This window comes from Bradyrhizobium sp. WYCCWR 12699 (assembly GCF_032144035.1).
Classification (GTDB): Bacteria; Pseudomonadota; Alphaproteobacteria; order Rhizobiales; family Xanthobacteraceae; genus Bradyrhizobium.
Genome location: NZ_JAVTJN010000036.1, coordinates 532,917 through 756,285, shown reverse-complemented (window position 1 = coordinate 756,285; position 223,369 = coordinate 532,917). Strand labels below are relative to the sequence as shown.

At 63.3% G+C, this 223,369-nt stretch carries 217 protein-coding genes, 1 tRNA gene and 1 pseudogene (2 of these 219 only partly in view); 127 read left to right on the top strand and 92 right to left on the bottom strand.

Going from position 1 to position 223,369, the window contains the following annotated elements:
• Positions 1-61 carry the end of a carboxymuconolactone decarboxylase family protein gene (locus RPS27_RS28480; RefSeq protein WP_211419197.1) on the top strand. Its footprint begins 596 nt before the window's first position, so 61 of the gene's 657 nt are visible here — the last part of the coding sequence; the start codon falls outside the window, past its left edge; its stop codon occupies positions 59-61.
• 187 nt (positions 62-248) lie between these two features.
• Here the strand turns inward: RPS27_RS28480 and RPS27_RS28475 are convergent, their stop codons facing one another.
• Entirely contained in the window at positions 249-1,241 is a 993-nt protein-coding gene (locus RPS27_RS28475) for a dienelactone hydrolase family protein (protein WP_212068473.1), read from the bottom strand.
• A 72-nt stretch (positions 1,242-1,313) separates the two neighbouring features.
• Positions 1,314-1,910: a hypothetical protein gene (locus tag RPS27_RS28470; RefSeq protein ID WP_212068474.1), complete on the bottom strand. Its 597-nt coding sequence runs from the start codon at positions 1,908-1,910 to the stop codon at positions 1,314-1,316.
• 379 nt (positions 1,911-2,289) lie between these two features.
• On the opposite strand from RPS27_RS28470, the gene RPS27_RS28465 reads away from it, so the two are divergent.
• Positions 2,290-3,822 (top strand): acyl-CoA carboxylase subunit beta, encoded by a 1,533-nt coding sequence (locus RPS27_RS28465; RefSeq protein ID WP_027549225.1) that lies wholly within the window; start codon positions 2,290-2,292, stop codon positions 3,820-3,822.
• 102 nt (positions 3,823-3,924) lie between these two features.
• On the top strand, positions 3,925-4,272 hold the full coding sequence (locus RPS27_RS28460) for a hypothetical protein (protein WP_211419200.1): 348 nt from the start codon (positions 3,925-3,927) through the stop codon (positions 4,270-4,272).
• A 120-nt stretch (positions 4,273-4,392) separates the two neighbouring features.
• Here the strand turns inward: RPS27_RS28460 and RPS27_RS28455 are convergent, their stop codons facing one another.
• On the bottom strand, positions 4,393-4,545 hold the full coding sequence (locus tag RPS27_RS28455; RefSeq protein ID WP_194402766.1) for a hypothetical protein: 153 nt from the start codon (positions 4,543-4,545) through the stop codon (positions 4,393-4,395).
• A gap of 184 nt (positions 4,546-4,729) precedes the next feature.
• Between RPS27_RS28455 and RPS27_RS28450 the strand changes: the two genes are divergently transcribed.
• Positions 4,730-6,607, top strand: coding sequence for a phospholipase D-like domain-containing protein (locus tag RPS27_RS28450; protein WP_212068475.1), 1,878 nt, complete (start codon positions 4,730-4,732; stop codon positions 6,605-6,607).
• A gap of 82 nt (positions 6,608-6,689) precedes the next feature.
• Here RPS27_RS28450 and RPS27_RS28445 read toward each other — a convergent pair whose 3' ends face one another.
• Complete coding sequence (locus RPS27_RS28445) at positions 6,690-7,343, bottom strand: glutathione S-transferase family protein (RefSeq protein WP_212068476.1); 654 nt, start codon at positions 7,341-7,343, stop codon at positions 6,690-6,692.
• A 127-nt stretch (positions 7,344-7,470) separates the two neighbouring features.
• Between RPS27_RS28445 and RPS27_RS28440 the strand changes: the two genes are divergently transcribed.
• The gene (locus RPS27_RS28440) at positions 7,471-7,785 is read left to right on the top strand and encodes a hypothetical protein (RefSeq protein WP_212068477.1); all 315 of its coding nucleotides are present in this window, start codon (positions 7,471-7,473) and stop codon (positions 7,783-7,785) included.
• Between the two features lie 116 nt (positions 7,786-7,901).
• Positions 7,902-8,186, top strand: a complete 285-nt coding sequence (locus RPS27_RS28435; protein WP_194402762.1) for a twin-arginine translocation signal domain-containing protein — start codon at positions 7,902-7,904, stop codon at positions 8,184-8,186.
• Positions 8,187-8,342: 156 nt separating this feature from the next.
• On the opposite strand, the gene RPS27_RS28430 is transcribed toward RPS27_RS28435, so the two are convergent.
• Both RPS27_RS28430 and RPS27_RS28425 read right to left on the bottom strand, forming a co-directional pair.
• Positions 8,343-8,591 carry a GCG_CRPN prefix-to-repeats domain-containing protein gene (locus tag RPS27_RS28430; RefSeq protein ID WP_212068478.1) on the bottom strand — a complete coding sequence of 83 codons (249 nt, stop codon included), beginning with the start codon at positions 8,589-8,591 and terminating at the stop codon, positions 8,343-8,345.
• A gap of 261 nt (positions 8,592-8,852) precedes the next feature.
• A complete protein-coding gene (locus RPS27_RS28425) occupies positions 8,853-9,551 on the bottom strand; it encodes a winged helix-turn-helix domain-containing protein (protein WP_212068479.1) in 699 nt (232 codons plus the stop codon).
• 192 nt (positions 9,552-9,743) lie between these two features.
• Here RPS27_RS28425 and RPS27_RS28420 point away from each other — a divergent pair, with 192 nt between their 5' ends.
• The 3 genes from RPS27_RS28420 to RPS27_RS28410 all read left to right on the top strand — a co-directional run bounded on the left by RPS27_RS28420 (position 9,744) and on the right by RPS27_RS28410 (position 11,356).
• Positions 9,744-10,052 carry an NIPSNAP family protein gene (locus RPS27_RS28420; RefSeq protein WP_194402759.1) on the top strand — a complete coding sequence of 103 codons (309 nt, stop codon included), beginning with the start codon at positions 9,744-9,746 and terminating at the stop codon, positions 10,050-10,052.
• Between the two features lie 91 nt (positions 10,053-10,143).
• Positions 10,144-10,494 (top strand): antibiotic biosynthesis monooxygenase family protein, encoded by a 351-nt coding sequence (locus RPS27_RS28415; protein WP_211419206.1) that lies wholly within the window; start codon positions 10,144-10,146, stop codon positions 10,492-10,494.
• Positions 10,495-10,546: 52 nt separating this feature from the next.
• On the top strand, positions 10,547-11,356 hold the full coding sequence (locus RPS27_RS28410) for an oxaloacetate decarboxylase (RefSeq protein WP_194402757.1): 810 nt from the start codon (positions 10,547-10,549) through the stop codon (positions 11,354-11,356).
• Positions 11,357-11,418: 62 nt separating this feature from the next.
• Here RPS27_RS28410 and RPS27_RS28405 read toward each other — a convergent pair whose 3' ends face one another.
• On the bottom strand, positions 11,419-11,811 hold the full coding sequence (locus tag RPS27_RS28405) for a hypothetical protein (RefSeq protein WP_211419207.1): 393 nt from the start codon (positions 11,809-11,811) through the stop codon (positions 11,419-11,421).
• Between the two features lie 176 nt (positions 11,812-11,987).
• Between RPS27_RS28405 and RPS27_RS28400 the strand changes: the two genes are divergently transcribed.
• Positions 11,988-12,632, top strand: coding sequence for a trimeric intracellular cation channel family protein (locus tag RPS27_RS28400; RefSeq protein WP_211419208.1), 645 nt, complete (start codon positions 11,988-11,990; stop codon positions 12,630-12,632).
• Positions 12,633-12,686: 54 nt separating this feature from the next.
• Here the strand turns inward: RPS27_RS28400 and RPS27_RS28395 are convergent, their stop codons facing one another.
• Positions 12,687-13,922, bottom strand: a complete 1,236-nt coding sequence (locus tag RPS27_RS28395) for a c-type cytochrome (RefSeq protein ID WP_212068480.1) — start codon at positions 13,920-13,922, stop codon at positions 12,687-12,689.
• A gap of 293 nt (positions 13,923-14,215) precedes the next feature.
• Between RPS27_RS28395 and RPS27_RS28390 the strand changes: the two genes are divergently transcribed.
• The 9 genes from RPS27_RS28390 (at position 14,216) to RPS27_RS28350 (ending at position 27,408) form a co-directional block, all read left to right on the top strand.
• Positions 14,216-17,707: an indolepyruvate ferredoxin oxidoreductase family protein gene (locus RPS27_RS28390; protein ID WP_313754733.1), complete on the top strand. Its 3,492-nt coding sequence runs from the start codon at positions 14,216-14,218 to the stop codon at positions 17,705-17,707.
• Between the two features lie 354 nt (positions 17,708-18,061).
• Complete coding sequence (locus RPS27_RS28385) at positions 18,062-19,219, top strand: thiolase domain-containing protein (protein ID WP_212068482.1); 1,158 nt, start codon at positions 18,062-18,064, stop codon at positions 19,217-19,219.
• Complete coding sequence (locus RPS27_RS28380; RefSeq protein ID WP_063195061.1) at positions 19,219-19,608, top strand: Zn-ribbon domain-containing OB-fold protein; 390 nt, start codon at positions 19,219-19,221, stop codon at positions 19,606-19,608. The genes RPS27_RS28385 and RPS27_RS28380 overlap by 1 nt, the downstream gene beginning before the upstream one ends.
• Before the next feature lie 251 nt (positions 19,609-19,859).
• Positions 19,860-20,720 carry a MaoC family dehydratase gene (locus RPS27_RS28375; RefSeq protein ID WP_212068483.1) on the top strand — a complete coding sequence of 287 codons (861 nt, stop codon included), beginning with the start codon at positions 19,860-19,862 and terminating at the stop codon, positions 20,718-20,720.
• Between the two features lie 122 nt (positions 20,721-20,842).
• Positions 20,843-21,721, top strand: a complete 879-nt coding sequence (locus RPS27_RS28370) for an SDR family oxidoreductase (RefSeq protein ID WP_194402750.1) — start codon at positions 20,843-20,845, stop codon at positions 21,719-21,721.
• 129 nt (positions 21,722-21,850) lie between these two features.
• Positions 21,851-22,804, top strand: a complete 954-nt coding sequence (locus RPS27_RS28365) for a dihydrodipicolinate synthase family protein (RefSeq protein ID WP_212068484.1) — start codon at positions 21,851-21,853, stop codon at positions 22,802-22,804.
• A 4-nt stretch (positions 22,805-22,808) separates the two neighbouring features.
• Positions 22,809-23,603, top strand: a complete 795-nt coding sequence (locus tag RPS27_RS28360) for an NUDIX domain-containing protein (RefSeq protein WP_212068485.1) — start codon at positions 22,809-22,811, stop codon at positions 23,601-23,603.
• 81 nt (positions 23,604-23,684) lie between these two features.
• A complete protein-coding gene (locus tag RPS27_RS28355; RefSeq protein WP_212068486.1) occupies positions 23,685-24,599 on the top strand; it encodes a DMT family transporter in 915 nt (304 codons plus the stop codon).
• A 121-nt stretch (positions 24,600-24,720) separates the two neighbouring features.
• Positions 24,721-27,408 (top strand): PAS domain S-box protein, encoded by a 2,688-nt coding sequence (locus tag RPS27_RS28350; protein ID WP_212068487.1) that lies wholly within the window; start codon positions 24,721-24,723, stop codon positions 27,406-27,408.
• A gap of 87 nt (positions 27,409-27,495) precedes the next feature.
• Here RPS27_RS28350 and RPS27_RS28345 read toward each other — a convergent pair whose 3' ends face one another.
• On the bottom strand, positions 27,496-27,849 hold the full coding sequence (locus RPS27_RS28345) for a GrlR family regulatory protein (RefSeq protein WP_174719379.1): 354 nt from the start codon (positions 27,847-27,849) through the stop codon (positions 27,496-27,498).
• Between the two features lie 247 nt (positions 27,850-28,096).
• Here RPS27_RS28345 and RPS27_RS28340 point away from each other — a divergent pair, with 247 nt between their 5' ends.
• Complete coding sequence (locus RPS27_RS28340; RefSeq protein ID WP_212068488.1) at positions 28,097-28,597, top strand: hypothetical protein; 501 nt, start codon at positions 28,097-28,099, stop codon at positions 28,595-28,597.
• 40 nt (positions 28,598-28,637) lie between these two features.
• Here RPS27_RS28340 and RPS27_RS28335 read toward each other — a convergent pair whose 3' ends face one another.
• Positions 28,638-29,021, bottom strand: coding sequence for a VOC family protein (locus tag RPS27_RS28335; RefSeq protein WP_194402744.1), 384 nt, complete (start codon positions 29,019-29,021; stop codon positions 28,638-28,640).
• 182 nt (positions 29,022-29,203) lie between these two features.
• Here RPS27_RS28335 and RPS27_RS28330 point away from each other — a divergent pair, with 182 nt between their 5' ends.
• The 3 genes from RPS27_RS28330 to RPS27_RS28320 all read left to right on the top strand — a co-directional run bounded on the left by RPS27_RS28330 (position 29,204) and on the right by RPS27_RS28320 (position 30,671).
• Positions 29,204-29,776: a hypothetical protein gene (locus RPS27_RS28330; protein WP_211419219.1), complete on the top strand. Its 573-nt coding sequence runs from the start codon at positions 29,204-29,206 to the stop codon at positions 29,774-29,776.
• A gap of 172 nt (positions 29,777-29,948) precedes the next feature.
• A complete protein-coding gene (locus tag RPS27_RS28325; protein ID WP_212068489.1) occupies positions 29,949-30,443 on the top strand; it encodes a hypothetical protein in 495 nt (164 codons plus the stop codon).
• A 151-nt stretch (positions 30,444-30,594) separates the two neighbouring features.
• Positions 30,595-30,671: transfer RNA gene (locus RPS27_RS28320), tRNA-Arg, on the top strand.
• 56 nt (positions 30,672-30,727) lie between these two features.
• Here RPS27_RS28320 and RPS27_RS28315 read toward each other — a convergent pair.
• The 3 genes from RPS27_RS28315 to RPS27_RS28305 all read right to left on the bottom strand — a co-directional run bounded on the left by RPS27_RS28315 (position 30,728) and on the right by RPS27_RS28305 (position 32,434).
• Positions 30,728-31,696 carry a helix-turn-helix domain-containing protein gene (locus tag RPS27_RS28315; RefSeq protein ID WP_313754732.1) on the bottom strand — a complete coding sequence of 323 codons (969 nt, stop codon included), beginning with the start codon at positions 31,694-31,696 and terminating at the stop codon, positions 30,728-30,730.
• 145 nt (positions 31,697-31,841) lie between these two features.
• On the bottom strand, positions 31,842-31,976 hold the full coding sequence (locus RPS27_RS28310; RefSeq protein WP_256438969.1) for a hypothetical protein: 135 nt from the start codon (positions 31,974-31,976) through the stop codon (positions 31,842-31,844).
• A gap of 170 nt (positions 31,977-32,146) precedes the next feature.
• The gene (locus RPS27_RS28305) at positions 32,147-32,434 is read right to left on the bottom strand and encodes a hypothetical protein (protein ID WP_212068490.1); all 288 of its coding nucleotides are present in this window, start codon (positions 32,432-32,434) and stop codon (positions 32,147-32,149) included.
• A gap of 233 nt (positions 32,435-32,667) precedes the next feature.
• Between RPS27_RS28305 and RPS27_RS28300 the strand changes: the two genes are divergently transcribed.
• Positions 32,668-33,078, top strand: coding sequence for a DUF3775 domain-containing protein (locus RPS27_RS28300; RefSeq protein ID WP_211419222.1), 411 nt, complete (start codon positions 32,668-32,670; stop codon positions 33,076-33,078).
• Between the two features lie 39 nt (positions 33,079-33,117).
• Positions 33,118-33,579 carry a host attachment protein gene (locus RPS27_RS28295; RefSeq protein WP_194402738.1) on the top strand — a complete coding sequence of 154 codons (462 nt, stop codon included), beginning with the start codon at positions 33,118-33,120 and terminating at the stop codon, positions 33,577-33,579.
• Between the two features lie 33 nt (positions 33,580-33,612).
• Here RPS27_RS28295 and RPS27_RS28290 read toward each other — a convergent pair whose 3' ends face one another.
• Positions 33,613-33,876 carry a hypothetical protein gene (locus RPS27_RS28290; protein WP_212068492.1) on the bottom strand — a complete coding sequence of 88 codons (264 nt, stop codon included), beginning with the start codon at positions 33,874-33,876 and terminating at the stop codon, positions 33,613-33,615.
• A gap of 290 nt (positions 33,877-34,166) precedes the next feature.
• Here RPS27_RS28290 and RPS27_RS28285 point away from each other — a divergent pair, with 290 nt between their 5' ends.
• Entirely contained in the window at positions 34,167-34,613 is a 447-nt protein-coding gene (locus RPS27_RS28285) for a hypothetical protein (RefSeq protein WP_211419225.1), read from the top strand.
• Between the two features lie 97 nt (positions 34,614-34,710).
• Positions 34,711-35,583 (top strand): DMT family transporter, encoded by an 873-nt coding sequence (locus RPS27_RS28280; protein ID WP_212068493.1) that lies wholly within the window; start codon positions 34,711-34,713, stop codon positions 35,581-35,583.
• 60 nt (positions 35,584-35,643) lie between these two features.
• Here the strand turns inward: RPS27_RS28280 and RPS27_RS28275 are convergent, their stop codons facing one another.
• Complete coding sequence (locus tag RPS27_RS28275) at positions 35,644-35,949, bottom strand: histone (RefSeq protein WP_212068494.1); 306 nt, start codon at positions 35,947-35,949, stop codon at positions 35,644-35,646.
• 65 nt (positions 35,950-36,014) lie between these two features.
• Positions 36,015-37,406: a cryptochrome/photolyase family protein gene (locus tag RPS27_RS28270; protein ID WP_249132256.1), complete on the bottom strand. Its 1,392-nt coding sequence runs from the start codon at positions 37,404-37,406 to the stop codon at positions 36,015-36,017.
• Between the two features lie 170 nt (positions 37,407-37,576).
• On the opposite strand from RPS27_RS28270, the gene RPS27_RS28265 reads away from it, so the two are divergent.
• The gene (locus tag RPS27_RS28265; RefSeq protein ID WP_212068495.1) at positions 37,577-39,307 is read left to right on the top strand and encodes a methyl-accepting chemotaxis protein; all 1,731 of its coding nucleotides are present in this window, start codon (positions 37,577-37,579) and stop codon (positions 39,305-39,307) included.
• A 117-nt stretch (positions 39,308-39,424) separates the two neighbouring features.
• Here RPS27_RS28265 and RPS27_RS28260 read toward each other — a convergent pair whose 3' ends face one another.
• Positions 39,425-40,084 (bottom strand): peroxiredoxin, encoded by a 660-nt coding sequence (locus RPS27_RS28260; RefSeq protein ID WP_212068496.1) that lies wholly within the window; start codon positions 40,082-40,084, stop codon positions 39,425-39,427.
• 392 nt (positions 40,085-40,476) lie between these two features.
• On the opposite strand from RPS27_RS28260, the gene RPS27_RS28255 reads away from it, so the two are divergent.
• Positions 40,477-41,049, top strand: coding sequence for a hypothetical protein (locus tag RPS27_RS28255; RefSeq protein WP_211419230.1), 573 nt, complete (start codon positions 40,477-40,479; stop codon positions 41,047-41,049).
• Positions 41,050-41,084: 35 nt separating this feature from the next.
• Here RPS27_RS28255 and RPS27_RS28250 read toward each other — a convergent pair whose 3' ends face one another.
• From RPS27_RS28250 to RPS27_RS28230, 5 genes are all read right to left on the bottom strand, one after another.
• Complete coding sequence (locus tag RPS27_RS28250) at positions 41,085-42,938, bottom strand: alkaline phosphatase family protein (RefSeq protein WP_212068497.1); 1,854 nt, start codon at positions 42,936-42,938, stop codon at positions 41,085-41,087.
• Positions 42,939-43,406: 468 nt separating this feature from the next.
• Positions 43,407-43,682 (bottom strand): response regulator transcription factor, encoded by a 276-nt coding sequence (locus RPS27_RS28245; RefSeq protein WP_194402730.1) that lies wholly within the window; start codon positions 43,680-43,682, stop codon positions 43,407-43,409.
• A gap of 51 nt (positions 43,683-43,733) precedes the next feature.
• Positions 43,734-44,957, bottom strand: a complete 1,224-nt coding sequence (locus RPS27_RS28240; protein ID WP_313754731.1) for an ABC transporter permease — start codon at positions 44,955-44,957, stop codon at positions 43,734-43,736.
• Complete coding sequence (locus tag RPS27_RS28235; protein ID WP_212068499.1) at positions 44,954-45,679, bottom strand: ABC transporter ATP-binding protein; 726 nt, start codon at positions 45,677-45,679, stop codon at positions 44,954-44,956. The genes RPS27_RS28240 and RPS27_RS28235 overlap by 4 nt, the downstream gene beginning before the upstream one ends.
• A complete protein-coding gene (locus RPS27_RS28230) occupies positions 45,676-47,103 on the bottom strand; it encodes an efflux RND transporter periplasmic adaptor subunit (RefSeq protein WP_211419233.1) in 1,428 nt (475 codons plus the stop codon). The genes RPS27_RS28235 and RPS27_RS28230 overlap by 4 nt, the downstream gene beginning before the upstream one ends.
• 583 nt (positions 47,104-47,686) lie before the next feature.
• On the opposite strand from RPS27_RS28230, the gene RPS27_RS28225 reads away from it, so the two are divergent.
• The 6 genes from RPS27_RS28225 to RPS27_RS28200 all read left to right on the top strand — a co-directional run bounded on the left by RPS27_RS28225 (position 47,687) and on the right by RPS27_RS28200 (position 50,674).
• Positions 47,687-48,334, top strand: a complete 648-nt coding sequence (locus tag RPS27_RS28225) for a response regulator transcription factor (RefSeq protein ID WP_212068500.1) — start codon at positions 47,687-47,689, stop codon at positions 48,332-48,334.
• A 179-nt stretch (positions 48,335-48,513) separates the two neighbouring features.
• Positions 48,514-48,915 carry a curlin subunit CsgB gene (locus RPS27_RS28220; protein ID WP_194402725.1) on the top strand — a complete coding sequence of 134 codons (402 nt, stop codon included), beginning with the start codon at positions 48,514-48,516 and terminating at the stop codon, positions 48,913-48,915.
• A gap of 120 nt (positions 48,916-49,035) precedes the next feature.
• The gene (locus RPS27_RS28215) at positions 49,036-49,428 is read left to right on the top strand and encodes a curlin (RefSeq protein ID WP_212068501.1); all 393 of its coding nucleotides are present in this window, start codon (positions 49,036-49,038) and stop codon (positions 49,426-49,428) included.
• A 25-nt stretch (positions 49,429-49,453) separates the two neighbouring features.
• Positions 49,454-49,864 (top strand): curlin, encoded by a 411-nt coding sequence (locus RPS27_RS28210; protein WP_194402723.1) that lies wholly within the window; start codon positions 49,454-49,456, stop codon positions 49,862-49,864.
• 75 nt (positions 49,865-49,939) lie between these two features.
• Positions 49,940-50,368: a curlin repeat-containing protein gene (locus tag RPS27_RS28205; RefSeq protein ID WP_283818412.1), complete on the top strand. Its 429-nt coding sequence runs from the start codon at positions 49,940-49,942 to the stop codon at positions 50,366-50,368.
• Positions 50,369-50,380: 12 nt separating this feature from the next.
• Positions 50,381-50,674, top strand: a complete 294-nt coding sequence (locus RPS27_RS28200) for a hypothetical protein (protein ID WP_212068503.1) — start codon at positions 50,381-50,383, stop codon at positions 50,672-50,674.
• 53 nt (positions 50,675-50,727) lie between these two features.
• Here the strand turns inward: RPS27_RS28200 and RPS27_RS28195 are convergent, their stop codons facing one another.
• On the bottom strand, positions 50,728-51,009 hold the full coding sequence (locus RPS27_RS28195; protein ID WP_212068504.1) for a hypothetical protein: 282 nt from the start codon (positions 51,007-51,009) through the stop codon (positions 50,728-50,730).
• A 277-nt stretch (positions 51,010-51,286) separates the two neighbouring features.
• On the opposite strand from RPS27_RS28195, the gene RPS27_RS28190 reads away from it, so the two are divergent.
• Entirely contained in the window at positions 51,287-51,733 is a 447-nt protein-coding gene (locus RPS27_RS28190; protein ID WP_212068505.1) for a hypothetical protein, read from the top strand.
• 7 nt (positions 51,734-51,740) lie between these two features.
• On the opposite strand, the gene RPS27_RS28185 is transcribed toward RPS27_RS28190, so the two are convergent.
• Positions 51,741-52,580, bottom strand: coding sequence for a GNAT family N-acetyltransferase (locus RPS27_RS28185; RefSeq protein WP_313754730.1), 840 nt, complete (start codon positions 52,578-52,580; stop codon positions 51,741-51,743).
• A gap of 116 nt (positions 52,581-52,696) precedes the next feature.
• Between RPS27_RS28185 and RPS27_RS28180 the strand changes: the two genes are divergently transcribed.
• Together RPS27_RS28180 and RPS27_RS28175 are read left to right on the top strand one after the other, a co-directional pair.
• Entirely contained in the window at positions 52,697-53,401 is a 705-nt protein-coding gene (locus RPS27_RS28180; RefSeq protein WP_212068507.1) for an SDR family oxidoreductase, read from the top strand.
• Between the two features lie 268 nt (positions 53,402-53,669).
• Positions 53,670-54,494, top strand: coding sequence for an outer membrane protein (locus RPS27_RS28175; RefSeq protein WP_212068508.1), 825 nt, complete (start codon positions 53,670-53,672; stop codon positions 54,492-54,494).
• 63 nt (positions 54,495-54,557) lie between these two features.
• On the opposite strand, the gene RPS27_RS28170 is transcribed toward RPS27_RS28175, so the two are convergent.
• Positions 54,558-55,619 (bottom strand): serine hydrolase, encoded by a 1,062-nt coding sequence (locus tag RPS27_RS28170; RefSeq protein WP_212068509.1) that lies wholly within the window; start codon positions 55,617-55,619, stop codon positions 54,558-54,560.
• 283 nt (positions 55,620-55,902) lie between these two features.
• On the opposite strand from RPS27_RS28170, the gene RPS27_RS28165 reads away from it, so the two are divergent.
• The 3 genes from RPS27_RS28165 (at position 55,903) to RPS27_RS28155 (ending at position 57,234) form a co-directional block, all read left to right on the top strand.
• The gene (locus RPS27_RS28165; protein WP_212068510.1) at positions 55,903-56,289 is read left to right on the top strand and encodes an ArsR/SmtB family transcription factor; all 387 of its coding nucleotides are present in this window, start codon (positions 55,903-55,905) and stop codon (positions 56,287-56,289) included.
• A 2-nt stretch (positions 56,290-56,291) separates the two neighbouring features.
• Positions 56,292-56,783 carry an SRPBCC family protein gene (locus RPS27_RS28160; RefSeq protein ID WP_212068511.1) on the top strand — a complete coding sequence of 164 codons (492 nt, stop codon included), beginning with the start codon at positions 56,292-56,294 and terminating at the stop codon, positions 56,781-56,783.
• A 184-nt stretch (positions 56,784-56,967) separates the two neighbouring features.
• Positions 56,968-57,234 carry a hypothetical protein gene (locus RPS27_RS28155; RefSeq protein ID WP_212068563.1) on the top strand — a complete coding sequence of 89 codons (267 nt, stop codon included), beginning with the start codon at positions 56,968-56,970 and terminating at the stop codon, positions 57,232-57,234.
• A gap of 25 nt (positions 57,235-57,259) precedes the next feature.
• Here RPS27_RS28155 and RPS27_RS28150 read toward each other — a convergent pair whose 3' ends face one another.
• From RPS27_RS28150 to RPS27_RS28135, 4 genes are read right to left on the bottom strand one after another with little or no spacing between them, the layout of a single operon-like run.
• A complete protein-coding gene (locus tag RPS27_RS28150; RefSeq protein ID WP_212068512.1) occupies positions 57,260-58,480 on the bottom strand; it encodes an ABC transporter substrate-binding protein in 1,221 nt (406 codons plus the stop codon).
• A 22-nt stretch (positions 58,481-58,502) separates the two neighbouring features.
• Positions 58,503-59,489, bottom strand: coding sequence for a Bug family tripartite tricarboxylate transporter substrate binding protein (locus RPS27_RS28145; protein WP_212068513.1), 987 nt, complete (start codon positions 59,487-59,489; stop codon positions 58,503-58,505).
• A 39-nt stretch (positions 59,490-59,528) separates the two neighbouring features.
• Positions 59,529-60,725 (bottom strand): CaiB/BaiF CoA-transferase family protein, encoded by a 1,197-nt coding sequence (locus RPS27_RS28140; protein ID WP_212068514.1) that lies wholly within the window; start codon positions 60,723-60,725, stop codon positions 59,529-59,531.
• A 1-nt stretch (position 60,726) separates the two neighbouring features.
• Positions 60,727-61,611: an IclR family transcriptional regulator gene (locus RPS27_RS28135; RefSeq protein ID WP_212068515.1), complete on the bottom strand. Its 885-nt coding sequence runs from the start codon at positions 61,609-61,611 to the stop codon at positions 60,727-60,729.
• A 223-nt stretch (positions 61,612-61,834) separates the two neighbouring features.
• On the opposite strand from RPS27_RS28135, the gene RPS27_RS28130 reads away from it, so the two are divergent.
• Entirely contained in the window at positions 61,835-62,677 is an 843-nt protein-coding gene (locus RPS27_RS28130; protein ID WP_194402709.1) for a hypothetical protein, read from the top strand.
• A 4-nt stretch (positions 62,678-62,681) separates the two neighbouring features.
• Here RPS27_RS28130 and RPS27_RS28125 read toward each other — a convergent pair whose 3' ends face one another.
• The 4 genes from RPS27_RS28125 to RPS27_RS28110 form a co-directional block, all read right to left on the bottom strand.
• Complete coding sequence (locus RPS27_RS28125; RefSeq protein WP_212068516.1) at positions 62,682-63,893, bottom strand: ABC transporter substrate-binding protein; 1,212 nt, start codon at positions 63,891-63,893, stop codon at positions 62,682-62,684.
• Between the two features lie 41 nt (positions 63,894-63,934).
• Positions 63,935-64,786: a fumarylacetoacetate hydrolase family protein gene (locus RPS27_RS28120; protein ID WP_212068517.1), complete on the bottom strand. Its 852-nt coding sequence runs from the start codon at positions 64,784-64,786 to the stop codon at positions 63,935-63,937.
• Between the two features lie 24 nt (positions 64,787-64,810).
• The gene (locus RPS27_RS28115) at positions 64,811-66,319 is read right to left on the bottom strand and encodes a bifunctional 3-(3-hydroxy-phenyl)propionate/3-hydroxycinnamic acid hydroxylase (RefSeq protein WP_212068518.1); all 1,509 of its coding nucleotides are present in this window, start codon (positions 66,317-66,319) and stop codon (positions 64,811-64,813) included.
• A gap of 76 nt (positions 66,320-66,395) precedes the next feature.
• Complete coding sequence (locus RPS27_RS28110) at positions 66,396-67,187, bottom strand: DNA-binding transcriptional regulator (RefSeq protein WP_194402705.1); 792 nt, start codon at positions 67,185-67,187, stop codon at positions 66,396-66,398.
• A gap of 144 nt (positions 67,188-67,331) precedes the next feature.
• Here RPS27_RS28110 and RPS27_RS28105 point away from each other — a divergent pair, with 144 nt between their 5' ends.
• Both RPS27_RS28105 and RPS27_RS28100 read left to right on the top strand, forming a co-directional pair.
• On the top strand, positions 67,332-68,315 hold the full coding sequence (locus RPS27_RS28105) for a VOC family protein (RefSeq protein WP_212068519.1): 984 nt from the start codon (positions 67,332-67,334) through the stop codon (positions 68,313-68,315).
• 43 nt (positions 68,316-68,358) lie between these two features.
• The gene (locus tag RPS27_RS28100; protein WP_212068520.1) at positions 68,359-69,321 is read left to right on the top strand and encodes an MBL fold metallo-hydrolase; all 963 of its coding nucleotides are present in this window, start codon (positions 68,359-68,361) and stop codon (positions 69,319-69,321) included.
• 12 nt (positions 69,322-69,333) lie between these two features.
• Here RPS27_RS28100 and RPS27_RS28095 read toward each other — a convergent pair whose 3' ends face one another.
• Together RPS27_RS28095 and RPS27_RS28090 are read right to left on the bottom strand one after the other, a co-directional pair.
• Complete coding sequence (locus tag RPS27_RS28095; RefSeq protein ID WP_194402702.1) at positions 69,334-69,996, bottom strand: response regulator transcription factor; 663 nt, start codon at positions 69,994-69,996, stop codon at positions 69,334-69,336.
• Positions 69,993-71,375 carry a HAMP domain-containing sensor histidine kinase gene (locus tag RPS27_RS28090; RefSeq protein WP_212068521.1) on the bottom strand — a complete coding sequence of 461 codons (1,383 nt, stop codon included), beginning with the start codon at positions 71,373-71,375 and terminating at the stop codon, positions 69,993-69,995. The genes RPS27_RS28095 and RPS27_RS28090 overlap by 4 nt, the downstream gene beginning before the upstream one ends.
• Positions 71,376-71,568: 193 nt before the next feature.
• Here RPS27_RS28090 and RPS27_RS28085 point away from each other — a divergent pair, with 193 nt between their 5' ends.
• Positions 71,569-72,462, top strand: a complete 894-nt coding sequence (locus RPS27_RS28085; RefSeq protein WP_212068522.1) for a DUF3280 domain-containing protein — start codon at positions 71,569-71,571, stop codon at positions 72,460-72,462.
• Here the strand turns inward: RPS27_RS28085 and RPS27_RS28080 are convergent.
• The 3 genes from RPS27_RS28080 to RPS27_RS28070 are packed head-to-tail and all read right to left on the bottom strand — an operon-like array spanning position 72,452 to position 75,483.
• The gene (locus RPS27_RS28080) at positions 72,452-73,483 is read right to left on the bottom strand and encodes an L-idonate 5-dehydrogenase (protein ID WP_212068523.1); all 1,032 of its coding nucleotides are present in this window, start codon (positions 73,481-73,483) and stop codon (positions 72,452-72,454) included. The two genes, RPS27_RS28085 and RPS27_RS28080, sit on opposite strands and share 11 nt — an antisense overlap.
• Positions 73,484-73,503: 20 nt before the next feature.
• Positions 73,504-74,271: an SDR family oxidoreductase gene (locus tag RPS27_RS28075; protein ID WP_211419256.1), complete on the bottom strand. Its 768-nt coding sequence runs from the start codon at positions 74,269-74,271 to the stop codon at positions 73,504-73,506.
• Positions 74,272-74,283: 12 nt separating this feature from the next.
• Positions 74,284-75,483, bottom strand: a complete 1,200-nt coding sequence (locus RPS27_RS28070) for a mandelate racemase/muconate lactonizing enzyme family protein (RefSeq protein WP_212068524.1) — start codon at positions 75,481-75,483, stop codon at positions 74,284-74,286.
• A 183-nt stretch (positions 75,484-75,666) separates the two neighbouring features.
• Between RPS27_RS28070 and RPS27_RS28065 the strand changes: the two genes are divergently transcribed.
• Complete coding sequence (locus RPS27_RS28065) at positions 75,667-76,431, top strand: GntR family transcriptional regulator (RefSeq protein ID WP_212068525.1); 765 nt, start codon at positions 75,667-75,669, stop codon at positions 76,429-76,431.
• A 145-nt stretch (positions 76,432-76,576) separates the two neighbouring features.
• Complete coding sequence (locus tag RPS27_RS28060) at positions 76,577-77,941, top strand: MFS transporter (RefSeq protein WP_211419258.1); 1,365 nt, start codon at positions 76,577-76,579, stop codon at positions 77,939-77,941.
• Positions 77,942-77,993: 52 nt separating this feature from the next.
• Here the strand turns inward: RPS27_RS28060 and RPS27_RS28055 are convergent, their stop codons facing one another.
• From RPS27_RS28055 to RPS27_RS28040, 4 genes are all read right to left on the bottom strand, one after another.
• Positions 77,994-78,230 (bottom strand): hypothetical protein, encoded by a 237-nt coding sequence (locus RPS27_RS28055; RefSeq protein ID WP_212068526.1) that lies wholly within the window; start codon positions 78,228-78,230, stop codon positions 77,994-77,996.
• A 97-nt stretch (positions 78,231-78,327) separates the two neighbouring features.
• A complete protein-coding gene (locus RPS27_RS28050) occupies positions 78,328-79,578 on the bottom strand; it encodes an arsenic transporter (RefSeq protein WP_212068527.1) in 1,251 nt (416 codons plus the stop codon).
• Between the two features lie 25 nt (positions 79,579-79,603).
• A complete protein-coding gene (locus tag RPS27_RS28045) occupies positions 79,604-80,878 on the bottom strand; it encodes an MFS transporter (protein WP_212068528.1) in 1,275 nt (424 codons plus the stop codon).
• 225 nt (positions 80,879-81,103) lie between these two features.
• A complete protein-coding gene (locus RPS27_RS28040; RefSeq protein WP_212068529.1) occupies positions 81,104-83,593 on the bottom strand; it encodes a PAS domain-containing sensor histidine kinase in 2,490 nt (829 codons plus the stop codon).
• 218 nt (positions 83,594-83,811) lie between these two features.
• Here RPS27_RS28040 and RPS27_RS28035 point away from each other — a divergent pair, with 218 nt between their 5' ends.
• The 4 genes from RPS27_RS28035 to RPS27_RS28020 all read left to right on the top strand — a co-directional run bounded on the left by RPS27_RS28035 (position 83,812) and on the right by RPS27_RS28020 (position 88,418).
• Positions 83,812-84,924, top strand: a complete 1,113-nt coding sequence (locus tag RPS27_RS28035; protein ID WP_212068530.1) for a putative zinc-binding metallopeptidase — start codon at positions 83,812-83,814, stop codon at positions 84,922-84,924.
• Between the two features lie 164 nt (positions 84,925-85,088).
• On the top strand, positions 85,089-87,104 hold the full coding sequence (locus tag RPS27_RS28030) for an acetyl/propionyl/methylcrotonyl-CoA carboxylase subunit alpha (protein WP_194402690.1): 2,016 nt from the start codon (positions 85,089-85,091) through the stop codon (positions 87,102-87,104).
• A gap of 151 nt (positions 87,105-87,255) precedes the next feature.
• A complete protein-coding gene (locus RPS27_RS28025; RefSeq protein ID WP_212068531.1) occupies positions 87,256-88,122 on the top strand; it encodes an oxaloacetate decarboxylase in 867 nt (288 codons plus the stop codon).
• Positions 88,119-88,418 carry an acylphosphatase gene (locus RPS27_RS28020; protein ID WP_211419265.1) on the top strand — a complete coding sequence of 100 codons (300 nt, stop codon included), beginning with the start codon at positions 88,119-88,121 and terminating at the stop codon, positions 88,416-88,418. Before RPS27_RS28025 ends, RPS27_RS28020 begins: the two co-directional genes overlap by 4 nt.
• Before the next feature lie 218 nt (positions 88,419-88,636).
• On the opposite strand, the gene RPS27_RS28015 is transcribed toward RPS27_RS28020, so the two are convergent.
• From RPS27_RS28015 to RPS27_RS28005, 3 genes are all read right to left on the bottom strand, one after another.
• Positions 88,637-88,846: a cold-shock protein gene (locus tag RPS27_RS28015; protein ID WP_008141931.1), complete on the bottom strand. Its 210-nt coding sequence runs from the start codon at positions 88,844-88,846 to the stop codon at positions 88,637-88,639.
• Positions 88,847-89,112: 266 nt separating this feature from the next.
• Entirely contained in the window at positions 89,113-89,445 is a 333-nt protein-coding gene (locus RPS27_RS28010) for a DHCW motif cupin fold protein (RefSeq protein WP_211419266.1), read from the bottom strand.
• A gap of 157 nt (positions 89,446-89,602) precedes the next feature.
• Positions 89,603-89,974, bottom strand: a complete 372-nt coding sequence (locus tag RPS27_RS28005) for a nuclear transport factor 2 family protein (protein WP_211419319.1) — start codon at positions 89,972-89,974, stop codon at positions 89,603-89,605.
• A gap of 162 nt (positions 89,975-90,136) precedes the next feature.
• On the opposite strand from RPS27_RS28005, the gene guaA reads away from it, so the two are divergent.
• Positions 90,137-91,735, top strand: coding sequence for a glutamine-hydrolyzing GMP synthase (gene guaA, locus RPS27_RS28000; RefSeq protein ID WP_194402686.1), 1,599 nt, complete (start codon positions 90,137-90,139; stop codon positions 91,733-91,735).
• A 402-nt stretch (positions 91,736-92,137) separates the two neighbouring features.
• Here the strand turns inward: guaA and RPS27_RS27995 are convergent, their stop codons facing one another.
• The 4 genes from RPS27_RS27995 to RPS27_RS27980 all read right to left on the bottom strand — a co-directional run bounded on the left by RPS27_RS27995 (position 92,138) and on the right by RPS27_RS27980 (position 95,504).
• Positions 92,138-92,350: a hypothetical protein gene (locus RPS27_RS27995; protein WP_212063473.1), complete on the bottom strand. Its 213-nt coding sequence runs from the start codon at positions 92,348-92,350 to the stop codon at positions 92,138-92,140.
• Positions 92,351-92,538: 188 nt separating this feature from the next.
• Complete coding sequence (locus RPS27_RS27990; protein ID WP_212068532.1) at positions 92,539-93,081, bottom strand: hypothetical protein; 543 nt, start codon at positions 93,079-93,081, stop codon at positions 92,539-92,541.
• Between the two features lie 603 nt (positions 93,082-93,684).
• Complete coding sequence (locus RPS27_RS27985) at positions 93,685-93,990, bottom strand: hypothetical protein (protein WP_211419270.1); 306 nt, start codon at positions 93,988-93,990, stop codon at positions 93,685-93,687.
• Between the two features lie 1,298 nt (positions 93,991-95,288).
• Positions 95,289-95,504, bottom strand: coding sequence for a hypothetical protein (locus RPS27_RS27980; protein ID WP_194402602.1), 216 nt, complete (start codon positions 95,502-95,504; stop codon positions 95,289-95,291).
• A gap of 677 nt (positions 95,505-96,181) precedes the next feature.
• Between RPS27_RS27980 and RPS27_RS27975 the strand changes: the two genes are divergently transcribed.
• The 3 genes from RPS27_RS27975 (at position 96,182) to RPS27_RS27965 (ending at position 98,781) form a co-directional block, all read left to right on the top strand.
• The gene (locus RPS27_RS27975; protein WP_212068533.1) at positions 96,182-96,424 is read left to right on the top strand and encodes a hypothetical protein; all 243 of its coding nucleotides are present in this window, start codon (positions 96,182-96,184) and stop codon (positions 96,422-96,424) included.
• Between the two features lie 178 nt (positions 96,425-96,602).
• A complete protein-coding gene (locus RPS27_RS27970) occupies positions 96,603-97,718 on the top strand; it encodes a serine/threonine protein kinase (RefSeq protein ID WP_212068534.1) in 1,116 nt (371 codons plus the stop codon).
• 37 nt (positions 97,719-97,755) lie between these two features.
• Positions 97,756-98,781 (top strand): nucleotidyltransferase family protein, encoded by a 1,026-nt coding sequence (locus RPS27_RS27965; protein ID WP_212068535.1) that lies wholly within the window; start codon positions 97,756-97,758, stop codon positions 98,779-98,781.
• Between the two features lie 89 nt (positions 98,782-98,870).
• Here RPS27_RS27965 and RPS27_RS27960 read toward each other — a convergent pair whose 3' ends face one another.
• On the bottom strand, positions 98,871-99,254 hold the full coding sequence (locus RPS27_RS27960; RefSeq protein ID WP_211419274.1) for an H-NS family nucleoid-associated regulatory protein: 384 nt from the start codon (positions 99,252-99,254) through the stop codon (positions 98,871-98,873).
• A gap of 709 nt (positions 99,255-99,963) precedes the next feature.
• Between RPS27_RS27960 and RPS27_RS27955 the strand changes: the two genes are divergently transcribed.
• A complete protein-coding gene (locus RPS27_RS27955) occupies positions 99,964-100,332 on the top strand; it encodes an H-NS family nucleoid-associated regulatory protein (protein WP_211419275.1) in 369 nt (122 codons plus the stop codon).
• Positions 100,333-100,381: 49 nt separating this feature from the next.
• Here RPS27_RS27955 and RPS27_RS27950 read toward each other — a convergent pair whose 3' ends face one another.
• The 3 genes from RPS27_RS27950 to RPS27_RS27940 all read right to left on the bottom strand — a co-directional run bounded on the left by RPS27_RS27950 (position 100,382) and on the right by RPS27_RS27940 (position 106,479).
• Positions 100,382-101,848 carry an exopolysaccharide biosynthesis polyprenyl glycosylphosphotransferase gene (locus tag RPS27_RS27950; protein WP_212068536.1) on the bottom strand — a complete coding sequence of 489 codons (1,467 nt, stop codon included), beginning with the start codon at positions 101,846-101,848 and terminating at the stop codon, positions 100,382-100,384.
• Between the two features lie 140 nt (positions 101,849-101,988).
• The gene (locus RPS27_RS27945) at positions 101,989-104,076 is read right to left on the bottom strand and encodes a hypothetical protein (RefSeq protein ID WP_212068537.1); all 2,088 of its coding nucleotides are present in this window, start codon (positions 104,074-104,076) and stop codon (positions 101,989-101,991) included.
• Between the two features lie 69 nt (positions 104,077-104,145).
• Positions 104,146-106,479, bottom strand: a complete 2,334-nt coding sequence (locus RPS27_RS27940) for an AAA family ATPase (RefSeq protein ID WP_212068538.1) — start codon at positions 106,477-106,479, stop codon at positions 104,146-104,148.
• Between the two features lie 296 nt (positions 106,480-106,775).
• On the opposite strand from RPS27_RS27940, the gene rfbC reads away from it, so the two are divergent.
• The 10 genes from rfbC (at position 106,776) to RPS27_RS27890 (ending at position 123,012) form a co-directional block, all read left to right on the top strand.
• Complete coding sequence (gene rfbC, locus RPS27_RS27935; protein WP_212068539.1) at positions 106,776-107,333, top strand: dTDP-4-dehydrorhamnose 3,5-epimerase; 558 nt, start codon at positions 106,776-106,778, stop codon at positions 107,331-107,333.
• Positions 107,334-107,343: 10 nt separating this feature from the next.
• Entirely contained in the window at positions 107,344-108,402 is a 1,059-nt protein-coding gene (gene rfbB / locus RPS27_RS27930) for a dTDP-glucose 4,6-dehydratase (protein WP_212068540.1), read from the top strand.
• A gap of 8 nt (positions 108,403-108,410) precedes the next feature.
• Complete coding sequence (gene rfbD, locus RPS27_RS27925) at positions 108,411-109,400, top strand: dTDP-4-dehydrorhamnose reductase (RefSeq protein WP_212068541.1); 990 nt, start codon at positions 108,411-108,413, stop codon at positions 109,398-109,400.
• A complete protein-coding gene (gene rfbA / locus RPS27_RS27920; RefSeq protein ID WP_212068542.1) occupies positions 109,309-110,211 on the top strand; it encodes a glucose-1-phosphate thymidylyltransferase RfbA in 903 nt (300 codons plus the stop codon). Before rfbD ends, rfbA begins: the two co-directional genes overlap by 92 nt.
• Before the next feature lie 339 nt (positions 110,212-110,550).
• On the top strand, positions 110,551-116,901 hold the full coding sequence (locus RPS27_RS27915) for a DUF4082 domain-containing protein (protein WP_313754729.1): 6,351 nt from the start codon (positions 110,551-110,553) through the stop codon (positions 116,899-116,901).
• A 26-nt stretch (positions 116,902-116,927) separates the two neighbouring features.
• Positions 116,928-117,842: a class I SAM-dependent methyltransferase gene (locus tag RPS27_RS27910; RefSeq protein WP_211419283.1), complete on the top strand. Its 915-nt coding sequence runs from the start codon at positions 116,928-116,930 to the stop codon at positions 117,840-117,842.
• A gap of 12 nt (positions 117,843-117,854) precedes the next feature.
• On the top strand, positions 117,855-118,190 hold the full coding sequence (locus tag RPS27_RS27905; protein ID WP_212068544.1) for a hypothetical protein: 336 nt from the start codon (positions 117,855-117,857) through the stop codon (positions 118,188-118,190).
• Complete coding sequence (locus tag RPS27_RS27900; protein WP_211419285.1) at positions 118,168-120,372, top strand: peptidase domain-containing ABC transporter; 2,205 nt, start codon at positions 118,168-118,170, stop codon at positions 120,370-120,372. The genes RPS27_RS27905 and RPS27_RS27900 overlap by 23 nt, the downstream gene beginning before the upstream one ends.
• On the top strand, positions 120,369-121,796 hold the full coding sequence (locus RPS27_RS27895; protein ID WP_212068545.1) for an HlyD family type I secretion periplasmic adaptor subunit: 1,428 nt from the start codon (positions 120,369-120,371) through the stop codon (positions 121,794-121,796). The genes RPS27_RS27900 and RPS27_RS27895 overlap by 4 nt, the downstream gene beginning before the upstream one ends.
• Before the next feature lie 49 nt (positions 121,797-121,845).
• Positions 121,846-123,012 (top strand): hypothetical protein, encoded by a 1,167-nt coding sequence (locus RPS27_RS27890; protein WP_313754728.1) that lies wholly within the window; start codon positions 121,846-121,848, stop codon positions 123,010-123,012.
• A gap of 26 nt (positions 123,013-123,038) precedes the next feature.
• On the opposite strand, the gene RPS27_RS27885 is transcribed toward RPS27_RS27890, so the two are convergent.
• Entirely contained in the window at positions 123,039-123,926 is an 888-nt protein-coding gene (locus RPS27_RS27885; RefSeq protein WP_212068546.1) for a glycosyltransferase family 2 protein, read from the bottom strand.
• Between the two features lie 176 nt (positions 123,927-124,102).
• On the opposite strand from RPS27_RS27885, the gene RPS27_RS27880 reads away from it, so the two are divergent.
• The 9 genes from RPS27_RS27880 to RPS27_RS27840 all read left to right on the top strand — a co-directional run bounded on the left by RPS27_RS27880 (position 124,103) and on the right by RPS27_RS27840 (position 133,888).
• A complete protein-coding gene (locus RPS27_RS27880; protein WP_211419288.1) occupies positions 124,103-124,894 on the top strand; it encodes a WecB/TagA/CpsF family glycosyltransferase in 792 nt (263 codons plus the stop codon).
• Positions 124,895-124,896: 2 nt separating this feature from the next.
• Complete coding sequence (gene wecB, locus RPS27_RS27875) at positions 124,897-126,021, top strand: non-hydrolyzing UDP-N-acetylglucosamine 2-epimerase (protein ID WP_212068547.1); 1,125 nt, start codon at positions 124,897-124,899, stop codon at positions 126,019-126,021.
• Complete coding sequence (gene wecC / locus RPS27_RS27870) at positions 126,014-127,276, top strand: UDP-N-acetyl-D-mannosamine dehydrogenase (protein WP_212068548.1); 1,263 nt, start codon at positions 126,014-126,016, stop codon at positions 127,274-127,276. Before wecB ends, wecC begins: the two co-directional genes overlap by 8 nt.
• Positions 127,277-127,345: 69 nt before the next feature.
• Positions 127,346-128,407, top strand: coding sequence for a Gfo/Idh/MocA family protein (locus tag RPS27_RS27865; RefSeq protein ID WP_212068549.1), 1,062 nt, complete (start codon positions 127,346-127,348; stop codon positions 128,405-128,407).
• Positions 128,408-128,438: 31 nt separating this feature from the next.
• Positions 128,439-129,929 carry an oligosaccharide flippase family protein gene (locus tag RPS27_RS27860; protein WP_313754727.1) on the top strand — a complete coding sequence of 497 codons (1,491 nt, stop codon included), beginning with the start codon at positions 128,439-128,441 and terminating at the stop codon, positions 129,927-129,929.
• 31 nt (positions 129,930-129,960) lie between these two features.
• Complete coding sequence (locus RPS27_RS27855) at positions 129,961-130,485, top strand: acyltransferase (protein WP_313754726.1); 525 nt, start codon at positions 129,961-129,963, stop codon at positions 130,483-130,485.
• 90 nt (positions 130,486-130,575) lie between these two features.
• Positions 130,576-131,754 carry a DegT/DnrJ/EryC1/StrS family aminotransferase gene (locus RPS27_RS27850; RefSeq protein ID WP_212068564.1) on the top strand — a complete coding sequence of 393 codons (1,179 nt, stop codon included), beginning with the start codon at positions 130,576-130,578 and terminating at the stop codon, positions 131,752-131,754.
• Positions 131,751-132,752: an NAD-dependent epimerase/dehydratase family protein gene (locus RPS27_RS27845; RefSeq protein ID WP_194402577.1), complete on the top strand. Its 1,002-nt coding sequence runs from the start codon at positions 131,751-131,753 to the stop codon at positions 132,750-132,752. The genes RPS27_RS27850 and RPS27_RS27845 overlap by 4 nt, the downstream gene beginning before the upstream one ends.
• On the top strand, positions 132,692-133,888 hold the full coding sequence (locus RPS27_RS27840; protein WP_212068552.1) for a DegT/DnrJ/EryC1/StrS aminotransferase family protein: 1,197 nt from the start codon (positions 132,692-132,694) through the stop codon (positions 133,886-133,888). The genes RPS27_RS27845 and RPS27_RS27840 overlap by 61 nt, the downstream gene beginning before the upstream one ends.
• Positions 133,889-133,908: 20 nt before the next feature.
• Here RPS27_RS27840 and RPS27_RS27835 read toward each other — a convergent pair whose 3' ends face one another.
• Positions 133,909-135,228: a glycosyltransferase family 4 protein gene (locus RPS27_RS27835; RefSeq protein WP_313754725.1), complete on the bottom strand. Its 1,320-nt coding sequence runs from the start codon at positions 135,226-135,228 to the stop codon at positions 133,909-133,911.
• 139 nt (positions 135,229-135,367) lie between these two features.
• Here RPS27_RS27835 and RPS27_RS27830 point away from each other — a divergent pair, with 139 nt between their 5' ends.
• The 10 genes from RPS27_RS27830 to RPS27_RS27785 all read left to right on the top strand — a co-directional run bounded on the left by RPS27_RS27830 (position 135,368) and on the right by RPS27_RS27785 (position 150,329).
• Positions 135,368-136,927: a class I SAM-dependent methyltransferase gene (locus tag RPS27_RS27830; protein ID WP_212068554.1), complete on the top strand. Its 1,560-nt coding sequence runs from the start codon at positions 135,368-135,370 to the stop codon at positions 136,925-136,927.
• A gap of 59 nt (positions 136,928-136,986) precedes the next feature.
• Positions 136,987-138,156, top strand: coding sequence for an acyltransferase family protein (locus tag RPS27_RS27825; RefSeq protein WP_212068555.1), 1,170 nt, complete (start codon positions 136,987-136,989; stop codon positions 138,154-138,156).
• Between the two features lie 68 nt (positions 138,157-138,224).
• Complete coding sequence (locus tag RPS27_RS27820) at positions 138,225-139,229, top strand: glycosyltransferase family 2 protein (protein WP_212068556.1); 1,005 nt, start codon at positions 138,225-138,227, stop codon at positions 139,227-139,229.
• A 31-nt stretch (positions 139,230-139,260) separates the two neighbouring features.
• Complete coding sequence (locus tag RPS27_RS27815) at positions 139,261-140,220, top strand: right-handed parallel beta-helix repeat-containing protein (RefSeq protein WP_212068557.1); 960 nt, start codon at positions 139,261-139,263, stop codon at positions 140,218-140,220.
• Between the two features lie 79 nt (positions 140,221-140,299).
• Positions 140,300-141,589, top strand: a complete 1,290-nt coding sequence (locus tag RPS27_RS27810; RefSeq protein ID WP_212068558.1) for an O-antigen ligase family protein — start codon at positions 140,300-140,302, stop codon at positions 141,587-141,589.
• Positions 141,582-142,349, top strand: a complete 768-nt coding sequence (locus RPS27_RS27805; RefSeq protein ID WP_212068559.1) for a methyltransferase domain-containing protein — start codon at positions 141,582-141,584, stop codon at positions 142,347-142,349. The genes RPS27_RS27810 and RPS27_RS27805 overlap by 8 nt, the downstream gene beginning before the upstream one ends.
• Positions 142,350-143,106: 757 nt before the next feature.
• Entirely contained in the window at positions 143,107-145,557 is a 2,451-nt protein-coding gene (locus RPS27_RS27800; protein ID WP_313754724.1) for an Ig-like domain-containing protein, read from the top strand.
• Between the two features lie 326 nt (positions 145,558-145,883).
• Positions 145,884-147,587, top strand: a complete 1,704-nt coding sequence (locus RPS27_RS27795; RefSeq protein WP_211417474.1) for a type I secretion system permease/ATPase — start codon at positions 145,884-145,886, stop codon at positions 147,585-147,587.
• A complete protein-coding gene (locus RPS27_RS27790) occupies positions 147,584-148,897 on the top strand; it encodes an HlyD family type I secretion periplasmic adaptor subunit (protein ID WP_211417473.1) in 1,314 nt (437 codons plus the stop codon). Before RPS27_RS27795 ends, RPS27_RS27790 begins: the two co-directional genes overlap by 4 nt.
• 745 nt (positions 148,898-149,642) lie before the next feature.
• Complete coding sequence (locus RPS27_RS27785; RefSeq protein ID WP_313754723.1) at positions 149,643-150,329, top strand: transglutaminase-like cysteine peptidase; 687 nt, start codon at positions 149,643-149,645, stop codon at positions 150,327-150,329.
• Between the two features lie 48 nt (positions 150,330-150,377).
• Here RPS27_RS27785 and RPS27_RS27780 read toward each other — a convergent pair whose 3' ends face one another.
• Genes RPS27_RS27780 through RPS27_RS27770 form a run of 3 tightly spaced genes read right to left on the bottom strand, consistent with a single transcriptional unit; the run spans position 150,378 to position 153,322 of the window.
• Complete coding sequence (locus tag RPS27_RS27780) at positions 150,378-151,379, bottom strand: methionyl-tRNA formyltransferase (protein ID WP_212065999.1); 1,002 nt, start codon at positions 151,377-151,379, stop codon at positions 150,378-150,380.
• Between the two features lies 1 nt (position 151,380).
• Complete coding sequence (locus tag RPS27_RS27775; RefSeq protein WP_249131647.1) at positions 151,381-152,427, bottom strand: hypothetical protein; 1,047 nt, start codon at positions 152,425-152,427, stop codon at positions 151,381-151,383.
• A gap of 55 nt (positions 152,428-152,482) precedes the next feature.
• Positions 152,483-153,322 (bottom strand): 2OG-Fe(II) oxygenase, encoded by an 840-nt coding sequence (locus RPS27_RS27770; protein WP_246776274.1) that lies wholly within the window; start codon positions 153,320-153,322, stop codon positions 152,483-152,485.
• A 276-nt stretch (positions 153,323-153,598) separates the two neighbouring features.
• Here RPS27_RS27770 and RPS27_RS27765 point away from each other — a divergent pair, with 276 nt between their 5' ends.
• On the top strand, positions 153,599-153,820 hold the full coding sequence (locus RPS27_RS27765) for a hypothetical protein (protein WP_313754722.1): 222 nt from the start codon (positions 153,599-153,601) through the stop codon (positions 153,818-153,820).
• Positions 153,821-153,876: 56 nt separating this feature from the next.
• On the opposite strand, the gene RPS27_RS27760 is transcribed toward RPS27_RS27765, so the two are convergent.
• Positions 153,877-154,221, bottom strand: coding sequence for an H-NS family nucleoid-associated regulatory protein (locus tag RPS27_RS27760; protein ID WP_211417469.1), 345 nt, complete (start codon positions 154,219-154,221; stop codon positions 153,877-153,879).
• A gap of 861 nt (positions 154,222-155,082) precedes the next feature.
• On the opposite strand from RPS27_RS27760, the gene RPS27_RS27755 reads away from it, so the two are divergent.
• Complete coding sequence (locus RPS27_RS27755) at positions 155,083-155,769, top strand: response regulator transcription factor (RefSeq protein WP_212066000.1); 687 nt, start codon at positions 155,083-155,085, stop codon at positions 155,767-155,769.
• A gap of 43 nt (positions 155,770-155,812) precedes the next feature.
• Here the strand turns inward: RPS27_RS27755 and RPS27_RS27750 are convergent, their stop codons facing one another.
• On the bottom strand, positions 155,813-156,064 hold the full coding sequence (locus tag RPS27_RS27750) for a hypothetical protein (protein ID WP_211417467.1): 252 nt from the start codon (positions 156,062-156,064) through the stop codon (positions 155,813-155,815).
• A gap of 253 nt (positions 156,065-156,317) precedes the next feature.
• Between RPS27_RS27750 and RPS27_RS27745 the strand changes: the two are divergent.
• Positions 156,318-156,668, top strand: a pseudogene (locus RPS27_RS27745) (hypothetical protein); the annotation flags it as partial.
• Between the two features lie 984 nt (positions 156,669-157,652).
• On the opposite strand, the gene RPS27_RS27740 reads toward RPS27_RS27745, so the two are convergent.
• From RPS27_RS27740 to RPS27_RS27730, 3 genes are read right to left on the bottom strand one after another with little or no spacing between them, the layout of a single operon-like run.
• Entirely contained in the window at positions 157,653-158,648 is a 996-nt protein-coding gene (locus RPS27_RS27740) for an ABC transporter substrate-binding protein (RefSeq protein ID WP_212066001.1), read from the bottom strand.
• Positions 158,649-158,668: 20 nt separating this feature from the next.
• Positions 158,669-159,478: an ABC transporter ATP-binding protein gene (locus RPS27_RS27735; protein WP_212066002.1), complete on the bottom strand. Its 810-nt coding sequence runs from the start codon at positions 159,476-159,478 to the stop codon at positions 158,669-158,671.
• Entirely contained in the window at positions 159,475-160,245 is a 771-nt protein-coding gene (locus tag RPS27_RS27730) for an ABC transporter permease (RefSeq protein ID WP_194402558.1), read from the bottom strand. The genes RPS27_RS27735 and RPS27_RS27730 overlap by 4 nt, the downstream gene beginning before the upstream one ends.
• 106 nt (positions 160,246-160,351) lie before the next feature.
• Here RPS27_RS27730 and RPS27_RS27725 point away from each other — a divergent pair, with 106 nt between their 5' ends.
• Genes RPS27_RS27725 through RPS27_RS27715 form a run of 3 tightly spaced genes read left to right on the top strand, consistent with a single transcriptional unit; the run spans position 160,352 to position 163,825 of the window.
• Positions 160,352-161,479 carry a mandelate racemase/muconate lactonizing enzyme family protein gene (locus RPS27_RS27725; protein WP_212066003.1) on the top strand — a complete coding sequence of 376 codons (1,128 nt, stop codon included), beginning with the start codon at positions 160,352-160,354 and terminating at the stop codon, positions 161,477-161,479.
• Positions 161,479-163,074 (top strand): GMC family oxidoreductase, encoded by a 1,596-nt coding sequence (locus RPS27_RS27720; protein ID WP_212066004.1) that lies wholly within the window; start codon positions 161,479-161,481, stop codon positions 163,072-163,074. The genes RPS27_RS27725 and RPS27_RS27720 overlap by 1 nt, the downstream gene beginning before the upstream one ends.
• A 28-nt stretch (positions 163,075-163,102) precedes the next feature.
• Positions 163,103-163,825 (top strand): GntR family transcriptional regulator, encoded by a 723-nt coding sequence (locus RPS27_RS27715; RefSeq protein WP_063684293.1) that lies wholly within the window; start codon positions 163,103-163,105, stop codon positions 163,823-163,825.
• A 5-nt stretch (positions 163,826-163,830) separates the two neighbouring features.
• Here the strand turns inward: RPS27_RS27715 and RPS27_RS27710 are convergent, their stop codons facing one another.
• From RPS27_RS27710 to RPS27_RS27670, 9 genes are all read right to left on the bottom strand, one after another.
• Complete coding sequence (locus RPS27_RS27710) at positions 163,831-165,621, bottom strand: chloride channel protein (protein WP_313754721.1); 1,791 nt, start codon at positions 165,619-165,621, stop codon at positions 163,831-163,833.
• Position 165,622: 1 nt separating this feature from the next.
• Positions 165,623-166,597, bottom strand: a complete 975-nt coding sequence (locus RPS27_RS27705; RefSeq protein WP_212066006.1) for a formylglycine-generating enzyme family protein — start codon at positions 166,595-166,597, stop codon at positions 165,623-165,625.
• Between the two features lie 3 nt (positions 166,598-166,600).
• Positions 166,601-168,244 carry an arylsulfatase gene (locus RPS27_RS27700; protein ID WP_212066007.1) on the bottom strand — a complete coding sequence of 548 codons (1,644 nt, stop codon included), beginning with the start codon at positions 168,242-168,244 and terminating at the stop codon, positions 166,601-166,603.
• A gap of 32 nt (positions 168,245-168,276) precedes the next feature.
• Positions 168,277-169,050: a GntR family transcriptional regulator gene (locus tag RPS27_RS27695; protein WP_212066008.1), complete on the bottom strand. Its 774-nt coding sequence runs from the start codon at positions 169,048-169,050 to the stop codon at positions 168,277-168,279.
• 4 nt (positions 169,051-169,054) lie between these two features.
• A complete protein-coding gene (locus RPS27_RS27690) occupies positions 169,055-170,107 on the bottom strand; it encodes an ABC transporter ATP-binding protein (RefSeq protein WP_212066009.1) in 1,053 nt (350 codons plus the stop codon).
• Complete coding sequence (locus RPS27_RS27685; protein WP_212066010.1) at positions 170,104-170,943, bottom strand: carbohydrate ABC transporter permease; 840 nt, start codon at positions 170,941-170,943, stop codon at positions 170,104-170,106. The genes RPS27_RS27690 and RPS27_RS27685 overlap by 4 nt, the downstream gene beginning before the upstream one ends.
• The gene (locus RPS27_RS27680; RefSeq protein WP_183231627.1) at positions 170,940-171,875 is read right to left on the bottom strand and encodes a carbohydrate ABC transporter permease; all 936 of its coding nucleotides are present in this window, start codon (positions 171,873-171,875) and stop codon (positions 170,940-170,942) included. The genes RPS27_RS27685 and RPS27_RS27680 overlap by 4 nt, the downstream gene beginning before the upstream one ends.
• A 3-nt stretch (positions 171,876-171,878) precedes the next feature.
• Positions 171,879-173,273, bottom strand: a complete 1,395-nt coding sequence (locus RPS27_RS27675) for an ABC transporter substrate-binding protein (RefSeq protein WP_212066011.1) — start codon at positions 173,271-173,273, stop codon at positions 171,879-171,881.
• 184 nt (positions 173,274-173,457) lie between these two features.
• A complete protein-coding gene (locus RPS27_RS27670; protein WP_211417453.1) occupies positions 173,458-174,261 on the bottom strand; it encodes a DeoR/GlpR family DNA-binding transcription regulator in 804 nt (267 codons plus the stop codon).
• Between the two features lie 222 nt (positions 174,262-174,483).
• Between RPS27_RS27670 and RPS27_RS27665 the strand changes: the two genes are divergently transcribed.
• The 8 genes from RPS27_RS27665 (at position 174,484) to RPS27_RS27630 (ending at position 181,544) form a co-directional block, all read left to right on the top strand.
• Positions 174,484-175,503 carry an ABC transporter ATP-binding protein gene (locus RPS27_RS27665; RefSeq protein WP_212066012.1) on the top strand — a complete coding sequence of 340 codons (1,020 nt, stop codon included), beginning with the start codon at positions 174,484-174,486 and terminating at the stop codon, positions 175,501-175,503.
• 63 nt (positions 175,504-175,566) lie between these two features.
• Positions 175,567-176,820, top strand: coding sequence for an ABC transporter substrate-binding protein (locus tag RPS27_RS27660; RefSeq protein ID WP_194408332.1), 1,254 nt, complete (start codon positions 175,567-175,569; stop codon positions 176,818-176,820).
• A 57-nt stretch (positions 176,821-176,877) separates the two neighbouring features.
• The gene (locus RPS27_RS27655) at positions 176,878-177,798 is read left to right on the top strand and encodes a carbohydrate ABC transporter permease (RefSeq protein WP_212066621.1); all 921 of its coding nucleotides are present in this window, start codon (positions 176,878-176,880) and stop codon (positions 177,796-177,798) included.
• Positions 177,795-178,604: a carbohydrate ABC transporter permease gene (locus tag RPS27_RS27650; RefSeq protein WP_211417451.1), complete on the top strand. Its 810-nt coding sequence runs from the start codon at positions 177,795-177,797 to the stop codon at positions 178,602-178,604. The genes RPS27_RS27655 and RPS27_RS27650 overlap by 4 nt, the downstream gene beginning before the upstream one ends.
• Positions 178,604-179,443, top strand: coding sequence for an endonuclease/exonuclease/phosphatase family protein (locus RPS27_RS27645; RefSeq protein ID WP_212066013.1), 840 nt, complete (start codon positions 178,604-178,606; stop codon positions 179,441-179,443). Before RPS27_RS27650 ends, RPS27_RS27645 begins: the two co-directional genes overlap by 1 nt.
• A gap of 3 nt (positions 179,444-179,446) precedes the next feature.
• Positions 179,447-179,824: an NUDIX hydrolase gene (locus tag RPS27_RS27640; protein WP_194402545.1), complete on the top strand. Its 378-nt coding sequence runs from the start codon at positions 179,447-179,449 to the stop codon at positions 179,822-179,824.
• Positions 179,825-179,858: 34 nt separating this feature from the next.
• Positions 179,859-180,200 (top strand): PIN domain-containing protein, encoded by a 342-nt coding sequence (locus RPS27_RS27635; protein ID WP_249131649.1) that lies wholly within the window; start codon positions 179,859-179,861, stop codon positions 180,198-180,200.
• A gap of 90 nt (positions 180,201-180,290) precedes the next feature.
• Positions 180,291-181,544 (top strand): serine hydrolase, encoded by a 1,254-nt coding sequence (locus tag RPS27_RS27630; protein WP_212066015.1) that lies wholly within the window; start codon positions 180,291-180,293, stop codon positions 181,542-181,544.
• A 27-nt stretch (positions 181,545-181,571) separates the two neighbouring features.
• Here RPS27_RS27630 and RPS27_RS27625 read toward each other — a convergent pair whose 3' ends face one another.
• Entirely contained in the window at positions 181,572-181,916 is a 345-nt protein-coding gene (locus RPS27_RS27625; RefSeq protein ID WP_212066016.1) for a cupin domain-containing protein, read from the bottom strand.
• Positions 181,917-182,096: 180 nt separating this feature from the next.
• On the opposite strand from RPS27_RS27625, the gene RPS27_RS27620 reads away from it, so the two are divergent.
• Positions 182,097-182,759 carry an SRPBCC family protein gene (locus tag RPS27_RS27620; RefSeq protein ID WP_194402542.1) on the top strand — a complete coding sequence of 221 codons (663 nt, stop codon included), beginning with the start codon at positions 182,097-182,099 and terminating at the stop codon, positions 182,757-182,759.
• Positions 182,759-183,121, top strand: coding sequence for a helix-turn-helix transcriptional regulator (locus RPS27_RS27615; RefSeq protein ID WP_212066017.1), 363 nt, complete (start codon positions 182,759-182,761; stop codon positions 183,119-183,121). The genes RPS27_RS27620 and RPS27_RS27615 overlap by 1 nt, the downstream gene beginning before the upstream one ends.
• Before the next feature lie 116 nt (positions 183,122-183,237).
• Here the strand turns inward: RPS27_RS27615 and RPS27_RS27610 are convergent, their stop codons facing one another.
• The gene (locus tag RPS27_RS27610) at positions 183,238-183,735 is read right to left on the bottom strand and encodes a peptide deformylase (RefSeq protein ID WP_212066018.1); all 498 of its coding nucleotides are present in this window, start codon (positions 183,733-183,735) and stop codon (positions 183,238-183,240) included.
• A 76-nt stretch (positions 183,736-183,811) separates the two neighbouring features.
• Between RPS27_RS27610 and RPS27_RS27605 the strand changes: the two genes are divergently transcribed.
• Together RPS27_RS27605 and RPS27_RS27600 are read left to right on the top strand one after the other, a co-directional pair.
• Positions 183,812-184,396, top strand: coding sequence for a TetR/AcrR family transcriptional regulator (locus tag RPS27_RS27605; protein WP_212066019.1), 585 nt, complete (start codon positions 183,812-183,814; stop codon positions 184,394-184,396).
• Positions 184,397-184,496: 100 nt separating this feature from the next.
• Positions 184,497-185,060 (top strand): DUF308 domain-containing protein, encoded by a 564-nt coding sequence (locus RPS27_RS27600; RefSeq protein ID WP_409517574.1) that lies wholly within the window; start codon positions 184,497-184,499, stop codon positions 185,058-185,060.
• Between the two features lie 17 nt (positions 185,061-185,077).
• Here the strand turns inward: RPS27_RS27600 and RPS27_RS27595 are convergent, their stop codons facing one another.
• The gene (locus RPS27_RS27595) at positions 185,078-185,539 is read right to left on the bottom strand and encodes a cupin domain-containing protein (protein WP_212066021.1); all 462 of its coding nucleotides are present in this window, start codon (positions 185,537-185,539) and stop codon (positions 185,078-185,080) included.
• Between the two features lie 374 nt (positions 185,540-185,913).
• Here RPS27_RS27595 and RPS27_RS27590 point away from each other — a divergent pair, with 374 nt between their 5' ends.
• Entirely contained in the window at positions 185,914-187,134 is a 1,221-nt protein-coding gene (locus tag RPS27_RS27590; protein WP_212066022.1) for an MFS transporter, read from the top strand.
• Between the two features lie 22 nt (positions 187,135-187,156).
• Here RPS27_RS27590 and RPS27_RS27585 read toward each other — a convergent pair whose 3' ends face one another.
• From RPS27_RS27585 to RPS27_RS27540, 10 genes are all read right to left on the bottom strand, one after another.
• A complete protein-coding gene (locus tag RPS27_RS27585) occupies positions 187,157-187,543 on the bottom strand; it encodes an ester cyclase (RefSeq protein ID WP_212066023.1) in 387 nt (128 codons plus the stop codon).
• Positions 187,544-187,601: 58 nt separating this feature from the next.
• A complete protein-coding gene (locus tag RPS27_RS27580) occupies positions 187,602-188,474 on the bottom strand; it encodes a bifunctional helix-turn-helix transcriptional regulator/GNAT family N-acetyltransferase (protein WP_212066024.1) in 873 nt (290 codons plus the stop codon).
• A 56-nt stretch (positions 188,475-188,530) separates the two neighbouring features.
• Positions 188,531-189,712: a VWA domain-containing protein gene (locus RPS27_RS27575; protein ID WP_194402532.1), complete on the bottom strand. Its 1,182-nt coding sequence runs from the start codon at positions 189,710-189,712 to the stop codon at positions 188,531-188,533.
• Entirely contained in the window at positions 189,709-191,934 is a 2,226-nt protein-coding gene (locus RPS27_RS27570) for a DUF5682 family protein (RefSeq protein WP_212066025.1), read from the bottom strand. The genes RPS27_RS27575 and RPS27_RS27570 overlap by 4 nt, the downstream gene beginning before the upstream one ends.
• A 14-nt stretch (positions 191,935-191,948) precedes the next feature.
• A complete protein-coding gene (locus tag RPS27_RS27565) occupies positions 191,949-193,025 on the bottom strand; it encodes an AAA family ATPase (RefSeq protein ID WP_212066026.1) in 1,077 nt (358 codons plus the stop codon).
• The gene (locus RPS27_RS27560) at positions 193,022-194,452 is read right to left on the bottom strand and encodes a DUF5691 domain-containing protein (protein WP_313754720.1); all 1,431 of its coding nucleotides are present in this window, start codon (positions 194,450-194,452) and stop codon (positions 193,022-193,024) included. Before RPS27_RS27560 ends, RPS27_RS27565 begins: the two co-directional genes overlap by 4 nt.
• Positions 194,445-195,833, bottom strand: a complete 1,389-nt coding sequence (locus RPS27_RS27555) for an SWIM zinc finger family protein (RefSeq protein ID WP_212066028.1) — start codon at positions 195,831-195,833, stop codon at positions 194,445-194,447. Before RPS27_RS27555 ends, RPS27_RS27560 begins: the two co-directional genes overlap by 8 nt.
• A gap of 145 nt (positions 195,834-195,978) precedes the next feature.
• Positions 195,979-196,305 (bottom strand): MmcQ/YjbR family DNA-binding protein, encoded by a 327-nt coding sequence (locus tag RPS27_RS27550; RefSeq protein WP_212066029.1) that lies wholly within the window; start codon positions 196,303-196,305, stop codon positions 195,979-195,981.
• A 59-nt stretch (positions 196,306-196,364) separates the two neighbouring features.
• The gene (locus tag RPS27_RS27545) at positions 196,365-196,601 is read right to left on the bottom strand and encodes a tautomerase family protein (RefSeq protein ID WP_212066030.1); all 237 of its coding nucleotides are present in this window, start codon (positions 196,599-196,601) and stop codon (positions 196,365-196,367) included.
• 31 nt (positions 196,602-196,632) lie between these two features.
• On the bottom strand, positions 196,633-197,373 hold the full coding sequence (locus tag RPS27_RS27540) for an SDR family oxidoreductase (RefSeq protein ID WP_212066031.1): 741 nt from the start codon (positions 197,371-197,373) through the stop codon (positions 196,633-196,635).
• 105 nt (positions 197,374-197,478) lie between these two features.
• Here RPS27_RS27540 and RPS27_RS27535 point away from each other — a divergent pair, with 105 nt between their 5' ends.
• From RPS27_RS27535 to RPS27_RS27495, 9 genes are all read left to right on the top strand, one after another.
• Positions 197,479-198,390 (top strand): LysR family transcriptional regulator, encoded by a 912-nt coding sequence (locus tag RPS27_RS27535; protein WP_212066032.1) that lies wholly within the window; start codon positions 197,479-197,481, stop codon positions 198,388-198,390.
• A 284-nt stretch (positions 198,391-198,674) separates the two neighbouring features.
• Positions 198,675-200,324 carry an acetolactate synthase large subunit gene (locus RPS27_RS27530; protein WP_212066033.1) on the top strand — a complete coding sequence of 550 codons (1,650 nt, stop codon included), beginning with the start codon at positions 198,675-198,677 and terminating at the stop codon, positions 200,322-200,324.
• Between the two features lie 38 nt (positions 200,325-200,362).
• Positions 200,363-200,731: a glyoxalase gene (locus RPS27_RS27525; protein ID WP_211417425.1), complete on the top strand. Its 369-nt coding sequence runs from the start codon at positions 200,363-200,365 to the stop codon at positions 200,729-200,731.
• 117 nt (positions 200,732-200,848) lie between these two features.
• Positions 200,849-201,196, top strand: coding sequence for a Lin0512 family protein (locus tag RPS27_RS27520; RefSeq protein ID WP_212066034.1), 348 nt, complete (start codon positions 200,849-200,851; stop codon positions 201,194-201,196).
• Between the two features lie 4 nt (positions 201,197-201,200).
• Positions 201,201-201,893: a GNAT family N-acetyltransferase gene (locus RPS27_RS27515; protein ID WP_212066035.1), complete on the top strand. Its 693-nt coding sequence runs from the start codon at positions 201,201-201,203 to the stop codon at positions 201,891-201,893.
• A gap of 72 nt (positions 201,894-201,965) precedes the next feature.
• Positions 201,966-203,150: a serine hydrolase gene (locus RPS27_RS27510; protein WP_212066036.1), complete on the top strand. Its 1,185-nt coding sequence runs from the start codon at positions 201,966-201,968 to the stop codon at positions 203,148-203,150.
• 96 nt (positions 203,151-203,246) lie between these two features.
• Positions 203,247-203,456 (top strand): DUF2892 domain-containing protein, encoded by a 210-nt coding sequence (locus RPS27_RS27505; RefSeq protein WP_194402520.1) that lies wholly within the window; start codon positions 203,247-203,249, stop codon positions 203,454-203,456.
• Positions 203,453-203,974: an RNA polymerase sigma factor gene (locus RPS27_RS27500; protein ID WP_194402519.1), complete on the top strand. Its 522-nt coding sequence runs from the start codon at positions 203,453-203,455 to the stop codon at positions 203,972-203,974. Before RPS27_RS27505 ends, RPS27_RS27500 begins: the two co-directional genes overlap by 4 nt.
• A 3-nt stretch (positions 203,975-203,977) precedes the next feature.
• Positions 203,978-204,322: a carboxymuconolactone decarboxylase family protein gene (locus RPS27_RS27495; RefSeq protein WP_194402518.1), complete on the top strand. Its 345-nt coding sequence runs from the start codon at positions 203,978-203,980 to the stop codon at positions 204,320-204,322.
• A gap of 41 nt (positions 204,323-204,363) precedes the next feature.
• On the opposite strand, the gene RPS27_RS27490 is transcribed toward RPS27_RS27495, so the two are convergent.
• Together RPS27_RS27490 and RPS27_RS27485 are read right to left on the bottom strand one after the other, a co-directional pair.
• Positions 204,364-205,704 carry an RtcB family protein gene (locus RPS27_RS27490; protein ID WP_212066037.1) on the bottom strand — a complete coding sequence of 447 codons (1,341 nt, stop codon included), beginning with the start codon at positions 205,702-205,704 and terminating at the stop codon, positions 204,364-204,366.
• 114 nt (positions 205,705-205,818) lie between these two features.
• On the bottom strand, positions 205,819-207,144 hold the full coding sequence (locus tag RPS27_RS27485) for a TROVE domain-containing protein (protein WP_212066038.1): 1,326 nt from the start codon (positions 207,142-207,144) through the stop codon (positions 205,819-205,821).
• A gap of 1,209 nt (positions 207,145-208,353) precedes the next feature.
• Between RPS27_RS27485 and RPS27_RS27480 the strand changes: the two genes are divergently transcribed.
• From RPS27_RS27480 to RPS27_RS27470, 3 genes are all read left to right on the top strand, one after another.
• Positions 208,354-209,019, top strand: coding sequence for a DUF429 domain-containing protein (locus RPS27_RS27480; protein ID WP_212066039.1), 666 nt, complete (start codon positions 208,354-208,356; stop codon positions 209,017-209,019).
• Entirely contained in the window at positions 209,016-209,483 is a 468-nt protein-coding gene (locus RPS27_RS27475; protein ID WP_212066041.1) for a hypothetical protein, read from the top strand. The genes RPS27_RS27480 and RPS27_RS27475 overlap by 4 nt, the downstream gene beginning before the upstream one ends.
• A 139-nt stretch (positions 209,484-209,622) precedes the next feature.
• Positions 209,623-210,327 carry a glutathione S-transferase family protein gene (locus RPS27_RS27470; RefSeq protein ID WP_212066043.1) on the top strand — a complete coding sequence of 235 codons (705 nt, stop codon included), beginning with the start codon at positions 209,623-209,625 and terminating at the stop codon, positions 210,325-210,327.
• A 2-nt stretch (positions 210,328-210,329) separates the two neighbouring features.
• On the opposite strand, the gene RPS27_RS27465 is transcribed toward RPS27_RS27470, so the two are convergent.
• From RPS27_RS27465 to RPS27_RS27455, 3 genes are all read right to left on the bottom strand, one after another.
• Positions 210,330-211,112 (bottom strand): sulfite exporter TauE/SafE family protein, encoded by a 783-nt coding sequence (locus tag RPS27_RS27465; RefSeq protein WP_212066045.1) that lies wholly within the window; start codon positions 211,110-211,112, stop codon positions 210,330-210,332.
• A gap of 3 nt (positions 211,113-211,115) precedes the next feature.
• Positions 211,116-211,748: a TetR/AcrR family transcriptional regulator gene (locus tag RPS27_RS27460; protein WP_211417413.1), complete on the bottom strand. Its 633-nt coding sequence runs from the start codon at positions 211,746-211,748 to the stop codon at positions 211,116-211,118.
• 208 nt (positions 211,749-211,956) lie between these two features.
• Positions 211,957-212,328 carry a tRNA-binding protein gene (locus RPS27_RS27455; protein WP_212066048.1) on the bottom strand — a complete coding sequence of 124 codons (372 nt, stop codon included), beginning with the start codon at positions 212,326-212,328 and terminating at the stop codon, positions 211,957-211,959.
• Positions 212,329-212,427: 99 nt separating this feature from the next.
• Here RPS27_RS27455 and RPS27_RS27450 point away from each other — a divergent pair, with 99 nt between their 5' ends.
• The gene (locus tag RPS27_RS27450) at positions 212,428-212,784 is read left to right on the top strand and encodes an ArsC family reductase (RefSeq protein ID WP_212066050.1); all 357 of its coding nucleotides are present in this window, start codon (positions 212,428-212,430) and stop codon (positions 212,782-212,784) included.
• A 3-nt stretch (positions 212,785-212,787) separates the two neighbouring features.
• On the opposite strand, the gene RPS27_RS27445 is transcribed toward RPS27_RS27450, so the two are convergent.
• Positions 212,788-213,435 carry a hypothetical protein gene (locus RPS27_RS27445; protein ID WP_212066052.1) on the bottom strand — a complete coding sequence of 216 codons (648 nt, stop codon included), beginning with the start codon at positions 213,433-213,435 and terminating at the stop codon, positions 212,788-212,790.
• A gap of 367 nt (positions 213,436-213,802) precedes the next feature.
• On the opposite strand from RPS27_RS27445, the gene RPS27_RS27440 reads away from it, so the two are divergent.
• The 7 genes from RPS27_RS27440 (at position 213,803) to RPS27_RS27410 (ending at position 220,285) form a co-directional block, all read left to right on the top strand.
• Complete coding sequence (locus RPS27_RS27440; protein ID WP_036034135.1) at positions 213,803-214,558, top strand: ABC transporter ATP-binding protein; 756 nt, start codon at positions 213,803-213,805, stop codon at positions 214,556-214,558.
• Positions 214,551-215,297: an ABC transporter ATP-binding protein gene (locus RPS27_RS27435; protein ID WP_211417409.1), complete on the top strand. Its 747-nt coding sequence runs from the start codon at positions 214,551-214,553 to the stop codon at positions 215,295-215,297. Before RPS27_RS27440 ends, RPS27_RS27435 begins: the two co-directional genes overlap by 8 nt.
• A gap of 36 nt (positions 215,298-215,333) precedes the next feature.
• Entirely contained in the window at positions 215,334-216,557 is a 1,224-nt protein-coding gene (locus tag RPS27_RS27430; protein WP_211417408.1) for an ABC transporter substrate-binding protein, read from the top strand.
• 74 nt (positions 216,558-216,631) lie between these two features.
• Positions 216,632-217,495, top strand: coding sequence for a branched-chain amino acid ABC transporter permease (locus tag RPS27_RS27425; RefSeq protein ID WP_008551982.1), 864 nt, complete (start codon positions 216,632-216,634; stop codon positions 217,493-217,495).
• Position 217,496: 1 nt separating this feature from the next.
• Positions 217,497-218,465, top strand: a complete 969-nt coding sequence (locus RPS27_RS27420) for a branched-chain amino acid ABC transporter permease (RefSeq protein ID WP_211417407.1) — start codon at positions 217,497-217,499, stop codon at positions 218,463-218,465.
• A gap of 155 nt (positions 218,466-218,620) precedes the next feature.
• Entirely contained in the window at positions 218,621-219,265 is a 645-nt protein-coding gene (locus tag RPS27_RS27415) for a DUF47 domain-containing protein (protein WP_128917587.1), read from the top strand.
• A gap of 12 nt (positions 219,266-219,277) precedes the next feature.
• Positions 219,278-220,285 carry an inorganic phosphate transporter gene (locus RPS27_RS27410; RefSeq protein ID WP_211417406.1) on the top strand — a complete coding sequence of 336 codons (1,008 nt, stop codon included), beginning with the start codon at positions 219,278-219,280 and terminating at the stop codon, positions 220,283-220,285.
• On the opposite strand, the gene sugE is transcribed toward RPS27_RS27410, so the two are convergent.
• Entirely contained in the window at positions 220,278-220,592 is a 315-nt protein-coding gene (sugE, locus tag RPS27_RS27405; protein WP_194402501.1) for a quaternary ammonium compound efflux SMR transporter SugE, read from the bottom strand. The two genes, RPS27_RS27410 and sugE, sit on opposite strands and share 8 nt — an antisense overlap.
• A gap of 171 nt (positions 220,593-220,763) precedes the next feature.
• On the opposite strand from sugE, the gene RPS27_RS27400 reads away from it, so the two are divergent.
• The 3 genes from RPS27_RS27400 to RPS27_RS27390 all read left to right on the top strand — a co-directional run.
• The gene (locus RPS27_RS27400) at positions 220,764-222,386 is read left to right on the top strand and encodes a peptide chain release factor 3 (protein ID WP_211417405.1); all 1,623 of its coding nucleotides are present in this window, start codon (positions 220,764-220,766) and stop codon (positions 222,384-222,386) included.
• Between the two features lie 97 nt (positions 222,387-222,483).
• Entirely contained in the window at positions 222,484-223,065 is a 582-nt protein-coding gene (locus RPS27_RS27395; protein ID WP_212066623.1) for a hypothetical protein, read from the top strand.
• A 72-nt stretch (positions 223,066-223,137) separates the two neighbouring features.
• Positions 223,138-223,369 carry the 5' end (the start) of an NnrU family protein gene (locus RPS27_RS27390; protein WP_211417403.1) on the top strand. 353 nt of this gene lie beyond the right edge of the window, so 232 of the gene's 585 nt are visible here — the first part of the coding sequence; the start codon lies at positions 223,138-223,140; its stop codon lies off the right edge, out of view.

The window sequence follows — 223,369 nt, the reverse complement described above, 5'->3', positions numbered from 1 at the left end:
CATGGCGGAGGAAACCGTGCCGCCGGGCAAGGAGGAGCCGTTCAAGCCGGGCGAGCCGTAGGTCTCACTCTCTCGGCCCATCATTGCGAGGAACTCGCTGATGCGACGAAGAAGTTCGGTTTTTACGTTGAGGAAGTCTGGATTGCTTCGCTGCGCTCGCAATGACGGAGTATGTGGCGCACCATGCGCAGCTGCCGCAGGGTGGGCAATGGCGCGTAGCGCCGTGCCCACGATTTTTCTCTGCGCATTCACCCCAGCTTGAACAAAACCTGCAAGAACTCCTCCACCGCCTTGCGCGCCTCGGCGGCCGTCTTTGGATTGCCGCCGACATGCGGGTTCAGCTCGACACAGGAATCCTTGTAGGTGAAGGGCGCGTTGGTCTCGCCGTTCATCAGCACGCCGCCGTCGCCTTCCTTGATCCGGCAGTTGCGCACGGTTTGCGCATTGGCTGACACCGCAACGGTGCTGACGCCGAGCAGGCCGCTGTCAAATCCGTGCGCGCTGTCGGGATATTCGGTCAGCACGACATCACGGCCCGCTGCCTTGAGCCGTTCGACGAACGCCTTGCAGCTCTTCACGGGATTGTAGTCGTCGGGCGTGCCGTGAAAGATGCGGATCGGGCGCGCGGCGACCTCGCTGTCGCCAACATACGTCGTCGAGCAGTCCGGATAGAACGGGACGTACGCCGCAAACTGGATGCCCGACTTGTTCCAGAGCTTGTTGAAGCGGTCGAGGCTTGCATAGAGCGTTGCCTGTCCGCCGCGGGAAAAGCCCATCAGCACGATGCGGTCAGGATCGACGCGGGGGTGTTTCGCCAGGATCTCCAGCGAACGGTAGATGTCGATGATCAGGTTGAGCCGGCCGAGCAGGGCCTGGTTCGGCCCGACCACCGTCAGCCCGCGGCCGGTGAAACCGTCGATCACGAAGGTCGAGATGCCCATGGCGTTGAAGGCGTGCACCCAGGCTTCCGTGGTGGCGCCGACGCCGCTCGAGCCGTGCATCAGCACCACGACGGGGAGCTTGCCGGTACCCTGCGCCACGCGGAATTCGCCGGCCACCGTCACCGGCTTGCCGGCCGCCGCATCGCCGCTGAGGAATTGCTGGTCGGAGAGAGTCAGAGAGGGGATCGGGTAGATCTCGGCGCGGGTGGCGACTTCCTTGGGCAGCGACTGCGCATAAGCGAGCCCGGCGGCAGCGCAGAGCGCAATGAGCGCCATGGCGGCGCGGAATGCCGTCGGCATCGGATCCTCCCGTGTGATTTTCAGGGAGTAGACCAACGGACTTGCACGCTGTCAATTTGCCGCGGGTCGACCTCAGCCCTCGTCGGCCGTCTTCTTCGCCGTCAGCGCCTGGTCGATCGCAAAGCCGCCGATCTCGCTCATCGCTTGCGAGATCACGTCGCCCTTGCGGGCAAAGCCGGCGGAGAGGAAATCGAACTGCGTCCGCGCCAACCGCAGCACCTCGACCGGCACCGAGACCGCGGTCTCGTTGAGGCTGTCGACGGAGGCGCGCAAGGCATCCAGCTCGGTCGTGAGCTTGACGATATGGCTCTCGGCATTTTGCATCAGGCCGATCAGCTTGCCGCGCTCGGCATCGAAGGCGGCTCGTTCGGCGGCGGCTGCCGCGGTGACCTCGGCAAGCTGCGCCCGCAGCACGTCGATCTGCCCGACCATGGCGTCGGAGGCGAGCTCGGCCGCCTCGCGCAGCTCGGCGTTGCGCGTGCTCTCGTTCTGCTGCTCGTGATACAGCCGCTCGGCCGACATCGCCCGCTGGCCGAGCTGCTCGATCAGGCTCGCGGCGCGCAGCAGCATCTCGCCATTCCGCCCCGACACCATGCTGGCCATGCGCCGCAGGAAGTCGACGGTATCTGACGATGAGTTCGGCGGCAGGGGGACGACCGTCGCGGACATGTGTGACGCTTGAGCCAGGCTGTGGTGACCGCCGCCGTACCGACTGGGCTCACGCAACATTCGGCGCCTGATCGCGAATGCGGAGCAAGCCTGAATCGGCAGGCCCGGTCAACCGGGCGGGGACACCAATTTGCGAGGCCCCGGCCGGGATCAGGCGCGCCTCTGCGAGCCGCCCCGGCCGGGCCGGGTGAATGGGAAAGCCGGGCCGTCCGGCCATTCCCGCGCCCGCTATCGCCTAGCCGGCAAAACTCTGGAATTCCTTGCGCTTTCCCGCTGCTTCAAGGCAGCCCTGCGGCGCCGAAAGGCGCTTTCCGGCTTGCAAAATGCCGTGTTAGAACCCCCGGCAATCGCATTTAGGCTTAAGAACTGGCGGGAGCAAATGAAGCACATCCTGGACGCCCTTGAAGATCGTCGCGCCGGCGCCAAGCTCGGCGGCGGGGAGAAGCGCATCGAGGCGCAGCACGCCCGCGGCAAGCTGACCGCGCGCGAGCGGATCGAGCTGCTCCTCGACAAGGGATCGTTCGAGGAGTTCGACATGTTCGTCGAGCACCGCTCCACCGAGTTCGGCATGGAGAAGAACAAGATCCCCGGCGACGGCGTCGTCACGGGGTGGGGCACGGTCAACGGCCGCAAGACGTTTGTCTTCGCCAAAGACTTCACGGTGTTCGGCGGCTCGCTGTCGGAAACGCACGCGCTGAAGATCACGAAACTCCAGGACATGGCGATGAAGGCGAGGGCGCCCATCATCGGCCTCTATGATGCCGGCGGCGCCCGCATCCAGGAAGGCGTCGCCGCGCTCGCCGGTTATTCCTACGTGTTCCGCCGCAACGTGCTGGCCTCGGGCGTAATCCCCCAGATCTCCGTCATCATGGGCCCCTGCGCCGGCGGCGACGTCTATTCGCCCGCGATGACCGACTTCATCTTCATGGTGAAGAACACCAGCTACATGTTCGTCACCGGCCCCGACGTCGTGAAGACCGTGACCAACGAGGTCGTCACCGCCGAAGAGCTCGGCGGCGCCTCGGTGCACGCCACGCGCTCCTCGATCGCCGATGGCGCCTTCGAGAACGACGTCGAGACGCTGCTGCAGATGCGCCGCCTGATCGACTTCCTGCCGTCCAACAACACCGACGGCGTGCCGGAATGGCCGAGCTTCGACGACATCGGCCGGGTCGACATGTCCTTGGACACGCTGATCCCCGACAATCCGAACAAGCCTTACGACATGAAGGAGCTGATCCTGAAAGTCGTGGACGAGGGCGACTTCTTCGAGATCGCGGAGAGCTTTGCCAAGAACATCGTCACCGGCTTCGGCCGCATTGCGGGCCGCACCGTCGGCTTCGTCGCCAACCAGCCGATGGTGTTGGCCGGCGTGCTCGACTCGGACGCCTCGCGCAAGGCCGCGCGTTTCGTGCGCTTCTGCGATGCCTTCAACATCCCGATCGTCACCTTCGTCGACGTGCCGGGCTTCCTGCCGGGCACCGCGCAGGAATATGGCGGCCTCATCAAGCACGGCGCCAAGCTGCTGTTCGCCTATTCGCAGTGCACCGTGCCGCTGGTCACCATCATCACCCGCAAGGCCTATGGCGGCGCGTTCGACGTCATGGCCTCCAAGGAGATCGGCGCCGACATGAACTACGCCTGGCCGACGGCCCAGATCGCCGTGATGGGCGCCAAGGGCGCGGTCGAGATCATCTTCCGCAGTGACATCGGCGATCCCGACAAGATCGCCGCCCGCACCAAGGAATACGAAGACCGCTTCCTGTCCCCCTTCATCGCCGCCGAGCGCGGCTACATCGACGACGTCATCATGCCGCATTCGACGAGGAAGCGGATCGCACGGGCGCTGGCGATGCTGAAGGACAAGAAGGTCGAAGCGCCGGCGAAGAAGCACGACAATCTGCCATTGTGAGGACCGCGTAGGGCGGGTTAGCGAAGCGTAACCTGCCACTCATCCGAACGCGGCGGATTACGGCTACGCCTAATCCGCCCTACAATCGGCATCCTCGATCCAATGACCGAAGACGATCCGACCGACGAAATCTCCGACATTGAAGATCGCATCGAGGCTCTCGCCGAGATCGCCGAGCGTTGCCGCAAGTACATCCTCGCGTCGAAGATCGCGATCGGGGGCGGGGCGGCGCTGCTGGTGGTGACGATCCTCGGCGTGTTCGGGTTCGGTCAGACCGCCGCACTCGGATCGATCGCGCTGGTGCTCGGCGGGATCGTCTCGCTCGGCTCGAACGTCTCGACGCTGCGGCAGACGGACGAGGCCATCAGCGCGGCGGAGGCGCGTCGTGCGGCCCTGATCGGCAGTATTGACCTGCGCGTCGTTGCCGATGCGCCGTTGAAGCTGGTGTGAGGTGTAGGACGGATTAGCGCCAGCGTAATCCGCCAAGGTTTGCGTTATTGGATGGGGAAGTGGCGGATTACGCTTCGCTAATCCGCCCTACATATCTCGCGCAGCCGGCCCCACCACGCCTTACGCGGCGGTCTTGAGCGTCAGCTCCGACAATTCCGTGCGGCATTCGGCGGCGAAGGCTTGCAGCCGGTCGGCGGTCTGGCGGTCGAGGATGGCTTTGGCTAGCCGCTCGGCGCGGGCGATCTGTCGCTTGAGATATTCGATGCGGACCATGGGTCACCTTTCAATTGCTTCCGTCCGGTGCTGGCGACTGTAGGCCGGGTGCTGGATTGATTCTGTGAGGCGGATCACGCTCCGCGGGCCTTGTCCGCCGCGGCGGAAGAATGCACGTATTGCGACACATGATAAATCGTATAACCTAGGGGTAGATTTTGAGTTTTTCATAAGGAATTTTCCCATGCGAGCGCGGGCATCGAAGGATGGACTGACACTGCGTGTCATTGCTGGCTCAAACAACGTGTTGCTGGCGATGGATCTGGAGGAGTCGAAGCGAAAGGGCTGCCTCGGCTTCACCATTGAGCGGACGGATGTCGACACCGGCGCGCGGCGCTGGCTGCCTAACATGCTTCGGTTCGACGTCGATCCGCTCGACGCAGCCGACATCGCGCAGGCCGCCATTCCAGCGGTCGAGGCGGACCCGAAGCCGGTGCCGGCCGCCAAGAAGGCCGCCAAGAAAAGGGGAGCGGCCAAGAACGCTCCGCCGCGGGCGCCGGATCAGGACGCTCCGATGGTGTCGACCGCTCGCGCTCCGTTGCAGAAATTCCGCTGGGGCGACTACACGGTCGATCCCGGAAAGTCTTATCGCTACCGCGTCGTTCCGCGCTACGATCCGGCGGCGAAGATCGTCCAGGATGGCAAGGAAGCCGAGCGGCGCCGCGAATTCGACACCATTCAGGGCGGCGTGACGGTCGAGGTCAAAACGGAAAACAACCACGGCCATGATGCTTCGGTGTTCTTCAATCGTGGAGCTGCCGCGAGCCGCGCCTATAATAGCCGCTATGGCGACAACGACCCCGCCAGGATTCCCGACGCTCTATGGTGGCTCTCGCGCGGACTCGAGGAAGCGCTGATCGGGTTTATTGGCCAGGCGGTCGATTCCAGCTATGCCGTTCATGCCGCGATCTACGAATTTCAGAAGCCCAAGCTGCTCGAAGCGTTGACGCGTGCGGCGGGCCGTGGCGTGGACGTCAAGGTCGCCTACCACGCGCGACAGAAGAGCAAGCAGGGCAAGCCTGATCCAGCGGACAAGACGGCGGCCAGGAATCGCGCGGCCATCGCGGCGGCAGGGATCACCTTCGCCAAACCTCGCGATGCGGATCCACAAGGCGCGATCATGCACAACAAATTCGTCGTTCTGCTGAAGAAGGGGGCAAATGGATCGATGCAGCCGATCGCGGTGTGGACCGGATCGACAAACTGGACCGACGGTGCGATCTACGGCCAGCTCAACCTGGGACACGCCAGCTACAATGTGAAGATCGCCACGGCGTACAACGACTATTTCCAGTCGCTGTACAACAACGATTCAGCCAGGGACATCAAGAAGCACACCCAGTTCTTGACGCCGGTGCCGAAGGATCGCGACAGCATTCCACACGGGGTCACGCCGATCTTCTCTCCCCAGTCGAAGCTGGAGATGATCGATCTCTACGCGGAGCTTTGCCGGACCGGGAAGATCGTGATGGTCAGTGCGCCCTTCGTCCTGCATCCGAAGATTCTCGCAACCTTCAAGAAGACGCCGAAGGGCACGCTGCGCTTTCTGATGGCGGACAAGGGCAGTTCGTTCGGCAAGGCGGGAGCCGTGAAGCTGCTCGAGCACGACGCTGCCAACCAGGTCTCGGTTGCAACCACGCTGAGCTCGGCGCTGCACGATTTCCAGGGGCGGCTGCTCGAGCATGAGGAGAGCTTCCACCATTCCGGAGTTCACATCCACTCCAAGATCATCGCGATCGATCCGTTTGGGCAGGACCCGATCCTGGTCACGGGGTCAGCCAATTTCTCCAACAACTCGACGAAAACCAACGACGAGAACAGCCTGATCATTCGTGGCGATACCGCCGTGATGGACATCTACATCACGGAATTCATGCGCATGTTCGAGCACTATTGGTTTCGCGCGCATGTGGAGGGAAAGACCAAAGGCGGCAAGAAGAAAAAGAGCGTCGAGGCGCGCATCGCGGGATTGAAGAAGGATGATAGCTGGACGGACCCGTACTACACGTCCGGAAGTCGCGAGGAGACCGATCGCCTGGCGTTCGCCGGCCTGGCGACCTAGAGCAGTCATCCCTGGAGCGCGGGCATCTGCCGACGCGACCCGCGCTCGTCGAGGTGATGGAACAGCAAATTGCAGCCTTTGCCTAACGCTTGTGGTCAGCGTCCGCCGCAGCAAAATGCGCCATCTGGTCGGCGTGTGCCTTGATGAACGCCGGGCGGCCGGTGGCGCGCGCGACGTGGGCGCGGCAGGCGGGGCTGTCCGCCAGCCCGCCGAACATGTCGACGAGGCGCAGCACGTCCGCCATCAGGATGTCGGCGACCGAGAAGGAGCCCGCCAGCCATTCGCGACCCGCCAGCACCGGCTCGAGATGCTTTAGCCGAAGCTTGAGGAAGTCGTCGACGAATTTCCAGGCTGCCGTGTCGGTCGGATGTCCCATGAACTTCGACATTCCCCAGGGCAGGCTTGCCATCTCCACCGAATTGAGCGCCGCGAAAACCCAAGCCGTCGCCTCGGCGCGGCCGCGCGGATCTGTGGGCATCAGCTTCTCGCTGCGTTCGCCGAGATGAAGCAGGATTGCGCCGGTCTCGAAGATCGAGATGTCGCCGTCGGTCAGCCACGGCACCTGCCCGAACGGCTGGTGCGCGAGGTGCGCAGGCCCGCGATCGTCGAACGGCGTGCTGGCGACGCGATAGGGCAGGGCGGCTTCTTCCAGCGCCCAGCGCACTCTGAGATCGCGCACGAGGCCACGCGGCGGTTCCGGAACCCAATTGAAGGTGGTGAGGGTGAGGTCGGCCATTTGCTGTCTCCGTGTCCTGGTTCGAACAAAGGACGAGCGAGGGGCGCCCGTTCCGACACCGGTGCCAACTCTTTTTGCCGCCGGCGATTTGACCGGTTAGGCTCGCGCCAACACCAGGAGGAACCCGATGCCCGCCGCCTTCTTCGTCGTCCGCGCCATCGTCCCCGACGCCGGCAAGCGCGCTGCCTTCGACAAATGGTACGAGACGGAACATCTGCCCGACGCGGTGGAGGCCTTCGGCGTGAGCCGAGCGTCGCGGTTCTGGAGCCTCGATGATCCCTCGCTGCACGTGGCGATGTATCAGTTCGACGACGAGGCCAGACTCGCGGCCATGCTGGAAGGTGACGCGTTGCAGAAGCTCGTCGCCGATTTCAACCGCGACTGGCCCGACGTGAAGCGCTCGCGCGAGACGCTGGTGCTGGCGCAGGAAGTTTCCACGTAAAGCACAGCGAATGTCCGCTTCGCACCGAGTCTGAACATGCGATTCAGCTTCGGTTCATGTCGTGGCCGCGACACTTCCTCTGCATCACTTGCACGAAGATCCAAGAGGAAGAAGCCATGGAGCGCCGGAACTTTTTGAAACTTGCATTGGGGGTGACGGCGGGCGCCGCCGCCTTCGCCGCGACCGCGCGGGCCGCGCCGCTGTCACCGCAGCCCGTCATTGATCCCGCACGTGCGCCGCAAGGCAATGCCGACGCTCATCCCGCCGTCACCACCAGTGAGGAGGCCGCCAAGCTGACGCCCGAGCAGGTGCACTGGCATGGCCATCACGGCCACTGGGGATGGCGCCGCCGTCATTGGCGCCGGCATCACCGGCGCTGGCACCGCCGCCATTACTGGTAAGCTCGCCAGAGCGCGCGAATTGGACGGGGATCGCAGCCAGCGGTCCCCGTTTCGATTCGGAGGTGCTTCAATTTCGATGCGAATCGTCAGGTGAGCCGCGAAACGAAAATGGCCGCGCAGGCTTTCGCCGCGCGGCCATCTTGCGATGCGACGAGATCAGAACGGGCGGCAGCGGCCGGCGTACCAGCGGAAGCCATAGGGGCATACGCGCGCGCGGGGCACGACCACGACCGGCGGGGCGACCACCACCGGGGCGGGGCGCACCACGACCGCGCCGCGCATCGGGCGGCAATTGCCATAGGGACCGCGATAGAAGCCGCGGCCGCAGCCCTCAGCGGCGCTGGCCCCCTCACCGAAACCGACGACAGCGGTGGCAAGCACGGCGGCGGCGAACAGGTATTTCATTTGATCTTCCTTCTCGTCCTTGGGGGAAAGTCTTTGGGGGGCGGCGCTCGCGGCGCACAATGAATCAAAAGACGCGATTCGACATGTCAAATCTTGCAACATATCGGCACAGCGCGATCCAAACCTGCCAATCATGACCTGAATGCGGCATGAACGTTCCCTCGCACAGGGCCTGAGGCGACAGAAATGGCGCCGGCGGCCGGAGCCTCCAAGCTGCCGTGCCGCCGGAGCACTCCAGGATGCAATGGGAGCGCGCGCCGGTCAGTCCTTTACGTTGCCGAACAGCGCGGCAAACTGCTTCTCGCCGGTGCGGGTGAAGTTCACGACGCGGCTGCCCGGCGTGGCGTCGCGCGCCGCCCATTTCAACTCTGCGAAGCGCTGCATCATGGCAGCCCCCAGCGTGCCGGCGAGGTGATGCCGCCGCTCGCTCCAGTCGAGGCACGCCTTGCACACCGGGCGCCGCGGATGAGTGAGCATGTCGGGCGAGATCTGCAGATGCCTGGCGAGAAAGCGCTCGCCCTCGGCGGTCAGCTCGATGTCCTGCTTCTTCTGCCTGACCAGATTCCGCTCGCGCAAGGAATCGAGCATCTGCACGCCGAGATCGCCGGCGAGATGGTCGTAGCAGATCCGCGCGCGCCGCAGCGCCGGGTCCTTCGGTCCGGTGCGCACCCGCATATGGCCGGTGCGCGCGGCGAGCCCTGCGAGACCTTCGAGCACGCCCGCGACGTCGTCGTCGGTGAGGCGATAGTAGCGGTGGCGGCCTTGCTTCTCCGGCTCGACCAGCCCGCCGGCCTCGAGCTTGGCCAGATGCGAGCTCGCGGTCTGCGGCGTGATGCCGGCCTCCTGCGCCAGTTCGCTCGCCGTCAGCGCGCGGCCATTCATCAGCGCCGTGAGCATGTTGGCGCGGGCGGGGTCGCCGACCAGCGAGGCGACCATGGCGATGTCGGGTCCTGATTTCATGCTTCGATGGTAGCCGAAGCATTGTAGTCGGGCAAGGCCGTAGCGTGTCATCAGTTCGTCATTGCGAGGAGCCCGTGACAAATTGCGAAGCAATTTGCACTGGCGACGAAGCAATCCAGGCTACCTCCGCGGTGGGGTTCCTGGATTGCTTCGCTGCGCTCGCAATGACGGCGTGGAAACAAGGAGCCCATCATGTCCGTCACCGTCTTCATCCGCTACCAGCTCGATCCCTTCAAGCGCGCGCAATTCGAAGAGTACTCGAAGCGCTGGCTCACCATCATCCCGAAATGCGGTGGCGACCTGATCGGCTATTTCATGCCGCACGAGGGCACCAACAACATCGCCTTTGGGCTGATCACCTTCGAGAGTCTGGCCGCCTATGAGGCCTATCGCGCCCGGTTGCGACAGGACACTGAGGGCATGGCCAATTTCCATTTCGCCGAGGAGCACAAATTCATCCTCGCCGAAGAGCGCACCTTCCTGCGTCAGGTGGTATTGTAGGCCACGCCAGCATGATCCGGACCCGAAGGGCCGCGTTCGCGCAAATTGCAGCGCGGTTTTCCGGATCGTGCTCAAACAAAAGGAGACGCCCATGATCGCCGTGATCTTCGAGGTCTGGCCCAAGCCCGAACATCGCCAGGATTATTTCGACCTCGCCGCCGATCTGAAGCCGATCCTGCAAACCATCGACGGCTTCATCTCGGTCGAGCGTTTCGAGAGCCTGACCGACAAGGGCAAGATCCTGTCGGTGTCGTTCTGGCGGGACGAGGCGGCGGTTGCGGCCTGGCGCAACACGATGGAGCATCGCCGCACCCAGGCCAAGGGCAGGGCGCAGATCTTTGCCGACTATCATCTGCGCATTGCGAGCGTCGTCAGGGACTACAGCATGACCGATCGGGACGAAGCGCCCAAGGACAGTCGCGCCGTGCACGACGCGCACTAGCGCAGGCATTCACCCGCGCCTATCTGTGCGCGGCCAACAACGGAGAACAACAATGCACGTCACGACGGCGGACAAGCGCGCGACCTTCAAGAAGATGCACGAGAGCGGGTGCTTCATCCTGCCCAATCCGGTCGACGTCGGCAGCGCCAAGGCGTTGCAGCATCTCGGTTTCAAGGCGATCGCCTCGTCGAGCGCGGGCTTTGCCTGGACCATCGGCAAGGCCGACAACCACGTCAGCGTAGAGGACATCTGTCAGCATCTGGCAGCATTGAGCTCGGCGGTCGATATTCCCGTGAACGCCGATTTCGAGGGGGGCTTCGCGGTCGAGCCGGACAGGGTCGCTGACAATGTCGAGCGCTGCGTGCGCACCGGCGTTGCCGGCCTCTCGATCGAGGATTCCACCGGCGACAAGGACAAGCCGATCTACGAGCGCGCACTCGCGGTCGACCGCATCAAGGCCTCGCGCAAGGCGATCGGCGACAGCGGCACGTTGCTGGTCGGCCGCTGCGAAGCATATTTGTGGGGCGTGACCGATCTCAAGCTGGTGATCGACCGGCTCACCGCTTATGCCGACGCCGGGGCCGACTGCCTTTATGCGCCGGGCCTGAAGACCCGCGAGGACATCAGCGCCGTGGTGAAGGCTGTCGCGCCAAAGCCGTTCAACCTGTTGATCGGCGCGTCCGGCCTGTCACTGAAGGAGGCCGAGGATCTCGGCGTGCGCCGGATCAGCGTCGGCGGCTCGCTCGCCCGCGCCGCCTGGGGCGGCTTCATGCGCGCGGCGAAAGAGATGGCAGAGAAGGGCACGTTCACCGAGCTTGGCAGCGGCTATCCCGGCGGCGAGCTCAACAAGATGTTCAGCTAGCGGCACAACGAAAAGGCGGCGGGACTTTGCGTCCCGCCGCCTTCGCATTTCGTCGTGATCTCCTACTTCGCGCCGTCAGACGGCGTCTGCGCATCCGGGGCCGGCTTGCTCGGCGCCGCACCCGTGGTCACGCCTGGCGAGGTGTTGGTGCGCGGCGTCACGTCGCGCATGCCGGGAGGTGCCGCGGGATTCGTCGCGGGCGCCTGCTGGGCGGTTTGCGTTGCGGGCGTGGTGCTCGCCTGATTTCCGGTGCTGGTATTGTTCAGGCCGTAGAACACGGCACCCAGCACCAGTGCGATCGCAACGGCGAACAACGCAACCTTGCCGCTGGAGGCGGGGCCTTCGCCAAGCTCGGGATCGGCCTGTAGGTCGGCATCCCGGCGCGCCGCGCGAAGATACTCATCGTCGGCGAGGTTCGGGCGGTACGGATCGTTGGGAAAACGGTCGTCAGCCATCGATTGGGTCTCCTCGGTTAAGACGCCTCGACAACCCGTGGATGCGAGATTCCGTTCCGCCCCTCCTTATGCTTTCGTCGCATGTTGCTCCGCCACCGGGAATCGGGAACCTGTCACTTCCGGGAACCGAGCGTGAGTTCCAGGTCGCGACGAGGGAACAAGCCGGGGAAACGCCGATGTGGAGTCTGCCGCCGACAGATAGCGTGCTGCATTTCCTGTCCCTGGTCGCGATCGCCGCCCAAGGCATGACGGCCGCGCTTGCCGCGGGGCGGCGCAGCATGGACTGGCTCGGGGTCTGCTTCCTCGGTTGCATCACCGCGCTTGGCGGCGGAACGCTGCGCGATCTCTTCCTCGGACATTATCCGCTGGTCTGGGTGCAAAACCCGACCTATCTCGCGCTCGCCGGCGGCGCGGCCTTCCTCACCATCCTGTTCGCGCGTCTCGTGCACCGGCTGAAGGTCGCCTTCATCGTGCTCGACGCCATCGGCCTCGTCGTGTTCACCATGGCGGGCTGTGACGTCGCCTGGCAGATGGATGCCTCGCTGCCGATCGTCATCGTCTCGGGCATGGTGACCGGCTGCGCCGGCGGCGTGCTCCGCGACGTGCTCTGCAACGACGTGCCGCTCTTGTTCCGATCCGAGCTCTACGCCAGCGTCTCGGTGGTGACCGGCCTGTTCTATGCGACCGCGTTCGGCCTCAAGCTCAACGCCGAGCTCTCGACCATCCTGACCTTCGTGCTCGGCATCAGCTTCCGTCTGCTTGCGGTGCGCTACAAATGGGAGATGCCGAAATTCGTGTTCACGGGAGATGAGGAGAGGTGAGCGCTGTCGCGCACGAATGGCGAATTGCGAATAGAACTGGCCATTCGCCAATCACTATTCGCCATCCGCCTCTCGCATCCTCGCCTTCGCGACTTGCGCCGGCGTGACCAGCAGCCCGGCATTGCCCCAGGAATTGCGGATGTAGTTCGTCACGGCCGCGATCTCCGCATCGGACAATTGCTTGGCATAGCCCGGCATCTCACCGGTGTTGGGCGCGCGCGGCGTGGTCACGGTGTGGGCGCCGTCGAGGATGATGCGCAAGGTGGAGGAGGGATTGTTGGATTGCAGCAGCGCATTGCCCGGCAGCGGCGGATAGATGCGCGGGGCGCCCGAGCCGTCCGCTTCGTGGCAGGCGATGCAGAGCTTGGCATAGACCACCTGGCCCGCCTTCATCTCGGCCTCATCCGGCGGCGTGACGATGGTCTCGCGTCGCGCCGGCGGCAGGCTCTTCAAGTAAACCGCGATCGCGCGCACATCGGCCTCGCTCATCTTGGAGGTCGAGTTGACGATGACTTCCGCCATCGGTCCGCCGGCATGGCTTTTGGCATTGCGCCCGCTCTGCAGATATTCGGCGATGTCCTGCGCACTCCACGACTGCAATCCCGTGCGGGCCGCGCCATCGAGCCGGGGTGCGTACCATCCGCCGACCTTGCTGCCCGACAAGGCTTGCGCGCTCTTGTCCGCGCCAAAATAATTCTTCGGGGTGTGGCAGGCGCCGCAATGGCCGAGCCCGGTGACGAGGTAGCCGCCCCTGTTCCAGGCCGCGCTCTTGCCTTGGTCCGGCTCGAACAGGCCGGGCTTGAAATACATCGCGTTCCAGATCCGCATCAGGCCGCGATAGCCGAATGGCCAGCGCAGCTCCGGCGGCTTGTTGCGGCTCACGACAGGCGCGAGCGTGCCGAGATAGGCGCGGATCGCCAGCGTGTCGTCCTTCGTCATCTTCGTGAAGAAGGGATAAGGAAAGGCCGGGTAATAGTTCGAGCCGTCAGGCGCGATGCCGTTGCGCACGGCGCGCACGAAGTCGGCGTCCGTCCAGGCGCCGATCCCGGTGTCGCGGTCCGGGGTCAGGTTCGGCGCATAGATCGCGCCGAAGGGGGTGTCGATGCGCTTGCCGCCCGCGAACGGTCTTGCGGGATCGGCGGTGTGACAGCCCGCGCAGTCGCCGGCCTCGACCAGCGTCTTGCCGTAGGCGATCAGCTCCGGCGACGGCTCGGCGGCGAGGGCCATGCCTGCAACCGCACTGCACAACGCCAGGCCCGCAACAGCCAAGCCCGTCAGAATCGTCCGCATCCCAAGCTTCTCCTGCGACCAATCGACCGCACCGACGCAAGCGCGCCATCAATTCATTTCGCGATGGCGGGGGTATGGTGACACAAATTGAAAATGGCATGCGTGTTTCAGGCCACGAAATTGCGATTTTTACCCGGGCCTCCCTTTGCTCCAGATTTGTGATGCGGATCGTGAATTATCCGACATAGAGTGGCGAAACTGGTCGGCGCGCCCTAGCTAAAAACAACGGGACGGCAACGGCTTAAGCGACGCGAAGTGACAAAGACCTGAACAGGGCGGCAAAAGAGGACAGCATGGGCATCAACCAGGGTCCGATCAGTCTCGATCAAAAATACACCCAGGAAACCGGACACGTCTTCACCACGGGCATCCAGGCCCTGGTCCGCCTGCCCATGGCCCAGATCCGGCGCGACCGCGCCAGCGGCCTCAACACCGCGGGCTTCATCTCCGGCTATCGCGGCTCGCCGCTCGGCGGCTACGACCAGCAGCTGTTCGCCGCGCGAAAACATCTCGAGCAGTACAACATCAAGTTCCAGCCCGGCGTGAACGAGGACCTCGCGGCGACAGCCGTCTGGGGCTCGCAGCAGCTCAACCTCTCGCCCGGCGCCAAATATGACGGCGTGGTCGGCATCTGGTACGGCAAGGGCCCGGGCGTCGACCGCTGCGGCGACGTGTTCCGCCACGGCAATGCGGCAGGCTCGGCCAAGAACGGCGGCGTGCTGTGCCTTGCCGGTGACGACCACGGCGCCAAATCCTCGACCGTCCCGCATCAGTCTGACCATGCCTTCATGTCGGCGCTGATGCCGTATCTTTATCCCTCGAGCATCCACGAGATGATCGAGATGGGCCTGCTCGGCATCGCGATGTCGCGCTACTCGGGCTGCTGGGTCGGCATGAAGGTGATCACGGAGACGGTGGAGACCACCGCCGAGATCGACCTCACCGACGAGATGAAGCCGTTCATCATCCCCGCCGATTTCGAGCTGCCGCCCGGTGGCCTCAACCTGCGCTGGCCCGACGACCGCTTCGAGCAGGACCGCCGCTTGCAGGACTACAAGGGCTTTGCCGCGATCGCCTTTGCCCGCGCTAACAAGGTCAACCGCGTCACCATGGATTCGCCGAATGCTCGCTTCGGCATCATGGCCTCGGGCAAGAGCTATGAGGACGTGCGCCAGGCGTTGCGCGAACTCGGGATCACCGAGCAGGTCGCGGCCAAGATCGGCCTTCGCCTCTACAAGATCGGCATGCCCTGGCCGCTGGAGCCGGAAGGCGTGCATGAATTCGCGGTCGGCCTGGAGGAGATCTTCATCGTCGAGGAGCGCCGCGAGATCGTCGAGAACCAGGTCAAGCAGGTGCTGTTCAACTGGCGCGACGACGTCCGTCCGCGCATCGTCGGCAAGATGGACGAGCACGACAAGCGCTTCCTGACCTTCGCTGCCGAGCTCAGCGTCGCCTCGCTCGCGACCTCGCTCACCGAGCGACTTCTCAAGCTCGATCTCAACCCCGAGATCGCGGAGATGCTCCGCGCCAAGGCCGACTGGTTCAACGGCCGCCAGGCGACCCAGATGCAGGCGGTCGCGCCTGTTTCCCGCACGCCTTACTTCTGCTCCGGCTGTCCCCACAACACCTCGACGAAAGTCCCTGAAGGCAGCCGCGCGCTCGCCGGCATCGGCTGCCACTTCATGGCGCTGTGGATGGACCGCTCGACCGAGACCTTCACGCATATGGGCGGCGAGGGCGTGCCTTGGGTCGGCATCGCGCCGTTCACCAACGAGAACCACATTTTTGCGAACCTCGGCGACGGCACCTATTTCCATTCCGGGCTGCTGGCGATCCGGCAGGCAGTCGCCTCCAAGACCAACATCACCTACAAGATCCTCTACAACGACGCGGTGGCCATGACCGGCGGCCAGCGCCATGACGGCGATCTCTCGCCGCAGCAGATCACCTTCCAGCTCCATGCCGAAGGCATTCGCGAGATCTATCTGGTTTCGGAGGCGCCCGACGCCTATCCGGCCGACACCATCGCCCCGGGCGTGAAGCTGTATCACCGCGACGAGCTGCAGAACGTCATGAAGATGTGCCGCGAGTTCAAGGGCACCTCGGCCATCGTGTTCGTGCAGACCTGCGCGGCCGAAAAGCGCCGCCGCCGCAAGCGCGGTCTGATGGAGGATCCGGCGCGCCGCGTCATGATCAACCCGGCGGTCTGCGAAGGCTGCGGCGACTGCTCGGTGCAGTCGAACTGCATCTCGGTCGAGCCGCTGGAGACCGAGTTCGGCCGCAAGCGCGCCATCAACCAGTCGTCCTGCAACAAGGATTATTCCTGCCTCAAGGGTTTCTGCCCGTCCTTCGTCACCGTGGACGGCGGCAAGCCGCGCCATCGCGCGCCGGCGGAGCTCGCCGATATCGGCGAATTGCCCGAGCCGGCGTCGCGGCCGACGCTCGACAAGCCCTATAACATCGCGGTCGGCGGTGTCGGCGGCACCGGCGTGCTCACCATTGGCGCGCTGCTCGGCATGGCCGCCCATATCGAGGGCAAGGCCTCGATGATCCTCGACATGTCGGGTCTTGCGCAGAAAGGTGGCGCGGTGCTCAGCCATGTCCGCCTGTCCGATCATCCGGCGGAGGTGACGTGCTCGCGCATCGTCACCGGCACGGCCGATCTCGTGCTCGCCGCCGACGAAGTCGTTGCCGTCGCCAAGGACACGATCTCGCTCTGCGACTCCAGCCGCACCCGCGGCGTCATCAACAGCCACGTCATTCCGACCGCCGATTTCGTGCTCAACCGCGACTTCAACTTCCAGACCCGCAAGCTGACCGGGCTCTTGGAGACGGCGCTGCACAAGGACTCCGTCTTCTTCGACTTCACCAAGCCCGCCGAGCAGCTGCTCGGCGATGCCATCGCCACCAACATGATGATGATGGGCTATGCCTATCAGGAGGGACTGTTCCCGCTGTCGGCTGAAGCGATCGAGCAGGCGATCGAGGTCAACGGCGTCTCGATCAAGATGAACAAGGAAGCCTTCCGCCTCGGCCGCCTCGCGGTCGCCGATCCCCAGCGTCTTGCCGACATGCTGAAGGGCACCGACGAGGTCGTTGCGCCCAAGACGCTGGACGCGATGACGCTGGATGAAGTCATCGAGCATCGCGCCAAGCACCTGACCGCCTATCAGAACAGCCGCCTCGCCAAACGTTATCGCAAGCTGGTCGAGCAAGTTCGCGATGCCGCGGTGAAGGGTGGCTACGGCGATGCGCTGCCGCGCGCGGTCGCCGTGAACTATGCCAAGCTGCTGGCCTACAAGGACGAGTACGAGGTCGCGCGCCTCTACACCGACGGCGCCTTCGAGCAGCAGCTCCGCGACCAGTTTGAGGGCGACTTCAAGTTCAACTTCAATCTTGCCCCGCCAATCCTCGGCGGCGGCCTCGACGCGCTCGGCCGCCCGAAGAAGCGCGCCTTCGGCCCGTGGATGCTGAACGTCTTCCGCGTGCTGGCAAAGTTCAAGTTCCTGCGCGGCACGGCACTCGACATCTTCGGCCGCAGCGCCGATCGCAAGCTCGAGCGCGACCTGATCGCCGGCTACGAGAAGGACGTCGCCACCGTGCTCGGCCTGTTGTCGCCTGTTACGATCGACACCGCCGTCGAGCTGTTGTCGCTGCCCGACCGCATCCGCGGCTACGGCCCGGTGAAGGAGAAGGCCGTGGCGGATGCCAAGGTGCGTTACGCGCAGCTCGCGGCGGATTTGGCGAGCCCGCCGCCGGCCCCGAGGCAGATCGCGGCGGAGTAGGGCGGTCTCGTCGGGCGGATTGGCGAAGCGTAATCCGCCACGACCATAAGGGTCGAGATCGACGTGGCGGGTTACGCCGTTGGCTAAGCCGCTCTACACCGCGTCACCATGATGAGCTCGCAAAGTCGCTTTTCCGCCTTGCGAATTCTCAAGTGGAATCAATCCCCGTTCTACTGTGCATGGGGTTGTTTTCAAGAAATTGGGAAGCCGCAGCCGGTGTGAACTCGGTCCTGTTCGTCCCAGTTGCGCCAACCCGCTGCTCTCTCGCTGGGCGGAATATTTCCGCGCTTGCCAATCCGCCCACCGCGGTTCAGAAAAACGGGGCAATAAGAAACGCGAGCGGAGACTTCTGTTTTGACCATCAAGGGCAAGGCCTACATTGCCGGGATTTTTGAACACCCGACCCGGCATGCGCCGGGCAAATCCACCGCCCAGCTCCACGCCGAGGTCGCCAAGGGGGCGATCGAGGATGCCGGGCTAGGCAAGGACGATGTCGACGGCTATTTCTGCGCGGGCGATGCGCCCGGCGGCGCCTGGCCCATGGTCGACTATCTCGGCCTCAACACCAAGAAGCTGCGGCACGTCGATTCCACCGAAACCGGCGGCTGTTCCTACATCATCCATCTCGGCCATGCCGCCGAGGCGATCGCGGCGGGTAAATGCTCGATCGCGCTGATCACGCTGGCCGGCAAGCCGCGCACCGGTGCGATGCCGCCGCGCGCGGCCGGCGCGGAAGCTGATTTCGAGTCGGCTTACGGGGCGACCACGCACAATGCCTACGGCATGTGTGCCATGCGCCACATGCACGACTATGGCACCACCTCGGAGCAGCTCGCCTGGATCAAAGTCGCGGCCTCGCATCACGCGCAATACAATCCGCATGCGATGCTCAAGGACGTCGTGACCGTCCAGGACGTGCTGAACTCGCCGATGATCTCCGACCCCCTGCATCGCATGGATTGCTGCGTCGTCTCCGACGGCGGCGGCGCGCTGATCGTGACGACGCCGGAGATCGCCAAGAGCTTGAAGAAGCCGCTGGTGCGCCTGATCGGCCATGGCGAAGCGATGAAGGGCCCGCGCGGCGGCAAGGATCTCGACCTCACGTACTCCGCCGGAATCTGGTCCGGCCCGCGCGCGTTCGAGGAAGCCGGCATCACGCCGAAGGACATCAAATACGCCTCGATCTATGACAGCTTCACCATCACCGTGCTGATGCAGCTCGAGGACCTCGGGTTCTGCAAGAAAGGCGAGGGCGGCAAGTTCGTCGCCGACGGCAATCTGATCTCGGGCGTCGGCAAGCTGCCGTTCAACACCGACGGCGGTGGCCTCTGCAGCAACCATCCGGTCAACCGCGGCGGCATGACCAAGATCCTCGAGGCTGTACGCCAGCTGCGCGGCGAGGCGCATCCCAAGGTGCAGGTTCCGAATTGCGATCTCGCCATCGCCCACGGCACCGGCGGCCTCTTGGGTGTTCGCCACGCCGCCTCGACGGCCATTCTGGAGCGCGTGTGATGAGCGAGACGAAAAAGTATCCGGCCCCGGTGACCAACCCCGAGACCGCTGCGTTCTGGGACGCGGCGAAAGAGGGCAAGTTCATGATCAAGCGCTGCACGGCGTGCGGCGAGGCGCATTACTTCCCGCGCTCGATCTGTCCGTTCTGCTACTCCGACAAGACGGTGTGGGAAGAGGCGTCGGGTGAAGGCACGATCTATACCTACAGCCTGATGCGGAAGTCGCCGACCGGTCCTTACGCCATCGGCTACGTCACGCTGAAGGAGGGGCCGTCGGTGCAGACCAATTTCGTCGACTGCGATCTCACGACGCTGAAGATCGGCCAGAAGGTGAAGGTGGTGTTCAAGCCGACGGACGGCGCCCCGCTGCCGTTCTTCACGGTGGCCTGACTTCTTCCCTTCTCCCCTGTGGGAGAAGGTGGCGTAGGCCGCCTCCGGCGGCCGTTCTGACAAGGACGCCGAAGCGAAGCTTCGGCTTTGGCGCCGGATGAGGGGTATCGCTCCGCGGAAAGACTTTCCCTGCGGAAGCAACCCCTCACCCAAACGAGTTTGCCGCACGGCTCTCGCAGCCCTCTCCCACAAGGGGAGAGGGCACTTCGACTGGCAGCGGCGCATAAGAATCCGGAGAGGAAACCAGAAAAATGTCCGCCCGATACGAAGAGCTCAAATCCCTCAAGAACCTCGGCCAAAAATACGCCTACAGCGATCGCGAGGTGATGCTCTACGCCTACGGCATCGGGCTCGGCGCAGATCCGATGGACGAGAACGAGCTCGCCTTCGTCAACGAGGGCACGTTTACGCCGCGGCCGCTGAAGGTGGTGCCGACTTTTGCCTCCGTCGCGGCGTGGGGCTCGGGGCCCGGCGAGATGAACCTCAACCGCGTCATGGTGGTCGACGGCGAACGCGACATCACTTTCCACCAGCCGCTGCCGGTGGCCGCCAACATCACCGCCGATTCCTCCGTGCTCGAGGTCTACGACAAGGGCAAGGACAAGGGCGTCGTGATCGTGCACCAGACCGTGCTGAAGAACGAGAAGGGCGAGAAGCTGGCAACGCTGGTCGCCTCGCGCTTCGCCCGCGGCGATGGCGGCTTCGGCGGGCCGAACCTGACCCAGCCCGATCCGCACAAGATCCCATCGCGCGAGCCTGACAAGACCATCGACATCACGACCCGCCCCGACCAGGCCCTGGTCTACCGCCTTTGCGGCGACCGCAACCCGCTGCATTCGGATCCCGAGTTCGCCAAGAAGGCCGGCTTCCCGCGCCCGATCCTGCACGGCATGTGCACCTACGGCATCACCTGCCGCGGCGTGCTCCAGACCTATGCCGACTACGACGCCAGCGCCTTCCGCCAGCACGTCGCTCGGTTCTCCTCGCCGGTCTATCCCGGCGAGACCGTGACCATGAACCTTTGGAAGGACGGCAACACGATCTCGTTCGAAGCCAAGGTGAAGGCGAGGGGCGTCACGGTGATCAAGAACGGCAGGACGGTGCTGGGCTAGGACTCTCTCGTGCCCTGGACGCAGCGCAGCGCTTCTTCAGCGGTGCGCTGCAGAGCCGGGGCCCAGAGTACCAGGCGAAGAAAGAGCCGGGACCCGAAAGAAGCAAACAGGGAGACGCCACCATGGGACTACTCGACGGCAAGGTTGCGCTGATCACCGGCGCGGGCGGCGGGCTCGGTGAGGCCTACGCAAAGCTGTTCGCGCGGGAAGGGGCCTCGGTCGTCGTCAACGACCTCGGCGGGCCCCGTGACGGCTCTGGCGCCGACACCTCCATGGCGCAGCAGGTCGTGGACGCGATCAAGGCCGAGGGCGGCAAGGCGGTCGCCAACGGCGCCGACATCTCCACCATGGAGGGCGGCCAGTCCGTCTTCGACGACGCCATCAAGCATTTCGGCCGTGCCGACATCCTGGTCAACAATGCCGGCATTTTGCGCGACCAGACCTTTCACAAGGCGTCCGAATCCGACTGGGACAAGGTCATCAAGGTCCACCTGAAGGGCACCTTTTGTTGCACTATGCCGGTGTTTCGCTGGATGCGGGAAAACGGCGGCGGCGTCATCGTCAACACCTCCTCGACCTCAGGCCTGATCGGCAATTTCGGCCAGACCAATTACGGCGCGGCCAAGGGCGGCATCTGGGGCCTGTCCAACGTGCTGGCGATCGAGGGCCGCAAATACAACATCCGGATCTGGACGCTCGCTCCGGGCGCGCTGACCCGCATGACCGCAGACCTGCCCCGCTATAAGGAGAACCCGGGGGCGGCGCTGGGGCCGGACGGCATCGCGCCGGCCGTGCTATACATGGTCAGCGACTTGTCGGGCGACCAGACCGGCAAGGTGCTGGGCGTGTCCGGGCCCCGCGGCGTGCGCGAGATGCGGATGATGGAGATGGAAGGCTGGAAACCGCCGCACACGGGCTGGAAGGCCCAGGACATCGCCGATCATGCCAAGGAGATCTTCTTCTCCGAGGAGCAGATCAAGATGGGCGCGCGACGGTTTTAGCCGTTGTTGTCGTTCCGGGGCGCTTCGATGAAGCGAACCCGGAACCTCGAGATTCTCAGGTGCGCAATTGCGCACCAGGGTTCCGCTCTGCGAGCCGCCCGGCAATGACGAACAAGGGATAATGGACTGATGAAACTCACCGCCGACGCCAAGGGCACTTTCGCAATCGCGCCGACGCCGTTCCACGACGACGGCCGCATCGACGAGCGCTCGATCGACCGCCTGACCGATTTTTACGAGGAGGTCGGCTGCGACGGCGTCACGGTGCTGGGCATCCTCGGCGAGGCCCCCAAGCTCGATGCCGCCGAGGCCGAGCAGGTGGCGTTGCGCTTCGTCAAGCGCGCGAAGAAAATGCAGGTGATCGTCGGCGTCTCCGCGCCGGGCTTTGCCACCATGCGCTCGCTGGCGAAGGCCTCGATGGAGGCGGGCGCGGCGGGCGTCATGATCGCGCCGCCGCCGTCCTTGCGCACCGACGACCAGATCGTCACCTATTTCAAGCAGGCGGCCGAGGCGGTCGGCCCGGATGTGCCCTGGGTCCTGCAGGACTATCCGCTGACGCTCTCGGTGGTGTTCACGCCGGCCGTGATCCGCAAGATCGTCATGGACAATCCGAACTGCGTGATGCTCAAGCACGAGGACTGGCCGGGCCTGGAGAAGATCACGACCCTGCGCGGCTTCCAGAGGGACGGCTCGCTCCGTCCGCTCTCGATCCTCTGCGGCAATGGCGGCACCTTCCTGGACTTCGAGATGGAGCGCGGCGCCGACGGCGCCATGACCGGTTACGCCTTCCCGGAGCTTCTGATCGACGTCGTGAATCTCTCCAAGGCCGGCAAGCGCGATGCCGCGCACGATCTGTTCGACGCGCATCTGCCGCTGATCCGCTATGAGCAGCAGCCCGGCGTCGGCCTGACCATCCGCAAATACGTGCTGCAGAAGCGCGGCATCATCGCCTCCAGCGCGCAGCGCAAGCCGGGCGCGACGATCACGGCGACAGCGAAGGCGGAGGTCGAGTACCTCTTGTCGCGTGTTGCCCGGGTCGACAAGCGCGCCAATCTCGGCCCGCAATCCAGCGCCGCGGGCTAGTCGCATGGCCGAAGCATCAGCATCACGCCCGGCCTCGACGATCCTCCTGCTGCGCGACGGCGAGAAGGACATCGAAATCTTCATGATGGTCCGCCATCATCAGATCGAGTTCAACTCGGGCGCGCTGGTGTTTCCCGGCGGCAGCGTCGATGCCGGCGACAAGGAGATCGTCGCCCGCGCCGACCTTTATTCCGGCGGTGAGGGTCTCAGCGAAGCAGACCGCGGTTTTCGTATCGCCGCGATCCGCGAGACGTTCGAGGAGAGCGGCATTCTGCTGGCGCGCGCGAAAGACACGGGCGCGCCTGTCGATGCCCGGCGTGCCGGCGAGATCGCCGATGCGCATCGCGTCGCGCTCAACGAGCACAAGGTCAGCTTCCTCAGTATATTGGCTGACAACAACCTCCAACTGGCGCTCGACACGCTGGTGCCTTACGCGCACTGGATCACGCCGGAGGGCATGCCAAAGCGTTTCGACACCTGGTTCTTCCTCGCCGCCGCGCCGCCCGACCAGCTCGGAGCCCATGACGGTAGGGAGTCCACCGACTCGAGCTGGCTGTCAGCGCGCGAGGCGGTGGAGGGCGGCGAGAGCGGCCGCTTCAAGCTGCCGTTCCCGACCACGCGCAATCTGATCCGGCTCGCCAAGCAGCCGAACGTGAGCGCTGCACTCGACCATGCCCGCGGCATGTCGATCGTTACGGTAATGCCGGTCATGACCAAGACCGAAACCGGCCGCCAGCTCCGCATCCCCCGCGAGGCCGGCTATGACGGCGAGGTGTTCGAGGTCGGGGCGCTCGGCTAATACACTTCGACAAGCAACGAAGTATTTTCGCCTGCGGGCGCGCTAGGTTCCGTCCATCGTGGAATGGACGGGACGCACCGAATGGACAACCGGCAGGACACCAACATCGCGGTCGAGCTGGCGCTCCTGTTGGCGCTCGCAACGCTCTGGGGCGGCTCCTACACCTTCATCAAGCTCGGCGTTGCCACCATCCCGCCGATCACGCTGATCGCGGCGCGAACCACGATCGCGGGCCTGCTGCTCCTCCTCGTCATGTGGGTGCGCGGCATCAAGATGCCGACGGATGCCGCGACCTGGCGGCGCTTCGCCTTCCAGGCCGTGCTCAACAGCGTGATTCCCTGGACGTTGATCGCCTGGGGCGAGCGCCATGTCGATGCCGCGCTCGCCACCATCCTCAACTCGGCCGGACCGATCTTCACCTTCCTGCTCACGGCCGTCGTCACCCGCCACGAGGCGACGAGCCCGCGGAAACTGTTCGGCGTGGTCGCTGGAATGGCCGGGATTCTGCTGATCGTCGGCGTCGACGCCTTTCACGACATCGGCAGCGGCCTCCTCGCGGAGGCCGCCATCGTCGCCGCCACCATCTGCTACGCCTGCGCCGCGATCTTCGGCCGCAGCTTCAAGGGCCTCGATCCGATGGCGCCGGCCGCCGGCTCGCTGCTGGCCGGGGCCGCGGTCCTGCTTCCGGCCTCGCTCGCGGTCGAGCAGCCCTGGACGCTGTCGCCGTCGCTGAGCTCCGTGCTGGCGTTGCTTGCGCTCGCATTGTTCTCGACCGCCGCGGCGTTTGCGATCTACTTCCGCCTGATCCAGACCCTGGGCTCGGTCGGCACCACCGCGCAGGCCTATCTCCGGGTGCCCATCGGCGTCGCCATCAGCGTCGCCTTCCTCGGCGAGAGCCTGAGTCGGACCGCCTGGATGGGGCTGGTCTGCGTGGTCCTCGGCGTCGCCGCCATGACCATTCCGGCCCGGCGGCTGGCGAGCGTCAAACCGTCATAGGCCGGGGGAAGAGGGCTCCGGGACCGCAATATTTGGGATAAACGGCGCCCGGAGGCATGTTCCCCCCGGGCGGCAATACGTCGTATATTGGACGCCCAGTAGCCCGGTCCTCTCATCACCAATGTCCGCCGAATTGACGCCGATCCCTGAGAAAAAGCGTACCTTCTCGCTCTCCATCGGCCAGCTCACCTTCGGCAGCTTCCTGCTCGTGCTGGCGGTGATCATCGTCACCTCGACCGCGAGCGTGATCGCGATCCGGCACATCGACTCGACCTTCGCCGAGCTGCAGCGGCTCCAGAGCGTCGGCGACCTCGCCGAGGACATCGATCGCCGCATGAACGAATTGCGCCTCGCCGCGCGCGACTTCGTCACCGATCCCGGCGCCGGCATCCAGTTCAAGCAGGTGGGTGAGGCGGCCTCGACCCTCAGCGACATCCTGAAGAAGACCCGCATCGAGCTCGCGCCCGAGCAGCAGGACATGATCGACGGGGTCACGGAACGCCTCGCGACCTACCGGACTGGCCTCGAGCGGATCTCGACCCTGATCGACCGCCGCGCCCAGCTGCTCGCCGGCCTGCCGCCGCTGCGCGACCGGTTCGATGTCGCCGTCTCCGGCACGGCCGACCGTGAGCTCGCCTCGCGCCTGTCGGAGGCGCAGAGCCGCATCGCGCTCGGGTTGCTTGCCCGCAACCCGTCCGCGGCGGAGCAGGCCGCCCAGGGCATGCGGGCACTGAACATCGCCGATGCCAGGCTGAGCTCGGCGGTGAACGATTATGCCGAGGCCATCATGGCGGTGGCCGTGCGCGAGCGGCAGATTGCCGACATCGACCGCGAGGTGCTGGGAACCGAGGGCCGGCTGATCGGCCGCGTCACCGAATTGCTGCGCGAAGTCAGCGACCGGCGCGGCCACGTGCTGTCGCGCGACTTTGCCCGGACGCTGACGGAGGCGCGCTGGCAGAGCATCGTGCTCGGCACCATCGGCGTCCTGATCGGCATCGGGGCTGCCCTGTTCGTTGTGCGCAGGACGGTCCGTCCGCTCGCCCAGATCGCACGCTCGATCCGCGCGCTTGCCGCCGGCCGCAAGGACACCTCCATTCCGTCCGCCGACCTCGACAACGAGATCGGCGACATCGCACGTGCCGCCGAAGTGTTCCGCCGCGCGCTGGAGGAGGCCGACACGGCACGCGAGGCGGCGGTGCGCGCGCTGACCGAGCAGCGCCTCGCCGAAGAGAGCTACCGCAAACTGTTCGAGGGCTCGATCGACGGAATCTACGTGACGACGCCGGCCGGCGATCTGCTCAACGCCAATCCCGCGCTGGCGCGGATGATGGGCTACGACAGCCCGCAGCAACTCATCGCCAGCATCAGCGACATCGCCCACACCATCTACGTCCATCCCGAGGCGCGCGTCGAATACCAGCGGCTGATGGCGCGCGACGGCATGGTGCGGGAGTTCGAGTATCAGGTGCGCCAGCGCAGCGGCGACATCCTGTGGCTCTCCGACAGCGCCACCGGCGTGCGGGACGAAGCGGGCCACATCGTCCGCTACGAGGGCACGCTGCGCGACATCACGGACCAGAAGCGGGCGGAAGACGCCATTGCCGAAGGCCGGCGCTTGCTCCAGCAGGTCATCGACACCGTGCCGGCGGTGATCAACGTCAAGGATCGCGACCTTCGCTACGTTCTTATGAACCGCTACATGGCGGGCATCTTCGGCATCGAGCCCGGCGACGCGCTCGGCCGCACCACGGCGGACCTGATGTCGCGCTATGGCGCGGCCAAGACCGACGAGAACGACAAGCGCGTGCTCAGCATCCGCAAGGGGCTCGGTTTCTACGAGGAGGAGTACAAGGACGTCTCCGGCAACATGCGGCAATGGCTGGTCAACAAACTGCCGCTGCTCGATGCCGAGGGCGAGATCGAACGGATCGTCACCGTCGCGCTCGACATCGGCGAGCGCAAGCGCGGCGAGCAGGAGATGCGCAAGGCTAAGGAAGCCGCCGAAACGGCGCTGCGCAATCTGCGCGAGACGCAGGCATCGCTGATCGAGGCCGAGAAGCTCGCCGCGCTCGGGCGCCTCGTTGCGGGCGTCGCGCACGAGGTCAATAATCCCGTCGGCATCAGCCTCACGGTCGCCTCCGCGCTGGAGCGCAAGACCGCGATCTTCACCGCTGAGGTCGAGCGCGGCGAGCTCCGCCGCTCCACGCTCAACGATTTCCTCAGCACCAGCCGCGATGCGTCCTCGCAGCTCGTCTCCAACCTCAACCGCGCGGCCGAGCTGATCCAGTCGTTCAAGCAGGTCGCGGCCGACCGCAACTATTCGGACCAGCGCACGTTCGATCTCGGCGACCTCACCGAGCAGGTGGTGATGAGCCTGCGGCCGGGCCTGCGCAAGCACAACCTCACGCTCAATGTCGAGTGCCAGCCTGATCTGACCATGAACAGCTATCCTGGCCCGTACGGCCAGGTGCTGACCAATCTGTTTCTCAACTCGGTGGCGCACGCCTTCCCTGACGGCCGGCCGGGGACCATCGACATCCAGGTGCGGGAATCCGGCAAGGACAATGTCGAGATCATCTTCTCCGACAATGGCTGCGGCATGTCGCTCGACGTCCGCCGCCGCGCCTTCGATCCGTTCTTCACGACGCGGCGCGACCAGGGCGGCACAGGCCTCGGCCTGCACATCGTCTACAGCATCGTCACCAACCGGCTCGGCGGGCGGCTCGATCTCGATTCCGAACCGGGCAGCGGCACGCGCATTCAGATCATCCTGCCGCGCGTGGCGCCGCTCGAGCAGGCTGCGGAATAGCTTCTGTTGTCCAAGCATAATCTCCGCTCAAACGCGTTCCGCGTTTGTCGCGAGGCAAAACCGCAGCACACTTTTCCGGATGATGCTCTAATCGGCCTCGGCGAGCTTGTGCAGCGTCGCGCCGAAAATCAGGCTGGCCTTGCCGACCAGTGCCGTGCCCGTCATCTCCGCACGGGTATCGGTGTAGGTCCCGCTGACACCGATGCCGACCGGAGCGGGGCCGCCGAACAGCGGATTGTCGTCGCCCCGCGGCGAGGTGTGCCGTTGCACTAAGACCTCGCCTTTGAAGGTGGTGTCGTCCTTCACCACGTAGCTGCCGGTGTAATAGAGGTAGGCATCGCCGCCAAGAATCTTGCCGTCGCGAAAAAGAATCACGCCGCTGCCCTTGCCGACTCGACCATCGAGCAGGGTCACGTGAATCGAATAAAGGCCGTTCTTCATAACGTCCCGCAGTCGGCCGCCATCGCCCAATGGCGCAACCGGTCCGGCTTTTATGCCAAAGCGTGTCGCCTCGCGCAACGCGGCAGTTTGCCGGCCGGCCGCCGCCGCGAGCCGTATTTGTCCCGGCTTGTGTGTGACGCCCTCATGACGGCCTGATGATGGGGCGAGGCCGGTCGTTGCGAATCAGGTTTGGCCCGCGAAATGCATAACATTTGTTGCACTGGCCGCGGGGTGCTGGAGCAAGACGATGAGCAACTGGATCGATTCCGGCGGCGATGAGCCGCGTCTGTACAGTGCGCGTCACACCAATTGCAAAAGCGAACGACGGCGCTCCGGCAGCGCAACACGCTGGCGAAGCATGACAGCAAGGCTGGCTTGCGTTTTGGCCTTGATTGCGCTCGCCGCCCCCATTGGCCATGCGCGCGATCGCGGCCAGTTCGCCAACACCAATGCGGATTTGAAAGCCTGGTTCGACGGCCTGCGCAGCGGAAAGGGGCCGTGCTGCTCCGATGCCGACGGTTCGGCGCTCTCCGATACCGACTGGGACAGCAAGGACGGACACTATCGTGTCCGCCTCCCGCGCTATGCCTCCGGCCTCGAAGGGCAGCCGCAGGAACTCGTCTGGGTCGACGTTCCCACGGAGGCCGTGATCTCCGAGCCGAACCGGGTGGGGCGCACCATGGTCTGGCCGATCTACGGCTATATGGGCGTCTCCATCCGCTGCTTCATGCCCGGCAGCATGACCTAGCCACGCCGCCGGCAACTCGTCCGGTCCGGCGCGCGCTGCGTCACGTATATTTCTGGTCGCGCTCGAGCAGCTCGATGGAGATGCCTTCGGGGCCGCGGATGAAGCAGATGCGCACGCCGGGCCGGATCGTGGTCGGCTCGCGCGTGAAGGTGACGCCCTTGGCCTTGATCTCGGCCGCGACGGCATCGATGTCCTTCACCGTCAACCCGAAATGGTCGAGGCCCTGATGCGGGTGCGGAGGCGGCGGGTTGACCGCGCCGTCGCCCTCGAGCGGCGCGATGAAGATCCTGGCACCGCCAAGGTTCACGTCGATGCGTCCCGGCGCGCGTACGATCTCGCCACCGAGGATGTCCCGCAGCCAGGCTGCGGTCGCCTCCGGATCGGGGCTGCGCAGATGGACGTGATCCCAAGTGACGACTGGCATTTCGATGGTCTCCCGATGGTCGTTCGCGATGTTGCAGCGCATGTTAGCGGCCGTGGTCGGTGATCGCCACCGTCCTCGCCGATTCGCAACTGTGCGGGAACCTTAGGTCGTCTTCCCGATTTGAGTAAGCAGTGGCCCATTCCCTCGTTCGACGAGGTTCGGCCACGATCGGTGATGCAACCATGAACGCCAGGCTCGATCGGATCGGATTGGGACGCTTTGCCGGGACCGGCGAGCGGCTGGCGCGGGCCGTCACGATCGCCAGCGTCTCATTTGGCCGCAGCCTGTTGTGGCTGCTGGCCGCCATCATCGTCGGCTGCGGCGTCTGGATGCTGCTGCCTCTGTCCAAAGGCAACAGCGCTGAGCAGGTGACGTCCGAGGTGGCCGCCGCCGAGGCAGCGCCTTCGAGCGATCCTGCAGCATCGGCATCCCCGGCGTCCGAAGCTCAGGTCCCGGCTTTGGCAGATCTTGGTCGTCTCAGGATCTCGTCGCAGACCTGGCGCCGCGGCGGTCTTGGCTCGAAAGCCCTGGTGACGTTCACGCTGCGAAACGACAATGACTATGCCGTAAAGGATGTCGAGATCGTCTGCGCCTTTGCGCGGCGGGATGGCAGCCATCTCACCGATCGCAATCGCGTGCTGGCAGATCCGGTCAGCATGAAGAGCCGCAAGACCTTTGCGCGGATTCCCGTCGGCTTCGTCAACGTAAATGCCGATCAGGCGAAATGTTCTCTGGTCGCGGCGCGCCGCGCGTAGAGGCGGCATGTTCCGGTAGCGGAAAAGTTACCCTCCGCGGCACTCCGCGACCCCTTGGCCAAAAAACCTCGCGTCGCCATTTGAACCGAACGGCTGGGCCAGGAACCAATTAAGAGATCGCCTGTTGAGGGCGGAGAGCCCACGCGGGGATGCGGGGGGCGGAGCTCGGCCAATGCCCATCTTTCGATATTTCGTCTTTGTCGGTGGAGCTTTGCTCGCACTGCTGTTCGCAGCGAACTTCGCTCTGCCATCGCAGCCGGTCGCCCAGGCCGTCGCTACGGTCAGCAATGATCAGCCGTTGATCCGGATCCGGTCCGACCGCCATCTGCCCGAGCGTGTCGTGCTCGACACCACCCAGCCTACGATTGTCCCGCCTGCGATGAAGACCGCGGCCGTCGTCGCGCCTCAGCCCGCCGATACCGCCTCGGCGGCTGCGCTCGCCGAGATGTCGGCCAAGGCGCGGGTGCGCGAGACCTTCGCCCAGTTCACACCGGAACCGAAGGCCGACGCTGCCGCGGGGAAGAAGGACGCCAAGCCGCAGGTTCAGGCGCAAGCCCAGCCGCCGAAGCGCAAGACCGCCAGGGCGCATTCGGTGCTGCAACAGCAGGACCGGCCGATGATGGTGGCGCAGCGCCCGCAGTTCGGCTTCTTCGGCAACACCTGGTAGGAACGGCCGCGCCCCCCGCCTGGAAACAAGGCGGGGAGGGCTTTTTATTGGTGAGCCTCTCTGCTAATTCCACCCCATCCGAACGCCCGTCGGCGCGCTGGCTTGCCAGCCGTCCTGCGGTGTTTCTCGGTTCTGGTCAAACGAGGCCAGGGCGCTCGTAGCTCAGCTGGATAGAGCATCGGATTTCGATTCCGAGGGTCGGAGGTTCGAATCCTTCCGAGCGCGCCAGTCTTTCCCCGCGTTCCAGATCTGTTCCGAACCGGCGCTGGGCCGGGAGGGCCGCGTCAGTCAGCCTGACGGAGATTGCCTTGCCGCCCGCGGGCGAGCGTGTCGGAGGGGGTCTCGTGGAACGTCGCGCGGTAGGCCGCGGCAAATTCACCGAGATGATGGAAGCCTTGGGCGCGCGCGCAGGTGGCGACGGTGGCGCCGCCCCCCCTGAGAAGGCGGGCGCGGGTCGCCCACAGCCTCTTGAGGCGGATGTACTGATGCAGGCTCATGCCCCGCATCTTGCTCACCGCGCCACCGAGCGTCCGGATCGAGACGCCGAACTCGCCGGCGAGATCGGCGGTATAGATCGGTGCGGTCGGATGGGCCGCGACGTAATCGTCGATCCGCTGCACGAGCTTGATCGAACGCTCGCCCTGGAGCGAGGCAGCGCGATCCGGCGTCGAATTGTTCTGAAACAAATCGTCGAGCGCGAGCAGCAGGCCTTCCTGGAGATGGGCCGCCACCTCGGTGGTCCCAAACAGGAGAGGCTGCACTGAGGCGGTTCGCAGGATGTCGAGCAGGAGTTGCCGAGTGTGGAGCAGGGCAGGTCGATTGGCACCATGGGCTCGCAAATCGTCGGCCCGATCGAACCAGCCCCGGTCCTTCATCTCGGGAGAGAAGATGATCATTGCATAATGATTGGTTTGCGGCTCGACGAAATGGCATTCGTCGTTGCCGCAGAGCGTAACGAAGAAGCGCGCATCGAGGTCCAGGCCCTTGAGGTTGACCTGGAGGTCGTCGGTCATGGACAGGATCACCATCCCGCCCGGCACCCGATAGGCGGTGTCCAGGATGCGCGCGAACGATCTCATCATGATGATGCGGCACGCGGGCAGAGAGACGACGGCGCGGGCCGCCGCGAAGTTCGAGACGTCGAGCGGGATGCTTCTGGCATCCTCCATCGTCTCGACCGGCCGAAACGCATCGACATTGGCAAAGCCGATCAGCTGAAGCGCTGAGGATGGAACGAGGGCGTCGAACAACATGATCTGGCCGGCTGCTGAAATGTGACAATCAAATGAACGTCGATGCATCGCCATCAATGGCGAAACATCGCGTTCCAGTAAATCGAATTCCAGGCCGTAGTATTGCGGACATCATGCCATGATGCCTGTCTGATCAATGTCACCGTCAACGTTCTCGGCTCATCGGCTTTCCGGACGCGAGGTCGATGAAATGCAGCCGGGTGCAGGCGGGACAGGCAAAGGACGAAAAGCTCCGTCCCTCCTGGCTCTGCTGCTTCTCCAGATGCGTCTGCACGTTCATGCCCGTCTGCGGGCATCGAAAAACGATCAGCTCGACCATTCCCGTAGAATGACGGTGCGGGCAATTTTCAGCTTTGATCTAGATCAGTTTTGGAATCGCTCCAGACGGGCGACGACCGTGCGAGACGTGATCTCGCAAAAGCGAAGGGGCCCCGAGGGCCCCTTCAGATGTTACCAGCGGCGATAGCCGCGATAGCCGTAATAACGTGGACCGTAATAGCGCGGCGCATAATACCGCGGGCCGTAATACGGCCGCGGACCGTAATACCCATAATAGTTCGGGCGCCACCAGCAGCGTCCCCAGGCATCGCAGACCATGCGGACCTGCTCGACGCCGGAGACCTGCGACGTGGCAGGCGCGGGCGCCATGGGCATGGCGGACGCCGCCGGCGACGCCGCCAGGGTACCCAACACGGCACCAGAGAGGGCTGCGGCGACGAGGCCGATCTTGAGAGTCATGATGTCTTCCTCCGCTTACGCAAGACAGGATATCGAAGTTGTTCTGATCAAATTGTGGCGGAGCCGAAATGTAATGCTGATGAACAGATCTTCAGCGAATTCGCCCGGCGAGCCAGCGTAGGCCGCATCACCATGCTTAGACCTTGATCCTGCGCAATTCGCAACTTTGCCTCGGCTCATAGTGTTGTTGCGTGGCAGCAGCATGGTGCGTGCTGCCGGGCAAGGTGAACTCGATGCGAGTCATTCCAAATCTGTCGATCTCGCCGGAGAAAGTCTTCTTCGTCATCTCGAAATCGCGCCGGTCCGACGTCGAGGCGGCCGGAGGTGGCGTCATCCTGGAGTTCGGCGACGACGACATGAGCTATGGCCGCGGCGGGCGCGGCGACACCACCGACCGTGCGGAGCTCGCGGGCTTCATCCGCGATCTCAATGTCGACGAGCAGATCGACCTCGTGGCGCTGACCTGGCTTGGTCGCGGCGACGGCGATCTCTCCAATTGGCGCGAATTGCATACCCAGGCGGCGCAGGCCCACAACCAGCGCACCGCTTCCTACCTGATCGGCACGCCTATGCTCGCCGATTACCTGGAGGAGGCGATGGCGCAGTTCGGCAAGTCCTTCGAGGAATTCGAAGAACATCTCTGATGCCGGACGCGGCGTCCGTAAGTTTCAAGGAGAGTTGCAATGGATAAAATGAGAATCGACAAGGGCGATTGGCTGGTGGTGTGCGACGGGCGCAAGGCGCTGATTCTGGAAAACCTCGGCGACGAGATGTTTCCGAACCTTCACACCAAGGAGGTGCACGAGCAGCCCAATCCCTCGACCAGTGCGCAGGGGACCGACGCGCCGGGGCGCCTGCATGCCGCGGCCGGCGGCGTCCGCAGCTCCGCCGAGCAGACCGATTGGCACGACGAGGCCGAGCGCACCTTCCTGCGAAACCTGGCCGGCCGGCTCGATGCCGCCGTCAGTTCCGGCGAGACCACGGCGCTGACCATGGTGGCCTCACCGCGCGCGCTCGGCATGATCCGCGCCGATTATTCGGACGTCGTGCGCAAGGCGATCCAGAATGAGGTCGGCAAGGATCTCGTCAAGCTGCCAGTCTACGAGATCGAGAAGCAATTGCTGCTGTCGGGCGCCGCCAAATAGGGGCGTCCCGACATTGGCCGGCGCCGGCGTCCCTCAGTAGCAGGGGTGCCGGCGGCGGTCCTGGCCGACATAGGCGGCCGCGCCCTGGTAGCAATGGTTGGTCGAGGGCCCGTCGTAAAAGGCGAAGGTGCCGGGGGTGATGCCGGGCCCGTAATTGTGGATATAGCTGATCGGGTAGGGCAGCGGGTTGGTGTAGGCGCGGTAGTGCCGGTGATGGCCCCGCGCCTCGGCCAGGCCAGGGGCTAGAATGGCGGCCGACAGGGCAGCAATTGCGGCGACTAGCGTCAACTTGCTCATCTCGATTCTCCGGACCCGCACGAATAAGTCCATCATCTATAGCCATTTCGAACCGCCAGGGCACCCGTCTGGCCCCCCGAAATCGGGGCTGATCCCGCAGATTCCCGGGCCGGTGTGACAGAATTGCCGGGTATGGCCGCCAAGCCTGCCCATTTTTGGCCTTTTCGGGATGCTTAACGAATTCCCCACACAAGTATGACCAAAGACTATTCGGTTAAGAATCCTGTCGCCGGCCCTCGGGGCTCCTTCGAGGCCGGTACGTTCCTGAAGGCTTTCGCCGTCACCTTGCCATGCGCATCACGCTCCTGAGCCTTATGTTGCTCTGCCTCGCCGCCGCCACGCCGGCGCGGGCCGAGCTGCATATCACCCGCGACCACGGCGGCTATGTCGAGGAATACAAGGCCAAGTACAAGCGCGTCCGCGAGAAGGGCGAGCGCGTCATCATCGACGGCATCTGCAATTCGGCCTGCACGCTGGTGCTCGGCATCGTGCCGATGAACAAGATCTGCGTGACACCGCGCGCAAGCCTTGGTTTCCATCAGGCCTATTACGACAAGGCCTTCACCTTCGGCATCAAGGTCACCAGCTCCGAGGGGACGTCCGACCTGATGTCCTACTACCCCGACACGGTGAAGGACTGGATTCGTCGCAATGGCGGGCTCACCACCGACATGAAAAAGATCAAGAACGGCGTCGAGCTCTGGAAAATCATCGACCCCTGTCCGGAAGAGTGGTGAGCCGCTAGGCTGAGCCGCCACCGTCCGTCGCAGCGCAGCATCATCAGGACCAAATTCGCATTGCCGCATGGCCCCCGCTGGGGCAATGAGAGCGGCAATGAACCATAATCAAGAAGCCCTGACCGCCCGTGCCGCGCCGATCCTGTTCGTCCTGCTCTGGAGCACGGGCTTCATCGGCACCAAATACGTCGTCAACAACGCCGATCCCTTGACCTATCTCGCCATCCGCATGGCGATCGTGGTCGGCTTGATGGCGATCATCGCCGGCCTCGCACGGCCGAAATGGCCCGATCGCGCCGGCATTGCGCACAGCGCGGTCGCCGGCATCCTGGTCCATGGCTTTTATCTCGGCGGCACCGCGATCGCGATCGCGCATTCGATTCCCGCCGGGCTCTCCGCGCTGATCCCCGGCCTCCAGCCGATCCTGACCTCGACGATTGCCAATCGCTGGCTCGGCGAGCGGGTGACGCCGATGCAATGGGCCGGGCTCGTCCTCGGCCTCGGCGGCGTGGTGATGATCCTGCACAACCGTCCCATGACGGGGGAGGCCGGGCTGGGCTGGCTCGCCTCGGTGGTTTCGCTGATCAGCATCACGCTCGGCACGCTCTATCAGCGCCGCTACTGCAACCAGATCGACTGGCGCGCCGGCAATCTCGTGCAATATGTCGCCGTCACCATTTTCTTCGCGATCGGGGCCTTTCTGTTCGAAGACCGCGTGGTGCACTGGACGCAGGAGTTCGTGCTCGCGCTCGCCTGGCTCGCGGTGGCGCTCTCGATCGGATCGATCGGGCTGCTCTATTGGCTGATCCGCCACGCCGCGGCGACTTCGGTCGCGAGCCTGTTCTATCTGGTGCCTGCCGTGACGGCGCTGATGGCCTACATGCTGTTCGGCGAGAAGCTCGATGCGCTGGCGATCGCCGGCATGGCGATGTGCGCCGCTGCGGTGTTCGTGGTCAACCGGCGCGTCTAGCGCGGTGAGGACAGGTCTCCGGACGCGCTCGCATCCGGAGACCCGGTCTGAGCGCCGCGATCAGCGCTTGCCCTTCTTGGCCTTCTTCTTTGTCTTTGGAGCTTTCTTTGCAGCTTTCTTGGCGGTCTTTTTGGCCGCCTTCTTCGCGGATTTCTTGGTGGCCTTTTTGGCGGCCTTCTTCGAACTCTTCTTCGGGGCCTTCTTGGCCTTCTTCTTGGAAGCCTTCTTCGGCGCTACTTTCTTCGCGACCTTCTTGGCGGCTTTCCTGACCTTCTTGACGGCGGTGACCGCCGCTTCCTTGGTCGCTTCCACGGCTGTGGTGATCGTCTCCATCGCCTGTTCGGTGATCGGCTTGTCGTCGTCCATGTCGTCCCCCACGGTTGTATGGAGCGATGACGATAGCGCGTTTCATATTTGTGTCAAAGCAACGCTCAACCTTTGCGGATCTTTGCGTAGGCGGCGAGCGCACGTTCGCGTCCTCTCGCGTGATCGATGATCGGGTGCGGATAGGTCTTGCCGAGTGTGATGCCTGCGCTCGCAAGCTCGATCGGCGTGGCCTGCCAAGGCTGATGGATCAGCTTGGCCGGCATCTCTTGCAGCTCCGGCACCCAGCGCCGGACATAGGTTCCATCCGGATCGAACTTCTCGCCCTGCAGCTGCGGATTGAATACGCGGAAATAGGGCGCGGCGTCGGCGCCGCAGCCGGCGACCCATTGCCAATTGGCGGGATTGCTGCCGGCATCCGCATCGACCAGCGTGTCCCAGAACCAGGCTTCGCCCTCGCGCCAGTCGATCAGGAGGTGCTTGACCAGGAAGGACGCCACGACCATCCGCACCCGGTTGTGCATCACCCCGGTGTGCCAGAGCTCGCGCAGGCCGGCGTCGACGATCGGATAGCCGGTGCGGCCGCGCTGCCAGGCGGCGAGCGCCTTGGCGTCGCGTTTCCACGGGAAGCCGTCGAAATTCGTCTGCAGGTTTGCGCTGGCGAGGTCGGGATGATCGTGGAGGAGGTGGCGGCAGAACTCGCGCCAACCGAGCTCGCTCAGGAACTTTTCGACGCCGGGGCCGAGTGCCGGATCTTCGTCCGCGGCGAACCGCGCGGCATGCCAGACCTGGCGCGGGCTGAGCTCGCCGAACCTCAAATGCGGCGACAGGCCCGAGGTGCCTTCGCGATCCGGTCGATCGCGGTCGCCGACATAGCCGCGCACGGCATGCCCAAGGAAGTCGCGCAGGCGCGCACGGGCGGACGCTTCGCCCGGTGTCCACATCTCGCGCAGGCCGCCCGCCCAATCCGGCTTGGCCGGCTCGAGCTTCCAGCTCTCCAGCCTGTCGCTCGCAACCATCGCAGCCGGGCGAAGCTCCTTCGGTGCCGGCAAGGGCTTGGGCGGATCGCCGAGCGACAGCACGCGCCGCCAGAACGGCGTGAACACGCGCAAGCCGCGGCCCTCCTTGGTGCGGATGGCCGAGGGCGGGACGAGGAGATCGCCAGGGAAGCTCTGCGAGTCCACGCCGAGCCTCGCCAGTGCCGCCTCGAGCTGGCGCTCGACGGCCTGATGCGGCGCCTGCGTAATCCCATTCCAGAAGACGGCGCGGGCGCCGCTTTCGCGGACCAATTCCGGGATCACCCTGGCCGCCGGTCCCCGGCGCAGCACCAGCCATCCGCCGCGCGCAGCGATCGCTGCGCCGAGCGCCCGCAGCGACTGCGCCAGCCACCAGCGCGTTGCCCCGCCGGGTGGGCGCGCGACGCTGTCGTCGAGGACATAAAGGCAGACCACCGGTGCGCCGGCTTTAGCGGCGGCGTGCAGGGCGGGATGGTCGGACAGGCGAAGATCGTCGCGAAACCAGACGATGATGGGCGGCACGCTGGGCGGGGTCAGGAGTGTCCTCGTTTACGATTTGGAAAGCATGCCGGCCCCCGGCGGTATGAACCGTCGTTAATGGGACCGTAAGGGCGTTGCACGAATATGCAGGAATTACGGGGGTAGTTCCATTCATGTCCAACGTTTTGACTGGAAAGTTGTTGCCGCAGTTCAAGCTCGGCACCAAGGCGGTTCTGTGCGCCGTGCTGCTGATCGCCGTGAACACGGCGCTCGTGGTCGGCGCCGGCTATTGGTCGCTGACCTCCGCCTTCAACGATCGCGCATTGCGCGACATCGAGGTCAATCTGCGCACGCTGGCGCTGGCCTTCACCGAGATCGTTCCGGCCGCCAAGATCACGATGCGCGATGGCGCGGTGGTGCGCGCCGAAATCCCTGCGATGCCCAGCTTTACGGACCACGCTATCGTCGATCGCGCGGTGTCCTATGTCGGCGGCAATGCGACCCTGTTCGTGTACGATGATGCCAGCGGGCAGTTCGTCCGACGCTCTACCAACGTGAAAAAGGAAAATGGCGACCGCGCCGTCGGCACCCAGCTGGCAGCCGACCATCCGGGGCAGGCGCCGCTGCGCCGGGGCGAGCCCTATAAGGGGCCGGCGACGCTGTTCGGCAAGACATTCATGACCGCCTATTTCCCGATCGCGGACGGGGCCGGCAAGGTCGTCGGCATTCTCTATGTCGGCATCCCCATGATCCAGTACGAGAGCATGCTGGCCCACGCCATCGAGAGCATGGCCGCGGCCGCCGGCCTTGCCGCGCTTCTGGTGCTGGTCCTGACCCTGCTGGTCGTGCGCCGCGTCACCCGGCCGCTCACCTCGGTCACGCGCTCGCTCACCGCGCTTGCCAACGGCCAGAGCGACGTCGCGATCGAATGCGAGGATCGCGCCGACGAGATCGGCGAGATCGCCCGCACGGTCGCGGTGTTCAAGAGCAATTCGCTGGAGCGCGCGCGCATGCGCAGCGAGCAGGCGGCGGCCTCGGCCGCGGCGGTCGAGCAACGCAAATCCGACCTGCGCAATTTCGTCGAGGAATTCCGCGGCAGCGTCGGCGGCATCCTCGACAAGGTGCTGACCTCCTCCAGCGAATTCGAGCGCGCGGCGCGTCAGCTGACCGACGTCGCCCGCTCCACCGCCGATCTGTCGGCGCAGTCCGCCGGGGCTTCCGAAAATGCTTCCGAACACGTGCGTTCGGCCGCATCGGCCTCGGACGAACTGTCTCAATCGATCTCCGAGATCGCCCGGCGCGTGCAGGAATCCAACCAGATTTCGGCCGAGGCGGTGCAACAGGCCGAGGCAACCGACCAGCGCATCGCGCAGCTGTCGGAGGCCGGCGCGCGGATCGGCGACGTCGTCAAGCTGATCACCTCGATCGCCGAGCAGACCAATTTGCTGGCGCTGAACGCCACCATCGAGGCCGCGCGCGCGGGCGATGCCGGCCGCGGCTTCGCGGTGGTGGCTCAGGAGGTCAAGACGCTGGCTGGCCAGACCGCCAAGGCGACTGACGAGATCTCGAACCAGATCGCCAGCATGCAGCTCGCAACCGAGGAATCTGTCGCCGCCATCAAGGCGATCAGCCAGACCATCGAGCGCATCAGCGGGATTGCCGGCTCGATCTCGGCTGCGGTCGAGCAGCAGAAAAGCGCAACCCACAACATCGTGGCGAGCGTTCGCGCGGCGGTCTCAGGCACGGCCGATGTCGCCGTCAATGTCCGGCATGCGGCCAAGGGCGCCAGCGACACCGGCGAGACGTCGAGCCGGATGTTTGCCTCGGCCCAGGCGCTGTCGGGCGAAAGCCTGCATCTGAAGGCAGAGGTCGACGGTTTCCTCGATCGCGTGCGGGCGGCGTAATTCAGCGTTGTCATCCCGGGGCGGTCCGCAGGACCGAACTCCGGTGCGCAATTGCGCACCAGAAGGATCTCGAGATTCCGGGCTCGGTCCTTCGGACCGCCCCGGAATGACTATCGACTATTTCGGCTGCGGCACGATGCGGATGTAGGGCTTCGGCTCCTTCCAGCCCTGCGGATAGATCGTCTTGGCCTCGTCGTTGGAGACCGAGCCCGCGATGATGACGTCGTCGCCCTGCGACCAGTCGGCCGGGGTGGCGACGCGATGCTTGGCGGTGAGCTGGAGCGAGTCGACGACGCGCAGGATCTCCTGGAAGTTCCGGCCTGTGGTCATCGGATAGACCAGCACCAGCTTGATCTTCTTGTCCGGACCGATGATGAAGACGTTGCGGACGGTCTGGTTGTCGGCGGCAGTGCGGGTGAGGGGATCGCCCGAGATGGCGGCCGGCAGCATGCCGTAGAGCTTCGAGACGTTGTAATCGGTGTCGCCGATCATCGGATAGTTCGGAGCTGCGCCCTGCGTCTCCTTGATGTCTTCCGACCATTTGGCATGGCGGTCGACCGGATCGACCGACAGGCCCATCAGCTTGACGCCGCGCTTGTCGAACTCCGGCTTCAGCTTGGCGAGGGCCCCGAGCTCGGTCGTGCAAACCGGTGTGAAGTCCTTGGGGTGCGAGAACAACAGCGCCCAGCTGTTGCCGATCCAGTCGTGGAATTTGATCTTCCCTTCGGTGGTCTCGGCTTCGAAGTCGGGTGCGGTGGCGCCGATCGGAAGTGTCATGATCTTACCTCATCGTATTGAATTAACTGGCGAATTCTCGCAGGTCGTCCTGCTCAGTATAAGGGCCTTGCAACGCCAAGTGAACGGCAACTGAACCCGCTCAAGTAAAATGTGAATTCCTTGCCTGAAGGCCCGATTTTCTAGCAACTTATTGTTACAGCCGCACCTGCGGCGAAACATCCCCACCCGGGGTCACACGGTCTCGCTCGCCCCGATTATGCCTTTTATGACTTCCATCACGCTCGCCCGGCGCGTCCTAGAACCGAAACGGTCCTGACAGCGACCAATTGGCAACCATCTAGAAAAGTCGCGATCCCCGTATCGAATCGTTAACCACCCCTTTACGCCGGCATGAAAATGCTGGCCGATCAGAAGAAGTCTGGAAGTGAACTATGTCTGCCGCTGCGCCTAAATCTGTCGAGTCGCCGTCCCTCGAACCGTCCTGCCGCGATACCGCGGCCCACGCACTCTCCATCGTGCGCGACGGCGTGATCACCGGCGAAGGCCCGACCACCAAGGGAAGGGTGCATTTCTCCCGTTCGCTGGATGCCGATGACACTGCCTGGTGCACGCGGATCCTGACCGCGACCGCCGTCAACGATCAGCCGGTCAGCCGCGCCGAGGCCGAGATCCTGTTCGAGATCAACGAGGCCGCAACCGAGCGCACCGATGCCGGCCGGTTTGACGATTTGCTCGCCAAGGCCGTCGCCCATTATGCCGCAAGCGCATCGGGCCTGAAGGTGCCGCCGCGCAGCGTCGCGCTGGCGGCCGATACCGAGATCGAGAGCTGGGCGCCGTCCTATGCCTCCAAGGTCAACAGCGAGATGCTGGAGTGGATCGCCGCCCAGATGCGTGGCAAGCGCCACAACAACCGTCGCCTGATGGCGATGGTGGCGACGTTCCTCGGCGCCACCGCGCTGCCTCTGGCAGGCCAATTGCCGAACGTGTTCGATATCGGGATGTAACGTCTCAGCGTCTCTGACGAGATCGAACGGCGGGGTTATTTCCCCGCCGTTTTTTGTTTGCCGGCGTCCGGCTCAAGGCCGAGCGTGCGGCCCGGGAAGCCGGCGGCGTCGAAATAACGCTGGCTGCCGACGCGCTGGAAGTTCAGGACGGTGGTCAGGCCGCCCTCGGCCGGCTTGGACTTCAGCGTGCCCGCATAGGCCTTCGGCACGGGACCGTTGGGCATGGCTTCCGACATCACGCGGCCGACCAGCTCTCCCTTCTGCGTCGCGCGCAGGCCCATCAGCCGGGCGGCCGTCATGCCGACATCCGCATTGCTGACCGGCAGCTCGTCGACGAAGCCGGCTTTGAAATCCGGACCGATCGCGGCCATGAAGTTCATGGTGTCGCCGCGGCTGAAACTGCCATGCATGCCCTGGCCCTGGCGCAGCACGGTGTCGGCGACCTGCACCGAGCAATTGGTCGGCGCCTCGCCGCAATCGCTGGCATAGGAGCGGAAGTTGACGACGATCGACGGGGTCGGCGTCGCGGCCTTGCCGCGCAGATTGAGGCTCGACAGCGGCAGCGTGCCGGGGAAGCGGCCGAGCGAATCGTCGACGAACAGGCCGGAGACGTAGTCCTGCGCGAGCAGCGCCTTGATGGTCTTCTCCGCCAGCTTCTTGTCCTTGTTCGGGAGATAGACGAGGTCGGAGCCGCCATTGGTGGCGACGACGAGATCGGGCTTCTCCGGATCCTTGCCGAGCACGCCGTTGCCGGCCTTGGGATGCTTGTTGCCCTCGATCTTCGCGTTCTTGTCGTTGGGGTCGAACAAGGGGAGATCGAGTGCCTTGGCGAGATCGAGCGCCAGGAAGCCCATCGGCAGGAAGTCTGCCGGCGTGTCGTCATAGCTGACCTTGGCCGAGGCGCTGGTCTTGCTCTCCTTGGAGATGGTGGAGAAGCCATGGTCGGCCGACACGATGATGTTGGTCGAGGCGGTGAGCCCGAGCTCGTCGAGCGCCTTGCGGAGCTGGGCGAGGTTGGTGTCGGCGTTTTTGATGCCGGCCATCGAGGTCGGACCGTTGATGCCGGGCTTGATCTGGTTGAGGCTGTCGCCGGTGTTGTGCTGGCTGCCGTCGGGATCGCGCGACCAGAACACCAGTACGAACGGCTTGTTGCGCGCCTTGAACATCGGCAGCACCACCTTGGCGGCGACGTCGGCGAAATAGGCCTGCTGCGCGACGTTGGCGGACGTGGTGCCGGGCGTCTTGGCATCGCCCGCCTTGGCATTGTCGCCGCGCGGCGGCGTGGTGGTGGGCAGGCCCGCCTTGGTGAGGGCGTCCTTCACCTCGTCGGACAGCGCCACGCCGATCTTGCCGCCGGTGGCGTCGTCGAACACGATCGAATGCAGGCCGGGCTTTTCGGGCTTGTCGGTGTGGTCGAACTGATAGGTCGGACCATGCTTGCCCAGCGCGGCGGTGCTGTAGCCCTTGTCGCGCGCCAGCTTCAGGAGGGTGTCCTCGTTGAGGTAATTGCCGCTAAAATGCTCGTCGATATCGCCGAGCACGGCGTCGTTCTCGATGAAGGGGACGACCGTATTGCCTGCCGGAACGGAGGTGTAATTGGTCCAGATCGTGTTGGAGAACACGCCGGTGTCGCCGAGATAATGGCCGGTCGACATCGCCGAGCCGTTGGCCATGGTGAAGGTCGGGAACAGCGAGTGCGAATTTTTGAAATTGACGCCCTTGTCGCGGACCTCGGCCATGGCGGGCGCCGTGTCGGGATTGACCTTCAGCGCGCGCAGGCCGTCCGGAATGAACAGGATCAGATTGCGGGGCGTGTTGTTCTGGGCGGAGGCAAATCCGTTGGACAAGATTGTCAATCCAGCGGACAGCAACAGCAGTGAACGGCGCATCAAATCTCTCCCTGCGGTGAGGCGGCACGGCCGCAACCCGCGGCCCCGGCTTCGTTTAGTTTCGCTGCATGACGGTTGTGTTACAAGAGCTGAGAGCCATGCAAGAGGGCTGGGGAAGGGGCTTGGTCTCGTGTCCCGGACGCGCTGCAACGCCCTTCGCGCTGCTGCGCGGAGCCGGGACCCTGCAGGCTGCACGGCCCGCTACAACATGGGCCCCGGCTCGGCAGCGCACCGCTGAACCGGACGATGCTTCGCATCGCAGGGGAGGCGCAGCGCTGTATCTGGGGCACGAGAGCGGTCTTTGGCGCATCACTGCTTCGACTTCGTCATTGCGAGCGCAGGAAGCAATCCAGAATTCCTCCGCGGAAAAGCATCTGAATTGCTTCCGCCTTCGCCTAGGCTTCGGCGGGCAAATCGCTGCGCTCGCGATGACGGAGCAAGAAGCACCGCCGGACTTTGTGCAGCGGCCTAAGCGGGCTTTGGCGCCTGCGGATGGCGGTCGGGTCTGGCGAGATCGCGGCGTAGCGACAACGGGGCCGCGTGCAGGGCAAACGCGATCGCGATCTGCGTCCTGTTCTGAAGCCGGTATTTGCGCATGATGTTGCCGATATGCGCCCGCACCGTGTTCTCGGAGATCTTGAGCTCGTAGGCGATGTTCTTGTTCTGCAGCCCTCGCGCGATCAACATCATCAGCTCACGCTCGCGCGGCGTCGGTGCTATCGAATCCTTCGGATCCGGGCTCATGATGGGCTCCTCCCTGGGCTACGCGCTGAATGGTCCGCTTTCAGCATCTTCTCACTCCGTTTTGAGCGCCTCGATGGGGCTGAGCTTGGATGCCTTGTGGGCGGGATAGAAACCGAAGATGAGGCCGGTGGCGATCGAGAACACGAGGGCAAGGCCGATCGCCTGACCGTCGATCGAGGTGACCCATCCCGCCATGCGGGCGACCGTCATCGAGAGCGTGACGCCGCCGGCAACCCCGATGGCTCCGCCGAGCAGGCAGAGCACGAGTGCCTCGCACAGGAACTGCAGACGGATGTCCCGCATCCGCCCGCCCAGCGCACGGCGGATTCCGATCTCCCGCGTGCGCTCGGTGACCGACACGATCATGACATTCATGATGCTGATGCCGCCGACGAGCAACGAGACCGAGGCGATGGCGACGAGCAGCAGCGCGACAGTGCGGATCGCGCCCTGCTGCGCCTCCATCGCGGCGGCCGGATCCTGGACTTTGAAATCGTCCTCCTGGCCGCCGGGGATACGGTGGCGCTGCCGCAGCAAATTCTCGATCTCCGCTCGCGCACCCGCCATCTGTCCGTCACCGGCCACCTTGGCGATGATGTAGGCGACCGAATCCCTGTTGATGTTGCTCGCACTGCCGAGGAAGCGCAGCTTGGCGGTGGCGAGCGGCACGAAGGCGACGTCGTCCTGCGCGGGGCCCTTGCGGTCGAGAACGCCGACCACCTCGAGCGGCACCTTCATGATCCGGATCTGCGCGCCGATCGGGTCGTCGCCGTCGGCGAACAGCTCGCGTGCGACGGTGCTTCCGAGGATCACGACCTTGCCGGCGCCGGCCTCCTCGGAACCGGAAAAATAGCGACCACTCGCGAGCTGCCAGTCGCGGACCATGAAATGCCCCGTCGTGGTGCCGTTGATGGTCGTATTCCAGTTCTTGCCCTCGTGGATGACCTGCGCCGTTCCGGCGAGCGAGCCTGCGGCGGCCTGGATTTCCGGAAGCTGTTCGAGGATGGCCTGCACGTCGCCCTCGGTCATCGTCAGCTTGCTGCCGTCCTTGAGACGCACTCCGCCCTGGTAGACCGCACCGGGGGTGATCATCAGCACGTTGGCCCCGATCGAGCGGATCTGCTCCTGCAGACGCAGCTGCGCGCCGGCCCCGATCGCAAACACCGTCACGATGGAGGCGACGCCGATCACGATGCCGAGCATGGTGAGGAAGCTGCGCAGCGGATTGAGCCGCAAGGCGTGCAGGGCGATTTGAAAGGCCTGGAGCATCGTCATGATAGAGCGCTTCGTTTCGGCAGGATCGGAGCCAGCGTTTCGTCGCTGACGAGCTCGCCATCATACAGGCGAATGGTGCGGCGGCACTGCGTCGCGATGCCCGGATCATGCGTGATCATCACGATGGTCTGGCCGGTCCGGTTGAGCGCGGCGAACAAGGCCAGGATCTCGGCGCCGGTGCGGCTGTCGAGCGCTCCGGTCGGCTCGTCCGCAAGCACGATCAGCGGGGAGGCGATCAGCGCGCGCGCAATCGCGACGCGCTGCTGCTCGCCGCCCGAGAGCTGCCGCGGGAAATGATGGGCCCGGTGCAGCATGCCGACGGCCTGGAGGCTTTGCTCCGCACGCGCCAGGCGTTCCCTGCGGTTGATGCCGCAATAGACCAGCGGTAGCGCGACGTTCTCGAGCGCGTTGTGGCGGGCCAGGAGATTGTAGGACTGGAACACGAAGCCGATGCTGCGCGCCCGCAAGGACGACCGGCGGTCTTCCGACAGAGCGGCGACGTCGGCGCCCTCGAGATAGACGGCGCCCTCGTTCGGCAGGTCGAGCAGCCCGATCATGTTCATCAGTGTCGATTTGCCGGAGCCGGACGGCCCCATCACGGCCGCGATCTCGCCTTGCGCGATGTCGAAGCTGACATTGCGCACCGCAGTCACCGCGATCCCGTCGGTGCGGTAGGTCCGGCTGACCGAGCGGAGGCTGATAAGGGGCGGGGACGAGGTCATGATCCAAACCTGATTCCGAGGAATTCGAAGCCCGCTGGACGGATCGCCTGGCCGATTGCGACCTGGCTGCCCTCGTCGAGACCTCCGCCCTTGAGTGCGACTTGCTCGGTGCCGGCCGCGCCGACCGTCACGGCAATGCGCTGGAGCGCGCCGCTCGCGGTGCGCACCCACACGCCGCTGTGCGTGCCGGCCGGATCGGGCCGTGTGCCGGAGGGCTGGAAGCGCAGCGCCGCCAGCGGCACCTTCAAAACATCGTCCTGCCGTTCGATCACGATCTTCACCAAAGCGGTCATCCCCGGGAGCAGCGCGCCGTCGAGATTGGAGGTCGCAAGAACGACGGTGTAGGTGACGACGTGCTGCTGGGTCTGCGGGGCCTTGCGGACCTGTCGCACCACCGCCTCGAAGCGGCGGTCGGGGTAGGCGTCCACGGTGAAATGCGCGCGCTGGCCGGGGGCGATGCGGCCGATATCGGCCTCGTCGACCTGCGCATGGATCTCCATGTCTTCCAGGCGGTGGGCCACCACGAAGGTGGTGCGCGATTCCAACCCAACCGCGAGGGTCTGGCCCTCGTTGACGAACCGGCCGACGACGACGCCGTCGATCGGCGAGCGGATCACGGTGCGGTCGAGATCGGCCTGCGCCGCGGCGAGCACCGCCGCCTTTTCCGGCACGGCCATTCGTGCTTGTTGCAGCTCCGCCTCGATGCGGCGGACGTCGGCCTGCGCACCCTCCACCGAATAGGAGTTGAGGGACATCAGGATCTCGGCCTCGCGCTCCTGGGCGAGGCGCGCGGTGAACTCCGTCTGCGCGTCGTCAACCGCCGTCGTCGCCACCACGTTTTGCGACTGCAGCGCCAGCTTGCGCTGCAGAGTCTTCTGCGCCGAGCTCTTCACCGCCTGGGCGCTCTCGAGCTTGGCGGCGAGCACGTCCCGGCTGCCTCTGGCGTTTTGCAGGTCGATTTTGGCGCGATCGAGCTTGGCCCTGGCGATGTCGACCAGGGAATTGGCGACGGCGAGCGAAGCCTTGGCTTCGTCGACCTTGGCGGCAAAGCTGCGCGGATCGATCAAGGCGAGCGGCTGATCCCTGGCGACGGTGTCGTTGAAATCGACATAGACCCGGGCGAGCTGCCCGGACAATTGGGAACCCACCTCGATCGTCTTGACGGGCTGCAGGGCGCCCGTGACGGTGACGGTCTGCTCGATGCTGCCGCGCTGGATCGACGCGTAGCGGAATACGGGCGAATCGGGCCCCAATGACGCGGCATTGCGTCCGGCGGGCACGAGCAGGCGCCGGGTCGATTCCAGCGCGTGCGAGGCCTTGTCCGCAGCGCTGCCGGCCGCGCCGATGACGGCGGGCCCTGCGGCATAGACCGCGGCGAGGCTGCAGGCAGTTCCAAGCAAGGCAATGATTGGTACAAATCGCATATCAAAAACCCGCCTCTCGAATAATGGCTGGCGGCACGGATAAAGATCGCGCTATGGTTGTAAATCTTCCAAAGCGATATCGATCGTCAGTATGTCGCCGCTGATGGGGCGACGGTCGGGCGCGGCTGATGATCCAGACGTAAAGTCGTAAGCCGCGAATTTTCGTGATTTGCTGCGGATGCATACGAAGCGTATCGATACGAGGCGCGCGGTATCGAACTCGACAAGCTGACTGAACGTCCCGTTTGCTCTGGCCGAAGCGGCCGGTGCAGGGCGTTCAGGCCGGCCCATGAGTGGCGATGCATGATGCAACTGGCGATACCACGACGCAGGAACGTCGCAATTTCGAAATCAGCCCGCCTCGATGCCGGCGGCGGCGAGGTCGAATCACTTCAATCACGAAGCCCGATATGTGAACGCCTTCACTCGTCTCAGGCGCGAGTTGGCTCTAAGAGGTCGAACCGGCGGAGCGATGCGCCTCGTTCGATCGCTGCGATTCTATCCAAGCACCTTGATCACGCTTGCAAGAAGAATGGACGGCTCGGTTTTTTCATCGAGCCGCAAGCCGGGGAGCCCGTTGCTCATGAATTCAGGTCAAGCCACAGTTTATGTCGTTGACGACGAAATTCAGATTCGAACTGCGATCGGGAATCTCTGCGAGGAGACCGGACACCAGGTGAAGCTGTTCGCCACGACGGAGGCGTTTCTCGCCGAGAGTATTTCGCCCGGTCCTTCGTGCCTCGTGCTCGATGTCCGCTTTCCCGGCACCTCGCCGACCGGACTCGAACTGCAGCGCCAGCTCGCCGAGACGGGCGTGCCGATTCCGATCGTCTTCATCAGCGGCCATTCCGACGTCCGCGTCTCGGTCGAGGCCATGAAGCGCGGCGCGGTCGAGTTTCTGCCGAAACCTTTTCGGGAGCAGGAGATCCTCGACGCGATCAGGCATGGCATCGAGCGCGATCGCAGGCGCCTCGAGCGCGAGGATGTCGTGCGTGAAGCGCGCCAGCGCGTCGAAACGCTGACCGCGCGAGAGCGCGAGATCATGCTGCTGATGGCCGAAGGGCTCATCGCCAAGCAGATCGCGGCGCGGCTCGGCGTGAGCGAGGTGACGGCGAAGGTGCATCGCGCCAGGATGATGCGAAAGCTGGAGCTGCGTACGCCGATCGAGGTGGTGCGGCTGATCGACAGCATGGGGCGTGAAGCGGAGACGCCGCGCGCCGGCGCGGGATAGCGCGGCTCGCGAGCTTTCACGGGCCGCATTTCACGGCAGGCGTCTAGTCCGTACCGATTAGCATGAATGGCAGTCTGTCGCGCAGGCCGCGATCGGTTCAAAGTATCCCTACGATGTCGGCCTCTTCCAAGACGGCATCCGTACTCAAGTCAGACAACTTGTCCAGAAAGGGATATTCCATGCGCAAATTGTTTTTTGCTTCCGTTGCATTGTTCGCCCTGTCCTCCGCGGCGCAGGCCGCCAACACCTCGACCACGGTGCAGGTCGGCGTCGTGAACGGCTCGTCCGTCACGCAGAACGGCCTTACCAACGACAGCTCGTCGACCAGCCAGCTCGGCATCGTGAATACTGCGTCCACGATGCAGGGCACCGGTTCGGCCTCGCTCAACAACGCGAGCACGGTGAACCAGATCGGCGTGCAGAACTCGGCGACCACCGGCCAGGTGGCGTTCGGCAACAACGGCAGCGCGATCACCCAGAACTCGTTCGGGCCGCCCGCGCTGCAGAACAACGCCGCCGCCGTCGGCCAGCTCAGCGTGTTCGGCGTCAACGGCAGCACCGTCTCGCAGACGGCGCACTGAACCACGCAACCGTTCGGCCGGACGCATCCAGTTGCGGTGCGTCCGCGCCAATCTCGAATACACCGCTACCGGCCGGCCGATCAATTGCGACGGCTCGCTCATTCTCGCGGAGGAATTGACATGCGGATCACCTATTTCATTGCAACCTTTGCGGCGTTCGCCACGCTGACGGCCGCCGATGCACAGGCCGGCAACACGGCCAGCGTGCTGCAATTCGGAAACACCAACACCTCGTTCATTTCGCAGAGTGGCGGCACCAGCAACAGCGCCACGACGCTGCAGTTCGGCGCCACCAATACCGCGACCACCTTGCAGACGGGCTCGCTCCTGACCGTCAACAATTCGGTGATCGGGCAGGGCGGCACCACCCCGACTGCGACCAACACCGCGCTGGCCGGCCAGGTCGGCGGCAGCAATACGAGCCTGATCGGCCAGATCGGCGCCACCAACACGGCCGGCGTCGGTCAGCTCGGAATCCTGAACGGCTCGACGATCATCCAGCAGGCTCCGTGAGCGGATCCGAAGTGCGAGGCATGTCATGAAACATCATTTGGGATGCGCGGGCGCCGTCCTGCTCGCTCTGGGCCCGGTCGGCGCGGGGCCAGCCCGGGCCCAGACCGCCGACATCAAGACCATCGTCTCGGTCGGCGGGCCGCCCGTCGTGCTGAACCAGAACAGTCAGCTCAACCTGGCGGGCGTGTTCATGATCGGCGGCAGCACCAGCGCGACCGTGACGCAGAACGGCACCAACAATGCCACGGGCGTCCTGCAATTCGGCGGGACCAATTCCGCATCGGTCGGGCAGGCGGGCGCGAACAATCTCGCCTTCGTCGGTCAGACCGGCCAATCGGCGAGCAGCCTGATATCGCAGCTCGGCACGATGAATGCGGGCACGGTGGCGCAGTTCGGCGCGGTTAACACTTCCACCGTCGTCCAGACCGGCCCCTAAAACGCGCGCGAACTCATCGGCGTCGGCAAGCAATGGGGGAAGACGATGCGAGGCAGGCAGATCTTGAGGCACACTTTGGCGCTGGCGGTGTTGCTCACCGCCGTCGGCACGGCGACGCAGGCGAGCGCCGGGTCGGTGCAGCACAGCGTGACGAAAGGGAAGGTGAGCATTGAAACGGTCGTGCAGTTCGGCGACAATGTTCAGCCGGTCACGATCGAGGAGAACAGCCCGATCAATATCGCGCGGGTGATCCAGATCGGCGGGACCGGGATGGTGGACGCGACCATCATCCAGAACGGCACGCGCAACTATGCCAATGTGATTCAGGTGGGCGGCACCACCAATGCCGTCATCGGTCAATCCGGGGTGAGCAACACCGCCGAGATCACCCAGATCGGCAATTCCACCAACACGCTTCTGCTTCAGGTCGGCGACATGAACTCAGGAGCCGTGAGGCAGTTCGGGCGTTTCAACTGGCTGGCGATCTTTCAGTTCAGCCGATGATGGAGGTGTGACATGAGGTTGCTCCTGCTCGCATCCGGAATAGGACTCATGGGCGTGGTTGCGATGGCGCCGGCTGAAGCAGGCGATGGTCACACCACGACGGTCCAGGACGAGAACGGCACGTCGGTGATCACACAGAGCGGTGATCCCGCGCAGGCCGAGGTTCGCATCGAGAAGGAACCCGGGCGCACGACGGTCTATCGCCGCAGCGGTGGCAACACTGCCATCGTGACGCAAAGCACCGGACAAGGCACCGGCAAGGCGCAGGACATGCTCGACTGGCTGCGCAAGCAGCAGGGCCGGTGACGCACGAAGGCCCACCGTCCGCTCTGGACGGTGGGCCTCGCCGCGCGCGGATCTTACCAGCGATATCCGCCGGTCAGCGTGCCGTTGTTGTTGCCGTCAGGGCCGACGTCACCCTGCGTCGAGCTCGGCGTCGGATGGTTGGTGCCGTTGATTGCACCATAGGGGTCCGCGACATCAGGATAGTAGGCGCGCGGCTGAACCGGCTCGTAGGCGGGGGCGCTGCGGTCCCAGCCCATGCGCGATCCGTTCCAGTCGTAGCCCTGCGCCGAGGCGGCCGCGGTGCCGGCGACGAGCGATGCCGTGATCAGGCAGAGGAGTTTCGACTTGTTCTGCATTTGAGATGCTCCTTGCTTGTGTCGGGAGCCAACGGTTGCACTGTGGGAGCGTTCCGGAACCGGTCCGGCGAGAGCGATCAACTCCGATCAACTGGTTATGAATCGCCTGTCCCGGAACGAAACGACGGAGGCGGCAATCCCGGGCGCTCTTGCCGCACCGGTTCCCCGGCTAATCGCGTGCTTTAACCAAATATTAATTATACGTTTGCGGCTGGGCGACAGCCCGGCCTAGCGTAGCTGCGGGGAGCCGCCGAAGCCAAACGAGTTGGTGCGTATCATGATGTCCAGATCATATGGGGCGATGCTCGCCTCGCTCAGCGCCGTCGCGCTGCTCCTTAGCCTCAGCGACAGTTTTGCACGACCCGGCGGCGCCGCGCCGCATGGCATGACTGCTGCGCCGTCCGGCGTCGCGGCGCGTCCGCCCATCGCGCCGGGGGCCCGGTTCCACCGGCGCAATAACCCCTTCGTGTACTGGCCGGGAGGCGGCGGCTTCTTCTACGACAGCGCCGGCTACAGCCAGCCCTTCCTCGATGCGGCGCAGCCGGTCTCCACTGACGTGCGCTACACCTACACCTATGACGTCCCCTGGGACTGGTCGCATCGTTTCCCGCCGAACGTCGTGCCCTCCGACCGGCCCTATGTGCCGAGTTGCCCGACGGAGCAGGTGACGGTGCCCGGCCGCGGCGGCAGCGAGCACACCGTCAACATCACGCGCTGCTATTGATTGGGGTCTAGCCCAGCTCGAAGCTGGTCACGCCGAAGACGCGGTCGATCCGCAGCGGCGGGATCGCGCCCGTATACATCCGCGCCGTCTCGAACACCGGCTTCAGCCCGAGCGCCTCCGCGAGCGCGATGGCGTCACGGTTGACGGCGGGGACGTCGAGGAAGACCTCGTCATCCGCGCTTGCCAGCAGGGCCTGCACGATCGCCTCCGCCGCCCTGCGATCGTCGGCGACCAGCGGGCCTATCTTGTAGCCGGTCCGGCACGGCCGGATCACGCCCCATGCGGCGAGCTCGCCGTCACGCATAAGCGCGCGGCCGACATGGCCCGACGTGCTGATCCAGGCACGCAGGAAAGTGCTGCGCCGGGCCGGGAAGACCGTGGCGTCATCGGCTTCCACACGCGTAAACGGGATCGTGTCGAGTGCGACGACATCGGCGGGCGGCCTTGCAGGCGCAGTGACGACGCCGCCATAGCGGATATTGGCGTAGGCAAGCTGGAAGCCTGACTTTCTGTAGTTGCTCTGCTGCGCCACCACGCCATCGAGCCCGATCACGCGCGTGCCCGCATGCGCGATCGCCGCGTTCCAGATGCGCAGGCCGTGGCCGGAGCCGCGAAGATCCGCACGCACGATGTAGAAGCCGAGGAAGGCGAAGCGATCGTCGAAATTGACGCAGGAGACGGTCGCGACCGGCTCGCCATCGATCTCGCCGACGAAGAAGCCTTGCGTGTCGGGGATGGCAAAGCAGGCGGCATCGGAGAGGCCCGGATTCCAGCCCTCGGCCGCGGCCCAGCCGATGGCAAGCGAGATTTCCTCGGGGCGCAAATTGCGGATCAACAGCTCGCTCATCTCGCGTTGCTCATGACTGTGACCTTCGACCATGGACCTGCCGACAGGTCTGGCTGTAGAAGACCTCATGATAGGCCGAGCCTGCGGCTCGCCTCAACTCGAAGGGATGATCGGTCATGGCAGCAGAGAAGGTTGCGCTCGTTACCGCCGGCGGCAGCGGCATGGGGGCAGGGGCTGCGCGGCGGCTGGCGGCGGACGGGTTTCGTGTCGCGATCCTGTCGTCCTCGGGCAAGGGCGAGGCCCTGGCGGCCGAGCTCGGCGGGCTCGGTGTCACCGGCTCGAACAAGTCGAACGACGATTTGAAGCGTTTCGTCGACGGTGCGATGGCAAAATGGGGACGGATCGACGTGCTCGTCAACAGCGCCGGCCACGGCCCGCGCGCGCCGATCACCGAGATCACCGACGAGGAGTGGCACACCGGCCTCGACACTTATCTGTTGAACGTGATCCGCCCGACGCGGCTGGTGACGCCGATCATGCAGGCGCAGAAGGGCGGGACCATCATCAACATTTCGACGGCCTGGGCGTTCGAGCCCAGCGCGATGTTCCCGACCTCGGCGGTGTTCCGCGCAGGGCTCGCCGCCTTCACAAAAATCTTCACCGATGACCATGCCGCCGACAACATCCGCATGAACAATGTTCTGCCGGGCTGGATCGACAGCCTGCCGCAGCAGGATGCACGCCGCGACAGCGTGCCGATGAAGCGCTATGGCAAGGTCGAGGAGATCGCGGCGACGATCTCGTTCCTGGCCTCCGACGGCGCCGCCTACATCACCGGCCAGAACATCCGCGTCGACGGCGGACTGACGCGCTCGGTCTGAGGCAAGCAGAGCCGAGTCGCGGCCTCGCGGCCTTGTCGTCATGCGACAGCGGCGTGCGCTGCACGCCGTTGATGAGGGGTGATCTGTGGCCCTCCAGTCACACTGCTCATCCGTTTGTACGATCTCCGATGCACACTACGTCACAGTCCCGATGAACTTCGCCGCAGCCCAAGACGACGAGCGGCGCGCGCCGTATGCCCTCACTGCGCGGGTTTTTATCGGCGGGCAATCGAAACGCGAGTTCATCGCGTGGGGCAAGGAGACTGGAATGAACAAGTTGTTGCTGGCGATCGCGTCGGTTGTCTTGGGGACCGCGTCCGTTCAGGCGGCCGACCTCGCGGCGCATTACACCAAGGCGCCGGCAATGGCGCCGCTCTATAACTGGACCGGCTTCTACGTCGGCGGCAATGTCGGTGGGCAGTGGGGCAGCGCGAACCCGGCCACCACCACGCTGTTTCCGGTGGCCGCCTATTTCGCGGATTCGAGCGTGACCGCCATCGGAACGGTCGGCGCCCAGCACATCAACAGCTCCGGCGTGACCGGCGGCTTCACCGCCGGCTACAACTGGCAGGTCAACAACGCCGTGCTCGGCCTCGAGGGCGACATCAACTATTTCGGCTTCAAGGGCAGCGCGAGCAGCACGGCCGTCTATCCCTGCTGCGCGCCGACCACCTTCACCGTCAATTCGTCGGTCTCGGCCGACTGGCTCGCCACCATTCGCGGCCGCATCGGCTTCCTCGCGACGCCGAGCTGGCTGATCTACGCCACCGGCGGTGCCGCCATCGCAGAGGTCAGGGGCAATTTCAGCTTCACCGATACCTTCGCAGGCGCGACCGAATCCGGAACGATCCGCGACACCCGCGTCGGGTGGACCGCGGGCCTCGGCGGTGAATACGCCGTGGGCAATGGCTGGTCGTTGAAGGCCGAATATCTCTATGTCGATCTCGGCCGCAGCAGCATGACCAGCAACAATTTCAGCGTCGGTGTGGCTTTGCCGGCGCAGACCTTCACCCATTCGGTCGACCTCAAGTCGAACATTGTGCGCGTCGGCGTGAACTACAAGTTCGGCGGACCCGTCGTCGCCAGGTATTGATCTGTCCCGGTCCGATCCTGGCGTGGAAAGCCCCGGCTCGGCCGGGGCTTTCTGTTTTGAAGTTCAGCCTGCGTGCGATGCCAGCAGATGTGCCAGCGCGGGAAGAATCTTGTAGCGGGCGATCTCGTGCGGATACTCGCCGCGATTGGCCAGCAGGACGATGCCGATCCGCCGCGCCGGCACCAGGCCGATATAGCCGGAGGCGTTGTTGAGGCCGCCGGGCTTGTCGACGATGGTGACGCCCGGAAGACGCACGGTCTCCCAGGCCATGCCCTGTCCGAATTTCTCGTCGACGCGGAAGGCCTCGCGCTGCGTCATCCGCAGCGCCTCGCGCAAATGCGGATCGATGGCCCGGCCATCGACGCAGGCCGCCGCGAACGTGGCAAGATCCCGCACCGAGGCGAACATCTGGCCGGTGCCGAGAAAGGCAAAATAGCTCTGCTGATCGCCGATCGGGCCGACAGCCGCGCCCTGGTCGGAATAGCCCTGGACCGCGCGCTGCATCCAGGCGGCATCCATGACGGCGCGATTGTCCGGCCCGCGCTCAGGAAAGAACGTTGAGTGCATGCCGAGCGGCTTGAGGATGCGCCCCTCTATCAGCGTGCGGATCGGCATGTCGTAGCAGCGCTCGAGCACGAGCTGAAGCAGCACATAGCCGGCATGGGTGTAGATGCGTTGCCGACCGGGCGCGACGCTCGCCGCCGGCGCGAAGGCGTTCAACATGGCGATGAACTGCGCGCGCGTGTACTCATCGTTCGGCCAGGGCGGATGGTCGGTCGGCAGCAACAGTCCCGATGTGTGCGTCACCAACTGGCCGACAGTGACGTTGCGGATATAGGTGCCGTCCAGCTCGGGCAGGTATTTCGGCAGGCGGTCGTCGAGCCGCAACTCGCCACGCAGCACGCCGAGCGCCACAACAGCCGCCTCGAACGGTTTTCTCAAGGAGGCGAGGTTGAACAAGGTATCCGGCGTCACCTTCCGGCCGGTCGCATCATCGGCAAAACCGTAGCTGAAGAACTCGACATGGCGCCCGGCATAGAGGGCGGCGGCGAGGCCGCCCGCATGGTCCGGCGTCGCGGTCGGTGCCAGCTCGCTCGCGACGATGTCGCGCATCTGAGCGATCATGTCGGAATCCGCCGAGGCGCGTTGCGAGCAGAGCACGAGCGCAGCCGGAATGAAGACGGCCCGGGCGAAGGTCCGCCGGGTGATGGGGGATGAGGTGACAATAGGCGGCACGAGCTCTGATGAACGATTCTGGGGCGCCCCCGATCTGCTTTAGCCGGAAGCGTCCCGCGGCCCAATTCACAATTGCGCGTCGCAGGTTCCGCATCGAAGCCGGCGGTACAAAACTAAGCCAATCGGATAACAATTGTTGACGCGCGCGTCCACGTCGCCTATAGTTAGCTTCATGGCTAACCAATTGTCCCACCTCGACCAGGTTTTCGCAGCGCTCGCCGATCCGACGCGGCGCGCGATCGTGATGCGGCTGTGCGCGGGGGAGGCGTCGGTCGGCGAGCTCGCCGATCCCTTCGACATGGCGCTGCCGAGCCTCATGAAACACATCCATGTGCTGGAGACGAGCGGGCTCGTGCAATCGGAGAAATCCGGCCGCGTGCGGACCTGCCGGCTCAGCCCGGATGCGCTGCTCGGGGCGGAGGACTGGTTCCAGCAGCAGCGCGCGATCTGGGAGGCGCGGCTCGACCGGTTCGAAGCCTATGTGATGAAGCTCAAGAAAGAGAAGGAGCAGGCGGTCGCCAAACGGCCGTCCCGCACAACCAAGAAGAAAGGTTCTTGACGATGACGAATTCTGCCAATCCCGCTCTGTCGCAATGGTCGCTCGACCGCGAGATCGTGATGTCGCGCGTGATCGACGCGCCCCGCGATCTGGTGTTCGAGGCCTGGTCCGACCCCAAGCATCTGCCGCAATGGTTCGGGCCGAAGGGTTTCAAGGTCGAGACCTTCGAGATCGACGTGCGGGTCGGCGGCGTCTGGCGCTTCAACATGATCGGCCCCGACGGCACGGTCTATCCGAACCGGATGCGCTTTCGCCGCATCGAGCGGCCGTCGCTGATGGAGATGGATCACGGCACAGACCAGGACGAGGATCCCGGCATGTTCCGCTTCACCGTCACCTTTGCCGAGCAGAGCAACGGCAAGACCGTGCTGATGATGCGCCAGCTCGCCTCGAGCGCCGAGCAGCGCGACGGCATGATCGGCTTCGGCGCCGTCGAGTACGGCTATCAGACGCTCGACAAGCTCACGGCCTATGTCGCCGGCATGAAGCGGTGAAGACATGAGGTCCCGGCGCAGAGCCTCCGGGACCGTTTTCGCTGACATTGGCAAGGCGTGCCGACGTGCGATGACTTGCGGCGGGGGCGTCGTTCCCGCGACCGGAACATTATCGGGATTAGCGGGCTTTCTGCCGCACGAGGGGGGCCGCAGGAACGATCGCGCTTCTCCGGCTTTGCCGGTGATGACGCACATTGTTTTCAGCGACTATCGCAATCCCGCCGCGGAGCAGGCCTACGAGATTGCCTGGGATTTTCTCGACCGCACGGGCGCGATCCGCGACGAATTCGAAGCCTGCGTATTCCTGGCACAGCGCATCACCGGGATGGTCGAGGAGGGGCAAACCAACCGGATCCGCAGGGCCAATCGCGCCATCTCCCAATATCAGCACCATGTCCGGGAGAGCGACCCTTTGATCCGCAACGGCGGCCGGCGAGCCGGCCAGCGTTGAGCGCCGTCTCGAAGCCTGGCTCTTCTCACTCCTTCGCCTCGTCCGTCACGATGTCGCCGAGCTTCTGCCAGCGCTGGCCGTCGAACTGCACCATCTGGAACTGCTTGTTGACGCGATAATCGGTCGGTGTGGTCGTGACCGAGATTCCCGGGAGCGTCAGATCGAGCACGACGTGCTTGAGGCTGGTTGCCTGCCGCATCACGTTCTCGCGGGTCAGATCGTCGCCGCATTGCTGCAGCACCTGCACCAGCAGCTGGGCCGTGATGTATCCGTACACGTTCAGGTTCGAATCCTTGTCGCCGTCGGGATAGTACTTTGCCATGAAGGCGAGGTAGCGCTTCATGCCGGGATCGTCCTTCCAGTCGGGGTCTGCGGCATCCTTGACGTAACCGACGCTGACGACGCCCTTGGAATTGTCCAGGCCCGCCGGCTTCAGCACGGCGCTGAGCGAGGAAGCGTTGATGTCGATGATGTGCAGCGGCTTCCAGCCGATCTCGGCGACCTTCTTGATCGCCTGCGCCGCCTGTTTCGGCGTCGTGGCGCTGAACAGCACGTCGGCGCCGGCGTCCTTCAAGCGCAGGATCTGCGAGTCGATGGTCGGCTCGGAGATCTCGTAGGAGGTCTCGGCTACCACCATCTTTGCCTTGTCACCGAGGCCCGCCTTGAGGCCGGCAAGATAGTCCTTGCCGAGGTCGTCATTCTGGTAGAGCACGCCGATCTTGGCGTTCGGATGGTTCTTCAGAAGGTACTGCGCGTAGATCCGGCCCTCGACGAGGTAGGAGGGGTTGAAGCCCATGGTCCAGGGAAAGGATTTCGGATCGGTGAAGCGTGCCGCGCCGGTGGCAGCGAACAGCTGCGGGATCTTCCTGGCGTTGAGATATTTCTGCACGGCGACGTTCGGCGCCGTGCCGATGATCTGGAACGTCAGCAGCACCTCGTCGCTCTCGACCAGCTTGCGAACCTGCTCGACCGTCTTCGGCGGCGAATAGGCATCGTCATACTGGATCAGCTCGACCTTCCGGCCGTTCACGCCGCCCTGGTCGTTGATCATCCTCATATAGGCCGCCTGGGTCTTGCCGATCACGGCGTAGGCCGAGGCCGGGCCACTGAGCGGCACGGTCTGACCGACCTTGATCGCAGTGTCGGAGGCACCGGGATCGTATTTCTTCTGCGCATGAGCCTGTGCGAGCGACATCACCAGGGCAAGCGCGGTGACCGCGACGCGATCGAGAAGACGGTTCTTCATCTTCGTTCCCTGTTGCCTGCGATCATTCGCCCTTGAGCCCGGCGTCGCGGATCAGCTTGGTCCACTTCTGGGTCTCGGCATCGATGAACCGGCCGAACTCGGTGGCAGTGCCTGCGCGCACCTCCAGACCTTGAGCGGTCAGCTTGTCCTTGATCGCGGGCTCTGCCAGCGCGCGCAGGACTTCGGCCTGGAACTTGTCGACGATCCCGGGCGGCGTCGTGGCGGGCGCCATGAAGCCGTACCAGCCGGCGGCGGCGACGTTGGGAAAGCCCTGCTCGCGCAGCGTGGGTGCATGCGGATAGAGTGCGCTGCGCTCGGGCGAGGCGACGCCGAGCACGATGAACTTTCCGCTCTGGATGTAGGGCAGGGCAGTCGGCAGCGCCGTCAGCGTGGCATCGACGCGTCCGGCGAGCAGCTCCGTGTAGGAGGCCGCATCACCCCGGAACGGGATGTTGAGACCCTTGACGCCGGCGTCGCGGAACAGGAGCTCACCTGCGAGGTGCGGCTGCGAGCCGGCGCCGGGCGAAGCAAAGGTCAGCCCATCCGGCTTCGACTTGCCGTAGGCGATCAATTCGGGAAGCGTCTTGAATGGTGCGTCGGCGCTGATGATGAGAAACAGCGGCGCGACCACGACCATCGCGACCGGCTGCAGATCCTTGCGGTCATAGGTCAGCTTGCCGAACAGCGCCTCGGCGGTCGCGTAGGGCGCCGCGACGTAGAGCAGGGTGTAGCCGTCGCCCGGGGCATGGGCGACCATGTCGTTGGCGATGCGGGTGCCGGCACCCGGCTTGTTCTCGACGATGAATTGCTGACGGAGATTGCGGCCGAACTCTTCGGCGAGCAGGCGCAGCGAAATGTCGTTGGAGCCGCCCGGCCCGTAGGGCGAAATCAGCCGCACCATGCGCGAGGGCCATGCATCTTCGGCCCGTGCCGTCAGGCTTGAGCCGGCCAGAAGGCCGCCTGCGATTGTGCCCAGCAGGGTTCGTCGTGTGACGTCGTGCGATGCCACGATCTCTTCCTCCCTTTATTGTAAGTCTTCTCGTTAGTTTCAGATCACCTTTCGCTCGGTGAGCCGTTCGATCTCCTGCTCGGTCAGGCCGAGCCAATTGCGAAAGACCTCGTCATTGTCCTGGCCGACGTCGCCGGCGGCGTGACGCATTTGCGCGGGATCATTGGTGAAGCGCGGAACGACATTGGTCATGGCAACCGTGCCGAAATCCCGGTCAGCCACGCGCGTGATCACCTCGCGCGCTTTCATTTGCGGGTCGTCGGCGATCTGGTCGATCGAATAGATCGGGGCGAGCGTTCCCTGCGCTGAGTTGAACCTTGCGAGGACGTCATCGAGGGGATGGGCGGCACACCAGCCGGCGAAGATGTCGTTGAGCTCGGAAGCGTGCTTGACGCGCCGGTCGTTGCTGGCGAAGCGCGGATCGTCGATGAGGTCGGGCCGTTCGATCGCCCGGCAGTTCGCCGCAAACAGTGCGTTGGTCGAACCTGCGAGCGTCACCCAATGATCGTCTTGGGTGCGAAATACGGCGGCTGGCGCCGAATAGCCGTTGGCATTGCCGATCCGGCTGCGAACGGCGCCGAGCTGGTCGTGCTCGATGGCGAGGACGTCGAGCAGGCGGAAGGTCGCCTCCGTCAGCGAAAGATCGATCTCCTCGCCGGGCGCATTCGGGTCACGCGCCCGTTTCCACAGCGCCGCCAGCACGCCGACGGCGCCGAACAGGCCGCCGATCGAATCCCCGATCGGATAACCGGGGTGGGTCGGCTCGCCCTCGCTCTCCCCGGTGATGTAGGTGAGCCCGCCCATGGCCTCGAAGATGCGGGCAAAGCCGGGCCGCTCGCGATAGGGGCCATCTTGCCCGAAAGCGGTGGCGCGCAGGATCACGAGGCGCGGCTGGATCGACCACAGCACCTCCTTAGGCAAGCCCCAGCGGTCGAGCGTTCCCGGACGGAAATTCTCGATCAGCACGTCGAAGCGCGGCAGCAGCTGCTTGAATAGCGCAAGCCCATCCGGTGTGCGCAGGTCGAGCGTGGCGAACTTCTTGTTGCGGTTGGCCGCCTTCCACCACAGCGGCTTGCCGTCCTTGAATGGCGGAAACGCCCGCACGCCGTCGCCCTGGCCGGGCATCTCGATCTTGAGCACCTCGGCGCCGTAGTCGGCCAGCAGCGTCGCGGCAAAGGGCGCTGCGATGATGGTCGCGATGTCGAGAACTCTCAAACCTTCGAGCGGCCCAGCCATCTCACGTCCCGGTGTTGGTCTTCTTGGTCTTGCGCGCCGGCGGCGCGGGGGCCGCCTGTCCGACGATGGCGCGGATGCTGTCGGCGAGCGCCGCGATGCGCGGACCGATCTCGCCTTCCAGCTGGCCCGGCTGGAGGCGGAACGCGGGGATGCCGCAATTGATCGAGAACGACTGCCTGGATTCGCTGACGTGGAACAGCGGCGCGGCGACGGCATGGATCGAAGCCATGTACTCGCCCCAGCAGGTGCAGAAGCCGCGGCTTTTGCATTGCGTGATCCCGGCGCGGTACTTGTCACGGAAGGCCGACCATAACTCGGCGTCCTCGGTGGCGATGTTCCGTTCGAGCCGCTCGGCATCGGCCGGCGGCAAGGTCGCTGCCGCGGCGCGTCCCATCGCGGTCATCACCACGGGAATTGGCATGCCGATGTCGGGCGCGTGCGGCCCGACATCGCCGGAGCGCGCGGTCTCGACATAGATCATCGAGGTGGCGTCGAGCAGGCCGATCGAGACCGTGCCGCGGACGCTGAGCGCCAGCTCCTGCATCATGGGCCGCGCCACCTGGCGGAATTGCATGCCCGCAAGCAGCGGATGCGCGATCCGTAGCGCCCGCGCAGCGACGCGGTACTTCGCCCGCTCGGCGTCGTAACGGAGGTAGCCGAGTTCGGCCAGCGTGTGGGTGAGCCGCGCAACCGTCGGCCGCGGAATGCCCGTCAGCGTCGACAGCTCCATGTTGCCGAGCAGTGTGCTGCCGGCCTTGAACGCTTCGAGCACGACCAGCCCCTTCGCCAGCGTCGTGGCGAAGGCGGCGTCATCGACGCTCTCCGCCAGCACGGCGGCGGCGGAGGAGGGCGCATGTCGCGGCTTGGGCGAGTCTTTCGTAGCCATTCCTGACTATCGAACGGACGCGTCGCTTTTGTCTAATAGATTCATCGGCAATGCAAAATTTGTCCGATATGTGGACACGAGAGTTGCTGCGAAGTTTCACTGAAGAACGCGCGCGAGCGAGGCGACCACACGGATTTTTGTCGTGATTGCATGCCGTCTTGTGACAGGATTATTACGTCGACATGTCAGATCGATAATTCACCGATAATTCTCGGAGCGGCTCATGTTGCAGTGGCAGGCGCGGTCAAATCCCCTCGCGTGGTGGTGGGGGTCTCTCACGCTCGTGAGCGCGGCCAATATCCTGGTCTGGTTCATGCTGTACCGCGAGTTCTACCCGACGGTCGCAGGAAGTGCGGGCGGCGGCTCGGACATCGGGCTGATGTTCCTGCTCTGCGCCGGCTACGTGTTCGGCTGCGCGTTCCGCTCGTTCCTGCCGCGCGCGGACGTGCAGCGCATCTGCCTGTTCGACACCTGGCTGTCGAGCGTCGTGGTCGGCCGCACCGTCGCGACCGTGGCCGAGCTCTGCTTCGTCGCGCAATGGGCCATCATCCTGCATCAGCTCGGCAAGATGACGGGCGCGGAGACCGCGGTGAACATCGCGCTCGTGATCGTGCCCATCATCATCATCGCGGAGTGCTTCTCCTGGTACGCGGTGGTGACGACCAACTTCCTCTTCAACGCGATCGAGAATTCGCTGTGGGCCGTGACCTTCTTCCTCGCCGGCATCGCGCTGTGCCGCCTGATGCCGGAATTCCAGGGCGTGGTGCGCTGGGCGCTGATGTCGGGCATCGTCGGCATCGCCTGCTTCCTCGCCTTTCTCGTCACCGTCGACGTTCCCATGTATCTCAGCCGCTGGCGGGCAGGGCACGCCGAGGGCAACAGGTTTCTCGGCTTCCTCGAAGGCCTGCATGACGTTTCGACGCGCTGGGTGGTGACCCACGACATCGCGCACTGGAAAGGCGAGCTGACCTGGATGTTCCTGTATTTCAGCGCCGCGGTGTGGTCGAGCCTGGCGCTCTGCGCGCTCTATGCGATGGAAGGCCAGCTGGTGCGTTATCTGGCGTAAGCTGCTACTTGCCGACCAAGCCGCATTTGCTGCGGTCGAGCGGGCGGAAGGCCTGGTCGGGCGGGATGGTCGCGACCAGCTTGACGAAATCCCAGGGGCCTTTGGACTCCTGCGGCGTCTTGACCTGCACCAGATAGAGGTCGTGCACCATGCGCTGGTCTTCGCGGATGCGGCCGTTGGGCGTGTAGGCGTCCGACACCGGGGTCGCCTTCATCTTGGCCATCACGGTTGCGCTGTCGTCGGAATCGGTGTCCTTGATCGCCTGCAGATAATGGCGCACGGCGGAATAGACGCCGGCCTGGATCTGCGACGGCATCGCCTTTCGGCGCGCAAAGAACGCATCGGAGAATTTCCTGGCTGCCGGCGAGACGTCCTCGAAGAACGAGGTGACGATGAGGTCGCCACGGGTTGCCTTCAACCCGACCGCCTCGATGTCGACGTTCTGGAACGACATCGGCACGATCTTGATTCCCTGATCGGCGAGGCCGAATTCCTCGGCCTGCTTGATCGCGGTGGCATTGTCTCCGGCCACGTTGATGGCGAGGATCTTCGCGCCCGAGGACTGGGCCTGCAGCAGGAACGAGCTGAAATCGGGCGTGCCGAGCTGCGCCTTGACGCCGCCGGCGACCTTGCCGCCGAGTTCGCCGATGCGAGCTCGTGCCGTCGCCTCGATCGAATGGCCGAAGGCGTAGTCGCCGGTGATGAAGAACCACGGCTCCTTGCTGGTCTGCATGATGCCTGAGACCACGGCGGTCGCCGTGGAATAGGCGTCCTGGGTCCATTGCACGCTGGTCGGCGCACAGGCCTCATCGGTGAGCTGGTTGGCGCCGGCGCCGGAGACGAGGAAGATCTTTCCGTTGCCGCGGACCAGCTCCTGCACGGCGAGGGCGGCGCCGGAGCTGCCGCCGTCGGCAATCGCCTGGACGCCGTCGCTGAACCATTTGCGGGCGAGCGATGCCGCCAGATCCGGCTTGTTCTGGTGATCGGCCTGCAGGATCTCGATCGGCTTGCCGTTGATCTTGCCGCCGAACTCCTCCGCGGCCATCCGCGCCGCCTCGACCGAGCCCGGGCCCATCGCGGTGGCGAAGACGCCGTTCATGTCGGTCAGCACGCCGATGCGGATGGTCTCGCCTTTGATCTCGGCGCGCGCGGCAGGGCATGCGAGCGCCAGCGTCGTCAGCATGATGGCGGTAGACAGCGAGCGAGAAGAGTTCATGGCGTTTCCTGATTTTATCGTTGGTTGATCAGTCGCGAAGCTCAGGCCGGTTCGGCGATCACCGTGTTGCGCAAGGTGCCGATGCCGGAAATCTCGACCTCGACGGTGTCGCCCGGCCGCATCCACAGCGGCGGCGTGCGCTTGGCGCCCACGCCGCCCGGCGTGCCCGTCACGATGACATCGCCGGCGACGAGCGGGCAGATCGTGGAGATGTAGGCGATCAACTCGGGGATCGCGGTGATCAGGAGGTCGGTCGTGGTGTTCTGCACCACGTTGCCGTTGAGGCGCGTCTGCAAGCTGAGGCTGGATGGATCCGGAATTTCATCCGCCGTCACCAGCCACGGGCCGAAGCTGCCGCTCTCGGCAAAGCTCTTGCCGGAGAGGAACTGGCTGGTGTGGCGCTGCCAGTCGCGGACGCTGCCTTCGTTGTAGCAGGAATAGCCGGCGACGTGATCGAGCGCGCGGTTCGCCGGAATGTTGCGGCCCGCCTTGCCGATGACCAATGCGAGCTCGCCTTCATAATCGAAATCGTCGCTCACCTTCGGCTTCACGATCGGCTGGAGATGGCCGACCTGGCTGCAGGCGAAGCGTGCGAACAGCGCTGGCTTCTCAGTCACCGTGCGGCCAGTCTCCGCGACGTGGTCGCGGTAGTTCAGGCCGACGCAGATGATCTTGCCGGGATCGGGGATCACTGGAGCGAATCTGACCTTGTCGAGCGGATGATCAAGTGCCGTCGAGGCGACGAGCTTTGCCGCCTCGGTGAGGCCGTCCGATTCAAGCAACTGCCGCAACGTGGAGCAGGGCGCCATGCGCGCGCCGAGATCGACGATTCCGTTGTCCTTGACGGCGCCGAACGAGGCGCGGCCGTTAGCGGTGAAAGAGAGGAGCTTCATGAGATATCCTTGAGAAATGCTTGGTCAGGCCGCGGACGGCACGTGGGTGAGAGGCGTGATGGCGCCGATGAGCTGGTCGAGTTCGATCTCGTTCCGCGCGGCGCCGCGCACATAGCGGTCGGGACGAACCAGTGCGGCGATGATGCCGTGCCGACTCAGCCACTCGCCGATGCCGGCGGAATCGTCGCTGGCCAGGATCTTGAGTCCCGCCTGTACAAGCGCCGGCCGCGAGGAAAGGGCAGAAGTGTCTGCGACGAGCAGCGCATGGCCGTAGCCCACCCGATCATCGCTGCGGCTGCCGTCCCGAAGCTCGAATTGCGGCGCCAGATCTCCTGCGAGCGGCATGTCGCGGGGCGCTAGTCCAGGTCCGAGCAGGGGCTTCCTCACCTCGAGCTTCACTGGGGCGTTCTCGCGAGCCTCGCCCGCAGCGAGACCCGCTTGGATCGCCTTGGTGTTGATCACGCCACCGAGACGGATGGCGAGTTCGATGAACTCGCGCACATGCGGGAGGCGCTCGCTCTGATAGGTGTCGAGCAGATCGGCCGTGGCGGCGCCCCGGATAATGGCGTCGAGCTTCCAGGCGAGGTTGGCGGCATCGCGGATGCCCGCGCACATGCCCTGGCCGAGGAAGGGCGGGGTTTGGTGCGCGGAATCGCCCGCGAGCAGCAATCTTCCATGCCGCCATTGCTTTGCGATCACGGAATGAAAGGTGTAGACCGCGGCGCGCTCGATCTCGGCATCGTCTGGCGTGACCCAGCGCGACAGCAATTCCCAGACCTTTGCCGGTTGCGCGATCTCGTGAGAATCCTCGTCCGCGAGAACCGTGATCTCCCAGCGCCGCCGCGTTCCGGTGCCGCGGACATAGGTCGCGGGCCGTCTGGGATCGCAATGCTGCAAGCTGTAATCGCCTAGATCGTCACGCGCTCGCTTGAGGAGCACGTCGATCACCAGCCATCGCTCGTGGAAGCCGAGATCGTCCATGCCGGAGCCGATGAAGCGGCGGACCAGAGACCGGGCGCCATCGCAGCCGATCACATAGCGGGCGCGGACCTCGGTGAGTTGTCCGTTCGTGAGGTCTTCGTAGCGGACGCGCACGCCATGCTCATCCTGATCGAGTGCGAACACATCACAGCGGCTGCGCAAGATGACGTGGGGAAAGCGGGCAAGACCGCCGATCAGGACATCCTCCAGATCCGGCTGGTGAAAGCGATAGCTGAGATGCCAGCCCATCGGCGTCAAATTCTGCGGCCGCGACCAGTCCAACAGCATCTTGCCGCCCGCGTCCAGAAACCGCATGCCGGGGCTGAGGATCACGTGGGGCAGGATGGCGTCGGCGAGTCCGATGGTCTGGAACACGCGCATGCATTCGTCGTCGAAATGGACCGCGCGCGGCAAATGATAGGTCTGCCCCTCGCGCTCCAGCACCAAGGTCCGGATGCCGCACAGGCCCAGCAGGTTGGCGAGGGTGGCGCCGACCGGACCACGGCCGACGATCACGACATCGAACTCTTCGGGGGCGGATCTATTTTGCATGGGGCCATCTCTTCCCCAAGCCGCGTCGCAGCATCAACGCCGCCGGCCGAAGTGTCCGCCCAGCGGACGGATCGGCCTAGACATCGACCGGAATGGCCGCAGCCGTCTCCTGAAGCTGCGCTGCAAATTGCGCAATTGCCTCGTCGATGCGCAGCGCCGAGCGAATCCAGATGATGGAGATGCAGCCGAAGACGGCTCCATCCCGCACGATCGGCACCGCGATCGACGCCGTCTTGGGGTTGAACTCGCCCTCGCTGCGGATCGCGTAGCGGCGCGCCTGCGTCTCGGCGATCATGCGGTCGAGCCGCGCTGCATCGAGGAACGGACGGTCGTCGGCCTCGTCGATGCGGCGCAGATGATTGATGATGAGGTCCCGTTCGCGCGGCGGGCAGGCGGCGAGATAGGCCCGGCCGGCGGAGGTGCGCAGCATCGGCAGGCGCTTGCCGATCATGCCGCGGTCGATCGAGAGCGGGCTGCGCGCGTGGGTGGTCTCCTGGACGACCATCGCAGCGTTCTCATACGTCGAGAGATCGACCGGCCAGACCAGGGTCTTGCTGAGCTCGGCAAGGTAGGGCGCCGCCCCCTGGCAAATCACCACGCCGGGATCGTAGCCGTCGCCGAGGCTCAGGGCTCGCCGGGTCACCCGAAAGCGGTCATCGCTGGCGCTGCGCGCGATATATCCCAGTTCCTCCAATGTCTCGAGCAGGCGGTAGACGGTGGGACGGGGCAGGTCGAGCGCACGGGCGACGTCGCCTGCGCGGATGCCGCCGGAGCGGTTGACCTCGCGCAGCACGTCAAGCCCGCGCTTGAAGGCGCGGACGCCTTCCGACTGCCGCGGCGCGCCCGGCCCCGTCCGCTCCTTGGACACTTCGCATTTCCTCCCTTGTGGTGCACGGTCCCGCGATTATCGTTGCGAACGCGAAGCGATTGCGGAACACCACGTTAAGATCGCGCGCTGCCGGTATCAAGCTCGCCGTCTTGCGGCGCACGCGATGCCTTCTGGAGGACTTCGATGGAAATCACCGCGCTCGGCTATATCGGCATCAACTCATCGCAGCTCGACCAGTGGGGCCGGATGGCAACGGGGCTGCTCGGCATGCAGCAGGTCGATCGCGGCGGCAAGATGCGCGCTTTCCGCATGGACGACCGCAAGCAGCGGCTCATCGTCGACGGCAGCAGTGACGCAGGCCTTGCGGTGATGGGGTGGGAAGTTCCGTCCACGGCAGAGCTTGATCAATTGGCGGGACGGCTCGAAAGCCAGGGCGTCAAGGTGACGCGCGGTGCGCGCGCGCTCGCCGACGAGCGGCATGTCACCGAGCTGATCTGGTTCACTGACCCCGCGGGCAATCGGCTCGAGGCTTTCTGCGAGCCGGAACTGGCGATCGAGCCGTTCAAGCCGGGCCGCCCCATCTCGGGTTTTCGCACCGGCGCGCTCGGCATGGGGCATGTCGTGCTCAACGTGGAGGATGTCGAGCCGCTGCTGCCGTTCTATCGCGACGTGCTCGGCTTCCACGTCTCGGATTTCGGACTGAAGCCGTATGGGTTGTACTTCTTCCACGTCAACGGCCGCCACCACAGCTTTGCGATGGTCGGCTCCGGGCGGAAGGCACTGCATCACTTCATGGTCGAGCTCGGAAGTCTCGACGATGTCGGGCAGGGCTACGACCTGGCACAGCTCGAAGAGGGCCGCGTCGCCTACACGCTGGGACGGCACACCAACGACCACATGACCTCATTCTATGTGAACACGCCGTCCGGCTTCTTCATCGAATATGGCTGGGGCGCGCGCGTCATCGATCCCGACACCTGGCAGCCGCACGAGACTTTTGACGGCCCGTCCCTGTGGGGACACGAGCGGCTCCATATGCCGGAAGAGCAGCGCAAGCGCCTGCGCGACATGCGGCTGGATGCAGCGGCCCGCGGCGTCCGCGTCGCCGACCCGCGCGTGCCGCCGCTGAACTGCGCGTGGCTGGACCAGGTGGTCGCGCGCGAATGAACGTGGCGACACTGCAATAATCTGACTCTCGGGGAACAAGACTATGCTCAAGACTATTTTGCGGGCAGGCGTCGTGCTGCTCGCGCTGACGATCGCCGCCTCGGCCGAACCGATCAAGGTGACGCTGCTCGGCACCGGGGTTCCGACTCCGCGTCCGACCAGCTTCAGTGCTTCGACGCTGGTGGAGGCAGGCAACGAGAAGCTGCTGTTCGATCTCGGCCGCGGCTCGACCATGCAGCTCTACAAACTAAAGATCCCGCTCGGCGCGATCACGGCGAGTTTCATCACCCATCTGCATTCCGACCACCTCGTCGGCCTTCCCGATATGTGGCTGACCGGCTGGCTCGCCACGCCCTGGGCGTCCCGCAAGGGACCGATGAAGCTCTATGGGCCCAAGGGCTCCGTCGCGATGGCGGAGAACCTGACAAAGGCTTTTGCCGACGACATCCGCATTCGTATCGATGACGAGCACCTCGATCCCGAAGCAATCAGATTTGCCGCAAAGGACATAGAAGCCGGGCCCGTTTACGACAGCAACGGTGTCAGGGTCTCCGCGATCGAGGTCAATCACGGCGAGAAGATCAAGCCGTCCTTCGGCTACGTCGTCGAGTATGGCGGCCATAAAGTGGTTTTGTCAGGCGACACCAAGTACGATCAGCGGATCGCGAAGGCGGCGGAGGGCGCCGATCTGCTGATCCACGAGGTCGCCGTGATCGAGCCGGAGCTGCTGGTCAAGAGTCCGGTCTACAAGGACATTCAGGCGCACCACACTTCGCCCGAGGAGGCGGGCCTGATCTTTGCGTCCGCCAGGCCGAAGCTCGCCGTATACTCCCACATTGTGTTCGGCACGGTGAAGCCCGTCGCCGACATTCCGGAGGAGCCGCTGATCCTGCGCACCCGTACGAGCTACAAGGGACCTCTGCTCGTCGGGCGCGACATGATGTCGTTCGCGATCGGCGACACGGTCGAGGCATTTGCACCCGATGGAACGCGGCTTGCGCCTTAGGCAGGTGACCGCTCAGGCTTCGCCGAGATCGGGCTCCGTCAACAGGCCCTGGCGCAGCGCGAGGCGGACCAGCTCGATGTCGGAGCCGACGCCGAGCTTGTCCTTGATCAGCGAATGCAGGTTCGCCACCGTCTTCGGGCTGACATGGAGCGTCTCGGCGATCTCGTCGGTCGTCTTCTCGGCGAGCAGCAGCCGCAGCACCTCGAACTCGCGTGCGGTGAGGACGTCGGCGGCCGAGCTTTCGCCGCCGAGCCGGCTCAGCGCCAGCTCGTGGTCGATGTCGGGGCTGATGGCGATCTTGCCGGCGAGCACGTCCATCACGGCGCGCACCAGCGTTTCCGGCGGACTGGTCTTGGTGACGTAGCCCCTCGCGCCGGCGCGGATCGCCTGCACGGCGAAGCCTGCATTCTGGTGCATGGTGAAGATGAGGATCCTTGCGCCCTTGTCCCACTGCCTGATCCGCCTGATCGCCTCGATCCCGCCGATGCCGGGCATGCTCAAATCCATGATGACGAGATCGGGCGTCTCGGACTTGTACAGCCGGTAAGCCTCCGCGCCGTCGGCCGCCTCGGCAATGACGCGCAGGCCCGGCTGCTTCTGCAGCACGGAGCGATAGCCTTCGCGGACCACGGAATGGTCGTCGACCAGCAGGATCGACGCATCGGCAGCACTCATGCCGCATGCTCCAGCACCTGCGGTTCGCCGGCGGCGAGCGGAATGACGACGCGCAGCGCCGAGCCCCCGTTCTGGCCGACTTCAAAGGTCATGCGGCCGCGCAGGGCGGCAACGCGCTCGCGCATGCCGAGCAGGCCCATGCCTGACTTGCTCGAGGCATCGCTGGGCCGGCCGTCATCGTCGATGGCAAGGGCGATCTCGTCTGCCGCCATCGTCAGATGCAGGCCGACCTTGGTGGCGCCGGCATGCTTGGCGGCGTTGGTGAGTGCCTCCTGCACGATGCGGTAGAGGTTGGCGCTGATCGTGGCGGGCAGGGTCTCGAACGCCCCCTCGAACTGGATCGTGAAACGCGTCTCGCCGCGGCTGCGTCCGTTCCAGCCCGCGACGAGGCCCTCGAGGCTGGCAACGAGTCCGAGCTCCTCGACATCGGGAGGCCGAAGCCGGAACAGCGCGCCGCGCAGCGTCTCCATCATGCCGGTCGCAGTGCGCGCGATACCGTCGCATTCGGACAGCAAAGCGGGGCAGTCCTGCGCGGCGGTCTGGCGGGCGGAGGAGGCCAGCGCGCGGATCGCGGCCAGCGACTGACCGAACTCGTCATGCAGCTCGCGGGCGAGATGGCGGCGCTCGTCGTCCTGCAGCGCGATCAGCTTGCGCGTCAGCTCGCTGCGTTCGGCCAGCGCATTGTCGAGGTTTTCGGCGAGATGGTTGAAGCCGTCGCGGATCGCGGAGAGCTCGGCGAGATCGAACGGCGGCAGCCGCGCCGCGAGGTCGTTGGCCGCGATCCGCTCGAGGCCGGTGCAGATCAGGCGGGTGGGGCGCAGCGCGCGCGCCAGCGCCGCGTAGACCAGCAGGCACAACAGCGGCAGCGCGATCGCCAGCGCAATCATCAGACGGCCGGCCTCGTGCCAGGCCTCCGCCGTCTGCACCGCGGGATCGACCGACACCACGGTCTCACCGAGCTTGGCGCCGCGCACGATCACGGGCCGCGCCGCCTCGCGGCCTGGGTCGAACAGGCTGCGATAGAAGGCGGTAAAGGCCTGCGGCGGCGGGCTCGCCGGAGCCGGCGCACCGCTGCAGAACCGCTGCAGCATCTCGCCGCTCGCGCCGCGGAAGGCCAGGCAGAGGCCGGGGGTCATCACATAGGCGGCGACGGGGTCGAGGTTGGGGAAGTCGCGCGGACCGGCCACCCACTGGATCTTGCCTTGCTGCAGCTCCAGCGATTTCGCCACGATCGCGGCGATGCTGTCGATGCGCGCATGGGCGTCGCGGTCGGCGGCGATCAGGAAATAGGCGGAGATCGCGGCGAAGCAGGCGGCCGTTATGGCCGCCACGCGCAACGTCAGACGGACCTTGAGATCGAATCTCGGGCGGTTCCACATCGGGGAGCACCTTGCGCGAACGGTTTTGTCGCCTCGGCATTAAACGGCAGAACGCCAGCCACGCAAAGCACCACGCGTTACCGCAGTGCAACGTCGTGAAATTTTCCCGGGGCTCCCCGGGACGCCGGCCGTTGCAGGGCCCCGGCCTGCCGCGGAGATTTTGCGAACCGCCTGTTCTCGCGAGGCCCCGCTCATGCACCTCTCCCGATCGATCCTTCCTGCTCTGCTCCTCTTCGTCCTGCCGTGTGCGCCGGCTGCCGCCGAGGCCGCCATCGGCGTTGCCATGGACGATTTCAGCTACACCGACACGTCGGCCGAGCCGGCCAACCAGACCGCGGCCCACGAGCGGCGGCTGTCTGCGTTCATGGCCGCGCTCAGGCGGGACATCGGCGAAGGCGGGCGCTACCGGCTGGTGGCCTCCGCCCAGGACGGGGCCGCGTTCAAGGTGATCGGCGGCATCCAGAAGACGAGCACGCTGGTGCAATGGGCCAAGATCGCGGTGATCGACGTCGGCGCCAAGAAGCTCGTGATGGACAAGCTCTACACCTTCCGCGGCGACAATGACGAATCATGGGAGCGTGCCGAGATCTTCGTCTCCCGGGAGGTCATGGCGGCGCTTGCAACGCCCGCGCCGGTTGCGCTGGCCGTGTTCGATTTCGAGCTCGAGGACATGACGGCCGCGTCAGTCGGTGCCTTGGCCGCTTCAGACGTATCGAACCTGGCCGACGTCACCGGCGGCGTGCGCGACGTCCTCGGCCAGTCCGGCCGCTACCGCATCGTCGACGTCGGCGGCGCGGGCGGCGAGGCAGTGAAGGCGCGCGCCTTGCGCGACTGCGGTGGTTGCGAGGCCGCGATTGCGAAACAGCTCGGTGCGGATCAATCGCTGATCGGCGTGGTGCGGCGGGTCAGCCGCACCGAATACACGCTCGGCTTCCAGCTGCGCGATGCCGGCACCGGCGCGGTTTTAGCGCGCGGCGACAGCGGCTTGCGCCTCGGCGCGGACTATTCCTGGAAACGCGGTGCGGTTCGGCTGGTCAGCGACCGGCTGATCGAAAGCCAGCAGGCCGCCGAAGGAGCTAGAAAGTAAGCTGCACCTTCATCGACTGCGAGCGGTCGCTGGCGAGCTCGAAGGCGGCGACCGCGTTCTCGAACGGCATGGTGGCCGTGATCAGCGGCTTGACGTCGATCAGGCCTTCGCCCATCAGCCGCACCGCGAGCTCGAACTCGGGGTCGAAGCGGAAGGTGCCGCGCAGCTGCAATTCCTTGGCGACGATGGAATTGATCGGCAGCGTCATCTCGCCGCCGAGGCCAAGTTGCACCAGCGTCGCGCCGGGCCGCAGGACGTCGAGGGCGGCACGCAGCGCCGCCTGATTGCCGGAGGCCTCGAACAGCGTGTCGAACACGCCCTTGCCGGCGCGCCAGGGATCGAGCGCCGTGGCATCGGCCGCGACGTTGATGGCGTGCGTCGCGCCGAGTTTTCGCGCAACCGCGAGCGGCGCCTCGGCGACATCGGTGACCACGATCTCGGATGCGCCGCCGAAGCGCGACACCAAAATCATCAGCGCGCCGATCGGGCCGCACCCGGTGATCAGCACGCGCTTGCCGAGCAGGGGGCCGGCCTGCTTGCCGGCGTGCAGGCATACCGCGAGCGGCTCGGCGACCGCGGCTTCCGCAAGCGAGAGCTTGTCCGCGATCGGCACGGCCTGCGTGGCGTCGACCGTGATGAATTCGCGGAAGCCGCCCTGCACATGGGGAAAGCGCATCGCGCTGCCGAGGAAGCGCATGTCGAGGCACTGGTTGCGCATGCCTTCCTGGCAATGCAGGCACACCCCGCACGGCTTGCTTGGATTGACCGCGACGCGTGTGCCCGGCTTCACGGCCGTGACGCCATCACCGACCGCAGCGACCACACCGGCGATCTCGTGGCCCAGCGCCATCGGCTGCTGGATGCGCACGACGCCGAAACCGCCGTGATGATAGTAATGCAGGTCGGAGCCGCAGATGCCGCCATTGGCGATCTTGACGCGGACCTCGCCCGGGCGGGGCGCCGGATCGGGATAGCTGTCGATCCGCAGATCCTTGGGGGCGTGGATGACGACGGCGCGCATGGCTTGCTCCTGTTCGCGGGTCACATCGCGGCGATCATGCCGCCATCGACATAGATGATCTGGCCGTTGACGTAGGTAGAGGCATCCGACGCCAGGAAGATCGCGGCGCCCACCAGCTCGTCCGGCTTGCCCCAGCGCTTGGAGGGAATGCGGCCCATCAGCCAGTTGTTGAAGTCGGTGTTGTTGACCAGCGCCTCGTTCATGTCGGTCAGCATGTAGCCGGGGCCGATCGCATTGGCCGTGATGCCGTGCTGGGCCCATTCCACCGCCATCGAGCGGGTCAGGTTCTTGATGCCGCCCTTGGCCGCGGTGTAGGGCGCGATGGTGGGGCGGGCGAGCTCGCTGCCGAGCGAGCCGATATTAATGATCTTGCCGTGCTTGCGCGGGATCATGCGCTTGGCAGCTTCCCGGCCGATCACGAAGGCGCTGGTGAGGTTGGTCTCGATCACCTTGCGCCATTCGTCGGTGGTGAACTCGACCAGCGGCTTGCGGTGCTGGATGCCGGCATTGTTGACGACGATGTCGACTGCAATGCCCTTTTTGTCGAAATCGTTGAAGGCGGCGACGATCGCGGGCTCGTCGGTGACGTTGAACGCGGCGCCCTCGGCCTGGTGGCCGGCGGCGCGAAACTCGGCGACGGCCTGCTCGACGCGTTTGGGATCGACGCCGTTGATGATGATCTTCGCGCCGGCCTTCGCCATGCCCTCGGCGATGGCGCGGCCGAGGCCGCGGGACGAGCCGGTGACGAGCGCGGTGCGGCCGGAGAGATCGAACAGGGAAGTGCTCATGTCGGAAGGTCCTTAGACGTTGGAGCGACGCACGATGAGATCGGAGCGCTCGAATACGGCGGGCAGAAGGTCGACGCCAAGGCCAGGGCCTTCCATCGGGAAGACATAGCCATCCTTGATCACGGGCATCGTGGTGACGAGCTCATTGTACCAGCCCTTGTAGAAGGCGCGCACCGATTCCTGGATCAAGGTGTTGGGCTGGCTGAACGACATGTGGATGGCGGCGATGAAGCCGATCGGGCCGATGCAGTCGTGAGGAGCAAAGGGGCGGTGATAGGTCTCGGCCATGGCCGCGATCTTGCGCCCTTCGGTGAGGCCGCCGGTCCAGCACAGGTCCGCCATCACCACATGCATGGCGTCGCGGTCGAGCATGTCCTTGTAGGGGAAGCGCGAGCCCAGCGTCTCGCTGGCGCAGACCCAGACGTCGGTGGAGCGGGCGTATTCAGCCAGCGCCTGCGGCGAGTTCATCCGGATCGGGTCCTCGTACCAGGTCGGTTTGAAGGGCTCGAGCGCGCGCGCGATCTGCTTGGCGGTCGGCAGATTCCACAGCGAATGGAGCTCGACCATGATCTCCATCTTGTCGCCCACCGCTTTGCGGATCTTCTCGAACGGCTCGATCGCCTGCTTCATCTGCGCGGCCGTGATGTAGAGGCCCTTGTTCTCCTGCGCCGCCGGATCGAACGGCCAGATCTTCATCGCCGAGATGCCGCTTTCGAGCAGGCTTTCGGCCAGCGCATCGGCACGGTTCATGAAGCCGTCGAGGTCTTCGTAGGGTCCCTTGGCAGCACCGAGATTCCAGTTCGAGACCGGGCTGATATTGGTGGACCGGACATATTGCGTGCCGGCGCAGGTGTTGTAGATGCGCTGCTTGTCACGGCAGAGGCCGCCGAGCATCTGGTGCACCGGCTGGCCGCAGACCTTGCCGAACAGGTCCCACAGCGCGATGTCGATCGCGGACGCCGCGCGATATTCGACGCCGGTGGAGGACTGCGCCATCGGCAGGTTGAGCATATCGCGGTGAATCGCTTCGATATGCAGGGGATTGCGGCCGAGCAGGCGGCCGGCAAAGGTGTCGTGGATCTGCGCTTCGACGGCGCCCGCGCCGTAGAAGGTCTCGCCGAGACCGATCACGCCGGTGTCGGTGTGAACGCGCACCCAGATGACGTTGGAGAATTCCTCGGTACGCAGCGTCTCGATCGACGTGATCTTCACGGTCACAATCCTCCCGTCGGGCACTTAGCGCCCTGTTGTCATTTTCGGGCCGCGCTTGGCGGCGGGGCGAGGGCAGTCTTACGCCCGCTTGTAATATATCACAACATGTTTTAAGGATGTCACAAACACGACGCCTCGGAGCGAGGCGCCCCGCCCGAGAACGCGGGTGGACGGGAGGACGACATGGCAGGGCGCAAACGCGCGCTCGAAGTGGTGAGGAGCGACGACGGCGAGGGCAGGCCCTCCCGGCGCAACCGCGTCAATTTCTTCGAGCTGGCCTACCAGAAGATCGAGGAGCTGCTCGTCCATTGCGAGCTCAAGCCCGGTCAGTTCATGACCATGCTGGAATTGCAGGAGATCACCGGCTTCGGCCGCACGCCGGTGCATCACGCCGTCAACCGTCTCTCCGCCGACACGCTCATCGTCATTCGTCCGCGCCACGGCCTGCACATTGCGCCGATCGATCTGGCGCGCGAGCGCATGCTGCTGGCCTTGCGCCGCGACATGGAGCGTTTCGTGGTTCGCCTCGCGGCCGATCGCGCCAGCCTCTCGCATCGCAATCAGGCGCTGCATATCGAGCGGCTCCTGCGTGAGCGCCGCGCCAGCCTGACCCTCGACGAATTCAACAGCATCGACCGCCGCATCGACGCGCTGGTGCTGGAGGCGGCCGGCGAGCCGTTCCTGGTGCACACGCTACGGCCGCTGCACACGCTGTACCGGCGCATCGGCTACATCCACCACCGCTTCATGCCCGGACAGGCCGATCTATCCGGCACAATCGACCATCATCTCGGCATTCTCAACGCAGTCGCCAACCGCCGCGTCGAGGACGCGGTCAAGGCGAGCGATGCACTGATCGACTACATGGGCGAGATGTTCAACGGCATGGAGGTGGGGATCGACCCGCGCTTGCTCGATTGCAGCATCGAGCCGCTGCTCGGCACGTAAAGCGCGATGAGATCAGGATGGATCGTCATCGCGCTTTAGCTTGTTGTTTGAGCATGATCCGCTCGGAAAACCGCTGCGCACTTTGCGCCAGCGCGGCCCTTCGGATCCGGACCATGCTTTGAAAGTCTTGAAGAGAGGACCAGACATGTCAACGACGGCGATGCCACAACCGACCGCGAGCGAAGCCGCGGTCCGCTACCTCATCACGAACTACAGTCCCAAGGGCAACAAGGTCGGCTGGCTGATGATGGCCTCGATCCTGGTCGAGGCCTGGGATCTCTATTCGATCGCCTTCGTGCTGATCTTCATCAAGGAGCAGTTCAATCCTGATCCGCTAATGCTGGGCCTTGCCGCGGCCGGTACGCAGGGCGGCGCCCTGATCGGTGCGCTGCTCGGCGGCTGGCTCTCCGACAAGATCGGCCGCCGCGTCATGTTCCTGGCCACGATGGTGCTGTTCATCGTGCTGGCGCTGGCGCAGGCCTTCGTGCCCGATATCACCTGGCTCATCGTGATCCGCTTCCTGCTCGGCATTCCGCTCGGCTCGGACATCTCGACCGGCTACACCTACATCATGGAATCCATGGCCAAGGGTGAGCGCGAGGTCATGGGCAACCGCTGGCAGTTCATGTTCGCGGTCGGCGAGGTGCTCACCATCGGCGTCATTGTGATTTTCCTCCTGATCGACATGAACCACGAGACGCTGTGGCGCGTGACGCTCGGCCTCGGCGCGCTGCCGGCGCTGATCATCCTGATCATGCGGCACGACGTGCCGGAGACGGCGGTGTGGCTGGTGCAGAAGGGCCGCTACCGCGAGGCCAAGCAGGTCGCGCGCGAGATGTTCAACGACAATCTCGACATGCTGCCGGACCAGGACGTCGAAGTGCCGAAGGTCTCGACCCGCGCATTCCTCGCCGACCTCAAGAAGGATCCGATCCGCTGGCGCGCCACGCTTTACGGCTGGATCGCCTGCTTCGTGCAAGCCAGCGAATTCTCGACCTTCGCGTTCTATCTGCCGGTGCTCTTCGTCATGGTCGGCGTGTCGAGCGTGCTCGGCATCAATCTGGTGACGATGGCGCTGTTCTCCTTCGCCGCTCTGTCGGGCTGGGTCGGCCCGCTCCTGACGCCGAAGATCGGCCACCGCGGTATCTCGATCGCGGGCTTCTCGATCGTGCTGGCCGCGCTGCTGGTCGCGGCCTTCGCGCTCTATACCGACAACAAGATCCTGCTGCCGTTCGCGGCTGCCGCCATGCTGTGGGGCCATTACTGGGACGCGTCGAACTGCATGACGATCCCGACCATGGTCGCCAAGCCGAAATATCGCGGCACCGCCAGCGGTTTCGCCTACATGTTCGTGAAGCTGCCGTCGTTCCTGGCGATCTTCCTGTTCCCGACGGTGTTCGCGGCGATCGGGCAGGCGAACGCCACGCTGATGGTCGCGATCTTCCCGTTGATCGGATTGCTCGCCGCGATCTTCATCCTGCCGGAAGTCTACGGCTACGAGAACGACTGACGAAGCGTTGCCCGGTCGCGGCCATGGCCGCGATCGGGCTCCATTCCCAGGACTACGGGCTCAGGAAGACCGGATCAATCCCGGCGCCATGGCCGAGCAGGCCGAGCGCCTGCAACTGGGCGCTGTGCAGGTCGACCTCCACGATCGCGAACAGGGTCACCAGCACCACCACCGCGAGGAGCAGCAATGGGTGGGACGTCTCCGCCTGGCCCTGGCGTGGCGCGGTGAAGCTCTGAAACGAACGACGCAGGGAAAAGCTATGGGGCAATGCCTTTGACTGGATCTGCATGATGGATCTCCTTGCCGCGCCCTATCAGGCTGCGCGACAAGTTGAAGTATAGCTCCAGCCTCAGCGGCGACATTGATGCGCCGCAAAGATCGTACGTTTATCGGATCGCCGCCGCCAAGGCCGCGATCAGGGCAGGCGGCGTCACCAGCAGGCCGAGCTTGAGGAACGGCCAGGCGCCGACCTCGATCTTTTCCCGGCGGAGCGCGACCAGCCAGAGGATGGTGGCGAGCGAGCCGGTCACCGACAGATTGGGGCCGAGGTCTACGCCGATCAGGATGGCGCTGACGACAGGTGCGGGCAAATGATCGCTGGCGGCGACCGAGCCGGCGACAAGACCGACCGGCAGGTTGTTGGCGATGTTGTCGGCGAGTGCGGTCGCGATGCCGACGCTCCAGGCGGCCTGCCGCACGGATTGGGCCACCGCCTGGTGCAGCAGCGCGCTGAGCTGCGCGATCACGCCGGTCTTGATCAGCGACTCCACCATGACGAACAGTCCGCCGACCAGCGGCAGCACGCTCCACGACACGCCGCGCAGCACCGGCATGGGCGACTGCCGGCTGAGCAGCAGCACGATCGCGGCCGTCACGCCGCCGCAGATGAAGGTCGGCAGGCCGAGTTGCTTGTCCAGCGCCGACGCCGTGACCAGCACGATGCCGATCGCGACGATGCCGATCGCCGTCAGCTTGCCGCCGCCGCCGAGCTTGGGATGCGGCACGCGGTGGGCAATCGTCTCCTCCTTCAGCGCGCGGTGCTGGGTCAGGCGCAGCACGATGTAGGTCAGCAGGATCGAGGCCGCCGATGGCAGGGCGAACAGGCGCAGCCATTCCGTCAGATGCGGCATCCGCGCGCCGAACACGACGAGATTGGCTGGATTGGAGATCGGCAGCACGAAGCTCGCGGCATTGGCGATGAAGGCGCAGACGAAGAGATAGGGCAGCGGTTTCGCGCCGGCCGCGCGCGTCGCGGCATAGACGGCGGGCGTCAGCACGATCGCGGTGGCGTCGTTGGACAGCAGCACCGTCACCAGCGTGCCGACGAGATAGATCAGCAGGAACAGCCGCTGCGGCGAGCCGGCGGCATATTCCACCGCGAGCGCGGCGAGATAATCGAACAGGCCCTCGAGCCGCGCGAGCTCGGCGATCAGCATCATGCCGATCAGGAACAGGTAGACGTCGAGGCCTTTTGCGATGCCGGCGAGGGCATCCTGCCACGGCAGCAGGCCTGATAGCACCAGCGCGCTCGCGCCGATCACGGCCCAGACCGCTTCGGGCACGCGAAAGGGGCGGATGATGACGCCTGCGGTCGCGACGACGATGATGCTCCAGGCCCAGATGGCGTCAGACGGCACGTTCAGTCCTTGACGTGAAATGAGTTCATTCGGCAGCGATAGCGGATGCCGGTGCCGCTGTCTCCCCCTGGCGGCGGGCTGCCCCATGTCGCGTCTCGGGCAGGGCGCAAATGCAGATGGCGGCGCCGATCGCAGCGACGAGGCCGAGGCTGATGAACGCCGCGCTGTAGCCCGCGCCGACCACGACGAAGCCGGCCAGCGTCGTCGACAGCGCCGCGCCGATGCTCTGGGCGGTGATGACCGCGCCTTGCGCGACGTTGAAGCGGCCGGTGTTGCGCATGAGATCGGCAACGATGACGGGAAAGATCGCGCCAAAAATGCCGGCGCCGACGCCGTCGAGCAGCTGCACGCCGACCAGCCAGAACGGATTGTCGGAGAGCGTGTAGAGTGCGCCGCGGATCGGGAGGATCAGCAGGGCAGCGAGGAAGAACCGCTTGTGGCCCCAGCGGTCGGCCCTGGCACCGACCAGCATGGCAAACGGCACCATCACGACTTGCGCCGCGACGATGCAGGCCGACATCAGGCTGGTGCCCATGTTCTTGTCCTGCAGCGCCAGTTTCTGCCCAACCAGCGGCAGCATCGCCGCGTTGGAGAGGTGAAACAGCAGCACGCAGATGGCAAAGACGAGGAGGGGGCGGCAGGTCAGAAGCACGGTGATGCCTGACGGCGTGTCCTGATGCGCATCCGTACCCGCATCGTGCAGCCCGCGGGCGAGGTCGTGATCGATGGCGCGGGCGGGGATCGCGAGGATGCTGAGAAGGCTCGCGATCGCCATCGCGCCCAGAAGATAGAAGACGACGGTCGGGCCGAACCAATAGGCGGAGACGCCCGCCAATGCGGCCGCGACCGCATTGCCGGCGTGGTTGAAGGTTTCGTTGCGGCCGATCCGCCGGGTGAAGGCGGCGCGGCCGAAGATGCCGAGCGAAACGGCGGCAATCGCGGGTGGAAAGATCACGGCGGCGGCCTGCGCGATCCCTTGCGAGATCGCGACGGGCAGGAAGCTCGGAAACAGCGGCAGCGACAACGAGGCCAGTGTCACCATGATGGCGGCAATCACCATCATCAGCCGCTTCGCCCGCGTCGCATCGACCAGCGCTCCGGCCGGCGTCTGCGCCACGATGCCGGCGATGGTCGCGACCGACATCACGAGGCCGATGCGCGCCTCGTCCCAGTGCTGCTCGGTGAGAAGATAGACGGCGAGGTAAGGTCCGAGACCGTCGCGGACGTCGGCGAGGAAGAAATTGGCCGCATCCAGCGCCCGGCCGGGTTGCCTTGCTCGATCGGGAGTCTCGCTGGACATCGGTTTCTCGATCGTCGTTGTGTCTATCAGCGCGCGACAAACACTTCGCTGTCGTCCCGGGCAAGCGCAAGCGTAGATCCGGCACCCATAACCACAGGATGAAGTTTGGCGAAGATTGTCGGCTACGAGCTCACGCTACAACGTCCGTCTCGGAGTATGGGTCCCGGATCGGCGCGCGCTTTTTGCGCGCTTGTCCGGGACGACAGCGGTAAGCTTGGCTCACATTCACCGCGCCACCGACAACTTCTCCGTGATCGCCTTGCGCAGGATGCGCGACAGCGATTCCACCGAATACGGCTTCTGGATCAGCTCGAAACCGCGATGGGCGTTTTCGGCGAGCACGTTGCTGTAGCCGGAGGTGAGCACCACGGGCAGGCCCGGATAGCGCTCGCGGATGATGCCGGCGAGCTCGACGCCGTTCATGCCGGGCATGATGACGTCGGAGAACACGAGGTCGACGGCGAATTCGTTCTCGCCGAGGATCGCCAGCGCCGCGTTGGCGTTGGCGACGCGGCGGACGACATAGCCGAGATCCTCCAGCAGCTCGGTGGAGAACTGGCCGACATCGTCATTGTCCTCGACCACGAGCACGCGGTAGCCGCGCCCGGTGGTGGCGGCCTCGTGGATCAGCGCCGCGGCTTCCTTCTCGGCGACAGGGCTCTGGGCCTGCGGCAGGTAGATCGTGAAGGTTGCGCCCTTGCCCTGCGTGCTCGTCACCGCGACGTCACCCTCGGACTGCTTTGCGAAGCCAAACGCCTGGCTGAGACCGAGGCCGGTGCCCTTGCCGACCTCCTTGGTCGTGAAGAACGGCTCGAAGATCGAATCGAGATGCTCCGGCGCGATGCCGCTGCCGGTATCGGTGACCGAGATCGCGACATAGCCGCCGCTGCGTGCAGACTGCGCGCGCAAGCTGGGGATGCCGGAAACCTTGCGCACCGCGATGGTAAGGCTGCCTTCGCCCTCCATGGCGTCCCGGGCGTTGATGGCGAGGTTGATCAGCGCGGTCTCGAACTGGGCGATGTCGGCGATGGTGAAGCAGTCGGCGTCTTGAATCTCCACCGCGATTTCGATGCGGCCGCCGACCAGCGGCCGGACCAGTTGCGCGACACCCTCGACCTGGCTGCCGACGTTGAAGATCTGCGGCTTCAGCGGCTGCCGGCGCGCGAACGCCAGAAGCTGAGCGGTCAGCTTGGAGGCGCGCTCGACCGTGTCGGAGATGGCATCGACATAGCGGCGGCGGCGCTCTTCCGGCAGCTCGCGGCGGCGCAGGAAATCGGTGGCCGAGCGGATGATGGTGAGGAGGTTGTTGAAGTCGTGGGCGACGCCGCCGGTGAGCTGGCCGATCGCCTCCATCTTCTGCGACTGCCGCAATGCTTCCTCGCCGCGGCGCCGCTCGGTGATGTCGACGGCTTCAGGGACCGCGCCGGTGATGTTGCCGTGGCGGTCGAGCACGGGGCGCATGCCGAAGTCGAAATCACGCTCGCCGATGGGAAGGCGCAGGCGCATCTCGAGCCGCACGGCTTCGCCCTTGAGCACGGTGTGGAACGCTTCGCGCACCAGCGCACTCATGCCCTCCGTCGCGCTGAACCAGGGCGTCTCCCACAGCGCCTTTCCGATCACCTCCGAGGAAGGAGCCCCCATGCCGTCGAGTGCGGTCTTATTGGCGTAGAGCAACTCGCCGCTGAGATTGACGAGGCCCTGATACTGGTTGCTGGTCTCCAGGATCGCGCGCAGCCGCGCCTCGTTGGATTCGAGCTCGGCGGTGCGCTCGGCGATGCGCTCTTCCAGCGTCTCGTTGAGCCGCCGGAGTTCGATCTCGGCCTGCTTGGCGACGGTGATGTCGTGGGCGACCCCTATGAAGCCGATATGCTTGCCGGTCGGATCCCAGCGCGGCTGCGATTCCGAGCGCAGCCAGCGCCATTCGCCGCTGGCATTCTTGTAGCGCGCTTCCAGCACGAAGGGTTTCAGCGAGGCTTCGCCCTGCACCGATTGCTGCAGCACATGCGGCAGGTCGTCCGGATGCAGCACCTTGCGCCAGTCGAAGGCGATCGCCTGATCGTAGGGCAGGCCGACGAAGTCGACATAGGCCTGGTTGGCAAAGGACCGCGTGCGGTCGAGCTTGGTCACCCAGATCGGCACCGGGGCACTGTCGGCGATCAGGCGGAAGCGTTCCTCGCTCTCGCGCAGGGTCTCGCGCGCGAGCATCTGGTCGGTGACGTCGATATGGGCGCCGACCAGGCGGATGGCGCGGCCGTCCTTGTCGCGCTCGATCTTGGCGACGACCCGGATCCAGCGGGTCTCGCCGTCATTGGGACGGATGATGCGGTATTCGGCGGTGTAGTCTTCGCTGGTGTCGGCGAGTGCATCGATGAAGTGCTTGACGGTGGCGTCGCGGTCGTCGGGATGGATACGATTGACCCAATCCTCGTGCGATTCCTCGGCCGCCTCCGGCGGCAGGCCGTGGAGCATCAGATATTCGGGCGAACGCCGGTTCTTGAAGCCCTCGCGGAAGTCGACCTCGACGCCGCCGACCTTGCCGATGCGCTGGATGCGCGCCAGCTCGGTCTCGCGCTCCTGGAGCGCACGATAGGCGTTGTCGCGCTCGCGCGCGACGTCTTCGAGATGCTGACGCAGCCTTTCGGCAGCGATGGTCTCGGGCAAAGGATCGTTCAAGGGATCGTTCAAGGCATCGGCCGTTGTCATGCGGGAGCGCACGTGCCGGATCGATATTCACACAGACGGAGCGTGATGGCCATTGCCTACAAGGGAGAGCCTGGCGGGAAATGCAGGCTTGCGTGGACCGGGAAAAGATACGTCTCTTCAATTCCTGGTCTGGCTATTTGTTCCAGAGACTGGAACGATCAGCCTGCGGATGCGTCTTCGCGAGGCGCCATGACGGGCTGCCATGAAGCTCTTTCCGAAGAGGCTAAATCTTGAAACTCTTTCTCTGCCAGGCCTGCGGCAACGTCCTCTATTTCGAGAACCGCGCCTGTGAACGATGCGGTCATCGGGTCGCTTTCCTGCCGGAGCAGGAGACGATGTCGGCGATCGAGCCAGACGGAGAGGCCTGGAGAATGCTGGCCGACAAGGGCCAAAGCCGGATGCTATGCCGGAACGCTGGGTACGATGCCTGCAACTGGCTCACGGACGCGGGCGATACCACCGGCTATTGCCGCGCCTGCCGCCACAATGGGATGGTGCCGAACCTCTCGGATCCGGCGCAGCTCGCCGGCTGGCGCGAGCTGGAGGTGGCGAAGCACCGTCTGTTCTATTCCCTGATCCGCTGGAAGCTGCCGCTCCGGACGCGGCAGGACGACCCCGAACATGGTCTGATCTTCAATTTCCTTGCCGACGATCCGAACAGCGGCGAGAGGATCCTGACGGGCCACGACAACGGCCTGATCACAATTGCGCTGACTGAGGCCGACACCATCGAGCGCGAGCGGCGCAGGCTCGAAATGGGCGAGCCGTACCGGACGCTGCTCGGGCATTTTCGCCACGAGGTCGGGCACTATTTCTGGGACGTGCTGGTGCGGGACGGCGGCAAGCTCGAAGAATGCCGCGCGGTCTTCGGCGACGATTCTGTCGATTACGGCCAAGCGCTACAGCGTCACTATGCCGAGGGGCCGCCACCCGACTGGCAGCAGAGCTACGTTTCGGCCTATGCCACCACCCATCCCTGGGAAGACTTCGCGGAGACCTGGGCGCACTATCTCCACATTGTGGATGCCCTGGAGATGGCCGGCGAGTTCGGCATGGAGGTGCGCCCCAAGGTCGATCGTGACGGGGAATTGACGGCGCGGATCCGGTTCAATCCCTACGAGGCCCGCGACGTCGACGCGCTGCTGAGCGCATGGCTGCCCTTCACCTTCGCCATGAACAGCGTCAACCGCGCCATGGGCCTGCGCGACCTCTATCCCTTCATCCTGTCGCCCGCGGTGGTCAGCAAGCTCGGCTTCATTCACGGCCTGGTCAGGGACGTGGCCAAGGACGCCAAGGAAGCCAGGGAGGCCAGCAAGGCCCAGGACGTCCCGGGCCGTCGCTAGAGGCTGTCGAGCCCCCTTTGGTCTTGCGCTGGTACGCCAGAACGGGCCGGATTTAGACCGTTGCCTCCGGCCCATTTTGATGTACCACGGAAGCCACACGGCCCGTCCCATAGGCCCCAACGGCCAGGGAAGGGTCCCGCCCAAGGTCGAGACTCAAGAAAAGCATGTTCAAACGCATCCTGATCGCCAATCGCGGCGAAATCGCCTGCCGGGTCATCAAGACTGCCCGCAAGATGGGAATTCAGACGGTTGCGGTCTATTCCGAGGCCGATCGCGACGCCCTCCATGTCGAGATGGCCGACGAGGCCGTGCTGATCGGCCCGCCCGCGGCCGCCGAGAGCTACCTGGTGATCGAGAAGATCGTCGAGGCCTGCCGCAAGACCGGCGCCGAGGCCGTGCATCCCGGTTACGGCTTCCTGTCCGAGCGCGAGGCATTTCCGCGCGCGCTGGAGGCGGCCGGTATCGTCTTCATCGGCCCGAACCCGGGCGCGATCGCTGCGATGGGCGACAAGATCGAGTCGAAGAAGGCGGCCGCCAAGGCCAAGGTCTCGACCGTTCCGGGCCATCTCGGCGTCATCGAGGACGACAAGCACGCGGTCAGGATCGCCGACGAGATCGGCTACCCCGTGATGATCAAGGCCTCCGCGGGTGGCGGCGGCAAGGGCATGCGCATTGCGCATTCGAAGTCCGAGGTCGCCGAAGGCTTCAATCTCGCCAAGGCCGAGGCCAAGGCCTCGTTCGGCGACGACCGTGTCTTCGTCGAGAAGTTCATCGTCGATCCCCGCCACATCGAGATCCAGGTGCTGGGCGACAAGCACGGCAACGTCATCTACCTCGGCGAGCGCGAATGCTCGATCCAGCGCCGCAACCAGAAGGTCATCGAGGAGGCGCCGTCGCCGCTGCTCGACGAGGCCACGCGCCGCAAGATGGGCGAGCAGGCGGTCGCGCTGGCCAAAGCTGTGAACTACGATTCCGCCGGCACCGTCGAATTCGTCGCGGGGCAGGACAAGAGCTTCTACTTCCTGGAGATGAACACGCGCCTGCAGGTCGAGCATCCCGTCACCGAGCTCGTCACCGGCATCGACCTCGTCGAGCAGATGATCCGCGTTGCCGCGGGCGAGAAGCTCGCCATCGCGCAGAAGGACGTCACGCTGACCGGTTGGGCGGTGGAATCGCGTCTCTACGCCGAAGACCCGTTCCGCAACTTCCTGCCCTCGATCGGGCGTCTGGTGAAATATCGCCCGCCGGCGGAAGCCAGCCACGACGGCATCACCATCCGCAACGACACCGGCGTGCAGGAGGGCGGCGAGATCTCGATCCATTATGATCCGATGATCGCCAAGCTCGTCACCCACGCGCCCTCGCGTGCGGCCGCGATCGAGGCGCAGGCGACCGCGCTGGATTCGTTCTATGTCGACGGCATCCGCCACAACATCCCGTTCCTGTCGGCCTTGATGCATCATCCGCGCTGGCGCGAGGGCCGGCTCTCGACCGGCTTCATCGCCGAGGAATTCCCCAAGGGCTTTGCGGTGCGCGTGCCGGAAGGCGAGGTCGCGCGGCGCATCGCCGCGGTCGGCGCCGCCATCGATCACGTGCTGGGAGAGCGCAAGCGGCAGATCTCGGGCCAGATGGGCGGCCGCATCGTGCAGCGCGAGCGGCGCCGCGCGGTCTGGCTCGACCGCCAGGAGATCCAGCTCGAGGTCGCGCGCGAGGGCGAGGCGATCGCGATCCGCTTCATCGATGCCGAGGGCAAGGCCGGCAACGCGCATCTGCTGGCCTCGCCATGGAAGCCGGGCGATGCGGTCTGGCAGGGCACCATCGATGGCCAGTTCGTCGCGCTGCAGGCGCGGCCGATCCCGAACGGTATCCGCCTCGCGCATCAGGGCGTCGAGGTGCCGGTCTATGTCTGGACCGAAGCGGAAGCTGCATCCGCGCGGCTGATGCCAGTGACGACGGCCTCCGACAGCGGCAAGAAGCTGCTCTGCCCGATGCCCGGCCTCGTGGTCTCGATCGCGGTGACCGAGGGGCAGGAGGTCAAGGCCGGCGAGACGCTGGCGGTGGTCGAAGCCATGAAGATGCAGAACGTGCTGCGCGCCGAGCAGGACGGCACGGTGAAGAAGGTCCACGCCAGCGCCGGCGCGACGCTGGCGGTGGACGCGCTGATCCTGGAGTTTGCGTAAGAGCGCTTCGGGCACAACAGGAGACCCTCACCCTGAGGAGTCCCGCCTTCGCGGCGTCTCGAAGGGCGAGGCCACCAGCCGGGCCTTTCATCCTTCGAGATGCGCGCCAAGAGCGCGCTCCTCAGGATGAGGAATTGAGAGTGAGGCACCCATGGCCTTTCGTTCCCGCCGCGAGAAACTTCGCTCCGTTCTGTCGGACGCCACCTGCGTCCATCCCGGCTCGGTCTACGACGCCATCTCGATCCGCATCGCCGAGGACCTCGGCTTTCCGCTCGGCATGTTCGGCGGTTCGGTCGCCTCGCTTGCCGTGCTTGGCGATCCCGACGTCACGCTGATCACGCTCACCGAGCTTGCCGAGCAGATGCGGCGGATGTCGCGCGCGTCCGCGCTGCCCGTGCTGGTCGATGCCGATCACGGCTATGGCAACGCGCTCAATGTCCGCCGCACCGTGCAGGAACTGGAGACGGCTGGCGCCGCCGGCCTCACCATCGAGGACACCCTGCTGCCGGCGGCCTTTGGCGAAGCGAAGACGCAGTTGATCTCGCTCGAGGAAGGTGTCGCCAAGATGAAGGCCGCGCTGAGCGGCCGCGGCGATGCCTCGCTGGTCATCATGGGGCGCACCGGTGCTGCTTCGATCACCTCGATCGAGGACGCGATCCGCCGCGCCAAGGCTTATGAGGCCGCCGGTGTCGATGCGCTGTTCTTCACCGGCATCAAGTCGCGGGCCGAACTCGAGGCGGTGAGCGCTGCGACGCGCCTGCCGATCGTGCTCGGCGGGGCGCCCGAGGACTTGAGCGCGCTCGATTACCTCGCCAGCCACCGCGTGCGTATCGCGCTGCAGGGCCACGCACCGATCGCCGCCGCGACGCAGGCCGTGTACGCGACCCAGAAGGCGCTCCGCGACGGTGCATCGCCGAAAGACCTCCAAGGGCTCGCATCGTCGGAACTGACGGCCCGCGTCATGCGCGAGGCCGACGTCAAGGCGCGCAGAGCCGAATTCCTCGGATTGAAAAAATGAGCCGGGCGATCCTCCAGGTGATGATCCGCGGGCGCGTGCAGGGCGTCGGCTATCGAGCCTGGGTGGAGTATCAGGCGACGGCGAGCGGCCTCGAGGGGTGGGTTCGCAACCGCCGCGACGGCAGCGTGGAAGCACTGTTCGCCGGCCCGCCGAAGCACGTCGCCGACATGGTCGCGCTGTGCCGCCACGGCCCGCCGTCCTCGCGCGTCGACAGTGTGACAAGCGAGACCGCCGGAGCGGACGAATTGAACCTGCGCAGGGCAGGGGAAGCGTTTTCGGTGCTGCCCACGGTGTAGGTGTCGCTCTCAAGAGAAGTCGTCATGCCCGTGCCTGTCCCGGGCAAAGGCGCTCTTGCGCCGTGCCCACCATGACCTTGCGATCCCCGGTGACTCCGCCCTACGACACCGTGTCGGACACCCCGAAAACAAAAGCCCCGCGAACCGGATCCCGGTCGCGGGGCCTTTTAACTCTGGCGTTCTGCCGGTACGTCCGTGGTCAGAACGCTGCGCCGGCGTTAGCCGACGCGGAGATTGTCAGCCGACGACTTGCCGCTGCGGCGGTCGGCGACGATGTCGAACGAGACCTTCTGACCCTCGTTGAGGGAGGAGAGGCCGGCGCGCTCGACGGCGCTGATGTGCACGAACACGTCCTTCTGGCCGTCGTCTGGCTGGATGAAACCATAACCCTTTTGGGTGTTGAACCACTTCACGGTGCCCATAGCCATGGGAATTTCCTTTAGTTAGTTAGAGAGAGTACGCACGTGGACCGGTACGCAGCATTGCGCCCATAGCCCTGTTCAGTCGATGTTTGGAGAAGTCATCTGAAGCGTGCGCGCCCGTTAGCAACGAGGCGAAGCGGCCCAGTCGTTCGGCCAAGTATCGATGATCACAATATAGCGAGAATTTGGGGCCAGTTCAAGGCACCACCCGTGGTCCGAAACGTCGTCCGACTTTTCTATTTTGCGGTGCAAAGTAACGGTCCGGATGAACCTCAATCCACGATGAAAAGCGTCGCCCCGGTTGCGGTCGAGGACCGGTGCGCGGCGTCGCCGAAATCCGAGACCTGGTAGCTCATGCCCGCCGTCAGCTTGAAGGCGCGGCCATCGCGCAGCTCGGAACGGAGCTCGCCCTCCAGCACGTAGAGCACGTGGCCGCGATCGCACCAATGGTCGGCCAGGTAGCCGGGTGAATATTCCACCATCCGGACCCGGAGATCGCCGATATTGAGCGTGCGCCACGTGGCCTGCCCGGTCTCACCGGGATGCGTGGTCGGCTCGACCTTGCTCCAGTCGGTGACGGTGAAGGGGGAGGTGGGGAGTTTCATGGGGGAGTCCTGTCTTGAGAGCCGGCAGCTTTGTCGTTAGCGCACGCCGTCGCGCCAGTCTCCGTCATTGCGAGCGCAGCGAAGCAATCCAGAAATGCATCCGCGGCGACAGTCTGGATTGCTTTGCTGCGCTCGCAATGACGAGGAGAGAGCACGATCACCCCACCAAATGGTTCGCCGAGCCCTGCACGATCAGCCCCGCCTCGTTCACCCGCAGATATTCGCAGATCTTCTTGCCCCGCTCGTTGGCGTAAAACACCACGACGCTGTCCGGGCTGACGAACAGGTCGATCAGCGTGAAATGCAGCTCTGGCACCAGCCCGAGCGCCTTGCCCCAATAGGTGCGCAAGGCATCCTTGCCGCGCACGGTGCCGCTGGCGTCGAAACCCAGCATCGGGATGCGGTCCGAGGTCATCAATGCCGCCTCGTCGTAGAGCGTGAGCACGCGCTCGAGATCGCGCGCGTTCCAGGCCTCGACCCAGGTCCGGCCGAGTGCGGCCAGCGTCGATGGCTGGTGATGCGAAGACATGTGTTGCGAAGACATGGCGTTCTCCCTGATCGCCCCTGTTCAAGAGCGGGGCATAATAGGTCAATAATACTTACCTATATGGGTTTGTCCATGCCCAAAGAAGCATGTGGGCGCGCGACAGGCGCGGTTGCGGGCAGGGCCGCGCCAGCGTATTTGCTGGCCATGACAGCAGCACAGAACGACCGCTCCGCGTCGACGCCCTCCGTGGCCTCGGCGCACGACAAGATTCTCATCGTCGACTTCGGCAGCCAGGTGACGCAGCTGATCGCGCGTCGCGTGCGCGAGGACGGCGTCTATTGCGAGATCGTCCCGTTCAACAAGGCCGAAGCCGCCTTCAACGAGATGAAGCCGAAAGCGGTGATCCTCTCGGGCGGTCCCGAATCGGTGCACGAGGCCGGCTCGCCGCGCGCCCCGCAAGCCATCTTCGATTCCGGCGTGCCCGTGATGGGCATCTGCTACGGCCAGATGACCATGGCGGAGCAGCTTGGCGGTACCGTCGAGGGCGGCCATCACCGCGAGTTCGGCCGCGCCGATGTCGAGGTCAAGGCCGAGAGCCAGCTGTTCGCGGACGTCTGGTCCTCAGGCAGCAAGAACCAGGTCTGGATGAGCCATGGCGACCGCATCACCAAGATGCCGCCGGGTTTCTCCGTCGCCGGCACCTCGCCGAATGCACCGTTCGCGATCATCCAGGACGAGAAGCGCAAATATTACGGCCTGATGTTCCACCCGGAAGTTGTGCACACGCCCGACGGTGCGAAACTCATCCGCAACTTCGTGCGCAAGATCGCAGGCCTCAGCGGCGACTGGACCATGCGCGCCTTCCGCGAGGAGGAAATCGCAAAAATCCGCCAGCAGGTCGGCAAGGGCAAGGTGATCTGCGGCCTGTCCGGCGGCGTCGATTCCGCCGTCGCGGCCGTCTTGATCCACGAGGCCATCGGCGACCAGCTCACCTGCGTGTTCGTCGATCACGGCCTGCTCCGCCTCGACGAGGCCAAGACGGTGGTCGACCTGTTCCGCCACCACTACAACATCCCGCTGGTGCACGTGGATGCCTCGAAACAGTTTTTGGGCGAGCTCGAAGGCGTCACCGACCCCGAAACCAAGCGGAAGACCATCGGCCGCCTCTTCATCGAGGTGTTCGAGGCGGAAGCCAAGAAGATCGGCGGCGCCGACTTCCTCGCGCAAGGCACGCTCTACCCCGACGTGATCGAGAGCGTCTCCTTCACCGGCGGCCCCTCCGTCACCATCAAGTCGCACCACAATGTCGGTGGCCTGCCCGAGCGCATGAACATGAAGCTCGTCGAGCCCTTGCGCGAGCTGTTCAAGGACGAGGTGCGCAAGCTCGGGCGCGAGCTCGGCCTGCCCGAAATCTTCGTCGGCCGCCACCCGTTCCCGGGCCCCGGCCTCGCCATCCGCTGCCCCGGCGATATCACGAAGGACAAGCTCGACATCCTGCGCAAGGCGGACGCCGTCTATATCGACCAGATCCGCAAGCACGGCCTCTACGACGAGATCTGGCAGGCTTTTGCCGTGCTGCTGCCGGTGAAGACCGTCGGCGTCATGGGCGACGGCCGCACGTATGACTACGTCGTAGGCCTTCGCGCCGTGACGTCGACCGACGGCATGACCGCGGACTTCTACCAGTTCGACATGAAGTTTCTCGGCGAGACCGCGACGCGCATCATCAACGAAGTGAAGGGCGTGAACCGGGTGGTGTACGACGTGACGAGCAAGCCGCCTGGGACGATTGAGTGGGAGTAGGGCTGCGGGCAGTTATCGCGTAGTTTGGCGTAGTCTTGGGAGCTTCTCTCGCATTCCAGATGCTCTGACCGAGAAGTTAGATTGGCGTAGCCCGCCTGAGATTGGCAAGCCATTGCTATCTGGACAACAGAGTGCGGCAGCGCGGTCGAGGGTGCAGAAGGGACAGCGTGTTCAGCGGCGGGCGCAACACATGCCGGATACGACAGCAGAGTCCAGGAAATTGGGGCGCGCCGCACAACTGGTGTTTGGCGCGAACATCCCCTCAGGCTCGTGATATCTAGGTCATGGGCATTGAATGGAGGCTTGGATCAAAGTACTTGCTCGCCAGCGTGAAGTCCTTGATGCCTGCCTTGGCCATAAAGAAATCTGTCGATTGTTGTAGCCAGTTCGTGACGATCCCACCTAAATACATGCGAACCACTCATTGATGTCGGCCATCGGCGTCTGTTTGTAGTGACCCATTCTGAAGCTTCTCCATCGCTTCCGCGCTCTTGCCATGATTGAGTCGTTCGCCTCGGCCCAGCCCATGATGTAACGGCCGCGGATCGCGTCGCGCTCTGCGGTCGAGACATGGTTGGCGTTGAGCGTCAGGCCGAAGGCGAAGTTCTGCTTCACCTTCGGCACGCTCGCAATTGAGCTGCTTGTCAGAGTCCTAGCGACCCAAGCAGCGGCAGCGGCCCAGGTCCGCAACGGGTCACCGGCTGGGCTCCGGGGCAGATATTGCAACACCTGGCCCACGTTCATGGCTGCTGGCTGGCGTTAGAGCGGCGACCACCCGTTAGGCCAACGGTCGTTGGGACCGTTCAACCCGCACCGCGAGGATTGACAACCGTGTAGCCACGCAATGATCGCGGGTGCATCCGCGTCGCGTGTCCGCCTGAGTTGGCGTCATACGCCATCCACATGTCGCCTTCGAGGTGCTGTTCCAGAACGAAGACATGTCCGCGCCGCGCCGCGACCATTCCCGGCGCAGGCGAAGTCCGCGGGAAGCGTAGCCAGTTGGCTGCAAGGTTCAATTCAGGCACGACACGACCAAACACTCGCAGGGCTGCGCCACAACCACAGAATGAAGACGGGCAACCGGGCGGCCGACCGCCGACAATCCGGCCGTGAGTACGGTCACTCACCGCCGCTACGCTGTTGGGCGTGGCTAACGCGAGTTGCTTGGGGCGATACGCCAGCAGTGAGTAGTGCAAAGTTCGTTCGCGGCGCGCCTGGGTGGCCGAGAAGTCACATGGCATGATGACATTGCATTCGGGCGCTTGGACGATGCGATAAGGTCTTGCTTCTGAACAGATTGGGCCGATGACAACGAGGAAACACGCAGAAAATACTTGCTTGAACATTGCAGGAACTCCGAGCTGAGATCCTGCCCCGCGCCAAACAACGAACTTTTTTTGGCTGAAAAGAGGCTAAAATGACAGGAATTGCTTGCCTCTCTTGTCAATCCTCACGGCCTTACGTTGCGCTCCATCGATTAACTCGTTGAGGGGGTGCGCCTTGAACCTTTCGCATTGATGAGGCCTCATCCACCAGGCACTGAACTCGTAGGCTGGTGGCGGCAATGTCCACGGAAGAATTCTTCGACTTCTGAGAAGGTAAGCCGGATCGTTTGCCCATCCATGCGACGCTGTAGCCCTTCCGTGGTGGTCGTAAACGGACGTCAGACTCCGGCTCGCAATAGTCACGGGTATGTTGAAATTCACGACGAGCCCCAGCCTGAGTTCAGTGATCAGCTGTGATCCGCGATTGCCTTCGAGTGATCCGCGGCTAAGGCATCGAATGCTCAGTAAAAATCGTCCGTGAAGACTTTCGCAGCAAGCAACTGAATTATCCCTACTTCGATAATCCCAAAACGAAGATTTCGCGGCACGCGAAGAGGGCGCAGGTCGCTAGCGCGGAGAACTCGCGCCTGACGATTGCAGCGACGATAGCGGAGCGAATCTCGATTACTGCACTTTTTGCCCGAGGTCTCTCAGCAGCGTGTGGAGAAAGTCGCTGGCATGGTCGTATTGAGCGTTGCCTCTTGTGATCTGACGAACGAGCGGATCCATTAACCGACCGACGGTTTCGGAGCCGAGTAGCTCAGTTCTGTCCGACCACTGCAGCAGTAAAGTTTCTGGTATATCTTCTGCAGATCTGAACAGCCTTAAGAGGCAATGTTCGCCCTTGGAGTCGTGGTCGTGATGGGCCCTTGCCGCATAGAAAGCGAATAGCCCACGGAAGGCATCACGGGAAACAGCAGGTTTTCCCATCTGAATTTCCCCGAAATAAAGATTCTCAATGAAAGCAAGTCTGAATCGTTCGGGCGGGAAAAGCTAGTAAAAAATGAACCGCTTATACCTTCATCAAATTGTGCTCTGATCGGGATTAAATCGCAATTAAATCCAACAGTCAGCACTCGTTACCTAATTTCTTCGAGCGCTTCTGCCGATTCTTCGCTGGCTGGGACAGCCAAGCAGCGCTCGTACGCCAAACGCGCGGCGAAGATCATTTTTCTTCCCGCGCCTGGAAATCGGGAATAATCGGCAATTTTGGCGATCGTTTCTGTGCCCCTGCGTCGACGTGCGCCTAAGGCGGCAGCACACCCGGCGGCCTGAGCCGTCGAAGCTGAGGCCGCTCATTTGCCATTTCCTATCGCAAACGTTGTGCGGGATCCGCAAATCTGCGGCACGCGAAATCGTGCTTCCGCTGCGGCTGTTGACGCGCTGGTATCGTGACTGGGGCGCCACCCGGCGCCCGACGTGTGCGGTACGTTGCAATCCAATTGTCCACCCCGTCGTACTCATCCTCGACGCTCAATGCGCAGCTTCGAGCCACCAGCGCGCTTGTGGTCACCATGGCGCGCGCCGAGCTCACCCGAAGACCAGCGCGATCTGCTTGCGCCGACATGCTGAATCTACCATCGTGCGCAATGGGCAGCGGCTCGCGACTTCATTTTCAAGATGGAAGATTTGATCGGTCAGGTTCAAAGCAGCGACGTCCACCGAGAGACGGATGCTTTGGACACCAACTCATTGCGATCGAATTGGCGGAACAGAGAATGGCGAACCATCAAGCGTGATGTCGCAAGGAAGTGTGCTCCAGCAGTTCGCGGAGTCGCAGAGAACAGGCCGCGCATCCGCGTTAGTCTTCTATCCAGGCAGCGAAGTGATCAGAAATGCCTTGAGTTGCGAATCCCCTGCATGGGATATCTCATTGCTCGGGGCCTCGGCGCGCCGGATGCCGACGATGATCGTCGTCTTTCTCCCGGCACCGGGCTCCGCCCCTCTTACTCTCCTGCGGAGCTGCTTCGACTGCGCCAGAAGGCTAACGAACTCGATGCTTGGTGTCACGCAGAACAGCCAGGCTGCAAACTCCGTTACGAAGTCGTGACGGGAAGCTCGGATTTGTGACGACGTGCCAATAATGTCTAACCGGTGACTGCCGGAGGCGTCGGTTCGCTCTACGACGATGCGCGAAATATTTCTCAAAGCGGCCAGCGCTGCAAAAACAACGACTGCATCGGAAAGGGAAGCTGGCGCAGTCGCGGAAGCGCCCCTCGTTATTTGCGTCAGTACGTCGGCGCCGTACGAGCGACCTCTATCGTTCTGATGACCGGCTCCTCGACCCAGGCCTCGCGGGCAAACCAGTTGTGATTGGCCTGACAGACCGGACAAAGCGTATTGCCGAAAAACACGATGCTTCGCAGGAAAGTCTCACGATCGGATTTGAGGCCGGTAGGAATCGCGCGACCGGATTGCGGACACTTGACCATAATCATACCCACGCCAACCTCCCTGGATGTGTGGTCGAATAAGGGGGCCGGTCGGCCGGAGTGCGCTCTCGTCGATGCGGGTTCACTTGGGGGGGCATCGCACCTGGGTCGCTGTCGAGCAAAGGGCAGCTTGCTCGTGACGGCGCTTCTCCAACCGACCGGATTCCTAGTTTCGTGGATTGTGGGATACCGCCGGGCTTTGGCTCGGCAGTTCTAAATGATGTTCAACACTCAACGTGAAGTCGCGGGTAAGCCGCAAACAAATATAAATATAAGGGCTCAATTCTTCAGGCTTCGAGCGACATGCGCCGCCGGCAGCGCAACTACTATCATTTTTGACAGTCACCACGTTCAGCTCCCATTCGCGCAGCTTCTGAATATTCACCGCCGAAATTTAATTTGTAAATAGAAAACGCATTGGCGGTGCGGTTTGCGACTCGCTTGGATATATTTTTTACGCGAGTCCACGCGAAGCGCGCCGCAATCAAATATGTAAGCGGATACGGTAAGGCTGCAGCTGCTTCGTGTTTGCGAAGGCAATTGCAGCGGTTACAGTTGTGTTCGGCGGCCGGATCAGGTTCAAATATGAAACAAATTGTGATTTACGGTTAATTGTATAAATAGCGTTGTTAAATCCTGCCGATCACGTAATCTCTGGCTTATTGAAGTTTCATCGGCTGGAGGAAGCGATGTGGGAATTAAATCACAATAATTGCCTCGTCTCGCACGCACCGCTGTTGGCCCAGATGCGCGCGGAGCTGGCCAGCATTGGCGAGAAGGAGCGCATTCTAAAAGAACGGAGAGCCGATCGCGAAGCTTATCGTTACCTTTTGGAAGCTCATCGGTTGACCGCGAGAGAGTGCTTTTTTGACGAGCTGCCTTTGAACGTCGCGCCACAGGAGGGAGGCGAGGACGGGCAGCTGGCGGCATGACGGGCCGGATTGTCATTTCGAAACGAGCCCGATCGGGTTTGTGCTCGGCTGAACGGGAATTGCAGCACCGCAGGCCGGGGTAGATCGAAACTCGTAGTCGAGGCCTCACTCTGTCGCGGCCGCGACATAGCGTTGGCCTTCGTCGGGCGAGACGAACCTTCGTACATTGGCTGGAGCCGTGCTGAAAAGATCGTCGGCAGAGATGGTGTTGAGACCGGCTCCAGATGCAGTGTTCGTGCTGCTGGATGGTCGATCAATGCTCTTCAGCGAAGCAGGGCAGAAGATCTTCGAGCTGGACCAGGTAGCGGCATTCATCTGGTGCAAACTGGCGCAAGGTGCCTCTCTGGAAGATGTCTATCAGGGGCTTGGGGCGCTAGGCATTGACGAGGATGCGTCACGCCAGTTCACCCGCCAGGTTATAAATGTCTGGGCCGATCAAGCGCTACTCCAAGCGGACTGGCAAGTGCCGATTGACTGTTCCTTCTCAGTGATCCTGGGGCGGCACAAAATAGGCGTCCGGACTGCAGATCGAGACCTCTTGAGGCGGCTGCTTTCCGTATTCTGCGTCGCGGACCAGGGCGCGTGCGACAACGACCTGGTGATCGAGGCAACGATGCTGGACGAGCAAGTGCTCTTCCGCGGAGAGGATTCTAGAATCTCCAGATGTGAAGTCGAAGCACTGGCGCCGACGATCAAGGCGCACGTCAGCGAGCGGCTTATTCGAAGCGATCGCTGGGTCTTTTCCCTTCATGCAGCTACTCTCGTGAGAAACGGTGCGGGCCTGCTGTTGTGCGGTCAGCCGGGAGCTGGAAAGTCGACCCTGACACTGCAGCTCGTGGACGCCGGCTTTAGCTACGCTGGCGATGATGTTGCGCTGGTTGGAGCTGACGGGACCATCTGCGGAATTCCCTTTGCGCTCACAGTCAAGGAGGGATCGTGGGACTTGCTCTCCCGGCTGCATGGCGACAGGTATGACGCGACGCATTGCCGCTCCGACGGGGTTCGAGTGCGGTACATCCCCATTCCAAATGCGCAGAACCAATGCGTTTCCGCGAGCTGGATCGTCTTCTTGAAACGGGTCGCGAGCGGTCCAGAAGAACTGACCGCGATAGACCAGTTGGATGCGATGAAGCGGCTTATAGAAAACGCATTTGCCGCTGACGGAAAGCTATCGCAGGCCGGCTTTTTCGCTTTGAAGCGGATTGTCGCGGGCGCGCGATCATTTCAACTCACCTACTGCGAGTCGGTGGGAGCTCGGCGCTTGCTTATGGAATTGTGCGATGGTGAGGCATAGAAGCGCGCTCTCGAGCCTCTGCAATTGCTTGCGAGGTATGCCGCCCGTCGACGTGGAGTGGACGTCCGTAATCGGGCTCGCAAATCGGACTCTGACGACGCCGGCGCTCATCGACTTTGTGGGCAAATATGAATCGATGCTGCCGGAGGATGTCTGCGCATATATCCGCAATATTCACCGCCGAAACGAGCTGCGCAATAATCGCCTCCTCGCTCAGCTGGAAGAAGCCGTCGTTGCGATGAACCGCTTGGGAATTACCCCGATCATGCTCAAGGGCACATCGACACTGGCGACCGCACCCGAGGAGCGCCGAGGCGTTCGGATAATGTCCGACCTGGATATCATCGTCATGCCGGACGAGGCCAAAATGGCAATCGCCGCTCTATGTGCAATTGGCTACGATATTGATTACCAGACCCCCGCCGAAAGCCAGAGATGGCACGTCGAGCTGAGCCGGTCACAGGATGTCGGGACCATCGACCTGCAGCAGGCCGCTCCGGGTCCCGCGTACCTCTACCAAAGTATCGGGCAGGCGCTGAACCATTGCGTCATCGCGCCGCTGGGAAGCGGGCGCGTGTATATCCCCACGCCTGTCTACCGAGCGCTCACGCTGATCATCCATGATCAATTTCAAGACTACGGTTATTGGCTCGGCGACCTCGACCTGCGGCACCTTGTTGAATTGCGAGATCTAAACGATTCCGCCGAAGGCCTTGATTGGGAGAAGCTTGCCTCGCTAGTCTCGGGCGAATTGATGAAGAACGCGGTTGAAACCCAACTGGTCGCTCTTTCCGGGCTGCTTGGCGTCGATATTCCGCAGACGATGCGCTCCCGCCTGATTCCCCGCCTGCAGTTCATGCGACAGTTGATGCAGGCACGTTTTCCGTCCACGCGTTTGCTGTTCCTCGCGATGACGGCGCTGGATCTTGGAAACTACCGGAACGCGGCAAATGGCGCCTGGCAAGCCGCCGCCCATCCGCGTAGATCGTGGTCTCTCCCGAAAGTGGACACCTTGCAGTTTTTGTTGAAGGCGGCCGTCGCTGTGCGCACAGGGAAGGTGTAGGCCGCAAGCGCGCTGCGAGCCGAGCGACCGGTAACTCCCATCCGTTCGCAGACGATTCGCGCCCGCGGGTGTTTGCGTCGATGAAGCCATCAATGCTCGTGACTACCAGCATTCCGGTTGGACGCTTCGCCGTTCTCGAGAATCCTGAACTCCTCGAGCGTGTGTCCTGATTGAAGCGCTGCGACCAGCCAGCGCGGCTGTTTGCCTCGCCCAGACCAAGTCTCTGTCGGCTTGAGGGGGTTGAAGTATTTCGGCACGACCTTTGGGTATTTGCGGCGAGGGGACTGGCCCGGGCCCATCTCTGTCGCCTCGCCCTCCGCCTCGCCGAATTGGTCCGGCTGATTGAGCTGCGCCAGGCGTTTTTCCAACTCGCGCTTTTCGGCTGTTATCTTTTCAGCAAGAATCTTCGTGAGCTCCTCGTGGAGGAGCCAAAGTTCTTCAAAATCCATGGCTTCGAGATCTTGCCGGCGCATAGCATTCTCGTCACCGACCAACCTGCCCAACAGTCGTCTCTGACGCCGAATAAAGGTTTTTCGCGTGGCGAACAAAAGACTGGAAATCAGGGTCGGTCTTTCATTTGACGTGATAATAAATAAATAATATATTATTAAATGTATATTGCGAGGATTATTTTCTGTTTTATTAGTGGGCGAGGAAGGCTTGCTGCGCTCTCGAAGAGAAACATTGGATATTATCGGCTGCCCGTTGGTACGTCTTGGAGTTGCGATCAGGCAGTTTATAGCGCCTGCGGAACCGTTGACCGACCTCAAGGATCTGCAGCTCCAAATCCAGCTGCGAAAGCTCGCGCTTAGAGATATCGCAATCATAACCTCGCGGCTGCAGCGGGCTGACATCCGCATTTCAGGACGAATGCCCGGATGCGGCCTCCCGCAGTCATGTTCCTCACGAGGGCGGCGGCGCGGAAGATCGACCTCGCGACGCTTTAATCAATCATAATCCGATTGAATCGCGGCGCCGGCGCACGCAGGGCGCGTGTTATGCGCTGCCCGCTATTGAATTCAGCGAATAATACATTTTTCAGTCTTGATTGGAACCGGCGACGCAGTTATGTGGAGCATAAAAATGCTGTTGGGTTCCGAATATTTTTCGCTAAGCCCGACATTGGGTTCTTGATTGCTCCGCTGGGACAATATTAAATGGGCGCAACTACAGGATGCTAGCATGTCGACCAAGAAGCTCGAACTAGAAGCGATGTCCCTCGATGATCTATGGTCCCTTCATGAGGAAATTAGCGGCATTTTATCGGATCGGATCAAAGCGGAAAAGCAGGAACTGGAGAAGCGCCTGGCGGTTCTCGGCGGCGGGATGGCTATGTTAGCCGAAACCGGCAGGCCAGACATCTCTCCCACGGGCAAGCCGAGGCGCAAATATCCGCGCGTGCTGCCGAAATACCGTAACCCGCAGACGTCCGAAACTTGGTCGGGGCGTGGCAAGCGACCTCGTTGGCTGGTTGCTGCGGTGAAATCCGGTCGTCGAATCGAGGAGTTTCGCATCGGGGAAGCGGCTCCGAAACTTCGGCAGCGGGCGTGAACTAGCTGCACCAGGGGACTGGCGCAGGCGCCTTTGGTCGGGGTTGGAGCTAATAGGCGTTGCGCCCCCGTAATACTTCCACAGGAGTTCGCAACAGGATTGCAAGATCCAGCCGAAGACTCCAATTGTCGATGTACCAGAGATCGTATTGGACGCGTGCTTCGATCATCGACGCCGTGGGCGTTGCCCCGCGGCAGCCGTGAACCTGGGCCCATCCGGTCAGCCCAGGCCTGACCCTGCGGCGAAAGGCGTAGTTTCGCACGAGCTTGTCAAACTGTCCGTCGTGGGCCAAGGCGTGGGGACGCGGGCCCACCAGCGACATGCTGCCCTCGAGAACATTTAGCAGTTGCGGCAGTTCATCGAAGCTCGACCGGCGCAGCAACTTGCCCACGCGGGTGACCCGTCGATCGAGAGGGACGGCCTGAGTGATCACGTTGCCGTCCTCGAGAACATGCATGGTCCGAAACTTCCGGATCAGGAATGTCCGACCGTTGAAACCGCAGCGTTGCTGTCGGAAGAACACCGGGCCCGGAGAGTCCAGCTTGATTGCGATTGCAGCCAGTACCAGCAGTGGTGCAGCCATCGCCAGCGCGAGCCCTGCGCCGACAACATCAATCATTCGCTTGGATGCGCACTCGAGGGAGGTGAGGGGACCGCGCTGCAACTCGACGCAAACGGCACTTCCAAGATTCCGTGTCGGATGTCGAAGCAATTCGGATGTTGTGCCGACGGGCACGAACATGATCGGGAAGGGCAAAACCCGGAGATCGGCCACAAGTGCTCGCAGTTCGGGCCATCGCTCTGGAGAGGCCTCGACCACCACCTGATCGAGCGGGACGTTGTGAATATAGTCGATTACGCGAGAGGCGAGCCGTTTACGACCGGCGGGCCCGAAGCCGATCGGCGGCAGGCTGAACCGTGCTCTGACGCAATATCCGTGCATAGACAAGGTCTCCGGCAGGCCGGCGTTTTTGGAAAGCGGTTGGTCGCTGATTAGAACGATATTGGTGCTGGCGAACTTTCTTTCGCTCAGACCCCTTATCAGCACTGCCCTGACCCCCCATCGCTCTGCAACAAGCAAGGCCAAGCCGAGGATGGCGAACAGCGGGCCTGGTTTCTGAGAGGCACCTGGGGAAATTGCAAAGCCATATGCGGCCCAGATCAAGAGCAACAATGACGCCCAAGTGACACAGACGGCCCGAACCTGGTTCTTGAGCACAAGGAGCTCAATCGGCCGATAGAGGCCTTGAGCCTTCAGGAGGGAAGCCACGCAAGCCGCGCTAATCAGCGCCAAGCCAAATGCGTTGCCGTGGTCTGCCCCGGTCTGTACGCTCTGGAACCGGTACAAGACCGTGGACATGACGCTCGCGAGCAAAATCGTCGCGATATCGGCACAGAGCGCAACGTGTTCGATCCGGTCATACCGCAGGGGCCATTTATGCCGGGATATTGGCGGTTCGAGACTGACACGAGCCGTATCGATTTGATCGGGAAGGTGTCGGTTCACGAAGTTCATGACGAGGTACTCTGACTAGCATTTAATATATTATTAATTTATTGAATATTTCAAGTGGAAATATAGAACTTAAATATTGGCCGCACTTGGTGAGGTTCGAGCAGGGCGGCGTTATCGGATCGAGCAAAATACCTCGGGAGTTACCGACCGGTGCCGCGGCCCGGTGCACTGTTCGGCGGAGAGACAACCGTTCCGGGCGCAGGAGCCCGGATTTCCTTCCCTTGAAGAGCGGCTGAATCCCGCTCCGCAATCAGATTGTTCACCATGCTCTTTCCTTCCGCGGACGCCGACTGATAGGCGGCAACAAGAGCGGGGCGGAGATTGGGCTGTTTGGTCAGGGCAATCTTGATGTCACGCTGCACGAGTTCACGCAGTTCCGGCTCGTTTGCCGTCGAGACCTCGCCGAGAGCGACAGTCAGCCGTAGCGGAAGTAACGCCAAATCGCTTGGCGCTGTGTAGTACGACAGTTTCAGTAGAGCTGCGACATCGTATTCCGCCGATCTCTGCTCCCTCGAGAGCGCCGCTAGCTTGAGCCAAAGATCACCTCGTAGCGGTGAGTACTGCAGTGCCCGTGCCAATGCAGTCGGCGCAGCCGGATCGGCTCCGATCTCCGGCTTTGACGCTGCGGCTTCGTTGGCGATGGGCAACTGTTCAAGAACAGGTGTCCTCGGATGCAAATCGCCGTCCCCGCGCAGTGAGCCCGAACGCGGTGCCCCTACGGACGCCTGGCGTGCCGCCTGGTTGACGGAAGGCGCTTCAAGCGGCAATCCGCCCGGATACCGCGGGTGAGCGTATAGCCAGACCGTTTGCGCGCACAGGGCGACAGCGACAGAGCCCAATCCAATACGCATGGATACATTGCCATATTGGCGGGCTGGCTTAGATGCCGGATCCGAACTATCCGGCTCCCTTACGGAGCGCGTTGATTGCGGCGACAAGGGCGCAGTAGCCGTATCACGCTGGCTTTGGGCAACCGCCAACCCTAACGTGGCGGCAGCCAACAGCGATGTGCCGAACTCGAGAATGCCGTCCTCGACCAAGGCCAGCATGGCTAGCGCAGCCGCAGCACCAGAACCAATAGCGGCGTAGGCGTAGTCCCGCCTTCGCTGCAGGGAACATCTGAGCAAAGCCGAGGCGGCAAGTACCGCAACTATCAACAGCCCATACAGGAAAGGGCGGCCCATTTCGATGGCGATGACGGCGGCAGCGGTCGGCCGCTCTCGCGATGAAGGCCCCCCGATATCGCGATGGATCGGCAGCAGCGCCACGTACGTTCCTGCACCGGACCCAACCTGGCCGGCATCTTGCAGCATCCGTTCAGTCGCCGCCGGGTGCTGCGCAGATAGGGCGATCGCGAGATCGGTATTCGGCCTCACCGGCAGCAGGGTGAAGGCCGCCAAAAAGAGAATTGCGACCGTGGCAAACACGCTCGCCATTCCCCAAACCCCATAGAACCAGTTCTGGATCGCGAACGCGGCGAAAACGATTCCCGCTCCAAGCAGTGCAGCTATGGCGGTTCCCGTCCCGTCTGCCCTGGCAAGGATCGCCGACAGGCAGAGAAACGTTGCCAGCATTGCGAACGATAAGGGCGCCGCCAGCCGAAATGAGATTTGCTTGGCCTGGCGGCGTTCCTCGAACGCGCGGGCCGCCATCGCTGCCGACATCACCAAGCCCAGCACCGAGGGTGCTGCGTCGGTCACGACGGTTACGGGAGTGCCGACGGGCGAGAGACCGTCAGCTCCTATCATCTGTCGCATTAGCAAGTACGCACTGACGATCGCTGAGACCGAGACCAGCATGGTGAGGAGTTGCCACGCGCGCTGTCTATCCAGCGCGACGATGGCCGCAATGAGCGCGAGGGCGACAGCAGCAATGTATTTCGAGAATGCTTGCACGGTTGCGCCGATGTCCACCGTGAGCCGTTCAGAAGGGGGGGCATTCAATGCAGCCGATGCAGCGGCCCATATCGGATTGCCGGCCCCGTGGATCGGAATTGGAACGAGTTGAACAGTCATGTAGACCGCCGGTACAACGAGGATGACGAGCAGAAACAGTCGTAACCGTCGTACCAGGCGCGCGATTGCGAAGGATGAGGTGAAAACTGCGGCTGCCAGCACCGCGATCGCGAGAAGAGCAGGACAAAGAACTTGCGCTTGCGGAAATTCGGGTGTTGCAAAAGCCGCGGCGACGGACACCAAGAGTGCCACAATCAGAAACTTGTCCAGCATACAACGTCACCCCTCGGGCTTGAGTCAACGCTTGGACCGGCAGGCTCATGATGCATGGCGAAAGGCCGCTCAGGAGCTCGAAAGACCATATCGAACGTAGTGACTGTCATCGTAATAATCGCTTCGGTGGGCGTCGTATCGGGCCATCGCCTTGATGTCAGTCTTGTTCAGTACTGCGCCGATCAGCGAGTCCGAGATCGTCGGGGCGGTGTGCAGTGCATGCTGCACGACGTCGATCTTCGTGCGTCCCCACTCGACGACGAGAACGTAGCAATCGATCAGAGGAGCAGTGACCCGTACGTCGACAAGCGGGCTCAGCGGCGGAAGATCGACAATGATATAGTCATAGCTTTGTCGCAGACGATCAAACAGCCTGCAGATCGAGCCGTCGCATAAAAGTTCGCTTGAGTGAAGTACGGACCCACGCTGAACGGCCGGAAGAACGGCAAGAGTCGTGTTCGGATCCCGCCATACTGCCTCTTCGAGTGAACGAGTCCCTTTCAAGACTTCAATAATGCCATCCACGGCCTTTGGGACGAGCCGAGCCGAGAGCGATGGATTCCGAAGATCGCAGTCGACGATGATCACTTTCTTTCCGCTGTGCCCGATAAGTTGTGCCACGGAAGCGGCAATCGTGGTCTTGCCCTCATTTGGAAGGGCCGAAGTCACGCCAATCACCTGGTTGGGAGTCTTCGCCGGGCTATGGTCGATCGCGATCTTGATTGATCGGATCGCCTCAGTGTACCGAGAGAGAGGCATGCTCACGACGGCGCGACAAATGTCCGGAGCGCTCGGAAGTATGCGTTGGTTCGGGGCTTCCTGTGCCTGCTGCGGCCGAGCCGCCGACCTTTGCTGCTTGGGCAAGCTCTGGATCGGCACGAGGGATAGGCAAGGCAGGTCCAGCGCTGCTTCTAGCTGTGAAGACGTGCGGAAAACGCGATCCATGACGTCTCGCACGAAACCGAGGAGCAGTCCCAGCGCGAGCCCTCCCAGAAGACCGAAACTCAGCACGACCTTCGCTTTCGGTTTGCTCTTGGTTTGAGCGGCAGAAGCGGGGAAGATGACGCGGGTTTCTGAGATCGGGAAGGTCTCCTGCTGCGCCGAGCCCATATATTGCTGAAGGAATGTGTCGTAGAGGGTTCGCAGACTCTTCGCCCGACTTTCCAAATCTCTTATCGTCAGCTCCGCCGAGTTCGTGAGGCGCGACTGCGCAATGGCCACGGAAAGACGCTTTTCGATCTCCTGCTGCCGCTGCTTTGCAAGTTCTGCTTCGCTGCGGCTGATCTCGGAAAGTCGTTTAACCTCGTCCAGAATGGAAACGCGAAATTCGCGCAGCCTGTTTCGAACGTTGACCACCGCGAGATGATCTCGGCCGACGCGGGCGGACAATTCGGCCTCACGCCTGGCGAGTTCGAGATACTGCTGGCGTAGCGATGTAATGATCGGACTGTTCATCGCGTCGGAGCCGATGGCGTCCAGATTGCCGATCGAGGATGGTTTTGCCGGGTCGACGCCGAGAAGAACTTCGTAGCGCGACAGCTTGGCCGCGGCTTCTGAACTCTGCGCGCGAGCGGTAGCCAGCCGGGTGTTGAGTTCTGTGATCTGCTGCTCGTCGATCGGCTTTCCCCCGGGCGATACGATGTTATTTTGAGATTTGTAAGCCTCGACTCCACGTTCGGCGGTCAGCGCCTCCTCTCCGAGGCTCCGCAGCCGTTCCTGCAGCCAACTCGTTGCAGTTCGCGTGGCTTCAAATTTCGCCTCGAGCTGATCATTGATGTAGGCTCTCGCAATAGCGTTCGCGATCTCTGCCGCCAGCGCTGGATCGCTCGCGGTGAATGCGATTTCAATGACGTGACTATAGCCAACTCGACCTGCAGACAGGCGATCCAGAAAACTTGCAATCGTTGCTTCCGAGGGCTGCTCCCGCGGAGCAGGTGGCGCACCTTCTGACGGATCTGGCCGCCATCGTTGAAGCCACCCCATCAACCAGGACTGCAGCGACCGTCCCTCCCTAAAGTCTTGGTGATCGGCCAATTTCAACTGCTTGATCACGGTTGCAGCAGTCGCCTGCGATTTGATGATCTGCAGTTGCGTCTCGATCTGGGTAACGTCGAGGAGCGGTTCGGAAAGAAGCGATTGTTTCTGAAGGAACTGCGCCCTTGGATTTTCGAACAGGACCTGAACCTGCGCGGTATAGGCCGGCGAGACCAGTCTCAGGTAAACGAGGCTGGCGGCACCTGCGAGGACAGTGACGAAAATGATGACGAGGTATTGCCGCCGTATAAATACCAGCGCGAATTTAATGAGCTCGCCGATGCCTGCTGTGTTCTGTCGGTTCAGCTGCATTTGAATGGGGGGAGGGAGGCGTGACCCATCGTTCTGGAGCGTATTGGTCTGCAGCATCGGACATTTCTCTCGGCTGTCGGCAATCGCGCGGGAGCAATCCCGCGGCGGATATTGGGCCACTGTCACATTTAAAATAATATATAGGATAAAATTTGTATTGCCAATTAAATATAGCTACGGCATTAATTGGGAGAATAATTAATTGGGATGAGGAAGGGTGCGACGGCCGATTGAACTGATGTCTGCCGCGAACGGAGCGAAGCGGAACTGGTTGGCGAAGGCGCTCGGTTCAGGACATTAGGGGATCAGGCCGATCGTCCGAGCGATAGCGCTGCGTATCGGAGCGTGCGGTCATGCTGGAAGTGCGAAGTTTGGCGATTCCGGACGTAAAGGTCGTCCGATTAAAGCGTTTTTCCGATACGCGGGGCTATTTCTGCGAAACGTTCCGTCGCTCTGCGTTTGTCGAAAATGGGATTTCCCAAGACTTTATCCAGGACAATCAGTCATGCTCCGAGCGGATCGGCACGGTTCGCGGATTACACTTCCAGCGGCCTCCCTTCGCGCAGGCCAAGCTCGTTCGCGTGTTGAGAGGAGCGATCCTTGATGTGGTGCTCGATCTGCGGCGTCGGTCGCCGACGTTCGGCAAGCACGTCTCGGTCAAGCTGGATAGCGAGAGTGACGAGCAGTTGCTCGTTCCGAAAGGGTTCGCTCACGGCTTCTGTACGCTCGAGCCTCAAACCACCGTCCTTTATAAAGTCGATGAAGTCTACTCGCCGGAGCACGATGGCGGCGTCTACTGGGCCGATCCCGAATTGGCAATTGAGTGGCCGGTGAAGGCCACAGAGGCCCAGCTTTCGCCGAAGGATCGAGCGCTTCCCACCTTCGGTCAGCTTACTCCCGTGTTTGAGTAGAGGACGTCTCATGCGTGTTCTGGTGACGGGTGGGGCGGGATTTATCGGGTCTGCGGTCTGCCGGCAATTGGCCTTGGAAGCTGAGGCCTCGGTCGTCAATGTCGACAAGTTGACCTACGCAGCCAATTTGGCCTCATTGGCCTCCATCGACGGTACCAGCCGCTATCGATTTGAGCAGCACGACATCTGCGATCAGGAGTCGGTCACTCGCTTATTCCACAAATGGGAGCCGAGCGCTGTTATCCACTTGGCGGCCGAAAGTCATGTCGATCGGTCGATTACCGGCTCGGCAACGTTCATCAGTACCAACATTGTCGGCACTTACACTCTACTGGAGGCAGCCAGGCGATATTACGACGGGCTGTCGAGTCAGCGGAAGAGACAGTTCAGGTTCATACACGTGTCGACGGACGAGGTGTACGGTTCATTGGGGCCGGCCGACTGCTTCCGGGAAGATACCCCTTATCGGCCGAGTTCTCCCTATTCAGCGAGCAAAGCGGCCTCGGACCACCTCGCGCTCGCCTGGTACAAGACCTATGGCTTGCCGGTGATCGTGTCGAACTGTTCGAACAACTACGGACCATTCCAATTCCCGGAAAAGCTCATTCCGCTGACGATTCTCAACGCGATTGAATACAAGTCGCTGCCTGTCTACGGCGACGGAAGCAACGTGCGGGATTGGCTTCATGTCGAGGACCACGCAGCAGGCCTGATCAGGCTGCTAAGCGATGGCAGGGCCGGAGAGAAGTATAATTTCGGCGGCGACAGCGAACGCTCCAACCTGGAAGTCGTCACCCAGATTTGTGAAACGGTTGATCGATTGCGTCCCGGGCCAGCAGCGAGGCGATCGTTGATTTCGTTCGTGCCGGATCGTCCGGGACACGACGCACGTTACGCGATCGATGCGTCCAAAGCTCGCAGTGAGCTGGGCTGGCGGCCGACCCGAAGCTTCGAACAAGGTCTCGCCGAGACGGTGAAATGGTATCTGGCCAGCGGCGCCTGGTGGGCGCGGGCTCGCAGCATGGTTTACGACGGCTCGCGTCTTGGCCTTCCAGCCACCCAACACTGAGGCTGCCAATGATCGAACGACCGATTCTGATTGCTGGTCGAAATGGCCAATTGGGCAGCTGCCTTCGTGATGCCGCTGCTCTTCGCGGCCTGTCTGCGGTAGCCCTCGGGCGCGAGGAGCTCGACCTTGAGGTCCGGGACGGGATCGACAGGACGGTCGCCTCGATCGCCCCCTGCATGATCATTAATGCCGCGGCCTATACGGCTGTGGACCTGGCGGAGTCCGAGGTCGGAAAGGCCTTCAGCATCAATCGCGACGGCGCGGCTGCGCTGGCGGATGTTGCATGGCAGAGGAACCTTCCATTTGTGCACTTGTCCACCGATTACGTCTTCGACGGCGCCAAGCGCGAGGCTTATGACGAGGCCGACGTGCCGGCGCCGCTGAACACATACGGTGCATCAAAGCTGGCCGGCGAGGCGGCCGTATTTGCGGCGCATCCCCTGGCGACCGTCGTCAGGTCGTCGTGGATCTACAGCTCGATAGGCACCAACTTCGTTCGGACAATGTTGCGGTTGGCCGAAACGCGCCCGATCGTAAGGGTCGTTTGCGACCAATCCGGAAGCCCGACGTCGGCCGCGGATCTGGCCGCAGCGCTGCTGAAAATCGCACAGCGGTCGCTCACCGATGACCGCCGCACAGCGGCGGGCATCTTCCATGTGGCCGGCCAGGGAACAACGAGTTGGCATGGCTTTGCCGAGGCAATCTTCGATGGTTTATCCCGTCGGGGAGGGCGACCGCCGACGCTGGAAGCGATCACGACAGCGCAGTATCCGAGCGCTGCGCGCAGGCCTGTAAACTCGCGCCTGGAGTCATCCAAAGCAGAACGCGTGTTTGGAATTCGATTACCCTGCTGGCGCCATTCTCTCGAAACCTGTCTCGACCAACTTGTCGAAGGAGCAGACACCGATGCTGAAGGGAATCGTCCTGGCTGGCGGCAGCGGAACACGACTCTACCCGATCACACGTGTGGTCAGCAAGCAGCTGCTGCCCATCTATGACAAGCCGATGATCTACTATCCGCTGTCGACACTGATGCTGGCAGGCATCCGCGAGATCCTGATCATCACGACCCCGGCGGACCGATCCCAGTTCGAGCGATTGCTCGGGAACGGAAGCCAGTGGGGAATCCGGCTCAGCTATGCCGAACAACCGCGCCCGGGCGGGCTTGCTGAAGCGTTCATTGTAGGCGCTGATTTCATCGGAACTGATCGCGTCGCGATGGTACTCGGGGACAACATCTTTTTCGGCGGCGGTTTGCGCGAACTGCTCGTGAAAGCCGCGGCCCGCGAGGAAGGCGCAACCGTGTTCGCGTATCACGTGCGCGATCCTGAACGGTACGGCGTTGTTACGTTTGACGACGCCGGCCGCCCACTACGAATCGACGAGAAGCCGAGAAAGCCGACATCGAACTGGGCCGTCACCGGTCTGTATTTTTTCGACAACCGGGTTGTGCGGTATGCCCGCAGAGTCGAACCGTCTCCCCGGGGAGAACTCGAGATCACCGATCTGCAAATGCGCTATCTCGCGGCCGGCGCTCTCCACGTCGAGCGCATGGGAAGGGGATTCGCATGGTTGGATACGGGCACTGTCGAGTCGCTTATCGATGCAGGGACGTTCGTCCAGACGCTGGAAAAGCGGCAAGGCATGAAGGTGGCTTGCGTTGAGGAGGTCGCCTTTCGCCAGGGATTCATCAGTCAAGATCAGCTTCGAGGACTGATTCAGCCACTGGAGAAGAGCGGATACGGCAGGTATCTGAACGAACTCCTGCGCTTGCCCGGGATGCCTACCGACGTCGCAGCCGACGCTTGATTTAAATTTGTGATTTTTATTTTAAATAATTGACTGGCGCTGCATATTTAATTTAGATGCATTCCTTGAGAGATTGGTAGGCTGGCCATGCTATATCAAAAGGCGAGCTTTTTTTATCGAGCAAGGCCTCTCCTCTGGGGAGAGAGTGATTTCAGCGAGAGTGATTTGCTCTCGCCGGGAGTGCCGCCCTGGAATGCGTCCGGGAGCGGCGGTCTAGCTGCCCGGCAGGTGTCCGATCTGCGGGCAGCGATTGGGCCTTCACGTTCCAGGACCGATGCGACGCATTGGATCAGTTCGAGCGGCGGCTATTGGAACGTCGCTGCGAACTGGAGCCGCGGCATGCCGGACGCCGTGTCCGGCGCCTTCATCGACGCCCCGGGATCTTATGTCGTCACAACCAGGGTCAATGTTGACGTCGGCAGCCTGACCGTTGATGCGGGCGCGGCTATTGCGCTCGGACGAGAGTCTTCCTTTGTAGTTGAAGGTGACACTGTCAACAATGGCAGCATAAAGCTCGAACGGTCCAGCGGGGAAAGAAGTGTTGCAGCGGACTTCAAAGGCGAGGTTCGGGGAGCGGGACACTTCACGATTGCCGACAGATCAGTTCTCGAGATCAGAGGGGCGGTCTCCGGGCAACTCGTCAACGGTTCATTCTCTGGAATAACCGTCTCCTTCGAGACGGACGTCGGCACCCTGGTTCTCGATCGCTCTGCCCAATTCCATGGCCTGATCGGAAGTTCGTCGCCGGATCGGCCGCTTTCAGCCGGTAATCTGATAGACCTCAGGGATCTCGCCTTCACGTCGACGATGTCAGCATCCGTCCATTACGACCGGAGCTCAAACATCAGCACGGTCGATTTCAGCAATGGAGCTGGCAACGTCACCCTGCTGTTCTCCGGCCAGGACTCGAACTGGACCTTTGCAAGTGATGGGCAGGGCGGCACAGCCGTTGCAGATCCAGTTACGAACCCGATCGTTCTGGAAAATCAGAAGCAAGGCACATCGCCGAACATCTGGCAGATCGATGTTGGCGAAAATTCGACCAAAATCCAAGGGTTCACGACGGCGATAAGCACTAATGTCGGCGGGTCCGTCCAATTCAAGATCAACAACCAGACGGGCACGCCGAACTATCACATCGATGTCTACCGGCTTGGTTACTACGGAGGCAACGGCGCCAGGCTGATCACGACGGTGCAGCATCAAGCTGCAACCTCCGTCGTGCAACCGGCGCCGTTGAAAGACAGCTCGACCGGCCTGGTCGATGCCGGCAATTGGAGCGTGACCGACTCCTGGAACGTTCCGGCCGACGCGGTCTCTGGCGTGTACATCGCCAACGTCATCGACGGAACGCAGGTGTTCCAAATTCCATTCGTGGTCCGCAATGATGCGTCACAAAGCGCGATCGTGTTTCAGACCGCCGATCAGACCTGGCAGGCCTATAACCCTTGGGGCGGAGCCAATCTCTACACCGGCAACGGACCTGGCGTGAACGGCTCCGCCTACGCCGTGAGCTACAATCGTCCCATTACCACGCGCGACGGCGGACTCTCGAGCTCTTCCAACGACATGGTATTTTCGGCCGAATATCCGGCAATCTATTGGCTCGAGCAGAACGGATACGACGTTTCTTACATTTCGGGCATCGATGCGGCCACAAACGGATCGCTGCTGCTCAATCATCAAATCTATATGGATGTGGGTCACGATGAGTACTGGACCGACAGCCAGTTCGCCAACGTCCAAGCGGCCGGCCATGCCGGCGTCAATCTGACTTTTCTGAGCGGCAACGAAGTGTATTGGCAGACCAGGCTGTCAGCCAGCATTGATGCCAGTCACACGGCCAATCGGACTTTGATCTCGTACAAGGACACCCATGCCAACCAATTGATCGACCCGACAGGGACTGCGACAGGAACGTTTATGGACGCCCGCTTTGCGTCGACCGGAGGCATGTCGGGCATCCCCTCTAACGCACTGACCGGAACGGTCTTCCAGGTCGACGGAGATTCCTACGGCACGATCAGGATCCCGTATGGAATGACGCAGTTGAGGCTTTGGCGCAACGCGCCGATTGCTGGGACCGCGCAAGGCCAGACTGCGTCGCTGACGCCGAACCTGCTCGGCTATGAATGGGACGCATCACCGGATAATGGATTTCGCCCGGCCGGTCTGGTGAGTGTCTCCTCGACCACGCTGCAAACCACGAAGTACTTGCTCGATTACGGCAACACCACGGGCAACGGTACAGCCACCCACGGTCTCGTAGAGTTTCGGGATCCCGTGAGTGGTGCCCTTGTTTTCGGCGCGGGCACCGTGTTCTGGTCCTGGGGTCTTGCATCGGACCATGACCAGTACAACATAGCCCCACAAACGCCGACTGATCGGAATGTCCAACAGGCCATGGTCAACCTGTTCGCTGACATGGGCGTTCAGCCTGCGACGCTGCAGGCCAGCCTGGTGATTGCCACCCAATCGACCGACCACACGAATCCGACCTCCACGATTACCAATCTCTCCGCCACAAGCGTTGTGGAGGGCCAGTCTATCACCGTGACTGGAGCGGCAAGCGACGCCGGCGGGGTCATCGGTGGTGTTGAAGTATCATCCGACGGCGGCAGCACCTGGCATCCGGCCAACAGCACCGTGGGAGCGTCCAATGTCACCTGGACTTATACGTTTGCCGCAGGCGCGCCGGGACAGTTGAAGATCCGGAGCAGGGCCGTCGACGACAGTTTGAACCTAGAAGTCCCAGGCACGGGCGTTGCTTACACGGTAACGCCTTCTTCGAATTTGACGATCTTCAGTGCCACGGACACGCCGGCGGTCGTCAACACTCCGGACAACGCCGCCGTGGAGTTGGGGCTCAAGTTCGTTTCAGCAGCCTCCGGCGATATCACAGGCATCCGCTTCTATAAGAGCACTCAAAACACGGGAACGCATCTCGGCGATCTCTGGACGTCGACCGGGACGCTGCTCGCCAGCGCAACATTCACCAACGAAACCGCAAGCGGCTGGCAACAAGTCAACTTCACGACGCCGGTCCATATACAGGCCGGGGTGACCTACATCGCCTCCTATCATACCAACACCGGCCACTATTCCACGACCGATTTCTATTTCGACAATCCAGGTCACACCAGCGGCTCGTTGACGGCGACAGGTGGCGGCCTGAACGGCGTCTACGCTTATGGCCCGGGACCGCTCTTCCCCTCCAATATCTCGATGACGGATGCTGACAATTACTGGGTCGATGTTGTCTTCAAGGATTCCAGCCAGCTGCCGCAGGCCAACAACGATAGCGGCTTCAAGGTCACGCAGAACGGTGTGCTGAATATCGCGGCATCGGAACTGCTCGCCAATGATACGGATCCGTCCGGTCTGTCCTTTTCGATCAGTGGCGTAAGTAATCCGGTTAACGGCTCCGTAAGTTACAATGTCCAAACCCAGACGGTGACATTCAATCCAGCCGTTAATTACGCGGGAGCGGCGCAATTCGCGTATACGATCACGGACGCCTCGGGCGCCAGCGGAACGGGCCAGGTCTTCCTCAATGTCAACTATCCGCTATCCGCCCAGAGCCTGTTCGGCACCAATGACACGCCAAGCGTTGCCAACTCCGGCGACACAAGCTCGGTCGAGGTGGGCCTCAAGTTCAGCGCATCGGCCAACGGGACTATAACGGGGCTGCGCTTCTACAAGGGCTCGCTCAACACAGGTACCCACGTCGCGCATCTCTGGAGTTCGACTGGAACGCTGCTCGGCACCGCGACCTTCGCGAGTGAGACCGCTAGCGGTTGGCAGCAGGTTAATTTCTCGAGCCCGATATCCATTACCGCGGGCACGACGTATGTCGCTTCCTATCACACCAACGGCAATTATTCAGACACTCAGAACTATTTCACCACCTCGATCTCCAATGGCCAGCTGAGCGCTGCCGCCACGGGAAATGGCGTGTATGCGTACGGAGCCGGAGCCGTATTTCCATCGAACGTCTTCAAGGCAACGAATTATTATGTCGACGTAATTTTCAACGGATCGGCGAGTACCAACACGCCGCCGACAGCGGTTGCCGACGCGGGCGACGCGACCGAGAAAGGCGGTGTCAACAACAGCACCGGGGGGTCGTCCGCCGCGGGAAACGTGCTGACCAACGACACTGATCCAGATGCCGGCGACACCAAGACCGTGACTGCGGTCAGCTTCGGTTCGACCTCCGGCACGCTCGGCGCCGCTCTGAACGGCGCTCATGGAAGTCTCGTGCTCAACGCGTCAGGCGCCTTCACCTACACGGTCAATGAGACGGATGCGGCCGTGCAGGCCCTGCGGCTTGCGTCCAACACGCTGACGGACGTCTTTAATTATACAATGCGTGATGCCGCCGGCGCGACATCCTCGACAACGCTCACGATCACCATTCATGGCGCAGATGATGCGCCGGTGCTTGCGATCCAGACCGGCAGCCAGACCGCAACGGTGGGTTCGGCGTTCTCGCTGACGCTGCCGGCAGGCACCTTCACCGACGTCGATTCCGGCGATTCGCTCACCTACGCTGCGACGACAGCCAGCGGCTCCGCACTTCCTGCCTGGCTCACTTTTGCCCCATCAACCCGGACTTTCAGCGGTACTCCGTCGTCGGCCGATGTTGGTACGCTAAGCGTGAAGACGACCGCGACCGATCTCGGTAGCCTTGCTGCAAGCGAAACGTTCAATATCACCGTAACGACGACCCCGAACACGCCGCCGACAGCGACTGCCGACGCGGGCGACGCGACCGAGAAAGGTGGTGTCAACAACAGCACCGGGGGGGCGTCCGCCGCAGGAAACGTGCTGACCAACGACACCGATCCAGATGCCGGCGACACCAAGACCGTGACTGCGGTCAGCTTCGGTTCGACCTCCGGCACGCTCGGCGCCGCTCTGAACGGCGCTCATGGAAGTCTCGTGCTCAACGCGTCAGGCGCCTTCACCTATACAGTCAATGAGACGGATGCGGCCGTGCAGGCCCTGCGGCTTGCGTCCAACACGCTGACGGACGTCTTCAATTATACAATGCGTGATGCCGCCGGCGCGACATCCTCGACAACGCTCACGATCACCATTCATGGAGCAAATGATGCGCCGGTACTTGCGATCCAGACCGGCAGCCAGACCGCAACGGTGGGCTCGGCGTTCTCGCTGACGCTGCCGGCAGGCACCTTCACCGACGTCGATGCCGGCGACACACTCACCTACACGGCAACTGCCGCCGACGGCTCGGCGCTTCCTGCCTGGTTGGCTTTCGACGGCTCGACACGGACTTTCAGTGGCACGCCGACCTCCGCCGACATCGGCACGCTCAGCCTGAAGACCGTCGCGACGGATCCCGGTGGTCTCACGGTCAGCGAAACGTTCAATATAGCGGTGGGCGCGACCTCCATCAGCCTGTTCTCCGCTTCCGACACGCCTTCGGTGCTGTCGACGTCCGACACATCTCAGGTCAATCTTGGTGTCCGATTTACGTCCTCGGCTGCCGGCACGATTACCGGCATCAAGTACTATAAGAGTCCGAACGACACAGGCACTCACACCGGATCACTGTGGAGCAGTACGGGAACGCTGCTCGCCAGCGCGACCTTCTCCAACGAGAGCAGCAGCGGCTGGCAGACCCTAACATTCAGTAGCCCGGTATCGATCGCGGCCGGAGCCACCTACGTCGCGAGCTTCCACAGCAACAGCCACTACGCCGATACGCCGAACTATTTCACCACCGCGCGAACGAGTGGCCCGCTCACGGCCTTCGCGAGCACCAATGGTGTCTACACCTACGGAACGGGAAATTTGTTTCCGACCAGCACGTTCGGGGCGACCAATTATTGGGTCGATGTCTTGTTCAGCAATGCCGCTGGTGGCACGAACCAGCCTCCGATCGCCAATAACGACAGTGGCTTCAACGCCACCCAAAACGTGCCGCTCAGTATTTCCGGTTCGGCCCTTCTCGCAAACGATACCGATCCGAATGGGGACGCGCTGACAATCACGGGCGTCAGCGGGGCTGTCAGCGGCACCGTCAGTTTCAGTGCCCAGAACAACACGGTGACGTTCACTCCCGCCGACGGGTATACCGGGCCGGCATCATTCAACTACGCCGTTTCCGACGGGAGGGGCGGTTCAGCAAGCGCTAGTGCGAGCGTGACCGTTCATGCGCCGTCGGCAACCACCGTAAGCCTGTTCAGCTCCAATCCAACGCCCAGCGTCGTGACGGTTAATGATCCGAATTCGGTCGAGCTTGGCATGAAGTTCCAGGCGTCCGTGTCGGGCGACATTGTCGGCCTGCGCTTCTACAAGGGGCCATCCAACACGGGTCAGCATGTCGCCGATCTCTGGACCACCACAGGGGCCCTGCTGGCCACTGCCACGTTCACCAACGAGACGGCGAGCGGCTGGCAACAGGTGAACTTCGCGACACCGGTTACGATCACGGCAGGGACGACCTATGTCGCCTCCTACCACACTGCGGGCAACTATTCGGATGATCCAAACCTGTTTGCCAATGCGGTGACGAACGGACCACTAACGGCTCCGTCATCGTCGTCGAGCGGAGGCAACGGAGTCTACGCGTATGGATCCGGCAGCCTATTTCCGACCAACAGCTTCGGCGCGACCAGCTATGCGGTCGACGTACTCTTCAGGCCGCAGCTCGCTGCATAGAGCTGCATAGACAAGAAAGGGAGATCATGTCGAGCCTATCGCGAACGATCGCGTCGCCCGTTACGCTCGCGCGACGCGTCACACCGCAACCCGTACGGAATGTGCTGCGTGCCGCGTACGACCGGCTCTCTTATGCCGTGGCCGGGCTGCCGCCGCGGCGCCTGCGTGGCTGGATCTCGCCGACATGGTTTGATTTTCACGATACCGGACGTGACCAATTGGAGTTTTTCGTTGAGATGGCCGGCCTGCGGCCGTCGCATCGCGTTCTCGACATTGCGTGTGGCGTTGGCCGCTTGGCTATCCCGCTCACCCGCTATCTGAACGGGAGGGGAAGCTACGATGGCTTCGATATCAAGGAAGAGTTGGTTGATTGGTGTCGTAGCAAGATCAGCACTCGGCGGCCCAACTTCCAGTTCCAGCTCGCGAGGGTCGCAACGCGATGGAGCCCGAACGAGCAGGTATCGGTGGACCGATATTGTTTTCCTTACCAAGATGAGCGATTTGATTTCGCTTACGCCGGGTCAATCTTCACGCACATCTTGCCCGGCGGAGCCTGCAATTACCTGGAGCAGACCGCGCGGGTTCTAAGGCCTGGCGGCCGGCTGGTGGCGACCTGGCTGGTCTACAACAAGCGCACGCTCGAACTGACCCAGACGACCGGCAGCGTGGAGCATAGCTGGAAGTTCGATCACGGAGAGTATCGCGTGAAAGACGATGATCAGCCGGAAGCGTCAATCGCCTACGAAGAGGGAGCCATTCGCCGCATGTACGCCGAGGCGGGCCTCCAGATCCTGGAGCCGTTTCGTCCGGACGCCTCCTACAACGCCGCCCGTATTCCATCAAATCGCTCCGAAGGCATTCATCTGCATCATTGCCTTTGCGTCATAGCAATGCGCCCCAATGACACGCGCAGAGCAAGCCATTCATCTCAACCGACGTAAAGGAGAGGACCGATGCATACAGAGCTCTACACAGACGGGATTGACGAGGTCACAATTGGCGGGTCGATCGTGCGGGTGGACCTGGTCAGTCTCTCGCCCACGGAGCGTGATGCCAACAATGCGCCCAAGAAGGTCTTTCGGCAAAGGCTGATCTTTTCCGCGGATTCGTTCGCGAACTCTGTGGAGGTGATGCAGAACGCGCTCCAGGGGCTGGTCGACGCCGGCGTCGTCCAGCGCTCTCGCCCGAGGACGCCGGTCGCCGCACCGCAGGCGAGCGCGCGGGTCGAGCCTGCTTCGTCAGTTTCGGACAATCCACGAACTTCCAATGTTTCAGCCAACTTCCGTTGAAGTCGAGAGGCTCGAACCAGAACCGCCGTCGTCGGAGGACGGGCCGGGTCGGGTTGCGCAAACCGCCCTCGAATGCCTATCAAGGATCGCTTCCCATCACGGAATCGATCTGCCGCCCGATCGGTTGCGGCACGCCTATGCGGTCGACGAAAGCGGCATCTCGACCGATCTCCTGCTGCGCATGGCTCATGACGCGGGCCTTCGCGCCTGCACGGCGCAGCTCGATTGGAAGGCCATATGCCAGCTCGGCGAAGCCTATCCGGCTCTTGTTCAGCTCTCGAACCTGAATTGGGTTGTTGTGGTCGGAGCCGAGCCGGAATGCGAGGCGGTAACGGTGTTCGATCCGTTGGCCGAGCGGAACGGGGAGCACCTGCTCGTCGATACGGATCGCTTTTGCGCAAATTGGTCCGGAAATGTCGTTCTGTTCAAGCGCGAGATCGCTTCGCCGCGGGGCCAGAGGCCCTTTGGGCTGCGCTGGTTCATACCCGAAATGCTGCGGGAGTGGCGGCTCTTTTTCGACGTCGCAATTGCTGCGGTGTTCCTCTATGCGCTGGGGCTGGCGCTTCCGATCTTCTTTCAGCTCGTCATCGACAAGGTTCTTGTCCACGAGAGCCTCACGACACTCTACGTTCTCTCGGCCGGCGCGATCCTTGCGCTCTGCTTCGACGCCATCTTCAGCTTCTTGCGACGCTATCTGCTGCTCTATGCCACGAACAAGATCGACATCCGGGTCGCGACCAGGACGTTTCGGCATCTCTTGGGACTCCCGATAAGCTTCTTCGAGCGCATCTCGGCCGGCGTCTTGGTGAAGCACATGCAGCAAGCCGGGCGAATCCGCGAGTTTCTGACCGGCCGACTGTTTCTGACCGCCTTGGACGCGTTGTCGCTGGTGGTCATCCTGCCGATCCTCGCGCTCTACAGCATCAAACTGACATGCGTTGTTCTAGCCTTCACGGCCGCTAGTGCCAGTGTGATTGCCATCTTGATGGCGCCGTTCCGGCGACGGCTCTACCAACTGTATCAGGCCGAGGCCAGTCGGCAGGCCTTGATGGTCGAGACCGTGCACGGAATGCGCACGGTGAAGTCGCTGGCCATGGAGCCAAGCCAGAACAGGTCGTGGGACGATCGCTGTGCGCAATCGGTCTCGATGCGATTCGGCGTCGAAAAGATCTCGGCAGGCGCTCAGGCGCTGACCGGCTTCCTTGAGAAGATGATGACGCTCGGCATCGTGGCCCTCGGCGCGCTCGACGTCTTCAGCGGCGAGATGACGATCGGCGCACTCGTCGCCTTCAACATGCTGGCGGGACGCGTTTCGGGACCGCTGGTGCAGATGGTGACCATGGTGCACGAATATCAAGAGATTGCGCTGGCCGTAAAGATGCTCGGCGAGGTGATGAATAGTGAGCTGGAACGAGACGGCCGTCGCGACGGCTTGCGGCCCGACTTCGCCGGGCACATCGGGTTTGAAAACGTCACGTTTCGATACGGCGAGGGAACGCCGGCGCTGGACGACGTTTCGTTCTCGATTCCCCCCGGCTCAATCTTCGGAATTGTCGGCCGGAGCGGTTCGGGCAAGACGACGCTGACGCGGCTCATCGCGGGAATGTATCCGGTGCAGCAAGGAATGGTGCGCATTGACGGTCACGATTCGCGGGAAGTCGACCTCGCCCATCTGCGGCGGAATCTCGGGCTCGTGCTCCAGGACAATTTCCTGTTCCGGGGCACCGTGCGAGAGAATATCGCCTGCGTGAGGCGCGACGCCACGTTCGAGGAGATCGTCCACGCGGCCCAGCTAGCCGGCGCCGACGAGTTCATCGAGCGGCTGCCGAGGGGGTTCGATACCGTGCTCGAGGAAGAGGCATCAAACCTGTCCGGCGGGCAGAAGCAGCGGCTTGCTATCGCGCGGGCTTTGATCGTCAACCCGCGTATCCTCATTCTCGATGAAGCCACGAGCGCGCTGGATTCCGAGAGCGAGATGATCATTCGGCGCAATCTGCGGCGTATCGCGGAGGGGCGAACCGTCATCATCGTATCCCACCGGCTTTCGATGCTGTCGGACGCAAGCCAGATTCTGGTGATCGACCGTGGACGGATCGTCGATGTGGATCATCATGACGCGCTGCTGTCGAAATGCACCTTCTACCGGCATCTCTGGAACCAGCAGACGAGACAGGTGGCATGACCGCGGCTGAAAAGACCAGGTCTGAAACAGCCTTGCGCAGATCCGGGCCTCCGTCCGATCGACGGGCGAGACGCCGGTTCTTGAGCTCTACGCCGACTTGGTCTCGCGTTGTCGGGCAATTTCAGTCGGACGCAGCCGAGATCGAGCAATTGACGCCACCGCGTCTGGGACGGGTCACGCTCTATTGTGTCGTCGCCCTGATCGCTGCGGCGATCACATTCGCCTGCGTATCTCGCGTTGACATGATTGTGACTGCGCAGGGTAAGTTGATCACGACGAATCCCAACCTGGTTGTACAGCCGCTGGAAACGTCGGTCATTCGGGAGATTCCGGTCAAGGCTGGCGATTTCGTCAATCGCGGCGACGTGCTTGCGGTCCTCGACCCAACGTTCTCTCAGGCCGATCTTGCCCAACTGCGCGGGCGCCTAGCGGGTCTCGACGCCACCATCGATCGGCTGCGGGCCGAGTTGGACGGCACTGAGTATCGAGTGGAGGCGACGGCGAACGACGACCAGGCTCTGCAGAGAAGGGTATTTCTCCAGAGGAGGGCGACTTACGACCTTCAGATCCAGAACTATGACGCGCAGATTGCGTCGGCACAGGCCAATCTAAAAACGGCTCAGAACGAGGAAGGAGTCCTGGCCGAGCGGCTGGACACGATGCAGTCCATCGAAGCCATGCGAAACGCGTTGATGGCCAAGGAGGTCGGTTCAAGACTGAACTTCCTCCTGTCACGCGATGCGCGGTTGGACGTCGAAAGCAGCCTGGCGCGGGTTCGTGGCAGCATCGTCGACAACACGCATCGTCTGGACAAGGCCCGTGCAGACCAGAAGGTGTTCGCCGCCGAGTTTCGTCGAGCTGCATATCAGGAACTTGTCGAGGCGTTGCCAAAGCGCGATGGCACCGCCGAAGAGCTCAAAAAGGCGGAGCTCCGTCGGCAACTGATCGTGCTGCATGCACCGGCGGATGCGGTGGTACTCGACATCGCCAGTCGGACGGTGGGTTCTGTGGTCCGCGAGGCCGAGACGTTGTTTGTGCTGGTCCCGCGAGACGAGACGCTTCGCGCGGAGGTCAACGTCGAGGGCAGGGATATCGGGCAGGTCACGGTCGGGCAGACCGTGCGGGTCAAGTTCGAGGCATTTCCATTCCAGAAATACGGCACTGCGGCTGGCGAGGTCGGCGTCATTAGCCGGGACTCATTTTCGCCAGACGCGAAGGCCGAAGGTGCGCGCCGTTCGTCAGCTCCCTATTACCGCGTACTGATCGATCTGCGAGACACGCACCTTCGGCTGCCGTCCGAAAGGGTTCGGTTGATGCCCGGTATGGCGGTCACCGCCGAGATGAAGGTCGGACAACGCAGGGTGATTTCATATTTCCTCTATCCCCTGCTTCGCGGCTTGGATGAAAGCATCCGGGAGTACTGAACCGGATTTACCATGGTACACATCGATGATGATCAGCCCGAATTCTAGTGTGAAGCTCGTGGTGCCCGTTGCAGCGAAGGAACTGTCGCCAAACTCGCCACTGGTGAACTATGCGCTCAGGGGGCTGGAACGCTGTTGGTTGCCGAGAGAGCGCCGTTGGTCGCATATTTATCACCTCGACGGGCGGGCGTCGCCGAACGAATCGATGGCCCATAGCGACGTGTTCTACACCCTCAATGTCTTGCTCGGGATGTCACGAGTCGCGGAACTTCCGGCTGACATCGATCTCTCAGAGATCTTTCAACGGAATGCCATGAGTCTGACCGCCCTTCCTGTCCGCAAGTATGCGTTCGGTATGGCGTTGTGGGCCGCCGCCGAGCTTCACCTTCCCATCCCGGAGCAGGTCAGGTTCGAGCTGAAAGCCATTCTTTCGGATGAGTCGCAATGGTCAGCGTTTCGAGCCCAGGACCTCGGCATGCTGCTCACGGGAGTCATCGCGCAGGCCAGGGCAGGCGAGAGGGAGTGGCTGGGCTTCGCCGGCCAGCTCTATCGTTTCCTGAAGGAGCGTTTCCGTAGCCAGTCCGGATTGTTTTTCGATGCGCCGTCCGGCTTCCGTCGCCGCTTTGCATCATTTGCGACGCAGACCTATCTTTCGATCGCCTGCTATCAGTACGGAGAATTCACCGGGGACGTATCCGCACTCGTCATGGCCGACGCCTGCGTGGGCAATTTGATCGCGCTTCAGGGACCTCAGGGTGAGTGGCCGTGGTTCTTCGATGCGGTGAGTGGCCGCGTTCTCGACTTTTACGAGGTCTATTCGGTCCATCAGTATGGAATGGCTCCGGCGCTGCTGGAGTGGGCCGAGCGCTTCGGACGGCGGGGAGCGCGGGATGCCTTGGTGAAAGGATTCAACTGGGTGCTTGGCCACAACCAGTTGTGCAGATCCATGCTCGTGCCGGAACTCAGCCTGACAATCCGCTCGCAGGTTCGCGAGCATGAACTGAAGACCAGGGCTCCGCGGATATTGCGCGCGCTCAGAAACACTTGGCTCGAAAAGGGGAAGGCGTTGGTCGACAGTGCCGACGTGACAATTCGACTCGAATGCCGCAGCTACGAACTCGGCTGGATCTTGTGGTCATTCGGTCAGCGTGCCGATTTGCGGGGTCTTAGCCACAACGCTGCTTTCGAACAGCCATCGCACCTGCCCGGTGACTAGTCGTAGCGCAACGGAAGCCGAATCAGTCAGCGATTCCAGACGACCGCGCCCTCTTTCCGAAGCAAGGCCAGCATCTTGGCCGTGCGATGGCTTCGAACCGCGCAGAGAACGGCGATCGCCTTGAGGCGGGCGCGTATCCCATGAAGGCGCCGGCTCGTCATAACGGTGAACGCGCCGGCCGCGGGGGATACGAGGACAAGTAGGGCCGTGGCAAACCAGCGTAGCTGCCAGCCGCGCGCGCCCTGTGCCATGTTGCGGTAGTGCGTGATTTGCCGGTCCCACTTTGCATACAGCTCCCGAAGCGAGCGCCGCGCGGGATGGAATACGACCATTGCAGGGACGTAGCGAAATTCGCAACCGGCACGGAGGGCCATTTGTCCCCATTGCATGTCTTCCGCGAACTGAATGCCGGGGAAAGGTCCGACCCTTGCGAAGTCGCCGCGACGGACCGCGAGATTTGCCGTGACCGAGTAGCCGTGCTTGGTGACGTACAATCGATTGCGAAAGCCGAAAACGCTTTCGTAGGCTTCGATCGCGGTGAAAGATCCTTCGACGGCGGACCAGATGCGGACCTCTCCGCCAAGGATCGTCGCCGGCCTGACTTGCTGGAAGGCGTCGTGTATCGCGGTCAGCCAGCCCGGATGAGCCCAGCAGTCCGCATCCATGAAGGCGAGAATATCGCCTCGCGCGTAGGCCGCGCCCGCGTTTCGCGCCGGACCGGGACCGGGATGCGGTTCGTACATCAACCTCGCATCGGGATGGCCGGCAACGACGTCCACCGGGGGCATTGCCGAGCCGTTGTCCACCACGATGACTTCGAACAGGTCCCGGGACAGGGTCTGTGCATCGAGGCTCTGCAAGCAGGCTTCCAGAGCCTCCGGCTGGTTGAGGTGGGGAATAATTACCGAAATCATTTCATCTCACCTATTTAATCTCCGTCGGCGCGTTGCGTATCCGCCAGCGCGGTGGCGCTTAAACCGTCGATTGGACGCACACATTTAATCCTTGCATTTAAATATTTGCTATTTATTATCGTTATTATATTCTTAAATTGAACTTAAACCAAGTTGCATTTTGGAGGTCGATTCAAATGCGTGCATCGTTCCTGACGTGCCCCATCGACCTGCTGACAATGGCGGAGACCCTAGAGTTGGCGTGCAGCGCCATGCGCAGCCGCCGCCGAGTGCAGCATGTTGCGCTGAACGTCGCCAAATTCGTCAAGATGCGAACCGATCCCGTGCTCGCGGCCGATGTCGCCAACAGTGACATTGTCGGCATAGACGGCATGGGGATTCTCTGGGGCGCCCGGGCAGTGGGGCTTCCGGCGAGGTCGCGAGTCGCTGGCGTCGATCTCCTGGTCGAATTGCTCGCAGTATGTGCGCGGGAAGGCTTCAAGCCTTATTTCCTGGGGGCCACCCAGGCCGTACTGCATCTGGCAATGCAGCGCGCGCGCGAGAAGCATCCCTCACTCGTCTTCGCGGGCTGGCATGACGGCTACTTCAAACCCGAGCAGGAGAGCGATGTCGTTCGGGACATTCGGTCCAGCGGGGCCGATTGTCTCTTCATCGGCATGCCGACACCGCGGAAGGAGCGCTTCCTGGCGGCTCACCGTGATGGTCTCGGCGTACCCTTCATCATGGGTGTGGGCGGCGCGTTCGATGTTCTTGCAGGTACCGTTCGACGCGCTCCTGCACCGATTCAGAGGCTGGGCCTCGAATGGCTGTACCGAGTCTATCAAGAACCCGGGCGGATGTGGTGGCGATATGCCACGACGAACACGCTGTTTGCGGGCATCCTGGCGCAGGCACTCGTCAAGCAGGCGGTTCAGCATACGCTTGGGCCGAGCTCCGCCCCTCGGGGCCCGAGCCGGATCGGAGGGTGAGCGTGCACAAGCATTTCTTTGTCCTCCTGGGGACTCGGCCCGAAGCGATCAAGCTCTTTCCGGTCATCAACCGGCTCAAGGCCGAGAATCGCAAGGACATTTCCTTGACGATCTGCGCGACGGCACAGCATCGACAGTTGCTTGACCAGGTACTCAAGCTCGCCAAAGTGGTTCCGGATTTTGATCTGAACGTCATGACGGCCAATCAGTCGCTGGATCATCTAACCTCACGGCTGCTCGCGGAAGTCGGTGAGCTCCTCGAGAAGGTGAAGCCTACCAGGGTTATCGTCCAAGGCGACACAGCGACTGCCATGGCTGGCGCACTTGCGTCCTATTACCACCGGATACCGGTCTCTCACATCGAGGCCGGACTGCGCAGTGGGGACATCTATTCTCCTTGGCCGGAGGAGGTGAACCGCAAGATTGTCGGCTCAATCGCCGATCAGCACTTTGCCCCAACAGAGCGCGCGGCGCGTGCGCTTCGCTCCGAAAACGTCTCGGACGATCAAATCCACGTCACCGGAAACACGGTGGTGGACGCCCTCATCCTCGCAAAAGCCATGGTCGAATCCGATCCGGGGCTCTCGGGCCGCTGGGACAGCATCAAGAAGCGCCACGGCAACCGGCGTATCATCCTGGTGACTTGCCACCGGCGGGAGAATTTCGGAGGCGGCGTCATCAACATCGTCAACGCCTTGGAAACCATCCTGCGCAGGGAAGACGTTGCCGTGGTGCTCCCCGTGCATCCGAATCCGAATGTCCGCGACCTGTTTGCGTCCCGGTTGTCGGATCACCCGAGGGTCGTTCTCATTTCCCCCCAGGAATACACGGATTTCGTGAGCCTTCTCTCGTTGTCGCATCTGGTCTTGACGGATTCAGGCGGCGTCCAGGAGGAGGCCCCCACTTTCGGGAAACCAGTCCTGGTGATGCGGGATACGACCGAGCGCCCTGAGGGGGTGGAAGCCGGAACGGCGCGTCTCGTCGGTGCGAACTACGACAAAATCGTTGCCGAGACATTTCGCCTGCTCGACGACGACGAGACTTATGCGGCCATGGCTCGTTCGCACAACCCATTCGGTGACGGGCACGCGAGCGAGCGTATCGTAAAGGTGCTTCTCAATGCCTGAGTTCCAGAAGATCAATGTCGTTGGACTCGGTTATATCGGGCTACCGACGGCGGCCCTCATTGCAAGCCGAGGAATGCTGGTGGTCGGGATCGACACCAATGAGCGCATCGTCGATACGGTTGCATCCGGAAGAATTCACATCGCCGAGCCCGATCTCGATGGTCTCGTTTCCAAGGTCGTGTCGAGCGGGGCCCTGACGACATCCACCAAGCCGCAGGCGGCCGACGTCTTCATCATCGCGGTGCCGACGCCGATCGATCGCGAGAACCGTCCGGACTTGTCGAGCGTGCATGCGGCGGTCGACCAAATCGTCGATATTCTTGCGCCAGGTAATCTCGTCATCCTCGAATCGACGTCGCCGATCGGGACTACCGAGGCAATCGCAAAGCGGATCATTGACCGCAGGCCCGATTTGCACATCGGAGTCAACGGCAAGGAAGACGGGGCGATTTACGTCGCCTACTGCCCGGAACGCGTGTTACCGGGGCGGATCCTCACCGAGCTCATCAACAATGACAGATGCATTGGGGGCATCACGCCAACTTGTACGCGTCTTGCTCAACGCTTCTACAAGATGTTCGTTCGCGGGGCCTGCGTCGGGACGACGGCGCGCACAGCCGAGTTGGTCAAGCTGACGGAAAACGCCTTCCGCGATACCAACATAGCCTTTGCGAACGAACTCTCGCTGATCTGCGACAGGTTCGACATCAATGTCTGGGAAGTGATCGATATCGCGAACCGCCACCCCCGCGTCAACGTCTTGCGGCCAGGACCGGGAGTGGGCGGGCACTGCATTGCAGTCGATCCCTGGTTCATCATCGACTCCGCGCCAGATCTCGCCCGGGTGATGCGAACCAGCCGCGAAGTCAACAACACCAAGACGCAGAAGATCATCGAACGTACCGAGGCGCTGATCGACGATCACCCCTATGCAAACATCGCCTGTTGTGGATTGACCTTCAAGGCCAATGTCGACGATTTGCGCGAAAGTCCCGCCATGGAAATAGCCACGCATCTCGCGGCAAAGTACGGAGAACGAGTCAAGGTCGTTGAGCCGAACCTTCGCCGTCTGCCGCCACAGTTGGCCGATCATCGTGTCGCCTTTGTGAACATCGATGAAGCGCTGCGCAGCTGCGAAATCGCAGTTCTCCTCGTCGACCACGACGAGTTTAAGATGGTACCCCTGTCAGAGCGTCGACATCTCGACGTCATAGACACGCGGGGCATTTGGCAGGACATGCCGGCACGGACGTAGCGACCGACTTGGTCTGATCGTCCGTGGCGGAAGGATTGAAGCGTATTCTCTGGGTGCATCGAGGTTAGCATGCGAGACAGTCAACTGGGAATCGGCGTCGTGGGCTACGGTTATTGGGGTCCCAATATCGTTCGCAATTTCGCGCTCAATCCCGCCACCCGCGTCGTCAGCGTGAGCGACCTGAGCTCAGGAAGGCTCGGCGCCGTAAAGCAGCTTTACCCGGCGGTGGAAACGACCAGTCGCTACGATGATTTGCTGAATGACACCAGCATCGACGCCATCGCTATCGCAACGCCGGTGCATACCCACTACGAGCTGGCACTCGCGGCGTTGAGAGCCGGAAAGCATGTGCTGGTCGAAAAGCCGCTTGCGACGAGCGCTGAGCTCGTCACGCGCTTGATCGAGGAGGCGGACCGGCGCGGATTGACGCTCATGGTCGATCACACCTTTCTCTATACGCCCGCGGTCCAGAGGATCCGAGAGCTCCTGCAGAGCCGGGAACTCGGCGACATCTACTACTACGACAGCACGCGCGCGAGTCTCGGGCTGTTTCAAAAGGACGTAAATGTGATCTGGGATCTGGCGGTGCACGATATCTCGATTATCCACCATATCCTCGATAAGGAACCGATCGCCGTCTCGGCAACCGGTTCGTGCCACGTCGTCGGCTCGCCAGAGAACATGGCGCACATCACTTTGTTCTTTGCCGACGCGTGCGTCGCTCACGTCAGCGTCAATTGGCTCTCACCCGTTAAGGTGCGTCAAACGTTCATCGGCGGCAGCAGAAAGATGATTGTCTACGATGATCTCGAGCCGACCGAGAAGATCAAGGTCTATGACAAGGGCATCACACTCGATGGTCCTCCCGAGGATGCGCATCAATTCCGGATCGGGTACCGCGCCGGCGACATGTGGGCTCCGCATATTGCGCCAACGGAAGCGCTGCAGACGGAGGTGGAGCATTTTGTGGATTGCGTGCGCACCGGCGGTCAGCCGATTTCCAGTGGTATCTCCGGGCTCCGCGTGATCGAAGTCCTGGAAGCGGCATCGTGCTCGATCGCAAAGCAGGGGGCGCCGGTATTGCTGCGAGAGCCCTATGGGATCTGGCAGCGCCCAAGAGCGATAGCATGAGGCGTGCGGCGACCTAGCGGACCCAGTCGACATGGCAGACAGTGCAACGAGGTCCGTGCAGCGCTCGATCCTGTTCTCCGCGCTCGACCGTTACACCGGCCTGCTGGTGGTCTTTTTCGCGACCGCCGTGCTGGCCCGTTTGCTGTCGCCGGAGGAGTTTGGCATCTATGCCGTGGTGAACGCGATCACATCCATCATTGCCGCCTGCTTCCAGGAGTTTGCAGGCGCAAGCTATTTGATTCAGAAACGCGAGTTGTCGCGGGCAAGCGTGCAGACCACGTTCACGATTACCCTCATGATCTCGGTGGCCACCGCCTTCGTTCTGTTCGTGTTTGCGCAGCCCATCTCACGTCTCTTCGAGCTGGACCGCCTCCGCTACGGTATCGAAATTGCCGCCCTTAACTTTCTATTGCTGCCGTTTTCTGGAACCATGGCCGCCTTGTTCCGTCGCGAGATGCAATTTGGAACACTCGCAATCTGCAACTTTGTGGCAGGTGCGACGATCGCGGTCGTTTCGGTCGCTCTCGCGATGGCCCAATTCAGCTACATGGCCCCGCTCTGGGGAGCGGTGGCCGGCAACGCCGTGCTGGCCGTGATGCTGCTCATCTTGCGGAACGACTTTGGCGCAATGCGTCCGTCCTTGGTGGACTGCCGGGAGATCGTCGGGTTCGGCCTCTACTCGGGCGCGGTGAGTGTTGTAAACGTGTTCTATGGCTTGGCACCGCAGCTGTTTCTGGCAAGAGTGCTCGACTTCACGGCCGTCGGACTCTACAGCCGAGCAACCGCATCGACGCAAATATTCGACAAGCTGGTCACGCAAGTCATAAGTCCGGTCGTGATGCCCGCGGTTGTCGCGCGACATAAGGCTGGGGGCGATCTCAAGGCTGGCTATCTGGAGGCCATTCAGATGCTCTCCGCCGTGCAGTGGCCGTTCTTGGCGTTTATGGCGATCATGGCCCGGCCAATCATTCTGATCTGGCTCGGTCCGAACTGGCTGGAGATCGTCCCGCTCGTGCAGCTGCTCTGCATTGGCAACCTCGCACTTTTTGCCGCCTGCCTGACCTATCCGGTCTTTGTTGCGCTCGGAAGGGTGCAGGATGCGCTGATCTCATCCCTGATTTCGTTGCCCCCCTCGCTTCTGGTCATCTTCGGCGCATCATTTCTGGGCGTGCACGCCGTTGCGGCGTCCGCGCTAGTGACCTTGCCGTTTCAAGCTGCGGTGGCGTTTCATTTTCTTAGGCGGCACCTTCGTATTCGGCCCGGCGAATTGGTACGCAGCCTCTTCAGAAGCGGAGCTGTAACGGCTCTCGTGATTGGTGGTGTATCGATCTGTGCCGCACTGACGGACATGCAAAGACTTTCGTCGCTTGCGGGCCTGGGATTAGCCTTTGTTGTCGCCCTGCTTTGTTGGTGGCTGGGGCTAACGGTGACCGGGCACCCCCTTTTGCATCAGGTTCGCTATGCCGCAACCGGCCTAGCGAGAAGGGCGCCGGGGCTATGGCGTCCGCGGACGGCGCCATAGCGGCTTCGGCCAAATCATTCGGAGTTCGGACATGCCCATCAAAGACGACGTTGTACTTGGTCGCGATGTTCGCATTCTTCATCCGGAGCTGGTCAATCTGTATGGCTGCATTGTTGGTGACGAGAGCAGGATCGGAACGTTCGTCGAGGTTCAGGCGGGAGCGAAGATAGGTGCGCGATGCAAGCTATCCTCGCACAGCTTCATCTGCGAGGGCGTAACGATCGAGGACGAGGTATTCATCGGCCATGGCGTGATGTTTACAAATGACAAGCATCCGAGGGCGACGGCGGTGGATGGCCGTCCTCAACAAGCCTCGGACTGGACGTTGCAGCGCACTCACGTCGGTCGGGGGGCTTCCATCGGTTCCAACGCTACCATCTTATGTGGAGTGACAATCGGTGCGGGGGCGCTAATTGGCGCGGGGTCGGTTGTGACGAAGGACGTCCCCGCGGGTGCCACTGTTGCGGGGATTCCAGCTCGAATTATGTCTGCAGCCGAAAATAGCGCTCCTGCAGATCGTGCCTTCAGCAGCGAGGCCTCTAGAGTTACAAATTAAAGGCTATTTATTTTCTTAAAATATCTCTTGATTTAATATTATAATGCGAGCTAGCATTAAATATTGCCAGCCAAATCCAAGGTGTTCAATTTGATACCGTTCCTGGATCTGAAAGCCCAATATCGTCAAATCAAACCGGACATCGATGCCGCGGTGGCCAGAGTGGTCAGCAGCGGACACTTCGTGCTCGGTCCGGAGGTGACGGCCTTCGAGCACCGCTTTGCGGAATATTGCCGGACCTCGCATTGCCTTGCGGTCAATAGTGGGACGTCGGCGCTCCATCTTGCCCTGCTGGCCGCGGGCGTTGGACCGGGTGATGAAGTGATCACGGTCTCCATGACGTTCGTGGCAACCACCGCGGCCATTCTCTACAGCGGCGCCAAACCCGTCTTTGTCGACGTTGACCCGGTCACGTGGACGATGGATCCTGGTCTGATCGAGGCTGCGATAACACCGCGAACCAAGGCCATCCTGCCGGTTCATCTCCATGGGCTGATGGCCGAGATGGATTCCATAATGTCGATCGCGCGGCGTTATGGTCTGGTCGTCATCGAGGACGCCGCGCAGGCACACGGCGCCGAATACCGGGGGCGGCGTGCTGGTTCGATCGGGGATCTAGGGTGCTTCAGCTTTTATCCCGGTAAGAATCTCGGGGCCTTCGGTGAGGGCGGGGCGGTTGTAACTGATCAGCCTGAATTCGCTCGCCGCGTGTCACTGCTGCGGGACTGGGGACAAGAGGCGAAGTACGACCACGTCATCGCCGGATACAATTATCGCATGGATGAGATCCAGAGCGCGGTACTGAATGTCAAGATGGACTACATCGAGCGCTGGACCGAGGCCCGCCGCTCGCTGGCAGAACGATACAACGAACTGCTGTCTGAGCTCCCATTCGCGCGTCCTCAGCCGCCCCGGCACTCCCGCCACGTGTATCATGTCTATTCTGTCAGACTGCAACGGCGCGACGAAGCGCTGGCCATATTGCGGGACGCCGGCATCGGCGCAGGGATTCACTATCCTATCCCAGTGCATCTGCAAAAAGCCTATGCAGAACTCGGTTGTCGAGCCGGCGATCTGCCGGTAACTGAGAATCTTGCGAACGAATTTCTCTCCCTTCCCATCTATCCGGAGTTGCTGCCGGACGGGGCGGTTGCAGTTGTTTCCACTTTGAGGAACGCCGGAGCGTTGCGACCCACCCAGGCCGTCAGCGACCGATCGTTGCATTCACAAAACGTCTTAACGAGTTCCTGCAACAGGAGGGCGTCTTGATTGAGCTTAAGGGGAAGCGTGTTCTCGTCACCGGCGGAGCAGGATTCATCGGCTCCCACATTGTTGATCTGCTCTGCGATGAGGGGTGTATTGAGATCGTTGCCCTCGATAATATGGTAAGAGGCCGACCGGAAAATCTCCGGCGCGCGCTCGGACGCGGGCCGGTGAGACTGGTTCATGGCGACATACGCGATCGCAAGTTGATGGAAGCCTTGGTGAAGGCTGCTGACATCGTGTTTCACCAGGCCGCGCTGCGCATCACGCATTGCGCGGCGGAGCCGCGCCTGGCCAAGGAGGTCATGGTTGACGCCACCTATGATCTCCTTGAGCTGTGCATCAAGCACGACATCGAAAAGATCATCGCAGCGTCCTCGGCATCCGTCTATGGCATGGCAGAGGAGTTTCCGACAACCGAGCGGCAGAATCCGTACAACAACCGGACTCTCTATGGAGCAGCCAAGGCCTTCAACGAAGGCTTGCTGCGCGCCTTCAATGACGTTTGCGGCCTTGATTACGTGGCATTCCGGTATTTCAACGTCTATGGCAGCCGGATGGATATCCACGGACGGTATACCGAAGTCTTGATCCGCTGGATGGAGCGGCTAGAGGCTGGATTACCTCCCGTTATCTTTGGTGACGGCTGTCAGACCATGGATTTCGTTCACGTCCGCGATGTCGCGCGCGCCAACATCCTAGCCGCCCGGGCGAAGATTAGCGATGAGGTCTTCAACGTCGGAAGTGGTACTGAAACCAGCCTGACGGAATTGGCTACTGTGCTTGCGTCGGTGATGGGACGCCGCGGCTTGACACCCGAATTCGCACCTGAGCGCTCGGTCAATCCGGTGCCGCGACGGCTGGCATCGACGGGAAAAGCGGAGCGTCTGCTGGGGTTCCGCGCCACGGTCTCGCTCGAGCAGGGGCTCGCCGACCTCGTGAAATGGTGGCGATCAGAACGCGATGTCGCTTCGGACCGTCAGCGGCAGGCAGCGGCATCGTGATCCCGATCGCTATGCCGCTGCTCGCGGACGAAGAGGCCGATGCCGCGCGCGCCGTCGTGCTGTCGGGCTGGGTCTCGCAAGGTCCGCAGGTAGCTGCGTTTGAGGAGGAGTTCGCCGCACTTGTCGGGGCCCAGCACGCCTGCGCGGTTGCGAATTGCACGACTGCCCTGCAGCTCGCCTTGGCCGCGCTGGGCGTCGGCAGGGGGGATGAGGTGATCACGGTCAGCCATTCCTTCATAGCAACGGCGAACGTGATCCGATATCAGGGCGCCACCCCCGTCTTTGTCGACATCGAGCCCGAGACATATAACTTGGATTGCGATCGGCTGGCAGAAGCGATCACCGAGCGCACACGCGCGATCATCGCGGTCCATCAGATGGGCATGCCGTGCGACATGGCCGCGCTCGTGGCCGTGGCGCGTCGCCACGGGATCGCCCTGATCGAGGATGCGGCCTGTGCCGCGGGATCGCAGATCTGCATGAACGGGCAATGGGAAGCGATCGGCAAGCCGCATGGAGACATTGCCTGCTTCTCCTTTCATCCACGAAAGGTGATCACAACAGGTGAGGGGGGAATGCTCACCACCTCCGATCCCGAGCTCGATCGCAAGTTCAGGCTGCTACGTCAACACGGGATGAGCGTCCCGGATATCGTGCGTCACGGCTCGCAGCGTGTCATTTTCGAAGAGTACGTCCTCGTCGGCTACAACTATCGAATGACGGATATGCAGGCCGCGATCGGGCGCAAGCAGCTGGAGCGGCTTCCGCAACTGATTGCGCGCCGGCGCGCGCTGGCATCGCGTTACGATCAATTGATTGGGAATATAGAGGGGCTGCGGTTGCCGTTCGAACCGGAGTGGGCGCGATCGAATTGGCAGAGCTACTGTGTACGCTTGCCCGATCGCTTGGATCAGCGGGCAACGATGCAATCGCTGCTCGACCAGGGCATCGCTACGCGGAGGGGCATCATGTGCTCGCATCGCGAGCCGGCCTACGCGGAGGCGAAGCCGCGCCATGATCTACGACAATCCGAGCTTGCCCAGGATCACGCGATCCTGCTTCCACTTTATGCGCAGATGGGCTCAGCGGACCAGGAGCGTATCGCCGACGCGGTCAAGAATGAACTTGCCCGTTGAACCTGGGCCATTGCGGCCGGTCAGGAATCGGTTTGCCGGGATACCTCACTTGCCGGATCCGGCGCGACTCTGACTGAACAAGGGGTGATCGCTCCTGCGGACAGCACCTGGGAGATTCGCGCCCGATCATTATCGTCCTCCGCGGAAGCCAAACCCATCCAACGCTGATATTTTCGCTGTATCTTATAGCGGGCAAGGCTGGCAGCACATCGACCGGCATCCGTCAGTCGGCGCCCGCGCGCACTCTTGCCGCGCAGTGCGCGCAGATAGGTTTGCTCTATCGTCCTCGCCGCGTGTGCCAGGCTGAAGCGATTCTCCACCAGTCGTCGGCCGAAACTGCCAAGCTCCTGCCGAAGGGACGTTGAGACGAGAACGACCTCAAGAGCCGACCGAAGTGCATCGGGGCCGGCACCACGCGAGCCTTTTCCCAGCCCATACCAACCCTGCTGCAGGAATGTCGGCGCACTCTCAGGCGTCAACAGCTCACTGAACCCGTCCTCGCCAATGACCACTAGCGGCTTGCCAAAAGCCATGCCGCGCAGCGCCGAACCACCTTGGCCGATAATGACATCCGCGGCAGCATAGCCGGGCCGAGGATCGGACATCTCGCCCACCAGTATGACGGCGGTCCGGCCGAGTAGCACATTTATTCTGGCCGCCCGCGCTTCGACGGTCGGGCGGGCCGGTCCATCGCCTATGATCAATAACCGCACCGTACGACCATCGAGGCCCATTGCTCCGACGGCATCACACGCCGAGAGCAGGCCCTCCAGTTTCAGGTTCGGCACCAGCCGGCAGACCATCGCAATGACGATCTCGTCAGGTCCGATATTCTGAGCGACGCGAAAACTCGTGCCATCGAGGAGGGGATGGTCAGATTTCGTATCCACTGGCGGCTCGAGCAGGGTGACATCTTGATGTCCTGCAGCGACGGCAGCGCGGCGGATCATCTCCGTGCCCACGGTCAGGGGAACACTGCGAGGTAGGAAAGAGGGAACGGACATCGACATGACCGTTCCCACCACGGCAGTTCGCGTCGATAGTCCAACGTTCAGAAAGGCCTCGACTATAGGGGGCCATTCGTGACCGTGCACCACGTCCACTCCGCCTTCGTTAACGATGTTGCGGAGCATCTGGCTGACACGCGGCGAGGGGCGGGCTCGATGCCGGGGAATTTCAATGTGTTCGAGGCCCGTCTCTCTTACTCTGTCCATAAGAGGCCCGGTCTCCGACGCCACAGTGACCTGATGGCCCAGGTCTCGAACCGCCTCGGCAAGCTGGACTGCGTTGAGCTGCGATCCACCCAGTTCCATGGAATGCGGATAGACCAGCACCTTCATGCGAGAGGTTCTCCGAGCGTCGCGCCATAATAATCCAAAATTAAATCACAATAATCTCGACCGATCCAATTTTATTATATACTCTGAGCTTATATTAAATTGGAAAATGGCTGGACGCCTCCACCGAGATCCCGGCGCAATGAACGAACATGCTGCCCAGCACATGACTAGCCCAACCAGCGGTACCGCGGTCCGCGTGCTGGTCGCGATTGCAAGCCATGGAACGTCGAATGACCGCTACCTCGAGCGGATCATTAGAGAGTACAGGTCGATGTCTTGCGCCATTGATATCGTGGTGTTGTCTAACATCGATAAGGGCCCGACGGCCGGGGCGGAATGCATTGTTGGCATGCCAACCAAGGACCCATGGTCCCTGCCGTTCGCACACAAGAAGCTCTTCGTGGAACGTCATAACCAGTACGATCTGTTCATCTATTCTGAAGACGATATTCTGATCACAGAGAAGAACATCCGTGCCTGGCTGGATGTAACGTCGGTTCTGCCTGAAGACGAAGTAGCCGGGTTTCTGCGGGTTGAATTCGCTGACGACGGCCAGCGCAACTACCCTGACATCCACGCTCACTTTCACTGGGATCCCTCATCGGTCAAATGGCGTGACGACTATATTCTGGCGCATTTTACCAACGAGCACGCCGCTTGCTTTGCTCTCACCCGGGAGCAGCTGGGCAAGGCGCTGCGTTCGGGCGGCTTCGACGTAGCTCCGCATCAGGGGAGGTATGATCTCGCCTGTTCGGCCGCCACGGATCCATACACCCAATGTGGTCTGAAGAAGCTGGTGCCAATCTCGCACCTGGACGATTTCACGGTCCATCACCTCACCAACCGGTATGTCGGCCGGATGGGGGTCGGACTGGACGAACTTGGCATGCAGAGGGAGATTCTGCTGGAGATCGCGCACGGCCGTCGCCTACCTTACTCGCTGCTTCCAACGGAGACGCGCCTTCGCCGCGCGAGTTTTTCCAAGAACTATTACGAACCCGAATCCGAGGAGTTGATCTCCCTCGTGCCGGTATCGGCGCGCAGCGTTCTTTCACTCGGTTGTGGCTCTGGCAGAACAGAAAGGCGGCTGCAAGCGCGAGGTCTGCATGTCGCGGCGATCCCTCTGGATCCGGTCATTGCGGCTGGGCCCGCCAGGGACGGGATTGAGATGATCTACGCCGATCTGGATAGCATCGATTCCGATCGCAGCGCCTTCGATTGCATCCTCTGCCTCAACCTGTTGCATCTGGCTCCGGATCCACGAAAGCTGCTTCGGAAGCTGCAGACGTTCATGCACGAGCAGTCGATAGCAGTGATCCAGATGCCCAATACGATGTCCCCCAGGGGCATTCGTTCTTATCTCGGAGCGGGTCTCCAATCCGGGCGGCGCAGCGGCTACGACGCTGCCGGCGCTCATTTTGCTTCGGCGCGCGGGCTGGCGAGGTGGTGCACAGACGCGGGGTTGCGAATTGAGAAGATGTTCGGAATTCCAGCGGATCGTGACGATGGATTGTTCGGCATGACCTCTAGGCTGAGTACCTTCGCACCGGAATTCGTTTCGCTTGGCCTTGCGGCTTCGATCGTCGTCACCGCCTCGGGCGGGATACCAAATGACGACGAGATGGCCGTATTTGCTGGCCTCCAGGATCAGAAGGCCGAGGTGGAGGGTCACCATTTCGGCCAAAATGGACCGATCTAGTGCAGCTTAACATTGAATGTATCCGATAAAATGACAGAAAATCGCGAAACGAGAAATCGATGATTCCGGTCAGGGCGACGACGATCGGTGATCGGCTGGCCGTCCTTTCGGCTCGAGGGCCGGGCTTTGATCAAATTCGACTTGCGGCCGCACTCGTGGTGGTCGGTCACCATGCTTGGTGGGGAGTGAACGACGTCCTTTATCGGTTCAGCGGTGGGTTCATCCAGCTTGGTTTATTTGCAGTCATCATCTTCTTTTGCGTCAGCGGCTTCCTGCTGGCGCCTGGCCTGGCCCGATCCGGCGATCTCGTCCGGTTCGGCGTAAATAGGGCGTTGCGCATCCTGCCTGCACTGTTCGTCGTCGTCATCACGTCCATGTTCGTGCTTGGGCCAGCCCTGACGACTTATTCCCTGGCTGAATACTTCGGTAGCGCCGAGCTTTACCTGTATCTGAAGAACGTTCTTACCCTGATGTCTCACTACCTGCCCGGCGTGATGCGGCATGGACAGGAGGTGCAGGTCAATGGACCGCTATGGACGCTGAATGTCGAAGTCTGGTCATATGCGGTGCTGGCGGCGCTGAGCGTGGCCGGCTTTCTCCACCAACGTGTGCTGACGGTGATCAGTTTCGCTCTGGTCTATCTCGCCTATGTTGGGCTGGCGCTCTCGCCATCGCTGCGTGCCGCCTGTCCGCAACGGCTCTTGGATTTCATCGGCCTCTTCGTCTACTTTATCGCTGGTACGAACCTCTACCTCTACCGTCAAACTATCCCGTTCTCCGGAATCGGGGCCGCAGTCGCTTCGGGATTCGCGTTGATTGGTCTTGCGAGCGGGATGGGTGCGGTGGCGCTGCCGCTGTGTGTACCGTACGTCGTAGTCTATCTCGGGCTCTCCGAGGTCACCAGCCGGGTGCCACTTAAGCACGATCTGTCCTACGGGGTATACCTGATCCATTCACCGGTCATATTGGCATTCCTGACGGTATTTGATCTCGCAGCCGGCTGGCCGCTGGCCTTGCTAGCAGGATCGGTAACTCTCATTCTGGCGTATGCCTCCTGGCGATTTGTCGAAGCGCCGGCGCTGAAGCAAAAGGCGTCGGTTTCGCGTTGGGTGTCATCACACATTGCACGCCCGGGCAGCGGACGAGGCGTTGAGAGTGAGCCAGCCGCGGGCCGTCATGAGCAGAGTAACAGTCTGACAGGAACAATTGGGGCCGGCGCAGCGGAGTGAAATGACACCAGCACCGGATTTCAGGTCGAGGCGATAGCGCGACGAGCGGCGAGAGGAGCGAAGCTGCTATGTGCAACGCATACCATGATGACGAACGTCAGGGGTTGGATCGGCAGCTGGATCTCTCCATCATTGTCGTGAGCTACAATACCCGCGAGATGACGCTCGACTGTTTGGCATCGATCGCCGCGGAGACGGTGACGGTGAGCTACGAGGTGATCGTCGTCGACAACAACTCTTCCGACCAGTCGGCCGCCGCAATTGCCCGCCAGTTTCCTGAGGTCAAGCTCATTGCCCTAGACAGTAATGTCGGCTTTGCGCGCGCCAACAATCTGGCTGCAAAACAAGCGCGGGGCCGACGATTGCTGCTCCTCAATCCTGACACCATTATTCTCGATTGCGCGATAGATCGTCTATTGGAGTTCGCCGACGCGAACGCTTCCTTTCACGTCTGGGGCGGCCGCACTGTTTTTCCGGATGGCAGCCTCAACCGCACCTCTTGCTTTCGAAGAATCAGTCTGTGGAATTTGTTGTGCTTCGCGCTGGGGCTTACCTACTTCGGTCGTCGCAATCCGATTTTCAATTCCGAGGCCTATGGCGGTTGGGACCGAGATACCTCGCGGCATGTCGACATCGTTACGGGGTGTTTTCTGCTGATCGACCGGCCGCTGTGGGAGAGGCTAGGCGGGTTCGACCCCACCTTTTTCATGTACGGAGAGGAAGCGGACCTTTGCCATCGCGCACGATCGCTCGGTGCGCGGCCTGCGATCACGCCTGAGGCGACCATTGTCCACTATGGCGGAGCATCGGACGTCGTGCCCGTCGACAAGAGAGTGAAGGTGTTCAAGGGGAGAATTACCCTGATCAACCGCCACTTTGGCTGGCCCGCGCGGACGATTGGGCAGGCGTTGCACCTGATCGTGCCGCTCACACGCTGGTACGGCTACAGCATGGCAGCCGCGTTGGCGCGCAATGCGGAATGGCAGGAGAATGCGGTGTACTGGGAAGCCGTCTGGAGGCGTCGGCGAGAGTGGGTTGGCGGTTATGAGGTACGGAGAGCCGAACCGGCATGAGGGCGTGAGGCTGCGGCAGGTGGGAAGAACGATGAGATTCAATAGCGTAGCGGCACCGTGGCGGAGCTGGCGAGGAGCCGGAGAGCATGCGTTTGGACACAAGCGTGCTAGGAGCGAAATTGCGCTCTACGCTGCCCGTGTAGCCGCTGCGGTCGCAGCGCTCCAAATCCCGGCCGGTGTGGTAGCTGAACCGAATAACCCGTCAAAGCCGGCATTCGCCTCAGAATGGCCGGACGCAAGCAACACGGGGCCGCCTCGTGATCTCAAGCTGAAGCCATCGGGTCCGCTCACGATTGCCGTGGCCGGCACGACAATTTCGGGACTGGACATTCAGGGCGGCGTAACGGTCAACGCCGACAACGTGACGATCGAGACGTCCCGCATCTCGGCCAAAGCGTGGGCCGTCATCAAGATCGATCCGCATCGGACAGGAATTGTCGTCAGGGATTGCTCGATCGACGGTCTAGGTGCCGGTCCCGATGGCAATGGAAACCAGGGCATCATGGGACAGGGCACGTTCCAACGTAACAATATCTTCAATGTCGAGAATGGAATCGTGCTGACCGGAAAGGACAATCTGATCGAAGGCAATTTCATTCACGATCTCAATGCCGGCGGGGCACCACACTACGACGGTATCCAGATCGATGGCGGCATCTCGGACACGGTCATCCGGCACAACACGATCATCAATTCGCATGGCGCGGCTGGCGCCATCATGATCGACAATGAGTTTGGCCCGGTCTCCAATATTGTGATCGAAGGCAATCTACTCGCCGGCGGCAGCTATACGATCTATTCGGACGGGAAGTTCAACGACAATCCGATATCGAGTGTTTCGATCACTGACAATCACATCGGGTCCGGACAGTATGGGCCAACCTTGTTTCGCAGAAATCGCCCCACCTATCTCCGGAATGCGACTGACGGCTGGCACCTGGTCCGCAATCTGAACGTTGGCAAAGTCGCGGGGCAGGAGGCGATCAGATGAAGCGCCCGCATGTGGCTGGCCAACCGCATGGCCTGCCGGACCTGATGGGCTGCGTCAGCCCCTTCGGGGAGATCGCCTCATGAGCTATCCCAGCGATGCCTTCCTTGCGGGGCACGCGCGAATTCGCGCGACGGGGGCGGGGGTCCGGTCGACCTTTCCCCAACACATCAGTTGGGCCGTCCCACTCCTTCTCGTGGGCATCGTCTTGCCATCGGGGCTGCAGGTGCTGATTGCGGGCGCAAAGCTAACGCCGACCAGGATAGCCATCATACTCCTGCTGATGCCGGCGCTTGCGCAGTTATTGCAGCCCACTCGGCGGCTCCTGCTGTCGGACGGGTTGGCGGGGACGCTTGCGCTTGCCATGGTGGGAGCGGCCGCCTATGCCGCCGGACCTCAATCGGCGTTTTCCGCTGTTGCAGAGGCCCTCGACTTTGTCGGGGCTTATTTTGTCGCGCGAGCCTTCGTTCTGGAGCCGCCGGCGGTCCAGCAGTTCATTCGTCTGGTCAAGGCATTCACGGCGATTGCGATATGCGTTGCGGTAGCGGACGTGTTGACGGGGCATTGGGTCGTTCGCGAGATGGTGGCGACACTCATGCCGCAGCCTGATGCCATCGTGGACGACGGCACGTCGAGTGCAGATGGAGTGCGAGCGGGTCTGCGGCGCGCAATAGCGACATTCGACCATCCAATTCTCTATGGCGTGTTCTGTTCGCTGGCTGCGGCCATCGTGCTGTTCTCGACGACGAGCCCCATCAAGCGTCTGTCGTGGGCGTGTCTATGCTTCTTCGGCGGATTTCTGTCGCTATCTTCGGCCGCCGTCATGGGAATGGTCCTCGTCACGTCGAGCTACGTCTACGATCGGCTGTTGTGTCGCATCCCCTGGCGATGGCATCTCCTTTGGGCCGGGGCGGGCATGTTTCTGGTTGCCGTCACTTCTGTGACAAACAACCCTCTCAGCTGGCTGCTGTCCCACGCAACCCTGGAGCCTCAGACTGGATTCTATCGCCTCATGATCTGGGACGCAGTCTCTGCGCAGGTGTGGCAGTCGCCCTTGACCGGAGCGGGGTTCGTGACGTTCGGGTATTATCTGCTCGACCGAACCGTCGACAGCGTGTGGCTCGTCACGAGTCTGCATTACGGCGTACCGGTCACCATCCTCCTTATCGTCCTAAATCTCGCCGCGATGCTGCCTGTGCCCGGACTTCGTTCGACCGAGATTCAAAGGGGCTTTACGATCGCCTGCATGGTCTTCCTGTTCACAGGTTTGACGGTGCATTTCTGGAACTACATGTGGACGTTCTGGGGCGTTTGTATCGGAGTGCGTGCTTCGCTCAGGGAATGGCAGATGTTGGGAGTTCAAGATGAGTAATTTTGACGTGGCACCATCGTCGACTGGGAGCATCAAGGGACGGTTGCGCCCCTATGTCTGGTCATTGCGCAGCGGGCTACGGACGATCCGCTTCCTGTTCGGACGATTTGAGAGATCTTGTCCGGTATGCGGGTATCGCGGCCGCTTCTTTGCATACGCAAATCCGCTGGCATTGGGGATCAACTTCGATTCGCTCTGTCCGAACTGTCTGTCACACGAGCGGCACCGGTTGTTGGCGCTCTGCGACGCCGAGCAGAACTTGTTTGCGGGAAAGGATATTCTTCACTTCGCGCCTGAAACGGGAGTGACGAGGTATATAGAGGCGAGGAAGCCGCGCAGCTATCTCACCTGTGAATTCGGCGGTAGGGGCGCTGATCTCGACATCAACATCGAAAAGATCGATCTCGAGGATAACAGGTTCGATCTGATCATCTGCTGCCACATCCTGGAGCACGTGAACGATCGCCTGGCCATCCCCGAGCTATTCCGGATCCTGCGCAAGGGGGGCACCTTGGTCGCGATGATCCCGCTCATTGAAGGTTGGCAGGAGACGTTTGAGGATCGGTCGAGGCAGAGAACAGTAGAGGATCGGATCCTGTACTTCAATCAGCATGATCACGTCCGCTTCTTCGGTCGTGATTTCCGGCGCCGCCTGGAACGCGCGGGCTTCGTCGTTGATGAATACACCGCGGTCGAGCCGCAAGTTGCGCAATATGGGCTTATCCGGGGTGAGAAAGTATTTCTGTGCCGGAGGGCTTAGACGCCGGTAGCCCTTTGATGGTCGCCGGCGAAAACAATCCGGGGTTGGGCGGCAGCTCTTGCCGCCGACTCTCGTCCGAGCTGTTATTTGAGGTGGCTCCTTCTCAAGTTCTGCGCTCGAGCGAAGTCGAAGCGATCACACCCCATCATTGAAGTTCATTCACTGCGTCATCTTGGGCGTCGCCAATCACGACGACCATGTGCGGAGTATCGTGCTGCATCGACGATTCGCGCGCTCCATTTAATAATGCGCTAACACGTTTATTTACATCGTTGGTTTATTTAATGCGCGGCGGTCGATGAAATTGGTCTTCGCGCCTGCTCGTCAATCGTGCTCGTCGTCTCGATCGCTAGCTGGAACGATTTTTCTGTGAAGTGCACGACGGGGGTATTTTACGCCAATCTGATCGCCGCTAAAACGAAATCGCTTTTGATTCCCGTGGCGTAGATTTTCGCACCGCATTTCCGAAAACAAGAATCTGGCGGTGTTTGCGGCGAAATGACCTTGGCGGAGCCGTGGTCTTGTCAAAAAAAGGCCTTCTGCTGACGACCATTAACGCCGCGCAAGCACGTCGTTGGCGTATTTCGATCGCGATTAAATCGCGAGTGTAGATCCGCAATAAATTCTGACGGCGATTAACGGGGAATAATACACAAAAGACGGAGAGGCAATTTTGGCTACCACAACGAATGCATGGCCTGACGCAACGAACACCGGCGTGCCTGCGGGGGTAACGCTCACTCCTTCGGGAGACGTGGTGATTACGCAGGCAGGAGCGGTGGTTTCGGGACTCAACATCACCGGAAGCGTCTACATCAAGGCAGACAACGTGACGCTTGAGAACTGCAAGATCACGTCGGGCGGATGGGCCGGGGTGACCATCGATTCCGGAGTCACGGGCGCAGTCGTCCAGAATTGCACCATCGATGGTACCGGCCGGGCACCGGATGGCACGGGCAATCAGGGCATCATGGGGAGCGGCACATTCATCGGAAATAACATCTTCAACGTGGAGAATGGCATCGTTCCCGGGAGCAACTCCGTCATCCAGGGCAACTACATCCACGATCTCCAGGCAGGCGGGTCGCCTCACTATGACGGCATCCAGATCGATGGAGGCCTCTCCAACATTCAGATCACCGGCAATTCGATCATCAACCAGTGGGGGTGGACCTCGGCGGTCATGATCGACAACGACTTCGGGCCGGTCTCGAATGTCACAGTCACCAACAATCTGCTCACTGGTGGCGCCTATACTGTATACGCGGACTCCAATCTGGGCACCGCCTCGATCACCGGTGTGTCGTTCACCAACAATCACATTGGTGGCGCGCAGTACGGCGACGCGTTGATCCGCGGGAACAATTCGGTGTTCTCCGGGAATTATACGGACGGCGCGCAGCTGGCGTCGACGCTCAATACGTCGGCAAATAGCGGTACGACGACCTCACCGACAATGCCCCCCGCAACGCCTGAAGTCCCGGCAGCGCCGGGCATCGCATCCTGGTCACCCGATACGGGCAAGACTGGCGACGGCATCACGGATGCCAATCAGATCACTCTGCATGGCACCGCCGCGGCTGGCAGCACCGTGAAAGTCTATGACGGTTCGACGCAGATCGGTACGGCGACCGCGACTTCGGCCGGGAGCTGGGACTATATCACCAAGGTCTTGACCGATGCTAAGCACACGCTGACGGCGACCGCGACCAACTCGTCGGGTCAAACCAGCGCGGCATCGGCTGCGGTGGCGGTCACGGTCGACACCAAGGCGCCAGCTGCACCGACGATCGCGAGCGACACCGTCAACGCTGCCAACCAAGTCGTTCTGTCGGGGGCTGCCGAAGCGAACAGCGCGATCAAGGTGTTTGACGGAACGACCCAGGTCGGGACGGCGACAACCAACTCGAGCGGTGCGTGGAGCGTCACGACGTCTGCATTGTCGGCCGGTTCGCACGCCCTGACGGCGAAGGCGACCGACGTTGCCGGCAACGTCAGTGCCGCGTCGACGGCCGTGGATGCGGTCATTGGTTCTGGGACGACGGGCTCCACCGGCTCGGGCACGTCGGGCACGGGCACCACAGCGCCCGCCGCGCCGAAAATCGCCTCGTTCTCAAACGATACCGGCACTGCCGGTGATCACATCACGAGCGACAAGACGCTGACCCTGGCCGGGACTGCGGTTGCCAACAGCACGGTCAAGGTGCTCGACGGCGCCACCCAGCTCGGCACGGCCACGGCGGATGCCAATGGAGCGTGGCACTACACCACCGCCGCGCTGCCGGACGGCAAGCACAGCTTCACTGCGACCGACACGGTCTCTGGCGTCACCAGCAAGGCATCGACTGCGCTGGACGTGACGGTGGATACCGCTGCCCCCGATGCCCCGGTGCTGTTGAGCGATCCGACCACGCATAACCGCGCCACGGTCTCCGGGACGGCGGAAGCCGGCAGCTTGATCAAGCTCTACGAGGGCGCGACCCTGCTTGGTACGACGACCGTTGCAAGTGACGGTGACTGGAGCGTGACGACCCCGAATCTCAAGCACGGGTCACACACCTTCACCGCGACAGCGACCGACGCAGCCGGCAACACCAGCGCCTTGTCGCAGCCGATCGATCCGCCGATCGGCTCGCACAGCGGTGGCGGCACCTCGACGGTGGAAGTCACCAATGTACGCCAGCACTCGGATTACACCGCGACGATCAAGGGCACGGCCGATCCCAACAGCGAGATCAAGCTGTATGACGGCACGACCTCGGTCGGTTCGTCCACGACGGACGCCGACGGCAAGTGGAGCTTCCAGACCTCCGACCTGTCGGGTAAGTCCCACGCCTTTACCGCGGAGCAGGTCGACACCACAGACCACGTAGTCGGAACCAGCTCGGGCGCGGCGATGATCGGCTCGGGCCGCAGCGACACCCTGACTGGCACCACCGGTAACGATGTCATGGTTGGCAAAGCGGGGGCGGATACGTTCCAGTTCGCCTCGAACTTCGGCCAGGACGTTATCAAGGATTTCGCTGCCCGCGGACCTAGTCACGACACGATCGAGTTCAGCAAAAGCGTATTCGACAGTTTTGCGAGCGTTCTCTCCCATGCGGCCCAGTCAGGCCACGACGTCGTCATCGCGACGGGGAGCGACACCCTCACGCTGAAGAACGCGCAGCTCGACAAGCTGAACAGCCACGACTTCCACTTCGCGTAGGGGACGGCTCGCCAGACAAAAACTGGTACTCAACAATTGCCTTGGGGGATCTCTCAGGGGATCCCCCGCATAGGCATGACTAAAGGGCAGGTGTCATGACTGATACTGGACAGCGGGGGATAATTCCCCCGCCCGCGAATCTTTATCGAATCCCAATTATGCATTTGTCAGGACTGTGGTCGGCCGGGCGCCGTCTGGCGAATGAGGCCGAACCCCCGACGTCGCGGCTCGTCGGCTGGGCAAGGCGCTTCGTTGAAGCCCTTCGGAAACGGATATTCGTCGGTCGTTTCCGGCCGATGGAGAGCTATGAGGAGCCGCAGTCAGAGATGTCCGCATTCCTGCGGTCTTGCCGCAGGATATTCTGGGCGCTCGCGGCCTTCAGCGGCATGAGCAATCTCCTCATGCTCACCGGCTCGTTCTTCATGCTGCAAGTCTATGATCGCGTGCTGCCCGGGCGCAGCATACCGACTTTGGTCGCCTTGATGGTTCTGGCTACAGTCCTTTACCTGTTTCAGGGTGGGCTTGACTTCGTCAGGAGCAGGATCAGCGCGCGGGTCGGCCGGTATTTTGATGAACGGCTCGGCATTCGCATATTCGATGCGCTTGTTCGCCTGCCTTTGAAGACCAGGGCCGATGGTGACGGCCTGCAGCCGGTGCGGGATCTTGATCAGGTCCGCAGCTTCCTGTCGAGCGGCGGGCCGACGGCGCTCTTCGACCTACCCTGGATGCCGATCTATCTCGGCGTTTGCTTTCTTTTTCACTTTTGGATCGGCGTCACCGCGTTGACCGGCGCGCTGGTGCTCGTCGGCATCACGATGCTCACGGAGACTCGGACGCGGGGGCCGGCAAGGGCATCCTCGCGTCTCGCAGTTTCGCGAACGGCATTGGCGCTCGAGGGCCGACGAAATGCCGAAGTTCTGCAAGCCATGGGCATGCGGCAGCAGGCGGCGCTGCGGTGGCGGGATGTCAACGCGAAGTATCTCGCAGCCCATGAGCGCGCCAGCGATGTCGCAAACAGCCTCGGAGGCGCCTCCAAGATCTTCCGGGCGATCCTGCAATCGCTGGTTCTTGCCGTTGGCGCAGTCCTTGTCATCAACCAGGAATCGACGGCCGGCATCATCATTGCCGGGTCGATCCTCAGCGCGCGGGCCTTGGCGCCCGTCGAACTGGCCATTGCGAACTGGAAAGGGTTCGTCGCCGCGCGGCAGTCGGGACAACGGCTCGATGCTTTGCTGAAGCTTCTGCCTACCGAGGAAGAACGGCTGGCACTGCCTCCTCCTGTTCAAGCTCTCACCGTCGAGCATCTCTCCATTGGCGCGCCGAACTCGGAGAGGCCCTCCGTCAATGAAGTGTCGTTCCAACTGCGGAGCGGGCAGGCTGTCGGAATCATTGGACCGAGCGGATCCGGAAAATCGACACTCGTCCGAGCGCTGGTGGGTGTATGGCCGTGCATTCGAGGCCGGATACGGCTGGACAACGCCGCACTGGAGCACTGGTCTTCGGACGCCCTCGGCAAGCACATTGGTTACCTTCCTCAGGATGTCGAATTGTTCGACGGCAGCATTGCGATGAACATTGCGCGGTTCGATCCGCAGGCGACGGCCGCCGCAGTGCTGGAGGCCGCGCATGCCGCGGGTGCGCACGATCTTATCCTTTCGCTTCCGGATGGGTATGGCACGAAAATCGGCGAGGGGGGATTGGCGCTGTCGGCGGGGCAGCGGCAGCGTATCGGGCTCGCACGTGCCTTCTACGGCGAGCCGTTCCTGGTCGTGCTCGATGAGCCCTCGTCAAATCTCGATGCCGAGGGCGAAGAGGCGCTGACCGAGGCGATCCTAAAGGTGCGCCGCCGCGGCGGGATAGTCGTCGTTGTCGCCCATCGACCAAAGGCGCTTGAAGCCGTAGACCATGTCTTGTGCCTTGGGGAGGGCAGGGTTCAGTCCTTCGGAAAGAGGGAGGAGGTCCTCAAGAAGGTCTTGCGGAATCCCGTGCCGCTCAAGGTGGTGGCGGAAGCTCAAGGAGGCAGCCGATGAGCAGCATGGTGGCGCCGGCGATGCAATCGATCCAGCGTTACATGATCGTCGGTATGATCATGTTGGGTCTGGTCACTTTTGGGATCGGCGGTTGGGCAACAACAAGCCAATTGGCGGGCGCGGTGATCGCTCAAGGCGTCGTCGTGGTGGATTCGAGCGTCAAGAAGGTTCAGCACGCCACCGGCGGAATCGTGGGAGAGTTGCGCGTGCGCCAGGGCGATCGGGTCAAGGCGGGCGACATTTTGATCCGTCTCGACGAGACGCAGACGCTCGCAAATGCGACGATCGTCACCAATAGCATCGATGAGCTGCTGGCGCGGCAGGCGCGCCTCGAGGCCGAGCGCGATGGTGCCGAGCAGGTCGTGTTTCCAAAATTGCTGCTCGACCGGGCCAGGGAGAGCAACTCCGAGGCGAGCCGTGCGATCACCGCGGAGCGGAAGCTGTTCGATCTTCGCCGTCAGGCGAGGAGCGGCCAAAAAGCGCAACTGCAGGAGAAAGGCGCGCAGCTGGAAAACGAAATCAAGGGCTATACGGGTCAGACCGAGGCCAAGCAGAAGGAAGTCGAATTCATCCGCCAGGAGCTCGAGGGTGTGCGCAGCCTCTGGCAGAAGAATCTGGTGCCGATCACGCGGCTCAATTCCCTCGAGCGCGACTCCGCCCGCATCGAAGGCGAGCGCAGCCAGCTCGCAGGAATGATCGCTCAGTCGAAGGGCAAGATCTCCGAAATCGGACTCCAAATCATTCAGATCGACCAAGACCTCCGAACGGAGGTCGGCAAGGACCTGATCGAAACGCGCTCGAAACTCTCCGAGCTGGGCGAGCGCAAGACAGCGGCGGTCGACCAGTTGAATCGCGTCGATATCAGGGCGCCGCAATCCGGCCGCGTCCATGAGCTCAGCGTCCATACGGTCGGAGGGGTGATATCTCCTGGCGAGCAAATCATGCTGATCGTCCCCGATGCGGACTCGCTTGCGGTCGAGGTCAAGATCGCACCGAAGGATATCGACCAGGTCTATGTGGGGCAGACTGCGACAATGCGCTTCGCAGCCTTCAACCAGAAGACCACGCCCGAAATTGATGGCGAGGTCAGCATGGTCTCGGCAGACATCACGCAGGATCAGCGTGCCGGCACGAGTTACTACACAGGCCGCGTCCTGCTGAAGCCGGAAGCGCTCGCGGAGCTCGGGGCCGCAAAGTTGCTGCCCGGCATGCCAGTCGAGGTCTTCATCAAGACGGCAGGCCGGACCGCGCTTTCATACCTGCTGAAGCCGCTGCAGGATCAGGCCGGGAGGGCGTTCAAGGAGCGCTGAGTTGGTGCAAGATGGCAGTAGCGCTCGACTGCATGGATCCGGGACCGGCGTGTTTTCCCTACGCGTCGGTGTTGCGACCAGCCGAAGAAGGCGCGGCCGGGCGGTCGCAAGCACCGAGGACGGGCGCGCCGGCCCGACGCGCGCGCGTCTGAAACCGGACCGGCGATGGCACTCTGGTTTGAAGGAGCCGTAGCAGCATTTTGGCTATCGGCGCGCTGTAGAAAATCCGGTGGAACGAGCGTAATGAGATCGTCTGCCTCCCGGTCAACCGCGGTAAATCGCGGACCTTTCGACGGAGCGACCGCGCTGGATGTCGTTTCTCTCCCCGCGAGACGATGGTGCGCTCGAATGATCGTCCGCTCAGGACGTCCATTCGCCTGGCATGCAGCTTCATTGTGGCTACGAAGCCCAGTAGCGAAGCTTCAGCTCCGAGAATGACGAGTAGTTCGACCGGCATGTGACTGGTCCCGCCCGAGATCGCCCGTTTGATGGTTTGACCCCGGTAATTATTCAAATCAACGATTAAATTAAATTGGTGGCAAACAATCATTGCGCCGCTGTGCGGAGCGAGCCCTTTGCCGCGCTCCGCTTCAACACCATGCACCTGAATATACAGCCACGATCGAGGCGGTGTCGTTCCGCTTTTTCTGCGCGTCAGTTGAAGCGGCGTCACACTTGTGCGTCGCATGAGATGGAAAATTTAATATTTATGGATATTTAAATATAATAGAATATAATGTATTAAATGTGGATTATGTGGGTCGGGCGTTTGCGCTGGCTGGACCGACACGGTTTGACGCACGGAGGGGATCGGCAGATGCAGCGAACCTCGGGCCCGGTCATCGCAGCGGCCATAGCAATCGTCATCGGAGGCGTTCAGTGGTCGCGAGCGGCTTTGCCGGTTATGCCAAGAGTCCCCCAGGCGGATTCTGCGCACATCGAGCTGGGGCGCCCGGCTCTGCCGCCCCTTACTTACACGGTGTTTTGCCTGCGCTATCAGGCCGAATGTCGCCCGCGACGCTCTTTTCGAGGCGGCCCGATCCGGTTGACCGAGAAGCGATGGGCAGACCTGCGCGAGATCAATCGTACCGTCAATCTGGCGATAGAGCCGGTCCGCAACGAGCTTGGTCTTTCGGGCGAGGCATGGACTATCCACCCCGCGCGTGGCGATTGCAACGATTACGCGGTGAGCAAGCGCCACGACTTGCTTCGGCGCGGCTGGCCCTCGCGCGTCCTCCTATTAGGCGAAGTCGTCGTCAGTTCCGGCGAACATCATCTGGTGCTTCTCGTGCGCACCAGAAGCGGCGATCTCGTCCTCGACAATCTCACGTCACAGATCAAGCCGTGGTCGCGGACCTCCTATCGCTGGGTTCGCGTGCAGAGCCCGGGCCGTGACGGGCTGTGGGCCACAGTTGGACGGGAAGGGGTATGAGACAGGAGCGCTAATGCTCTGAGCCTTCCCTGGCCCGAACGGTTGTGCTTACTCGGGAGCGCATTTGAGCTGCTCCAGCGAAGCGAGCCTATCTTCAAGCGCGACGATCCGGTGGAGAAGGTCTAGACGCGAGAGCCCGAGGGTCGCTCGCGTCGATCCGATGACGGAAGCGGCAGCACACGGCCGCTCGGAATTGGGAGGAAGGACGCTGAACAGGCGCAGCACGCCGTCGCCAGTCAACACATCCACCCAGCCATCGGTAGGCGACCGCCCGACGATCCGGCCTGGTACGCGGCCGATATAGCAGGGCGCGTCAACCCGAGGTGAAGCGTTGGCAATGATGAGCCGATGGCCGCCAAGATGGGTGAAGGCACCAGGAAATGGCGGCGTTAAGCCGCGGATCAGCCGGTCGATGATATCGGTAGGTTGCCGCCAGTCTATCTCTCCATCTTCCGGAACACGGGCGCAGCCATAGGAGGCATGGTCGGTATTTTGAGACGTGCCCTGGTAACCGGTGATCGCTCGTACCACGACTCCGCCGAGTTCACGTTCCTGAATCGCGTTGAGGCGCTCGTAGAGCGCGGTGACCGTGTCATCCGGACCGATCGGGATAGCCTGCTGAAACAGCAGATTGCCGCCGTCGAGCTCCGGGAAGACGAGATGAATGCTGATGCCGGCAGTCGTCTCGCCATTGATGATCGCCCAGTTGACGTTGGCGCGACCGCGATAGTGCGGCAAAAGTGAATAGTGGACGTTGACGAAGCGGCACAATGCGAGAATGTGCGGCGGGATGATCCGATCGAAGGAAGAAATCACAACGGCCGCCGGGCGCGCGTCCGCGATCACTTTCCGAAGTTGTGCCAATTCCTGCAGCTCCGCGATCGGGATGTCGCGATTGTTCGCAAATGACCTTAGCGCGCCCGCCTCGGGCTGGTCCGGTTTTCGGAAGATCTGCACTACGCGGCACCGCGCCGCCAATGAGCGAAGCGCCGTGAAGCCGGTCGGTCCGTCCGCGAGGAGTACGACGTCGGGCTGGAGCCGCTCTGTCATGTCACCCCTGCCATGGTACGAGCTGGGCGAATCCATCTCGCGTCAAGGCACCGCCGCGGCGAACCCATTCGGCTGCGCGCAAGCCGCCTGTTTGCAATCGTACGATCGGCTCGGGACCGATCTCGGACAGAAGAATGCCCATGTGGCCCTGTCCGACAGATTGCATGGGCCAGACCGCGAGACCATTGGCTTGCAGCGCCGCTCGATCGATGTCGCCCCAGAACTGCACCACAATCGCGCCGGCAGGGGCGCATGCAGCCAGATGCGCAGCCTCTCCCTGGCCGACGCGCGGCGAGTCCGCCGGCCGCAACGCGACTACGAAGGCGTCCCACGCGCCGGGATGGACCGCCGCAACGCTGTTGAACGCCTCGACGTTCGCGCCGAGGCGTTGAAGCCCGTTCTGCACCGGGGCAAGGAAGTCATTGTCGCAGAGCAGGCCGATTCTGTTGCCGAGGACCGCCAGACCACAGTCGTGCAACTGCTTCACGGCGAGCGGACCCAGGAACGAGAAGACATCGACAGCGGGGTGCCGCTCGTTGACGCCGACCACCGGGATATTGCGCCGTGCGCACGCTTCGATATCGAGGTCCTCATGACGAAATTCCCAAGCCTCGAACATCAAGGCAATCACGGCGTCATCCCGCAGTTGCGCGATCGACTCGGCTGTAAGAGGACGAAGGTGGCCACTGTTGGTTAAGATGTCGACGCTGTGGAGTACCTCAGGACTTATCGTGCCCAGAATCTCGATGCGATCAGCGACGCCCAGTGGGGCTGCGAGCTCCAAAGTCTCCCGCTTGGCGTCGGACACGGTCCCATGGCGGCCAGATTTCGCGAACGCGTAGACGTGCTTGGCTCCGGCCATTGCAGCAAGCACCGGGGTCACGGCATACGCGCCGGTCGCGGCTTCGGTCAGCACAGTCATTCCCGACATATCCAGCCCGGTGTCCGCGAGGGCGAGCTTCATCAGCGTTCGCAGTCGAACGGGCGAGAAGCCCGGCCTGCGAAGAACCCCCGTTTCCGCATCGCCAGGTCGCAATTGCACGGCCATTGTTCGATTCCCGGTCATTGATCGATCCTGCTGTTGCCGCTGAAAGAGGCCAGCTTCATGGTTCTTTCGACCGGCGCACTCCGGATATCCGATCGCGCGCTGCCCGGAGCACGTTGTAGAGTGGGTCGGGTATGAGCGTACGAAGGTGATCCTGCCAACACATTCGCTCGATCACTTGATCCTCACCTGGTCGCGCGGCCCAATACCGGACGCGGCGTTCGCCCGACGCGGCGACGCGGCGCGTCGTCGTGTAGTAATAGGATGCGACTGAAAGGCGCATTCGACCAGGCGGGCAGGTGACCGGATCCGGAAGGCCGTGGAGGGTGGCGCCGTGCGTCTCCCAGAGGATCATGGTGTTGAACCGCGGGAAGATGCGGCATCCAAGCGCGGACATATCCGCAGGCCACAATTCGAGGCTGCCGCCGTAAGCTTCGGGCCAATCCCGATTGAGATAGACGAGCAAATTGACCCGGTGGAACAGCCCGGTCGTCGGGTGAACTTCGAAATCGCGGTGAATCTTCGTAAAGCCCCCTGGAGGCGTTCGATGTACTCCCGCAAATTTGTGTGTCGGATCGCAAAGAAGATCGCGAACGCCCGTGACCGCCGAAATCAATTCTCGGAAGCGGGGACTGTCCACCAGGTTCAACAGATGCTGGGTGGCCGGCCCCAATCCATCCGATATCTCCTGCTTCACCAGGCAATCGGTATTCGTGGTAATCAGGCGCGCCTCTTGGAGGGCGGTGCATTCGGCCGCGACCATGTCCAACAGCCTCTCGGGAAAGGCGTCGTTGACGACTATGTGGGGCCAAGGTTTAGCGACTACATATTCGTCGCGCAGAGAGTCGACGCGGGCAAAGAGGCCGCTCAGCGAGTGAAGCTGGAAATCAACATGCAAGTCCGCAGACTCCCGCTGTGCCTGGGGACGCTATCCCCGGGCTGTCGACCCCTCCCATATTAAATTTAATATTAAATCAGCAAAAATTAAATGTCAAAAGTAAAATACATCGGTGTCTGAGTTCAGGCGCAACAGGGGTGTCATCTAGGTTGCAGTTGGATCCCGGCGCAAATGGGATTGGCCGAAATTAAATTATCAAAATTGGCATATTTAATTTGCCCGCTGGTGAGCCGCGGTTTATCTTGAATGGGGCTGGGATTGGAGTAGGACGAGCTTATGACCCATCTCGATGCAGAAGGCGACGATCGTCGTGAATTCCTGAAGAGCTGCGGCAAGTTTGCCGCCGTGACCCCGCCAGCCGTCACGCTGTTGCTCTCCACCTCGCTGACCTCGGCTGCGATAGCCAGTTCAGGCGGTCGCATTGTGCGGAGCAACAATGGCTTCGGCAATGGCGGCGGTGACGGCAGCCCCAACGGGAAAGAAGATCACGACCGGTAGATTCTGCGGTGCAACGGGCAGCCGTGGGTGCGTAGGCCGTCGCAGCGGGGTCGGGCTCAACCGGTCCGGCGGCGCCTTTGTGCGGACGACCGGTCGATCAGGAGATCATGCAGCTTCTTACCGGCTCGAAGCTGAGCCTTCAGCCATCGGGGCTGCTTACCGCGACCCGACCAGGTTTCCGAGGGATTTTTCGGGTTCTGGTATTTCGGCAACACTGGGGGGTAGGGGCGGCGAGAACGTTCCTCGTTCTGGGCCGCAGCGGCCGTCCCCTCAATCCTGCGAAGCCGTTCTTCGAGTTTGGCTTTCTCCGCGGTCATTCTGCGCCCAAGAACAGTCGTGACCTCATCGTAAAGTCGCCACAGCTCGGCTGTGGTCATGGACGCCCAGTCGTCGTTCTCCATGGAAGCCGTCCCCCAATGCCCCCGAACCGAAACAGAGGGGGATTATCAGGTCCAGCGGGGGTCCGGCAAGCGCGATCAACTCGCGCGCGCCTGTGCCGATTTCAACTTGGGCGGTCGGAGTTACCGGCCGAGCCCGTGCCTTCGAATGCGCAATCGCCTTCCAGGCGCCCGCACCTGGGGTCGCCGCTTGGGCGCGAGCAACCGCTGCTCGGCCATCGACACGCGACTACGTAGGTTCTGCAATTCAGTGAATCTAATGATCAGGGCTTGATGAGTTTGACGCAAAACAGCCGAAGAATACATGTGAACACCTACTCATTGCCGACGATGCCCCTGCGACCGACGAGCCGTGAAAAAAAGACGCAGCAGCCATTCTCACAATTACTTGCCCAGCTTTGCTTTGATGAATAGTATTACTTTTCTCCCTTTCAGAAGCGGGGCTTCGAAGGCCTCGCTTTCGCTAAAACTTCGTCGAATGTTAGATTTGAATCGTGAAGGCCCCAATATATCATTCGTAATATCAACGCCAACGAAGTTAATTGGATGTTGACAATAATGCCAGGCGACCAACTGGCGCACGGGCGACATGTTCTGAGAGAATTTCCTGGTCCATTCTGCCCCAAGTTGTCTAAGACGCGGTCCTTACGTGCGGGATTTACGGGCTGACGTTTTGCGGAAAGAACCGCATTCTTACGGTGCTGCGCGCATTCGCTGCGCAAGTTACTGTGGCGCCATAGATGTTGCCGGGCAGGCCGAGACCTGACGGCGCGGCGTTACGGTCGAGCGGACTGGCTATCCTCGCGAACAGAGCGTTGGAATAAACGGCTGCACGGGGGGTTATCAGCAATAGGCAGGGGTAACATGCGCCGCATCAGAATTGTCATTGCGGATCGACATCCGATCGTCTTGCAAGGCATCAAGAGCGTTCTTGCGATGCACCGTGATTTCACGGTCGTCGCGTCTTGCAGCGATGGTGCGAGCTGCATCGAGGCCATCCGAGTTCTTGTGCCGGACATCGCGCTTGTCGACGCTGCACTGCCCGATGTCAGTCCGCAGCAGATCCTCGCTCCCGCAAGCGCTGTGAGCCCAGGCCTGCCGATCATCTTCTTCGCCGCTACCACGAGCGACCGTGACTTACAAAGGCTTGCCCTGGACGGCGCCTGCATCGTCCTTCCGAAAGACGCGGATCCGGAGATGCTGGTCGCGACCCTGCGGGAGGCTACGCAGAACCAAGCAGCTGTCTCGCCAAGCGCCGAGCAGGCCAGCGAGGAGCCCCGTGCCGGTGATCAGGCCCTGACGCTACTCACAGGCCGGGAGCGTCAGATCGTGCGGCTCGTGTCGGAGGGTCTATCGAATAAAGCGATTGGGCGTCGGCTGAATCTTGTCGACGGGACGATCAAGGTCCACCTCCATCACATTTTCCAGAAGCTGGATGTGAGCAACCGTACACTGCTCGCGGCATTGGCGATTTCGCGGAGCGAGCCGCACGCAGCGTCGGGTGAGCTCAATCCTCGTGCTCTGTTGCAGCAGAATCCGGTCGAGGACTAACGGGAGCGCCTTGCGGTTCCGGAGCGTGAGCAAAGCGGCGGGCTTATCGCGGTGCCAGATGCCCAATTGCGGTGCGGCAGGCCCCTTCGGCCTCGGCTAGCGTTCGAAACGGCGAGCCGCCAATCTTGATTGCGGCTTGGTTCTCGTAGAGCGGGCGCCAGCTCGCCAAATAGCCGGTGCGGCCGTGAAAGCCGGGACCTCCGGGGCTTCCGAAGCTGATGACGAACGAGAAGCCGTCGCTGCTCGCGCTCCAGATCTCCATGTCACCCAGGGACCGATGGAATTGCAGTGGCATGCAATGATCCAACATAGTCAAATATCGCATCTGTGTTTAATCGCTTAAAATGATCATGGCGATATTAAATCGCGAGAGCAACTCAAAATCGCGCGGGAGCGACCGGGTGCGTCGGAAAGTGGAGGCGGCGAGCCCGAAAATTGCCGGCGATCCTACGGCAGCGCACGTTCGGCAGCGCCATTCGGGTAAAGAAAATTCCTGGTTGAAAAGGTATTTAATATATAATAACGTGGGTTGATATTTAAATCGAGGAGTGCGTAGCGTGACCCGGGACGGCAACGAAAACGACGACCGGCGGGCGTTTTTGAGGACCTGCGGAAAATTTGCGGCCGTGACACCCCCAGTGATGACCCTGCTTCTATCCACATCCCTGACTTCCAGAGCCATTGCAAGTTCGGGCGGATTGCGTGGAGTGACGCAGAACGACCGGGGGCCGTCGGTCTTCGATAATGGTCGGCCGTCCGCGGCGGGGCCGGGGAGTTCCAGCGGCGGGTCATCGGGAGGTGGTGGCGGAGCGCCGGGCGGTCCCTCTCCTGGATCGTCTCGCGCCGGAGGGATATCCCGCAATGGCGGCGGATCCGGTGGTGGCGGCGGAACGGGTGGTGGAGGCGGATCCGGTGGGGGAGGCAAAGGGCCTTTCGCAACCGGCGGCAGCTCCGGAATTCCAACCGCTGATGGTGGGGTCGATTGCGCCGACGAAGAGAACGAGGAAAGGCGCAAGGCGGACTGCCCGGGAGCCAGTACTCGGATTTCCAGTGTAACCCAATCGGGCCGGTAGGAGCCTTGTCGACGATGCGCACCTCCGGGTGGGCGGCTGGACGGCGAGGCAATGCTGAGCCCTTGGCGCCGGCGCGCCGGACGTGGGCTGCAAGCGTATCCGACAGCAAAGCGGCCTCTTGATGCACCGCCGCGGTTTTTACGAGCGCAACATGCCGACTGTTGGTGCGAATAGGATTGCATATTTTTCCCGACACCCTAAAGTGGGCGAGTTCTAAGAGCTCGATCAGGAGGCGCGTCATGAATAGCCCCGTTCAAGCCGGCGATCCCCGGGCTCTGCTTCGACATCGTCTCGAAGCGCTTGTCACCGAACTCGCGGAGCTTGAGGAGCTCAGGGAATGGGTGAGTCGAGAGGAGAATCGCCAGCGCGAGCTGCGGAAGGCGGGCAGGTCGCGTAGTCCAGCCCGGACCGCGAGCGGTCGTCGTAGCTTCGCAGAGGCAACGCTCGTGCCTGTGCTACTTGGTCTCAATAAGTCCGGTTGTTGTAACGAGCGCCGCAAGGCGAATGAATGAGGGGCTTGATGCCAGCTATCGCGCAGCTTGGCATAGCCTTGGGAACGTCTCGCGCCTCCAAAAGACTGCGACCAGTTGACCCATGAGACCAGCTCAGCCTGTTTGGAGCGGCAATCTACGCCGATCTGAACAGGGGAGTGCAGCAGCGTAGTTGAGCGTGCGGAAGGGACGGGTGTTCGCTTCGGTGCTCAACACATGCTTGGTACGTCAGCAAATCATCGGCCGAGTGAAGACAACTGGAGCGCGCCGCACAGGTGACGTGTCCGGCGCGAACTCCGAGTCTCTCGGTGCTTTGGATCTAGGCGATCGTCTTCAAATACAGGCTCGGATCGAAGTATTTGCTCGCCGGCGTGAAGTCCTTGATGCCCGCATTGGCCATGAAGAAGTCCGTCGACTGCTGCAGCCAGTTGGTGACGGTCCCGTCCGAGTACATCCGCTTCCAGTCCTTGGACGTGAACATCTTCTGGGCCTTGAAGGACTCGTTGATATCTGACAATGGCGTCTGGCTGTAATGACCCTTCTGCAGCTTCTCCATCGCCTCGTTGCTGTTCGCGACGATGTAGTCGTTGGCATCCGCCCAGCCGCGGATCAGCTTGGCGAGGGTCTCCTTGTTGGGTTCGTAATAGTCGTTCGCCGCAGCCCAGCCGCCGATAATAGCCGCCTTGGGATAATAGGCTGACGCATCGGCAAGCATGGTCGCGCCCGGAACCTTGTCGCGGACCGTGACGTTGAACGGTACCCAGAGCGCCACGGCAGGCACGGCGCCAGAGATGAAGGCAGTAACGGCCGCCGGCATCGTCTGGTTGACGAGTTCGACCTCCTTTGGATCGACCTTGTTGGCCCGGAGCGCGGTGTCGAGGAACACGTGCGCCGTCGTGCCGGTCGCGGTTGCGATGCGCTTGCCCTTCAAATCCGCGAACGACTTGATGCCCTGATCGCCGCGAACCCAGAGCTGCGCCGTCGCCACCTCGATGTCGTTGATCAGAAATACCTTGCCTTGGCCGCGGGCCGGGAAGTTCGAGAGGACAGCGCCAGTTGCCAGCACGTCGAGGCTGCCACCAATCAGCGCCTGGAAGATTTCGAGGCCGGTGTTGAACTGCCGCAGTTCGAGATCGAGGCCCTGCTTTTCGAAGGAGCCGCGGTCCATGCCGGTCCAGATCTGGCCGTCGACGGCGACGGTGTGGAGATAGCCAACGCGAACCTTGGTTTTTGCCTGGGCGATTGCGGGGGCTGCGGCCGTGAAAGTGCCGATTGCCAGGCCTGCCGTCGTGGTCAGAAATTGCCGCCGATCCATGATGTGTCCTCCGTTACTTGTTATTCCGAGAATGAGACCGGACGCATCTGCGCCTGCTGGGCGCGATATTCGTCCATGACCAGCTGCCTGATATGACTGCGTAGCTCAGCGAATTCCGGACGTTCCTGGATCGATTCATCGCGCGGGTAAGCGAAGGGAACGTCGATGATCTCCTTGATCCGCGCCGGCCGCGCCGTCACCACCACGATGCGGGAAGCGAGGTAGATCGCTTCTTCAACAGAATGGGTAATCAGCATGACGGTCTTGCCTTCGGTCTCCAGCACCTTGAGCAGCAGGTTCTGCATGTTGGATCGGGTTTGGGCGTCGAGCGCCCCGAATGGCTCGTCCATCAGCAGAAATTGCGGTTTCACGGCATAGGCCCGCGCGATCGCGAGCCGCTGCCGCATACCGCCGGACAGATGTTTCGGATAGGAATTGGCGAAGTCAGACAGGCCCATCAGGCTGAGATAGTGATCGCAGATCGCGTCGCGCTCGGCGGTCGCGACATGGTTGGCTTTGAGCGTCAGGCCGAAAGCGATGTTCTGCTTCACCGTCAACCAGGGGAAGACGCCATACTCCTGAAAGATGACGCCGCGCTCGGGTCCGGGACCGGCGACGGGACGGCCGTCGAACAGGACTCTGCCGGTCGTCGGCTTCTGGAAGCCGGCGAGCATGCTCATCATCGTGGTCTTGCCGCAGCCGGACGGCCCGATCACCGCGATGAAGTCGCCGTCGTTGATGTCGTAGCTGACGTCCTCGACGACCATGAGGCGGCCCTTCGGCGTCTCGAAGGACAGCGACACCTTGTCGAACTGCGCGCGCTTTTTCATGCGATGGCCCGATCCTGCCAGACCAACAGCCGCGCGGTGATCTTGCGCAGGATCAAATCCATGATCAGCGCGATCAGGCCGATGCAGATGATGCCGACATAGATGACGTCGAGCAGGAAATAGGTCGAGGCATTCTGGATCATGGCGCCGAGCCCGCGCTGCGCCGCGATCAGCTCGGATGCGACCAGCGTCGCCCAGGCCACGCCCAATGCCACGCGCAGCGCAGTGAGAATGTGCGGGACGGTGAGGGGAATGATGACCTTGCGAAAGATCTCTGCCTGGTTGGCTCCGAGCGTCTGCGCCACGCGGATGTAGAGCGGGGTGATCTGCGACACGCCCTCATACATCACGATCACGCCGGAGAAGAAGGAGGCGTAGAACAGGATGACGAGCTTTGCGAGCTCGTCGACGCCGAAATAGACGATTACCAGCGGGATCAGCGCGATCGGCGGCAATGCACGAAAGAAGTTGATCATGGGATCGGCGAAAGTGCGGGCGGGGCGATACCAGCCCAGCAGAAATCCGACCGGCACGGCCACGAGGATGCCGAGCGCGACGCCGAGAAAGACGCGCCGAGTCGAAGCAAAGATGTCGATCAGCAGACCTTCCTTGGTCAGAAGCTCGAAGAATTTGGCGGCGACCTGGTGCGGCGCGGGGATCAGCGAGACGTTGACGAAGCCACTCCAGCGCACGGCGTACCAGAGCAGGATTGCACCGATCCACGGTATCAATCCGAGACCGAGGCGTCTCAGGCCGGCTCCGTTCATTCGACGCGTCCACCCAGATTGCGGTTGATGTTTTCAGAGGTCATATTATAAATAGGATGACCATACAAGTGGCGCCTTTGGTCGTAGGCGTCGCAGGCATTCCCGCATGACATCGCCGCCTTTCACCCTCCGAAGCGTCCAGGCCTTTGGCTATCGCTACCCGCTGACCGTGCCGGTCATCACGTCCTTCGGGCGGATGAAGGATCGGCCCGCCGTGTTCGTCCGCGTCGAGGACGGCGACGGCAATATCGGCTGGGGTGAAGTGTGGTGCAATTTTCCAGCACCGGGGGCCGAACATCGTGTTCGGCTCGTCAACGAGGTGCTGGCACCGGCCCTCGTCGGGTTCAACGCGCGTGAGCCGTCCGACGCGTTCGAACGCCTGACGCAGGGAACGTCGGTGCTCGCGCTGCAATCCGGAGAGGCCGGGCCGTTTGCGCAATCGATCGCCGGCATCGATCTGGCCGTCTGGGATCTCTACGCGCGCCGCCGGAACGTCGCGCTGTGGAAGCTGCTCGGCGGGACGAGGCGTACGATCAGGGTCTACGCCAGCGGCATCAATCCGGTCGGGTCCGAGCGGACGGCGGAAGCGACCCTGGCCCGCGGATACCGCGCGCTGAAGCTGAAGATCGGCTTCGATCCGGCAGGCGACCGCGCCAATCTCGCCGCGTTGCGCCGCCTCGTGGGTGAAGGTCTGCTCGCTGCCGACGTCAATCAGGGCTGGAGCCTGGCGCAGGCGCTGGAGCTTGCACCGCAACTCGAGCACTTCGCGCTCGCCTGGCTCGAGGAACCGCTTCGCGCCGATCGCCCCCGCCAGGAATGGGCGCAATTGCGCGAGGCCATCCGCTTTCCGCTCGCGGCCGGCGAGAACATCGCGAGCCATGCCGGCTTTGCCGAGGTGCTGCGTGAGCCGGTGCTCGGTGTCGTCCAGCCGGACATCGCCAAATGGGGCGGGGTGTCGGCTTGCGCGGGCATCGCGCGCGATATCCTTGCGTCGGGAAAGATGTTCTGCCCGCATTATCTCGGCGCCGGCATCGGTCTTCTGGCATCTGCGCATCTTCTCGCCGGCGTCGGCGGCGACGGACTGCTCGAAGTCGACTGCAATGAAAACCCGCTACGTGACCGGTTCTGCGGTCCGGTGCTCGATGTCCGCGACGGCATGATCGAGCTCGGCGACGAAGCGGGCCTCGGCATCACGCCCGATCTTGCCTCAATCGAAAATTACCGGACGATCTGATGCCAGCACGCGGTTATGACTACATCATCGTCGGCGCGGGCTCGGCCGGCTGCGTGGTCGCGAACCGATTGTCTGCAGATCCGGCCTGCCGCGTGCTGTTGCTGGAGGCCGGCGGATCGGATCGGAATTTCTGGCTGAAGCTTCCGGTCGGCTACTACCGGACCATCTACAACGAGCGGTTCTCGCGCCTGTTCAGGACCGAGCCTTCGGAAGGGAGTGGCGGTCGCGCTATCGTCTGGCCGCGCGGCCGTGTGCTGGGTGGCTCCTCGTCGATCAACGGTCTGATCTTCATACGGGGCCAGCATGAGGATTTTGACGATTGGGAACGCCTCGGTGCCGACGGCTGGAGCTATCGCGAGCTCCTGCCGTATTTTCGGCGCTACGAACGCTACCGCGGCGGCGAGAGCCAGTTTCACGGGGGGCTCGGCGAGTTCGAAGTCTCCGATCTCCGCAACGATAATCCGGCATCGAAGGCCTGGGTCGAGGCAGGCGTGCAGTTCGGCTTGCCGCGCAATCCCGACTTCAACGGCGCTACGACGCTCGGTGTTGGCACCTACCAGCTCGGCATCGGGCGGCACTGGCGGACCAGTTCGGCCTCTGCGTTTCTGCGTCCCGTCGCCGGTCGTCCGAACCTCACCATCATCACCCACGCGCAGGTCAGCAGGGTGATTTTCAACGGTCGCGTCGCGACCGGCGTCGAGTGGATCAGCAAGGGGCAGGTCCACAGCGCGACGGCTGATCGAGAGATCATCCTGTCGGGCGGCGCGCTGCAGTCGCCGCAGATCCTCCAGTTGTCCGGCGTTGGTCCGGCCGACCTGCTGCGCAAGCTCGGCATTCCCGTCGTTGCCGATTCTCCTGACGTCGGCGCGAATCTTCAGGACCATTATCAGGCCCGGCTGATCGTCCGCCTGAAGGAGCGGATTTCGCTCAACGATCAGGTCCGCAATCCCGTCGAGCTAACGAAGATGGGGCTGCAATGGATGCTGGCGGGCAGCGGTCCATTGACGGTGGGGGCGGGGCAGGTCGGCGGCGCAGCTTGCACCGAATATTCCGTCGGCGGACGGCCGGACGTGCAGTTCAACGTGATGCCGCTCTCGGTCGACAAGCCCGGCGAGCCTATGCACAGCTATTCCGGCTTTACCGCCTCGGTCTGGCAGTGCCACGGAAAGTCGCGCGGACAGCTTGCGATCAGTTCGACCGATCCGTTTGAGCAGCCGCGTATCGCACCAAACTATTTCGCCGAGGAGATCGACCGCAAGACCATTGTTGCAGGTCTGAAGATTCTGCGCGAGATCTATCGGCAGAAGGCGTTTCGACCGCTCTGGGATGTCGAGATGGTGCCGGGCCAGGCGGCCAGGGATGATGCCGGGCTGTGGGACTTTGCGCGCAACACGGGAGGCACGGTATTTCACTGTGTCGGGACCTGTCGCATGGGCCGCGACGCGCAGGCCGTGCTTGATCCGCAGCTGCGTGTGCGCGGCGTCGAGCGGCTGCGGGTGATCGATGCCTCGGTGATGCCGCAAATTACCTCGGCCAACACGAATGCGACCAGCCTCATGATTGGCGAACGCGGTGCAGCGCTGGTCATGGCTTGATCGCGCGACCGGAATTCCGGAGGACGAGATGGAATTGAGTTCCGACAGCCACGTCCCCAAATACGCACAGATCGCCGACATCTTCCGGCAGCGCATCGCGCGCGGCGTCTGGACTCAGGGCTTTCGCCTGCCGGCCAATGAGGAGCTCGCGGCCGAGTTCGGCGTGTCGCGCGTTACGATCAGGCAGGCGGTGGAGCTGCTCGCCCGCGACGGCGTAATCGAGGCGCAGCAGGGCCGCGGCACCTTCGTCACGGGGACCGTGCGGCAGGATCGCTGGCTCAAGGTCGAGACCACGCTGTCCGATCTCGCCGACATGTATCGCGACACTTCGCCCGAGATCATCAATATCTCGGAAAGCCGCACCAATGCGCCGCTGCTTCCCGGCGACGGCAAGCCGGCCGAAAAATATGTCTTCATGCGTCGGCTGCATTCGCGGGAGAAGCAGCCGTATTGCGTCATTTCCATCTATCTCGACGAGAAGATCTTCCGCAGGTCACCGAAGCGTTTTCGCAACGAGACCGTGATTCCAATCCTGAACGATCTCAGGGATCCCGCCATCGCCAGCGCGCGCCAGACCCTGACGATAGGTGCCGCGGACATCGAAGCCGCGCGGCTGCTGCGCGTGCCGCTGAATTCGCCGGTGGCAGAAGTCCGCCGCATCTTCACGACCGCGGACCGCACCGTGATCTATCTCGGCGAAGTCACCTATCGCGGCGACTTCGTGCGGATCGACATGGATCTGCGGCCCTAGCCCTCTCAACGCGAGAACAGTTCCTGGTTCCGGCGCTCAAGCTCCTCCCCGTAGGTGCGCAGGACGTGGGATTCGCTTAAGGTGCCGATCGTCGCGCGATGATCGGTGCGATCGACGACCGCGAGCACATCGGCCTCGCTGCGTTCAAAGGCCTTCAGGATCTCGCGCACCGGCGTGGTCGGGAGCAGGCACTCATCCTGTTGCTGGGCCAGTGACCCGAGCTGCTCGTCGTCCTGGTTGGCGACGGAATGCAGCGTCGCGGCGGGCACGATGCCCGCATAGATGCCGCTGGGATCGCGGAGCACGATCTGGCGAACCTGTGCCGGCGAGAACAGCTTTTGCGCCTCGCCGATCGGCATCGTCGTCAGCGCGTTCTCGAAGTCGGTGCGCATCAGCGAAGCCGCGCTCATCTGCCGTACCCAGCCGATGTCCTGCGGGCCGCGGATCACCTCGCCGCGCAGATGGAAGCGCCATGTGGCGAAGCTGTACCCGAATAGCTCGCGCACGATCAGCGCGCAGACCGACGACGCGACCACCGCTCCAACGGTGACGGAGAAATCGCCGGTGATCTCAAGCGCAAGACACACCATGCTGAACGGCGCGCCAAGGACGCCCGTCCCGAGTGCGGCGAGCGCCGCGATGGCGGCCGTGCCGGGTTGAAGCGCCAACGTGGGAAGAGGGCCGGTCAGCACGATGCTGTAGAGCTGCCCGATCAGCGCGCCCAGCAACAGCGAGGCGAAGAACAGGCCGCCGCGGAAGCCGGAGCCGAGCGAGATGGCGGAGGCGAGGATCTTGAACACGATCGTGGTCGTGAGCAGAAGCCAGGTCGGATTGCTGACCAGCAGGATCTGCATCGCGCCGTGACCGGCGCCGAGCACAGTGGGCGTCAGCAAGGCGAGGCCGCCGAGGAGGAGGCCGCCGAGAATTGGGCGCAGGAAGCCCTTGAACACCGTGATGCGCTGAAACCAGCGCTCGGAGAATGCGACGGCGAGCATCACGAGGATGCTGACGAAAGCGCAGATGATGCCGATCAGCACCGTCTGCCCGATCATTTCGACGGAAACCGGCGAGGGAAATCCAGGCACCATCAGGAAGGACTGGTGCGTCAATTGCCGCGCGACGAGCCATGCGGTGACGGCGCTGGCGATGACGGGCACGAGACCGGCGGACGTATAGGCGCCGAGCACGACCTCGAAGGCGTAGAAGGCGCCCGCGAGCGGTGCGGAAAATGCGGCGCTGATCGCCCCCGCGGCGCCGCAGGCCACCAGCAGCCGCATGTCGTTGCGACGGGCAGCCAGGCGCTGGCCGACATGGGAGCCGAACATCGAGCAAATCTGGGTATAGCCGGCCTCCAGACCGACCGATCCGCCGAACCCGTTGGACAGCAGCGTCTGGATCGAGATCAGCAGGCTGCCGCGAAAGGACACCCGGCCGCCATAGAGCGCATTGGCCTCGATTGCGTCGGCGAGCTGCTGTCCCTTCACGCGCCGGGCGAAATACAGTCCGATCAGCGCGAGCACCAGGCCGCCGATCATCGGCACGAGCAGCGTGCGCTGCCAGGAAATCACGCCGGTGGCGCTGAGATGTGCATCGAAAGGAATGTCGAACAGCAGGGCGTGAGAAACCTGGCTGAGGCTCGAGATCGCAGCCACCAGCACGCCACTGAGCAGCCCGACGACGATCGCGACCAGTACAAGGCCGGTCTCGCGATTGCGCACGAAGTTGCGCAGGAACAACGGCAGCAGGCGGATGCCGGGAGCCGCGGCCGGCTTCGCAGGATGTGATGCCGGCGCCATCCTAGGCCGGATCCCGCAGCGGTTCGGTGCGCACGACGCGGAAGCCGATATTGCTGGACGCGGAGTCGGGCGTGTTGGAGCTTCGCGCCGCGACGCGGTAGCGATTGCAGTAGGATTCGTGGCAGAGGAAGGATCCGCCGCGCATCGACCGGTTGGGAGCAGGCTCGCGGTTCAAGGGATCTCGCGATGGCGTGAGGCGGTGATAGCTCGGCGAAAAATAGTCTTCGCACCATTCCCAGACGTTTCCGGCGACATTGTGCAGGCCATATCCGTTGGGCACGAAACTGTGAACCGGCGCCGTACCGAAATAGCCATCATCCACGGTGTTGCGGTCGGGAAAGTTGCCCTGCCAGATATTGCAGCGATGCTCGCCGCCGGGCGTCAGCTCGTCGCCCCAGGGGTAGGTGGCCCGGTCCAGCCCGCCGCGCGCGGCCATCTCCCATTCCGCCTCGGTCGGCATGCGGGTGCCGGACCATCGGCAATAGGCCTGTGCGTCGTTCCAGGAGACGTGGACGACGGGATGATCGAGCCTGTCCAGGATGTTGCTCGCGGGTCCTTCCGGCTGCGCCCAATAGGCGCGCGTCACCGGGACCCACCATGGCGTTTCCTGAACGCGCGTCGTGCGGGCCGCACGTGTCTCTTCTGGCAACAGCCCTTCGAAGACAAAGCTCCAGCCGTAGCGTTCGGCATCCGTCGTGTAGCCCGTGGCCCGGACGAAGTTGCCGAATTGCAGATTGCTCACGGCGTGGCAGGCAATGGCAAACGGCGACAACGTCACCAGCCGTACCGGGCCTTCGCCGTCCTCGACGAAGCCGATGCCGGCGGATCCCATGTGGAAGGTTCCGCCGATCAGCGAGCTCCAGCGGCGCAGGATCGGAGTTGAATTGGGAGTGATCGCCGCTTGCGCATCCTCGCCCGTCGCCGGCCCGCTGCCGGCGGCGCGCTGGGTGCAACAGTGTGAGCGATCCCCGGTCATGTCCTATTTCTGCTTCTCTTCCTCCCAGAAGGCTGTGCCGCCTTCCGCCTTCATCAACTCCAGAATCTTCTCGCGTGGGATCACGCCGCAGCGATTGGCCCATTGCTGATACTGCGCCGTCATCTCGCGGACGCGATCCGGATGCTGCGCGGCGAGATCGTTCATCTCGGTGCGGTCCGTCTCCATGTCGTAGAGCTCCCAGGGGCCGGGATACTTCCGCACCAGCTTCCACTTGCCGACGCGAACGGCCGCGTTGCCCTCGTGCTCCCAGAACAGCGGGCCACGGTTGCCATACGCCGAGGCGAATGACGGCACCAGGCTCTCGCCTTCGCAGGGCAGGATGGCGTTGCCGTTATACTCCTTGGGATAGGTGGCGCCGGTGACGTCGAGGATGGTCGCCATCACGTCGGTGAGCTGGCTCGGATTGTGCCGCAGGCCGCCTCTCTCGGAAATGCCGCGCGGCCAGTGCACGATGAACGGGGTTGCGATGCCGCCTTCGTGGATCCAGTGCTTGTAGAGACGGAACGGCGTGTTGGAGAGGTTGGCCCAGGCGGTGCCGTAACTCTGGTAGGTGTCCTCGGCGCCGGGCATCAGGGTCGGGTCATTGCCGAAGCGCACCGGTCTGCCGTCGCGCGTCTTCGCCTGCGCGATCATGAGCTGGTCGACCAGCTCCTTTGCCGTGACGCCTTCCGGAATGTCCTCGGCGCAGGCGCCGTTGTCGGAGAGGAAGATGATCAGCGTGTTGTCCATCTGGCCGGTCTCGTCCAGCGCCTTCAGGATGCGGCCGATGCCCTGGTCCATGCGGTCGATCTGGGCCGCGTAGACCTCCATGCAGCGCAGCGTCCATTCGCGCTGCTCCGCGTCGGTCCACGGCGGTTGGGTCGGATCGCGATCGGTCAGGCGCCAGTTCGGATGGATGATGCCGTCGTCGACCAGGCGCTTGAGGCGCTCCTCGCGCAGCCTGTCCCAGCCCGCATCGAAGCGGCCCTTGTACTTGGCGATGTCCTCGTCATGGGCATGAAGCGGCCAATGCGGCGCCGTATAGGCGACGTACTGGAAAAATGGCGCGTCGGGCTTCTGCGCCTTGTGCTGGCGGATGAAGGCGGCAGCCTGATCGCTGATCGCATCGGTGTAGAAGAACGAGGGATCCTTCACCGCCTCGTCCTCGATATTGTCGTTGCCGCGGGTGAGCGTGTTGGGATGGTAAAACGAGCCGGCGCCGATGATGGTGCCGTAGAAGTGGTCGAAGCCGCGCTGCATAGGCCATGCGTCGGTCGGCTCCGTCAGGCTGCTGGCGATGTGCCATTTGCCGCTGAGGTAGGACGTGTAGTTTCTGCTCTTCAGGGCTTCGGCGATCGTCACGCAGCTCTTGTTCAGATTGCCGGCATAGCCTTCCGGGCCGTTGCTGTAGGTGAGGATGCCGATGCCGGTCTGGTGCGGATGCAGGCCGGTGAGCAGCGAGGCGCGCGACGGGCTGCAGCGTGCGGTGTTGTAGAACTGCGAATAGCGCAAGCCATTCGCCGCGAGGCGGTCGAGGTTCGGCGTCTGGATTTCGCCGCCGTAACACCCGATGTCCGAAAAGCCCATGTCGTCGTTGAGGATGAGCAGGATGTTGGGGCTATCGGGGGTCTTTGCGCCATTCGGCATGTTTGTGTCCTCGTTCTCGACGTGTGTCGTTGCTAGTGGCGGCGCGTCAGGCTGATGCTGAGGCGGAAATATTTCGGCAAGTACACGGCGCGCAGCAGCTCGAGCGCCCGTCCGTCCTTGCCGAAAGTAACGCGCTCGATGGAGAGCAGGGGCGAGCCGACCTTGACCCCCAGCAGCTTGGCGCTGCCGGCGTCGGCGAGGTCGGCGCTGATGGTCTGCTGGGCGTCCTTGATGGCGAGGCCAAGCTCGTCCTCGAAGACGCGGTACATGATGATCGAGACCAGATCGCGCTTCTCGAGCTCGAGACCGATATCCGGGGGATAGAAGGCGTGCTCGATGGCGATCGGCGTGTCGTCCGCGAGCCGCAAGCGCCGGAGCTGCCAGACGGCGCGCTCGCGCAGCTGCTCGCGAACGGCGGCGTCGTGCCGGTTGGTCATGCCCTGCTGCAGGATCGTGGCGCCGGCCTGGTAGCCGGCATCGCGGATAGTTTCCGAAAAGCCCATGAGGTGGCCGACCCAGTTCTCGGGCTGGTTCGAGCGCAGGAAGGTGCCGCGGCCGCGCGAGCGGTCGAACATGCCTTCGTTCACGAGGGGGGCTATGGCGTTGCGGATGGTGATGCGGCTGACGCCGAAATGGCGGCCGAGTTCGGCCTCGGTCATCAGGCGGCCGGTCCCGTCGATCAACTTACCGTCGCGCACCTGGCTGCGAATGGATTCACGGATCTGGATATGCAGGGGCGTCGAGACTTCCGCAACGACATCGCTGCCGAGCGGCGCGGCCTTCTTCTTGCGTGTTTGAATAGCCATGGTGTCAGAGCCGCATGCGTGTTGCTGGATCGAACAGATGAATGTCTTGCGGTCGGGCCGTGATCGAGATCGTGTCGCCCTCGCCGGGAATGTTTCCGTCGGCGACGCGCATGCGGATCATGGTGCCGGCGCAGTCGAGGTCGAGCACGGCGGTATCGCCGAGATCCTCAATCAGGTCGACGCGCGCGCCGAGGCCCCCCTCCGTCATGCGGAGGGCGCCGGGCCGAAGCCCGACCACCACGTCGCGCTCACCCGCGGTCGTGGCCGTCGTCTTGAGACGATGGCCTGCGATGATGACGTCGCCATCCACGTAGCGGGCAGGGACGAGGTTCATCGGGGGATTGCCGATGAAGCCGGCAATGTCGATCGAGTTCGGGCGGGCGAACACCTCCGCGGGCGTGCCGACCTGCTGAATTTCGCCCGACATGAACACCGCCATGCGGTCCGCAAGGGTCATGGCCTCTTCCTGGTCGTGGGTGACGTAGACGGCGGTGACGCCGAGCGAGCGCTGCAGCTTCTTCAACTCGGCGCGGGTTTCCAGCCGCAGCTTTGCATCGAGGTTCGAGAGCGGTTCGTCCAGCAGGAACAGGCGAGCCTTGCGCACGATGGCGCGGGCCAGCGCGCAACGCTGCTGCTGGCCGCCCGAAAGCTGACCCGGCTTGCGGTCGAGCAAATGGTCGATCTTCACCTTGCGAGCCGCGTCCTTCACGGCGGGCGTGATCTCGGCCTTCGGCAGCTTGGCCATCTCCAGCGGGAAGGCGATGTTCTCGGCCACCGTCATGTGCGGGTAGAGTGCGTAGCTCTGGAATACCATGGCGATGTCGCGGTCCCGCGCATCGGTCGAGGTGACGTCCTTGTCGTCGATCAGCACGCGGCCGGCGGTCGGTGCATCCAGACCTGCGAGGATGCGCAGCGTCGTGCTCTTGCCCGAGCCGGACGGCCCGAGCAGCGCGAAGAACTCGCCCGGCTGGATGTCGAAATTGACGCCCTTCAGAGCGGCGAACTCGCCGTGCATCTTGACGATGTTGCGAAAACTGACCTGACCCTGGCCGCTCATCGGCGTCCTCCGCCCTTGACTGCACCGACCGTCAGGCCCTTCACGATATGCTTCTGCGCGACCACGCCGAGGACGACGACAGGCAGCATGGCGAGAACCGAGACCGCGGCGAGCTTGGCCCACAGCGTCTGCTCGACGGAGACGAAATTGAACATGGCGACCGTGACCGGACGCACCGTGTTGCCGCTGAGCACGACGGCGAACAGGAATTCGTTCCACGCATTGAGGAACACGAACACGATCGTCACGGCGATGCCGCCCCGGACCTGCGGAATGATGATCCGCCACAGCGTCTTCAATCGGCTGGCGCCGTCGAGATAGGCGGCTTCCTCCATCTCGAAAGGAATGTCCTCGAAATAGGAGACCAGCAGCCAGATCGCGAAGGGCAGGGAGAACGACAGATAGATCAGGATGATGCCCTGATAGGTGTCGATCCAGCCGATGTTCCGCAGCACCAGGAAGTAGGGGATGATGATGCCGACCGGCGGCAGCATCTGCGTGGCCAGCACGTAGAAGCCCGCGAACTTCTTGCCGCGAAAGCGCAGGCGCGCCAGCGCATAGGCCGCGGGCACCGCCATCAGCATGGTGACCACGGTGGTGCCGACGGAGATGATGACGCTGGAGAGCAGGTTCGGCAGGATCGATCCCGAGCCGAACAAAACGTCGCGATAGGCGTCCCACGTCGGCGTGAACACCAGCTTGGGCGGATAGGCCAGCACGTCGGAATCGGTCTTGAGTGAATTCATGACGCTCCAGACGATCGGAAACGCCCAGGCGAGCAGGAAGACCGTGGAGATCGCCAGCAGGGCCATGATGCGGAGGCGCTTGGCGGTCATTTCGCCCTCCGCATCGCGAACAGGATGCCGGAGATGATGATGGTCACGACCAGGAGCGCGACCGCGAGCGCTGAACCGTAGCCGATCGACAGCTCGGTGAAGGATTTCCGGTAGGCATAGAGATTGAGGATCTCGGTCGCCGTGCCGGGGCCGCCGGCGGTGACGGTGAAGATCGCCGCGAACGCGGTCAGCGCCACCATGGTCCGCATGATGATGACCATGACGATCGCCGGGCGCAGCAATGGCAGGGTGATGCGGCGAAAACGTTGCCAGGCGGAGGCGCGGTCGAGCCGCGCCGCCTCGTAGATGTCTTCGGGCAGCGAGGCGAGCGATGCCAGCAGCACCATGAACGCGAACGGCGTCCACTGCCAGGTGTGGATCGCGATCACCGAGACCATCGCGAGCGTGGGATCGCCGAGCCAGTTCTTGCTGCCGAGACCGGCATTGATGGCGAGGAAGTCCACGATGCCGAATTCCGGCGCCAGCATGAAGGTGCGCCAGATCATTCCGACCACGGCTGGCGACAGCACCACGGGAAGGATGGCGATGACCCTGAACCAGCCCTGGCCACGCTTCATGTCCATGACCAGCAAGGCGAGCGCGAGGCCAATGATGACCTGCAGCGCGACGGTCGAGCCGGTATAGACGAGGCTCACCAGCAGCGAGGTCCAGAAGCGCTCGTCGGAGAGCAGCACCTGGTAGTTCTCGAATCCGACGAAGCCGTTGGTGAACGGCATCGCCAGATCCATCCGGAACGCACTGGTATAGACCAGGAAGAGCAGCGGAAACGTCGTCGTGGCGAGCAGCGCAAGAAACGCCGGTGCGAGCAGGGCTGCTGCGAACCGGCGCTCGCGCTGCGCCAGGACGCGGCCGAAATCGCTGCGAGGCGCCTCGCTCGCGATCCCGGCCGATGTCACCGCTGTCGTCGCCATGGCTCAGCCGCGCATCATCGGTTCGATGCGGCGCTGCGCATCGTCCAGCGCGGCCTTGATCGTGACCTGGCCGGAGAGGGCCGACTGGATCGCGGTCGCCATGGTGTCACCGATCGCCGGCCATTGCGGCACGCGCGGACGCCAGTCGACGTCGGTGTCGTCCTGCAGGGCCCCCATCGTAGCCTCGACGAAGTTTTCGCCAAAGCCGTTCATCAGCTTGATGTAGTCGGGATCCTTCCACACCGAGGTGCGGTTGACGCCCGAGCGTTTGGTGGGACCGGCGAACTTGTGCGCGGTGCGCGCCTGGGTCTCAGCGCTCGCGGCCCATTGGATGAACAGCCAGGTCGCCTTGCGCTTCTTCTCCGGCAGTGCGGAATTGATCGGGAAGCCCCAGTTCCAGATCGACGTGGTGCGCTTGCCCGAGGGGCCCTTGGGCCAGCGCGCATAGGCGACCTTGCCAATCACCTTGGATTTTTCGGGATTGTTGATGACCGAAGCCGATGAGTGTGCGTCGATGTAGCTGGCGACGGTGCCTTGCGAGAAGGCGTCCGCGATATCGGGCCAGTTCCAGTTCGCCGCCGCGGTCGGCGCGTACTTCTTCATGATGTCGACGTACCAGGCGAGCGCCGCCTCGGCCTCGGGGCCATTGACGGTGAGCTTGCCGCCCTTCATCCAGTCGCCGCCGAACTCGCGGAAGATCGACGGATAGATGTACATGTTCTGGCCGGCACCGGCGACGCCGCGCAACGCTGCGCCCCAGACGCGATCGTTCGGTGTGTTCAACGCCGCGGCATTGGACATGTAGGCCTCTAGCGTGTCGGCCGGCTTCAGGCCCTTCGCGTCATAGAGGTCCTTGCGATAGACCTGAATGGTGACTTCGCCGTCATAGGGCATGCCATAAAGCTTGCCGTCGATGCCGTTGGCGCTGCGCCAGGCCGGAATGATGTCGTCGAGCTTGAACCAGGCCGGATCGGTCAGCGATTTGTCGGCAAGGTAAGTGTCGAGCGGCTCGACCCATTTGTTCGCGGCATAGAGCGCGTAATACATGGGATCGGCGGCGTGGGTTGCGTAGGTGCCGGTCTTCGAGGTTAGGTCGATGACGCTCTTCTGCCGGATCTGCGCCGGCGGAATCTTCTCGAAGCGAACGTCGATGCCGGTGAGCGCCTTGAACTGCGGCGCCAGTGCAATGAGGTTTTCGAAATAGCTCGCCGGGATCACGGCGACCGTGATGGACTCGCCGGACACCTGCTGCCAGTCGATCTGAGCGGATTTGTAAGGCGCAAGGTCGGCGTCCTGCGCGGCAGCTTGCCGGAGAAAGGCCGGACCAAGCGTCGCGAAAGCGGCGGCTGCGGTTCCGGTCTTGAGTAGCGTTCGTCGCGTCGGCGTGAATGACGGCATGCGGTCCTCCCGAAAATCCGGATTAATATTTCCGGTTAGTTAGGACATTTGCCCAAATGTTATAACAAGTCAACCGCGACAAATTGGGTGTCCTCCGGCCATTTGGCGCGGAGCGCGGAACGACTGCGGACCTCGCCTCCTGGAGGCGCGATCGGGCCGAGCAGCGATGAGATGCAGTTGCCGGCTAGATATCGCCGAGGAGTTCGAAATCTGCGCGAGCGTCGCCGGCCGTATGGATCTGGCCGCTATATCGCTGTGCGCTCAGTTCGAACGCTGCGGGCAATCGGTCGTCGATAACGAGATGGTGGCAATCGTCGAGATGGCCGCCGCGAACCGTTGCATTGCGCCCGAATTTGGTGATGTCGGCCACGAGCACGGACGTTCGTGAATTGGCGGCGATGGATTGGCGTGCCTTGACTTCATCGACATGGAAGTCGAGCAGCGAGCCGTCCGCATCGACGCCGCCGACGCCGAAGATTCCGAAGTCGGCGCGAAATCCCGAGAAGAAATGCACGGCGGCCTCGCCAATGATGTCGCGGTCGAGCGGCCGCAGCGTGCCGCCGGCGATAGTGATCTCCACGTCCGGATTATGCGAGAAGGCTGCGGCCACGTTCAGGCTGTTGGTGATCACCCGCAGATCCCGTCGACGGGAAAGTGCTTGCGCGACATATTCGGGCGTCGTGCCGAGCCCGATCATCAGCGACGTCCCGTCCGGAATGAGTTTGGCGGTCGCATGCGCGATCCGCCGCTTGGCTTCGGCGTTCAGCCTGTGTCTGCTGCTGTAGGCGAGGTTCTGATTCTGGACGGGGAGGCTGACCCCACCGTGCACGCGCCGAAGCAATCCCTGGTCGCAGAGCGCATTCACAAGGCGGCGGATGGTCTGCTGGGTCACCTCGAAACGCGCCGCAAGCTGCTCGATGGAAGCGAAGCCTTGCTCGCGCACGATCTCCAGTATGTGGACCTGACGTGTCGTGGCGCTCCTGGCCATGAGCCCTCCGTTCGCGACAAAAGTATCATTTGAACGGCCAAGACGCAATTTTCTGTTTCATATGGTGTCACACTATGTTCATATGAACATAATAGTTGCTACGCCGATGAATGCGCGTGGCTCGAGGGAGGACGCATGTACTGGTCTTTGACCGGCACTGTGCTGCTCCGTTGGAGCGAGCCGCCATCAGCGTCGCTGCATCATGCTGAGAGCAAACCGGCCATGTCGGCGATTACGCTGAATCATGTCTCCAAGTCGTGGGGCGCGATGCGCGCCGTCGATGACATCAGTCTGACGGCGGCGGAGGGCTCGCTGCTGGTGCTGCTGGGGCCGTCCGGCTGCGGCAAGTCGACCACGTTGCGGCTGATCGCCGGGCTCGAGGAGGCCGATGCCGGCACGATCGCGATCGGCGGCGTGGACGTGACCCGCCTGTCGCCGGCGGACCGGAAGATCTCCATGGTCTTCCAGTCCTATGCGCTGTTCCCGCATTTGAGCGTGGCCGAGAACATCATTTTCGGCCTGCGCGTGCGGCGGGTGTCGCGCGCCGAACGCGACGCCCGGCTTCGTCGCGTCGCCGACATCGTTGGTCTCGCGCATCTGCTCGATCGCAAGCCGTCGCAATTGTCGGGAGGGCAGCGCCAGCGCGTCGCGCTGGGACGCGCCATCATCGCCGAGGCGCGGGTCTGTCTCATGGACGAGCCGCTGTCCAACCTGGACGCCAAGCTGCGGCACGAGATGCGAACGGAAATCCGCGCGCTGCAGCAGCGCCTTGGCATGACGATGGTCTACGTGACCCACGATCAGACCGAAGCCATGACGATGGCGGACCGCGTCGTCCTGATGCGCGATGGCCGTATCGAGCAGAACGGCTCGCCGGAAGAGCTCTACAACAGGCCGGCGACGGCGTTTACGGCGCGTTTCATCGGCACACCGCCGATGAACCTGGTGCGTCAGGGCGATCATCTGATCGGCATCCGGCCGGAGCACATTCGCATCGTGCCCGGTGGCGATCATGCCGCGCGGGTCAAGGCCGTCGAGCATCTCGGAGCCGACAGCATTGTGCTGTGCGACATCGACGGTCAGCCGATCTCGGTGCGGCTCGACGGGTTCAGCAAGGTTCAGCCCGGCGAGGATGTCCGGCTGGCCTGGGAGGCCGGTCACGAGCATCGGTTCGATCCGGCTACGGAATGCCGATTGGAAACTTCTGCCAGGGAGGGCCGGCTGGCGACCTCCGCTGGATAGCAGCGGTGGCTTCAGGCGCTCGGCGGATTACAGAGGGAGAGAGAGATGTTTGCGCGACGAACGATGTTGATGGCAGCCGCACTTGCCGTGCTCTCGATGGGGGCACGTCCCGCTGCCGCGGTGGATCTGACCATGTACTATCCGGTCGCGGTCGGCGGCCCCGTCACCAAGATCATCGACGACATGGTTTCGCGCTTCGAGAAGGACAATCCGGACGTCAAGGTGACGGCAGTCTATGCCGGCAACTACACGGACACGATGACCAAGGCGATGACCGCCATGAAGGGCGGGCAGCCGCCGCAACTGTCGGTGCTGTTGTCGACCGACGTGTTCACGTTGATGGACGAGAACGCGATCGTGCCGTTTGACGACCTCGTCGGCGACAAGGCCTGGTTCAAGGAATTCTATCCCGCGTTCATGGCGAACGGCCAGGTGGACGGCAAGACCTGGAGCATCCCGTTCCAGCGTTCAACCATCGTGCTGTACTGGAACAAGGACGCCTTCAAGGAAGCCGGCCTCGATCCCGAGAAGGCGCCGGCGTCCTGGGACGAAATGGTCGAGATGTCGAAAAAGCTGGTCAAGAAGGAGGGCGCCAACACGACGCGTTGGGGCGTCGAGATCCCGACGACCGGCTACGGTTACTGGATGCTGCAGGCGCTCGCCATCGAGAACGGCCAGAAGATGATGAACGAGGCCGGCACCGAGGTGTACCTCACCGCGCCGAAGACGGTCGGCGCGCTCGACTACTGGGTCGATCTGTCGCGCAAGCACAACGTCATGCCGACCGGCAGCATCGACTGGGCGACGCTCCGCACCGACTTCCTCGAAGGCAAGACGGCAATGATGTGGCACACGACGGGTAACCTCACGGCCGTCAAGGACGCCGCAAAATTCCAGTTCGGCGTGGCCATGCTGCCGGCCAAGGAGCGGCGGGGGTCGCCGACCGGCGGTGGCAGCTTCTACATCTTCAAGAACGCTTCGGCCGAGCAGCAGAAGGCCGCCGTCAAGTTCATCCAGTGGATGACGGCGCCCGAGCGTGCGGCGGAATGGAGCATGAAGACCGGCTACGTCGCGGTGTCGCCGGCCGCCTACAAGACCAAGGCGATGGAAGACTACGCCAAGGGCTTCCCGCAGGCGACCGTCGCGCGCGATCAGCTCGAGCATGCCGTGCCGGAGCTGTCCGTCCACGAAAACGGCCGCATCTACAAGTTCGTGAATGATGCCGTGCAGGCTGCGGTCACGGGCTCGCAGAAGCCGCAGGAAGCGCTGGCCGCCGCGCAGGCGCAGTCCGACCGCGTGCTGCGCGCCGCCAAGTAATCGCAAAGCAAGGGACGTGGCGGGGTGGCGGTTCGCCGCCATCCCGCCGGCTCCAAGATGACCGATCTCGCCGCCTCATCGCCAATCCCCGAACGCCGCGCCCGGTCGCAGGCGTGGTGGAATGCCGTGAATGCGTGGCTGCTGCTGTTGCCGGCGGCGGTGCTGCTGGTTGCCTTCACGCACTGGCCGATCCTGGCGACGATCCGGCATTCGCTGTTCATCACCAAGCGGAACGGCAGCGAGGTCTTCGTCGGGACGGACAGCTACCGGGCCATGGCGGCCGATCCGATCTTCTGGAAGGCGCTGGTCAATAATTTCTGGTTCGCACTCGGCACGATCCCGACGTCGATCGCGCTCGCCCTGGTCATGGCGGTCTGGGTCAATCGCAACATGCGTGGCCGCGGCTTTCTTCGGCTGGCGTACTTCACACCGACGGTGCTGCCGATGATCGCCGTCGCCAACATCTGGCTGTTCTTCTACACGCCGGATTACGGCGCGCTCGATCAGCTGCGCGGGCTGTTCGGCCTCGGCGGCTGGAACTGGCTCGGCGATCCCTCGACGGTGATGGGCTGCCTGATCGTGATGGTGATCTGGAAGGAAGCCGGCTTCTTCATGATCTTCTATCTGGCAGCGCTGCAACAGCTCTCGCCGGACCTCGAAGAAGCCGCCTCCATCGAGGGCGCGAGCCGGTGGTACACGTTCCGCCGCATCACGTTCCCGCTGTTGATGCCGACCACGCTGTTCGTGGCCATCAATGCCGTCATCAACTCGTTCAAGCTGGTGGACCATCTGGTCATCATGACCAAGGGCGGTCCGAACAATGCCAGCACGCTGCTGCTCTATTACATTTACGAGGTCGCCTTCACGTTTCAGGATTCTTCCTACGCGGCAACGCTGACGGTCGTGCTTCTGATGCTGCTGAGCGTGATTGCGCTGCTCAAGTTCGGCTATTTCGATCGCAGGATCCACTACCAATGAGAGGCCGGACACACCCCGTCGAGGCCGTCGCGGCATGGCTTCTGGCTCTGATCTGGCTCGCCCCGCTGGCCTATGCCTTCTGGAGCGCGCTGCATCCGGCGGCCTACGCCACCTCGTTCAGCCTGTCCGCGCCCTGGACGCTGGAGAATTTCGCGCGGGCCTGGAAGCAGGCGCCGTTCGCCCGGTACTATCTGAACACGATCGTGCTGGTGACGTTCGTCCTGGTCGGCCAGCTGATCCTGTCGACGCTGGCCGCCTATGCCTTTGCGCGCTTCAGATTCAGGGGCAGCGGCATTGCGTTCGCGCTCGTTCTGCTCCAGCTCATGATCATGCCCGACGTCCTCATCGTCGAGAACTACCGCGCGATCGCCAGGCTGGGATTGCTCGATACGATCCCTGCCATCGCGCTGCCTTATCTGGCGAGCGCCTTTGGCATCTTCCTGTTGCGGCAGACTTTCAAGAGCGTGCCTCAGGAGCTGGTCGAGGCCGCCCGGGTCGAGGGAGCAGGCCCGCTGGTGATCCTTTGGCGGGTCTATGTGCCGTTGGCACGCCCCACTTATGTCGCCTTCGGCCTCGTTTCCGTCAGCTATCACTGGAACAACTTCCTGTGGCCGCTGATCGTGACGAATTCGGTGGAAGCGCGGCCGCTCACGGTGGGTCTAGCGGTGTTCGGCGCGCCTGAAACTGGCGTGGACTGGTCGGTGATCACAGCCGCGACCGTCATGACGATGGCGCCGCTGCTGATTGCATTCCTGTTGTTCCAGCGCCAGTTCGTTCAGTCATTCATGCGTGCAGGTATCCGTTAATGCGGCTTCTCACCTGGAACATACAGTGCGGCAAGGGGTGCGACGGCGTCACCGATCTCTCCAGGATCGTTGCGGTGGCTAGGCGGACGCTCGATGCGGACGTGTTCTGCTTCCAGGAAGTGAGCGTGAATTTTTCGAGATTTGGCGATAGCGCGGATCAGAGCGCCCAGCTCGCAGCCTTGCTGCCCGGCTACTGCGCGATATTCCGGCCGGCGATCGAGACGATAGATCGCGCGGGCAGCCTTCACTGCTTCGGCAACATGACGCTGTCGCGATTGCCGGTGTTGCAGATCGCCAATCACCTCCTGCCGTTTCCGGGCGCAGGTGGTGTGCGCAGCATGCGCCGCCACGCCCTGGAGGTGACGGTTCAGGCCTCGTTTGGCGCGGTTCGCATCGTCAACACGCATCTCGAGTTTCATTCGGCCGATCAGCGTCACGCGCAGATCACGCGGCTGCTGGATCTGCAACAAGACGCGTCGGGGAGCCCCAGGCAGGCCAGCTCCCGGCACGATGAGCCATATGGGAGCCAGACCGTCGCGGCGTCGAGCCTGATGTGCGGCGATTTCAATTTCGACGTCGCCGATCCCCAGCACGCCCTGATCGACCGCGCCGGCAGGCCCGGCTTGAATTATCGGGATGCGTGGACCGCCAATCGTCCGGGTCGCCCGCGGGCGCCGACATGCGGGATCTTTGATCGCGCGCAATGGGCCGACGGGCCGGACTGTCGCGACTTCATCTTCGTCACGGAGGATCTGGTCAGTCGCGTGCGCAGCATCGAGGCCAACGCGGAAACAGATGCGTCCGACCACCAACCCCTCGGGATCGAGCTGGCGGACTAGAGCATGGCGAAATCATCAAAGCTTGTGGTCGCGAGGAAGGGCAGGGTGCTCCTGGTCAGGCGGCGGCGCGACAAGCGCTGGATGTTTCCGGGCGGCCGCAGGCGGGCCGGCGAGAGCGAGAGGAAGTGCCTCCATCGCGAGATCATGGAGGAGCTGCCCCAGCTCAGGCTTGGTGAGTTGAAGCTGTGGAAGGAAGTCAACGGCAAGAACCGCAGGTCCGGCCGAAGGATGAGCGATGCGATCTTCCTGAGCAAAAAGGCCTCGGGTCCGCTGAAGATCGGCGACAAGAAGGAGCTCGACCGGGCGGAATGGCGCAAGCCGCGCGGGCTGAAATTGACTCCAACCTCGCGCTACATTCGCGACAAGCTGTTTCCGAAATAGATCTCATAGGTCTCCCTTGGGTCAGAAACAGCCGTTGGTGGGCATCGCCGTGACGATTGCAGAGATCGAAGACGGAATAGCAAAGCTTCGGCGCGAGAAGGCTACGCGCAGAAGCAAAGACTTGGCCCTATGGCTGGATGCCGTCGTGCATCTCTATGGCGACCGAATCTTGGCGTTCGACACAGCGGTCGCGCGGCTCGCCGGGCAGCTATCGGATCGGGCTCGTGGGCAGGGACATACGCCGGGGTTTGCCGATATCATCATCGCTGCGACGGCATGGCGGCATTCCCTGACGATCCTCTCTCGCAATATGAGGCATTTCGAACCACTAGGGGTGCCGGCGCTCGATCCCTTCAGTAAGTTACCGCCCTCCTGATTGTTGCGCAGGTGCTCGGCGCTTCCATCGGATGTGCGGGCCGCGCGCTCGTGATAGGACGTCGGCATCGCTCTTCCGGAGTCCAGCTTGATGTCCGCCGCGCCCACCCAGCCTTCCGCCACCTCCACCGCCACCGACCCCGAAACCCTCGGCTGGATGCGCGGCTTCCCGCCGGCGCCCGACCGCCTCATCACCTTCCAGGACGGCTCGTTCCGCAACTTCCCCGAACTCCGCTGGGCCTGGTCCAACATCCGCCAACTCGTGCCCACCGTGAATGTCTGGCGCGGCGCAGGGCCTGCATCACCTCTACCGCGCGCGGAGCAGGACATCAGCGCGGTCGCCTCGACCACGATGGACGGCCGTCCGATGACCTTCGCGCAGATGCTGGAGGAGACCTACACCGACGGCATCGCGGTGCTGCATCGGGGCAGGTTGATCTATGAGCGCTATTTCGGCGCGTTGAAGCCGCACAAGCCGCATATCGCGATGTCCGTGACGAAGTCGTTCACCGGCGTGCTCGCCGGCATGCTGGTCGCGGAGGGCAGGATCGATCCGCAGGCGCCGGTGACGGGCTATGTGCCGGAGCTGAAGGCCAGCGCGTTTGGCGATGCGCGGGTGCACGAGGTCATGGATATGACCACGGGGCTCGCCTACACCGAGGTCTATACCGACAAGAATTCGGACGTGTGGGCGCTCCGCCGCGCCAACGGCATGGCGCCGATCCCGCCGGGCTATGATGGGCCGACCAACATTTTCGATTTCCTCATCGCGCAGACAAAGCAGGGCGAGCACGGCAAGGCGTTTGCCTACAAGACCGTCAACACCGACGTGCTGGCCTGGATCTGCCGCCGAGTCAGCGGCCTGACGCTGGCGGACCTGTTGTCCGAGCGGATCTGGCAGCCGATGGGTGCGGAGGAGGACGCGCATTATCACGTCGACCGAATCGGCACCGAGAGCGGCGGCGGCGGTCTTTCCACGACGCTGCGCGATCTTGCCCGGTTCGGCGAGACCATGCGCAACCACGGCCGTTTCAACGGCCGCCAGATCGTGCCGTCGCAAGTGGTCGAGGACATCGCGCGCGGCGGCGACCCCGAAAAATTCAAGCCAGCCGGCTACACCACGCTGCCCGGCGCCTCCTACCGCAATCAATGGTGGGTCACGCACAACGCGCACGGCGCCTACATGGCGCGGGGCGTCTACGGCCAGGGCATCTATGTCGATCCCAAGGCCGAGATGGTGATCGCGCGCTATGCCTCGCACCCCGTCGCGGGCAATGCCGCCAACGACCCCGTGACGCTGCCGGCTTACATGGCGCTGGCGAAGGCGCTGATGGCGGGCGGGTAGCGGCTCTGTCAGCGGCCACGCCAGCCGTCACGCCTCCTGCCAATGCGGATAGGTGACGTAAGCGGTGACGGCGCCTTGCTCGTGCGAGCGGATCGTGACCGTCTCGCCCTTCGGCATGTAGACGATCTCGCCGGGACCCGCCGTGACGGTGCTGCCGCTGCTCGTGAGCGAGAGCTTGCCTTCCAGGATCAGCATGACGTCGTCGACAGCGAGCACTTCGTCCAGGCTCTGGTTCGGCGCGTAGCGGCCGAAGCCGATGGTGATCGGGCCGCCATGGCGCTGGTCGATCACATTGCCGGCGAAGATGTCGCCGTCCTGTCCCGGCGAGCGTTCGAACGAAGCGTCGGTGATGGCGAATTTACGAACTTTCATGAATTCCTACCGCGTTATCCAGCCCCGGCGGGTGTGTGGGAACCGATAGACGTTTGACCCCGTGTTTGGTTCGCACGACCTCGCGAGACGGTTTGACGCAGCGAGGTGAAAATATAAGTATTGACTTATATTAGTGTAGCTCGATATTCCACCTTCAATGAAACGATATGGAGGCATGCCATGGAGATCGACGTCGCCAGAGTTTTGGGCCTTGTCACGCGCTCGGTGCGAAGCTTCGAGAAGGACGGCAAACCCGCGAGTGCGGTGACGCTGACGCGTCTCTACGACACCAGCGTCGACGATCTCTGGGACGCCGTGACCAGCAAAGAGCGCATTCCGCGCTGGTTCCTGCCGGTGGAGGGCGAGCTCCAGCTCGGCGGACGCTACCAGCTCAAGGGCAATGCGGGCGGCACCATCACGGGGTGCGCGCCGCCGACCCATTTTGCGGCGACGTGGGAATTCGGCGGCGCGATCAGCTGGATCGACGTCAGGCTGGCGGCGGAGCGACACCAGGCGCGTTTGACGCTCGAGCACACTGCGATCATCGAGGATCATTGGAATCAATTCGGCCCGGGTGCGGTGGGGATCGGCTGGGATCTCGCGCTCGCGGGGCTCGAGCGATATCTTGCGAGCGGGGCAACGGTCGACCATGCGACGGCCGAGGCGTGGATGGGCTCGCCGGAGGGCAAGGACTTCATGACGACCAGCGGCGAATTCTGGCGGGCCGCGCACGTCGCCAGCGGGGTCGCTCCCGACGAAGCGAAGCAGCGCTCGGACCGCACCATCGCGTTCTATCGCGGCGAGATGCCGCCCGACATCGCCCATCCCGGCACAGGAAGCTGATGCACATCTTCGAGGTCCTCGCCGAACCCGTGCGCCGCCGCATCCTCGAGCTGCTGGCGCGGGACGAAATGGCATCCGGCGAGGTCGTCGACATCATCGGGGCCGAGTTCGGCATCACCCAGGCGGCCGTCTCGCAGCACCTCAAGGTGCTGCGTGAGAGCGGCTTTGCCAACGTCCGGGCGGAGGCGCAAAGGCGCCTCTATTCGGTCGACGTCGCGGGACTTCGCGCGGTGGACGACTGGATCGGCCAGTTCCGGAATTTCTGGGAGCCCAAGCTGGACGCGCTGGCGACCGAGATCGCGCGCGGCAAACGCGAGCGCCGCAACGCGCCGGTCACCAAGCGGGGCGGGAAGAGGGCGTGAGTGCGATGCGTAGGGTGGATTAGCCGTCGGCTGCGCACAGCGCAGTCGTCGGCGTAATCCACCAGTCTCCCGTTACGACCTGCCAAGAATGGCGGATTACGCTTCGCTAATCCGCCCTACGATCGCATCAGCTTCTCGAACTTCTTCACCAGCCGCTCCCGTCTCAGCCGCGACAGCCGCTGGATCCAGAACATGCCGTCGAGCTGGTCGATCTCGTGCTGGTGGCACACGGCGCGCAAGCCCTCCGACTCCTCGCTTCGCATGGTGCCGTCGAGATCGTGGTAGCCGATCCGCACGCGCGCGTGGCGCTGCACCTCGTCGTTGACCCCGGGCATCGAGACGCTGCCTTCACGATGCATGATCATCTCGGGCGAGGCCCATTCGATGACGGGATTGACGTAGGTGAGGGGACCTTCTCCGGCGTCGAGCTCGAGTACGACGACATTCAGGGGCACACCGATATGCGGCGCGGTGATGCCGATCCCGGGCGCGGCGCGCATGGTGTCCACCAGGTCGGCGGCAAGTTCGCGCAAGCTGTCGTCGAACGCGGTGACGGGGCGAGCCGGCATCGCGAGCCGGCGGTCGGGGTAGCGGATAATGGGGCGGATGGTCATGGGAGGCTCCTACCACTCACGCATCGGTGAAGCATCCCTCCTTGACGTCCTACCAACTGGAAGGTAGCTAAATCGCATGAGCCACGTCTCCTCGACCGCCGACGACATCCTGGCCTGCGCACGCGCGCTGATCATTGCCGGCGGCTACAACGGCTTCAGCTATGCCGACATCGCCGATGTCGTCGGCATCCGCAAGCCGAGCATCCATCATCATTTTGCCAGCAAGGTCGATCTGGTCCGCACTTTGGTGTCGCGCTATCGCGAGGAGGCCCAGGCCGGATTGGCGGCGCTCGAGCGCAATGTTCCGGACCCGCGCGACCAACTCGAAAACTATGTCGCCTATTGGGAGGCCTGCATCACGGATGCGACCGCGCCCTTCTGCGTCTGCGCGCTGCTTGCCAGCGAGCTCCCGATCCTCCCAGAGGAGGTCGCGCTGGAAGTCCGTGCGCATTTCCGTGTGCTGGCGTCGTGGCTGACATCGGTGCTGGAGCGGGGCAAGCGAAAGGGACGGCTGCATCTTGCCAGCTCGGCGAAGGTCGAGGCTGAAGGATTCATGGCGACCGTTCACGGCGCGATGCTGTCGGCGCGCGCCTATGGCGACTCCAGGACGTTCGGGACCATCACACGGCCGCTACTGGACCGGCTGTCCAGCACGCACTGACGGACAAGACGTGGCACGGGGCGCGCGGCTGCTCCGTGCCAACCTCTGCACCGTAATCTACCAACTAGTAGGTCAGGAACAAGCAATGACATATCGCCAGATGACCCCCGACATCGCCGACCATGCGCAATGGCTGAAGCAGTACTATTTCCTTCGCGCCGCGTTCTCCCTCGCCTGGGTCATAGCGGCCTTCACGATCGCGCCGCCGTCGGCGGTGATCGCTGCAGCGCTGCTGGTCGCGTATCCGGCATGGGACGCCGCGGCCAATTATCTCGACGCGCTCTGCAGCGGCGGCTTGAACCAGAATCGCACGCAGGCCCTGAACGTGTTAGTCAGCCTTGCGACCACCATCGCGGTCGCGTTGGCCTTGCGGGTGAGTATGAACTGGGTGCTCGGGATCTTCGGGGCCTGGGCGATCCTGTCCGGACTGCTTCAGCTCGGCACGGCCGTGCGGCGCTGGAAGCGTTTCGGCGCGCAATGGGCCATGGCGCTCAGCGGCGGCCAATCGGCCCTGGCAGGCGGCTTCTTCATCTTTCAGGCCACGTTGCCTGCGGCTCCGTCGATCGCGAACGTCGCAGGCTATGCCGCGGTCGGAGCGCTCTACTTCCTGGTCTCGGCCGTCTGGCTCACGGTCAGCACGTGGCGGCGTGGCGCGGCCGCGTGAGGTGTGGCCGCGGACGTTCATGGGTCCGGATATGGCGTGCCGTTCTTGTGCAGGAACCGGCCGTCGGAGGCCGGGCTCATCATGTCGATGTCGGAGCAGGTGATGAGGTCGTCCTGCGAACGCGAGCCGACTTCGAGATAGACCGCAGTGGCGTCCGACCGGTTGATCATGTGATGGCCGTTGCCGCTGCCTTTCGGGAAAGCGGCGCAATCGCCCGCGCGCAGCAGGATTTCGCCCGCATCCTCGATCAGCGTCACTTCACCTTCGAGGATGTAGACGAACCCGTCCTCGAGCGAATGCCAGTGCCGCTGGCTCGACCAGCCGCCCGGCGGCAGGCGCATCAGGTTGACGCCGAAATCCTCGAGGCCGCCGGCATCGCCGAGCCGCTTGCGGATGCGTTCGGCGCAGGGCGCGTTGAAGGGGGCCGGATAGCCGGAGCCCTTGCGGGCCGGCACGGCTGCGATGTCGATCTTTGGCATGAAAGGATTTCCTTGCGCGCGCTGATGGTGGAACCGACGGGCGCATCGCTTGACGCCATCGCGAGCTTGATCGCGAAGGGACAGGTCCATCGTGGACGAGATCAAGACTTTGGGACAATGGCATCGTGGAAGTGTTTTGCCCGACGTGTCAAACCGGTCCCTTGATGGTACCGGCCGTTCGCAAGTCGGAAGCCCAAGAACTGGTGGTTTTTTGGCCCGCTAAGCCCTTGATCCCCCAAAGGCCGGTTACTGTGCATGGGGTTGTTTTCGCGATTCGTGTTGGCGGGGTCCGCAAAAACTTGGGCGACGCTGTCGGCCGACATGATTCCCATTCGTCTTCCACTCAGACAAGATCATCTCGGGAGACAAGAAAGATGACCCAATCCCCCTATCGCTGGGTGATCGTCGCCGCCGGCGGCTTGCTCGGCTGCGTCGCGATCGGCGGCATGTTTTCGCTGCCGGTGTTCCTGCAGCCGATCGCCAAGGACACCGGCTGGTCGGTGACAGGCATCTCCAGCGCGATGACGATCGGCTTTCTGGCGATGGCGTTCACCAGCATGGCCTGGGGCACGCTGTCGGACCGCTTCGGACCGCTGCCGGTGGTGTTGACGGGATCGACCGTGCTGACGCTCAGCCTGTTCGCCGCGAGCCATGCGACCTCGCTGCTGGCGTTCCAGTTCGTGTTCGGCCTTCTGACCGGCGCATCCTGTGCGGCGATCTTCGCGCCGATGATGGCGACCGTCACCGGCTGGTTCGAGACCCATCGCAGCCTCGCGGTGTCGCTGGTGTCGGCCGGCATGGGCATGGCGCCAATGACGATGGCGCCGTTCGCGGCCTGGCTCGTCTCCGGCCACGATTGGCGGACCTCGATGCAGATCGTGGCGCTGGTGGTCGGCGCCATCATGATCCCGGTCTCGTTCCTGGTGCGCCGTCCGCCGGCGCTCGCGCAGGCCGTGGCCGCACCGACAGGCGAGGGCGCCGGGCAAGCTGAGATGTCGACCAGCGAGGCGCTGCGCTCGCCGCAATTCCTGGTCCTGCTCGCGACCAATTTCTTCTGTTGTGCCACCCATTCCGGCCCGATCATCCACACCGTCAGCTATGCCGTGAGCTGCGGCATCCCGTTGATCGCGGCGGTGACGATCTACAGCATCGAGGGCTTTGCCGGCCTCGGCGGCCGCATCGCCTTCGGCCTGATGGGCGATCGGTTCGGCGCCAAGCGCGTGCTGGTGTCCGGCTTGTTGCTGCAGGCGTTCGGCGCGCTGGCCTACGTCTTCGCGCACCAGCTTGCGACCTTCTACGCGGTCGGCGCGGTGTTCGGCTTCATCTATGCCGGCACCATGCCGCTCTACGCGGTGATCATCCGCGAGAACTTTCCGCTTCGGATGATGGGCACGGTGATCGGCGGCACCGCGATGGCCGGCAGCCTCGGCATGGCCACCGGACCGCTCGCCGGCGGCCTGATCTACGATGCCTTCTCCAGCTATGCCTGGCTCTACATCGCCTCCTGGGCGATGGGCTTGGGTGCCTTCCTGATGGCAATGACATTCAGGCCGTTCGCGAAGCCGCAAGGGCAGGCAGCGCCGGCCGCGGCGTGAGGACGACGATCGAGGCGCAGCATCAGAGCTGCGCCTCGATCGCGGCCTTGTCGATCACCGACCAGACCTGCCGGATCTTGCCGCTCTCGAATTCGTAGAACACATTCTCGCAGAAAGTCACGCGCTTGCCGTTCACGGCAAGCCCCATGAACGTCCCGACCGGCCGGCAATCGAACTTCAGCCGGGCCGCGATGCGGGGCGGATCCGATGCCAGCAGTTCGATGTCGAAATGCAGATCCGGGATCTCGCGAAAGTCCCGCTCCAGCATCGCGCGATAGCCGGACAGGCCGAGCGGCCGGGCGTTGTGGACGACATCGTCATGCACGAACCGGCCGAGGGCCGGCCAATCCTGCCGGTTCAGGCAGGCGATATAAGCGCGGTAGGTCTCGGCGAGGTCGTCTTTTGTCATGTCGAAGCTCTCCTTGCGGCTTCGATCCTAACGCGCAGACATCGCGAACCGGTCCCGCTCAGAGGCGCTTTTCGAAGAACAGGTCGGGATAGGGATCGTCGTTGAACCGGGGGATCTCGCGCCAGCCCGTCGTGCGGTAGAGCTGGCCGGCCTCCGGCAGCGCGCTGTTGGTGTCGAGCCGCAGCAGCGTGATGCCGAGCTCGCGCGCGGCACTCTCGATCGCATCCATCAGCCGCCGGCCGAGCCGCAAGCCGCGCGCGGCGGGGGCGACCCACAGACGCTTGATCTCGGCATAGCCGTGATCGGTTCCCTTCAAGCCGACGCAGCCGATCGGCAGCGTGTCCGACATCGCGACGATGAAGCTGCCGCGCGGGCGGCGCATGTCCTTGGCATCAGGATCTCTGGAAAGAGAAACGTCAAAACCCTGGCTGAAGCGGCGGCCCAGCTCGGCATAGTACTCGCCGAGGCAGTAGCGCGCTAGGTCGCTTTGCGGATCCATCTCGTCCAGCGCGATCCGCTCGCGCGTCAGGGTGGAGGCGATCAAATCCATCGCCGCCAGCAGCGCCTCGCGTTGCGAATGCTGCGCGAGGAAGCCTTCTGCCTGCGCGTTCGACAGCGCCTCATAAGCCGCGAACTCGCGCCGGCCTGAACGGGTCAATGTCGCGACGCGCCGGCGCGCATCGTCCTGATGCGCTTCGGTCTCGATCAGCCCCTCGTCCTCCAGGCTGCGCAAGAGGCGGCTCATCAATCCGGAATCGAGGCCGAGATAGTCGCGGATTTCGGCGACGTCCGAGCGTCCATGTCCGATCGCATTGAGCACGCGTGCCGCGCCGAGCGGCCGGCCGCGGCCCAGAAAGGAGCTGTCGAGCGCGCCGACCGCGGAGGTCACGGCACGGTTAAAGCGGCGAACGCGGGAAACGGGGTCGAGCATGATACCTGACTTTAGTCAGATATCGTGTCAACGTCAATTCCGCCGGCTGTTCGCCTCTAGGATTCCGGCCGGATCAGCTTGATATCCTGGTCGGCGGCCCAACCGGCGACGTCCTCGCGTTTCAGCGCGGTTGCCATCAGATCCGGGAACTGGTCCGGCGTGCAGGCGAAGACGGGAATGCCGAGATTGGCGACCTTCGCCGACAGCACGGGATCGTAGGAGGGGTGACCCGTGTCGGTCAGCGCCAGCAGCACGATCACGTTGATCCCGCGCGTTGCCAGTCGCGCCAGCCGGTCGACCAGCTCGTTCGCGTTGCCGCCTTCATAAAGGTCGGTGATCAGGATCAGATGCGCTTTCGCCGGCCGTTCGATGCGCTCCTCGCAATAGGCGACGGCGCGGTTGATGTCGGTGCCGCCGCCGAGCTGGACGCCGAACAGCACCTCGACGGGATCGGCGAGTTCCTCGGTCAGGTCGACAATCGCGGTGTCGAAACAGACGAGTTTGGTCGCGACCACCGGAAGCGACGCCATCACCGCCGCGAAGATCGAGGCATAGACCACCGAGGTTGCCATCGACCCCGACTGGTCGACGCACAGGATCACCTCGTCGAGATCGACGATACGACGCTGCTGGCGCAGGAAGCCGATGAGGCGTTCGGGCACCACGGTCCGGTGCTCGGCCTGGTAATGGCGCAGGTTGGCCTTGATGGTGCGCGGCCAATCGATGTCGGCAAAGCGCGGGCGATTTGTACGGAGCGATCGGTTCAAGGCGCCGCGGACCGCGTCCGCGGTGCGCCGCTCGAGCCGCTCCATCAGCTCGGCCACCACCTTGGCGATCACGACACGGGCGGTGTCCTTGGTCTTCTCCGGCATCACGCCCCGCAGCGCGACCAGATCGGCGATCAGGCTCACATCCGCTTCGACGGTAGCAAGGAATTCAGGCTCGAGCAGCATCTGGCGCAGACCCTTGCGCTCGAAGGCATCTTTCTGGATCACCTGCACCACAGGGGCAGGGAAGAACTCCCTGATGTCGCCGAGCCATTTGGCGACGCGCGGTGCCGAGCCTCCGAGGCCGCCGCGCCCCTTTTTCGGCGCCTCGTCGCCGTCGCCGTAGAGCGCCGTCAGCGCTTCCGACATGCGGCGATCACTTGCGGACAGAGCAGGGCCGTTCTCGGCGCCCTCGGTGTCGACGCCGAGGGCCAGTGTCCAGCGGCGGCTGCGCTCATCGGCCTCGCTCATCGGGCAGCTCTCTGCGTGAGGAGTTCGAGCACGCGCGCCTGATGTGCGGGCCAGATCTCGTTTGCGCCGGCGAGCAGCCGATATCCCCTGGCGGCATCGGCGCGGCGCGCGAACAGCGCGTCCATCAACCGCCTGCGCTCGCTACGGTCCAGCGCCGAGAACACGCGGCGGAACAGCGACAGGCTCGCAGTGAAGGCCTCCTCGTCCAGCGTCATCAACCATGCATCGACCGCGCCACGAAGCGTCGCGTCGTGGATCAGCCGCTGGCCGGCGCCTTCGAAAAAACCCTCGAAGAAGCCGGCGGCTTCCGCGACCGGCGTGCCGGGCGAGAGCATCCGCGTCAGCAGGTCCGCCGCGTGATCGGCGGTCAAAAGCTCGGCCTCGTAGAGCAGCCGCGCCGCCGTGCCGGCGATCAGCCGGGTGGCCTGGTCGTCGTTGAGCAGCGCGGCCAGCGCATCGCGCCAGCCGGCCACCACGCTTGTCTCGATCTGGGCGAGCTGGATCGCGGCGTCGGCGGCGAGCACCGCGCCGCGCAGCCTGGCCGCCGCAGCCGCGTCCAGATTGCGCGCTGCATAGGGCAGAGCGAGCGCGGCCTGCACCACGATGCGCGGCATCAGCGCCGCCAGATGCTCGACCGTTCCGGCACGCGCCTCGCCGTAGCGCAGGATGTCGGCCATCGGCGGCAGCGCGTCCAGCAGCGATTGTCCGTCGCTCGTGAGCGCCGCCTTGCTCTCCAGTGCGGCGATGCCGAATTCAGTGGCGCGCGGCAGGTCGGCGATCATGGCGTTGCGCACCAGCTTTGCCAGCGGGCCAAGCTCGGCTTCCTTGCCCATCGCTTCGCTCAGTCGTCCGCCGGCGGCTTCCGCGATGGTCGAGCCGTAGAGCAGATTTTCCACGAGCGTGACCGCGAATTCGGGCTCCCAGCGCAACTGCCAGTTCTCGCGGAATGTACCGCGGCTGCGGCCTGCGTCCGTCAACCGTCCCCAGGGCACATCGAGCGCGTTCAGCCGGTGCAGCAGCGTCGAGCGCATCAAGCCGCTGTCGCTGCGCAGATCGAGCGTCAGCGGCCGCTCCAGCGCCTCCGGCTTCAGTCGCGTCGCCCTCTGCTGGCGCTGAAGATCTTCGAGCAGGGGCGCGAGCGGGGTTGCCGCCGGGATCGCGCCGACGCCGGCGCCGATCAGGAGCTCGGCGGAAATGTCGTCCCACACGGCGCGCTCGCCATTGCAGAGGCAGGCGATCGCCGCCTCGCGCAGCTCCGCGAAACCCGGTCCAGGGCGGCCGCGCAGCGCGGCGAGCGCAGTGCCCAGACGCTGTGCCTCGATGACCGAGGCGGTCGAGACGAAGTGGCCGCGATCGCGCAGCACGCGCGTCACCTTGGTGAGCCACTTGGCGGCGCGATCGCGCTCGCGGGTGTCCCAGACGTGAGCGCACCACCCCGGTGCCACCACGCCCGCGCCATATCCGCTCTCGCGCGCCAGGCGCGGCGCGGTCCAGGGCGCCCAGGTCGCCTTGATTTTCGTCTTCGGCCGGCCCTTCAGCAATTCGCGATCTGCAGTAAGGCTGCGGCGCTCGGCGAGCGCCGGCACGTGCCAGGCGCCGCAGACGACTGCGATGGCGCCGTCATGGTCCTTTGCGGCCTTCGCGATCTCGATGCGCATATGCGCCTCGCGCGCGGCCTCGCGGGCCGGCAGCGATTTCTCGTCCGCGCGCAGCGCCGTCATCGCGTCGGCGACGGCCGCGAAGATCGGTCCCGTCGCGGGATTTTCCTCGATGACGTCGGACCACCAGGACTCGCCGTCGTCATAGCCGGCGGCGCTCGCGAGCGCGCCGATCGGATCGCGGCTGACCGGGTCGGCCTCGGCCCTTGCCGCGATCTCCTCCGCGATGTCGCCGGCGGTCGCACCCAGCCGATCCGATGCCGGCAGATCGATGAACCGCAGGACCGCGCCGTGACGCACCGCCCAACAAGCGGCCTGATATTCCGGCGAATAGTCGGCAAAGGGAAAGAAGCTGGCGTTCGCCGGATTGTCCTCGGCGTAGGTGAGCAGGGCCACCGGCGTCGCCATGTCGGGGTCGGCGAGCATCGGCAGCAACTCGGAGGCATCCGCCGGGCCCTCGATTAGCACCGCCACCGGCCTCAGAGCATCAAGAGCTTCCACGAGCCGCCGTGCCGAGCCGGGGCCGTGATGCCGGATGCCGAAGAGCGAGACTTCGCCTGCCATCGCGCGCCGTGCCGTCAGATCAGATCGGTCAGCGAAGCGTAGTAGCCCTCGAACCCGCGCCGCTTCTTCAGCACGGTCTCGAGATATTCGCCGAGCACGGCGGTGTCCTGCACCGGATCCTTCACGACCGCGCCGATCATGTTGCTCGCGAGCGTTTCCGGCGTCAGCTTGCCGTCGTTGAAGAAAGTCGCCTGGCTGATCCCGCCGATCATCACCGCGATCGCCTCTGCCGTCGACAGTCCGCCCGAGGGCGATTTCAGCGCGACCTTGCCGTCCTCCGTCGAGCCCGAGCGCAGCTCGCGGAAGATCGAGACGACCCGTGCCACCTCGTCGGCGACGTTCTTCGGCGCCGGCAGATCGAGGTTCTGCGCCATCTCGCCGACGCGCTTGACGATGATCGCGACTTCCTCCTCGGCGCTGTCGGGCAGGGGCAGCACGACGACGTTGAAGCGGCGCTTGAGCGCGGAGGACAATTCGTTGACGCCCTTGTCGCGGTTGTTGGCGGTCGCGATGATGTTGAAGCCGCGCTGGGCATAGATGGCGGTGTTGAGCTCGGGGATCGGCATCATCTTTTCGGACAGCACGGTGATCAGCGTGTCCTGCACGTCGCTGCCCATTCGCGTCAGCTCCTCGAAACGACAAAGCTTGCCGCTCTCCATCGCCCGCATCAGCGGGGTCGGCACCAGCGCCTCGCGGCTCGGCCCGTGCGCGAGCAATTGGGCATAGTTCCAGCCGTAACGGATCTGGTTCTCGTCGGTGCCCGCCGTGCACTGGATCACCAGCGTCGAATTGCCGGTGATGCCGGCGGCGAGATGCTCGGACACCCAGGACTTGGCCGTGCCGGGCACGCCCAGCAGCAACAGCGCGCGATCGGTCGCGAGCGTCGCAACGGCGGTCTCGATCAGCCGCTTGTCGCCGACATATTTCGGCGTGATCACGGTCCCGTCGGCCGCCTTGCCGCCCATGAGATAGGTCACGACCTGCCGCGGCGAGAGCGTCCAGCCTGGGGGCCGATGTCCGTCGCCCGCGGCCAGCGCCTTCAGCTCCGCGGCGTAGCTGTCCTCGGCGGGCAAGCGCAGTTTCTCGCTCATGGATTCGCTCCGTTGTCGTCCAACGCGGCGTTGAGCCGCAGCATGTCGAGACGCGGGTCGCCTTGCAGCAGGCCTGCGCCGGTCAGTCGTTGCAATGATCGTTGCGCGCCATCGCGCGAGGCGATCAGGCCCAGAGCGTGGAGCTCTGCGAATTGGTCGGAGGGCTTCGCATCGTCGCGCTGAAGCGCGGCAAGCAGCGTCTTGCCCGCTGGTGCGGAGAGCGGATCATCCAGGCGTGCCGCCGGACCTGCGACCTGTTGCGCCAGTTCAAAGCTGATGCCGTGACTGTGCAGCGCAGTTTCGGCATGCCCTGCGCGCTCGGCGGGGGAGAGCCGTGGCGCCAGCGCAGCAATGAGGCCGGTCGCGTCGCCTTGGCTGATGGCGTCCGCTGCCTGCGTGACATGCGCATCGGTCCCGGTCGAGACGATCACATTGATCAGGGCCATATCGGCGGCGTGGTCCACGTTCCAATCCCAAGCGGCGATCAGCTCCTGCGGCGCAAGACCGAGCGCGCCGGAAAAGGCGGCGAGATCGGCGCCCTCGAACAGTGCCTTGCGGCGTTGCCATTGCGCCGGCGTCTTGGGCGGTTCGGCCTGGACCACGCGCGAGCGGCGCAGCAGCCCCTTGGTCTTCACCGAGAAAAAGCCCGCAAGCTCGGCGATGTCCTCGCCGCTCGCAGGGCCGTGGCCGAGCCGCCCGAGCAGTGAGGTCGCAAGCGCCTTGACCTTGGGCGCACGATCGTTCGCTGCGATGCCTTCGAGGAAGGTGACGTCGTCATCGGACAGCCGCTCCGACAGCAGCGACAGCAGGCGCAAACGCGTGTCGGCGGTCTCGCCGGCGAGCCTTGCCTCGAGTACCGCACGTGCCGCGGACGGGTCGTCGTGCCTGAGCTTGGCCAGTGCCGCTTTGCGCGCGGCCGGCCAGAAGTCTTCCCAATTGTCGGCGGTGAGACGGTCGTTCGTTTGTCGCCGCGCGGCGCCGTCGGCCGCTGCGATCGCGGCCCAGTCGCGCCAAGTTGCGTAGACGTCCGGCGCATCGTCGTCGGCGGCCGCGGGCATCCAGTCGCCGGGATGCATGGTCCAGCCGCGCGCTGCGAGAAAGTGGACGAGTTCGATCCCGGACTGCGCTTGTTTCTTCGCCGCGAGGATTCGACGCGCCAGCGGGCGCAGGGGCTCCGGCAGGGTCGGCAAGGTCAACGCGGGAACATCGGGCAGGACGCGCAGTGTCGCGGCCGGCTCCATCGTCACCGCGGCGCCGAGAAACTGGCCTGACAGAGCGAGCAGTCGCAACTCGGCCTCAGTGGGATCGTCGCCGAGCTCGGCGCGCCAGAAGGCCGCCGCGGGCGCGGCCGCCGATCCCATCGTCCAGCGCGTCAGCACCGCGCCCATGGCATCAAGCATCGTCTCGGCCTCGATGACTTCAGTCATGACCGCCGATCCGCCCCCAAGGGGTCTGCGCGGCGAGGATCGCGAGCCGGTTGCCCGACCAGATCGCAGCGGTACGCGTGAGGTCAGTGCCGCAAAGCAGGCTACTGACCTCGGAGGCGATCGGCAGTGTCGCCATGCCATCGGTCGATCGCCACCAATTGTGTCCGGCATCGTCGCGCGCGATCCGGCCCTGCGGCAGCAGCAACGGAATCTCGATCGCCCAGGGCTCGGCCAGCAGCGGGCGCGTCAACGCGTCGGATATTGTTACATCCGCCATGGGCCATTCCGAGGGCGGCAGCTCACCCCCGGCATCGCGCCGGACGAGCAGAGCACGAAGCGGCTGTTGCGACGGATAGAACACGAGCTCGCCGTAAAAACGCTCGCCGGGCGTGAACACCGAGCCGCGCCGTCCGGTGCTTGCCGGGAAGAAGTCGAGCAGCATTGCGAAGCGCGGACCTGCGGCGGACAGATTGAGCAGCCAGGTCGTCTGCGACACAAGACCGTCGCGGCGCGTCTGCACCTGCTCGGCCAGCACCTCCCAGTGCGCATCGACCCGCGGCGCTCGCGGGTCGGCCAGCACCGTCTCGCGCGTTTCGGACGCAGCGACGGCGCGCCTCGTCTCGGCATCGCGCGGCGCGGCACGGAAGGCGCGCGCGAGCAGGACCAGCTTGCCGAGCTCGACGACGGCGCCGCGCGGCCGATCGCCTGTGGGCAATGCGAGGAGGCGGGACGGCAGCTCGTCGATCCGGCCGGCGAGCACCGCGGCCTTGCCGTCGACCAGCCGCGCCGCGATCCGCCGGCAGCGTGCTGTGGCATCGTCGATGAAGCCTGCCAATCCCATGCGGAGCTGATCGCCGATCCATTGCTCGAGCGCATCCAGCGCATCGAGGATGGCGCGTTCGGTCTCCTCGGTGCGTTTGGCCGCCTGGGCCTCGCGTCGCGCGACATCCTTCGGGTCCTCGGCGACGTCAGGTTCGTCGGTGCGCGCGGCACGCAGATCCTTCTCGCCGCCTTGTGGCGCATTGTTTGCCGGTTTTGCCGCGCTCGTGCCGCGCCGACGTCCCAGCCAATCGCTGACCCAGGCCGGCGTGTCGGCGGGCGGGAACGGCACGACCTGTTCCGCATTCAGCCACAACAGGCCGAGCACGTGCTTGCAGGGAAATTTACGCGACGGGCAGGTGCACTTGTTGCCGAGGTCGCGCAGGTCGGCCATGACGCGATAGGGATTGGCGCCTGAGCCCGCGCATTCACCCCAGATCAGCGCGCCGTCGCCACTTGCGCCGACGCCGGACCACTTGCCAGGCTTGGCAAGGCCGGCGGCGGCCTTGAGCGAGGATTGATCGGTGGCGAGTTGCTCGACCGCTTTCAGATCAATCGCCACGTCGCAGTCCCAAATCGAATCCAGGAGTGGCAGTATATCGAGGACGGATGAAAGCTCAATGTCGCCGCGAGCGATCCATGTGCTGCACGCGGTGATCGTCATGCCGATGGGCGTCCGGCGAGTCGAGCCCGAGTTCCTTGCGGATCTACCGCGTCAGCTTCGCCGCGATCAATGCATGGGCCTGCACCAGATAAGTTGAGAGCTCGGCGTCGGGCAGGGCGTTGTTGCTGACGAGCTGCACCCATTTGGCGCGTGCCAGATAGGGCGCCGGCCGCGCCAGGCCGTGCTCGATCAGCATGGCATAGGCCATGTTCGAGGTCTTGAACATGTAGCCGCCGGAGCGTGCCGCAAAGCCGCCGCCGAGCGCGAACATCTTGCCGCCGACCTTGAACACGGAGGTGCCCTCCCACTGTACCACCTTGGTGACGGCGGGCAGGCGCAGGCAACGGGTCTCGAAGGTCCTGGGTGTCATTGCAGGAGCGATAGCACGCCGCGCGCGGCTTGCAACGTGCGTGCTATCGATAGAGGAGCTCAGCCTGAAGGCGGCGTGACGCCAGCGTCGCTGGCCCGCCAGGCCACGGGAACGACGAACACTTCGTCGGCGCGGCCGTAGCCGCCGTCGGGGACTTCCTCGATCAGCACCATCGTATGCGGTCGTGCCGCTTCGCCGAAATATTCGGCGAACAGCGCGGTGAGCCGATGCACGATCTCCGTCTTCTGGGCCCGCGACAGCGCGACTTGAGGAATCTTGATGTTGGCGAAAGGCATGATGATCTCTCCGGTTTGAATTCGTGTCGCGTCAGATCACGCCGCCATTGGCGCGGATGACCTGGCCGTTGACCCAGGCGCTGTCGTTTCCGGCAAGGAAGGCGACGAGCCCTGCGATGTCGTCGGGCTGGCCGAGGCGGCCGAACGGGTTCATGGCGGCGATCGCGCGCACCTGCTGCTCGCTCTTGCCCTCGAGGAAGAGCCGGGTCTCGACCGGTCCGGGCGCGACGGCATTGACGGTGATGCGCCGGCCGCCGAGCTCCTTGGCGAGGACATGCGTCATGGCTTCGACCGCGGCCTTGGTCGCGGCGTAGACGCCATAACCGGGCTGATAGAGGCCGACGACGCTGGAGGAGAAGCTGACTATGCGGCCGCCGTCGCGCAACCGCCGCGCCGCTTCGCGCATCGAGCGGAAAACGCTGTCGAGGTTGACCGACATTTGCCGCGTGAATGCTTCGTCGGTCATTTCAGCGAGCGGCCCGAGCTCCATCACACCGGCATTGTTGACGAGGACATCGACGCCGCCGAAGGCGCGCTCGGCGGCATCGAACAGCCGGGCCGGCGTTGCCGGATCGGCAAGATCGGCCTGCACGGCGATGGCGCGTCCGCCCGCGGACTCGATCTCGGCCACGAGCGCATCGGCGGCGCTGCGGCCGCTGGCGTAGTTGATCGCAACCGCAATTCCGTCCCGGACCAGCCGGCGGACGATCGCCGCGCCGATGCCGCGGGAGCCGCCCGTGACGACGGCGGCACGCTGAAGTTGATGGGTCATGGCAGGTCTCCTCGATGTCTTTCGACCCGAGACATAGCTGATCGCTTTAGCCGGATAATCAGCCGCGACTTGCCATCACTTGTCGGATATGATGAACAATCGCCCATGGACCGATTTGACGCCATGCGCCTGTTCGTCCGCCTCGTGGAACGGCGGAGCTTTACGGCCGCGGCTGCGGACCTTGGCCTTCCACGCTCCACGGCGAGCGAGGTCTTGCGCGGCCTCGAAGCGCGCCTCGGCGCACGCCTGCTGGAACGTACGACGCGACATGTCACTCCAACGCTCGACGGCGAGGATTATTATCGCCGCTGCGTCGCCATCCTCGCCGAGGTCGAGGACGCCGAAAGCGCGATGCGTGATGCGCGGCCGCGCGGTCTGCTTCGTATCGATGCGCATCCTTTGCTGACCCGCACCTTCATTCTGCCGCATCTGCCGGAATTCCTTGCCCGCTATCCGCAGCTCGAATTGCAGATCGGGCAGGGCGACCGGCTGGTCGATCTCGTTCGGGAGGGCGTCGATTGCGTGATCCGGTCGGGCGAGCCCGGCGACAGCGGCATGATCCAGCGCCGGCTCGGCACCATCGCCGAGATCACGGTGGCGAGCCCGGAATATCTTTCCCGCCACGGCGTGCCCGCAACGCCTGATGCGCTCGACGGTCACCAGATGGTCGCGTTTGTCTCCTCGCGCACCGGCGATGTGCTGCCGCTGGAATTTTCCGTCGCCGGCGCGCTTCGCCACATCGTGCTGCCGAGCCGGGTGCGCGTCAACAATTCCGACACCATGGCCGATCTGGCGCGGCTCGGCTTCGGCCTGGCGCAGGCGCCTCGCTATCGCTTTGCGGAGGATCTCGCCAGCGGCGCGCTGGTCGAGGTGCTGGCCGACCATCCGCCATCGCCCACGCCGCTCTCGGCGCTCTACCCACAGAACCGCCAGCTCGCGCTGCGCCTGCGTATCTTCCTCGACTGGATCTCAGGCATCTTTGCCGAGGCGAGGCTTCGTAGCCCTGACGGAGCGTAGCGCGGTCCGGGCTGCGAGAGCTTGCATTGCCGCCAATCTATGACCGTCACCCTGCGGTGCCGGAGCGAAGCGGAGGCCTCGAAGGGCGACGACCCGGCTGCATCTCGGCGCGTCCATCCTTCGAGGCTCCGCTTGCGATGCTTGGCATCGCACGCTTCGCACCTCAGATGACGGAACAAACATTTGCGCCTCGATCGCGCCTCTTTGTGAGTTGTGACTCTGTTCCAGACCGCTACGATGCCTCCGCTCCCTCACCACAGGGATCAGCAGCAAGCGGAGGCGACATGAGCGGACAGGAACGGAAAGTCAAAGGATCGGACCTGTTTGTCGCGGCGCTGGAGAATGAGGGCGTCGATCGCATCTTCGGCGTCCCCGGCGAGGAGAATCTCGATGTGGTGGAATCGCTGCGCACGTCCAGGATCGAGCTCGTCCTGACGCGCCACGAGCAGGCCGCCGCCTTCATGGCCGCCACCCATGGGCGGCTGACCGGCAAGCCCGGCGTTTGCCTGTCGACGCTCGGCCCCGGTGCGCTCAACCTGTCGACCGGCGCGGCCTATGCGCATCTCGGCGCGATGCCGATGATCCTGATCACCGGCCAGAAGCCGATCATGAGCAGCCGGCAGGCGCGCTTCCAGATCGTGGATGTGGTCGCGACCATGAAACCGTTGACGAAGCTGTCGCGGCAGATCGTCAGCGCTTCCAGCATTCCGACCGTGGTGCGCGATGCGTTTCGCGTCGCGATGGAGGAGCGGCCCGGGCCGGTGCATCTCGAGCTGCCCGAAGACATCGCCGGCGACGAAGTGTCCGCCGTCCCCGTGATCCCAGTCCATCCGATCGAGATTCCCGTCGCCCATCGCGGCGCGCTCGACCGTGCGGCCGAGATGATCCTGGCCGCAAAGCATCCGCTGGTGATGATGGGCGCGGCGACCAGCCGGCCGCGATCGACCCACGGCATCGCGAGCTTCGTGCGGCGCACCGGCATTCCGTTCTTCACGACGCAAATGGGCAAGGGCACGGTGCCCGGCGGCACCAATCTCTACATGGGCACAGCCGCGCTGTCCGAGCGCGATTATGTCCACGATGCCATCGACGCCGCCGACCTGATCGTTGCCATCGGGCACGATCCGATCGAGAAGCCGCCCTTCATCATGGGCCCCTCGGGACCAAAGGTCATTCACGTCAGCTACACCTCGGCCAGCGTCGAGCAGGTCTATTTTCCAGACGCGGAGGTGGTCGGCGACGTCGGCCCGAGCCTGGAGCTGCTCGCCGACCGGCTGGAAGGCAAGCTGCCGCAGGCTGCGGCGCTGCTGCCGCTGCGCGAAGAGATCCTGGGGCACATTGCCGACCGCGCCACCGAGGCGCGCTGGCCGCCAACGCCGCAGCGCATCGTGCACGACCTCAGGCAGGTGATCCCGGAAAACGGCATCGTCGCGCTCGACAACGGCATGTACAAGATCTGGTTCGCGCGCAACTACCGTACCCGCCTCGCCAACACGCTGCTGCTCGACAATGCGCTGGCGACCATGGGCGCAGGCCTGCCGTCGGCGATGATGGCCGCGATGCTTTATCCCGACCGGCGTGTGCTCGCGGTCGCCGGCGACGGCGGCTTCATGATGAACAGCCAGGAGATGGAGACCGCTGTCCGCCTCAAGCTTAATCTGGTGGTGCTGGTGCTGGAGGACAACGCCTACGGCATGATCCGCTGGAAGCAGGCGGTGGATCATTTCGCCGATTACGGCATGACCTTCGGCAATCCGGATTTCGTCCTGTATGCGAAGGCCTATGGTGCCAAGGGGCATCGGATCGAGAGCATCGACGGTTTTGCTCCGACGCTCGATGCCGCGTTTAAAGAGGGCGGCGTGCACCTGGTCGTGATCCCCATCGACTATTCGGAGAACGTGCGGGTGCTGGTCGATGAGCTGCGGGCGCGGTAGAAATAGGAGAGGTGGGGGCAATTGGAATTGGTGATCGGATGAATCAACGCCTTACAGCCATCCTGCCCTGCAACGATCTGGATGCTGCCCAACGGTTCTTTGAGCGACTCGGCTTTAAGGTCGAGGGTGGCCCGGATGACTACCGCATGATGAGCGACGGTCGCGGTGGCGACATTCATCTCCAAGCGGCAGTGGATGGCTGGTTGGTGCCGGGCCGAAACCCGTTCGGGCTATACCTCTACCGCGAAGATGTCGATCAGCTTGCGAAGGCGTTTGCGGGGGAGATGATCGAACCCGAAGGGCCGACAGATAAACCTTGGGGCATGTACGAGTTCGCGCTCAACGGGCCGGACGAGACACTTGTCAGGATCGGTTGGCCGACGCGGCTCAGACCTGCGTTGGGGTGATCTTCATGTGGGTCATGGGTAGCCCGTGCTCCGTCCTCGTCACATCACGACAACAACTTGTGCCGCGCTCTCCGATCGCCGACACTCTCTCACCTAACCAACCACAGGAATAACAACATGACCCGCGTTCGTTGTGTCACCGAGATGGGCATGGGCGTCGACGTCCACGGCCGCGACGCCACCAAGGCGGCGAAGCGCGCGGTGTCGGATGCCATCAGGCATTCAAGCCTCGGCTTCTTCCGGATGATCGGCAAGACCGCGAACGACATGTTCGTCGATGTCACGATCGGTGTGCCCAACCCCGAGGCGGTGGACAAGGATGCGGTTGCGAAGGAGCTGCCTTACGGCACGGTGACCGTCACCGCGGTCAAGGGCGGGCTGGAGATCCCCTCGGCCACGGAAGTGGCCAACGACCCCATCCTGATCGCCAACGCCGCCGTCATCGTCAGCTTCGACAAGGACTAGGCCAGTGTCCGATAGCGATGAGACGCTGCTGGATCATCCGATCTGGAGCGCGTTGACGACCAGCCACAAGCATCTGGCCGAGGGCGGCCCGCGAGCGCTGCGCTATCCCGTCGACATGACGCCGTTCGCCGACATGGCCGACATGTCCGCAGCGAGCTTTGCCGCGCTGCGCGATCTCTTGTCAGGCACGCAGGTCGCCGCATTGTTCACGCCGGAGCCGGTCGAGATGCCCGCCGGTTTCAAGGTCGTGCTGGCCGAGACAGGCGAGCAGATGATCGGATCGCCCGCCGACAGTCCGCTGCGCGACTCCGAGATCGTCACACTGGGAGCGGCAGACGTGCCCGCGATGGTGGCGCTGGTGGAGCTGACGAAGCCGGGTCCATTCGCGCTGCGTACCCATGAGCTCGGCACGTTCCTCGGCATCCGCGTCGGCGGCGAACTGGTCGCAATGACGGGCGAGCGGATGAAGCCGGGAAAGTTCGTCGAGATGACGGCCGTCTGCGTGCACCCGGACTATCGTGGGCGCGGCTATGCCCAGGCGCTGCTGGCGGCGGTCGCGCGGCGAATCGAGGCGCGCGGCGAAATCCCGTTCCTGCACGTGTTTTCGAACAACACCTCCGCGATCGCGCTGTATCAGCGGCAGGGCATGCGGATCCGGCGTCGGCTCTACGTGACGGCGTTTATGCGGGAAGGATAGGCGCTCCACGGGGCGCCCTTCATTTCCTGCGAATTTCCGCTATATCCAACCCAACCAAGATTGGGGAAACGCATGGACGCCAGAACGACCGATTTTTCCGCCGTACGGACGGCGATGCAGCGCTACGTCGATCAGGAGATCATTCCGGGCGCATCCTGGGCCGTGCTGCGCGGGCGGGAGGTGGTCGACCAGCAATGCGTCGGCTTTGCCGACCGCGAGGCGAACGCCGCGCTGCGGCCCGATCATATCTTCCGCGCGTTTTCCAACACCAAGATCTTCGTCACCTGTGCGATCATGCTGCTGGTCGAGGAAGGGCGCATCGGCCTCGATGACGCGATCGAGACATTCCTGCCGCAGCTCGGCAATCGCAAGGTGCTGAAGCAGGGCGCTGCGAGCCTTGCCGATGTCGAGCCGGCAAAGAGCCCGATCACGATCCGCCAGCTCCTGACCCATACCGCGGGCCTCAGCTACGGCATCTTCGATCCCGGCACGGTGCTGTTCAAAGGCTACAACGAAGCGCGGGTGCTCAATCCGCTGACGCCGCTCTCCGACATGATCGACAGCCTCGCCAATCTGCCGCTGTCCTATCATCCCGGCGAGGGGTGGGAATATTCTGTTGCCACCGACGTGCTCGGCCGCGTTGTGGAGGTTGTCTCGGGCAAATCCCTCGATGCCTTCCTCAAGGCGCGCATCTTCGATCCCCTCGGCATGACCGACACCGGCTTCTACGTTCCGGAAGCGCAGCAGGGCAGGTTGGTCGCCCTTTACAATGGCGCCGACGTGCTCGATCCCATGAAGCCGGGCCTGACCCGCGCCGACAATCTGCCGTTTCCGCAAGCCTATCGGCGGCCGTTCCCGCGGCTCTCGGGCGGCGGCGGTCTGGTCTCGACCTTGCCTGACATGCTCGCGCTGGTCCGCGCGCTGCTGCCGGTGTCGGACGCGCTGTTGAAGCCGGAGACGCTGCGGCAGATGATGACGAACCAGCTGCCGGCAGGTCAGACCATCCGTTTTGCCAATCTCGGCCCGATCCCCGGCAAAGGCTTTGGCCTCGGCGGCGCCGTCACCTTCGCGCCGACGCCGTTCGATCCCGAGAATTCGACCGGCGAATTCCAGTGGGGCGGTCTCGCCGGCACCCATTGGTGGATCTGCCCGGAGGCCAATACCGCAGGCGTGCTGATGGCCCAGCGCTACATGGGGTTCTGGAATCCGTTCTTCTTCGAGTTCAAGCGCCTGGCTTATCAGGCCGCCGGAGGCTGACCTCCGGAAAAACTGTCGCCCGCCGCGAATCCTTTTTAGCGCGCGCGCCCTCTTGGTAGTCGAGGCAGTCAGCCTCGGCTCATCTCGGAGGATGCAATGGCATTTTACAGGAAGAACATCGGCGGCCTGCATCAGGCGGTTCGGATCGCCCTGGGCGTCGCGGTGGCGGTCGCGGCATTCATTTATCTGGCGGGTGCGACGGCGTGGCTGGTTGCGCTGGCCGGCGCCGGCTTCGCGCTGACGGGGCTCGTCGGCTATTGCCCGATGTGCGCGATGGCCGGGATCGGGCGAGGGGGCGTGTCGTGAGTGCGGCTGCGATCTCGCCGAACCTGTTCGAGGCCGCCCGGCTCGGCGATCCCGATGCGATCGCGCGCCTGCTCGAGACGGCGCAGCCCGACATCCGCCGCTATGCCCGCGCGACCTGCCGCAGCTCGGCCGATGCCGAGGACGCGGCGCAGGAGGCGCTGTGGATCCTGTTCCGGCATGTCGGCACGATCCGCTCGCTGCTGGCGTTTTCGGCCTGGCTGTTCAGCGTGGTCCGCCGCGAATGTCTTCGATTGGCCCGCAAGGCGGGCCTCGTGCTCGCGGTCGATGAGAGCGAGGCGGAGGCGCTGCTGCTGTCGCGCCCCGAGGCCGATCTGCGGCTCGACGTGGCTGCGGCGTTCGAGGCGCTGCCGCCGCATTATCGCGATGTTGCGCTGATGCGCGACGTCAAGGAAATGACGATCGACGACATTGCCGCCGCGCTCGGTGCGACCAGGCAGACCGTGAAGGCCCGCCTGCATCGCGCCCGGGCCTTGATGCGCGAATATCTGACGAGATGAGACATGAGCAATTATCAAAGCCCCGACGATCTGAAATCTGTTCCGGCCTTCGTGGCGCTGGCCCCGGTCGAGGCCAACGCGTTCCTGGCGTTCAACCATGCGGTCGAGCGCAAGGACGGATTGATCCCGCCGAAATACCGCGAGCTGATCTCGCTCGCGGTCGCCCTCACGACGCAATGCGCCTATTGCCTCGACGTGCATACAGCGCAGGCGGCGAGGGCCGGCGCCTCGCGGGAGGAGGTCGCGGAAGCTGCCCTGATCGCGGCGGCGGTCCGCGCCGGCGGCACGCTCGGCCATGCGCTGCTGGCGCAGCGTCTGTTCGAGCGCCATCGCGACGAGGCGGAATAGATCTTGGGAGTGGGGGCGGTGCCTCCCACTCCCTGTTTGTGTCAGTCCTTCCACGGATCGAACTCGCCTTCGCCGGCCATGGCGACGGCGAACGGCCGCAGCGTGTGCAGCACGCGCACGGTGCCGGCGTGCTGCGCCAGCACGTCCGGCAGGCGGCGATAGGCCATCGGGCTTTCGTCGAGGTCGGCGCCGATCAAGGTCACGCCGCGCTCGTTGAGCCACTGGTCCATCTGCTCGCGCGAGAAGCGCCGCTTCGCCTCCCGTCGTCCGAACAGGCGGCCGGCGCCATGCACGGTCGAATAGAGCGAGGCCTTGGCTTCCGGGCTGTCGACGCCCTCGAGGATGACGGCGTCGTCTCCCATCGAGCCGCCGACGAATCCCTTCTGGCCGGGAAACGCCGGCGTCGCGCCCTTGCGCACCACCCACAGATCGCGCCCGTCGTGGGTCTCACGCCAGGCGTAGTTGTGGTGGTTGTGCACGCTCTCGGTCACGCTGCCGCCGATGATCTGGCGGACGCGCTCGACGACCCACTCGCGGCCCGCATGGGCATAACGCCCGGCGAGCTGCATCGCCGCAATGTAGCGGCGGCCGAGCTCTGAGTCCTCGTCGACCACCGCGGGCGGAACGTTCATGCCGTCCTTGCCGCCGGCGGCCTTGAGGTAGCGCGTCGCGGAAGTGTGCCCGAGACCGCGGCTTCCGAAGTGGACGCCGATCCAGACGAAGCCCTCCTCGTCGCGCATGAGGTCGACATAATGGTTGCCCGATCCGACCGTGCCGAGTTGGCTCACCGCTTTCTTGCGGTAGTCCTCCATGTCGCTCTCGCGCCAGGCATCGCCGTCGTCGAACAGATCGTGCTCGGCCCGCTCGGCATTGGCCCGGCCGACCCCGAACGAGATCGTCTTGGCGACGTCGCGGATGATCGTGGGGACCCGGCCCGCGATGTCGTCGAAGCGCGTGTCGAGCTTTGCCGCCATGTTGCCGCAGCCGATGTCGAAGCCGACGCCGGAGATGCTGATCTGCTTCTCATAGGCGATGACCCCGCCGACCGGCTGGGCGTAACCGAGATGGCCGTCGGCGCAGATCACGCCGGACACGACGTTGCCGACCGCCATGCAGTTGCGCATCTGCGCGATCGTCGCGTCCTCGTGCGGGCCGAACACCTTCAGCGGCGCATTCTGGAAACGGGCGTCCTGCATCCGGAACTCGGCGATCGAGCTCGCGGTCGCATTGGCCTCGCGGGCCAGATGTTCCTTGCGCACGGCGTCCTTGTACAGGCACCAGGCCGGCTGGCCGCGTCCTTCGCCGACGCGCGAGTCGGGATCGACACCGGCGGCGAGGCAGAGCTCGCGGGCGCGTTCCATGTAGGGATCGGGTCGTCGCATGGTCACAGGTCCTTGTCATTCCACGCGCACTATAGAAGGTGCGAGCAGATCATTTCAGAGATTTTGCCGACCCCGGGCGCAGCATCCTGCGTCCGGGGTCGTTGTCGTCGCGCATCAGTGCAACGCCGTCTCCGACGCTGCGATCCACGCGACCACGGCCTCGGAGAAGCCGTTGACGCGCGTCCAGGCGCCGTGACCGACACCGTGCTGATACGAGGCCACGTTCACGATGGTGCCGCGCGCCTTGGGCTCGGGCACCTGGTCGTGGCTCTGCTCGTCGGTGAAGACGATGAGGCGATCGCCCTTGCGGTCGATCTCCGTCACGGCCTTGCCGAGATAGGTCCCGCCGTGGGACTGCGAGTTGATGATCGCGTCCCGCAGTGCGAAGCCGCGGCGGGGCGGGACCTTCACGACATCATTGCTGAAGGTGAAGATCTCGACCTCGTCGCAGATCTCGCGGGCGAGGATCGCAAGACCGCACGCCGCCTCCGCGCGTGTCATTTCCGACTGCGCGGAGAGCGTCGCGAACATCGAGCCCGACACGTCGATCAGGAGCCGCGTCCGGCCGGGCAGCCGCACATGGTCCTTGACCGACTTGAGCATCGCAGCCTCGAGCTCGGGCTCGAAGTCCGGCGCATAGCGCGCCGCCGTGATGAAGCGATAGGGGAGGATACGATCCGTCCGCATCGCCTCGATCGCGCCTGCGATGGTCTCGCGCGGGACCTGCGCAGTCTGCATCAGCCGCAGATTGCGCAGCAGCGCCAGGCCGCCCAGCTTTCGCTCGTCGATCAGCCGCTCGAAGGTCTCGCGCTTGCTCTTGCCGGCCGAGAGCGAGACCTCCCAGGTGTCGGGGGAGGCGAGCTCGCCGTCGACGAGCTGCTTCCAGACCCTTGCCTGCTCGGCGTCCTTCGGCTTGGCGTGCACCAGGAACAGCACGTCCCTGATCCGCACCGCGCCGTCGCGGTCCCACTTGGCGAGCTGGTAGGCGTCGAACTTGGTCAGCGCGCGGGCAAGACCCTTCTTGACCTGCGCGGAGACCGGCTGACGCTTGCGCTGCTGCATCGGCCCCAGCGCGTCCGCCCAGTAGATCGCGAGCAGCTCCGTCATCTCGTCGGGCCGCTGGATCACCTGAGCGAGCGTGTCAGCCACGAGGGCGCGGTGCTTTTCGCTGCGCGCCATCTCGCGGATGACGAGCAGCGGCGCATGCCGCAGCTTCATCACCTCGCGCGCCTCGATCGCGAGCTGCGCGAGGCGCGCAGGCGCGACCTTGGGCACCAGGGTCTTGATGCGGTCGGCGATCGCGACGCCATCCTCGTAGAACTGGTCCTCCCACAGGAGGCAGTTCATCAGCGCGCGCTTCAGCTCCATCTCGGGCGTGAAGCGGATTGCGCGTGCGCCCTCCCGCGTGAAGGCGCGAACGATCTTGTTGAGCCTGACCATGACGGCCTCCTCTTGGGTTGATGGGGACATGGAAACGGGTGCCGGGGAACAAGCGAGGCTGTCCTGCCCACGAGGGGCTCCACATGCTCTACCGCTGAGCTACGGACTTTCGTCCGGAAGGAGTCGAACCTTCGACAATGTGATTCACGAAGTAACAGCGCCCTTCACCACCGGCGGTGGTTGAAAGGACACGATCCGGGAACAGGCGATGCTGTGACCCGGCAAGCGTGAGCTTGCCGGAAAGCGCTCTATCCTCTGAGCTACCGGTGCATGGAACACCGGGCGGGATTCGAACCCGCGACCTCTCGCGTGGCAGGCGAAGTAACAGACATCTTCACCACGGATCGTGATGGGATTGGCGGGGAACGATCGATGCTGTTGCTGCCCTTACGGACGAACCGCCTTTCGGCGTGCAGGGCTCGAACCTGCTCGGCGCTTTCGCGCCTTACCACGAAGTAACAGGCATCTTCACCACCGCCAGGCCGATGCTCTCGCATCGGCCGTTGATGGGTACGCTGGGGAACGGGCGATATCGGCTTTCAGTGACGACAACACAGTCGCCGTCCTTACGGACGAGTCCTGCGCCGGGCCGCGTGCGAACCTTTTCCGAGGCCGCATCCCGGTGCGTGTGTCAAAGGCGGGAGGCATACCCGCTGTGCCGTGTGGAGAAGTATCCGACATCTTCACCACCAGCGTCGGTTGAGCCGCGATGGCAGCGGCAAACCAATCTCAAGAAAATTCTATCGCGGCGCTGTCGACGCGCCGCATGTTGCGAACCCTTCGGGTCCGCTCTGCCATCGGTGTCCGGCTCATCGCCTCGTTCCCTCCGGCAGGCCCCGCGCGCTTGGGCACGCGCGTTCTCAGCGCGAGCCCCGAGATCCGGGTCTCTCGTTCCGGCGATTGCCGGGATGTTCGATCGGGCTGCGCGACGGGCAACAAAAAACCCTCCGGAGCGGCAGGCTCGGGAGGGTCCAGAAGTGGACTGTCGATCTTGCGGTCAGGCAAGATCGCTCCCATGAGCCAGGCATGCGCCGTCGAATAGCTTTGGGCTATTCGGCATGCGGACAATTCTTTCGTAGCGGTACGACATCGCTCGGTTCATGGTGCTTGTCGCAAACGGAAGTGCTTGCGAGGGCGCGGGACATACGCCCGCAACTTGCGGATGTCAAGCGACGCGCGCGGTGAAATTGAAAATGACGGACGCATGACGTGCCGAACTATCTCGGCCTCGACGGATTTCGCTTCGGCTGGGTCGCAGCCTGGATCGACGAGCGCGGCGATCATGGCTTCGATTATTCGCCGGGCCTGACGCGCCTGCTCGCGCTGCCGCATGCGCGTGCGATGATCGACATGCCGATCGGGTTGAATCCGAGCGGCTATCGCGCTTGCGATCTGCGTGCGCGCGAGCTGATTGGTCCAGCCGTGTTTCTCGGTGCGCGCCGCGACCTCTGGACATTCCCGGACATGGCCACGGCCAATCGCCATTACTGGACGCAGGAGGGCAAGGGCAGGGGCGTGTCGGCGCAGCTCTGGAATATCAGGGACAAGATCAGGGAGGTTGACGACGTCATGACGCCAGCGCGACAGGCGACGATCGGCGAAGCGCATCCGGAATTGGTGTTCTGGAATCTGGTAGGGCGGGTGCGGCTTGAACCGAAGACGTCGCCGCGGGGGCGCGAGCAGCGCATTGCGCTGCTGAAAGACCGCGGCTTCACCAAGATCGAGAGGTGGCTGACGCTTCGCCATGGCACCGGCATCGGCCGCGACGATCTCATCGATGCCTGTGCCTGCGCCGTGGCGGCGCGCGACAGCACGCTGCGTGTCGGCGGCGAGGAGACCGATCCGCGTGGACTGCGGATGGAGATCAACTATTGAACCGCTCAATCCCGCCGATCGCATGTACCGGCAAGGTGGCCATGACCGCGATGGCCCGGCTTCGAGCAGTCATCCTCGTCGTCCAGTCTTGCCGCTCTCGCTTCGTACGCATCGGCCATTGCTCGCAGCCGTCCTGCGGCTTCACGATGGGCGAGATCGTCCGCGACGCGGCGACAGCGTTGGGCGTGGTGGAGCAGGGCGCGCTTCTCGATGTTCATCTCGTCACAACGCGCAAATTGCTCGATGGTCTCCGAAATGATGCGCCGGCGACACCGGGAAAAACCGGCAAAATATTCGTGCAAACTGGGAACGCGGCACGTGAGCGGGCGTTTAGGTCAAAGGAGTTGAGGGACAAAGGCCATGTACGACGTCTGCCAATGGGCGACCGCGACGCTCGCGACTGCTTTCACGGCCGCGCTGCTGATCACGGGTCAATGGTTCATCCAGTACCGATTGCAGCATGAAACCCTGACCCCGGTCGTCAGGATCGCAACGCTGCCACCCTAGTTGCTTCAAGGGGATAATCAGACGAAGTGCCGGCCTTGCGCCGTTCGTCCGCCAGCCTAGATTAGGCGGCATCTCGCGAACGCAACCGGAGTCCCGATGTCTGATCTGTCCGCCTTTCCCATCACCAAGCGTTGGCCGGCCAAGCATCCAGAGCTGCTTCAACTCTACTCCCTGCCGACGCCGAATGGTGTGAAGGTCTCGATCATGCTGGAGGAGATCGGGCTTCCCTACGAAGTCCATCTCGTCGATTTCGGCAAGGACGACCAGAAGACGGCCGAATTCCTCTCGCTCAATCCGAACGGCAAGATCCCGGCGATCCTCGATCCCAACGGTCCCGGCGGCAGGCCGCTGCCGCTGTTCGAGTCAGGCGCGATCCTGCAATACCTCGCGGAGAAAACCGGCAAGCTGCTGCCGCAGGACGCGGCGCGCCGCTACCAGACGCTTCAATGGCTGCATTTCCAGATGGGCGGCGTCGGGCCGATGTTCGGCCAGGTCGGCTTCTTCCACAAATTCGCCGGCAAGGACTTTGAGGACAAGCGGCCGCGCGATCGCTACGTCGACGAAGCCAGGCGCCTGCTCGGCGTCATGGACGCGCATCTTTCCGGCCGGCAATGGTTCATGGATGACGACTACAGCATCGCCGACATCTCGATGCTCGGCTGGGTGCGCAATCTCATCGGCTTCTATGGCGCCGGCGATCTCGTCGAGTTCGCCCAGTTCAAGTCGGTTGGTGCCTGGCTCGAGCGCGGGCTTGCGCGTCCGGCAGTGCAGCGCGGGCTGAACATTCCGCAGCGGCCGTAAGGCTAGCTCAACGCCTTGTAGATCATGTAGAGCGCCATCAGCGAGACGAGCGCGATCATGGCCCGGCGGAGCATCGCTCGGCTGACGCCGTTGGCCATGCGTGGGCCGAGGTCGGTGCCAACCCAGAGGCCGGCGAGAATGCCGATGATGGCCGGCCAGCCGACCATGAGCCCCTTGCTCCAGTAGATCCAGGCTGCCGGAAGGTTGGTCGGGATCACGGAGAAGACGAGGCTGACGAGCTGCGCCTGATGCTGTGGCACGCGAAATCCGGCGGCGAGGCCGACGGTGATCGCAAGGCCGCCGCCGATGCCCATGAAGCCGGAGGAAAAGCCCGCAAGCGTGCCGATCAGGAGCAGGGGCAACCAGTGAAGGTGTTCGCGCTCACCGGCCTCATCGCTGCCGTCCTTGCGGTCGCCGCGCAGGATCAACAGGGCGACCAGCGCGAGGAGATAGACGACATAAGTCCATTGCAGGACGGAATCCGAAACCGCGGTCGCGGCATAACCGCCGCCGGCGCCACCGATCAGAAACCCGAGCCCGATCCAGGCAATCCACTGCAAGGGGCTGCGATTGCCGCTCTGCCAATAACGGCGGATGCCGGCAAGACCGGTCGGCGGAAGTTGGGTGATCAGCGAGGTGCCCTGGGCGACGTGTTGCTCGGTCCCGAGCAGCAGCACGGAGAAGATCACGAGGCCGCCGCCGGGGCTCGTGCCCGTGAAGCCCGATGCCAGCCCTGCGACCAGACCGACGCCACCACCGGCGAGGATGTCGTGAAGCCAGGACATCGCTTACGTCCGGGCCCGCCGCCTGACGTCAGGCTTGGTCGTGCGCAGGCCGTCGATCACGCCGGCCACGGCCGCCATGCAGGCTTCGACGTCAAATGCGTCGCCCCAGGATTTTTGCAGCACAAACCCCTGGAAGATCGCGATCAGCACGCGCGCGATCGCGTCGGCGCCGAGGTCGCGCCGGATGAGACCGTCATGCTGGCCGCGCTCGACCAGCGCCACGATCAGCGCGCGTGGCATGTCGATGCCTTCGATGACGCTGCTGCGGACGCGGCGGTTGCGCAGGGCTTCGGCCCAGCCATGGATGCCGACCCGGCGGCGGGCTTCGCCGGCGGGATCGGTCAGCCATTGCGCGTAGACGCGGATCAGCGCGTGAAGTCCTTCGATCGGGTCGCCGGATCCCTGCGCGACCGAATTGAGCACGGCTTCGCGGCGATGCCGGTCGTCGGCGAGCGCCTCGATCAAATCGTCCTTGCTCTGGAAGTAGAGATAGACCGCGCCATGACTTAAGCCCGACCGCTTCACGATGTCGGCCATCCCGGTCTGGTGGAAACCGTCTTCCGAGAAGCAGGCGAGGGCCGCGTCGAGAATCTGCTGCCGCCGGCTTTCGCGTTGCTTGTCGCTGATCTTGGGCATTCAGCCGCCTCAAATAACTGACGGATCGGTCGTTTTCCGATGGATGACGCTTCAGCTGCTCTCAAGCCGATACGGATAAAAAACGATCAGTCAGTCGTGTTTATTTTCAAAAACGGATCGCGTCAAGTCCTGGCCGCCGCAGTCTCAAGAAAACCCCTAGTTTGCCGCCGCCGGCCGGACGCGGTGCCGCAGCCCCCGGCTGGCGCTGCTAGAACAGCCGTCCGCCGTTCGGCACCGGCTGGCTGGGCTGCACCAGCACGACGTTGCCGCTGGCATCTGGGAAGCCGAGCGTCAGCACCTCCGAGATGACTGGTCCGATCTGGCGCGGCGGGAAATTGACGACGGCCGCGACCTGTTGTCCCACCAAGGTCTCGAGCGGATGGTTCTCGGTGATCTGGGCCGAGCTCTTGCGCACGCCGATGGCGGGTCCGAAGTCGATCCACAGCCGAAACGCCGGCTTGCGCGCCTCGGGAAACGGTTTGGCGTCGACGATGGTGCCGACGCGGATATCGACCGCGAGGAAGCTGTTGAAGTCGATGATCGGCGTGGCGGCGGCTGCGGGATCGTGGGTGACGTGCATGGGATGTCCGTTCGGTAGCGTCGTTCGCAATATTGTCGCGCGAAGCGGAGTTTCGTACAACGCCACGTCCATCACGATCCGTCATGCGCGAGGAACGTCTTGCCCAACATCATCTACGGCATCAAGAACTGCGACACCATGAAGAAGGCGCGCGCCTGGCTCGACACTCACGGCGTGCCTTACGCGTTTCACGACTACAAGTCGGCGGGCGTGGGAAAGGACAAGCTCGAGCAATGGAGCGACAAGGTCGGCTGGGAGACGCTGCTCAATCGCGCCGGGACGACGTTCAAGAAGCTGCCCGAGTCCGACAAGGAAGGCCTCTCCGAGAAGAAGGCGCTGGCGCTGATGCTAGCGCAACCATCGATGATCAAGCGGCCGGTGCTGGAGATCGGCGGCAAGCTGCTGGTCGGCTTCAAGCCGGACATCTACGCCAAGGAAGTCGGCGCAAAGCGCTGAGCGCTAGTTCAGCTCGATGATCTCGTTGGGGACGCCGGGCCCCGGCTGGTCCGCGAACTCGACCACGTCGGCCGTCGCGATGCGGCCGGGCGCGCGATGGAAGAGCTCGTGATCGATCACGGCGCGCAGTTTCGGACGCGGCAGTGCGTCGTTTCCGCGCATCAGATTCTTGATCTCGAAGCCGCCGTCCTCGCAGAAGGTCTTGACCGATGCGATGACGTGACAGACCTTGCCGTCGGACTGGAAAGGCAGCAGCAGCCGTTCATAAGCGACGAAGCGCCCGTAGATGTCGTCGACGTCCGCAACGCTGTAGACCGGCAGCCCACGCGCGACGCATTCGTGATAGATCGGCATCACGAACGGCGCGATTTTCGGCCCCAGATACTCGTCGAGCAGAACGCCTTTGCCGGTATGTCCATAGGCGCGCGAGATGCGCGTGTTTTCGCTCTGGATGGTCAGGCGCGGCGCCGGCGTCGACGGATCCACCGTATAGTAGATGAGATCGGACAGCTCTTCCTCGAGCCGCGCAGGCTGATACTCGGAGATCGCCGGCGCGATCTGCTCGCGCGCATAGAGTCGCAGCCACGTGTTCAGAAGATCACGCTGCCTGATCGACTTGACGACGGACGGAGCGGCGCTTGCGAAATCCAAGACAATATTCCCGGAGCGTCAAAACCCGCGCATGATATCGCATACGGGAAAATTTTTGATGAAGGCTGGCGCGCGGAACGAAAGACCGTTAACGACGGCTTGACGACCGGTACCTTGCGAACCGGGAGGCCGGGCAGGCGCGACGTCACTCGCCTCCGACTAAGGGAGCATTTGTATCCCAGGCGGAGACCTGATCTGCTCAGCTTTCCGCCTTGCCTAACCCCCGTCACCTCCGGCATATTCCGCGCCCGGAGGCGGTGTTCCGGATAGGCTCCAAGGAGTGGCTCCAAGGATAGGCAACTAGGCCTCCGGAAAGCCGAAGCAACAAGGATAGCCACGCGCGGCGCGCGGGCAGGGGGAAATCTGTTTGGCCGATGAGTTTATTCTCGAAACGGAAGGCTTGACCAAGGAGTTCGCGGGCTTCTTCGCCGTCCGCGACGTTGCGCTCAAGGTTCGCCGTGGGAGCATTCATGCGTTGATCGGTCCGAACGGGGCCGGCAAGACGACCTGCTTCAATCTTCTGACCAAGTTCCTCAAACCGTCCGCCGGAAAAATCCTGTACAAGGGGCAGGACATTACCGCGATGGCGCCGGCCGACGTTGCGCGCCTGGGGCTTGTTCGTTCATTCCAGATTTCGGCGGTGTTTCCGCATCTCACCGCGCTGGAGAACGTCCGTGTCGCGCTTCAGCGCCAGCACGGCTCTTCGTTCGATTTCTGGCGCTCCAAGTCGGTCCTCAACCGCTTCAACGATCGCGCGCGCGAGCTGCTCAACGATGTCGGCCTCAACGAGTTCGCCAACACGCCCGCGGTCGAGATGCCCTATGGACGCAAGCGTGCACTGGAGATCGCAACCACGCTCGCGCTCGACCCGGAGATGATGCTGCTGGACGAGCCGATGGCCGGCATGGGCCACGAGGACATCGACAAGATCGCGGCGCTGATCAAGCGCATCTCCGCGAAATATACCATCCTGATGGTCGAGCATAACTTGAGCGTCGTGGCCAACCTCTCCGACATCATCACCGTGCTGACGCGCGGGCAGGTGCTCGCGCAAGGTCATTACAGCGAGCTCACCAAGGACGAGCGCGTCAAGGAAGCCTATCTGGGAGCCGGTCATGCCTGACACTGCGATCGCCGAGGCTCCGGCCAAGGCTGCGACCGGCGGAAATGTCCTTCAAATCCGCAACCTCGAAGCCTGGTACGGCGAGTCCCACATCCTGCACGGGATCAACTTCGACGTGAACGCGGGCGAGGTCGTCACCCTGCTCGGGCGTAACGGCGCCGGCAAGACGACCACGCTGAAGTCGATCATGGGCATCATCGGCAAGCGGACCGGCTCGGTGAAGTTCAACAACCAGGAGATCATCCGCGCGACCTCCGACAAGATCGCGCGCATGGGCATCGCCTTCTGTCCGGAAGAGCGGGGCATATTCTCCAGTCTCGACGTGCGCGAGAATCTGATGCTGCCGCCGGTGGTCCGTGCAGGCGGATTGCCGCTCGAGCAGATCTTCGAGCTGTTCCCGAACCTGAAGGAACGGCTCTACAGCCAGGGCACCAAGCTGTCCGGGGGCGAGCAGCAGATGCTCGCGATCGCGCGCATCCTGCGCACCGGCGCGAGTTTCCTGATGCTGGACGAGCCGACCGAGGGCCTCGCGCCCGTCATCATTCAGCAGATCGGCCACACCATTGCGCGGCTCAAGAAGGAGGGCTTCACGATCCTCCTGGTCGAGCAGAATTTCCGCTTCGCGTCGACCGTCGCCGACCGCTATTACGTGGTCGAGCATGGCAAGATCATTGACGGATTTTCCAATGCGGAGCTTGCCGCCAACATGGACAAGCTCCACACCTATCTTGGTGTTTAGTACTGCCAACGAGAAGAATTCAAAAAGGAAAGTTGCATGAAGACCAGGTCGATTGCGTCATTGCTGCTGACCACCGCGCTGACATTCGCCGCAGTAGGCGTCGCCTCTGCGCAGGACAAGACCGTCAAGATCGGCGCATTGTCCGATCAGTCCGGGCTCTATGCCGACCTCGGCGGTCCCGGCTCGACGCTCGCGGCGCAGATGGCCGTTGAGGATTCCGGCCTCGCTGCGAAGGGCTGGAAGATCGACATCATCTCCGGCGATCACCAGAACAAGCCCGACATCGGCACCGCGATCGCGCGGCAATGGTTCGACGTCGACAAGGTCGACATCATCGTCGACGTTCCGAATTCCGGCGTGGCGCTCGCCGTCAACAACGTCATCAAGGAAAAGAACGGCGTCTACATCAACTCAGGTGCGGCGACGTCCGACCTCAGCAACGCGCAGTGCTCGCCTAACACCGTGCACTGGACCTACGACACCTACATGCTGGCCCACACCACCGGGCAGGCGCTGGTCAAGGCGGGGGGCGACAGCTGGTTCTTCCTGACCGCCGACTACGCCTTCGGTGCTGCGCTCGAGCGCGACACCACCGCGGTCGTCACCGCCAACGGCGGCAAGGTGGTCGGCGGCGTCAAGCATCCGCTGAATACGCCGGACTTCTCGTCCTTCCTGCTGCAGGCGCAGTCGTCCAAGGCCAAGATCATCGGTCTTGCCAATGCCGGCGGCGACACCACCAATACGATCAAGCAGGCGGCCGAGTTCGGCATCGGCAAGGGCGGCCAGAAGCTCGCGGCGCTCTTGCTCTTCCTCACCGACGTCAAGGCGATCGGTCTGGAGACGGCGCAGGGCCTCAACTTCACCGAGACGTTCTACTGGGACATGAACGACCAGACCCGGGCGTTCTCCAAGCGCTTCGCCGAGAAGATGAAGAACAACGCGCCGCCCACCATGGTGCAGGCCGGCGTCTATGCGGGCGTGCGTCACTATCTCAAGGCGCTCGAAGCGCTCGGCGGAAATCCCCATGACGGCGTCAAGATCGTCGAGAAGATGAAGTCGATGCCGACGGAAGACGAGCTGTTCGGCAAGGGCGAGATCCAGCCCAACGGCCGCACCATCCACAACGCCTACCTGTTCGAAGTGAAGAAGCCCTCGGAGTCCAAGGGGCCGTGGGACTTCTACAAGCTGGTCGGCACGGTGCCGGGCGACCAGGCGTTCACGCCGCTGTCCGAGAGCAAGTGTGCGCTGCTCAAGAAGTAAGATGACCGCCCGCAGGCCTTGAAGGCTTGCGGGCGACTTTCAAGGGAACGCCGAAGGGACCGGGTGCGGGATCGATGCAGGCTCTATACGCTCAGCTACTGGTGGGACTGATCAACGGCTCGTTCTACGCGCTGCTCAGTCTCGGGCTCGCCGTGATCTTCGGCATGCTCAACATCATCAATTTCGCCCATGGCGCGCTCTACATGATGGGCGCCTTCGTCGCCTATTTCCTGCTCAACCTCGGCGGCATCAACTATTGGTGGGCGCTGTTGCTGGCCCCCATCATCGTCGGCATCTTCGGCATGATCCTGGAACGGACCATGCTGCAATGGCTGACCGGGCTCGACCACCTCTACGGCCTGCTGCTGACCTTCGGTATCGCGCTGATCGTGCAGGGCGTGTTCCAGAACTATTTCGGCTCGTCCGGCCTGCCTTACGCCATTCCGGACCAGCTCAAGGGCGGCATGAACCTCGGTTTCATGTTCCTGCCGATCTATCGCGGCTGGGTGGTCGTGTTCTCGCTGGTCGTGTGTCTGGCGACCTGGTTCTTGATCGAGAAGACGCAGCTTGGCGCTTACCTGCGCGCCGCCACCGAAAATCCGACGCTGGTGCGCGCCTTCGGCATCAACGTGCCGCGCATGATCACGCTCACTTATGGCCTCGGCGTCGGTCTCGCCGCGCTGGCCGGCGTGCTCTCGGCGCCGATCAACCAGGTGCGGCCGCTGATGGGCGCCGACCTCATCATCGTCGTGTTCGCCGTGGTCGTGATCGGCGGCATGGGATCGATCATGGGCTCCATCATCACCGGCTTCGCGCTCGGGGTGATCGAGGGGCTGACCAAATATTTCTACCCTGAGGCCTCCAATACCGTCGTGTTCGTGCTGATGGTGCTGGTGCTCCTGGTGAAGCCAACGGGATTGACGGGAAGGGCGGCCTGATATGACAACCCTGACGGACAACACGCTGCCGGCAACCCCGCGCGCGATGCGCGACGAGATGATCGTTTTCGTGGTGATGGCGCTGGTATTGGCATCGGTGCCATTCACGGGCGTCTACCCGTTCTTCGTGATGCAGGCGCTGTGCTTTGCGTTGCTCGCTTGCGCCTTCAATCTCTTGATCGGCTACGGCGGCCTGCTGTCGTTCGGCCACGCGATGTTCCTGGGGACGGCCGGCTATTGCAGCGCCCATGCGCTGAAGGTGTGGGCGTTGCCGCCCGAGCTCGGCATCCTCGTCGGCATCGCCGCGGCTTTCGTGCTCTCGCTCATCACGGGTTTCATCTCGATCCGCCGCCAGGGCATCTACTTCTCGATGATCACGCTGGCGCTGTCGCAGCTCTTGTACTTCATCTACCTCCAGGCCCCCTTCACCCACGGTGAGGACGGCATCCAGGGCATCCCGCAGGGGCGCATGTTCGGGATCTTCGATCTGTCCAAGCCGACGGTGCTGTATTACGTCGTGCTGGTCGGGTTCCTCGCCGGCTTCCTCCTGATCTTCCGCATCATCAACTCGCCGTTCGGCGAGGTCCTAAAGGCGATCCGCGAGAACGAGCCGCGGGCGATCTCGCTCGGCTACCGGACCGACCAGTACAAGTTCCTGGCCTTCGTGCTGTCAGGCACGCTGGCCGGTTTTGCCGGTGCGCTGAAGGTGTTCGTGGCGCAGAACGCCTCGCTTACCGACGTCCATTGGTCGATGTCCGGTGAGGTCGTGCTGATGACGCTGGTCGGCGGCCTCGGCACTATCTTCGGCCCCGTGGTCGGCGCCTTCGTGATCATTGCCATGCAGCAATATCTGGCGGGTTTCGGCCAATGGGTGACGGTGATCCAGGGCTCGATCTTCGTGATCTGCGTGCTCACCTTCCGCCGCGGCGTGATCGGTGAAATCGCGCATTACTTCCGGCGATCGCTCTAAGTCATTGATTTGAAGTGAGTTTACCTGCCGCGTGAAAGCGGTGGATGATCCGGCTCCGCGGGCGTGAGATGACACGCGCGCGGATCGAAAATGGTCTATGACAGTTTCATGACGGCCCCTCCGGCCGGGCCATTTCCAACCGGTAGCCTATCCCCATGATGCGATGGTTTCGCGCTTTCCTGCCCAAGGAAGAACGGTTCTTCGACCTGTTCGACCGACATGCCCAGACGGTGATCCAGGGTTCGATCGCGCTCCAGGGCATGCTCAACGGGGGCGAGGAAACGCCGGTCTACTGCCAGCGCGTCAACCAGTTCGAGAACGACGCCGACAACATCACCCGCGAGGTGCTGACGGCGGTGCGCCGCACCTTCATCACCCCGTTCGACCGGGGTGACATCAAGAACCTCATCACCTCGCTGGACGACGCCATCGACCAGATGCAGCAGACCGCCAAGGCCGTGATGCTGTTCGAGGTCCGCAGCTTCGAGCCGCCGATGCGTGAGATCGGCGGACTTCTGATCGAATGCGCCAATCTGGTCGGCCGTGCGCTGCCGCTGATGCAATCGATCGGCCCGAACGTGGCCATGCTGACCGCGATCACGGAAGAGCTGGGCAAGCTGGAAGGCCGTGTCGACGATCTCCACGACATCGGCCTGAAGGAGCTGTTTCTCAAGCATCGTGACGGCAATGCGATGGACTTCATCGTCGGCGTCGAGATCTATGATCATCTGGAGAAGGTCGCCGACCGTTTCGACGACGTTGCGAACGAGATCAACAGCATCGTCATCGAGCAAGTGTAGGGCAGGATTGCTGTGGACGCCGCGTTGGGTCTTCCCGTCCTGGTCGGTTTGATCGCCGTCGCGCTGCTGTTCGACTTCCTGAACGGCCTGCATGACGCCGCCAATTCGATCGCGACCATCGTCTCGACCCGCGTGTTGCGGCCGCAATTCGCGGTGTTCTGGGCCGCGTTCTTCAATTTCGTCGCCTTCATGGTGTTCGGGCTGCACGTCGCCCAGACCATCGGGACCGGCATCATCGATCCCGCGATCGTCGACGCCCAGGTGATCTTCGCGGCGCTGGTCGGCGCCATCGTCTGGAACCTCGTGACCTGGGCGCTCGGCATCCCATCCTCGTCGTCCCACGCGCTGATCGGCGGGTTATTCGGTGCGGGCGTGGCCAAAGCCGGGATCTCCGCGGCGGTCTGGAGCGGATTGTCCAAGACGGTCATTGCGATCGTGCTGTCTCCGCTCGTCGGCTTCGTGCTTGCGATGGTGCTGGTTGCGATCGTGTCCTGGGCGTCGGTGCGCTCGACGCCGTTCGCGGTCGATCGCGCCTTCCGCATCCTGCAGTTCGCCTCGGCCTCGCTCTATTCGCTCGGCCATGGCGGCAACGACGCGCAGAAGACCATGGGCATCATCGCCGTGCTGCTCTATTCGCAGGGCCATCTCGGCGGCGAATTCTTCGTACCATTCTGGGTGGTGCTGTCGTGCCAGGCGGCGATGGCGATGGGCACCTTGATGGGCGGCTGGCGCATCGTCCGCACCATGGGCCTGCGCATCACCAAACTGACGCCGATGCAGGGCTTTTGCGCCGAGACGGGGGGCGCCGCGACCCTGTTCATGGCGACCTTCCTCGGGGTTCCCGTCTCGACCACCCACACCATCACCGGCGCGATCGTCGGCGTCGGCGCCGCCCGCCGCCTTTCGGCGGTGCGCTGGAACGTCGCCAGCTCGATCGTCTATGCCTGGGTCATCACGATGCCGGCGTCCGCCATCGTCGCGGCGCTGACCTGGTGGGCGGTCAAGATCTTCGTCAAGTAACCAGCTTCAGCCCGACGATCCCGGCGACGATCAGCCCGATGCTGGCAAGACGCAGGGCCGTGGCCGGCTCGCCGAACAGGATGATGCCGAGCGTCGCGGTGCCGACCGCACCGATCCCGGTCCATACCGCATAGGCGGTTCCGACGGGCAGCGATTTGAGGGCGAGGCCGAGCAGGATGACGCTGCCGGCCATGGCTGCGAGCGTGACGACGGACGGAACAAGCTTGCTGAAGCCTTCTGTGTATTTCAGGCCGATCGCCCAGGTAATCTCGAGAAGTCCGGCGACGAACAGGATGCTCCAGGCCATGACGACCCTCCGTTCAAGGCAGGGTCGTCCCCGCGGGCTGATGTGTTGATGAGCGGGAAGGTCGTCCTTCCCCAGGATTGATCGTCAAGCCGATATGGGGCTGGCCGAAGGGCTCCGCAATCGCCAATTGAGGCTTGATCAGGCCCATTTTCCCTGTCAAACGCTGCCGCCATGTCCGACATCGCCACCACCACCGCCGAATCGCCGGCCCGTTCGCCGCTTGCCGCTGAAGTGGCGCGGCGGCGGACCTTTGCGATCATCTCCCATCCTGACGCCGGCAAGACCACGCTGACCGAGAAGCTGCTGCTGTTCGGAGGCGCCATCAACCTCGCCGGCCAGGTCAAGGCCAAGGGCGAGCGGCGCAACACGCGTTCGGACTGGATGAAGATCGAGCGCGAGCGCGGCATCTCGGTCGTGACCTCGGTGATGACCTTCGAGTTCGAGGGCCTCGTCTTCAACCTCTTGGACACGCCGGGCCACGAGGACTTTTCGGAAGACACCTATCGCACGCTGACGGCGGTCGATTCCGCCGTCATGGTGATCGACGCCGCCAAGGGCATCGAGGCCCGCACCCGGAAGCTGTTCGAGGTTTGTCGCCTGCGCGACATCCCGATCATCACCTTCATCAACAAGATGGACCGCGAGAGCCGCGACGTCTTCGAGCTGCTCGACGAGATCGAGAAGACGTTGGCGCTCGACACCACGCCGATGACCTGGCCGGTCGGCCGCGGCCGCGACTTCCTCGGCACCTACGACGTCGTCAATGGCGGCGTGCGCCTGCTCGAAGGCGGCGGCGCCAAGACCGGCGCGGCACAGCAGATCGCGATCGAGGAACTCGCCAAGCTCAACGCCAATCTCGACGTCTCCGCCGTGAAGGACGAGCTGGAGCTCGTCACCGAGGCCTCGAAGCCGTTCGAGCTGGAAGCGTTCCGCGAGGGCCATCTGACGCCGGTCTATTTCGGCAGCGCGCTGCGCAATTTCGGCGTCGGCGATCTCCTGGAAGGTCTCGGCAAGTTCGCGCCCGAGCCGCGCGCGCAGGACAGCGACCAGCGCAAGGTCGAGGCCACTGATCCCCGCATGAGCGCCTTCGTGTTCAAGATCCAGGCCAACATGGATCCGAACCACCGCGACCGCATCGCGTTTGCGCGCCTCTGCTCGGGCAAGCTCAGCCGCGGCATGAAGGCGAAGCTGGTGCGCACCGGCAAGAGCATGCCGCTGTCGAGCCCGCAATTCTTCTTCGCGCAGGACCGCTCGGTTGCGGATGAAGCCTTCGCCGGCGACGTCGTCGGCATTCCCAATCACGGCACGCTGCGCATCGGCGACACGCTGACCGAGGGCGAGGATTTCAACTTCGTGGGCGTGCCGAGCTTCGCGCCGGAAATCGTCCGCCGCGTCCGGCTCACCGATGCGATGAAGGCGAAGAAGCTGAAGGAAGCGCTGCAGCAGATGTCGGAAGAGGGCGTGGTGCAGGTGTTCCGGCCGCGCGACGGTGCGCCGGCGCTGGTCGGAGTCGTCGGCGCGCTGCAGCTCGACGTGCTGAAGGCGCGGCTGGAAGCTGAATATTCCTTGCCGGTCGAGTTCGAGGTCAGCGAGTTCCAGCTCGCGCGCTGGGTCTCCTCGGACGACCGCAAGAAGCTCGACACCTTCATCGCCGCCAACACCTCGAGCATCGCCGACGACGTCGACGGCGATCCCGTGTACCTGGCGCGGAACGAGTTCTATCTCGGCTATACCAAGGAGCGCGCCGAGGGCATCGAGTTCACCAACGTCAAGGACGTGAAGAAGAAGGGGTAGGGCGGGCGGACTTTTGCGCGCGAGTCCGTGATTGCGCGCCGGCTTGACGCGTTCATGGACAATGCCATTTTTGCTCGTGGCCTTGCGAGTTTACACCATGTGGCGCGGCATTCTCGTTCTTCTCCCGCTGTCGGTCTCGACCGCCGCCGCCGACGCGCGGCCCCGACAGATCAATCCGATCCCGTTCGCGCATGAGCCGTGCAGCGTGCTCGACAACAGGCCCTGCACGCCGTCCTATTGCAGCCCGCTCGAGCCCGGCCCCTGCATTCCCGAGATCGACTACCCCTATGGCCAGAACCTCCAGCTCACCATCCAGAGCGTTCCATCGGAGGCCGATCGCGCCAAATATCAGAAGCCCGATCACGATCTCGATACGATCGGCGACCTCTTTGCCGAGCTGCGCAGCTGCTGGTCGCCGCCGCCGTCGGACAATGCGCGCGCGGGCATGCAGATGGCGGTGCGTTTCAGCTTTAACAAGGCGGGCGGCCTGATCGGCCCGCCGCGCCTCACGTATGCAAGTGCGGGCGTGCCAGCAGAGACGCGAACCACCTATCTCAACGCGATCAATTCATCGCTGAATGCCTGCCTGCCGCTGAAACTCACGGGCGGTCTCGGCGGCGCGCTGGCCGGCCGGCCGATCGCGATCCGTTATGTCGACAATCGCGAGCTCGGCAAGTAGCGCATCAGTTGCGACCCGCATCCAATCGATGATACCTCAGACGCTGGGGCGTTGGCTAAAGGGGAGGATGTCGTGGGTCTGCTGGTCATGATCCTGGGGCTGGTGCTGTTCTTCGCCACCCATGTTTTCACCACGAAACGTGAGGCGCGCGCGCAGGCGATCGCCAGGCTGGGCGAGGGGACCTACAAGATCCTCTACACCGTCGTCTCGCTCGCGGGGCTCGCGCTGATCATCTGGGGCTTTGCCCACTACCGCAGCTCCGGCTGGATCGACGTCTGGTATCCGCCGAAGGCGATGAAGCACA

What these genes read in the sequence shown, in the direction of transcription:
- RPS27_RS28475 (WP_212068473.1), bottom strand. Translation starts at nt 1,241, where the DNA reads ATGCCGACGGCATTCCGCGCCGCCATGGCGCTCATTGCGCTCTGCGCT.
- RPS27_RS28470 (WP_212068474.1), bottom strand. Translation starts at nt 1,910, where the DNA reads ATGTCCGCGACGGTCGTCCCCCTGCCGCCGAACTCATCGTCAGATACC.
- RPS27_RS28465 (WP_027549225.1), top strand. Translation starts at nt 2,290, where the DNA reads ATGAAGCACATCCTGGACGCCCTTGAAGATCGTCGCGCCGGCGCCAAG.
- RPS27_RS28460 (WP_211419200.1), top strand. Translation starts at nt 3,925, where the DNA reads ATGACCGAAGACGATCCGACCGACGAAATCTCCGACATTGAAGATCGC.
- RPS27_RS28455 (WP_194402766.1), bottom strand. Translation starts at nt 4,545, where the DNA reads ATGGTCCGCATCGAATATCTCAAGCGACAGATCGCCCGCGCCGAGCGG.
- RPS27_RS28450 (WP_212068475.1), top strand. Translation starts at nt 4,730, where the DNA reads ATGCGAGCGCGGGCATCGAAGGATGGACTGACACTGCGTGTCATTGCT.
- RPS27_RS28445 (WP_212068476.1), bottom strand. Translation starts at nt 7,343, where the DNA reads ATGGCCGACCTCACCCTCACCACCTTCAATTGGGTTCCGGAACCGCCG.
- RPS27_RS28440 (WP_212068477.1), top strand. Translation starts at nt 7,471, where the DNA reads ATGCCCGCCGCCTTCTTCGTCGTCCGCGCCATCGTCCCCGACGCCGGC.
- RPS27_RS28435 (WP_194402762.1), top strand. Translation starts at nt 7,902, where the DNA reads ATGGAGCGCCGGAACTTTTTGAAACTTGCATTGGGGGTGACGGCGGGC.
- RPS27_RS28430 (WP_212068478.1), bottom strand. Translation starts at nt 8,591, where the DNA reads ATGAAATACCTGTTCGCCGCCGCCGTGCTTGCCACCGCTGTCGTCGGT.
- RPS27_RS28425 (WP_212068479.1), bottom strand. Translation starts at nt 9,551, where the DNA reads ATGAAATCAGGACCCGACATCGCCATGGTCGCCTCGCTGGTCGGCGAC.
- RPS27_RS28420 (WP_194402759.1), top strand. Translation starts at nt 9,744, where the DNA reads ATGTCCGTCACCGTCTTCATCCGCTACCAGCTCGATCCCTTCAAGCGC.
- RPS27_RS28415 (WP_211419206.1), top strand. Translation starts at nt 10,144, where the DNA reads ATGATCGCCGTGATCTTCGAGGTCTGGCCCAAGCCCGAACATCGCCAG.
- RPS27_RS28410 (WP_194402757.1), top strand. Translation starts at nt 10,547, where the DNA reads ATGCACGTCACGACGGCGGACAAGCGCGCGACCTTCAAGAAGATGCAC.
- RPS27_RS28405 (WP_211419207.1), bottom strand. Translation starts at nt 11,811, where the DNA reads ATGGCTGACGACCGTTTTCCCAACGATCCGTACCGCCCGAACCTCGCC.
- RPS27_RS28400 (WP_211419208.1), top strand. Translation starts at nt 11,988, where the DNA reads ATGTGGAGTCTGCCGCCGACAGATAGCGTGCTGCATTTCCTGTCCCTG.
- RPS27_RS28395 (WP_212068480.1), bottom strand. Translation starts at nt 13,922, where the DNA reads ATGCGGACGATTCTGACGGGCTTGGCTGTTGCGGGCCTGGCGTTGTGC.
- RPS27_RS28390 (WP_313754733.1), top strand. Translation starts at nt 14,216, where the DNA reads ATGGGCATCAACCAGGGTCCGATCAGTCTCGATCAAAAATACACCCAG.
- RPS27_RS28380 (WP_063195061.1), top strand. Translation starts at nt 19,219, where the DNA reads ATGAGCGAGACGAAAAAGTATCCGGCCCCGGTGACCAACCCCGAGACC.
- RPS27_RS28375 (WP_212068483.1), top strand. Translation starts at nt 19,860, where the DNA reads ATGTCCGCCCGATACGAAGAGCTCAAATCCCTCAAGAACCTCGGCCAA.
- RPS27_RS28370 (WP_194402750.1), top strand. Translation starts at nt 20,843, where the DNA reads ATGGGACTACTCGACGGCAAGGTTGCGCTGATCACCGGCGCGGGCGGC.
- RPS27_RS28365 (WP_212068484.1), top strand. Translation starts at nt 21,851, where the DNA reads ATGAAACTCACCGCCGACGCCAAGGGCACTTTCGCAATCGCGCCGACG.
- RPS27_RS28360 (WP_212068485.1), top strand. Translation starts at nt 22,809, where the DNA reads ATGGCCGAAGCATCAGCATCACGCCCGGCCTCGACGATCCTCCTGCTG.
- RPS27_RS28355 (WP_212068486.1), top strand. Translation starts at nt 23,685, where the DNA reads ATGGACAACCGGCAGGACACCAACATCGCGGTCGAGCTGGCGCTCCTG.
- RPS27_RS28350 (WP_212068487.1), top strand. Translation starts at nt 24,721, where the DNA reads ATGTCCGCCGAATTGACGCCGATCCCTGAGAAAAAGCGTACCTTCTCG.
- RPS27_RS28345 (WP_174719379.1), bottom strand. Translation starts at nt 27,849, where the DNA reads ATGAAGAACGGCCTTTATTCGATTCACGTGACCCTGCTCGATGGTCGA.
- RPS27_RS28340 (WP_212068488.1), top strand. Translation starts at nt 28,097, where the DNA reads ATGAGCAACTGGATCGATTCCGGCGGCGATGAGCCGCGTCTGTACAGT.
- RPS27_RS28335 (WP_194402744.1), bottom strand. Translation starts at nt 29,021, where the DNA reads ATGCCAGTCGTCACTTGGGATCACGTCCATCTGCGCAGCCCCGATCCG.
- RPS27_RS28330 (WP_211419219.1), top strand. Translation starts at nt 29,204, where the DNA reads ATGAACGCCAGGCTCGATCGGATCGGATTGGGACGCTTTGCCGGGACC.
- RPS27_RS28325 (WP_212068489.1), top strand. Translation starts at nt 29,949, where the DNA reads ATGCCCATCTTTCGATATTTCGTCTTTGTCGGTGGAGCTTTGCTCGCA.
- RPS27_RS28315 (WP_313754732.1), bottom strand. Translation starts at nt 31,696, where the DNA reads ATGTTGTTCGACGCCCTCGTTCCATCCTCAGCGCTTCAGCTGATCGGC.
- RPS27_RS28310 (WP_256438969.1), bottom strand. Translation starts at nt 31,976, where the DNA reads ATGAACGTGCAGACGCATCTGGAGAAGCAGCAGAGCCAGGAGGGACGG.
- RPS27_RS28305 (WP_212068490.1), bottom strand. Translation starts at nt 32,434, where the DNA reads ATGACTCTCAAGATCGGCCTCGTCGCCGCAGCCCTCTCTGGTGCCGTG.
- RPS27_RS28300 (WP_211419222.1), top strand. Translation starts at nt 32,668, where the DNA reads ATGCGAGTCATTCCAAATCTGTCGATCTCGCCGGAGAAAGTCTTCTTC.
- RPS27_RS28295 (WP_194402738.1), top strand. Translation starts at nt 33,118, where the DNA reads ATGGATAAAATGAGAATCGACAAGGGCGATTGGCTGGTGGTGTGCGAC.
- RPS27_RS28290 (WP_212068492.1), bottom strand. Translation starts at nt 33,876, where the DNA reads ATGAGCAAGTTGACGCTAGTCGCCGCAATTGCTGCCCTGTCGGCCGCC.
- RPS27_RS28285 (WP_211419225.1), top strand. Translation starts at nt 34,167, where the DNA reads ATGCGCATCACGCTCCTGAGCCTTATGTTGCTCTGCCTCGCCGCCGCC.
- RPS27_RS28280 (WP_212068493.1), top strand. Translation starts at nt 34,711, where the DNA reads ATGAACCATAATCAAGAAGCCCTGACCGCCCGTGCCGCGCCGATCCTG.
- RPS27_RS28275 (WP_212068494.1), bottom strand. Translation starts at nt 35,949, where the DNA reads ATGGACGACGACAAGCCGATCACCGAACAGGCGATGGAGACGATCACC.
- RPS27_RS28265 (WP_212068495.1), top strand. Translation starts at nt 37,577, where the DNA reads ATGTCCAACGTTTTGACTGGAAAGTTGTTGCCGCAGTTCAAGCTCGGC.
- RPS27_RS28260 (WP_212068496.1), bottom strand. Translation starts at nt 40,084, where the DNA reads ATGACACTTCCGATCGGCGCCACCGCACCCGACTTCGAAGCCGAGACC.
- RPS27_RS28255 (WP_211419230.1), top strand. Translation starts at nt 40,477, where the DNA reads ATGTCTGCCGCTGCGCCTAAATCTGTCGAGTCGCCGTCCCTCGAACCG.
- RPS27_RS28250 (WP_212068497.1), bottom strand. Translation starts at nt 42,938, where the DNA reads ATGCGCCGTTCACTGCTGTTGCTGTCCGCTGGATTGACAATCTTGTCC.
- RPS27_RS28245 (WP_194402730.1), bottom strand. Translation starts at nt 43,682, where the DNA reads ATGAGCCCGGATCCGAAGGATTCGATAGCACCGACGCCGCGCGAGCGT.
- RPS27_RS28240 (WP_313754731.1), bottom strand. Translation starts at nt 44,957, where the DNA reads ATGACGATGCTCCAGGCCTTTCAAATCGCCCTGCACGCCTTGCGGCTC.
- RPS27_RS28235 (WP_212068499.1), bottom strand. Translation starts at nt 45,679, where the DNA reads ATGACCTCGTCCCCGCCCCTTATCAGCCTCCGCTCGGTCAGCCGGACC.
- RPS27_RS28230 (WP_211419233.1), bottom strand. Translation starts at nt 47,103, where the DNA reads ATGCGATTTGTACCAATCATTGCCTTGCTTGGAACTGCCTGCAGCCTC.
- RPS27_RS28225 (WP_212068500.1), top strand. Translation starts at nt 47,687, where the DNA reads ATGAATTCAGGTCAAGCCACAGTTTATGTCGTTGACGACGAAATTCAG.
- RPS27_RS28220 (WP_194402725.1), top strand. Translation starts at nt 48,514, where the DNA reads ATGCGCAAATTGTTTTTTGCTTCCGTTGCATTGTTCGCCCTGTCCTCC.
- RPS27_RS28215 (WP_212068501.1), top strand. Translation starts at nt 49,036, where the DNA reads ATGCGGATCACCTATTTCATTGCAACCTTTGCGGCGTTCGCCACGCTG.
- RPS27_RS28210 (WP_194402723.1), top strand. Translation starts at nt 49,454, where the DNA reads ATGAAACATCATTTGGGATGCGCGGGCGCCGTCCTGCTCGCTCTGGGC.
- RPS27_RS28200 (WP_212068503.1), top strand. Translation starts at nt 50,381, where the DNA reads ATGAGGTTGCTCCTGCTCGCATCCGGAATAGGACTCATGGGCGTGGTT.
- RPS27_RS28195 (WP_212068504.1), bottom strand. Translation starts at nt 51,009, where the DNA reads ATGCAGAACAAGTCGAAACTCCTCTGCCTGATCACGGCATCGCTCGTC.
- RPS27_RS28190 (WP_212068505.1), top strand. Translation starts at nt 51,287, where the DNA reads ATGATGTCCAGATCATATGGGGCGATGCTCGCCTCGCTCAGCGCCGTC.
- RPS27_RS28185 (WP_313754730.1), bottom strand. Translation starts at nt 52,580, where the DNA reads ATGAGCGAGCTGTTGATCCGCAATTTGCGCCCCGAGGAAATCTCGCTT.
- RPS27_RS28180 (WP_212068507.1), top strand. Translation starts at nt 52,697, where the DNA reads ATGGCAGCAGAGAAGGTTGCGCTCGTTACCGCCGGCGGCAGCGGCATG.
- RPS27_RS28175 (WP_212068508.1), top strand. Translation starts at nt 53,670, where the DNA reads ATGAACAAGTTGTTGCTGGCGATCGCGTCGGTTGTCTTGGGGACCGCG.
- RPS27_RS28170 (WP_212068509.1), bottom strand. Translation starts at nt 55,619, where the DNA reads ATGATCGCTCAGATGCGCGACATCGTCGCGAGCGAGCTGGCACCGACC.
- RPS27_RS28165 (WP_212068510.1), top strand. Translation starts at nt 55,903, where the DNA reads ATGGCTAACCAATTGTCCCACCTCGACCAGGTTTTCGCAGCGCTCGCC.
- RPS27_RS28160 (WP_212068511.1), top strand. Translation starts at nt 56,292, where the DNA reads ATGACGAATTCTGCCAATCCCGCTCTGTCGCAATGGTCGCTCGACCGC.
- RPS27_RS28155 (WP_212068563.1), top strand. Translation starts at nt 56,968, where the DNA reads ATGACGCACATTGTTTTCAGCGACTATCGCAATCCCGCCGCGGAGCAG.
- RPS27_RS28150 (WP_212068512.1), bottom strand. Translation starts at nt 58,480, where the DNA reads ATGAAGAACCGTCTTCTCGATCGCGTCGCGGTCACCGCGCTTGCCCTG.
- RPS27_RS28140 (WP_212068514.1), bottom strand. Translation starts at nt 60,725, where the DNA reads ATGGCTGGGCCGCTCGAAGGTTTGAGAGTTCTCGACATCGCGACCATC.
- RPS27_RS28135 (WP_212068515.1), bottom strand. Translation starts at nt 61,611, where the DNA reads ATGGCTACGAAAGACTCGCCCAAGCCGCGACATGCGCCCTCCTCCGCC.
- RPS27_RS28130 (WP_194402709.1), top strand. Translation starts at nt 61,835, where the DNA reads ATGTTGCAGTGGCAGGCGCGGTCAAATCCCCTCGCGTGGTGGTGGGGG.
- RPS27_RS28125 (WP_212068516.1), bottom strand. Translation starts at nt 63,893, where the DNA reads ATGAACTCTTCTCGCTCGCTGTCTACCGCCATCATGCTGACGACGCTG.
- RPS27_RS28120 (WP_212068517.1), bottom strand. Translation starts at nt 64,786, where the DNA reads ATGAAGCTCCTCTCTTTCACCGCTAACGGCCGCGCCTCGTTCGGCGCC.
- RPS27_RS28115 (WP_212068518.1), bottom strand. Translation starts at nt 66,319, where the DNA reads ATGCAAAATAGATCCGCCCCCGAAGAGTTCGATGTCGTGATCGTCGGC.
- RPS27_RS28105 (WP_212068519.1), top strand. Translation starts at nt 67,332, where the DNA reads ATGGAAATCACCGCGCTCGGCTATATCGGCATCAACTCATCGCAGCTC.
- RPS27_RS28100 (WP_212068520.1), top strand. Translation starts at nt 68,359, where the DNA reads ATGCTCAAGACTATTTTGCGGGCAGGCGTCGTGCTGCTCGCGCTGACG.
- RPS27_RS28095 (WP_194402702.1), bottom strand. Translation starts at nt 69,996, where the DNA reads ATGAGTGCTGCCGATGCGTCGATCCTGCTGGTCGACGACCATTCCGTG.
- RPS27_RS28090 (WP_212068521.1), bottom strand. Translation starts at nt 71,375, where the DNA reads ATGTGGAACCGCCCGAGATTCGATCTCAAGGTCCGTCTGACGTTGCGC.
- RPS27_RS28085 (WP_212068522.1), top strand. Translation starts at nt 71,569, where the DNA reads ATGCACCTCTCCCGATCGATCCTTCCTGCTCTGCTCCTCTTCGTCCTG.
- RPS27_RS28080 (WP_212068523.1), bottom strand. Translation starts at nt 73,483, where the DNA reads ATGCGCGCCGTCGTCATCCACGCCCCCAAGGATCTGCGGATCGACAGC.
- RPS27_RS28075 (WP_211419256.1), bottom strand. Translation starts at nt 74,271, where the DNA reads ATGAGCACTTCCCTGTTCGATCTCTCCGGCCGCACCGCGCTCGTCACC.
- RPS27_RS28065 (WP_212068525.1), top strand. Translation starts at nt 75,667, where the DNA reads ATGGCAGGGCGCAAACGCGCGCTCGAAGTGGTGAGGAGCGACGACGGC.
- RPS27_RS28060 (WP_211419258.1), top strand. Translation starts at nt 76,577, where the DNA reads ATGTCAACGACGGCGATGCCACAACCGACCGCGAGCGAAGCCGCGGTC.
- RPS27_RS28055 (WP_212068526.1), bottom strand. Translation starts at nt 78,230, where the DNA reads ATGCAGATCCAGTCAAAGGCATTGCCCCATAGCTTTTCCCTGCGTCGT.
- RPS27_RS28045 (WP_212068528.1), bottom strand. Translation starts at nt 80,878, where the DNA reads ATGTCCAGCGAGACTCCCGATCGAGCAAGGCAACCCGGCCGGGCGCTG.
- RPS27_RS28030 (WP_194402690.1), top strand. Translation starts at nt 85,089, where the DNA reads ATGTTCAAACGCATCCTGATCGCCAATCGCGGCGAAATCGCCTGCCGG.
- RPS27_RS28025 (WP_212068531.1), top strand. Translation starts at nt 87,256, where the DNA reads ATGGCCTTTCGTTCCCGCCGCGAGAAACTTCGCTCCGTTCTGTCGGAC.
- RPS27_RS28020 (WP_211419265.1), top strand. Translation starts at nt 88,119, where the DNA reads ATGAGCCGGGCGATCCTCCAGGTGATGATCCGCGGGCGCGTGCAGGGC.
- RPS27_RS28015 (WP_008141931.1), bottom strand. Translation starts at nt 88,846, where the DNA reads ATGGCTATGGGCACCGTGAAGTGGTTCAACACCCAAAAGGGTTATGGT.
- RPS27_RS28010 (WP_211419266.1), bottom strand. Translation starts at nt 89,445, where the DNA reads ATGAAACTCCCCACCTCCCCCTTCACCGTCACCGACTGGAGCAAGGTC.
- RPS27_RS28005 (WP_211419319.1), bottom strand. Translation starts at nt 89,974, where the DNA reads ATGTCTTCGCATCACCAGCCATCGACGCTGGCCGCACTCGGCCGGACC.
- guaA (WP_194402686.1), top strand. Translation starts at nt 90,137, where the DNA reads ATGACAGCAGCACAGAACGACCGCTCCGCGTCGACGCCCTCCGTGGCC.
- RPS27_RS27990 (WP_212068532.1), bottom strand. Translation starts at nt 93,081, where the DNA reads ATGTTCAAGCAAGTATTTTCTGCGTGTTTCCTCGTTGTCATCGGCCCA.
- RPS27_RS27985 (WP_211419270.1), bottom strand. Translation starts at nt 93,990, where the DNA reads ATGGGAAAACCTGCTGTTTCCCGTGATGCCTTCCGTGGGCTATTCGCT.
- RPS27_RS27975 (WP_212068533.1), top strand. Translation starts at nt 96,182, where the DNA reads ATGTGGGAATTAAATCACAATAATTGCCTCGTCTCGCACGCACCGCTG.
- RPS27_RS27965 (WP_212068535.1), top strand. Translation starts at nt 97,756, where the DNA reads ATGCCGCCCGTCGACGTGGAGTGGACGTCCGTAATCGGGCTCGCAAAT.
- RPS27_RS27960 (WP_211419274.1), bottom strand. Translation starts at nt 99,254, where the DNA reads ATGCGCCGGCAAGATCTCGAAGCCATGGATTTTGAAGAACTTTGGCTC.
- RPS27_RS27955 (WP_211419275.1), top strand. Translation starts at nt 99,964, where the DNA reads ATGTCGACCAAGAAGCTCGAACTAGAAGCGATGTCCCTCGATGATCTA.
- RPS27_RS27950 (WP_212068536.1), bottom strand. Translation starts at nt 101,848, where the DNA reads ATGAACTTCGTGAACCGACACCTTCCCGATCAAATCGATACGGCTCGT.
- RPS27_RS27945 (WP_212068537.1), bottom strand. Translation starts at nt 104,076, where the DNA reads ATGCTGGACAAGTTTCTGATTGTGGCACTCTTGGTGTCCGTCGCCGCG.
- RPS27_RS27940 (WP_212068538.1), bottom strand. Translation starts at nt 106,479, where the DNA reads ATGCTGCAGACCAATACGCTCCAGAACGATGGGTCACGCCTCCCTCCC.
- rfbC (WP_212068539.1), top strand. Translation starts at nt 106,776, where the DNA reads ATGCTGGAAGTGCGAAGTTTGGCGATTCCGGACGTAAAGGTCGTCCGA.
- rfbB (WP_212068540.1), top strand. Translation starts at nt 107,344, where the DNA reads ATGCGTGTTCTGGTGACGGGTGGGGCGGGATTTATCGGGTCTGCGGTC.
- rfbD (WP_212068541.1), top strand. Translation starts at nt 108,411, where the DNA reads ATGATCGAACGACCGATTCTGATTGCTGGTCGAAATGGCCAATTGGGC.
- rfbA (WP_212068542.1), top strand. Translation starts at nt 109,309, where the DNA reads ATGCTGAAGGGAATCGTCCTGGCTGGCGGCAGCGGAACACGACTCTAC.
- RPS27_RS27915 (WP_313754729.1), top strand. Translation starts at nt 110,551, where the DNA reads ATGCCGGACGCCGTGTCCGGCGCCTTCATCGACGCCCCGGGATCTTAT.
- RPS27_RS27910 (WP_211419283.1), top strand. Translation starts at nt 116,928, where the DNA reads ATGTCGAGCCTATCGCGAACGATCGCGTCGCCCGTTACGCTCGCGCGA.
- RPS27_RS27905 (WP_212068544.1), top strand. Translation starts at nt 117,855, where the DNA reads ATGCATACAGAGCTCTACACAGACGGGATTGACGAGGTCACAATTGGC.
- RPS27_RS27900 (WP_211419285.1), top strand. Translation starts at nt 118,168, where the DNA reads ATGTTTCAGCCAACTTCCGTTGAAGTCGAGAGGCTCGAACCAGAACCG.
- RPS27_RS27895 (WP_212068545.1), top strand. Translation starts at nt 120,369, where the DNA reads ATGACCGCGGCTGAAAAGACCAGGTCTGAAACAGCCTTGCGCAGATCC.
- RPS27_RS27885 (WP_212068546.1), bottom strand. Translation starts at nt 123,926, where the DNA reads ATGATTTCGGTAATTATTCCCCACCTCAACCAGCCGGAGGCTCTGGAA.
- RPS27_RS27880 (WP_211419288.1), top strand. Translation starts at nt 124,103, where the DNA reads ATGCGTGCATCGTTCCTGACGTGCCCCATCGACCTGCTGACAATGGCG.
- wecC (WP_212068548.1), top strand. Translation starts at nt 126,014, where the DNA reads ATGCCTGAGTTCCAGAAGATCAATGTCGTTGGACTCGGTTATATCGGG.
- RPS27_RS27865 (WP_212068549.1), top strand. Translation starts at nt 127,346, where the DNA reads ATGCGAGACAGTCAACTGGGAATCGGCGTCGTGGGCTACGGTTATTGG.
- RPS27_RS27860 (WP_313754727.1), top strand. Translation starts at nt 128,439, where the DNA reads ATGGCAGACAGTGCAACGAGGTCCGTGCAGCGCTCGATCCTGTTCTCC.
- RPS27_RS27855 (WP_313754726.1), top strand. Translation starts at nt 129,961, where the DNA reads ATGCCCATCAAAGACGACGTTGTACTTGGTCGCGATGTTCGCATTCTT.
- RPS27_RS27840 (WP_212068552.1), top strand. Translation starts at nt 132,692, where the DNA reads ATGGTGGCGATCAGAACGCGATGTCGCTTCGGACCGTCAGCGGCAGGC.
- RPS27_RS27835 (WP_313754725.1), bottom strand. Translation starts at nt 135,228, where the DNA reads ATGAAGGTGCTGGTCTATCCGCATTCCATGGAACTGGGTGGATCGCAG.
- RPS27_RS27830 (WP_212068554.1), top strand. Translation starts at nt 135,368, where the DNA reads ATGAACGAACATGCTGCCCAGCACATGACTAGCCCAACCAGCGGTACC.
- RPS27_RS27825 (WP_212068555.1), top strand. Translation starts at nt 136,987, where the DNA reads ATGATTCCGGTCAGGGCGACGACGATCGGTGATCGGCTGGCCGTCCTT.
- RPS27_RS27820 (WP_212068556.1), top strand. Translation starts at nt 138,225, where the DNA reads ATGTGCAACGCATACCATGATGACGAACGTCAGGGGTTGGATCGGCAG.
- RPS27_RS27815 (WP_212068557.1), top strand. Translation starts at nt 139,261, where the DNA reads ATGAGATTCAATAGCGTAGCGGCACCGTGGCGGAGCTGGCGAGGAGCC.
- RPS27_RS27810 (WP_212068558.1), top strand. Translation starts at nt 140,300, where the DNA reads ATGAGCTATCCCAGCGATGCCTTCCTTGCGGGGCACGCGCGAATTCGC.
- RPS27_RS27805 (WP_212068559.1), top strand. Translation starts at nt 141,582, where the DNA reads ATGAGTAATTTTGACGTGGCACCATCGTCGACTGGGAGCATCAAGGGA.
- RPS27_RS27795 (WP_211417474.1), top strand. Translation starts at nt 145,884, where the DNA reads ATGTCCGCATTCCTGCGGTCTTGCCGCAGGATATTCTGGGCGCTCGCG.
- RPS27_RS27790 (WP_211417473.1), top strand. Translation starts at nt 147,584, where the DNA reads ATGAGCAGCATGGTGGCGCCGGCGATGCAATCGATCCAGCGTTACATG.
- RPS27_RS27785 (WP_313754723.1), top strand. Translation starts at nt 149,643, where the DNA reads ATGTGGATTATGTGGGTCGGGCGTTTGCGCTGGCTGGACCGACACGGT.
- RPS27_RS27780 (WP_212065999.1), bottom strand. Translation starts at nt 151,379, where the DNA reads ATGACAGAGCGGCTCCAGCCCGACGTCGTACTCCTCGCGGACGGACCG.
- RPS27_RS27775 (WP_249131647.1), bottom strand. Translation starts at nt 152,427, where the DNA reads ATGGCCGTGCAATTGCGACCTGGCGATGCGGAAACGGGGGTTCTTCGC.
- RPS27_RS27765 (WP_313754722.1), top strand. Translation starts at nt 153,599, where the DNA reads ATGACCCATCTCGATGCAGAAGGCGACGATCGTCGTGAATTCCTGAAG.
- RPS27_RS27760 (WP_211417469.1), bottom strand. Translation starts at nt 154,221, where the DNA reads ATGGAGAACGACGACTGGGCGTCCATGACCACAGCCGAGCTGTGGCGA.
- RPS27_RS27755 (WP_212066000.1), top strand. Translation starts at nt 155,083, where the DNA reads ATGCGCCGCATCAGAATTGTCATTGCGGATCGACATCCGATCGTCTTG.
- RPS27_RS27750 (WP_211417467.1), bottom strand. Translation starts at nt 156,064, where the DNA reads ATGCCACTGCAATTCCATCGGTCCCTGGGTGACATGGAGATCTGGAGC.
- RPS27_RS27740 (WP_212066001.1), bottom strand. Translation starts at nt 158,648, where the DNA reads ATGGATCGGCGGCAATTTCTGACCACGACGGCAGGCCTGGCAATCGGC.
- RPS27_RS27735 (WP_212066002.1), bottom strand. Translation starts at nt 159,478, where the DNA reads ATGAAAAAGCGCGCGCAGTTCGACAAGGTGTCGCTGTCCTTCGAGACG.
- RPS27_RS27730 (WP_194402558.1), bottom strand. Translation starts at nt 160,245, where the DNA reads ATGAACGGAGCCGGCCTGAGACGCCTCGGTCTCGGATTGATACCGTGG.
- RPS27_RS27725 (WP_212066003.1), top strand. Translation starts at nt 160,352, where the DNA reads ATGACATCGCCGCCTTTCACCCTCCGAAGCGTCCAGGCCTTTGGCTAT.
- RPS27_RS27720 (WP_212066004.1), top strand. Translation starts at nt 161,479, where the DNA reads ATGCCAGCACGCGGTTATGACTACATCATCGTCGGCGCGGGCTCGGCC.
- RPS27_RS27715 (WP_063684293.1), top strand. Translation starts at nt 163,103, where the DNA reads ATGGAATTGAGTTCCGACAGCCACGTCCCCAAATACGCACAGATCGCC.
- RPS27_RS27710 (WP_313754721.1), bottom strand. Translation starts at nt 165,621, where the DNA reads ATGGCGCCGGCATCACATCCTGCGAAGCCGGCCGCGGCTCCCGGCATC.
- RPS27_RS27705 (WP_212066006.1), bottom strand. Translation starts at nt 166,597, where the DNA reads ATGACCGGGGATCGCTCACACTGTTGCACCCAGCGCGCCGCCGGCAGC.
- RPS27_RS27700 (WP_212066007.1), bottom strand. Translation starts at nt 168,244, where the DNA reads ATGCCGAATGGCGCAAAGACCCCCGATAGCCCCAACATCCTGCTCATC.
- RPS27_RS27695 (WP_212066008.1), bottom strand. Translation starts at nt 169,050, where the DNA reads ATGGCTATTCAAACACGCAAGAAGAAGGCCGCGCCGCTCGGCAGCGAT.
- RPS27_RS27690 (WP_212066009.1), bottom strand. Translation starts at nt 170,107, where the DNA reads ATGAGCGGCCAGGGTCAGGTCAGTTTTCGCAACATCGTCAAGATGCAC.
- RPS27_RS27685 (WP_212066010.1), bottom strand. Translation starts at nt 170,943, where the DNA reads ATGACCGCCAAGCGCCTCCGCATCATGGCCCTGCTGGCGATCTCCACG.
- RPS27_RS27680 (WP_183231627.1), bottom strand. Translation starts at nt 171,875, where the DNA reads ATGGCGACGACAGCGGTGACATCGGCCGGGATCGCGAGCGAGGCGCCT.
- RPS27_RS27675 (WP_212066011.1), bottom strand. Translation starts at nt 173,273, where the DNA reads ATGCCGTCATTCACGCCGACGCGACGAACGCTACTCAAGACCGGAACC.
- RPS27_RS27670 (WP_211417453.1), bottom strand. Translation starts at nt 174,261, where the DNA reads ATGGCCAGGAGCGCCACGACACGTCAGGTCCACATACTGGAGATCGTG.
- RPS27_RS27665 (WP_212066012.1), top strand. Translation starts at nt 174,484, where the DNA reads ATGTCGGCGATTACGCTGAATCATGTCTCCAAGTCGTGGGGCGCGATG.
- RPS27_RS27660 (WP_194408332.1), top strand. Translation starts at nt 175,567, where the DNA reads ATGTTGATGGCAGCCGCACTTGCCGTGCTCTCGATGGGGGCACGTCCC.
- RPS27_RS27655 (WP_212066621.1), top strand. Translation starts at nt 176,878, where the DNA reads ATGACCGATCTCGCCGCCTCATCGCCAATCCCCGAACGCCGCGCCCGG.
- RPS27_RS27650 (WP_211417451.1), top strand. Translation starts at nt 177,795, where the DNA reads ATGAGAGGCCGGACACACCCCGTCGAGGCCGTCGCGGCATGGCTTCTG.
- RPS27_RS27645 (WP_212066013.1), top strand. Translation starts at nt 178,604, where the DNA reads ATGCGGCTTCTCACCTGGAACATACAGTGCGGCAAGGGGTGCGACGGC.
- RPS27_RS27640 (WP_194402545.1), top strand. Translation starts at nt 179,447, where the DNA reads ATGGCGAAATCATCAAAGCTTGTGGTCGCGAGGAAGGGCAGGGTGCTC.
- RPS27_RS27630 (WP_212066015.1), top strand. Translation starts at nt 180,291, where the DNA reads ATGTCCGCCGCGCCCACCCAGCCTTCCGCCACCTCCACCGCCACCGAC.
- RPS27_RS27625 (WP_212066016.1), bottom strand. Translation starts at nt 181,916, where the DNA reads ATGAAAGTTCGTAAATTCGCCATCACCGACGCTTCGTTCGAACGCTCG.
- RPS27_RS27620 (WP_194402542.1), top strand. Translation starts at nt 182,097, where the DNA reads ATGGAGATCGACGTCGCCAGAGTTTTGGGCCTTGTCACGCGCTCGGTG.
- RPS27_RS27615 (WP_212066017.1), top strand. Translation starts at nt 182,759, where the DNA reads ATGCACATCTTCGAGGTCCTCGCCGAACCCGTGCGCCGCCGCATCCTC.
- RPS27_RS27610 (WP_212066018.1), bottom strand. Translation starts at nt 183,735, where the DNA reads ATGACCATCCGCCCCATTATCCGCTACCCCGACCGCCGGCTCGCGATG.
- RPS27_RS27605 (WP_212066019.1), top strand. Translation starts at nt 183,812, where the DNA reads ATGAGCCACGTCTCCTCGACCGCCGACGACATCCTGGCCTGCGCACGC.
- RPS27_RS27600 (WP_409517574.1), top strand. Translation starts at nt 184,497, where the DNA reads ATGACCCCCGACATCGCCGACCATGCGCAATGGCTGAAGCAGTACTAT.
- RPS27_RS27595 (WP_212066021.1), bottom strand. Translation starts at nt 185,539, where the DNA reads ATGCCAAAGATCGACATCGCAGCCGTGCCGGCCCGCAAGGGCTCCGGC.
- RPS27_RS27590 (WP_212066022.1), top strand. Translation starts at nt 185,914, where the DNA reads ATGACCCAATCCCCCTATCGCTGGGTGATCGTCGCCGCCGGCGGCTTG.
- RPS27_RS27585 (WP_212066023.1), bottom strand. Translation starts at nt 187,543, where the DNA reads ATGACAAAAGACGACCTCGCCGAGACCTACCGCGCTTATATCGCCTGC.
- RPS27_RS27580 (WP_212066024.1), bottom strand. Translation starts at nt 188,474, where the DNA reads ATGCTCGACCCCGTTTCCCGCGTTCGCCGCTTTAACCGTGCCGTGACC.
- RPS27_RS27575 (WP_194402532.1), bottom strand. Translation starts at nt 189,712, where the DNA reads ATGAGCGAGGCCGATGAGCGCAGCCGCCGCTGGACACTGGCCCTCGGC.
- RPS27_RS27570 (WP_212066025.1), bottom strand. Translation starts at nt 191,934, where the DNA reads ATGGCAGGCGAAGTCTCGCTCTTCGGCATCCGGCATCACGGCCCCGGC.
- RPS27_RS27565 (WP_212066026.1), bottom strand. Translation starts at nt 193,025, where the DNA reads ATGAGCGAGAAACTGCGCTTGCCCGCCGAGGACAGCTACGCCGCGGAG.
- RPS27_RS27560 (WP_313754720.1), bottom strand. Translation starts at nt 194,452, where the DNA reads ATGACTGAAGTCATCGAGGCCGAGACGATGCTTGATGCCATGGGCGCG.
- RPS27_RS27550 (WP_212066029.1), bottom strand. Translation starts at nt 196,305, where the DNA reads ATGACACCCAGGACCTTCGAGACCCGTTGCCTGCGCCTGCCCGCCGTC.
- RPS27_RS27545 (WP_212066030.1), bottom strand. Translation starts at nt 196,601, where the DNA reads ATGCCTTTCGCCAACATCAAGATTCCTCAAGTCGCGCTGTCGCGGGCC.
- RPS27_RS27540 (WP_212066031.1), bottom strand. Translation starts at nt 197,373, where the DNA reads ATGACCCATCAACTTCAGCGTGCCGCCGTCGTCACGGGCGGCTCCCGC.
- RPS27_RS27535 (WP_212066032.1), top strand. Translation starts at nt 197,479, where the DNA reads ATGGACCGATTTGACGCCATGCGCCTGTTCGTCCGCCTCGTGGAACGG.
- RPS27_RS27530 (WP_212066033.1), top strand. Translation starts at nt 198,675, where the DNA reads ATGAGCGGACAGGAACGGAAAGTCAAAGGATCGGACCTGTTTGTCGCG.
- RPS27_RS27525 (WP_211417425.1), top strand. Translation starts at nt 200,363, where the DNA reads ATGAATCAACGCCTTACAGCCATCCTGCCCTGCAACGATCTGGATGCT.
- RPS27_RS27520 (WP_212066034.1), top strand. Translation starts at nt 200,849, where the DNA reads ATGACCCGCGTTCGTTGTGTCACCGAGATGGGCATGGGCGTCGACGTC.
- RPS27_RS27510 (WP_212066036.1), top strand. Translation starts at nt 201,966, where the DNA reads ATGGACGCCAGAACGACCGATTTTTCCGCCGTACGGACGGCGATGCAG.
- RPS27_RS27505 (WP_194402520.1), top strand. Translation starts at nt 203,247, where the DNA reads ATGGCATTTTACAGGAAGAACATCGGCGGCCTGCATCAGGCGGTTCGG.
- RPS27_RS27495 (WP_194402518.1), top strand. Translation starts at nt 203,978, where the DNA reads ATGAGCAATTATCAAAGCCCCGACGATCTGAAATCTGTTCCGGCCTTC.
- RPS27_RS27490 (WP_212066037.1), bottom strand. Translation starts at nt 205,704, where the DNA reads ATGCGACGACCCGATCCCTACATGGAACGCGCCCGCGAGCTCTGCCTC.
- RPS27_RS27485 (WP_212066038.1), bottom strand. Translation starts at nt 207,144, where the DNA reads ATGGTCAGGCTCAACAAGATCGTTCGCGCCTTCACGCGGGAGGGCGCA.
- RPS27_RS27470 (WP_212066043.1), top strand. Translation starts at nt 209,623, where the DNA reads ATGTCTGATCTGTCCGCCTTTCCCATCACCAAGCGTTGGCCGGCCAAG.
- RPS27_RS27465 (WP_212066045.1), bottom strand. Translation starts at nt 211,112, where the DNA reads ATGTCCTGGCTTCACGACATCCTCGCCGGTGGTGGCGTCGGTCTGGTC.
- RPS27_RS27460 (WP_211417413.1), bottom strand. Translation starts at nt 211,748, where the DNA reads ATGCCCAAGATCAGCGACAAGCAACGCGAAAGCCGGCGGCAGCAGATT.
- RPS27_RS27455 (WP_212066048.1), bottom strand. Translation starts at nt 212,328, where the DNA reads ATGCACGTCACCCACGATCCCGCAGCCGCCGCCACGCCGATCATCGAC.
- RPS27_RS27435 (WP_211417409.1), top strand. Translation starts at nt 214,551, where the DNA reads ATGCCTGACACTGCGATCGCCGAGGCTCCGGCCAAGGCTGCGACCGGC.
- RPS27_RS27430 (WP_211417408.1), top strand. Translation starts at nt 215,334, where the DNA reads ATGAAGACCAGGTCGATTGCGTCATTGCTGCTGACCACCGCGCTGACA.
- RPS27_RS27425 (WP_008551982.1), top strand. Translation starts at nt 216,632, where the DNA reads ATGCAGGCTCTATACGCTCAGCTACTGGTGGGACTGATCAACGGCTCG.
- RPS27_RS27420 (WP_211417407.1), top strand. Translation starts at nt 217,497, where the DNA reads ATGACAACCCTGACGGACAACACGCTGCCGGCAACCCCGCGCGCGATG.
- RPS27_RS27415 (WP_128917587.1), top strand. Translation starts at nt 218,621, where the DNA reads ATGATGCGATGGTTTCGCGCTTTCCTGCCCAAGGAAGAACGGTTCTTC.
- sugE (WP_194402501.1), bottom strand. Translation starts at nt 220,592, where the DNA reads ATGGCCTGGAGCATCCTGTTCGTCGCCGGACTTCTCGAGATTACCTGG.
- RPS27_RS27400 (WP_211417405.1), top strand. Translation starts at nt 220,764, where the DNA reads ATGTCCGACATCGCCACCACCACCGCCGAATCGCCGGCCCGTTCGCCG.
- RPS27_RS27395 (WP_212066623.1), top strand. Translation starts at nt 222,484, where the DNA reads ATGTGGCGCGGCATTCTCGTTCTTCTCCCGCTGTCGGTCTCGACCGCC.